This window comes from Streptomyces sp. SCPE 10, from assembly GCF_051980735.1.
Lineage (GTDB): Bacteria > Actinomycetota > Actinomycetes > Streptomycetales > Streptomycetaceae > Streptomyces > Streptomyces misionensis.
In genome coordinates this window covers 3,500,780-3,724,626 of sequence record NZ_CP197069.1, presented here as the reverse complement: position 1 = coordinate 3,724,626, position 223,847 = coordinate 3,500,780, and the positions used below count along the sequence as shown (strand labels likewise).

General features: G+C 72.1%; 211 protein-coding genes, 2 tRNA genes, 1 pseudogene and 1 riboswitch (2 of these 215 running past the window's edge). Of the genes and pseudogenes, 130 read left to right on the top strand and 84 right to left on the bottom strand.

Annotation, left to right across the window (positions count from 1 at the left end):
- Nucleotides 1–1,420, bottom strand: the 5' portion of a protein-coding gene (locus ACSP97_RS17330) for a DEAD/DEAH box helicase (protein ID WP_440558201.1). 71 nt of this gene lie to the left of the window's left edge; the window shows 1,420 of its 1,491 coding nt (coding positions 1–1,420); the start codon lies at nt 1,418–1,420; the stop codon falls past the left edge of the window.
- A 191-nt stretch (nt 1,421–1,611) separates the two neighbouring features.
- The gene (locus ACSP97_RS17325; RefSeq protein WP_070024256.1) at nt 1,612–1,815 is read right to left on the bottom strand and encodes a cold-shock protein; all 204 of its coding nucleotides are present in this window, start codon (nt 1,813–1,815) and stop codon (nt 1,612–1,614) included.
- Between the two features lie 828 nt (nt 1,816–2,643).
- On the opposite strand from ACSP97_RS17325, the gene ACSP97_RS17320 reads away from it, so the two are divergent.
- The 3 genes from ACSP97_RS17320 (at nt 2,644) to ACSP97_RS17310 (ending at nt 5,059) form a co-directional block, all read left to right on the top strand.
- A complete protein-coding gene (locus tag ACSP97_RS17320) occupies nt 2,644–3,159 on the top strand; it encodes a hypothetical protein (RefSeq protein ID WP_355146270.1) in 516 nt (171 codons plus the stop codon).
- A 4-nt stretch (nt 3,160–3,163) separates the two neighbouring features.
- Nucleotides 3,164–4,201, top strand: coding sequence for a peptidase (locus ACSP97_RS17315; RefSeq protein WP_440558199.1), 1,038 nt, complete (start codon nt 3,164–3,166; stop codon nt 4,199–4,201).
- A gap of 171 nt (nt 4,202–4,372) precedes the next feature.
- Nucleotides 4,373–5,059 (top strand): hypothetical protein, encoded by a 687-nt coding sequence (locus tag ACSP97_RS17310; protein ID WP_440558197.1) that lies wholly within the window; start codon nt 4,373–4,375, stop codon nt 5,057–5,059.
- Nucleotides 5,060–5,149: 90 nt separating this feature from the next.
- On the opposite strand, the gene ACSP97_RS17305 is transcribed toward ACSP97_RS17310, so the two are convergent.
- Nucleotides 5,150–7,309: a protein kinase domain-containing protein gene (locus ACSP97_RS17305; protein WP_440558190.1), complete on the bottom strand. Its 2,160-nt coding sequence runs from the start codon at nt 7,307–7,309 to the stop codon at nt 5,150–5,152.
- A 438-nt stretch (nt 7,310–7,747) separates the two neighbouring features.
- Between ACSP97_RS17305 and ACSP97_RS17300 the strand changes: the two genes are divergently transcribed.
- Entirely contained in the window at nt 7,748–9,043 is a 1,296-nt protein-coding gene (locus tag ACSP97_RS17300) for a hypothetical protein (protein ID WP_440558188.1), read from the top strand.
- A 251-nt stretch (nt 9,044–9,294) separates the two neighbouring features.
- Here ACSP97_RS17300 and ACSP97_RS17295 read toward each other — a convergent pair whose 3' ends face one another.
- Nucleotides 9,295–9,765, bottom strand: a complete 471-nt coding sequence (locus tag ACSP97_RS17295) for an ArsI/CadI family heavy metal resistance metalloenzyme (RefSeq protein WP_355321652.1) — start codon at nt 9,763–9,765, stop codon at nt 9,295–9,297.
- 78 nt (nt 9,766–9,843) lie between these two features.
- Here ACSP97_RS17295 and ACSP97_RS17290 point away from each other — a divergent pair, with 78 nt between their 5' ends.
- The 5 genes from ACSP97_RS17290 to ACSP97_RS17270 all read left to right on the top strand — a co-directional run bounded on the left by ACSP97_RS17290 (nt 9,844) and on the right by ACSP97_RS17270 (nt 14,017).
- The gene (locus ACSP97_RS17290) at nt 9,844–10,251 is read left to right on the top strand and encodes an ArsR/SmtB family transcription factor (protein ID WP_435643453.1); all 408 of its coding nucleotides are present in this window, start codon (nt 9,844–9,846) and stop codon (nt 10,249–10,251) included.
- Nucleotides 10,252–10,274: 23 nt separating this feature from the next.
- Nucleotides 10,275–11,336 (top strand): ACR3 family arsenite efflux transporter, encoded by a 1,062-nt coding sequence (gene arsB, locus ACSP97_RS17285; RefSeq protein ID WP_440558446.1) that lies wholly within the window; start codon nt 10,275–10,277, stop codon nt 11,334–11,336.
- Entirely contained in the window at nt 11,329–11,742 is a 414-nt protein-coding gene (locus ACSP97_RS17280) for an arsenate reductase ArsC (protein ID WP_355321657.1), read from the top strand. Before arsB ends, ACSP97_RS17280 begins: the two co-directional genes overlap by 8 nt.
- Nucleotides 11,743–11,929: 187 nt before the next feature.
- Nucleotides 11,930–12,340, top strand: a complete 411-nt coding sequence (locus tag ACSP97_RS17275; protein ID WP_440558445.1) for a PIN domain-containing protein — start codon at nt 11,930–11,932, stop codon at nt 12,338–12,340.
- A gap of 1,158 nt (nt 12,341–13,498) precedes the next feature.
- Nucleotides 13,499–14,017: a YfbM family protein gene (locus ACSP97_RS17270; RefSeq protein WP_355321663.1), complete on the top strand. Its 519-nt coding sequence runs from the start codon at nt 13,499–13,501 to the stop codon at nt 14,015–14,017.
- A gap of 551 nt (nt 14,018–14,568) precedes the next feature.
- Here ACSP97_RS17270 and ACSP97_RS17265 read toward each other — a convergent pair.
- Nucleotides 14,569–14,642 (bottom strand) — tRNA-Gly (locus tag ACSP97_RS17265).
- 543 nt (nt 14,643–15,185) lie between these two features.
- Here ACSP97_RS17265 and dcd point away from each other — a divergent pair.
- Nucleotides 15,186–15,761, top strand: a complete 576-nt coding sequence (gene dcd / locus ACSP97_RS17260; protein WP_146465110.1) for a dCTP deaminase — start codon at nt 15,186–15,188, stop codon at nt 15,759–15,761.
- 13 nt (nt 15,762–15,774) lie between these two features.
- Nucleotides 15,775–16,272 (top strand): phosphoribosyltransferase, encoded by a 498-nt coding sequence (locus ACSP97_RS17255; protein ID WP_440558184.1) that lies wholly within the window; start codon nt 15,775–15,777, stop codon nt 16,270–16,272.
- An 87-nt stretch (nt 16,273–16,359) separates the two neighbouring features.
- Here the strand turns inward: ACSP97_RS17255 and ACSP97_RS17250 are convergent, their stop codons facing one another.
- Nucleotides 16,360–17,472: a YIP1 family protein gene (locus tag ACSP97_RS17250; RefSeq protein ID WP_355528592.1), complete on the bottom strand. Its 1,113-nt coding sequence runs from the start codon at nt 17,470–17,472 to the stop codon at nt 16,360–16,362.
- A 53-nt stretch (nt 17,473–17,525) separates the two neighbouring features.
- Nucleotides 17,526–19,007, bottom strand: coding sequence for an FG-GAP and VCBS repeat-containing protein (locus ACSP97_RS17245; RefSeq protein WP_440558182.1), 1,482 nt, complete (start codon nt 19,005–19,007; stop codon nt 17,526–17,528).
- 256 nt (nt 19,008–19,263) lie between these two features.
- Here ACSP97_RS17245 and ACSP97_RS17240 point away from each other — a divergent pair, with 256 nt between their 5' ends.
- Complete coding sequence (locus ACSP97_RS17240) at nt 19,264–19,587, top strand: antibiotic biosynthesis monooxygenase family protein (RefSeq protein ID WP_355528588.1); 324 nt, start codon at nt 19,264–19,266, stop codon at nt 19,585–19,587.
- Nucleotides 19,588–19,681: 94 nt separating this feature from the next.
- Here ACSP97_RS17240 and ACSP97_RS17235 read toward each other — a convergent pair whose 3' ends face one another.
- Nucleotides 19,682–21,964 (bottom strand): (Fe-S)-binding protein, encoded by a 2,283-nt coding sequence (locus ACSP97_RS17235; protein ID WP_355146244.1) that lies wholly within the window; start codon nt 21,962–21,964, stop codon nt 19,682–19,684.
- A gap of 219 nt (nt 21,965–22,183) precedes the next feature.
- Here ACSP97_RS17235 and ACSP97_RS17230 point away from each other — a divergent pair, with 219 nt between their 5' ends.
- From ACSP97_RS17230 to ACSP97_RS17200, 7 genes are all read left to right on the top strand, one after another.
- Entirely contained in the window at nt 22,184–23,215 is a 1,032-nt protein-coding gene (locus tag ACSP97_RS17230) for an MraY family glycosyltransferase (RefSeq protein WP_355146242.1), read from the top strand.
- Between the two features lie 94 nt (nt 23,216–23,309).
- The gene (gene dnaK, locus ACSP97_RS17225) at nt 23,310–25,145 is read left to right on the top strand and encodes a molecular chaperone DnaK (protein WP_146465117.1); all 1,836 of its coding nucleotides are present in this window, start codon (nt 23,310–23,312) and stop codon (nt 25,143–25,145) included.
- Nucleotides 25,142–25,816 (top strand): nucleotide exchange factor GrpE, encoded by a 675-nt coding sequence (gene grpE / locus ACSP97_RS17220; RefSeq protein ID WP_355146240.1) that lies wholly within the window; start codon nt 25,142–25,144, stop codon nt 25,814–25,816. Before dnaK ends, grpE begins: the two co-directional genes overlap by 4 nt.
- 36 nt (nt 25,817–25,852) lie before the next feature.
- Complete coding sequence (gene dnaJ, locus ACSP97_RS17215; RefSeq protein ID WP_070024225.1) at nt 25,853–27,025, top strand: molecular chaperone DnaJ; 1,173 nt, start codon at nt 25,853–25,855, stop codon at nt 27,023–27,025.
- A 5-nt stretch (nt 27,026–27,030) separates the two neighbouring features.
- The gene (locus ACSP97_RS17210; RefSeq protein WP_355146827.1) at nt 27,031–27,486 is read left to right on the top strand and encodes a heat shock protein transcriptional repressor HspR; all 456 of its coding nucleotides are present in this window, start codon (nt 27,031–27,033) and stop codon (nt 27,484–27,486) included.
- Nucleotides 27,487–27,778: 292 nt separating this feature from the next.
- Nucleotides 27,779–28,885, top strand: a complete 1,107-nt coding sequence (locus ACSP97_RS17205; RefSeq protein WP_355146237.1) for a sugar ABC transporter substrate-binding protein — start codon at nt 27,779–27,781, stop codon at nt 28,883–28,885.
- A gap of 248 nt (nt 28,886–29,133) precedes the next feature.
- The gene (locus ACSP97_RS17200; RefSeq protein ID WP_355146235.1) at nt 29,134–30,153 is read left to right on the top strand and encodes a helix-turn-helix transcriptional regulator; all 1,020 of its coding nucleotides are present in this window, start codon (nt 29,134–29,136) and stop codon (nt 30,151–30,153) included.
- Here ACSP97_RS17200 and ACSP97_RS17195 read toward each other — a convergent pair.
- Together ACSP97_RS17195 and ACSP97_RS17190 are read right to left on the bottom strand one after the other, a co-directional pair.
- Nucleotides 30,148–31,161 carry a LuxR C-terminal-related transcriptional regulator gene (locus ACSP97_RS17195; protein WP_440558179.1) on the bottom strand — a complete coding sequence of 338 codons (1,014 nt, stop codon included), beginning with the start codon at nt 31,159–31,161 and terminating at the stop codon, nt 30,148–30,150. The genes ACSP97_RS17200 and ACSP97_RS17195 overlap by 6 nt on opposite strands.
- A 4-nt stretch (nt 31,162–31,165) precedes the next feature.
- A complete protein-coding gene (locus tag ACSP97_RS17190; RefSeq protein ID WP_355146231.1) occupies nt 31,166–32,176 on the bottom strand; it encodes a helix-turn-helix transcriptional regulator in 1,011 nt (336 codons plus the stop codon).
- Nucleotides 32,177–32,281: 105 nt separating this feature from the next.
- Between ACSP97_RS17190 and ACSP97_RS17185 the strand changes: the two genes are divergently transcribed.
- Nucleotides 32,282–32,563: a hypothetical protein gene (locus ACSP97_RS17185; protein ID WP_355146229.1), complete on the top strand. Its 282-nt coding sequence runs from the start codon at nt 32,282–32,284 to the stop codon at nt 32,561–32,563.
- A 1-nt stretch (nt 32,564) separates the two neighbouring features.
- A complete protein-coding gene (locus ACSP97_RS17180) occupies nt 32,565–32,900 on the top strand; it encodes a hypothetical protein (RefSeq protein WP_355146227.1) in 336 nt (111 codons plus the stop codon).
- 346 nt (nt 32,901–33,246) lie between these two features.
- Here the strand turns inward: ACSP97_RS17180 and ACSP97_RS17175 are convergent, their stop codons facing one another.
- Entirely contained in the window at nt 33,247–33,660 is a 414-nt protein-coding gene (locus ACSP97_RS17175) for a pyridoxamine 5'-phosphate oxidase family protein (RefSeq protein ID WP_355528582.1), read from the bottom strand.
- A 121-nt stretch (nt 33,661–33,781) separates the two neighbouring features.
- Here ACSP97_RS17175 and clpB point away from each other — a divergent pair, with 121 nt between their 5' ends.
- Nucleotides 33,782–36,379: an ATP-dependent chaperone ClpB gene (gene clpB, locus ACSP97_RS17170; RefSeq protein ID WP_355321669.1), complete on the top strand. Its 2,598-nt coding sequence runs from the start codon at nt 33,782–33,784 to the stop codon at nt 36,377–36,379.
- A gap of 245 nt (nt 36,380–36,624) precedes the next feature.
- The gene (locus tag ACSP97_RS17165; RefSeq protein WP_355146221.1) at nt 36,625–37,167 is read left to right on the top strand and encodes a YbjN domain-containing protein; all 543 of its coding nucleotides are present in this window, start codon (nt 36,625–36,627) and stop codon (nt 37,165–37,167) included.
- Nucleotides 37,168–37,177: 10 nt separating this feature from the next.
- On the opposite strand, the gene ACSP97_RS17160 is transcribed toward ACSP97_RS17165, so the two are convergent.
- Both ACSP97_RS17160 and ACSP97_RS17155 read right to left on the bottom strand, forming a co-directional pair.
- Nucleotides 37,178–38,362 (bottom strand): mannosyltransferase family protein, encoded by a 1,185-nt coding sequence (locus ACSP97_RS17160; protein ID WP_440558178.1) that lies wholly within the window; start codon nt 38,360–38,362, stop codon nt 37,178–37,180.
- Between the two features lie 70 nt (nt 38,363–38,432).
- Nucleotides 38,433–39,617: a pyridoxal phosphate-dependent aminotransferase gene (locus ACSP97_RS17155; RefSeq protein ID WP_355146218.1), complete on the bottom strand. Its 1,185-nt coding sequence runs from the start codon at nt 39,615–39,617 to the stop codon at nt 38,433–38,435.
- 140 nt (nt 39,618–39,757) lie between these two features.
- Here ACSP97_RS17155 and ACSP97_RS17150 point away from each other — a divergent pair, with 140 nt between their 5' ends.
- From ACSP97_RS17150 to ACSP97_RS17080, 15 genes are all read left to right on the top strand, one after another.
- Nucleotides 39,758–40,102 carry a hypothetical protein gene (locus ACSP97_RS17150; RefSeq protein ID WP_440558176.1) on the top strand — a complete coding sequence of 115 codons (345 nt, stop codon included), beginning with the start codon at nt 39,758–39,760 and terminating at the stop codon, nt 40,100–40,102.
- A gap of 295 nt (nt 40,103–40,397) precedes the next feature.
- The gene (locus ACSP97_RS17145) at nt 40,398–40,952 is read left to right on the top strand and encodes a DUF2617 family protein (RefSeq protein ID WP_355146214.1); all 555 of its coding nucleotides are present in this window, start codon (nt 40,398–40,400) and stop codon (nt 40,950–40,952) included.
- 79 nt (nt 40,953–41,031) lie between these two features.
- Entirely contained in the window at nt 41,032–42,669 is a 1,638-nt protein-coding gene (locus ACSP97_RS17140; RefSeq protein ID WP_440558175.1) for a polyamine aminopropyltransferase, read from the top strand.
- 70 nt (nt 42,670–42,739) lie between these two features.
- Nucleotides 42,740–43,552, top strand: a complete 813-nt coding sequence (locus tag ACSP97_RS17135; protein ID WP_440558174.1) for an SRPBCC family protein — start codon at nt 42,740–42,742, stop codon at nt 43,550–43,552.
- A 92-nt stretch (nt 43,553–43,644) separates the two neighbouring features.
- Nucleotides 43,645–44,433 (top strand): aldose epimerase family protein, encoded by a 789-nt coding sequence (locus tag ACSP97_RS17130; RefSeq protein ID WP_355146208.1) that lies wholly within the window; start codon nt 43,645–43,647, stop codon nt 44,431–44,433.
- Between the two features lie 10 nt (nt 44,434–44,443).
- Nucleotides 44,444–44,992: an orotate phosphoribosyltransferase gene (gene pyrE, locus ACSP97_RS17125; protein ID WP_070024192.1), complete on the top strand. Its 549-nt coding sequence runs from the start codon at nt 44,444–44,446 to the stop codon at nt 44,990–44,992.
- Nucleotides 44,993–45,176: 184 nt separating this feature from the next.
- Complete coding sequence (gene fbaA / locus ACSP97_RS17120; RefSeq protein WP_355528571.1) at nt 45,177–46,199, top strand: class II fructose-bisphosphate aldolase; 1,023 nt, start codon at nt 45,177–45,179, stop codon at nt 46,197–46,199.
- A 71-nt stretch (nt 46,200–46,270) separates the two neighbouring features.
- Nucleotides 46,271–47,731: an MFS transporter gene (locus tag ACSP97_RS17115; RefSeq protein WP_355146204.1), complete on the top strand. Its 1,461-nt coding sequence runs from the start codon at nt 46,271–46,273 to the stop codon at nt 47,729–47,731.
- A 54-nt stretch (nt 47,732–47,785) separates the two neighbouring features.
- Nucleotides 47,786–48,199: a DUF3151 domain-containing protein gene (locus ACSP97_RS17110; protein WP_070024186.1), complete on the top strand. Its 414-nt coding sequence runs from the start codon at nt 47,786–47,788 to the stop codon at nt 48,197–48,199.
- A 150-nt stretch (nt 48,200–48,349) separates the two neighbouring features.
- Nucleotides 48,350–49,195, top strand: coding sequence for a tryptophan 2,3-dioxygenase family protein (locus ACSP97_RS17105; RefSeq protein WP_440558170.1), 846 nt, complete (start codon nt 48,350–48,352; stop codon nt 49,193–49,195).
- Entirely contained in the window at nt 49,188–50,372 is a 1,185-nt protein-coding gene (gene kynU, locus ACSP97_RS17100; protein ID WP_440558168.1) for a kynureninase, read from the top strand. The genes ACSP97_RS17105 and kynU overlap by 8 nt, the downstream gene beginning before the upstream one ends.
- Nucleotides 50,373–50,542: 170 nt before the next feature.
- Nucleotides 50,543–51,418, top strand: a complete 876-nt coding sequence (locus ACSP97_RS17095) for an alpha/beta hydrolase family protein (protein WP_358673359.1) — start codon at nt 50,543–50,545, stop codon at nt 51,416–51,418.
- 123 nt (nt 51,419–51,541) lie between these two features.
- Nucleotides 51,542–52,933, top strand: a complete 1,392-nt coding sequence (locus ACSP97_RS17090; protein ID WP_435643466.1) for a sensor histidine kinase — start codon at nt 51,542–51,544, stop codon at nt 52,931–52,933.
- The gene (locus ACSP97_RS17085; RefSeq protein ID WP_355146194.1) at nt 52,930–53,595 is read left to right on the top strand and encodes a response regulator transcription factor; all 666 of its coding nucleotides are present in this window, start codon (nt 52,930–52,932) and stop codon (nt 53,593–53,595) included. The genes ACSP97_RS17090 and ACSP97_RS17085 overlap by 4 nt, the downstream gene beginning before the upstream one ends.
- Before the next feature lie 44 nt (nt 53,596–53,639).
- Nucleotides 53,640–54,860: a cytochrome P450 gene (locus ACSP97_RS17080; RefSeq protein WP_440558165.1), complete on the top strand. Its 1,221-nt coding sequence runs from the start codon at nt 53,640–53,642 to the stop codon at nt 54,858–54,860.
- A gap of 26 nt (nt 54,861–54,886) precedes the next feature.
- Here ACSP97_RS17080 and ACSP97_RS17075 read toward each other — a convergent pair whose 3' ends face one another.
- Nucleotides 54,887–55,720: a diacylglycerol kinase gene (locus tag ACSP97_RS17075; RefSeq protein ID WP_355146190.1), complete on the bottom strand. Its 834-nt coding sequence runs from the start codon at nt 55,718–55,720 to the stop codon at nt 54,887–54,889.
- A 197-nt stretch (nt 55,721–55,917) separates the two neighbouring features.
- On the opposite strand from ACSP97_RS17075, the gene ACSP97_RS17070 reads away from it, so the two are divergent.
- Both ACSP97_RS17070 and ACSP97_RS17065 read left to right on the top strand, forming a co-directional pair.
- Nucleotides 55,918–57,201: an adenylosuccinate synthase gene (locus ACSP97_RS17070; RefSeq protein ID WP_355146188.1), complete on the top strand. Its 1,284-nt coding sequence runs from the start codon at nt 55,918–55,920 to the stop codon at nt 57,199–57,201.
- Between the two features lie 222 nt (nt 57,202–57,423).
- Entirely contained in the window at nt 57,424–59,247 is a 1,824-nt protein-coding gene (locus tag ACSP97_RS17065; RefSeq protein ID WP_355146186.1) for a bifunctional metallophosphatase/5'-nucleotidase, read from the top strand.
- 78 nt (nt 59,248–59,325) lie between these two features.
- On the opposite strand, the gene ACSP97_RS17060 is transcribed toward ACSP97_RS17065, so the two are convergent.
- From ACSP97_RS17060 to ACSP97_RS17050, 3 genes are all read right to left on the bottom strand, one after another.
- Entirely contained in the window at nt 59,326–59,976 is a 651-nt protein-coding gene (locus ACSP97_RS17060) for a hypothetical protein (protein ID WP_355321689.1), read from the bottom strand.
- A gap of 98 nt (nt 59,977–60,074) precedes the next feature.
- On the bottom strand, nt 60,075–60,773 hold the full coding sequence (locus ACSP97_RS17055) for a GntR family transcriptional regulator (protein ID WP_355321691.1): 699 nt from the start codon (nt 60,771–60,773) through the stop codon (nt 60,075–60,077).
- Nucleotides 60,774–60,888: 115 nt separating this feature from the next.
- Nucleotides 60,889–62,244: an aspartate aminotransferase family protein gene (locus ACSP97_RS17050; RefSeq protein ID WP_355146180.1), complete on the bottom strand. Its 1,356-nt coding sequence runs from the start codon at nt 62,242–62,244 to the stop codon at nt 60,889–60,891.
- A gap of 200 nt (nt 62,245–62,444) precedes the next feature.
- Between ACSP97_RS17050 and ACSP97_RS17045 the strand changes: the two genes are divergently transcribed.
- Nucleotides 62,445–64,244: a serine/threonine-protein kinase gene (locus tag ACSP97_RS17045; RefSeq protein ID WP_364723623.1), complete on the top strand. Its 1,800-nt coding sequence runs from the start codon at nt 62,445–62,447 to the stop codon at nt 64,242–64,244.
- Nucleotides 64,245–64,388: 144 nt separating this feature from the next.
- Here ACSP97_RS17045 and ACSP97_RS17040 read toward each other — a convergent pair whose 3' ends face one another.
- Complete coding sequence (locus ACSP97_RS17040; protein WP_355146176.1) at nt 64,389–65,138, bottom strand: SLATT domain-containing protein; 750 nt, start codon at nt 65,136–65,138, stop codon at nt 64,389–64,391.
- A 236-nt stretch (nt 65,139–65,374) separates the two neighbouring features.
- Here ACSP97_RS17040 and ACSP97_RS17035 point away from each other — a divergent pair, with 236 nt between their 5' ends.
- From ACSP97_RS17035 to ACSP97_RS17005, 7 genes are all read left to right on the top strand, one after another.
- Nucleotides 65,375–65,719 carry a YbaB/EbfC family nucleoid-associated protein gene (locus ACSP97_RS17035; protein ID WP_070024151.1) on the top strand — a complete coding sequence of 115 codons (345 nt, stop codon included), beginning with the start codon at nt 65,375–65,377 and terminating at the stop codon, nt 65,717–65,719.
- A gap of 51 nt (nt 65,720–65,770) precedes the next feature.
- The gene (gene recR / locus ACSP97_RS17030; RefSeq protein WP_070024150.1) at nt 65,771–66,370 is read left to right on the top strand and encodes a recombination mediator RecR; all 600 of its coding nucleotides are present in this window, start codon (nt 65,771–65,773) and stop codon (nt 66,368–66,370) included.
- Nucleotides 66,363–67,025: a DUF5063 domain-containing protein gene (locus ACSP97_RS17025; RefSeq protein ID WP_355146173.1), complete on the top strand. Its 663-nt coding sequence runs from the start codon at nt 66,363–66,365 to the stop codon at nt 67,023–67,025. Before recR ends, ACSP97_RS17025 begins: the two co-directional genes overlap by 8 nt.
- A 194-nt stretch (nt 67,026–67,219) precedes the next feature.
- Nucleotides 67,220–68,491, top strand: coding sequence for an aspartate kinase (locus tag ACSP97_RS17020; RefSeq protein ID WP_355146171.1), 1,272 nt, complete (start codon nt 67,220–67,222; stop codon nt 68,489–68,491).
- Nucleotides 68,488–69,543: an aspartate-semialdehyde dehydrogenase gene (locus ACSP97_RS17015; protein ID WP_355321695.1), complete on the top strand. Its 1,056-nt coding sequence runs from the start codon at nt 68,488–68,490 to the stop codon at nt 69,541–69,543. Before ACSP97_RS17020 ends, ACSP97_RS17015 begins: the two co-directional genes overlap by 4 nt.
- Nucleotides 69,544–69,870: 327 nt before the next feature.
- A complete protein-coding gene (locus ACSP97_RS17010) occupies nt 69,871–70,557 on the top strand; it encodes a SigE family RNA polymerase sigma factor (RefSeq protein ID WP_355146167.1) in 687 nt (228 codons plus the stop codon).
- Between the two features lie 58 nt (nt 70,558–70,615).
- Nucleotides 70,616–71,767, top strand: coding sequence for a hypothetical protein (locus ACSP97_RS17005; protein WP_355528557.1), 1,152 nt, complete (start codon nt 70,616–70,618; stop codon nt 71,765–71,767).
- Nucleotides 71,768–71,805: 38 nt separating this feature from the next.
- On the opposite strand, the gene ACSP97_RS17000 is transcribed toward ACSP97_RS17005, so the two are convergent.
- Together ACSP97_RS17000 and ACSP97_RS16995 are read right to left on the bottom strand one after the other, a co-directional pair.
- Nucleotides 71,806–72,603 (bottom strand): SURF1 family protein, encoded by a 798-nt coding sequence (locus ACSP97_RS17000; protein ID WP_355146163.1) that lies wholly within the window; start codon nt 72,601–72,603, stop codon nt 71,806–71,808.
- Nucleotides 72,604–72,647: 44 nt separating this feature from the next.
- Entirely contained in the window at nt 72,648–73,487 is an 840-nt protein-coding gene (locus tag ACSP97_RS16995; protein WP_355321701.1) for a class I SAM-dependent methyltransferase, read from the bottom strand.
- Between the two features lie 83 nt (nt 73,488–73,570).
- On the opposite strand from ACSP97_RS16995, the gene ACSP97_RS16990 reads away from it, so the two are divergent.
- Nucleotides 73,571–75,376 carry a prolyl oligopeptidase family serine peptidase gene (locus ACSP97_RS16990; RefSeq protein WP_440558158.1) on the top strand — a complete coding sequence of 602 codons (1,806 nt, stop codon included), beginning with the start codon at nt 73,571–73,573 and terminating at the stop codon, nt 75,374–75,376.
- Between the two features lie 111 nt (nt 75,377–75,487).
- Here the strand turns inward: ACSP97_RS16990 and ACSP97_RS16985 are convergent, their stop codons facing one another.
- Both ACSP97_RS16985 and ACSP97_RS16980 read right to left on the bottom strand, forming a co-directional pair.
- Nucleotides 75,488–76,570 (bottom strand): C40 family peptidase, encoded by a 1,083-nt coding sequence (locus tag ACSP97_RS16985; protein ID WP_355321705.1) that lies wholly within the window; start codon nt 76,568–76,570, stop codon nt 75,488–75,490.
- Nucleotides 76,571–76,775: 205 nt separating this feature from the next.
- The gene (locus tag ACSP97_RS16980; RefSeq protein ID WP_440558156.1) at nt 76,776–77,621 is read right to left on the bottom strand and encodes a class I SAM-dependent methyltransferase; all 846 of its coding nucleotides are present in this window, start codon (nt 77,619–77,621) and stop codon (nt 76,776–76,778) included.
- 168 nt (nt 77,622–77,789) lie between these two features.
- On the opposite strand from ACSP97_RS16980, the gene mshA reads away from it, so the two are divergent.
- Together mshA and ACSP97_RS16970 are read left to right on the top strand one after the other, a co-directional pair.
- Nucleotides 77,790–79,127 carry a D-inositol-3-phosphate glycosyltransferase gene (gene mshA / locus ACSP97_RS16975; RefSeq protein ID WP_355146153.1) on the top strand — a complete coding sequence of 446 codons (1,338 nt, stop codon included), beginning with the start codon at nt 77,790–77,792 and terminating at the stop codon, nt 79,125–79,127.
- Nucleotides 79,120–79,620 (top strand): YbjN domain-containing protein, encoded by a 501-nt coding sequence (locus ACSP97_RS16970; protein ID WP_355321709.1) that lies wholly within the window; start codon nt 79,120–79,122, stop codon nt 79,618–79,620. The genes mshA and ACSP97_RS16970 overlap by 8 nt, the downstream gene beginning before the upstream one ends.
- A gap of 10 nt (nt 79,621–79,630) precedes the next feature.
- Here the strand turns inward: ACSP97_RS16970 and ACSP97_RS16965 are convergent, their stop codons facing one another.
- Nucleotides 79,631–80,461 (bottom strand): AraC family transcriptional regulator, encoded by an 831-nt coding sequence (locus ACSP97_RS16965; protein ID WP_355528553.1) that lies wholly within the window; start codon nt 80,459–80,461, stop codon nt 79,631–79,633.
- On the opposite strand from ACSP97_RS16965, the gene ACSP97_RS16960 reads away from it, so the two are divergent.
- On the top strand, nt 80,460–80,945 hold the full coding sequence (locus tag ACSP97_RS16960) for a DUF2000 family protein (RefSeq protein WP_440558153.1): 486 nt from the start codon (nt 80,460–80,462) through the stop codon (nt 80,943–80,945). The genes ACSP97_RS16965 and ACSP97_RS16960 overlap by 2 nt on opposite strands.
- A 95-nt stretch (nt 80,946–81,040) precedes the next feature.
- On the opposite strand, the gene ACSP97_RS16955 is transcribed toward ACSP97_RS16960, so the two are convergent.
- Both ACSP97_RS16955 and ACSP97_RS16950 read right to left on the bottom strand, forming a co-directional pair.
- Entirely contained in the window at nt 81,041–81,514 is a 474-nt protein-coding gene (locus ACSP97_RS16955; RefSeq protein WP_180330467.1) for a carboxymuconolactone decarboxylase family protein, read from the bottom strand.
- 141 nt (nt 81,515–81,655) lie between these two features.
- A complete protein-coding gene (locus ACSP97_RS16950; RefSeq protein ID WP_355528551.1) occupies nt 81,656–82,945 on the bottom strand; it encodes an MDR family MFS transporter in 1,290 nt (429 codons plus the stop codon).
- A 153-nt stretch (nt 82,946–83,098) separates the two neighbouring features.
- On the opposite strand from ACSP97_RS16950, the gene ACSP97_RS16945 reads away from it, so the two are divergent.
- Nucleotides 83,099–83,860, top strand: coding sequence for a phosphoglyceromutase (locus tag ACSP97_RS16945; protein WP_355146143.1), 762 nt, complete (start codon nt 83,099–83,101; stop codon nt 83,858–83,860).
- Nucleotides 83,861–84,047: 187 nt separating this feature from the next.
- Here ACSP97_RS16945 and ACSP97_RS16940 read toward each other — a convergent pair.
- Nucleotides 84,048–84,185: pseudogene (locus tag ACSP97_RS16940) on the bottom strand (ATP-binding protein); the annotation flags it as partial.
- 99 nt (nt 84,186–84,284) lie between these two features.
- Here ACSP97_RS16940 and ACSP97_RS16935 point away from each other — a divergent pair.
- The 3 genes from ACSP97_RS16935 to ACSP97_RS16925 all read left to right on the top strand — a co-directional run bounded on the left by ACSP97_RS16935 (nt 84,285) and on the right by ACSP97_RS16925 (nt 86,953).
- A complete protein-coding gene (locus ACSP97_RS16935) occupies nt 84,285–85,316 on the top strand; it encodes a DUF1152 domain-containing protein (RefSeq protein ID WP_440558444.1) in 1,032 nt (343 codons plus the stop codon).
- Entirely contained in the window at nt 85,313–86,098 is a 786-nt protein-coding gene (locus tag ACSP97_RS16930; RefSeq protein ID WP_440558152.1) for a hypothetical protein, read from the top strand. Before ACSP97_RS16935 ends, ACSP97_RS16930 begins: the two co-directional genes overlap by 4 nt.
- A gap of 348 nt (nt 86,099–86,446) precedes the next feature.
- The gene (locus tag ACSP97_RS16925; RefSeq protein ID WP_440558443.1) at nt 86,447–86,953 is read left to right on the top strand and encodes a hypothetical protein; all 507 of its coding nucleotides are present in this window, start codon (nt 86,447–86,449) and stop codon (nt 86,951–86,953) included.
- On the opposite strand, the gene ACSP97_RS16920 is transcribed toward ACSP97_RS16925, so the two are convergent.
- A complete protein-coding gene (locus ACSP97_RS16920; protein WP_440558149.1) occupies nt 86,895–87,701 on the bottom strand; it encodes an IS5 family transposase in 807 nt (268 codons plus the stop codon). The two genes, ACSP97_RS16925 and ACSP97_RS16920, sit on opposite strands and share 59 nt — an antisense overlap.
- A 496-nt stretch (nt 87,702–88,197) precedes the next feature.
- Entirely contained in the window at nt 88,198–89,934 is a 1,737-nt protein-coding gene (locus ACSP97_RS16915; protein WP_382077095.1) for an ATP-dependent nuclease, read from the bottom strand.
- A 416-nt stretch (nt 89,935–90,350) separates the two neighbouring features.
- On the opposite strand from ACSP97_RS16915, the gene ACSP97_RS16910 reads away from it, so the two are divergent.
- Nucleotides 90,351–90,680, top strand: coding sequence for a GIY-YIG nuclease family protein (locus ACSP97_RS16910; RefSeq protein WP_440558147.1), 330 nt, complete (start codon nt 90,351–90,353; stop codon nt 90,678–90,680).
- 232 nt (nt 90,681–90,912) lie between these two features.
- Here ACSP97_RS16910 and ACSP97_RS16905 read toward each other — a convergent pair whose 3' ends face one another.
- Nucleotides 90,913–91,209, bottom strand: a complete 297-nt coding sequence (locus ACSP97_RS16905; RefSeq protein ID WP_440558145.1) for a ribosomal protein L7/L12 — start codon at nt 91,207–91,209, stop codon at nt 90,913–90,915.
- 145 nt (nt 91,210–91,354) lie between these two features.
- On the opposite strand from ACSP97_RS16905, the gene ACSP97_RS16900 reads away from it, so the two are divergent.
- The 3 genes from ACSP97_RS16900 to ACSP97_RS16890 all read left to right on the top strand — a co-directional run bounded on the left by ACSP97_RS16900 (nt 91,355) and on the right by ACSP97_RS16890 (nt 93,848).
- Entirely contained in the window at nt 91,355–92,221 is an 867-nt protein-coding gene (locus ACSP97_RS16900; RefSeq protein ID WP_440558143.1) for a tetratricopeptide repeat protein, read from the top strand.
- Between the two features lie 323 nt (nt 92,222–92,544).
- Nucleotides 92,545–93,084 (top strand): DUF1326 domain-containing protein, encoded by a 540-nt coding sequence (locus tag ACSP97_RS16895; protein WP_440558141.1) that lies wholly within the window; start codon nt 92,545–92,547, stop codon nt 93,082–93,084.
- Nucleotides 93,081–93,848 carry a DUF2182 domain-containing protein gene (locus tag ACSP97_RS16890; RefSeq protein ID WP_355523878.1) on the top strand — a complete coding sequence of 256 codons (768 nt, stop codon included), beginning with the start codon at nt 93,081–93,083 and terminating at the stop codon, nt 93,846–93,848. Before ACSP97_RS16895 ends, ACSP97_RS16890 begins: the two co-directional genes overlap by 4 nt.
- A 95-nt stretch (nt 93,849–93,943) precedes the next feature.
- Here the strand turns inward: ACSP97_RS16890 and ACSP97_RS16885 are convergent, their stop codons facing one another.
- The 3 genes from ACSP97_RS16885 to phoU all read right to left on the bottom strand — a co-directional run bounded on the left by ACSP97_RS16885 (nt 93,944) and on the right by phoU (nt 97,283).
- Complete coding sequence (locus ACSP97_RS16885) at nt 93,944–95,908, bottom strand: YncE family protein (RefSeq protein WP_355523875.1); 1,965 nt, start codon at nt 95,906–95,908, stop codon at nt 93,944–93,946.
- 394 nt (nt 95,909–96,302) lie between these two features.
- On the bottom strand, nt 96,303–96,458 hold the full coding sequence (locus ACSP97_RS16880; RefSeq protein ID WP_167381417.1) for a hypothetical protein: 156 nt from the start codon (nt 96,456–96,458) through the stop codon (nt 96,303–96,305).
- 135 nt (nt 96,459–96,593) lie between these two features.
- Entirely contained in the window at nt 96,594–97,283 is a 690-nt protein-coding gene (gene phoU, locus ACSP97_RS16875; RefSeq protein WP_355146123.1) for a phosphate signaling complex protein PhoU, read from the bottom strand.
- 227 nt (nt 97,284–97,510) lie between these two features.
- Here phoU and ACSP97_RS16870 point away from each other — a divergent pair, with 227 nt between their 5' ends.
- Nucleotides 97,511–98,767, top strand: coding sequence for a sensor histidine kinase (locus ACSP97_RS16870; RefSeq protein ID WP_355146121.1), 1,257 nt, complete (start codon nt 97,511–97,513; stop codon nt 98,765–98,767).
- Complete coding sequence (locus ACSP97_RS16865; protein ID WP_014673455.1) at nt 98,764–99,444, top strand: response regulator transcription factor; 681 nt, start codon at nt 98,764–98,766, stop codon at nt 99,442–99,444. Before ACSP97_RS16870 ends, ACSP97_RS16865 begins: the two co-directional genes overlap by 4 nt.
- Nucleotides 99,445–99,547: 103 nt before the next feature.
- Here the strand turns inward: ACSP97_RS16865 and ACSP97_RS16860 are convergent, their stop codons facing one another.
- Entirely contained in the window at nt 99,548–100,252 is a 705-nt protein-coding gene (locus ACSP97_RS16860) for a DUF461 domain-containing protein (RefSeq protein ID WP_358270287.1), read from the bottom strand.
- Nucleotides 100,253–100,869: 617 nt separating this feature from the next.
- Between ACSP97_RS16860 and ACSP97_RS16855 the strand changes: the two genes are divergently transcribed.
- The 7 genes from ACSP97_RS16855 (at nt 100,870) to ACSP97_RS16825 (ending at nt 107,818) form a co-directional block, all read left to right on the top strand.
- On the top strand, nt 100,870–101,352 hold the full coding sequence (locus tag ACSP97_RS16855) for a CarD family transcriptional regulator (protein ID WP_003953493.1): 483 nt from the start codon (nt 100,870–100,872) through the stop codon (nt 101,350–101,352).
- A 345-nt stretch (nt 101,353–101,697) separates the two neighbouring features.
- Complete coding sequence (gene ispD / locus ACSP97_RS16850) at nt 101,698–102,495, top strand: 2-C-methyl-D-erythritol 4-phosphate cytidylyltransferase (RefSeq protein ID WP_355146117.1); 798 nt, start codon at nt 101,698–101,700, stop codon at nt 102,493–102,495.
- Nucleotides 102,485–102,982: a 2-C-methyl-D-erythritol 2,4-cyclodiphosphate synthase gene (gene ispF, locus ACSP97_RS16845; protein ID WP_355146115.1), complete on the top strand. Its 498-nt coding sequence runs from the start codon at nt 102,485–102,487 to the stop codon at nt 102,980–102,982. The genes ispD and ispF overlap by 11 nt, the downstream gene beginning before the upstream one ends.
- Nucleotides 102,983–103,065: 83 nt before the next feature.
- On the top strand, nt 103,066–103,470 hold the full coding sequence (locus ACSP97_RS16840) for a PPOX class F420-dependent oxidoreductase (protein ID WP_382014772.1): 405 nt from the start codon (nt 103,066–103,068) through the stop codon (nt 103,468–103,470).
- Nucleotides 103,471–103,564: 94 nt separating this feature from the next.
- Nucleotides 103,565–104,965, top strand: a complete 1,401-nt coding sequence (gene cysS, locus ACSP97_RS16835; RefSeq protein WP_355523866.1) for a cysteine--tRNA ligase — start codon at nt 103,565–103,567, stop codon at nt 104,963–104,965.
- A gap of 103 nt (nt 104,966–105,068) precedes the next feature.
- Nucleotides 105,069–106,013 (top strand): 23S rRNA (guanosine(2251)-2'-O)-methyltransferase RlmB, encoded by a 945-nt coding sequence (gene rlmB / locus ACSP97_RS16830; RefSeq protein ID WP_355146109.1) that lies wholly within the window; start codon nt 105,069–105,071, stop codon nt 106,011–106,013.
- A 128-nt stretch (nt 106,014–106,141) separates the two neighbouring features.
- Nucleotides 106,142–107,818 (top strand): DoxX family membrane protein, encoded by a 1,677-nt coding sequence (locus ACSP97_RS16825; RefSeq protein ID WP_440558135.1) that lies wholly within the window; start codon nt 106,142–106,144, stop codon nt 107,816–107,818.
- Nucleotides 107,819–107,930: 112 nt separating this feature from the next.
- Here ACSP97_RS16825 and ACSP97_RS16820 read toward each other — a convergent pair whose 3' ends face one another.
- From ACSP97_RS16820 to ACSP97_RS16810, 3 genes are all read right to left on the bottom strand, one after another.
- Complete coding sequence (locus tag ACSP97_RS16820; RefSeq protein WP_355146105.1) at nt 107,931–108,662, bottom strand: nucleotidyltransferase family protein; 732 nt, start codon at nt 108,660–108,662, stop codon at nt 107,931–107,933.
- 33 nt (nt 108,663–108,695) lie between these two features.
- The gene (locus ACSP97_RS16815; protein ID WP_355146103.1) at nt 108,696–109,154 is read right to left on the bottom strand and encodes a hypothetical protein; all 459 of its coding nucleotides are present in this window, start codon (nt 109,152–109,154) and stop codon (nt 108,696–108,698) included.
- A gap of 162 nt (nt 109,155–109,316) precedes the next feature.
- Nucleotides 109,317–110,453, bottom strand: a complete 1,137-nt coding sequence (locus tag ACSP97_RS16810) for an ABC transporter ATP-binding protein (RefSeq protein ID WP_355146101.1) — start codon at nt 110,451–110,453, stop codon at nt 109,317–109,319.
- A 217-nt stretch (nt 110,454–110,670) separates the two neighbouring features.
- On the opposite strand from ACSP97_RS16810, the gene ACSP97_RS16805 reads away from it, so the two are divergent.
- Nucleotides 110,671–110,744 (top strand) — tRNA-Thr (locus ACSP97_RS16805).
- A gap of 71 nt (nt 110,745–110,815) precedes the next feature.
- Here ACSP97_RS16805 and ACSP97_RS16800 read toward each other — a convergent pair.
- Nucleotides 110,816–111,508, bottom strand: coding sequence for an SDR family oxidoreductase (locus ACSP97_RS16800; protein ID WP_355523851.1), 693 nt, complete (start codon nt 111,506–111,508; stop codon nt 110,816–110,818).
- A 175-nt stretch (nt 111,509–111,683) separates the two neighbouring features.
- On the opposite strand from ACSP97_RS16800, the gene ACSP97_RS16795 reads away from it, so the two are divergent.
- Together ACSP97_RS16795 and ACSP97_RS16790 are read left to right on the top strand one after the other, a co-directional pair.
- The gene (locus tag ACSP97_RS16795; protein ID WP_355146094.1) at nt 111,684–112,610 is read left to right on the top strand and encodes a helix-turn-helix transcriptional regulator; all 927 of its coding nucleotides are present in this window, start codon (nt 111,684–111,686) and stop codon (nt 112,608–112,610) included.
- 939 nt (nt 112,611–113,549) lie between these two features.
- Complete coding sequence (locus ACSP97_RS16790) at nt 113,550–114,743, top strand: alcohol dehydrogenase catalytic domain-containing protein (RefSeq protein WP_355146092.1); 1,194 nt, start codon at nt 113,550–113,552, stop codon at nt 114,741–114,743.
- 136 nt (nt 114,744–114,879) lie between these two features.
- Here the strand turns inward: ACSP97_RS16790 and ACSP97_RS16785 are convergent, their stop codons facing one another.
- The 8 genes from ACSP97_RS16785 to ACSP97_RS16750 all read right to left on the bottom strand — a co-directional run bounded on the left by ACSP97_RS16785 (nt 114,880) and on the right by ACSP97_RS16750 (nt 122,039).
- On the bottom strand, nt 114,880–115,677 hold the full coding sequence (locus tag ACSP97_RS16785) for an AfsA-related hotdog domain-containing protein (RefSeq protein ID WP_440558130.1): 798 nt from the start codon (nt 115,675–115,677) through the stop codon (nt 114,880–114,882).
- A gap of 18 nt (nt 115,678–115,695) precedes the next feature.
- On the bottom strand, nt 115,696–116,730 hold the full coding sequence (locus tag ACSP97_RS16780) for an aldo/keto reductase (protein WP_355146088.1): 1,035 nt from the start codon (nt 116,728–116,730) through the stop codon (nt 115,696–115,698).
- Complete coding sequence (locus ACSP97_RS16775; protein ID WP_364723545.1) at nt 116,727–117,449, bottom strand: thioesterase II family protein; 723 nt, start codon at nt 117,447–117,449, stop codon at nt 116,727–116,729. The genes ACSP97_RS16780 and ACSP97_RS16775 overlap by 4 nt, the downstream gene beginning before the upstream one ends.
- Before the next feature lie 29 nt (nt 117,450–117,478).
- Nucleotides 117,479–118,888 carry a class I adenylate-forming enzyme family protein gene (locus ACSP97_RS16770; protein WP_440558128.1) on the bottom strand — a complete coding sequence of 470 codons (1,410 nt, stop codon included), beginning with the start codon at nt 118,886–118,888 and terminating at the stop codon, nt 117,479–117,481.
- Nucleotides 118,889–118,905: 17 nt separating this feature from the next.
- Nucleotides 118,906–119,511 (bottom strand): polyketide synthase, encoded by a 606-nt coding sequence (locus tag ACSP97_RS16765; RefSeq protein ID WP_440558126.1) that lies wholly within the window; start codon nt 119,509–119,511, stop codon nt 118,906–118,908.
- Nucleotides 119,504–120,652 (bottom strand): beta-ketoacyl synthase N-terminal-like domain-containing protein, encoded by a 1,149-nt coding sequence (locus ACSP97_RS16760; RefSeq protein WP_355523833.1) that lies wholly within the window; start codon nt 120,650–120,652, stop codon nt 119,504–119,506. The genes ACSP97_RS16765 and ACSP97_RS16760 overlap by 8 nt, the downstream gene beginning before the upstream one ends.
- 50 nt (nt 120,653–120,702) lie before the next feature.
- The gene (locus tag ACSP97_RS16755) at nt 120,703–120,963 is read right to left on the bottom strand and encodes an acyl carrier protein (RefSeq protein WP_355146078.1); all 261 of its coding nucleotides are present in this window, start codon (nt 120,961–120,963) and stop codon (nt 120,703–120,705) included.
- Nucleotides 120,964–121,049: 86 nt separating this feature from the next.
- Nucleotides 121,050–122,039, bottom strand: a complete 990-nt coding sequence (locus ACSP97_RS16750) for a DMT family transporter (protein ID WP_355146076.1) — start codon at nt 122,037–122,039, stop codon at nt 121,050–121,052.
- Nucleotides 122,040–122,114: 75 nt separating this feature from the next.
- Between ACSP97_RS16750 and ACSP97_RS16745 the strand changes: the two genes are divergently transcribed.
- Nucleotides 122,115–123,020, top strand: a complete 906-nt coding sequence (locus ACSP97_RS16745; RefSeq protein WP_440558123.1) for a LysR substrate-binding domain-containing protein — start codon at nt 122,115–122,117, stop codon at nt 123,018–123,020.
- Nucleotides 123,021–123,200: 180 nt separating this feature from the next.
- On the opposite strand, the gene ACSP97_RS16740 is transcribed toward ACSP97_RS16745, so the two are convergent.
- Nucleotides 123,201–124,841 (bottom strand): FAD-dependent monooxygenase, encoded by a 1,641-nt coding sequence (locus ACSP97_RS16740; protein ID WP_355321751.1) that lies wholly within the window; start codon nt 124,839–124,841, stop codon nt 123,201–123,203.
- 210 nt (nt 124,842–125,051) lie between these two features.
- Between ACSP97_RS16740 and ACSP97_RS16735 the strand changes: the two genes are divergently transcribed.
- The 7 genes from ACSP97_RS16735 (at nt 125,052) to ACSP97_RS16705 (ending at nt 130,311) form a co-directional block, all read left to right on the top strand.
- Nucleotides 125,052–126,137, top strand: a complete 1,086-nt coding sequence (locus ACSP97_RS16735; RefSeq protein WP_440558121.1) for a SchA/CurD-like domain-containing protein — start codon at nt 125,052–125,054, stop codon at nt 126,135–126,137.
- A gap of 57 nt (nt 126,138–126,194) precedes the next feature.
- On the top strand, nt 126,195–126,632 hold the full coding sequence (locus ACSP97_RS16730; protein ID WP_070024074.1) for a cupin domain-containing protein: 438 nt from the start codon (nt 126,195–126,197) through the stop codon (nt 126,630–126,632).
- Nucleotides 126,629–127,888, top strand: coding sequence for a beta-ketoacyl-[acyl-carrier-protein] synthase family protein (locus tag ACSP97_RS16725; RefSeq protein WP_355146068.1), 1,260 nt, complete (start codon nt 126,629–126,631; stop codon nt 127,886–127,888). Before ACSP97_RS16730 ends, ACSP97_RS16725 begins: the two co-directional genes overlap by 4 nt.
- A 7-nt stretch (nt 127,889–127,895) precedes the next feature.
- Entirely contained in the window at nt 127,896–129,140 is a 1,245-nt protein-coding gene (locus ACSP97_RS16720; RefSeq protein ID WP_440558118.1) for a ketosynthase chain-length factor, read from the top strand.
- A 67-nt stretch (nt 129,141–129,207) separates the two neighbouring features.
- Nucleotides 129,208–129,462, top strand: a complete 255-nt coding sequence (locus tag ACSP97_RS16715; protein WP_070024068.1) for an acyl carrier protein — start codon at nt 129,208–129,210, stop codon at nt 129,460–129,462.
- 1 nt (nt 129,463) lies between these two features.
- A complete protein-coding gene (locus ACSP97_RS16710) occupies nt 129,464–129,943 on the top strand; it encodes an SRPBCC family protein (protein WP_355146064.1) in 480 nt (159 codons plus the stop codon).
- A gap of 44 nt (nt 129,944–129,987) precedes the next feature.
- On the top strand, nt 129,988–130,311 hold the full coding sequence (locus ACSP97_RS16705) for a TcmI family type II polyketide cyclase (RefSeq protein ID WP_070024064.1): 324 nt from the start codon (nt 129,988–129,990) through the stop codon (nt 130,309–130,311).
- An 83-nt stretch (nt 130,312–130,394) separates the two neighbouring features.
- On the opposite strand, the gene ACSP97_RS16700 is transcribed toward ACSP97_RS16705, so the two are convergent.
- Together ACSP97_RS16700 and ACSP97_RS16695 are read right to left on the bottom strand one after the other, a co-directional pair.
- On the bottom strand, nt 130,395–131,390 hold the full coding sequence (locus ACSP97_RS16700) for a methyltransferase (protein WP_440558442.1): 996 nt from the start codon (nt 131,388–131,390) through the stop codon (nt 130,395–130,397).
- A 128-nt stretch (nt 131,391–131,518) separates the two neighbouring features.
- Nucleotides 131,519–132,616, bottom strand: a complete 1,098-nt coding sequence (locus ACSP97_RS16695) for a right-handed parallel beta-helix repeat-containing protein (protein ID WP_355148165.1) — start codon at nt 132,614–132,616, stop codon at nt 131,519–131,521.
- Nucleotides 132,617–132,703: 87 nt separating this feature from the next.
- On the opposite strand from ACSP97_RS16695, the gene ACSP97_RS16690 reads away from it, so the two are divergent.
- Both ACSP97_RS16690 and ACSP97_RS16685 read left to right on the top strand, forming a co-directional pair.
- Complete coding sequence (locus ACSP97_RS16690; protein WP_358270312.1) at nt 132,704–133,369, top strand: rhomboid-like protein; 666 nt, start codon at nt 132,704–132,706, stop codon at nt 133,367–133,369.
- Between the two features lie 10 nt (nt 133,370–133,379).
- On the top strand, nt 133,380–134,786 hold the full coding sequence (locus ACSP97_RS16685) for an NAD(P)/FAD-dependent oxidoreductase (protein WP_358298029.1): 1,407 nt from the start codon (nt 133,380–133,382) through the stop codon (nt 134,784–134,786).
- A 35-nt stretch (nt 134,787–134,821) separates the two neighbouring features.
- Here the strand turns inward: ACSP97_RS16685 and ACSP97_RS16680 are convergent, their stop codons facing one another.
- Nucleotides 134,822–136,315, bottom strand: a complete 1,494-nt coding sequence (locus ACSP97_RS16680) for an MFS transporter (protein WP_358270316.1) — start codon at nt 136,313–136,315, stop codon at nt 134,822–134,824.
- Between the two features lie 55 nt (nt 136,316–136,370).
- Nucleotides 136,371–137,342: a zinc-binding dehydrogenase gene (locus tag ACSP97_RS16675; protein WP_440558114.1), complete on the bottom strand. Its 972-nt coding sequence runs from the start codon at nt 137,340–137,342 to the stop codon at nt 136,371–136,373.
- Between the two features lie 126 nt (nt 137,343–137,468).
- Between ACSP97_RS16675 and ACSP97_RS16670 the strand changes: the two genes are divergently transcribed.
- Nucleotides 137,469–138,146, top strand: a complete 678-nt coding sequence (locus ACSP97_RS16670; protein ID WP_355148156.1) for a pentapeptide repeat-containing protein — start codon at nt 137,469–137,471, stop codon at nt 138,144–138,146.
- Nucleotides 138,147–138,150: 4 nt separating this feature from the next.
- Here ACSP97_RS16670 and ACSP97_RS16665 read toward each other — a convergent pair whose 3' ends face one another.
- A complete protein-coding gene (locus ACSP97_RS16665; RefSeq protein WP_355148154.1) occupies nt 138,151–138,651 on the bottom strand; it encodes a hypothetical protein in 501 nt (166 codons plus the stop codon).
- 52 nt (nt 138,652–138,703) lie between these two features.
- On the opposite strand from ACSP97_RS16665, the gene ACSP97_RS16660 reads away from it, so the two are divergent.
- Nucleotides 138,704–140,095 carry a M1 family metallopeptidase gene (locus ACSP97_RS16660; protein ID WP_382074012.1) on the top strand — a complete coding sequence of 464 codons (1,392 nt, stop codon included), beginning with the start codon at nt 138,704–138,706 and terminating at the stop codon, nt 140,093–140,095.
- Here the strand turns inward: ACSP97_RS16660 and ACSP97_RS16655 are convergent.
- Both ACSP97_RS16655 and ACSP97_RS16650 read right to left on the bottom strand, forming a co-directional pair.
- Nucleotides 140,040–140,639: a GNAT family N-acetyltransferase gene (locus tag ACSP97_RS16655; RefSeq protein WP_440558110.1), complete on the bottom strand. Its 600-nt coding sequence runs from the start codon at nt 140,637–140,639 to the stop codon at nt 140,040–140,042. The genes ACSP97_RS16660 and ACSP97_RS16655 overlap by 56 nt on opposite strands.
- A 90-nt stretch (nt 140,640–140,729) precedes the next feature.
- Nucleotides 140,730–141,305, bottom strand: coding sequence for a TerD family protein (locus ACSP97_RS16650; RefSeq protein ID WP_355148148.1), 576 nt, complete (start codon nt 141,303–141,305; stop codon nt 140,730–140,732).
- A 163-nt stretch (nt 141,306–141,468) separates the two neighbouring features.
- On the opposite strand from ACSP97_RS16650, the gene arfB reads away from it, so the two are divergent.
- Nucleotides 141,469–141,906, top strand: coding sequence for an alternative ribosome rescue aminoacyl-tRNA hydrolase ArfB (gene arfB, locus ACSP97_RS16645; protein ID WP_355148146.1), 438 nt, complete (start codon nt 141,469–141,471; stop codon nt 141,904–141,906).
- A gap of 68 nt (nt 141,907–141,974) precedes the next feature.
- Here arfB and ACSP97_RS16640 read toward each other — a convergent pair whose 3' ends face one another.
- Both ACSP97_RS16640 and ACSP97_RS16635 read right to left on the bottom strand, forming a co-directional pair.
- The gene (locus ACSP97_RS16640; protein ID WP_355321765.1) at nt 141,975–142,451 is read right to left on the bottom strand and encodes a GNAT family N-acetyltransferase; all 477 of its coding nucleotides are present in this window, start codon (nt 142,449–142,451) and stop codon (nt 141,975–141,977) included.
- A 53-nt stretch (nt 142,452–142,504) separates the two neighbouring features.
- Nucleotides 142,505–143,077 carry a flavin reductase family protein gene (locus tag ACSP97_RS16635; RefSeq protein WP_355148142.1) on the bottom strand — a complete coding sequence of 191 codons (573 nt, stop codon included), beginning with the start codon at nt 143,075–143,077 and terminating at the stop codon, nt 142,505–142,507.
- Nucleotides 143,078–143,406: 329 nt separating this feature from the next.
- On the opposite strand from ACSP97_RS16635, the gene cdgB reads away from it, so the two are divergent.
- Nucleotides 143,407–145,062 carry a diguanylate cyclase CdgB gene (cdgB, locus tag ACSP97_RS16630; protein WP_355148140.1) on the top strand — a complete coding sequence of 552 codons (1,656 nt, stop codon included), beginning with the start codon at nt 143,407–143,409 and terminating at the stop codon, nt 145,060–145,062.
- Nucleotides 145,063–145,179: 117 nt separating this feature from the next.
- Complete coding sequence (locus ACSP97_RS16625) at nt 145,180–146,100, top strand: carbohydrate-binding protein (RefSeq protein WP_358270328.1); 921 nt, start codon at nt 145,180–145,182, stop codon at nt 146,098–146,100.
- Nucleotides 146,101–146,124: 24 nt separating this feature from the next.
- Here ACSP97_RS16625 and ACSP97_RS16620 read toward each other — a convergent pair whose 3' ends face one another.
- The 3 genes from ACSP97_RS16620 to ACSP97_RS16610 all read right to left on the bottom strand — a co-directional run bounded on the left by ACSP97_RS16620 (nt 146,125) and on the right by ACSP97_RS16610 (nt 149,306).
- A complete protein-coding gene (locus ACSP97_RS16620; RefSeq protein ID WP_388312591.1) occupies nt 146,125–147,054 on the bottom strand; it encodes a 1-phosphofructokinase family hexose kinase in 930 nt (309 codons plus the stop codon).
- A 126-nt stretch (nt 147,055–147,180) separates the two neighbouring features.
- On the bottom strand, nt 147,181–148,359 hold the full coding sequence (nagA, locus tag ACSP97_RS16615) for an N-acetylglucosamine-6-phosphate deacetylase (RefSeq protein WP_355148134.1): 1,179 nt from the start codon (nt 148,357–148,359) through the stop codon (nt 147,181–147,183).
- Nucleotides 148,359–149,306, bottom strand: coding sequence for an ROK family protein (locus ACSP97_RS16610; protein ID WP_355148132.1), 948 nt, complete (start codon nt 149,304–149,306; stop codon nt 148,359–148,361). Before ACSP97_RS16610 ends, nagA begins: the two co-directional genes overlap by 1 nt.
- Nucleotides 149,307–149,414: 108 nt before the next feature.
- On the opposite strand from ACSP97_RS16610, the gene ACSP97_RS16605 reads away from it, so the two are divergent.
- From ACSP97_RS16605 to otsB, 3 genes are all read left to right on the top strand, one after another.
- Entirely contained in the window at nt 149,415–150,710 is a 1,296-nt protein-coding gene (locus ACSP97_RS16605) for an ABC transporter substrate-binding protein (protein WP_440558106.1), read from the top strand.
- Between the two features lie 14 nt (nt 150,711–150,724).
- Nucleotides 150,725–150,949, top strand: coding sequence for a DUF3263 domain-containing protein (locus ACSP97_RS16600; RefSeq protein ID WP_070024030.1), 225 nt, complete (start codon nt 150,725–150,727; stop codon nt 150,947–150,949).
- Between the two features lie 85 nt (nt 150,950–151,034).
- A complete protein-coding gene (gene otsB, locus ACSP97_RS16595; RefSeq protein ID WP_440558104.1) occupies nt 151,035–151,868 on the top strand; it encodes a trehalose-phosphatase in 834 nt (277 codons plus the stop codon).
- Here the strand turns inward: otsB and ACSP97_RS16590 are convergent.
- Together ACSP97_RS16590 and ACSP97_RS16585 are read right to left on the bottom strand one after the other, a co-directional pair.
- Nucleotides 151,856–153,283: an alpha,alpha-trehalose-phosphate synthase (UDP-forming) gene (locus ACSP97_RS16590; protein ID WP_358270335.1), complete on the bottom strand. Its 1,428-nt coding sequence runs from the start codon at nt 153,281–153,283 to the stop codon at nt 151,856–151,858. The genes otsB and ACSP97_RS16590 overlap by 13 nt on opposite strands.
- Nucleotides 153,284–153,365: 82 nt before the next feature.
- A complete protein-coding gene (locus ACSP97_RS16585; protein WP_355321769.1) occupies nt 153,366–154,310 on the bottom strand; it encodes a glucosyl-3-phosphoglycerate synthase in 945 nt (314 codons plus the stop codon).
- Nucleotides 154,311–154,453: 143 nt separating this feature from the next.
- Nucleotides 154,454–154,597, top strand: a riboswitch (SAM riboswitch).
- Between the two features lie 18 nt (nt 154,598–154,615).
- Between ACSP97_RS16585 and thrC the strand changes: the two genes are divergently transcribed.
- From thrC to ACSP97_RS16560, 5 genes are all read left to right on the top strand, one after another.
- The gene (gene thrC, locus ACSP97_RS16580; RefSeq protein WP_355321771.1) at nt 154,616–155,899 is read left to right on the top strand and encodes a threonine synthase; all 1,284 of its coding nucleotides are present in this window, start codon (nt 154,616–154,618) and stop codon (nt 155,897–155,899) included.
- A complete protein-coding gene (locus ACSP97_RS16575; protein ID WP_355148120.1) occupies nt 155,896–156,174 on the top strand; it encodes a MoaD/ThiS family protein in 279 nt (92 codons plus the stop codon). Before thrC ends, ACSP97_RS16575 begins: the two co-directional genes overlap by 4 nt.
- Before the next feature lie 444 nt (nt 156,175–156,618).
- Nucleotides 156,619–156,822, top strand: a complete 204-nt coding sequence (locus ACSP97_RS16570) for a cold-shock protein (RefSeq protein WP_004986573.1) — start codon at nt 156,619–156,621, stop codon at nt 156,820–156,822.
- Between the two features lie 300 nt (nt 156,823–157,122).
- On the top strand, nt 157,123–158,745 hold the full coding sequence (gene groL, locus ACSP97_RS16565) for a chaperonin GroEL (RefSeq protein WP_037653355.1): 1,623 nt from the start codon (nt 157,123–157,125) through the stop codon (nt 158,743–158,745).
- A 203-nt stretch (nt 158,746–158,948) separates the two neighbouring features.
- Entirely contained in the window at nt 158,949–160,076 is a 1,128-nt protein-coding gene (locus ACSP97_RS16560; protein WP_440558099.1) for an NADH:flavin oxidoreductase, read from the top strand.
- A 67-nt stretch (nt 160,077–160,143) separates the two neighbouring features.
- Here the strand turns inward: ACSP97_RS16560 and ACSP97_RS16555 are convergent, their stop codons facing one another.
- Nucleotides 160,144–160,713 carry a hypothetical protein gene (locus tag ACSP97_RS16555; protein ID WP_355148118.1) on the bottom strand — a complete coding sequence of 190 codons (570 nt, stop codon included), beginning with the start codon at nt 160,711–160,713 and terminating at the stop codon, nt 160,144–160,146.
- A 78-nt stretch (nt 160,714–160,791) separates the two neighbouring features.
- On the opposite strand from ACSP97_RS16555, the gene ACSP97_RS16550 reads away from it, so the two are divergent.
- Nucleotides 160,792–161,439, top strand: a complete 648-nt coding sequence (locus tag ACSP97_RS16550; protein ID WP_364723472.1) for a class I SAM-dependent methyltransferase — start codon at nt 160,792–160,794, stop codon at nt 161,437–161,439.
- Between the two features lie 137 nt (nt 161,440–161,576).
- Here ACSP97_RS16550 and murQ read toward each other — a convergent pair whose 3' ends face one another.
- On the bottom strand, nt 161,577–162,500 hold the full coding sequence (gene murQ, locus ACSP97_RS16545) for an N-acetylmuramic acid 6-phosphate etherase (RefSeq protein ID WP_355148114.1): 924 nt from the start codon (nt 162,498–162,500) through the stop codon (nt 161,577–161,579).
- Nucleotides 162,501–162,559: 59 nt separating this feature from the next.
- Nucleotides 162,560–163,465 (bottom strand): MurR/RpiR family transcriptional regulator, encoded by a 906-nt coding sequence (locus ACSP97_RS16540; protein WP_355148112.1) that lies wholly within the window; start codon nt 163,463–163,465, stop codon nt 162,560–162,562.
- Between the two features lie 56 nt (nt 163,466–163,521).
- On the opposite strand from ACSP97_RS16540, the gene ACSP97_RS16535 reads away from it, so the two are divergent.
- Both ACSP97_RS16535 and ACSP97_RS16530 read left to right on the top strand, forming a co-directional pair.
- Nucleotides 163,522–163,905 (top strand): hypothetical protein, encoded by a 384-nt coding sequence (locus tag ACSP97_RS16535; protein ID WP_358673246.1) that lies wholly within the window; start codon nt 163,522–163,524, stop codon nt 163,903–163,905.
- 7 nt (nt 163,906–163,912) lie between these two features.
- Nucleotides 163,913–164,191 carry a DUF4031 domain-containing protein gene (locus ACSP97_RS16530; RefSeq protein ID WP_146466870.1) on the top strand — a complete coding sequence of 93 codons (279 nt, stop codon included), beginning with the start codon at nt 163,913–163,915 and terminating at the stop codon, nt 164,189–164,191.
- 16 nt (nt 164,192–164,207) lie between these two features.
- On the opposite strand, the gene ACSP97_RS16525 is transcribed toward ACSP97_RS16530, so the two are convergent.
- The gene (locus tag ACSP97_RS16525; protein WP_440558096.1) at nt 164,208–165,278 is read right to left on the bottom strand and encodes a GNAT family N-acetyltransferase; all 1,071 of its coding nucleotides are present in this window, start codon (nt 165,276–165,278) and stop codon (nt 164,208–164,210) included.
- 26 nt (nt 165,279–165,304) lie between these two features.
- Complete coding sequence (locus ACSP97_RS16520; RefSeq protein ID WP_355148106.1) at nt 165,305–165,949, bottom strand: HD domain-containing protein; 645 nt, start codon at nt 165,947–165,949, stop codon at nt 165,305–165,307.
- A gap of 121 nt (nt 165,950–166,070) precedes the next feature.
- On the opposite strand from ACSP97_RS16520, the gene ACSP97_RS16515 reads away from it, so the two are divergent.
- Entirely contained in the window at nt 166,071–166,739 is a 669-nt protein-coding gene (locus ACSP97_RS16515) for a maleylpyruvate isomerase family mycothiol-dependent enzyme (RefSeq protein ID WP_355148104.1), read from the top strand.
- A 109-nt stretch (nt 166,740–166,848) separates the two neighbouring features.
- Nucleotides 166,849–167,547, top strand: coding sequence for a copper homeostasis protein CutC (locus ACSP97_RS16510; RefSeq protein WP_355148102.1), 699 nt, complete (start codon nt 166,849–166,851; stop codon nt 167,545–167,547).
- A gap of 110 nt (nt 167,548–167,657) precedes the next feature.
- Here the strand turns inward: ACSP97_RS16510 and ACSP97_RS16505 are convergent, their stop codons facing one another.
- The 3 genes from ACSP97_RS16505 to ACSP97_RS16495 are packed head-to-tail and all read right to left on the bottom strand — an operon-like array spanning nt 167,658 to nt 171,168.
- Complete coding sequence (locus ACSP97_RS16505) at nt 167,658–168,842, bottom strand: SPFH domain-containing protein (RefSeq protein WP_355148100.1); 1,185 nt, start codon at nt 168,840–168,842, stop codon at nt 167,658–167,660.
- 13 nt (nt 168,843–168,855) lie between these two features.
- Nucleotides 168,856–169,107: a hypothetical protein gene (locus tag ACSP97_RS16500; RefSeq protein WP_070024484.1), complete on the bottom strand. Its 252-nt coding sequence runs from the start codon at nt 169,105–169,107 to the stop codon at nt 168,856–168,858.
- Between the two features lie 27 nt (nt 169,108–169,134).
- Nucleotides 169,135–171,168 (bottom strand): HelD family protein, encoded by a 2,034-nt coding sequence (locus tag ACSP97_RS16495; protein ID WP_440558441.1) that lies wholly within the window; start codon nt 171,166–171,168, stop codon nt 169,135–169,137.
- 585 nt (nt 171,169–171,753) lie between these two features.
- On the opposite strand from ACSP97_RS16495, the gene ACSP97_RS16490 reads away from it, so the two are divergent.
- The gene (locus ACSP97_RS16490; protein WP_355148098.1) at nt 171,754–171,936 is read left to right on the top strand and encodes a hypothetical protein; all 183 of its coding nucleotides are present in this window, start codon (nt 171,754–171,756) and stop codon (nt 171,934–171,936) included.
- A gap of 22 nt (nt 171,937–171,958) precedes the next feature.
- Here ACSP97_RS16490 and ACSP97_RS16485 read toward each other — a convergent pair whose 3' ends face one another.
- Both ACSP97_RS16485 and ACSP97_RS16480 read right to left on the bottom strand, forming a co-directional pair.
- On the bottom strand, nt 171,959–173,608 hold the full coding sequence (locus ACSP97_RS16485) for a DNA repair helicase XPB (protein ID WP_355148096.1): 1,650 nt from the start codon (nt 173,606–173,608) through the stop codon (nt 171,959–171,961).
- Nucleotides 173,609–173,725: 117 nt separating this feature from the next.
- Entirely contained in the window at nt 173,726–176,317 is a 2,592-nt protein-coding gene (locus ACSP97_RS16480) for a helicase-associated domain-containing protein (protein ID WP_440558092.1), read from the bottom strand.
- Nucleotides 176,318–176,427: 110 nt separating this feature from the next.
- On the opposite strand from ACSP97_RS16480, the gene ACSP97_RS16475 reads away from it, so the two are divergent.
- Both ACSP97_RS16475 and ACSP97_RS16470 read left to right on the top strand, forming a co-directional pair.
- Nucleotides 176,428–177,516: a hypothetical protein gene (locus tag ACSP97_RS16475; RefSeq protein WP_355523768.1), complete on the top strand. Its 1,089-nt coding sequence runs from the start codon at nt 176,428–176,430 to the stop codon at nt 177,514–177,516.
- Nucleotides 177,517–177,581: 65 nt separating this feature from the next.
- Nucleotides 177,582–178,229, top strand: coding sequence for an HAD family hydrolase (locus ACSP97_RS16470; protein ID WP_355148090.1), 648 nt, complete (start codon nt 177,582–177,584; stop codon nt 178,227–178,229).
- Here ACSP97_RS16470 and ACSP97_RS16465 read toward each other — a convergent pair.
- Nucleotides 178,199–178,456: a hypothetical protein gene (locus ACSP97_RS16465; protein ID WP_355148088.1), complete on the bottom strand. Its 258-nt coding sequence runs from the start codon at nt 178,454–178,456 to the stop codon at nt 178,199–178,201. The genes ACSP97_RS16470 and ACSP97_RS16465 overlap by 31 nt on opposite strands.
- Before the next feature lie 164 nt (nt 178,457–178,620).
- Between ACSP97_RS16465 and ACSP97_RS16460 the strand changes: the two genes are divergently transcribed.
- On the top strand, nt 178,621–179,004 hold the full coding sequence (locus ACSP97_RS16460; protein WP_030734743.1) for a cold-shock protein: 384 nt from the start codon (nt 178,621–178,623) through the stop codon (nt 179,002–179,004).
- 22 nt (nt 179,005–179,026) lie between these two features.
- Here the strand turns inward: ACSP97_RS16460 and ACSP97_RS16455 are convergent, their stop codons facing one another.
- From ACSP97_RS16455 to ACSP97_RS16440, 4 genes are all read right to left on the bottom strand, one after another.
- A complete protein-coding gene (locus ACSP97_RS16455) occupies nt 179,027–179,875 on the bottom strand; it encodes a 1,4-dihydroxy-6-naphthoate synthase (RefSeq protein WP_355148085.1) in 849 nt (282 codons plus the stop codon).
- Entirely contained in the window at nt 179,865–180,584 is a 720-nt protein-coding gene (locus ACSP97_RS16450; protein ID WP_440558088.1) for a futalosine hydrolase, read from the bottom strand. Before ACSP97_RS16450 ends, ACSP97_RS16455 begins: the two co-directional genes overlap by 11 nt.
- 23 nt (nt 180,585–180,607) lie before the next feature.
- Nucleotides 180,608–181,084 (bottom strand): DUF2771 domain-containing protein, encoded by a 477-nt coding sequence (locus tag ACSP97_RS16445; protein ID WP_355148083.1) that lies wholly within the window; start codon nt 181,082–181,084, stop codon nt 180,608–180,610.
- 133 nt (nt 181,085–181,217) lie between these two features.
- Nucleotides 181,218–182,609: an MFS transporter gene (locus ACSP97_RS16440; RefSeq protein WP_355148081.1), complete on the bottom strand. Its 1,392-nt coding sequence runs from the start codon at nt 182,607–182,609 to the stop codon at nt 181,218–181,220.
- Nucleotides 182,610–182,894: 285 nt separating this feature from the next.
- Here ACSP97_RS16440 and ACSP97_RS16435 point away from each other — a divergent pair, with 285 nt between their 5' ends.
- From ACSP97_RS16435 to ACSP97_RS16415, 5 genes are all read left to right on the top strand, one after another.
- Nucleotides 182,895–183,821, top strand: a complete 927-nt coding sequence (locus tag ACSP97_RS16435; RefSeq protein ID WP_355148079.1) for a DUF3027 domain-containing protein — start codon at nt 182,895–182,897, stop codon at nt 183,819–183,821.
- Nucleotides 183,818–184,279, top strand: coding sequence for a GNAT family N-acetyltransferase (locus ACSP97_RS16430; protein WP_355148206.1), 462 nt, complete (start codon nt 183,818–183,820; stop codon nt 184,277–184,279). The genes ACSP97_RS16435 and ACSP97_RS16430 overlap by 4 nt, the downstream gene beginning before the upstream one ends.
- A 40-nt stretch (nt 184,280–184,319) precedes the next feature.
- Entirely contained in the window at nt 184,320–187,532 is a 3,213-nt protein-coding gene (locus ACSP97_RS16425) for a sacsin N-terminal ATP-binding-like domain-containing protein (RefSeq protein WP_440558086.1), read from the top strand.
- A gap of 142 nt (nt 187,533–187,674) precedes the next feature.
- Entirely contained in the window at nt 187,675–188,586 is a 912-nt protein-coding gene (locus ACSP97_RS16420) for a hypothetical protein (RefSeq protein ID WP_355148075.1), read from the top strand.
- Between the two features lie 197 nt (nt 188,587–188,783).
- Nucleotides 188,784–189,566 (top strand): hypothetical protein, encoded by a 783-nt coding sequence (locus ACSP97_RS16415; RefSeq protein ID WP_355148073.1) that lies wholly within the window; start codon nt 188,784–188,786, stop codon nt 189,564–189,566.
- A gap of 3 nt (nt 189,567–189,569) precedes the next feature.
- Here ACSP97_RS16415 and ACSP97_RS16410 read toward each other — a convergent pair whose 3' ends face one another.
- Nucleotides 189,570–191,972, bottom strand: coding sequence for an HAD-IC family P-type ATPase (locus ACSP97_RS16410; protein ID WP_440558083.1), 2,403 nt, complete (start codon nt 191,970–191,972; stop codon nt 189,570–189,572).
- 60 nt (nt 191,973–192,032) lie between these two features.
- A complete protein-coding gene (locus ACSP97_RS16405; protein WP_146466848.1) occupies nt 192,033–192,290 on the bottom strand; it encodes a DUF2530 domain-containing protein in 258 nt (85 codons plus the stop codon).
- Nucleotides 192,291–192,474: 184 nt separating this feature from the next.
- Here ACSP97_RS16405 and ACSP97_RS16400 point away from each other — a divergent pair, with 184 nt between their 5' ends.
- A complete protein-coding gene (locus ACSP97_RS16400) occupies nt 192,475–193,932 on the top strand; it encodes an NCS2 family permease (RefSeq protein ID WP_355148069.1) in 1,458 nt (485 codons plus the stop codon).
- 22 nt (nt 193,933–193,954) lie between these two features.
- Here ACSP97_RS16400 and ACSP97_RS16395 read toward each other — a convergent pair whose 3' ends face one another.
- Entirely contained in the window at nt 193,955–194,137 is a 183-nt protein-coding gene (locus ACSP97_RS16395; RefSeq protein WP_070024482.1) for a ribbon-helix-helix protein, CopG family, read from the bottom strand.
- A 155-nt stretch (nt 194,138–194,292) separates the two neighbouring features.
- On the opposite strand from ACSP97_RS16395, the gene ACSP97_RS16390 reads away from it, so the two are divergent.
- Both ACSP97_RS16390 and ACSP97_RS16385 read left to right on the top strand, forming a co-directional pair.
- On the top strand, nt 194,293–194,730 hold the full coding sequence (locus tag ACSP97_RS16390; RefSeq protein WP_070023960.1) for a MarR family winged helix-turn-helix transcriptional regulator: 438 nt from the start codon (nt 194,293–194,295) through the stop codon (nt 194,728–194,730).
- Nucleotides 194,731–194,757: 27 nt separating this feature from the next.
- A complete protein-coding gene (locus ACSP97_RS16385) occupies nt 194,758–196,101 on the top strand; it encodes an MFS transporter (protein WP_355148067.1) in 1,344 nt (447 codons plus the stop codon).
- Between the two features lie 20 nt (nt 196,102–196,121).
- Here ACSP97_RS16385 and ACSP97_RS16380 read toward each other — a convergent pair whose 3' ends face one another.
- Nucleotides 196,122–196,247, bottom strand: coding sequence for a hypothetical protein (locus tag ACSP97_RS16380; RefSeq protein ID WP_440558079.1), 126 nt, complete (start codon nt 196,245–196,247; stop codon nt 196,122–196,124).
- Nucleotides 196,248–196,454: 207 nt separating this feature from the next.
- Here ACSP97_RS16380 and thpR point away from each other — a divergent pair, with 207 nt between their 5' ends.
- Nucleotides 196,455–197,027 (top strand): RNA 2',3'-cyclic phosphodiesterase, encoded by a 573-nt coding sequence (thpR, locus tag ACSP97_RS16375; RefSeq protein ID WP_355148065.1) that lies wholly within the window; start codon nt 196,455–196,457, stop codon nt 197,025–197,027.
- Between the two features lie 185 nt (nt 197,028–197,212).
- Here the strand turns inward: thpR and ACSP97_RS16370 are convergent, their stop codons facing one another.
- Complete coding sequence (locus tag ACSP97_RS16370; protein ID WP_440558077.1) at nt 197,213–198,205, bottom strand: aldo/keto reductase; 993 nt, start codon at nt 198,203–198,205, stop codon at nt 197,213–197,215.
- Nucleotides 198,206–198,324: 119 nt separating this feature from the next.
- The gene (locus ACSP97_RS16365) at nt 198,325–199,026 is read right to left on the bottom strand and encodes an SGNH/GDSL hydrolase family protein (protein WP_355148061.1); all 702 of its coding nucleotides are present in this window, start codon (nt 199,024–199,026) and stop codon (nt 198,325–198,327) included.
- Between the two features lie 114 nt (nt 199,027–199,140).
- Between ACSP97_RS16365 and ACSP97_RS16360 the strand changes: the two genes are divergently transcribed.
- The gene (locus ACSP97_RS16360) at nt 199,141–200,109 is read left to right on the top strand and encodes a WD40 repeat domain-containing protein (protein ID WP_440558076.1); all 969 of its coding nucleotides are present in this window, start codon (nt 199,141–199,143) and stop codon (nt 200,107–200,109) included.
- A 50-nt stretch (nt 200,110–200,159) separates the two neighbouring features.
- The gene (locus tag ACSP97_RS16355) at nt 200,160–200,648 is read left to right on the top strand and encodes a hypothetical protein (RefSeq protein WP_440558074.1); all 489 of its coding nucleotides are present in this window, start codon (nt 200,160–200,162) and stop codon (nt 200,646–200,648) included.
- Nucleotides 200,649–200,656: 8 nt separating this feature from the next.
- On the opposite strand, the gene serC is transcribed toward ACSP97_RS16355, so the two are convergent.
- The gene (gene serC / locus ACSP97_RS16350) at nt 200,657–201,775 is read right to left on the bottom strand and encodes a phosphoserine transaminase (RefSeq protein WP_355321802.1); all 1,119 of its coding nucleotides are present in this window, start codon (nt 201,773–201,775) and stop codon (nt 200,657–200,659) included.
- A 156-nt stretch (nt 201,776–201,931) separates the two neighbouring features.
- Here serC and ACSP97_RS16345 point away from each other — a divergent pair, with 156 nt between their 5' ends.
- The 12 genes from ACSP97_RS16345 (at nt 201,932) to ACSP97_RS16290 (ending at nt 218,521) form a co-directional block, all read left to right on the top strand.
- Complete coding sequence (locus ACSP97_RS16345) at nt 201,932–204,826, top strand: FAD-binding and (Fe-S)-binding domain-containing protein (protein WP_440558073.1); 2,895 nt, start codon at nt 201,932–201,934, stop codon at nt 204,824–204,826.
- Between the two features lie 61 nt (nt 204,827–204,887).
- Nucleotides 204,888–206,009, top strand: coding sequence for a lipid II:glycine glycyltransferase FemX (locus ACSP97_RS16340; protein WP_440558072.1), 1,122 nt, complete (start codon nt 204,888–204,890; stop codon nt 206,007–206,009).
- 157 nt (nt 206,010–206,166) lie between these two features.
- The gene (locus ACSP97_RS16335) at nt 206,167–207,111 is read left to right on the top strand and encodes an EamA family transporter (protein WP_440558070.1); all 945 of its coding nucleotides are present in this window, start codon (nt 206,167–206,169) and stop codon (nt 207,109–207,111) included.
- A gap of 133 nt (nt 207,112–207,244) precedes the next feature.
- Nucleotides 207,245–208,447, top strand: a complete 1,203-nt coding sequence (locus ACSP97_RS16330) for a polysaccharide pyruvyl transferase family protein (protein WP_440558068.1) — start codon at nt 207,245–207,247, stop codon at nt 208,445–208,447.
- Between the two features lie 91 nt (nt 208,448–208,538).
- The gene (locus ACSP97_RS16325; RefSeq protein ID WP_440558066.1) at nt 208,539–209,354 is read left to right on the top strand and encodes a TIGR03084 family metal-binding protein; all 816 of its coding nucleotides are present in this window, start codon (nt 208,539–208,541) and stop codon (nt 209,352–209,354) included.
- Nucleotides 209,351–211,033: an acyclic terpene utilization AtuA family protein gene (locus ACSP97_RS16320; RefSeq protein WP_358270379.1), complete on the top strand. Its 1,683-nt coding sequence runs from the start codon at nt 209,351–209,353 to the stop codon at nt 211,031–211,033. The genes ACSP97_RS16325 and ACSP97_RS16320 overlap by 4 nt, the downstream gene beginning before the upstream one ends.
- Complete coding sequence (locus ACSP97_RS16315) at nt 211,030–212,628, top strand: acyl-CoA carboxylase subunit beta (RefSeq protein ID WP_440558064.1); 1,599 nt, start codon at nt 211,030–211,032, stop codon at nt 212,626–212,628. Before ACSP97_RS16320 ends, ACSP97_RS16315 begins: the two co-directional genes overlap by 4 nt.
- A 5-nt stretch (nt 212,629–212,633) precedes the next feature.
- On the top strand, nt 212,634–214,475 hold the full coding sequence (locus ACSP97_RS16310; RefSeq protein ID WP_440558062.1) for an acetyl/propionyl/methylcrotonyl-CoA carboxylase subunit alpha: 1,842 nt from the start codon (nt 212,634–212,636) through the stop codon (nt 214,473–214,475).
- 55 nt (nt 214,476–214,530) lie between these two features.
- Nucleotides 214,531–215,691, top strand: coding sequence for an acyl-CoA dehydrogenase family protein (locus ACSP97_RS16305; RefSeq protein WP_355148039.1), 1,161 nt, complete (start codon nt 214,531–214,533; stop codon nt 215,689–215,691).
- 135 nt (nt 215,692–215,826) lie between these two features.
- Nucleotides 215,827–216,564 (top strand): enoyl-CoA hydratase family protein, encoded by a 738-nt coding sequence (locus ACSP97_RS16300; RefSeq protein ID WP_358270386.1) that lies wholly within the window; start codon nt 215,827–215,829, stop codon nt 216,562–216,564.
- A gap of 4 nt (nt 216,565–216,568) precedes the next feature.
- Complete coding sequence (locus ACSP97_RS16295) at nt 216,569–217,171, top strand: TetR/AcrR family transcriptional regulator (RefSeq protein WP_180330565.1); 603 nt, start codon at nt 216,569–216,571, stop codon at nt 217,169–217,171.
- A 318-nt stretch (nt 217,172–217,489) separates the two neighbouring features.
- On the top strand, nt 217,490–218,521 hold the full coding sequence (locus ACSP97_RS16290) for an isopenicillin N synthase family dioxygenase (RefSeq protein WP_440558059.1): 1,032 nt from the start codon (nt 217,490–217,492) through the stop codon (nt 218,519–218,521).
- A 56-nt stretch (nt 218,522–218,577) separates the two neighbouring features.
- On the opposite strand, the gene ACSP97_RS16285 is transcribed toward ACSP97_RS16290, so the two are convergent.
- Nucleotides 218,578–219,678, bottom strand: coding sequence for a citrate synthase 2 (locus tag ACSP97_RS16285; protein WP_355148033.1), 1,101 nt, complete (start codon nt 219,676–219,678; stop codon nt 218,578–218,580).
- Nucleotides 219,679–219,799: 121 nt separating this feature from the next.
- Here ACSP97_RS16285 and pdxH point away from each other — a divergent pair, with 121 nt between their 5' ends.
- Nucleotides 219,800–220,486, top strand: a complete 687-nt coding sequence (pdxH, locus tag ACSP97_RS16280; protein WP_355321812.1) for a pyridoxamine 5'-phosphate oxidase — start codon at nt 219,800–219,802, stop codon at nt 220,484–220,486.
- A 549-nt stretch (nt 220,487–221,035) separates the two neighbouring features.
- Complete coding sequence (locus tag ACSP97_RS16275) at nt 221,036–222,421, top strand: PAS domain-containing protein (protein ID WP_355321814.1); 1,386 nt, start codon at nt 221,036–221,038, stop codon at nt 222,419–222,421.
- Nucleotides 222,422–222,470: 49 nt separating this feature from the next.
- On the opposite strand, the gene ACSP97_RS16270 is transcribed toward ACSP97_RS16275, so the two are convergent.
- The gene (locus ACSP97_RS16270; protein ID WP_440558056.1) at nt 222,471–223,226 is read right to left on the bottom strand and encodes an SIS domain-containing protein; all 756 of its coding nucleotides are present in this window, start codon (nt 223,224–223,226) and stop codon (nt 222,471–222,473) included.
- Between the two features lie 281 nt (nt 223,227–223,507).
- Between ACSP97_RS16270 and ACSP97_RS16265 the strand changes: the two genes are divergently transcribed.
- On the top strand, nt 223,508–223,847 hold the 5' end (the start) of the coding sequence (locus tag ACSP97_RS16265) for a metal-dependent transcriptional regulator (RefSeq protein ID WP_070023905.1). Its footprint extends 353 nt past the window's final position; the window shows 340 of its 693 coding nt (coding positions 1–340); it begins with the start codon at nt 223,508–223,510; the stop codon falls past the right edge of the window.

The window sequence follows — 223,847 nt, the reverse complement described above, 5'->3', positions numbered from 1 at the left end:
GGCCGGTGCGGCCCCGGTGGCCGCGGGACGGCGAAGAGGCGCGCCGGGGGCGTTCGGCGACGGGCGCGGTGATGACCACCGGCACGCCGGAGGGCGCCTGGGCACCGGTGATGCGGCTCAGTTCCGCCTCGCCCGAGTGGACCGGGGTGACGCGCGGGGTGATGCCGGCCGAAGCCATCAGCCGGGTCATGCCGCGGCGCTGGTCGGGCGTCACGAGGGTGACGACGCTGCCGGACTCCCCGGCGCGGGCCGTACGGCCGCCGCGGTGCAGGTAGTCCTTGTGGTCGCTGGGCGGATCCACGTTGACGACCAGGTCGAGGCTGTCGACGTGGATGCCGCGGGCCGCGACGTTGGTGGCCACCAGGACGGTGACGTGGCCGGCCTTGAACTGCGCCAGGGTGCGGGTGCGCTGCGGCTGGGACCGGCCGCCGTGCAGGGCCGCGGCGCGGACACCGCTCTTCAGCAGGTGCGCGGTGAGCCGGTCCACGGCGTGCTTGGTGTCCAGGAACATGATCACCCGCCCGTCCCGGGCCGCGATCTCCGTGGTCGTGCGGTGCTTGTCCGCGTCGTGCACGTGCAGCACGTGGTGCTCCATCGTGTCGACGGCACCGGCCGACGGGTCGACGGAGTGCACCACCGGGTCGGTCAGATAGCGGCGGACCAGCAGGTCGACGTTGCGGTCCAGGGTGGCCGAGAACAACATCCGCTGGCCCCCGGCACGGACCTGGTCGAGCAGGGCGGTGACCTGAGGCATGAAGCCCATGTCGGTCATCTGGTCCGCCTCGTCGAGAACCGTGACGCCGACGTCGGTGAGCCGGCAGTCGCCCCGGTCGATGAGGTCCTTGAGCCGGCCGGGTGTGGCGACGACCACCTCCGCGCCGGCGCGCAGCGCACCGGCCTGCCGGGCGAGGGACATCCCGCCGACGACGGTGGCGAGCCGCAGGCTCATGGCGCGGGCGTAGGGCGCGAGCGCGTCGGTGACCTGCTGGGCCAGCTCACGCGTGGGGACGAGGACGAGGGCCAGTGGCCGGCGCGGCTCGGCGCGTCGGCCCGCCGTACGAGCCACCACCGCGAGGCCGAAGGCGAGGGTCTTGCCCGACCCGGTGCGGCCGCGGCCGAGTACGTCACGGCCGGCCAGGGAGTTCGGCAGGGTCGCCGCCTGGATCGGGAACGGCACGCTCATGCCTTCGTGGCCGAGCGCGGCCAGCAACGGTGCCGGCAGGGCGAGATCGGTGAACGACTCGACGGCGGGCAGCGCGGGCGTGAGCGTCTTCGGCAGGGCGAACTCTCCCCCCGCCCGCTGTCGCTTTCCGTAACCGCCGGAGCGGCGCGCAACGCCGGAGCGGCCGGCGGCGGTACTTCCTCCGAGGCGGTCGGACGGGCGATTGGCGCGTGTGCGGGTGGTACGTGTGCGGTTCATGCGGAACCTTCCTCGATGCGGGCGCGTATCAAGGAATTTCCGCAGCATGACGAGCGGCGCAGAGAATCGCGAGAACGGGCCGGGAATGACAGGGAACAATCACCCTGGAATGAAGCTGGGAATGAAGCAGGCTGGGGCCCGCACCCCAAGGTGCGGGCCCCAGCCGTCAGATGTGCGTCAGTGCCGGTGCATCAGGCGGGAACGATGTTCTCGGCCGTCGGGCCCTTCTGCCCCTGCGCGATGTCGAACGACACCTTCTGGCCTTCCAGCAGCTCACGGAAGCCGCTGGTGGCGATGTTGGAGTAGTGGGCGAAGACGTCGGCGCCGCCGCCGTCCTGCTCGATGAAGCCGAAGCCCTTTTCCGCGTTGAACCACTTCACGGTGCCAGTAGCCATTTTGTTTCTCCTTCGGAGGCGGTGTCAGAAACCCGCACTGCGCGGATCCTGTGTCGCCGTGATGATTACCCCGTCGGAAATGAACCTGCTGGCAACCACGACTGCAACTGGGATCGACAGTAGCACGGTGCGATCGGCCCTGCGTGGTCCGAAATTCCGATCCCTCCGATGGCCGGGGAATACTTTCCGGGCCCCGCCCCTATATCTCGTTTCGCGAGTGCAGTTATTACTCTCCGTGCGGACCGATTTTCTGTCGCGCACGCCCGCCCCGGCTCCCTGACCTCCGTGAACGGGCAGAGGTGCCGCTGCCACCGCCGCCGGCGCCGCACAACGGCGACCGCGCCGGGACGCCCCTGCGCGCGAGGAAGGTCACATTCCCCGGCCCCTGCCCCCGGCCGGGTGCCGAAGAGGTGCGGTCAACGCGGCTACGCCGATTTCTTGTTCAGTGATCGAGGCGCCGTCGGAGGCGCACAACTGCTCGCGTTCGTCGGCCTCTCGGCCATGGAGCGAACCCGCACAGCGAAGGTATGACAGTAGTACTGGCGCGGGGTCGTGTTGACGATAACGACCGCGAACGGGGCGCGGGGAAGCGCTCGTTGTGCCCACGCGCCGGGCTGCGGTCCACTGCCGTCCGCACGGCACGGCTCCGTCAGCCGCACGGAACGCCGCAGGCACCTCGCACCGGATGAAATGTCCTCCTTCGTGCGGTCCAGCGCGGCGCGCGTCGTCTTGTGCGAACAGGCCGTGCCCGATTTTCTGCGTCACGTCAGCCAGCACGTCCGCTGTCAGCCGGGATTTCCGCCGGCCGCGGCCACTTCGGGAGTTGTCGTGCGCGTACCAACCCTGTCTGTCGCGGCCGCGGCCGCCGCTCTGGTCCTCGTCCAGCCGGGCCTCGCCGCCGCGGCGGACGACCCCAGCACCACGATCACCTACACCGTCACGTCCGGCGCGTTGACACTGTCGGTACCGGCCAGCGCCAACCTCGGTTCGGGAGCTCCCGGCACCCAGATCAGCGCGCTGCTCGGTCCCGTGACCGTCACCGACGACCGGGCCCTCGTCTCGGCCTCCTGGACGGTGACCGCGGCGGAGACGGACTTCACCAACGGCTCGGCGACGGTGCCCGCCACCGACGCCACGTACGCGCCCGGTTCGGTGACGACGACCGGCACCATCACCGTCACCCCGACGAACGTGACGCTGAGCAACTCCCCGCAGGTGGTGGTCACGGGGACCGCCGGTGTCGGAGACAACACCGCGTCCTGGAACCCGACCATCGCCGTCAACGTGCCCCCCAGCGCCGTCGGCGGGAACTACACCGGCACGCTGACCCAGTCCGTTGCCTGACGGGATGAAGGGGCCGCGCCGGTACTGGGTCCTCCTGCTGGTGCTGGCCTGCGTACAGGCGGCCTGGGTGAGGCCGGCGGCGGCGCATGGGGCGCACGGTGCGTCCCGGGCGTCCTCCTCCCACGCCCCGGCCACGGGCAGGACCATCGGCATCAAACTGCTCGACGCTCCGGAAAGCCGCCGCGCCGATCCCAGGGCGCGGGCCTACATCGTCGACCACGTCGCCCCCGGCTCGGTCATCGAACGGCGGGTGGAGGTCACCAACGAGTCGTCCACGCCGATGCACGTGAACGTCTACGCCGCGGCGGCCGCCATCGCGAAGGGCGCGTTCGCCTTCGCACCGGGACGCACCCCCAACGAACTGACCGGCTGGACGTCACTCGACACCACCGACCTCGAACTGGCGGCCTCCGGGTCGGCACGGGTCCGCGCCACCATCCGGGTGCCCAGGGACGCCGCCGCCGGGGAGCGGTACGGCGTCATCTGGGCGCAGACGGGCATCCCCGAGGACCACTCGCACACGGTGACGATCCTGGGCCGGGTGGGCGTCCGCATGTACATCGACGTCGGGCCCGGGGGTGAGCCGCCCTCGGAGTTCAGGATCGAGGAACTCCACGCGGCCCGCGCCCGCGACGGGCGGGGGGAGGTGCGAGCCCGTGTCCGCAACACGGGGGGCCGCGCCCTCGACCTCGTCGGGGCACTCTCCCTCTCCGGCGGGCCGGGCGGCTTGCGCGCCGGACCTTTCCAGGCCCGGACGGGCACCACACTGGCTCCGGGCGACGTCGCGGAGGTGGTCGTCCCGCTGGACGCACGGCTGCCGGACGGCCCGTGGACCGCGGCGCTCACCCTCAGGAGCGGCCTGGTCGAGCACGGCACGCGCGCCACCGTGACCTTTCCGGCGGCTGCCGGTGGCGCCGGAGCGGTGGCCGCGTCCGTCGTCCGGGAACAGGGCTTCCCCACTCCCGTGGTCGCCGGGTTCTCAGCCCTCGTCCTCGCCGCTCTGGGTCTTCTGCGCTCCACGTTCCTGCGGCGGCGCCGATGACCCCGTCCACGTCTTGTCGTCGATCATCCGGAAGTCGTCGATCATCTGGAAGCGGAGATGCCGGTGTTCAGGCATGAGAGAGGGCGGGCCGGGACCGGCCGCGGCAGGAAAGGCGGGGACGGCGTGGCTCGTCCATGGCTCAGGGCGCAGGCCCGCAGGGCAGGAGCGGTCATGGCGGCCAGGCCGGCCGTTCTCGCGATCGCCCTGGCCGCGGCCCTCGCCGCCACGGTTCAGCACGCCCACGTCACCCAGGACGACGACAGGACGGTGCCGGTGAACAACGCCATCGCCACCGCCGGCCTCACCGACGCCGGTGCCACCGCCGCCACCGACCCCCGCATCCTGGACGACACCGGCAACACCGGCATCACCTTCACGGTCGTCCCGGTCGGCCGTCCCTCCCTGACCATCGCCAAGAGCCACCCGGGGACCTTCGTCCGGGGCAGGGACGGCGTCTACACCATCACCGTGGCCAACGCCCCGTCGGCCGGTCCGACCGACGGCACCACGGTCACCGTCCACGACACCCTCCCCGCGGGTCTTCGGGCCGACGGCATCACCGGCACGGGATGGCACTGCGTTCTCGCCACCCTCACCTGCACCCGCGGCGACGTCCTGCCCGCCGGGCACGGCTACCCGCCCATCACCCTGAAGGTCGACGTCTCCTGCGACGCCCCTGCGCAGGTCACCAACACCGCCATCGTCACCGGAGGCGGTGACACCACCACCCACACCGCCACCGACCCCACCGCGATCAGGGACCGGGAACACCCCGGCTACGGCGACTACGGCAGGGGCCCTGGCCACTGCGACACCGACGACCGCTCGGCACCTGCCCGGGGTGCCGTACGCCGGTAGGGATCCACGGGAGACGCCGGCACCCGGTTTCCGGGTGCCGGCCTCAGGGGGCGTCTCTCCTCGCCGCGTCGTGCGGGCTCACCGCGCAGGTCACTTGGGCCCGTCCGGGCTCCGGGAGAAGGCCGTGTCGCCGGCCGTCGCCACGATCGCGTCCTCGACCAGCAGCACGCGCGGCGGATAGGACTGCGTCTTGTCCCCGGGGTCGGCCGGCGCGGAGGTGCGCCAGACCTCCGCTCCGGTGCGGCTGTCCAGCGCCAGCAGCCGGCCGAAGCGGTTGCAGAAGTAGACCCGCTTGTACGTCGTCGACACGGCGGGCGCGGACAGACTCTCCATGTCCGTCGTCTTCTGCCACAGTTGCCTGCCGCTGTCCGCCGACACCGCGGTGACCGACCCGTCGGACCGGACGAAGTAGACGACGCCGTCCACCAGGGTGGCCGCGCCGGTCAGCGGGTGCGCCAGCGGTGTCCGTCTGACCTGTCCGGTTTCCGGGACCACGCGCAGCAGCGCGTTGTACGGCCGCTCGTACCCGGCCTCGTACACGTCCTTCGCGGTCTGGGGGGCGAGGAACAGCGGCTGCCCGTCGACGGCGCCGAGCGCTTCCGCCTTCTCGGGCAGTGTCGCGATCGCGGTCAGGCCCCCGGGTTCGAGCTTCATCAGCCGGACGGGGGCCTGGCCGGGCTCGGTGCCCTTCGAGCACAGGGCGTAGGGGACGCCTCCCAGCACCGACGGAGTGCAGTACTCGGCCGGCGAGGGCGCCCGCCACCGTTCCCGACCGGCAGGCCCGTAGGCCACGAACGACGACGAGTCGGGAGACAGGGTCAGCAGCCCGCCGTCGTAGAGGACCGCCGCCTCGGACTTGTTGATGTCGCGCTGCCAACGCCGGTGCCTGGTGGCCGCGTCCAGGGCCACCACGCGCCTGGTCGTGTCGTCCGGGTCCTCGTACACATAGACCAGACCGTCGCGAACGCCGATCGGCTGCACCCCCTGGGGCCGGGTGCCGGACCGCCACAGGGTGCGGCCGGAGGCCGCGTCGATCCGGGCGACCGTGAAGCCCGTACCGCCGCAGAACAGGGCGCTTCGCTCCGTCACGCATCCGGGGTCGTCGTAGTCGAGCGGTACACCCTGCACGTCGTCCCGCAGCCGCGTGCGCCATGGCCGCCAGCCGTCGGGCAGTGACGCGGCGCGGGTGCTCTCGGAGGCGGTGGTGGTGTGCGCGTCGGACGCGAAGACGCCCACCCCGACGACCAGCCCCGTGACGCCCAGCGCCGCGCCGAGGCCGGTGAGCAGCATCCGTGTCCGGCGGCGCCTGCCGGTTCCGGCACCGGTTCCGTTACCGGTTTCGGCATCTGCCGAGGCGGGGGCCGCGCTCCGGGCAGCGGGCCGGCGCTCGGGGTGCGCGGACTGCGCGGACTGCGCGGCCGTCGCGGACCCGGTGACGTCGGACTCCGGCAGCGCCTGGAGCATGCGGTGCAGCTCCGTCAGGTCCGGTCGCGCGGCCGGGTCCTTGTCCAGGCAGCGCTCGACGACGCCGAGGAGCGCTGCGGGCACCCCGTCGAGGTCCGGGGTCCCGTGCACCACCTGGTAGCCGGTTATGTACGGGCTGTCGGCGTCGAACGGTCCCGTGCCGACGGCCGCGAACACCAGCAGTGACCCCAGCGAGAACACGTCCGAGGCCGGGGTGACGTCCCGGGGGGCGGCCAGTTGTTCCGGCGACATGAACGGCGGAGTGCCGATCATCCGCCCGGTCGTGGTGAGGTTCTGGTTGTCGGCGGCGCGCGAGATGCCGAAGTCGATGACGCGCGGCCCGTCCTCGGTCATCAGGATGTTGCGCGGCTTGAGGTCCCGGTGCACCAGACCCGCCCGGTGGATGTCGCGCAGCGCCTCGGCGAGCCCGAGCCCCAGCGCGCGCAACTCCCGCAGGTTCAGCGGGCCGTCCCGCTCCACGACCTCGGCCAGGTTGAGCCCCGGCACGTAGAGCGTCGCCATCCACGGCCGGTCGGCGTCCGGGTCGGCGTCCACGACCGGCGCGGTGAAGGCACCGCTCACGCGCCGCGCCGCCGCGACCTCCTGCCGGAAGCGCGTCCGGAACTCCTCTTCCTGCGCAAGGGGCCCGTGCGCGAGCTTGACCGCGACCTGCCGGCCCGAGGCGGAGACTCCCAGATAGACGACCCCCATGCCGCCCGCCCCGAGCCGCCCGAGAAGGGTGTACCCGCCGATGGACTCCGGGTCCCCGGTGCTCAGGGGCGTCATCACCGATCGTCCTTCCGAGCGCCTGTCTGCCTCACGGGGATCAGACTAGGGCCTGCGGGTGACGGGCCCCGTGCCCCGGTGACCCGGACGCCGGCCGGCTCGCAGGAGCGTCACCGACGACGCGGATTCACCCCGCTGCTGTCCCGTGGCCCACCGGCCCTCCGGGCAGTCACGGAGACGACGTCAGCGCTCACGGCAGCCGACTCCGGGCGCGGGCGGAGCTGCACTGGTGGACGACCATCGATGCAAGTCGTCACTGTTCCACCGCACTTGGGCATCGCGAAGTCGCGCGCACGCTTCCAAACGCCCCGCGTTCCTACTGAGTGGTGGATATAAAGATGGCGGCCGGGCGGGCGTTCCGTAGGGGTTCCGCCGTCTCGAAAGCGTCAGGGGTGGGGATCGAGAGTGTTGTTGCGGAGAATATGCAGATGGGTCACCGTGGCCGGCGTAGCCGCCGCGTTCGGCCTGGGAGGTGTGACAGCCGCGCAGGCCGCGGACCAGCCGGAGGTCACCTATGCCGGTAGCGTGTCGGACGACCTCGGGATCCTGCAGATCAATGCCCGGTCCGGGGCCGACATCAGGGACATCACGGCGCACCTGGTCTCGTACACCTCGCAGACCGGGGTCGCCAAGATAGGGACCGAGGACTTCCGTCTCTTCTCCGGCACTCGCCAGGACGGCGTCTGGCGCACCAAAGAGCCCTTGAAGTTGCCGGAGTTCGGCCAGTACCGGATCGACGTGGACGTGACGGACGCCGATGGCGGCCACGTTTCCCGTCGGTCCGCGGGGGACTTCGCCTACTACGTCGTGGCGCAGTTCGGCGCGCTCACCGTCGACCGCACGGCCATCGACCGGGACCACCGTGACGTGCAGGTCGAGGGGACGCTGTACGGGCGGTGGCCGACCCGTCAGGTGAAGCCTCTCGCGGCACGCCACGTCGATATCGATGTCGACTACTGGACGCAGACCACTGTGACCACTGACGCCCAGGGGCACTTCACCGCCTCGGTGCGGCTCGACGCCGCCGCGCCCATCCAGGCGGTGTTCAGAATGGACGGTGGCACGCCGCCGGTGCTGTACGGGGAGTCGGAGACGGTTCAGATCGGTGTCGATCAGGTTCCCACCCGTTTCACGTCCACGGTGAGCGCGACCGACGTCGACTTCGGCCAACCGGTCACGCTGAGCGTCAAGGTGGAACAGAAGACCGCGGACGGCTGGGTGCCCCTGGCCGGGCGCTCCGGAGGCGTCCTGTTCGGCCCCGACGATGCGCAGACCGACCTCGTGGGCCGCTTCACCACCGCTGACGACGGCACATTCACCATGGACTACACGCCGTGGCAGGGCGGCTACTTCCAACTTGCCCTGGACACCTCGGACGACCCGTTCCTCCAGGCCGGCACCGGTACGAGCGACGTCGTCCACGTGCACCGGGCTTCGAGATTCACGTCCTTCACGACCGCCCGCTCCGACACGGAACACGTTCACGCGGAGGGCCTCATCGACTTCCCCGACGGGTGGACGCCCGGCTCGATCAACGTCCACATCCAGTACTCGCCCGACGGCGTGAACTGGTCGACGCTCACCACGGTCGAGGCAACCTGGGGCGGTAGCGGCAACGATTTCGCCGCGGACCTCGACCAGAGCGGCGCCGGCTACTACCGAGCCGTGTTCGACGCAGACGCCAACTTCCAGTCGGCCACCTCGCAGACGGTCTTCGTACCGGCGTCCGACTAGCGCCTGGCGTCACATGAACTCGGTCGGCGAGTCATGCTCCGGGGACACGTCCCCATCGGCCGCCGGTCCGGACACGCAGAGTGATCGTTGCGCGCATGAACAAGGCCCAGGTCGCCGACCTGGGCCTTGTTCATGCGCGTCCGTTTGTTCAGCGGAAGTCGTCGGCAGGACTCCCCTGAACGGTGGTGACCGTCGCCGAATGAGACGGAAACTGAGACGGCCGGCCGTGGGCTACCAGGCCGTTCGGATCCCTAGCCGCAGGCGCACCCGGCCGCTACAGGGGTCTCCTCGGTGGCCTGGCTGGTGCAGCAGCCGTCACCGGTGGCGTCGGGGTCGGCGCTCCTGCCGAGGCTGTCGGCGTCGGCCTTCACGACGTAGACCTCCCACGGCTCCTTGCCGGGGCCGTGGACCCACACCTTGTCCTGGAGCGCGTAGCAGCAGGACGTGTCGTTCTCCTCGAAGGTGGCCAGGCCCGCGTCCTTGAGCCGGGTGGTGGCGGCGTTGACCTGGTCGGTGGACTCGACCTCGACGCCGAGGTGGTCGAGGCGGGTCTCCTCGCCGGGCTCACCCTCGATCAGCACGAGCTTGAGCGGCGGCTCGGTGATGGCGAAGTTGGCATAGCCCTCGCGCCGCTTGGCCGGTTCGGTGCCGAACAGCTTCGAGTAGAAGGTGATCGACGCTTCAAGGTCACTGACACGCAGGGCGAGCTGAGCGCGAGACATGACGGGCTCCCATCCGGTTGCATTGATGTCTGTCGATGCAAGATTGTGTGCTGGATCGAAGGCTGTCAACATAGAGGTATGTCGAATCAAGAGCTGGTGGTGCTCGGTCAGAGCGATGACGCCGGAGCGTGCTGCCCTGGGCTGCTGACCGCTCCCCTGGACGAGGGCCAGGCCGTGGAGCTGGCGAAGGTGTTCAAGGCGCTGGGTGATCCCGTGCGGCTGCGCCTGCTGTCGATGATCGCCTCCCGGGCGGGCGGCGAGGTGTGCGTCTGCGACCTGACCCCGGCCTTCGAGCTGTCCCAGCCGACGATCTCGCACCACCTGAAGCTGCTGCGGCAGGCGGGCCTGATCGACTGCGAGCGGCGCGGCACCTGGGTCTACTACTGGCTCGTCCCGGAGATGACCGACCGTCTCGCCGGGATCCTGACCCGTCCGGCCGGTGAGCCGCTGCCCGAGCGGACCGCGCCGGCCGGAGCCGCCTCGTGAGCACTGCCGTGCCCGAAGGGAACGTGGCCCGACGCCTGTCCTTCGTCGACCGCTACCTGGCCGTATGGATCCTCGCGGCCATGGCCGTGGGCCTCGGTCTGGGCCGTCTGGTACCGGGCCTGGGTGACGCGCTGGCCAAGGTGACCGTGACGGGGGTGTCCCTGCCGATCGCCTTGGGACTGCTCGTGATGATGTACCCGGTGCTGGCCAAGGTGCGTTACGACCGCCTCGACACCGTCACCCGCGACCGCCGCCTGTTGCTGCCGTCCCTGCTGCTCAACTGGATCGTAGGCCCGGCGCTCATGTTCGCGCTGGCGTGGCTGTTCCTGCCGGACCTGCCCGCCTATCGCACCGGCCTGATCATCGTCGGCCTGGCCCGCTGCATCGCCATGGTCGTCATCTGGAACGACCTCGCCTGCGGCCACCGCGAAGCCGCCGCCGTCCTGGTCGCCCTGAACTCCGTCTTCCAGGTCATCGCCTTCTCGGCACTGGGCTGGTTCTACCTCTCCGTCCTGCCCGGCCGGCTCGGCCTGCAACAGACCGGCCTGAACGTGTCGGTTTGGGAGATCGCCCGCAGCGTGCTCATCTTCCTCGGCATCCCGCTCGCGGCCGGCTACCTCACCCGACGCATCGGCGAGAAGACCAAGGGCCGCACCTGGTACGAGTCCAAGCTCATCCCGCGCATCGGTCCCTTCGCCCTGTACGGACTGCTGTTCACGATCGTCGTCCTCTTCGCCCTGCAAGGTGACGCGATCACCTCACAGCCGCTGGACGTCGCCCGCATCGCCCTGCCGCTGCTGGTCTACTTCGGCGTCATGTGGGCCGGGTCCATGGCTCTGGGCCGTGCGGTCGGCCTCGACTACTCGCGGACCACGACGCTGGCGTTCACCGCTGCGGGCAACAACTTCGAGCTGGCCATCGCCGTCGCCATCGCCACCTTCGGCGCCACCTCCGGGCAGGCCCTCGCCGGCGTCGTCGGCCCCCTCATCGAGGTGCCCGTCCTCATCGGCCTGGTGTACGTCGCCCTGTACGCCCGCCGCTGCTTCCCCGCCCCCGCACCTCAGGAAGATTCAGCCCTTGTCTGACACCGCCGCCCCGTCCGTCCTGTTCGTCTGCGTCCACAACGCAGGCCGCTCACAGATGGCCGCCGCCTTCCTCACCCACCTCGCCGGCGCCCGCGTCCAAGTCCGCTCCGCAGGCTCCGCTCCCGCCGACACCGTCAACCCGGCGGTCGTGGAAGCGATGGCGGAGGTGGGCATCGACATCGCGGCCGAAGTGCCCAAGGTGCTCACGGTGGAGGCGGTCCAGGCGTCCGACGTCGTCATCACGATGGGCTGCGGCGACACCTGCCCCGTGTTCCCCGGCAAGCGCTACCTCGACTGGCAACTCCCCGACCCGGCCGGGCAAGGCGTGGAAGCGGTTCGCCCGATCCGTGACGAGATCGAAAAACGCATCCGCGACCTGGCCGATGAGATTGCTCCGGTGAGCTGACGGTCGCCTCTGAGCCGCCCGGTCCTCATCGCCGTACAGGGCGACGTGAAGCATTGCGGCGGCCGCCGGTTCCGGAAGCCCATCGTTCCGTGCGACCCGGCCTGCTCGGTCGACGACACGTTCCGCCTGACGGCGCGCCCGGTCCGGTTGCGCGGCCGACGGGGCGACCGCCGATACGTCCGGCCTTCTGGCGGCCCTGGACTCGGCTCACCCGGAACACCGGGCGGCGAACGAGGCCATCGTGGCGGCGGGCCTGCTGGTCATGTCCCCGCTCCTGCTGGCCGACCTGGATCACGTGGCGACGCGTGAGCTCGGCAGGGAGGCCGCCCTCAGCGCTGTCGACGACCTGCGGCGCTGGATGAGCCGGGGTCGTGTCGTCCTGCCGGAGATCACGGAGGACCACCTGGGCGCAGCCCAGTCCGTCCGTGTCCGTTACCGCGCGCTGGACCTCGACCTCGCCGACGCGGTGAACGTGGCGCTTGCCGCCGACTACGACACGGACGCGATTCTCACCCTCGACCGACGAGACTTCCGGGCCGTACGCCCGCTGGGCCGTTACAAGGCGTTCCGGGTACTCCCCGACGACCTCCCGCTCTGACGCAGGGCCCCGGCGGTCAAGAGCCCGCTTCCACAAGGGGCTTGTGCCCGCCCACGCAGCATCGGCCCCTCAATGAACAAGCCCCAGGCCGCTGACCTGGGGCTCCAAAAGAGCGGGTGACGAGAATCGAACTCGCGCTCTCAGCTTGGGAAGCTTGGGTGCTTCGGCCAGGGTTGCCCTGTTGGCCTGCGGCGGAGCGCCTCGGCTCCCAGCCTGCCCACCGCTTTGGTACCCGCTGTTCCCCGTGATTCCCCGCACGACCTGGCACGCATCTGGCACGGCCGTTCCAGAGAGGACTGTTGGCCCACTTTGAGCACTCGCGGTGGAGTGGTCCATATATGCTCGGCGCGTCGTCAGTTGAGACTAGGGGCAGGAGTTTGGGGTTCGATTCCCCTTGCGCCCTTCCTCGTACTCGCTTCGGCCGCGTTGGCACTGAGGTTCGTTGCACTGGTCCTAGGAAGCACTACGTCAGGTAACGCAACTGCCCGCGCTACTCGAAGGGGGAGCACCATGAGCAAAATGCGAAAGTCACTTGAGGCCGTTCTGATGGTGGCCGCGGCGGTCGCAGAAGGTTCCGCAGCTGGTCTGCTGCTTCCTGTCTGAGCTGACGACCGGAAGGGCCTCGATGCCGGCGGTCGGCATCAAGGCCTTCGCTGTGTCTGAGGTGACGCAGTTTGGGAAGCTGCGGGCATCCCGGGCCCGTTGCAGCCCTGACCTGGAGGGACAGCTGGACAGTGGCCTCGTCGGCGTCAACCGACTTCGCCGTGGTTCCCCGCTGCATCTGGTGCGCTTGTGGTGCAGCGGCGTTGTCAGTACCCGCCAGTACTCTTCGGGGCGTTGGGTCGGTCTGCTGCCGTGGTACGGCGAGAGCGCGACCAAGGGGGGTGGCTCAGAAGAGGTCCCCGAGCCGCGTCGGTCCGGGAGCTCGTGAAGCTTCGATACCACCCCCCTCCAAAGTCCCTGTAGGCGTGCACGCTTTCCAACTGTGGTGGTGGGGTGTGTGCAGGGGGCGTTTACCTGGGTTCGTGGGCGGCTCGCGACCCAGGTTGGAACCGGCACGGCGGCTCAGATGAACATTGCTGAACGAGGCTGAACGAGACGGAAACTGAGACGGTCTGCCCGCCCACCGCTGTCAGAGGCCTCGTCTAGTCTCCGGCCATGAGCATGATCGGTGAGTACCTGCGCGTTACGGCTGCTGAGCTCGGCCGGGCGATTCAGGACCCTGACTGGGCGCTGGATTTCGCCGAAGAGGTCCAGGACGCCGAGGAGGAGTCCGAACCTGCGCCGACCGAAGCGCGTCATTTCAGCACGTCCAAGACCTGGGACATGCTGGGCTTCCTCTTGACGCGTGCCGACTTCCCGGTGGACGTCATCCATGGTGAGGAGCCGTTTGCCGAGGATGAGGACTGGGGTTACGGGCCGCCGAGGTACCTACGCTCGGAGCGGGTGGGTCTTGCCGCGCGGGCGCTGCGTGCCACCACGTATGACCAGCTGGTTAGCGGCGTGAATCCGGCCGACCTGACTAAGGCTGCTGTGTATCCCCTGGCTGGGGTGTATCCCCTCGGATGGGATGAGCCTGGAGCGCTTGAGTGGGGGCGTCACTGGTACGACGGCCTGGCGCAGTTCTTCGGGGCTGCCGCGGCAGCGGATGACGCCATGCTCGTGTGGCTCGACTGATCGCCTCTCTGCACGATCGGGCACGGACGGGGCACGGACGACTTCTGATCTTCCTCAACTCTGCTTCACGGATGAGCACCTGCGTGGGTACGCGAAGCACCGTCTCTGAGTAGGGGAAGAGCGGTCGTCGACTGTCATCGTTGAGCACCCCCGCACGGCCCAGAGACGGCCCGGGCATGAGCTCACCTCCAGTCCGCTCAGAGCGGAGAGTGAACTCGAAGCCTGTGGTGAGCGCCATCACACATGCGATCATCACAAGCATTGCCAGATGCGTGTGGGGGCGACATGAAGGCCAAGGTAGCGCTGAGTCCTACGGCTGGAATTACAAGCAGCCTCGTGGCAGTCCTGCTGCTGGCGGGTTGCGTTGGGTCGAAGCAGGACCGCGATCAGTAAAACCCAAACCACGCTCCTGTACCTAGGGGTCGGTGGCTCCGCTCTTGCGACTTCGGTGCAGCCGCCTGCCTGCCGACTTAGGGCACACAGGGGGCACGCCGCCCCGAATTGGACCAGACAACAAACAAACCCCAGGCCACTGACCTGGGGTTTTTCTCTGGAGCGGGTGACGAGAATCGAACTCGCGCTCTCAGCTTGGGAAGCTGATGTTCTACCATTAAACTACACCCGCGTAAGTACGGACAAAGCCCCCGAGAGGGGTCCGTGTCCGACGCTCGCTCACTGTACCTCATCGCAGGCCCTCGGTGCTCGGACCCGGGGGCCTGAGCGGGTTTCAGGGTGGGGATCCGGCTGCGGCGGGCGGGAGTTGGGGCGTACGGTGGAGGTGTGGGGGAGGGTCCCGAAGGGGCCGGAGTGCCGCCTGGAGAGTCGTCTCTTTGATCCCGTAATGTGGCTTTTGTCGTCGGGTTGGTCAGCCCGACGAGGCTCTTGGGGAAGGGACTTAAGGGACTTGATGGAACGCACCGTCGTCCGCTGTGCGGATGGGCACGTCTTCAGCACCGCTTCGTTCCCGATGCAGCAGGCCGAGCGGCTCGGCCCCGGTCGGCTCATGAGGTGCCCCCGGTGTGCCCGGCTCCGCAGCGTCGTACCGGTCGCCCTGGAGAAGCAGGGGTAGAGGCAACCGCACGGGACCGGCTGTAGTCGGCCCGTCACCACCGGCGCGCGGAGTCGTCACGATTGTCATGGCTCCGCGCGCCTTGCGTATCCTCGCTACGTGCTTCTCTCAGACAAGGACATCCGGGCCGAGATCGACGCCGGGCGGGTGCGCATCGATCCCTATGACGAATCCATGGTGCAGCCGTCGAGCATCGATGTCCGGCTGGACCGTTATTTCCGGGTGTTCGAGAATCACCGGTACCCGCACATCGACCCCTCGGTCGAGCAGCCCGACCTGACCCGGCTCGTGGAGCCCGACGGGGACGAGCCGTTCATCCTGCACCCGGGGGAGTTCGTGCTCGCCTCGACGTACGAGGTCATCTCGCTGCCCGACGATCTCGCCTCGCGGCTCGAGGGGAAGAGCTCGCTCGGCCGGCTCGGGCTCGTCACGCACTCCACCGCCGGGTTCATCGACCCGGGGTTCAGCGGACACGTCACCCTGGAGCTGTCCAACCTCGCCACCCTGCCCATCAAGCTCTGGCCCGGGATGAAGATCGGGCAGCTGTGCATGTTCCGGCTGTCCTCGCCCGCCGAGTTCCCGTACGGCAGTGAACGGTACGGGTCGCGGTACCAGGGCCAGCGCGGGCCGACCGCCTCGCGGTCCTATGTCAATTTCCATCGGACCCAGGTGTGAGGGCATTCAGATCATGAGTGACGTGCGGGAGAACCTGTCCTACGACCAGTTCGGCGGCGCCGTCCGCGAGCTGGCGCAGATCATCGCGGACGACGGCTACCAGCCGGACATCGTGCTCAGCATCGCGCGGGGCGGCGTGTTCGTCGCGGGCGGCCTCGCCTACGCGCTGGACTGCAAGAACATCCACCTGGTGAACGTCGAGTTCTACACGGGCGTGGGCACCACCCTGGAGATGCCGGTCATGCTGGCGCCCGTGCCCAACGTGATCGACTTCTCCGACAAGAAGGTGCTGATCACCGACGACGTCGCCGACACCGGCAAGACGCTGAAGCTCGTCCGCGACTTCTGCCTCGACACCGTCGCCGAGGTCCGCTCCGCGGTGATCTATGAGAAGTCCCACTCCCTCGTGAAGTGCGAGTACGTGTGGAAGCGCACGGACGACTGGATCAACTTCCCGTGGAGCGTGGAACCGCCCGTGGTGAAGCACGACGGCCAGGTCCTCGACGCCTGAGGACACCGGCCACCCGGACATACGGAAAGGGCCCCCGGCTTCGCGGCCGGGGGCCCTTCCGTATGCGAGGGGGGGAGCCGATCGGGACTAGAACGTGCCCAGCTTCACGATCGACAGCAGCGCGATCAGCTGGATCGCCGACGCGCCCAGCGCCCGGGGCCAGGGCAGGTCGTGGGAGCGGGACACCATCAGGGTGAGCAGGGCGCCCGCGCCGAGCCAGGTCGCCCAGCCGAGTATCTGCACGAAGCCGGCGTCGCCGCCGAAGAACATGGCGAAGACCAGGCGGGGCGCGTCCGTGAGGGCCGTGATCAGCATGGACAGGCCCACCGTGGGCTGCCAGGCGCCGTCGCCGCCGAGCTGGCGGGCCAGGGTGTGGGTGACCACGCCCAGCACGAACAGGCCGAGCACCATCACGATCGCCGTGATCAGCACGATCGGCACCGCGTTGGACAGCGTGGCGCCGATGGCCTCCTTGCGGGCGTTGTCGAAGCCGAACACGGCGAGCAGGCCGTACAGGAAGGTCACGATCAGGGCCGGGCCCCACATCGAGTAGTCCCGCATCCGCAGGAAGGTCTGGTCGGGGGCGAGGACGACGCCCCTCAGCAGCTCCTTCCAGTGCAGCGGCGGGCCCGTCGGCGCGGCGGGCGCGGCGGCACCGGCCTGGTAGGTCGCGCCCTGGGTGTACGCGGCGGCCTCGTCGATGGAGAAGGCCTGGGTGTGGCCCGCGTTGTTGGCCGCGTACGGGTCCGGCGCGCCGTGGCCGTGGCCCGCGTAGCCGTCGTCGAAGTACTCCGGGCCGTCGTCCGCCTGGCCCTGGTAGCCGTACGGCGACCGCCCGCCCTGCTGCGGGTACGGTGCGTGCCCGTACGGCGGCTGCGGCGGCTGCGGTGCCGACGGGTAGCCGTGCGGGGCGCCCGAGGGCCGTCCCGCGGGCTGCCCGTACGAGGGGCCCGCGCCCTGCCCGTACGGCTGCCCGTGCTGACCCTGCTGCCCGTACGGCGACGGCCCCCGCCGCCCGCCCGACGGGCCGGGCCGGCCGTACGACGGGCCCTGCGGCGCCTGCTGTCCCTGGGGGGTGCGGTCGTCCTGGCCCCCACGTCCGATCCTGAATCCAGCCACGTCATCGAACGTACCTGGTCCCGGAGGGCCACGTGCCGGGCCCGGGCGTCCGGGCCCGGCATTGCGGCCGACCTGTGACATCCCCTAAGGGATGGTCCGCCGTATCCCAGGGATCACTGGGGGTTTGGACCGTCTCAGTCGGCGAAGACCGAGCCGAACTGGGGCATGCCGCTGGTCGAGATGCCCGCGGCGGACGCCGACACCGCGCGGGAGCCGGTCGTCGTGATCTTCGTGCCGGTCGACGGCAGGTAGGTGACGGCGCCGTCGCCGCCGTTCTCGTACGAGCCGATCAGCAGGTCCGCCTTGCCGTCGCCGGTGACGTCGTCCAGCTTGACGTCGGTGCCGAACAGGTCGTTCTTCTCGTCGGCGCCGGGGACGCCCGCGGTGCTCTGGGCGAAGGCCTGGGCGCCGGAGGAGGTGTTCACGCCCGACTTCGAGCCGTACAGCACGGTGACCATGCCGGTGTTGCTCACGCCGGAGATGTCCTCCTGCGGGGTGGTGACGACGAGGTCCTGGTAGCCGTCGCCGTTGATGTCGCCGAGGTCCAGTTCCCAGCCGAACGCGTCGCCCTTCTCGGAGCTGCCGGGGACGTTGCCGGTGTTCTGGGTGATGGCGGTGGTGCCGGCCGGCCCGGAGGCGGACCCGTAGGTGACGCTGACCTTGCCGCCGTTGGCCGCGTCCGGTATCGCCTTGCCGTCGCTGCCGGTGGCGTCCCAGTCGGCTCCGCTGACGATGTCGCCGTAACCGTCGCCGTTGATGTCGCCGATGGCGGTGATGATGCCGGGCTTGAGCGTCTTGGCGGCCGAGGCGTTGAGGCCGCCGGCGGTGCCCGGCAGCCAGTAGTTGGTGTTCCAGCCGTTGCCGGTCTTCGTCTCGAAGCCGTCGACCACGAGGTCGGTGCGGTGGTCGCCGTTGACGTCGCCCGCGGTCAGGTTGATCGGGCCGTAGGGGCTGGTGCCGGAGGCCGACTGGATCGGCGCCTTGACGGTGGTGCGGCTGCCGGGCTTGCCGGCGGTGGTGAAGCCGCCCCGGTAGAGGTAGAGGGTGCTGGAGCTGCTGCCGACGACCAGGTCGGCCTTGCCGTCGCCGTCGAAGTCGCCGGCGGCCAGGCTCTGGCCCCAGTAGTCGTGGGAGCCGGGCGCCGGGTCGGGGACGTCGGCGGCCTTGCCGGTCAGACCGCTCTTGGAGCCCCACAGGATGGCGACGGCGCCGCCGTCGGTGTCGGTGCCGACCTTCTCGTCGGGGGTGCCCACGGCGAGGTCGTCGTAGCCGTCGTGGTTGAAGTCGGCGTAGGCGAGGTCGGCGCCGAACATGTCGCCGGCCTCCGCGGTGCCGGGGACGCCGCTGGTGTTCTGGGAGATGACCGTGCGCTTGGCGGCGGAGACACCGGTCTTCGAGCCGTACAGGACGACGACCTGGCCGGCGCCCTTGTGGCCGCTGACGTAGGCGGTGGCGGCGGAGGTGGCGAGGTCGCCGATGCCGTCGCCGTTGAAGTCGGCCTTGGCGACCCTGGTGGAGTCGGCGGCCGTGGCGGGGGCGGAGGCGAAGGTGAGCAGACCGCCCGTCAGCGCGGCCGCGGTGGCCGTCGCGAGGGCGAGTCGGCGGTGCGTGTGCATGCGTTCTCCTGGCATGCGGGGGATGCCCGGTGGGCATCCGCGGTCGATGGGTGCGGACCGTCCGCGCCCCCGGGGTTCCAGCCGTTCGCAGAGCCCTGCTCCGGGGTGCGCGTGGGCGGTCGGCGATCAGGAGACCCGCCGTGGTGCGCGAGGGTTGCGCGTGGGTTCGGTAAATACCCGGTAAGTGTGTGAGGCCCGTGGCGAGTTACCGGGTGCCCCTGCGGCGGAGCCGGGCGGGCAGGCGCAGGATGGTGTCATGAGCGTAGTGAAGATCAATGTGCTGACCGTGCCCGCCGAGCAGCGGGAGGTCCTGGAGAAGCGGTTCGCCTCGCGGGCCCACGCCGTGGAGAACTCCGACGGCTTCGAGTGGTTCGAGCTGCTGCGGCCGGTCGAGGGCACCGACCAGTACCTCGTCTACACCCGCTGGCGGGACGAGGAGTCCTTCCAGGCGTGGATGGAGGGACCGATGAAGGCCGCACACCAGGGCGGCGCGGAGGGCGACCGTCCGAAGCCGGCGGCGTCCGGCTCGACCCTGTGGTCCTTCGACGTGGTCCAGCAGGCGGCCCCGAAGCAGGCCTGACGACACCCGCCCTCGATACGCGACAACGCCCCCTGCCTGTGCGAAGCAGGGGGCGTTGTGGTTCCCGGAAGGGCCGGGGTGGCCGTGGGGGCCGTTACTTCACCGGCTCGGGCTCCGGCGCCGTCTCGGACTCCGAGGCGTCCGTCGGGTCGGCCGGGGTCTTCACCGAGTCCAGCAGGAGCTGGGCGACGTCGACGACCTGGATGGACTCCTTGGCCTTGCCGTCGTTCTTCTTGCCGTTCACGGAGTCGGTGAGCATGACGAGGCAGAACGGGCAGGCGGTGGAGACGATGTCCGGGTTGAGGGACAGCGCCTCGTCCACGCGCTCGTTGTTGATGCGCTTGCCGATGCGCTCTTCCATCCACATCCGCGCGCCGCCGGCGCCGCAGCAGAAGCCGCGCTCCTTGTGGCGGTGCATCTCCTCGTTGCGCAGGCCCGGGACCTTGCCGATGATCTCGCGCGGGGGCGTGTAGATCTTGTTGTGGCGGCCCAGGTAGCACGGGTCGTGGTAGGTGATGATGCCCTCGACCGGGGTGACCGGGACCAGCTTGCCCTCGTCCACCAGGTGCTGGAGCAGCTGGGTGTGGTGGATGACCTCGTAGTCGCCGCCGAGCTGCGGGTACTCGTTGCCGAGCGTGTTGAGGCAGTGCGGGCAGGTGGCGACGATCTTCTTCGCCGACTTCGGCTTCCGGGACTCCGCGGTGACCTTGCCGTCGTCGTCCAGCTCCTCGCCGAACGCCGTGTTCAGGGCCATCACGTTCTCCATGCCGAGCTCCTGGAACAGGGGCTCGTTGCCCAGGCGGCGGGCGGAGTCACCGGTGCACTTCTCGTCGCCGCCCATGATCGCGAACTTGACGCCCGCGATGTGCAGCAGCTCGGCGAAGGCCTTGGTGGTTTTCTTGGCGCGGTCCTCCAGGGCGCCCGCGCAGCCGACCCAGTACAGGTACTCGACCTCGGTGAGGTCCTCGATGTCCTTGCCGACGACCGGGACCTCGAAGTCGACCTCCTTGGTCCACTCCAGGCGCTGCTTCTTGGCCAGGCCCCAGGGGTTGCCCTTCTTCTCCAGGTTCTTGAGCATCGTGCCCGCCTCGGACGGGAACGCCGACTCGATCATGACCTGGTAGCGGCGCATGTCGACGATGTGGTCGACGTGCTCGATGTCCACCGGGCACTGCTCGACGCAGGCGCCGCAGGTGGTGCAGGACCACAGCACGTCCGGGTCGATGACGCCGTTCTCCTCGGCGGTGCCGATCAGCGGGCGCTCGGCCTCGGCCAGGGCGGCGGCCGGGACGTCCTTCAGCTGCTCCTCGGACGCCTTCTCCTCGCCCTCCATGGTCTTGCCGCCGCCGGCCAGCAGGTACGGCGCCTTGGCGTGCGCGTGGTCGCGCAGCGACATGATCAGCAGCTTCGGGGAGAGCGGCTTGCCGGTGTTCCAGGCGGGGCACTGCGACTGGCAGCGGCCGCACTCGGTGCAGGTGGAGAAGTCCAGCAGGCCCTTCCAGGAGAACTGCTCGACCTGGGAGACGCCGAAGACGTCGTCCTCGCCGGGGTCGGTGAAGTCGATCGGCTTGCCGCCCGAGGTCATCGGGAGCAGCGCGCCGAGCGAGGTCTCGCCGTCGGCGTTGCGCTTGAACCAGATGTTCGGGAAGGCGAGGAAGCGGTGCCAGGCCACGCCCATGTCGGTCTTCAGGGCGACCGTGATCATCCAGATGAAGGAGGTCGCGATCTTCAGGCCGGCGAAGAAGTAGGTGAGGTTCTGGAGCGTGCCGACGCTCATGCCCTTCAGCCAGGCGACGACCGGGTACGAGATGAAGAAGGAGGCCTCGTAGCCGTCGACGTGGTGCTGGGCGCCCTCCAGCGCGTGCAGCATGAAGATGCAGACGCCGACGATCAGGATGACGGCCTCGACGAAGTACGCCTGGCCGAAGTTGGAGCCGGCGAAGCGGGACTTGCGGCCCGGCTTGTTCGGCTTGCTCAGCTGGCGGATGGCGATCAGCACCAGAATGCCGAGCGTCGTCATGGTGCCGAGGAACTCGACGAAGACGTTGTACGGCGCCCAGTCGCCGATGACCGGCAGGAGCCAGTCGGCCTTGAAGAGCTGCCCGATCGCGTTGACGATCGTCAGCAGCAGGGAGAAGAAGCCCACCGCCACGAACCAGTGCGCCACGCCCACGACGCCCCAGCGGTTCATCCGGGTGTGGCCGAGGAACTCCTTGGCCACGGTGATGGTGCGCTGTCCGGGTTCGTTGGTCCTGGTCCCGGCCGGCACCGGCTGGCCGAGACGCATGAAGTTGTAGATCTGGAGGAGGGCGCGGCCGAACAGTGCCACGCCGACCACGATCAGGACCAGCGACACGATGATCGCGGCGAGTTGCATTGGGGCTCCTGAGGGCGGCCTCGAATTAACCGAGCAACATTACTAAGCGGTAACTTATGTAGTCCTCTGAGACTACCCCTATCTTCCGTCGCGATGCAGGGGAGCGCGGGGTGATATGGGTCGCTGAGGGGTCGCCCATCGTGTCCCGCCGATCACCCCTCGGGCAATCTGATCGTGTTATTCATCCCGAATTGCTACTTTCACCCCTACCTTAGAGCCGTGCTCTACGGGATCGCCGCGGCCACCGCCGCCCTGCTGCTCACCGCCGTACTGGCGGCACTGCTCCGGGTGCCCGCGCTGCGGGCGGGGGTCGTCGACCGGCGCTGCCGGCGCCCCCTTCCGCTGTTCGGCGGCCTCGCCGTCGTCGTGGTCACCTGCCTGGTCGCCTGGACGGGTGAGTGGACCCGGGTCGCCCCTCTGGGGGACGGGGTGGGCAGGCTCCTGCTGGCCGCCGCGGCGGTCGCCGCGCTCGGGCTGGTCGCCGACGTCTGGCGGCTGCGCGGCCGGGTGGTCGTCGCGGGTACGGCGGTGGCGGCGGCCTGTGTGGTGCCGTACGACGAGACCGGGGTGGCCGGGGGTGCGCTCGCCGTCGGCTGGATCGTCGTCGCCTCCCTCGTCTTCCGGGGGCTCGACCACGCCGACGGGCTGGCCGGGACGGTCGGCGTGGTCACGGCCTTCGGCGCCGGGGCCTGCGCCGCCATCGAGGTGATGGACGGACTCGCCGTGGTGCTGAGCGTGTTCGCCGCCGCCCTCACCGGCTTCCTGATGCACAACTGGCACCCCGCGCGGGTCGGCCTCGGCGCCTGCGGCTCGCTGTTCTGCGGGTTCCTGCTGTCCGCCTCGGTCGTCTTCACGCGCGCGGGGTACGCGATCGGGCCGAGCGCGGCGGTGGCGTTCTGCCTTGTCGCCGTCGCCGTCGCGGACGCCGCCCTGGTGGTGCTCGTCCGGCTGCTCGGCCGGCGCCCCGTGCTGCGGCGCGGGCCGGACCACCTCGCGCACCGGTTGCGGCGGCTCGGGCTCACCCCGCCCGGGGCGGTGGTGCTGCTCGGGTTCTGCTCCTTCGTCACGGTGGTCGCGGGAGTGCTCGTGCACATGGGGTGGGTGGGGGAGAAGCCCGCACTGTGGGTGGCGGGAGGGGCCGTGCTGCTGGTGCTCGTGCTCCTCAGGGTGCCGGTTCGCATCCCCGTTCAGCAGCCTCGCCGTATGGCGTCGACGCAGGTCAGAAGCCAGTTGCGTGTAAGGAACGGATAAGACTTGAGCCTGGTTAACTCAGGTCTGTTGACCCAGCGGGCCCGCTCGTGCACACTTGAGTCTGTTCCACTCAAGTCAGCTGGAGGAATCAACCATGGCACGTGCGGTCGGCATCGACCTGGGCACGACTAACTCCGTCGTCAGCGTTCTGGAAGGCGGCGAGCCCACCGTCATCACCAACGCCGAGGGCGCCAGGACCACGCCGTCCGTCGTCGCCTTCGCGAAGAACGGCGAGGTGCTCGTCGGTGAGGTCGCCAAGCGGCAGGCCGTCACCAACGTGGACCGGACCATCCGGTCCGTCAAGCGTCACATGGGCACCGACTGGAAGATCGCGCTGGACGGGAAGGACTTCAACCCGCAGCAGATCTCCGCCTTCATCCTGCAGAAGCTGAAGCGGGACGCCGAGGCCTACCTGGGCGAGAAGGTGACCGACGCGGTCATCACCGTCCCGGCGTACTTCAACGACTCCGAGCGCCAGGCGACCAAGGAGGCCGGCGAGATCGCCGGTCTGAACGTGCTGCGCATCGTCAACGAGCCGACCGCCGCCGCGCTGGCCTACGGCCTCGACAAGGACGACCAGACGATCCTCGTCTTCGACCTCGGTGGCGGCACCTTCGACGTGTCCCTGCTGGAGATCGGCGACGGCGTCGTCGAGGTGAAGGCCACCAACGGCGACAACCACCTCGGTGGTGACGACTGGGACCAGCGCGTCGTCGACTACCTGGTCAAGCAGTTCCAGTCCGGCCACGGCGTGGACCTGTCCAAGGACAAGATGGCCCTCCAGCGCCTCCGCGAGGCCGCCGAGAAGGCCAAGATCGAGCTGTCCTCCTCCACCGAGACCTCGATCAACCTGCCCTACATCACGGCGTCCGCCGAGGGCCCGCTGCACCTGGACGAGAAGCTCACCCGCGCCCAGTTCCAGCAGCTGACCGCCGACCTGCTGGAGCGCTGCAAGACGCCGTTCCACAACGTCATCAAGGACGCCGGCATCTCCATCAACGACATCGACCACGTCGTGCTCGTCGGTGGCTCCACCCGTATGCCCGCCGTGGCCGAGCTCGTCAAGGAGCTGACCGGCGGCAAGGAGGCCAACAAGGGCGTCAACCCGGACGAGGTCGTCGCCATCGGCGCCTCGCTCCAGGCCGGTGTCCTCAAGGGCGAGGTCAAGGACGTCCTGCTGCTCGACGTCACCCCGCTGTCCCTCGGCATCGAGACCAAGGGCGGCATCATGACCAAGCTGATCGAGCGCAACACCACGATCCCGACCAAGCGCTCCGAGATCTTCACCACGGCCGAGGACAACCAGCCGTCCGTGCAGATCCAGGTCTACCAGGGCGAGCGCGAGATCGCGGCCTACAACAAGAAGCTCGGCATGTTCGAGCTGACCGGTCTGCCGCCGGCGCCGCGCGGCGTCCCGCAGATCGAGGTCTCCTTCGACATCGACGCCAACGGCATCATGCACGTCACGGCGAAGGACCTCGGCACCGGCAAGGAGCAGAAGATGACCGTCACCGGCGGCTCCTCGCTGCCGAAGGACGAGGTCGACCGCATGCGCGAGGAGGCCGAGCGCTACGCGGAGGAGGACCACAAGCGCCGCGAGGCCGCCGAGACCCGCAACCAGGGCGAGCAGCTCGTCTACCAGACCGAGAAGTTCCTCAAGGACAACGAGGACAAGGTCCCCGGCGAGGTCAAGACCGAGGTGGAGTCCGCCGTCGCCGAGCTGAAGGAGAAGCTCAAGGGCGAGGACACCGCCGAGATCCGCACCGCCACCGAGAAGGTCGCGGCCGTCTCGCAGAAGCTGGGCCAGGCCATGTACGCCGACGCCCAGGCCGCGGGTGCCGCCGCCGGCGGTGCCGGTGAGGCCAAGGCCGACGACGACGTCGTCGACGCCGAGATCGTGGACGACGAGCGCAAGGACGGTGCCGCGTGACGGAGGAGACCCCGGGCTTCGAGGAGAAGCCCGACGTCCCCTCCGGCGCCACCCCTGACGACGCCGAGCCGAAGACCGCCCCCGAGGAGGGGGCGGCCCCGGCCGGGGACGCGAACGCAGACGCCGGTCTGGTCGCCCAGCTGGACCAGGTGCGCACCGCGCTCAACGAGCGCACCGCGGACCTCCAGCGCCTCCAGGCCGAGTACCAGAACTACCGCCGCCGGGTCGAGCGGGACCGGGCCACGGTCAAGGAGATCGCCGTCGCGAACCTCCTGTCCGAGCTGCTGCCCGTGCTCGACGACATCGGCCGCGCGCGGGAACACGGCGAACTGGTCGGCGGCTTCAAGTCGGTGGCCGAGTCGACGGAGACCGTGGCGGCCAAGCTGGGCCTGCAGCAGTTCGGCAAGGAGGGCGAGCCCTTCGACCCGACCATCCACGAGGCCCTGATGCACAGCTACGCGCCGGACGTCACCGAGACGACCTGCGTGGCGATCCTGCAGCCCGGGTATCGCATCGGCGAGCGCACCATCCGCCCCGCGCGGGTGGCCGTGGCCGAGCCGCAGCCGGGCGCGCAGGGCGCGAAGCCGGAGAAGGCGGGCAAGGCCGAGGGCGCCGAGGAGAAGTCCGAGGCGGCCGACGACAAGGAGAACGGTGGCCCGGAGGAGGGCTGACGTAATCACTTCAGACGGGAAGGAGGGACGTCGGGGATGAGCACCAAGGACTTCATCGAGAAGGACTACTACAAGGTCCTCGGCGTCCCCAAGGACGCCACCGAGGCCGAGATCAAGAAGGCGTACCGGAAGCTCGCCCGCGAGTTCCACCCGGACGCCAACAAGGGCAACGCCAAGGCCGAGGAGCGCTTCAAGGAGATCTCCGAGGCGAACGACATCCTCGGTGACCCCAAGAAGCGCAAGGAGTACGACGAGGCACGCGCCCTGTTCGGCAACGGCGGGTTCCGCCCCGGGCCGGGCGCCGGCGGCTCCTTCAACTTCGACCTGGGCGACCTCTTCGGCGGTGCCGGGGGCGCCCAGGGCGGCGGCTTCGGCGGCGGACTCGGTGACGTCTTCGGGGGCCTGTTCAACCGGGGCGGGGCGGGCGGGGCGACCCGCACCCAGCCGCGCCGCGGCCAGGACGTGGACACCGAGGTCACCCTCAGCTTCACGGAGGCGATCGAGGGCGCCACGGTGCCGCTGCGGATGACCTCCCAGCAGCCCTGCAAGGCCTGCTCCGGCACCGGCGACAAGAACGGCACGCCGCGCGTGTGCCCGACCTGCGTCGGCACCGGCCAGGTCGCCCGGGGCTCGGGCGGCGGGTTCTCGCTGACCGACCCCTGCCCCGACTGCAAGGGGCGCGGCCTGATCGCGGAGAACCCCTGCCCGGACTGCAAGGGCAGCGGCCGTGCCAAGTCCTCGCGCACCATGCAGGTCCGCATCCCGGCGGGCGTCACCGACGGGCAGCGGATCCGGCTGCGCGGCAAGGGCGCGCCCGGCGAGCGGGGCGGCCCGGCGGGCGACCTGTACGTCACCGTGCACGTGGGCGAGCACCCGGTGTTCGGCCGCAAGGGCGACAACCTCACGGTGACCGTCCCGGTCACCTTCGCCGAGGCGGCGCTCGGCGGCGAGGTGCGGGTGCCGACCCTCGGTGGTCCGGCGGTCACCCTGAAACTGCCGCCCGGCACGCCGAACGGCCGCACCATGCGGGCGCGCGGCAAGGGCGCGGTCCGCAAGGACGGCACCCGCGGCGACCTCCTGGTCACCGTCGAGGTGAGTGTTCCGGGCGACCTGTCGGGGAAGGCTCGTGACGCACTGGAGGCGTATCGCGAGGCGACCGCGGGCGAGGACCCGCGGGCGGAGCTGTTCGAGGCCGCGAAGGGAGCTTGAGAGTGATGGACGGCCGTCGGCGCAACCCGTATGAACTGACCGAGGAGACCCCGGTCTACGTCATCTCGGTGGCGGCCCAGCTCTCCGGACTCCACCCGCAGACGCTGCGCCAGTACGACCGGCTCGGCCTGGTCTCCCCGGACCGCACCGCGGGCCGGGGCCGGCGCTACTCGGCCCGTGACATCGAACTGCTCCGCCAGGTGCAGCAGTTGTCACAGGACGAGGGCATCAACCTGGCCGGAATCAAGCGCATCATCGAACTGGAGAACCAGGTCGCCGCGCTCCAGTCCCGTGTGGCGGAGCTGGAGGCGGCCCTGGACGGCGCGGCGGCCGCCATGCGCCAGCGCGAGGCCGCCGTGCACGCCTCCTACCGCCGGGACCTGGTCCCCTATCAGGAGGTCCAGCAGACCAGCGCGCTGGTCGTCTGGCGGCCCAAGAGGCAGCAACCGCAGGGCGACTGACCGTCGCGGGCGGTACGGAGCGAGGGGCCCGCGGACACATCCGTCCGCGGGCCCCTCGCCATGGCCGCACGACCCGTTCTTTGCCGCCTCGTGAACTCCCCTTGGGTGAAGGGTCCGTAAAGGGTGTTTGGAGAGGTTTCCGCATTGCCTTCACGGGATCGACGGTGTGTGGTGTTGCGCAGTCGTTAAGTAACTCTCCTTGACGACGACTGTCGGGTCCGCGTTGTCTTTTCAGACACCTGGGTCGTATAGCAGCACCCACGTCCGGAACGCACCTGAAGTGAGCCCCTGTATGCGCCGTATCGCCCTGTCCGTGGCCCTGACCGCGGTGACCTTCTCACTGGCCGGATGCGGCATGCTGAACGCGACGGGGGACAGCGCGAGCGCCGGCCCGACCAAGGGCAACGACCTGACGGTGGGCCTGCTGCTGCCGGAGAAGGCCAACGCGCGCTACGACAAGTTCGACTACCCCATCATCAAGAGCAAGGTCGCCGACCTCACCGGCAAGCGGGGCAAGGTCGAGTACGCCAACGCGGACGCGGACGCGGGCCGGCAGGCGACCCAGATGCAGAAGATGATCGACGACAAGGTCGACGTCATCCTGCTGGACGCCGTCGACTCGCACGCGATCGCCGGCGAGGTGAAGAAGGCCCAGGGCGCGGGCATCCCGGTCATCGCCTACGACCGCCTCGCCGAGGGCCCGATCGCCGCGTACGTCTCCTTCGACAACGAACTCGTCGGCGAGGTCCAGGGCCGCTCGCTGCTGGAGGCGCTCGGCTCCAAGGCCGGCAGCGCCGCCAAGATCGTCATGATGAACGGTTCGCCCACCGACCCGAACGCCCGCCAGTTCAAGGAGGGCGCGCTCTCCGAGCTGAACGGCAAGGTGACCATCGCCGCCAGCTACGACACCGAGGGCTGGAAGCCGGAGAACGCGCAGGCCAACATGGCGAAGGCGATCAGCCGGATCGGCGCCGCCAACATCGCGGCCGTCTACTCCGCCAACGACGGCATGGCGGGCGGCGTCATCAAGGCGCTGAAGGCCGCGGGCGTCACCAGTCTGCCCCCGATCACCGGCCAGGACGCCGACCTCGACGCCGTGCAGCGGGTGGTGGCCGGCGACCAGTACATGAGCGTCTACAAGTCCTACCCGGACGAGGCGGAGGCCGCGGCGCAGATGGCCGTTGCCAAGGTCCAGGGCAAGGACATCCAGTTCGACGCGCTGACCCAGGACCGCGTCAACAGCCCCACCACCAAGAACATCCCGTCCAGGCTGGTCCAGGTGAGCGCCCTGACCAGGAAGAACATCAACGACACGGTCATCGCGGACGGCATCTACACCGTCGGCGACATCTGCACCGCCAAGTACAAGGCGGAGTGCGCCGCGATCGGTCTGAAGTGACGCCGAGGTGATCCCGGGGCCGTACCGCGCCACCCCCGTGAGCGCGGTACGGCCCGGTCAACGATGCCCCGGCCCGAGGGGCGCCACCACCGTCATCTTGTTGCAATGCGAGGGGCGGAGCCTGGGAGATACCCGGGCACAGCGGTGGTTAACGGCCGCCGCGCTGTGAGGAGCCGTGTTGCGGAGCGGGTCGGCGCCACGCATAGTTGCGCTGCGGAAGAGGCAGCACACCGGGGGTGGAATGCGCGATGGCCGGGCGGAGGGCGGAGCAGCATCCTCACGGTGCCGACCGGCTGTGCGAGGCCGGGGACCGCGTGTACTCGCGGGCCGTGCGCCGCGGCCGGGTGCCGCGCACCGACGCCGAGGCGGTGCCCTGCCTGCTGGAACTGGCCCTGCTGCACCCCGATCCCGACGACATGGACTGGCTGGTTCCCACCTCCCCGCAGGAGGTGATGACCCGGCTGCTGCGCGGGGTCTACGACGAGGTGAGCGAGAGTCAGCGCCGGGTGGGCTCGGCGGTGGCCGCCGCCAAGTGGTACGCCGGTCTGGGCCGGCTGGACGCGCTCGCGGCGCCGGTCGGCGGCGGTGCCGTACGGGTGCTGGACGGACTGTCCCGGATCCAGGCGGCGATGGACGAGGCGACCCAGGCGTGCACCACCGAGGTGCTGACCGTGCAGCCGGGCGGCATCCGCCGGGAGGACGAGCTGACCGAGGGCCTGCACCGGGCGCTGGCGCTGCGCGGCCGGGGGGTGCGGATGCGCGATCTGTACACGCATGTGGCCCGGCACGGCCAGGGGCTGCTCAACTACCTGGAGCTGATGGGGGACGCGGTCGAGGCCCGCACCCTGGACGAGGTCATCGACCGGCTCATCCTCTTCGACCGCACGGTGGCCTTCATCCCGGCCAACACCGAGCGCACCATGGCCCTGGAGGTGCGCCAGCCGGCGCTGGTGGAGTACCTGGTGACGGTCTTCGAGCGGCTGTGGCGCCTGGCCATCCCGCTCACCGCGCCGCTGCCGGACACCGGCATCGAGGGCATCTCGCACCGTGAGCAGTCCATCGCGGCGCTGCTCGCCGAGGGCCACCAGGACGCGGTGATCGCCGAGCGTCTCGGCATCAGCGTGCGCACCTGCCGCGCGCACATCGCGCGCCTCTCGGAGACGCTGGGCGCGGCGAGCCGTACCCAGCTCGGGGTGCGCATCGCGCAGGCGGGGCTGGACGGCAGCGGCCGGGGCCTGCCGTCGCCCGCGCGGGACGCCTCGCTATGACGGCGGGACCTCGTCCGTGGTGCCCCGCAGGATCTCCGACCGGCCGATGAGGTAGCCCAGTTGGGCGCGGCTGACGCTGCCGAGGGCGGCGGACAGCTTGGCGATGTGCAGGCGTACGGTGCGGACGTTCATGCCCAGCCGGTCGGCTATGGCGGCGTCGGTGTGGCCCTCCACGAGGAGGGCGGCGATGGCCCGCTGGCGCGGGGTGGCGCCGTCCGCGGAGGGGCGCGCCGGGAGCCGCGGGTGCTGCGGCGTGGCCAGGTGCCAGAGCCGGTCGAACACCGTCGCCAGGTACTGCACGATGGCCGGCTGGCGCACCTCCAGGGCCAGGGTGCGGTCCCGGCTCGCCGGGATGAAGGCCACCGTCCGGTCGAGCACGAGCAGGCGCTCGGTGACCTCGTTCAGGGTGCGGGCCTCCACATCGCCGCGCAGCCGCTCGTAGCGGGCCTGGACGCTGGGGGCGTGGCGCATCGTGTGCTGGTAGAGGGTGCGGATCCGGCCGCCGCGGTCCAGCAGCGCCTGGTCGCGGTCGAAGGCGAGGGCGTGCAGTTCGGGGGGCGTGCGGGTGTGGGTGACGTGCGGCTGGACCGCGAGGAACTCCTCGCCGGCGTCGGCCATCGCCCGGGTGATGGCCTGGTTGATCCGGTCGATGCCGCTGTGCACCCGGACCACCGCGGGGCCGCCGGTCCCGGTGCCGGGCAGGTCCCGGGCCGGCCGCAGCAGCGGTTCGAGGCTCTGGGCGATACGGGCCTCACGGCGGCGTTCGGCGGCGACGCGCTCGGCGGAGGCGCGCAGCAGCTCCTGGAGCGCCACGGCGGCCGCCACGGGCTCCAGCAGGCGGGTGTCGGCGGCGGTCGGCTGGAGCAGTCCCAACCGCACCAGACAGGGCGCCGCTTCGGCTTCGTCGCCACCGATCCGGCCCTCGCGCACGGCGCGTTCGTACAGCGCGCGGCCCTGTGCGCACAGTTCCTCGACACCGTGTTCAGGGTGTGGCGCGCTCGTGGTCATCGGTTCACAGGTCCCGGTCCAGCATTCCGGACTGGGCGATCAGGAAGCCGAGTTGGGCCCGGCTGCCGCTGCCCAGGGCCTGCGCCAGCTTGGCGATGTGGGCGCGGCAGGTGCGTACGTTCATCCCGAGCCGGCGCGCGATGGCCTCGTCCACATGGCCCTCGACCAGGAGTTTGGCGATGGAGTGCTGGACCTCGGTGATGCCGTCGGGTGCGGTCTCGTAGGGGGTGCCGGCGGTCAGCGGGACGGCGCGGTTCCACATGAACTCGAAGACCTTGATGAGGTAGCGGATGAGCCCGGGGTTGCGCAGCTCCAGGGCCACCTGCTGGTCGTCGCGGGTGGGGATGAAGGCGACGGACTCGTCGCAGATGATGAGCCGTTCGACCAGCTCGTCGATGGTGCGGTACTCCACCTTGCCGCTGGCGAGCTGGGAGACGTAGCCGATCTGCTTGAGGTTGTAGCGGACCGTGTGCTGGTAGAGGGTGCGGATGTGCACGCCCCGCTCCACCAGGGCGGTGTCCCGCTCCAGGCCCTGGCGTACGTTGCGTTCGGTGAAGTGGTTGCTCGGCTGCACGGTGAGCACCGAGGAACGGCATTCGGTGGTGGCCAGGTCGAGCGCGGCGTTGATGCGGGCGTTGCCCTCCAGGACGGTGATCGAGTCGGTCGAGGAGGCCGTCTGGGTGCTCAGCGCGAGGAACGGCTCGAAGACGTCGGAGAGTTCGACGGCCCACCGCCTGCGGTCGGCGATCTCGCGCTCCAGCGGGGACAGCCGCTGGGCCAGGACCACCGCGGGCGGCACGGGGCGCAGCCAGTCGGGGTCGTCCGGGTCGGGGTGGAGCAGGGCGAACTCCATCAGGCACGGAGCCGTCGCCACCTCGGCACGCGAGACACGCCCGGCGCGCAGGGCGTTGGCGTAAAGTCGGCCCCCTTCGTCGCACAGCTCGGTGACCGCATGGGGATGTGCGGCGTTGTTCCGATTTGATGTCAAATCTCCACCCCCCAGGGTCCTGAACATGCAGGAACATGATGCACTGATTGTGTGGTCATGATGTGCCTGAATGAGCCATCGTCTTATCCGACGGGGGAAGAAGGGGACCTTCAAGTGAGGACGAAGTCGACCATGGGCAAGAAGATGATTCGCTCGGTGCTGGTCGCCACCTTCTCCGCCGTTGTGGCCCTTGGAGTGCTGAGTGGCCCCTTCGGCGCGAAGAGCGACGTGCGCGCGGACACGAAGTGGCCTTCGGTGGCCACGCTCGACGCGAACAGCGTGGTGCGTGCGGACACCAAGTGGCCCACCGACACGAAGTGGCCTTCGGTGTCGACGCTCGGCGCGCAGAACGCCGTGCCCGCGGACACCAAGTGGCCGACGGACACCAAGTGGCCTTCGGTAGCGGGGAGCTGATGTGACCACGCCACCCGACGACCGCTCCTTCCGCCGTGAGATGGCGACCGCCTACCGCTCCGGCTGGCACTTCATCGATCTGGTGACCGCGATCCCTCACCCCGGGGACTCGCTGATGGTGACCGTCTTCGGTGAGCCGGTCGTCGTCACGCGCGACGAGGAGGAGGACGTCCGGGCCTACCGGTGCCTGCGCAAGCCGCGCGGGGCGCCACAGCCGGTGCGGTGTGCCATACGGTACGGAATGATCTTTGTGAATCTGGACCAGCGGGACCACCGGCTCGCCGATCCGGTGGAGCCCGACCTCCGGACCATCTCAGCCACCCCCCGCAGTGCCTGACGCGATTCCCCCGTCGTAAAAGATCGCGCAGGTGCTTCCCCCCGCAGCGGCGTCACCGTGACCTGAACACGGTGACGCCGCTGTTGTTTGTGCCGACATTTCAGCCTCTGCCCCGGTCCTCAGAGTGGCCGAAACTAATCGAACAGTCCGGGCGCCCGGTTCGTTCCCCCGAGCGGCCGTGACCAAGCGGTTGCGCCCCTCTTGTCCGGTGTGGCGAGGCCGCCGGCCTTCACGATGGGGATGTTCCGTGGAGGAGTGACGGGCCGGGTACTAGCGCCCGACGCGCGGCCGGCTTCCCTCGTCCCGCCCTCCGCCGTCCATGGGTCCCGTCCGCCTCCCTCTTCCCTCACCCCCGCCCCAGTGCCCGTTCCACCGTGATCTCGATCACCACGCGGGAAGGGTTGGGGGAAGGGGTGCGGCCGTAGCGTTCGGCGTAGCGGCGTTCGGCTTCGGCGACGCGGGCCGGATCGGCCCGGACGCGGGAGCGGCCCTCCAGGGTGGCCCAGCGGCGCCCGTCCACCTGGCAGACCGCGGCGCGGGCGCCCTCGGGGCCGGCCGCCCGGGTGTAGGCCGCCTTCGCGCTGGAGCCGTCGCAGATCACCCGGGCGAGTCGGGCCTCGGGGTCGTACGTGACCCCGACCGGCACCACGTGCGGGCCCCCGTCGGGGCGGACCGTCGTCAGGGTGCACAGATGTCGTTCCTGCCAGAAGCCGAGATACGCGGCGTCCGGGGAACCCGGATCCACGGAGTAGGTCGCCATGCCCGGAAACCTAGCCCCAGGGCCGTGCGCCACCAGCCTTGAGTGGAATAGACTCAACTTTAGTTACGCTGGTTAAGGCAGCAGAGGGTTGCAGAGGCACGCCTAGGAGGAGAACGCGAACGTGGACGCCGAGCTGACCAACAAGAGCCGGGACGCGATCAACGCGGCCAGCAACCGCGCCGTGACCGAGGGCCACCCGGACCTCACCCCCGCTCACCTGCTGCTGGCTCTGCTCCAGGGGCAGGACAACGAGAACATCACCGATCTGCTCGCCGCCGTCGACGCCGACCAGGCCGCCGTACGCGCCGGCGCGGAGAAGCTGCTCGCCTCGCTGCCGAGCGTGACCGGCTCCACCGTCGCGCCCCCGCAGCCCAACCGCGACCTGCTGGCCGTGATCGCCGACGCGGGCGAGCGCGCGAAGGACCTCGGGGACGAGTACCTGTCCACCGAGCACCTGCTCATCGGCATCGCCGCCAAGGGCGGGGCGGCCGGCGAGCTGCTGCGGGCGCAGGGCGCCGAGGCGAAGAAGCTGCTGGAGGCCTTCAAGAAGGCCAGGGGAGGACGTCGCGTGACCACCGCCGACCCGGAGGGCCAGTACAAGGCCCTGGAGAAGTTCGGCACCGATTTCACCGCCGCCGCCCGCGAGGGCCGGCTCGACCCGGTCATCGGGCGGGACCAGGAGATCCGGCGCGTGGTGCAGGTGCTGAGCCGCCGGACGAAGAACAACCCCGTGCTCATCGGCGAGCCGGGCGTGGGCAAGACCGCCGTCGTGGAAGGGCTCGCGCAGCGCATCGTCAAGGGGGACGTGCCCGAGTCGCTGAAGGACAAGCGGCTGGTCGCGCTCGACCTCGGCGCGATGGTCGCCGGCGCCAAGTACCGGGGTGAGTTCGAGGAGCGGCTCAAGGCCGTGCTCGCCGAGATCAAGGACTCGGACGGGCAGATCATCACCTTCATCGACGAGCTGCACACCGTCGTGGGCGCCGGGGCCGGCGGCGACTCCGCCATGGACGCCGGCAACATGCTCAAGCCGATGCTGGCCCGCGGCGAGCTGCGCATGGTCGGCGCCACCACCCTGGACGAGTACCGGGAGCGGATCGAGAAGGACCCCGCCCTGGAGCGCCGCTTCCAGCAGGTGCTGGTCGCCGAGCCGACCGTCGAGGACACCATCGCGATCCTGCGCGGCCTCAAGGGCCGCTACGAGGCCCACCACAAGGTGCAGATCGCGGACAGCGCCCTGGTCGCCGCCGCGACCCTCTCCGACCGCTACATCACCTCCCGCTTCCTGCCGGACAAGGCCATCGACCTGGTGGACGAGGCGGCCTCCCGGCTGCGCATGGAGATCGACTCCTCGCCCGTGGAGATCGACGAACTCCAGCGCTCCGTCGACCGGTTGAAGATGGAGGAGCTGGCGATCGGCAAGGAGACCGACCCCGCCTCCCTCGCCCGCCTGGAGAAGCTGCGCCGCGACCTCGCCGACAAGGAGGAGGAGCTGCGGGGGCTGACCGCCCGCTGGGAGAAGGAGAAGCAGTCCCTCAACCGGGTCGGTGAGCTGAAGGAGCGCCTGGACGACCTGCGCGGCCAGGCCGAACGCGCCCAGCGCGACGGCGACTTCGACACCGCCGCCAAGCTGCTCTACGGCGAGATCCCGCAGCTGGAGAAGGAGCTGGAGGCCGCCTCCGAGGCCGAGGAGGAGGCCGCCAGGGACACCATGGTCAAGGAGGAGGTCGGCTCCGACGACATCGCGGACGTCGTCGCCGCCTGGACCGGCATCCCGGCCGGCCGCCTGCTGGAGGGCGAGACGCAGAAGCTGCTGCGCATGGAGGAGGAGCTGGGCAGGCGGCTCATCGGCCAGAGCGAGGCCGTGCGCGCCGTGAGCGACGCGGTACGGCGCTCCCGGGCCGGCATCGCCGACCCCGACCGGCCCACCGGCTCGTTCCTCTTCCTCGGCCCGACCGGTGTCGGCAAGACCGAACTCGCCAAGGCGCTCGCCGACTTCCTCTTCGACGACGAACGGGCCATGGTCCGCATCGACATGTCGGAGTACGGCGAGAAGCACAGCGTGGCCCGGCTGGTCGGCGCGCCCCCCGGGTACGTCGGCTACGAGGAGGGCGGCCAGCTGACCGAGGCGGTACGGCGGCGCCCGTACAGCGTGGTGCTGCTGGACGAGGTGGAGAAGGCCCACCCGGAGGTCTTCGACATCCTGCTCCAGGTGCTGGACGACGGCCGGCTGACGGACGGCCAGGGCCGTACCGTCGACTTCCGCAACACCATCCTGGTGCTCACCTCCAACCTGGGCAGCCAGTACCTGGTCGACCCGCTCACCAGCGAGGTGGAGAAGAAGGAGCAGGTGCTGGAGGTCGTCCGGGCGTCCTTCAAGCCGGAGTTCCTCAACCGCCTGGACGACCTGGTGGTCTTCTCCGCGCTGACCAAGCCCGAGCTGGAGCGGATCGCGAAGCTCCAGATCGACCGGCTCGGCAAGCGCCTCGCCGAGCGCCGCCTCACCCTGGAGATCACCCCCGAGGCGCTGGCCTGGCTGGCCGAGGAGGGCCTGGACCCGGCGTACGGCGCCCGCCCGCTGCGCCGCCTCGTGCAGAGCGCGATCGGCGACCGGCTCGCCCGGGAGATCCTCTCCGGCGAGATCAAGGACGGCGACACCGTCCGGGTGGACCGCTTCGGCGAGGGGCTGCTGGTCGGCCCGGCCACCGGCAAGACGCTGTGACGCCCACCCGGTGACCGCGGCGACACCGTACGAGGGCCCGGACCGGGCCCTCGTACGGCGCGTTCGCCGTCACCGCGCAGGCCGGGTCCTTCCCCGGCCCGCCACACCGGCCCCCCGTTCGTTCACCGGCCCGCCGTCCGGGCACTGGATCATGTCAGCCAAAGACCGACAGGCCCCGTCGGGGCTTGCCACGCCCCTCCCCGCATGGGGGAGGATGGCGGGATCCGCACGAAGGGAAAAACACGGTGAGCATCGACCCGTCCTCGATTCCGAACTTCGGGGGCCAGCCCGAGCCGCAGCCCCAGGGACCGGCCGGCCCCGTCCTCCCGGATCAGGACCTCGTGAAGCAGCTCCTCGACCAGATGGAGCTGAAGTACGTCGTCGACGAGGAGGGTGACCTCGCGGCGCCCTGGGAGCAGTTCCGCACCTACTTCATGTTCCGCGGGGAGGCCGACCAGGCGGTCTTCTCGGTGCGGACCTTCTACGACCGTCCGCACCAGATCGAGGACAAGGCGCGGCTCCTGGAGTCCGTGGACGACTGGAACCGCCGCACCCTGTGGCCGAAGGTGTACACCCACACCCACGACGACGGCACCGTCCGCCTCATCGGCGAGGCGCAGATGCTGATCGGCACCGGTGTCGACCTCAACCACTTCGTCTCCTCCACGGTCAGCTGGGTGCGGGCCGCGATCGAGTTCGACAAGTGGCTGGTCGAGCAGCTGGGCCTGGAGCAGGACGTCGACGGGACGGACGAGCCCGAGGACGGCGAGGCCGGCTCCGGGGAGTGAACCCCGACCGCTACAGCGGCGCGTGCCCCAGCACCAGCAGGTACGCGCCGTAGAGATACGACAGCCCGGCCAGGGCCGCGACCACCACGGCCGCGTGCCAGGGCCGGGCTTTCGCCGTGCGGACCAGCGCGCGGGCGGGCGGCAGCAGCAGCGGGAAGGCCGGCAGCAGGAAGCGCGGCTTGGACTCGAAGGTCCCGGACCCGGCGAGCACCACCAGCAGCAGCACCGCGCTGTACACCAGCAGCGGCAGCGGGGGCCGCTCCAGGAGCAGCAGCGCGAACAGCACCACACCCACGCCGACCAGCAGCAGTGCCACCGGGAACACCACCCGGCCGCCGTGCAGCAGCAGCACGCGCACGAACTGGAGCGAGCGGTGCCCGAGGTCGAACCGCGAGCCCCAGTCCGCCTGCACGTCGAAGTAGCCGTGCAGCAGATCGCCCCGGCGGTGGCCGACCCACAGCAGGTATCCGGCCCATCCCAGCGGGGCGAGCGCCACGCCCGTCCACAGCCTGTGGGCGACCCGGCCGCGCCGCCGCCACAGCTCCCAGCCGGCCGCGGCGAGCACGGCTGCGGCCACCGCGAACCCGTTCGGCCGGGCGAGCCCCGCGAACGCGGCCAGCGCCCCCGCCCACACCCAGCGCCCGGTCAGCACCGCGTACAGCGACCAGGCGGCGAACGCGGTCAGCACCGGTTCGGTGTACGCCATCGACAGCACCACCGAGTGCGGCAGCAGCCCCCACAGGAGCACCAGCGCGGTCCCGACGGCCCGCCCGTACACCGCGGTCCCCACGGCGTACAGCCCGGCCGCGGCCACCAGCGCCGCCGTCCAGGACACCAGCAGCCCGGCCGCGCCCCCGCCGAGCGGGCTCACCTCCGTCACCGCCCGCACCAGAGCGGGGTACAGCGGGAAGAACGCCATGTCGCTGTACCCGTGCCGGCCCAGGGCGTGGCCGTAGCCGTGGGACGCGATGCCGAGGTACCAGACCGAGTCCCAGGAGCGGCCCAGCAGCGCCATGACCGGCCGTCCGGCGGCGTCGGCGAGCAGGGTGAGGACGGCGGCACCGGCGAGCCGCGCGCCGAGGAACAGTCCTACGGCGACGCCGCTCGCCCGCAGCAGCGAGGCGCGGGCGTGCGCGCCGGGCGAGGGCTCGGGTGCGGTGACGGACGGGGCGAGAACGGTGCTGGCGTGTGTCACACCTCCGCACTGTGCAAGGCCCCGGCCCCGGAAGCGAGCAGGGCACGGCCGACCGGCGGTGCCCCGTCCCTCACATGGCCCGCAACCGCGCCGCCGCCTCCCGCAGGACGTCCTCCTTCTTGCAGAACGCGAAGCGCACGAACGGGGCGCCCGCCTCGCGGTCGTCGTAGAAGACGGCGTTGGGGATGGCGACCACGCCGGCGCGCTCGGGCAGGGCGCGGCAGAAGGCGAAGCCGTCCTTCTCGCCGAGCGGGCGGATGTCGGTGGTGACGAAGTAGGTGCCGGCCGGGCGGAACACCTCGAAGCCCGCCTCCGCGAGCCCGGCGGCCAGGATGTCCCGGCGCTCGCGCAGGGAGCGGCGCAGTCCGTCGTAGTAGGAGTCGGGCAGGGCGAGCGCCTCGGCCACCGCGTACTGGAAGGGGCCCGCGGAGACGTACGTCAGGAACTGCTTGGCCGAGCGGACCGCGCTGACCAGGGCGGGCGCGGCCGTCACCCAGCCGACCTTCCAGCCGGTGAAGGAGTACGTCTTGCCGGCCGAGCCGATGGTCACCGTGCGCTCGCGCATCCCCGGGAAGGTGGCGAGCGGAAGGTGCTCGGCGTCGTCGAAGACCAGGTGCTCGTACACCTCGTCGGTCACCACCAGCAGGTCCCGCTCCACCGCCAGTTCGGCGATCGCGGCCAGTTCGGCGCGGGTGAGGACCGTGCCGGTGGGGTTGTGCGGGGTGTTGATCAGCAGCAGGCGGGTCCGGTCGGTGACGGCGGCGCGCAGTTCGTCCAGGTCCAGGCGGAAGCGGCCCTCGTGCGGGCGCAGGGTCACCGGGACGCGCCGGCCGCCCGCCAGCGCGATGCTCGCCGCGTAGGAGTCGTAGTACGGCTCCAGGGCCACGACCTCGTCGCCCGGCTCCAGCAGCGCCAGCAGCGAGGCCGCGATGGCCTCCGTGGCGCCCGCCGTCACCAGCACCTCGGTGTCGGGGTCGTACGACAGCCCGTAGCGGCGCCGCTGGTGCGCGGCGATCGCGGTACGCAGCTCGGGGACACCGGGACCCGGCGGGTACTGGTTGCCGCGCCCGTCGCGCAGCGCCCGCACCGCCGCCTCCCTGATCTCCTCGGGTCCGTCGGTGTCGGGGAAACCCTGGCCCAGGTTGATCGAACCGGTGGCCACGGCGAGGGCGGACATCTCCGCGAAGATCGTGGTGCCGAACTCGGCGAGCCGGCGGTTGAGCAGGGGGCGCGCGGTGGAGGTCATGCCGGTCATCCTGCGCCCAAGCTCTGGAGTTCCTCAACCCGGCTTTGACGCTTGTTCCGCGTGGGCATCCCAGGGGCACCGCGCGCGGCGCGGGAAGGAACGAGGCGCCCACGGGGGGCGGCTTCGGGGGACCGGGAGAAGGTGGCGCCATGGATGCGTTCGTGATCGGGCTGGTGGTGGTGTTCGTCCTGTTCGTCGTCATCGCGCGGGTGTCCGGCAAGGGCAGCGGGCGGGGCGGGGGCAAGGGCGTGGTCCGGGGCAGAGGAGGCGCGGCCGGCACCGCGGGCGGCAGCTGGTGGGCCGGGGACTCCGGCTCCTCGTCCGACGGGCACCACGGGCACCACGGGGGCCACGGGGGCCACGGGGGCCACCACGGCGGGCACTCCTGCGGCGGCGGTCACTCCTCCTGCGGCGGGGGTTCCTCGTGCGGTGGGGGTTCCTCGTGCGGTGGCGGGTCGTCCTGTGGGGGCGGTGGCGGCTGCGGGAGCAGCTGAGGCGGGCGGGCCGGACGGAGGCGGAAGGAGGCCGCCGGGACGAGGGGTGCGGCCCTCCGTGCCCGCGCCGGGCGTGCGCCGTGGTGGAACAGATGAGCTGTGAGCCCCCCGGGGGATGGAATGCCCCCGAAGTTGGGTAAAAACGCTGTGGCGGCGCCTCTGTTCATGATTCCCTCTAAAACGCCAATGCAGCCAACGCAGCCCCCAGGACGTCTCGCGGACGCCTCGTACCGGCCGGGCCGGCTGGGCTGACACGGCCGATCTCCCCTCCTTTGCGTGTTAGCGGAGCCGATCCATGCTCACGACCCTGAACACCAGTTACACCGATACGCGCGCTGCCGACCTCGCCTGGGCCCTGGGGCGCGAACCGCTCCCCGCCCTGGCCACCCTCGACCTCGAACTCACGGGCGCCAAACTCCAGTTGAGGCTCCTCGGCGCCTCGCACCAAGTCCTCCTGGAGGAGGAGCGGGGCCTGTGCTCGGAGACGGTGGCCTGCATCCCCGGCTCCAGCACCCCGCTGCCGCTCGGCGTCGCCAAGCGCGTCGGCGACTGGGAGTACGAGTTCGCGGCGCGCGTCGAGATGCTCACCCCCGGCTCCTTCGCGGGCCGCGCCCAGGAGTTGCTCGCCCTGGTCTCCGACCACCCGCACGGCCTGGCCGGCGTCTTCCCCGGCAGCCCGCACGCCTTCACCGCGATGCTGGCCCAGCGGCACGACGACCATGTGCACTGGCGGACCTGGCACGCCTACCCGCAGGACGGCCAACTCGTCGCCACCCGCACCCGGGTGGGGGCCCGGGCGCGCACCCCCGCACCGTCCGGGCAGCCCGGCGAGGACGCCTGGGCGGCATAAACCCGGACCGGGACAACCGCTCCCGGATCCACACCTTTGGGTGACGAGGCGTGCCCGTGAAGTGACGTAACGTCGCCATGTGATCGAACCGCACGCTCCCGCGCCCCCGGGTGCCCCGCCCTCCTGGAGGGGCCCGGCCCGGCTGCCCGTCCGGCCCGGCACCGGGCGGTTCCTGGTGCTCGCGTGCGTCTTCGTCTGCGCGGCCTGCGGGCTCGTGTACGAACTCGAACTCCTCGCCTTCGCCTCGTACTTGATCGGCGACTCCGTCACCCAGTCCTCCGTCGTGCTGTCCGTGATGGTCTTCGCGATGGGCATCGGCTCGCTCGGCGCCAAACGGCTGCGCCGGCACACGGCCGCCGCGTTCGGCGCCGTCGAGATCCTCCTCGCCCTGGTCGGCGGGTGCAGCGCGATGGCCCTGTACGCCGTCTTCGCCTGGACCGGTGGCTGGGGCGGCCCCTGGACCGAGGGCCCCCGCTGCCTGCTGGTGGCCTTCTCGCTCGCCATCGGTCTGCTCATCGGCGTCGAGGTACCGCTGCTGATGGAGCTGATCCAGCGCATCCGCCACCAGGACGCGGGCGGCGCGGTGGCCGACCTGTTCGCCGCGGACTACGTCGGCGCCCTGGTCGGCGGCCTCGCCTTCCCGTTCGTACTCCTGCCGTTCTGCGGCCAGTTGACCGGTGCGCTGCTCACCGGCACGGTCAACGTGGTGGCCGGCGGCGCCCTCGTCCTCGGCCTGTTCCGGCGCGACCTCGGCCGCCGCACCCGCTGGACCCTGCTCCTCGTCGGCCTGGCCGTCCTCGGCGTGCTCGCCTCGGCCGCCGCCCTCTCCGGCGCCTTCGAACGCGCCGCGCGCCAGGCGGTGTACGGCCCGGACGTGCGGGTCGCCGTGCAGACCGGGGTGCAGGAGGTCGTCCTCGCGGGCGGCACCCACGGCCGCCCCCTCGACCTCTACCTCGACGGCCGGCTGCGCGTCGGCGGCCAGGACGCCCGCCGCTACCACGAGGCCCTGGTCGGCCCCGCCCTCGCCGGACCGCACGCCCGGGTGCTGATCCTCGGCGGCGGCGACGGCCTCGCCGCCCGCGCCGTGCTGCGCCACCCCGGCGTGCACCGCGTGGACATCGTCGAACTCGACGGCCAGTTGGCCGAGTTGGCCCGCCGCGACCCGGGACTCGCCGCCGCCAACGGGCACGCCTACGCCGACCCCCGGGTCCGCCTCGTCGTCGCCGACGCCTTCGCCCGGCTGCGCGTCACGCCGGCCGCGTCGTACGACGTCGTGATCGCCGACCTCCCCGACCCCGGCATCACCGCCAGCACCAAGCTGTACTCCGAGGAGTTCTACGGGCTGGCCCGCCGTGTGCTCGCCCCCGGCGGCCGGCTCGTCGTGCACGCCGGACCGCTCACCGGCCGTCCCCGCGGCTTCTGGACCGTCGCCGCGACCCTGCGCGCCGCCGGGCTCGCCGCCACCCCCTACCGGGTCCTCGGGCACGACCCCGGCTTCCCGTCCGGGCCCGACCGCTCGGCCGGCGCCCCCGGAGCACCGCCCGACTGGGGCTTCCTGCTGGCCGCGCCCGGCCGCACCGCCCCGCCGCTGCGCCTGGACCCGGCCGCCCCCGCCGGCACCCTCACCCCGGCGGCCCTCGCCGCGGACCGGCGGGCGGCCGAGCGGACCCGGATCGGCGCACTGCCCGCCTCCACGCTGATCCATCCGCGGTACTGAACGGCCGCGCCCCCAGGTGCTCCTTCCCGCGAGGGTACGACCCGGCCGCTCGTGGGTAGGCTCAGCCGACATGGAGCACCAGGTCTTCGTCCCGGTCCCGGCCGGCCGTCTCGCCGCGGCACTCGCCGACCCCGTGCGTGTCGCCCGAGCCGTTCCCGGTCTCCAGCAGGACGCCGGCGCCCCGCCCGTCGCCGGCCGCCTGAAGCTGCGCGTCGGCGGACATTCCGTCACCTACCGCGGCACGGCGCGGGTGCTCGCCCGCGAGGACGGCGGCTATGCCGTCGAGGGCGACGCCACCGAGGCCCGCGGCACCGGCTCGGTCAAGCTGGCCCTCACCCTCCGCCTCGCGGCGACCGACGGCGGCACCACCGTCACCGTCTCGGGCACGGCCGACGCGACCGGACGCATCGAGGAACTACCCGCGGACGCGGTGGCCTCGGCGGCGGCCCGGCTGCTGAACCGGTTCCTGGAAGGGCTGGCGGAGCGGACGGAGGAGACGGGGGAGGCCGAGGAGACGCGGGAGGCGGAGAGCGGGCACACCTCCGTCTTCGACACCGAGATTCCGCCGTCCTCGCTCGACGCGGACAGCGACGACGACGAGGAGGACGCGGGGGACCAGGGGGACGCGGAGGACGCGGAGGCGTCCGCGGGTGACTTCGCGGACACCGGCGTACCGCCCGCCGAGGCCGCGCACGCCCGGCGCACGATGATCGGCCGCAGCGCCGAGGAGGTCGACCACGCGCCGCCGCGGGGCCGCTATGCCCCGGTTCCGGCGCCGCAGACGGTCACCGCGAACCAGGCCCTGCGGTGGGCCGCGCCGGCCGCGGCGCTGGCGGTGGCCTCGGCGATCGTGGTGGGCAGGGCGCTGCGCAAGCGTCGCTGACGCCGTGGTCCGTGCGCGGCGCCGCCCGGCGTAGCCCGCGTATCGGACCCGTCCCGGACCCGCCCGGGGTGAGCGCCCAGTACTGTCGCCTTGTGAGTAACGAAGACATCACGCTGACCGCGGGCGACGCGGAGGTGATCGTGCGGCCCGGGAACGGCGGCCGCATCGGCGGGCTGCGCATCGGCGGCACGGAACTGCTGCGCCAGGGCCCCAAGTTCGGCTGTTTCCCGATGGTGCCCTGGTGCGGGCGCATCCGCGACGGCCGGTTCCTCGACGGCGGCACCGTCCGCCAGATGCCGCTCAACTCCCCGCCGCACGCCATCCACGGCACCGCCCGGGACGGCGCCTGGCGCACCGCGCGCGTCACGGAGAACGAGGCGGTGATCACGCACGAGCTGACCGACCCCTGGCCGCACTCCGGCCGCGTCACCCAGGTCGTCACGCTCGCCGAGGACAGCCTGACGCTGACGATGTCGGTGGAGACGTACGAGGACTCCTACCCGGCGCAGATCGGCTGGCACCCCTGGTTCCGCCGCAACCTCGGCGGCGCGGACGTGACCCTGGACTTCAAGCCCGCCTGGCAGGAGGAGCGCGGCGCCGACCACCTGCCCACCGGCAACCGCATCGACCCCGCGCCGGGCCCGTGGGACGACTGCTTCGGCATGCCCGGCGGTGTCGACGTCACCCTCACCTGGCCCGAGCAGCTGGAGCTGACGGTGGCCAGCCGCGAGGAGTGGGTGGTCGTCTACGACGAGCAGGCCGAGGCGGTCTGCGTGGAGCCGCAGACCGGCCCGCCCAACGGGCTGAACACCATGCCGCGCCTGGTCACGCCGCTGGAGCCGCTGGAGGCGGCCACGACCTGGAGCTGGCGTCGCCTTTAAGCTGGGCGGCATGACGGACGTGCGTGCTGAGCTCCTTCAGCAGATCAAGGACAAGGCCGTGGTGCACGGCAAGGTGACCCTCTCCTCGGGTCTGGAAGCCGACTACTACGTCGACCTGCGCCGTATCACCCTCGACGGCGAGGCCGCCCCGCTGGTCGGCCAGGTGCTCCTGGATCTGACCGCGGACCTGGAGTTCGACGCGGTGGGCGGCCTCACCATGGGCGCCGACCCGGTCGCGGCCGCCATGCTGCACGCCGCCGCCGCGCGCGGGCGCAGGCTGGACGCCTTCGTGGTGCGCAAGGCGGCCAAGGCGCACGGGTTGCAGCGCCGGGTCGAGGGTCCGGACATCGCGGGCCGCCGGGTGCTGGTGGTCGAGGACACCTCCACCACCGGCGGTTCCCCGCTGACCGCGGTGGAGGCCGTGCGCGAGGCCGGCGCCGAGGTCGTCGCCGTCGCGACCATCGTGGACCGGGCGACGGGGGCCGCCGAGAAGATCGAGGCCGGCGCGGGCGTTCCGTACCGGTTCGCCTTCTCGAAGGATGAACTGGGTCTGGACTGACACGTCCCTTTGACCTGGACTTGGGGAGCGCGCCGTCCGGTACCCCCCGTCTGGTTGACCTGGACTTGGGGGGCGCCGTCCGGCACCCCCCGTCTGGAAAGATGGGGCCGACGACGACGTCACCCATCAGGTCTAGGTCAGGGCCGTACGCAGAACCCGAACCCGCAACACAAGGAGCGGACAGATGCCCATCGCAACCCCCGAGGTCTACGCCGAGATGCTCGACCGGGCGAAGGCAGGCAAGTTCGCCTACCCGGCCATCAACGTGACCTCCAGCCAGACCCTGCACGCGGCGCTGCGCGGCTTCGCGGAGGCGGAGAGCGACGGCATCGTCCAGATCTCCACGGGTGGCGCCGAGTTCCTCGGCGGCCAGTACAGCAAGGACATGGTGACCGGCGCGGTCGCGCTCGCCGAGTTCGCGCACATCGTCGCGGAGAAGTACCCGGTCAACATCGCGCTGCACACCGACCACTGCCCGAAGGACAAGCTCGACGGGTACGTCCGTCCGCTGCTCGCCCTGTCGAAGAAGCGCGTCGACTCCGGTCTCGGCCCGCTGTTCCAGTCCCACATGTGGGACGGCTCCGCCGAGACCCTCGCCGACAACCTGGAGATCGCGCAGGAGCTGCTGGAGCAGGCCCGCGCCGCCAAGATCATCCTGGAGGTGGAGATCACCCCGACCGGCGGTGAGGAGGACGGCGTCTCGCACGAGATCAACGACTCGCTGTACACCACGGTCGACGACGCGATCCGCACGGCGGAGGCGTTGGGCCTCGGCGAGAAGGGCCGCTACCTGCTGGCCGCGTCCTTCGGCAACGTGCACGGCGTGTACAAGCCGGGCAACGTGGTCCTGCGTCCCGAGCTGCTCAAGGAGCTGAACGAGGGCGTGGCCGCGCGGTTCGGCAAGGAGTCCCCGTTCGACTTCGTCTTCCACGGCGGCTCCGGCTCCACCGAGCAGGAGATCCAGACCGCGCTGGAGAACGGCGTGGTGAAGATGAACCTCGACACCGACACCCAGTACGCGTTCACCCGGCCGGTCGTCGGCCACATGTTCGCGAACTACGACGGTGTGCTGAAGGTGGACGGCGAGGTCGGCAACAAGAAGGCCTACGACCCGCGCACCTGGGGCAAGCTGGCCGAGGCGGGCATGGCCGCGCGCGTCGTCGAGGCCACGCAGCACCTGCGCTCGGCGGGCAACAAGATCAAGTAAGCGGTACGTCCACGGCGGACCCGGCGTCCTCACGGCGCCGGGTCCGCCGTATCGCTGTATATGTTGGGGGCATGCCCGATGTCCGGCTGGGCTCGTCCCAGGGCACCTGGATCCTGCTCACCACGGTGCTCGGCTCCAGCATGGCCATGCTGGACTCGACCGTCGTCAACGTGGCGCTGCCCCGCATCGGCCGCGAGCTGAACGCGAGCCTGGGCGCCCTGCAGTGGACCGTCAACGCGTACATGGTCACGCTGGCCGGGCTGATCCTGCTCGGCGGTTCGCTCGGCGACCGCTACGGCCGCCGCAAGGTGTTCGTGACCGGGGTCGTCTGGTTCGCCACCGCCTCCCTGCTGTGCGGCATCGCGCCGACCCCGGGCCTGCTGATCGCCGCGCGGGCCCTGCAGGGCATCGGCGGGGCGCTGCTCACCCCTGGCTCGCTGGCGCTGATCCAGGCCTCCTTCCACCCCGACGACCGCAGCCGGGCCGTCGGCCTGTGGTCCGGGTTCGGCGGGATCGGCGCGGCCGTCGGACCCTTCCTGGGCGGCTGGCTGGTCTCCGGGCCCGGCTGGCGCTGGGTCTTCCTGCTGAACGTGCCGCTCGCCCTGCTGTGCGTGCCGGTGGCGCTGCGGCACGTGCCGGAATCCGCCGACGAGGGCGCCCACGGCCGCTTCGACGTCCTCGGCGCGGTGCTCGGGGCGCTCGCCCTCGCGCTGCTGACGTACGCCCTCATCGAGGCGCGCGGCGGCACGGTGGCCGTGGTCGTCAGCGCGCTGGCCGGCCTGGCCGCGGCGGTCGCCTTCGTGTACGTCGAACGGCACCACCGGGACCCCATGCTGCCGCCGGACCTGTTCGCCTCCCGCCAGTTCACGGCCGTCAACCTGGTCACGCTGTGCGTGTACGCGGCCTTCGGCGGCTTCTTCTTCCTCACCGCGCTCCAGTTGCAGGTGGCGGTCGGCTGGTCCCCGCTGGTCGCGGGCACGGCGCTGCTGCCGACCACCGCCCTGATGCTGCTGTTCTCCTCCAGCTCGGGCGCGCTGTCCGACCGCACCGGGCCCCGCCTCCCGCTGACCGTGGGGCCGCTGCTGTGCGCGGCGGCGATGCTGCTGATGCTGCGGGTCGGGCCGGGGGCGAGCTATGCGGTGGACGTGCTGCCCGCGCTGCTGGTGATGGGCGCGGGGATGGTCGTCCTGGTCGCGCCGCTGACCGCGACGGTCCTCGCCTCCGTCGACACCGCGCGGGCGGGCGTGGCCAGCGGCATCAACAACGCGGCGGCGCGGGCGGCGGGCCTGGTCGCGGTCGCCGCGCTGCCGCTGCTGGCGGGCATGGGGGCGGACGCGTACCGCTCCGCGACGGCGTTCAACGCGGCCTTCCACCGGGCGATGCCGATCTGCGCGGGGGTGCTGGTGGTGGGCGCGGGCCTCGCGTTCTTCCTGGTCACGGGCCGCTCGACACCGGGATGCCAGCGCCCTGAGCGGCATACGCACTGCTCGCTCGCGGCGCCTCCGCTGGAGGGCGAGCGGAGCGGTTCGTAGCGGTCCCGCAAGGGGTTGCGCCGGTCGGGGACGCTCGTACGCGAGACTGAACCCATGACCATTCACGAGAACCTGCTCGGCGGACCGCCCCCGACCCATCTGCCCGACGACCCGGAGCCCCGGGAGCAGCTCGCCGGGGGCACCGCTCCCGCGGAGGTCGCCGCCGCGCACCCCACCTCCTCCCTCGCCTGGGCCCAGCTGGCCGACGACGCCTTCGAGCGCGGCGCGGTCGTGGAGTCGTACGCCTATGCCCGCACCGGCTACCACCGCGGTCTGGACGCCCTGCGCCGCAGCGGCTGGAAGGGCCACGGCCCGGTGCCCTGGGAGCACGAGCCCAACCGCGGCTTCCTGCGCGCCCTGCACGCCCTCGCCCGCGCCGCCCAGGCCATCGGCGAGCAGGAGGAGTACGAGCGCTGCACCCAGTTCCTGAAGGACTCCTCGCCCACCGCGGCGCAGACCCTCGGCTGATACACCCTGTGTCACCTGTGTGGCCCGTCTGGCAGCAGGCGGGCCTTGCCGTACCCGGGGTGATTGCGGAGGATGCGAGTGGGGACCGGGGCCCCCGTGCCGGCATCGGCAGGGGCGGACCGCTACCCGGAGTGACAACAGGAGACAGCGATGTCCCAACAGGCTCACCCCCACGAGGCCGCTGAGCCCGAGACTCCGCATCTCGACTTCGCCGGTACCACGCCGTACGAGGACTACGTGCGCGCGGACCTGCTCACCCACCTCCAGCACACCCTCTCCGACGATCCCGGAGAGATGGTCTTCCTGGTCACCACCCAGGTGATGGAGCTGTGGTTCACGGTGCTCGTGCACGAGTGGGAGACCGCCGCGAAGGCGCTCCGCTCGGACGACGTGCCGACCGCGATCGCCGCGCTGAAGCGTTCCGTGCGCGAACTGGAGGCCCTGAACGCCTCCTGGACCCCGCTCGCCGCCCTCACGCCCGCCCAGTTCAACTCCTACCGCGGCGCGCTCGGCGAGGGGTCCGGCTTCCAGTCCGCGATGTACCGGCGCCTGGAGTTCCTGCTCGGCGAGAAGTCCGCGTCCATGCTCGTTCCGCACCGCGGCGCGCCGCGCGCGTACGCGGAGCTGGAGAAGGCGCTGCACGAGCCCAGCCTCTACGACGAGGTGCTGCGGCTGCTGGCCCGCCGCGGCCACGCCGTCCCGGACGCCGTCCTGGAGCGCGACGTCTCCGAGCGGTACGAGCCCTCGGAGGCCGTCGAACAGGTCTGGGCGGCGGTCTACTGCGGGGACCAGGACGGTGAACTCGTCCGGCTCGGCGAGGCGTTGACCGACGTGGCCGAACTGGTGTGGCGCTGGCGCAACGACCATCTCGTGGCCACCCGCCGCGCGATGGGCGCCAAGCCCGGCACGGGCGGCTCCGCCGGGGTCGCCTGGCTGGAGAAGCGCGCCCGCAAGAACGTGTTCCCCGAGCTGTGGACGGCGCGGTCTCATGTCTGAACTCAACTTGCGGGCCGAGCGGTTGGACGCGGCGGACGCACTGGCGCCGCTGCGCTCCCGGTTCGCCCTGGACGACGTGGTCTACCTCGACGGCAACTCCCTCGGCGCGCTGCCCGCGCACGTGCCCGACCGGGTGGCGGACGTGGTGCGCCGCGAGTGGGGCGAGCTGCGCATCCGCTCCTGGACGGAGAGCGGCTGGTGGACGGCGCCGGAGCGGATCGGCGACCGGATCGCCCCGCTGGTCGGCGCGGCACCGGGACAGGTCGTGGTGGGCGACTCCACCAGCGTCAACGTGTTCAAGGCGCTCGTGGGCGCGGTGCGGCTGGCCGGCGACGACCGCACCGAGATCCTGGTGGACGCCACCACCTTCCCCACGGACGGCTACATCGCCGAGTCGGCGGCCCGGCTGACCGGCCGTACGCTGCGCGCCCTGACGCCCGACGAGGTGCCGGGCGCGCTCGGGCCGCGTACCGCGGCGGTGCTGCTCAACCACGTCGACTACCGCACCGGCCGGCTGCACGACCTGCCCGCGCTCACGGCCGCGATCCACGCCGCGGGCGCCTTCGCGGTCTGGGACCTGTGCCACAGCGCGGGCGCGCTGCCGGTGGGGCTGGACGAGCACGGCGTCGACCTCGCGGTCGGCTGCACCTACAAGTACCTGAACGGCGGCCCGGGTTCACCGGCGTTCCTGTACGTGCGCCGCGCGCTGCAACCGCGCTTCGACTCCCCGCTGCCCGGCTGGAACTCCCATGCCGAACCCTTCGGCATGAGCCCGGACTACGCCCCGGCGCCGGGCGCGGTGCGCGGGCGCGTCGGCACCCCGGACATCCTGTCCATGCTGGCCCTGGAGGCGGCGCTGGACGTCTGGGACGGCGTGGCCGTCGACGCGGTGCGCGCCAAGTCCCTCGCGCTGACCGACTTCTTCCTGGAGTGCGTGAGCGCGTACACCGAGCCGGGCCGTCTGGAGCCGGTGACGCCCGCGGAGCACGGGCGGCGCGGCAGCCAGGTCTCGCTGCGCTGCGACGACGCCGGTGAGGTGATGAAGCGGCTGATCGAGGCGGGTGTCGTGGGCGACTTCCGGCAGCCGGACGTGCTGCGCTTCGGCTTCACACCGCTGTACACGACGTTCGCGGACGCGGAGCGGGCGGCGCGGATCCTGGGCTCCCTGCTGAGGTAGCCCCGGTGGGCGCCGGGGGCGGCCCGCCGAAGGCACCCCCGGCGCCGCCGCGCGTTCCCGCCCCCGCCCGCGTACCCGCACGTCACCCGCCTGATACCGTCCGGCCAACGGCCGACGGGATCACCCGCTCCGGTCCGCCCAACGCCGCCCCGTCGATGAGAGGTTGGAGCATGCCGGACGCAGCCGCAGCAGCCCGTGCCGCCGCCGAGGAAGAGTCCGCGTTCTCGCACGCCCCCGTCGATCCCGACGCCACTGCGGCCTACGGCTCCCACCCGGACCAGGTGATCGACTTCTACGCGCCGCGCACGGCGCGGGACGCCCCGGCCCCGCTGGTCGTGGTCCTGCACGGCGGCGCCTGGCGGGCCCGGTTCGACCGCCGGCACGCCACGCCCTTCGCGGACTTCCTGGCCCGCAGGGGTTTCGCGGTGGCCAACGTCGAGTACCGGCGCGGCGGTGACACCGAGAGCGAGGGCGCCACCCCGCCCGCCGGCCGCTGGCCGGACACCTTCGCGGACGTGGCCGCCGCCCTGGACGCCCTGCCGGACCTGGTCCGCGAGGCGCTGCCGGGTGCCGATCGGCGCCGTACCGTCCTCACCGGCCACTCGGCGGGCGGCCACCTCGCCCTGTGGGCCGCGGCCCGGCACGTGCTGCCCGCCGACTCGCCCTGGCGCACCGCCGAACCCGCCCCGCTGCGCGGCGTCGTCGCCCTCGCCCCGCTCGCCGACCTGGCGGTGGCCGAGGAGCTGGGCGCCTGCGAGCACGCGTCCCTGCAACTCCTCGGTGGGCCCGAGCACTTCGAGGCGCGCCGGGCGTACGCCGACCCCGTCCTCCTGCTGCCGACGGGCATCGCCACCACCGTCGTCCAGGGCCGCGCCGACCTGGTCGTGCCGCAGCAGGTGGCCGAGTCGTACGCGGACGCCGCGGCCAAGGCGGGGGAGGTGGTGGGCCTGACGCTGCTGTCGGACGTCGGCCACTTCCCGCTGATCGACCCGGCGGCGGACGCCTGTGCGGTGGTCGCGGAGGAGATAGCCCAGCTCGCCTGGTGAGCGGCGGGCGCCGACCCGGTCGGACCGTGCGGAGGCACGCGGGCCGCCCCGGCAGCCGGTGGGTTCCCCCCGTCCCGAAGGCCCCGTGTAGTACCTGAGAGGGACCCCGCGGAACCCCCCTCCATGCGGACGACCGGGCCCGGCCGTCCGCCTACCGTTTTCCCCGTGACCGAGACGACGCACACGCACCCGACCCCGCCGGCCGGGGCAGGCCGGCCGCGCAGCCCGGAGTTCCGGCTGGCGGCCGACGCCCTCGCCGGGCTGCGGCAGGACCTGTTCCACGGGGCCTTCGCCTACCGCCCGCTGCCCCGCCTCGGCCCCGGCAGCCGGCTGGTGCGCGGCCGCTCGGGCCGGATGCGGGAGTACGCCGCCTGGGCCCCGCACGGCCTGGTGGCCTTCCTCGGCCTGGTGGCCATGTGGCTGGGCATGCTGCGCGGCGACATCTCCGGAGCGCCGTCCCTGCTGTGCGGGCTGCTGGCCCTGGTGCCGGTCCTGCTGACCCTGGTGCGGCCGGCCGGAGCGTTCTGGCTGTCCCTCGTCGCGTCCCTGATCAACGGGGTGGTCGGCGAGGACTACTGGGGCGGGATATGGACGCCGGGCACCTTCTTCTCCCACCTGGTGGTGCTCACCGTGGTGGCGGTCCGCACCCGCCCGCGCACGGCGGCCTGGATGTGGGTGCTGACCGGGGTGTACGGCTCCTTCGCGGGCAGCCTCCTCGGCCGGCTGGACGGGCGCGGCGAAGTCGCCCAGATGCAGCTGCTGTCCGCGCTGGTCCTGCTGGTGGTCGCCGTACGGCAGATCCGCAGGCAGGCCGCGGCGGAGGTCACCGCGCAGCAGACGGTGACCGAGCACGAGCGCTCGCGCCGCACGCTGCTGGAGGAGCGCACGACCATCGCGCGCGAGCTGCACGACGTGGTCGCCCACCACATGTCCGTGGTGGCCATCCAGGCGGAGGCCGCACCGTACCGGGTGGAGAACCCGCCGCCGGAACTGGAGAAGGCGTTCGCCACCATCCGGGAGAACGCGGTGGCGGCCCTGACCGAGCTGCGCCGGGTCCTCGGGGTCGTCCGCGCCGAGGACTACGAGGCCCCCGACGCCCCGCAGCCCACCCTCGCCGACCTCGACGCGCTGCTCGCCAACGTCCGCGAGGCCGGTCTCGACGTGACGAAGGCGGTGACCGGCGCGGTGCGCGAACTGCCGCAGGGGGTGGAGCTGTCCGCCTACCGCATCGTGCAGGAGGCGCTGAGCAACACCCTGCGGCACGCGCCCGGGGCGAGCGCCCGGGTGGAGATCGGCTACGTCCTCGGCGGCCTGGGCCTGCGCGTCGTCAACGGCCCGCCGCCCGCGCCGAGTCTGGTGAAGCCGTCGCCGGGCGCGGGGCACGGGCTCACCGGGATGCGGGAGCGTGTCGGCATGCTGGACGGCGAGATGACGACGGCCCGGACGGCCGAGGGAGGCTACGAGGTGACGGTCTTCCTGCCGGTCCCGGCCCCGGAGACCGAGGGCGGCGCATGACGATCCGCGTACTGGTCGCGGACGACCAGATGATGGTCCGCGAGGGCTTCTCCGTCCTGCTGAACGCGATGCCGGACATCGAGGTCGTCGGCGAGGCCGTCAACGGCCGCGAGGCGGTGGAGCGGGTGCGGCAACTCGCCCCGGACGTCGTCCTGATGGACATCCGCATGCCCGAACTGAACGGCATCGAGGCGACCCGCGAGATCGTGGCGGCGGACGCCACTGCCAAGGTGCTGGTGCTCACCACCTTCGACCTGGACGAGTACGTGTACCAGGCGCTGCGCGCGGGCGCCTCCGGGTTCCTCCTCAAGGACGCCTCGGCCCGCCAACTGGCCGACGGGGTACGGGTGGTGGCGGCCGGCGAGGCGCTGTTGGCGCCCTCGGTCACCAAGCGCCTGATCTCCGAGTTCTCCCGCCTCCCGGAGGCCAGGCCCCCGCTGGCCGTCGCCCGCACGGCCTACGGCGACCTCACCGAGCGGGAGACCGAGGTCCTGGTCCTCATCGCCCAGGGCCTGTCCAACGCGGAGATCGCCGAACGCCTGGTGGTCGCCGAGTCCACCATCAAGACCCATGTCAGCCGCATCCTCGTCAAACTCGGCCTGCGCGACCGCACCCAGGCCGCGGTCTTCGCGTACGAGGCCCGCCTGGTGACTCCCGGCTGACGCCACCCCTGGTCAGAACGCGCCCCGCGGGTTAGCGTCCGGGCATGTCAGGGCCACACGACCTCGCTTTCGACCCCTGGGACCCTGCGTTCCTCGCCGACCCCTACCCGGCCTACGCCGAACTGCGTGCGCGCGGCCGGGTGGTCCGGTACGAACCGACCGACCAGTGGCTGGTGCCGCACCACGCGGACGTCTCGGCGCTGCTGCGCGACCGGCGGCTGGGGCGGACGTACCAGCACCGGTTCTCGCACGAGGAGTTCGGCAGGCAGGCGCCGCCGCCGGAGCACGAGCCGTTCCACACCCTCAACGACCACGGGATGCTCGACCTGGAGCCGCCGGACCACACCCGGATCCGGCGCCTGGTGTCGAAGGCGTTCACCCCGCGCACGGTGGAGCGGCTGCAGCCGTACGTGGAGAACCTGGCGAATGAGCTGGTGGCGGGGCTCGTCCGGGAGGGCGGCGGTGATCTGCTGGCGGACGTGGCGGAGCCGCTGCCGGTGGCGGTGATCGCCGAGATGCTGGGCATCCCCGAGGCGGACCGGGGGCAGCTGCGGCCCTGGTCGGCGGCGATCTGCGGGATGTACGAGCTGAACCCGCCGGAGGAGACCGCGGCGGAGGCGGTCCGCGCGTCGGTGGAGTTCTCGGAGTACCTGCGGGGGCTGATCGCGGCACGCCGCGCGGAACCCGGCGAGGATCTGATCTCCGGGCTGATCGCCGCGCACGACGAGGGCGACCGGCTGACCGAGCAGGAGATGATCTCCACCGCCGTGCTCCTGCTCAACGCCGGTCACGAGGCCACCGTCAACGCCACGGTCAACGGCTGGTGGGCGCTGTTCGGCAACCCCGGCCAGCTCGCCGCCCTGCGCGCCGACCACTCCCTGGTGCCGACCGCGATCGAGGAGCTGATGCGCTACGACACCCCGCTCCAGCTCTTCGAACGCTGGGTCCTGGACGACATCGAGATCGACGGCACCACGATCCCGCGCGGCGCCGAGATCGCCATGCTCTTCGGCTCCGCCAACCACGACCCGGCCGTCTTCGCCGACCCCGGCCGCCTCGACCTCACCCGCCGGGACAACCCCCACATCTCCTTCAGCGCCGGCATCCACTACTGCATCGGTGCGCCCCTGGCCCGTATCGAGCTGGCCGCCTCCATGACCGCCCTGCTCCGCCAGGCACCCACCCTCGCCCTGGCGGCGGAACCGTCCCGCAAACCGAACTTCGTGATCCGGGGCCTGGAGGGGCTGAGCGTGGAGGTGCGCTGATCACCGCCCGGTTCCCCGGTGCGTGCTCAGCGTCCCCGTGCGCCGGCCGGCAGCACCAGCGTCCACGCCCCCTCGACCACCCGCCAGGCCCGCCCCCGCACCGGACCCCGCACCACCGCGTCCGCCCGGTAGTGGAAGTCGGGCCCGCTGACCCTGACCGCGTGCCCGGACGCGGTCAGGGGACCCCCGGCCGCCCGCCGGACCTCCACCTCGGCCAGACCGCCGGCCGGCCTGAGCGAGACCGACTCCACCGGCTGGTCCAGCTCCACCACCGTCTCCCCGTCCACCTCCACCCGCAGCCGCGTCGGCCCTGGCGCGGGTATCGCGGCCAGGCGGGGCGGGCGCGGGCTCAGGGTGCGCACCAGGGACCGGTACCAGGGGCGCCCGGCCGCCGCCACCGGCTCCGGCACCGGCGCCCGCACCGGTGCCGGGGGCACGGTCAGCCCGGTCAGCACCAGCCCGTCCGCGTCGTCCGCCAGCAGGTCGAGACGGCGTTCCTCGCCGTCCAGGACCGCCCGGGCCGCCGCCACCGCCCCCGTCGGCACGCCCAGGGACTCCGCCAGGGCCAGCCGTTCCCCCACCGGGACCACCGACAGCGCGCATCCGGCCAGTTCCCGCTGCCGGTGCAGCAGGGTCACCGCGCGCACCAGGGCGCGGTCGTCGCCCACCACCACGGGGCGTCTGGCACCCCGACGGCCCAGTGCCCGGGCGAATTCCGCCGGGCCCTCCGGGAGACAGACCTTGGCCGCCGCACCCGCGCTGAGCACGTCTTTCGCGATCCGTACGGACTCCCCGTCCGCTTGCCGGGCCGCCGGATCGATGATCACCAGCAGCTGTTCGGACGTCGCGAAAGTCGCCACCTCGGTCCTGCCTCGCTTCCTCGGGTAGCATCTTTGTGCAAGAGCCCCTTGCGCTATTGCGCCAGGGGCTTCGTCTATTCCGGGGCATCCGGTCCGACGGTTGTGCGGCCAACGACGGTCGCGGTGGCACGCGGCGGTGAACCTTACGCCCACGCCCCTGACCTTGGACATGCCCCGCCCGGAAGGGGTGTACGCGCGTGCCCGCACTTGTGCTGCTCGGTGCTCAGTGGGGTGACGAGGGCAAGGGGAAGGCCACCGACCTGCTCGGTGGCTCGGTGGACTATGTGGTGCGATACCAGGGCGGCAACAACGCCGGCCACACGGTCGTCGTCGGCGACCAGAAGTACGCACTCCACCTCCTCCCTTCCGGCATCCTCTCTCCCGGATGTACGCCGGTCATCGGCAACGGTGTCGTCGTCGACCCGTCGGTCCTGCTCTCCGAGCTGAGCGGTCTGAACGAGCGCGGCGTCGACACCTCCAAGCTCCTCATCAGCGGCAACGCCCACGTCATCACGCCGTACAACGTGACGGTCGACAAGGTGACGGAACGCTTCCTCGGCAAGCGGAAGATCGGCACCACCGGGCGCGGCATCGGCCCGACCTACGCCGACAAGATCAACCGCGTGGGCATCCGGGTGCAGGACCTGTACGACGAGTCGATCCTCCAGCAGAAGGTGGAGGCGGCCCTCGACGTCAAGAACCAGATCCTCACCAAGCTCTACAACCGGCGCGCCATCGCCGCCGACCAGGTGGTCGAGGAGCTGCTGGGCTACGCCGAGCAGATCAAGCCGTACGTCGCCGACACGGTCCTGATCCTCAACCAGGCCCTGGAGGACGACAAGGTCGTGCTGTTCGAGGGCGGTCAGGGCACCCTGCTCGACATCGACCACGGCACGTACCCCTTCGTCACCTCCTCCAACCCGACCGCCGGCGGTGCCTGCACCGGTGCCGGCGTGGGTCCGACGAAGATCAGCCGGGTCATCGGCATCCTCAAGGCGTACACCACCCGGGTCGGCGCCGGTCCGTTCCCGACCGAGCTGTTCGACGAGGACGGCGAGGCGCTGCGCCGGATCGGCGGCGAGCGCGGTGTGACCACCGGCCGTGACCGCCGCTGCGGCTGGTTCGACGCGGTGATCGCGCGGTACGCGACCCGGGTGAACGGCCTGACCGACTTCTTCCTCACCAAGCTGGACGTGCTCACCGGCTGGGAGCGGATCCCGGTCTGCGTCGCGTACGAGATCGACGGCAAGCGGGTCGAGGAACTGCCCTACTCCCAGACCGACTTCCACCACGCGAAGCCGATCTACGAGACCCTGCCGGGCTGGAGCGAGGACATCACGAAGGCCAAGTCCTTCTCCGACCTCCCGAAGAACGCCCAGAACTACGTCAAGGCGCTGGAGGAGATGTCCGGCGCCCCGATCTCCGCGATCGGCGTGGGTCCGGGCCGGGACGAGACGATCGAGGTCAACTCCTTCCTGTAAGCCGGAAGCAGGCTCCGGTTCATCCTGCGGCAGCGTCCGCCGGGTCCGCCTCCCCGCGGACCCGGCGGGCGCTTTCGCGTTCCGGCCCGGATGACCCATCCTTGACCTGGACATGGCCATTTCCTGGTTTGCGGCGATGAGGGGCGCGAGCACGATCTACGCGGGTAGCCTCCGCCTTGGCACGCCCCCTGCTCGCACCAACTCCATTCTCAGGAGCCTTGAATGACCCACAGTCGCATGAACCGCCGGGAGTTCGTGAAGAAGTCGGCCGTGACCGGCGCCGCCGTCGCGGCGGCGGGCGCGGTCTCCAGCGGTACCGCCGAGGCGGCCGACCGCGGTCACCACCCCGAAAAGGCTCCGCGCACCTGGTCGTTCTCCATCCTGGGCACCACCGACCTGCACGGCCACGTCTTCGACTGGGACTACTACGCCGACGCCCCCTACACCGACAAGGCCGGCAACTCGGTGGGCGTGGCCCGGGTCGCCACCCTCATCAAGCAGCAGCGCGAGGCCAAGGGCGAGCACCGGGTGCTGCTCGTCGACGCCGGCGACATCATCCAGGGCACCTCCCTGGCCTACTACTTCGCCCGCGTCGACCCGATCACCGGCACCGACGGCAAGCGCGGCCCCAAGCACCCGATGGCCACCGCCATGAACCACATGCGCTACGACGCCGCCGCGCTCGGCAACCACGAGTTCAACTACGGCATCGACACCCTGCGCAAGTTCGAGGACCAGTGCGACTTCCCGCTGCTCGGCGCGAACGCCCTGCACGCCAAGACGCTGCGTCCGGCCTTCGAGCCGTACACCGTCAAGCACATCAAGGTCCCCGGCGCCCCCGACATCAAGGTCGGCATCCTCGGTCTGACCAACCCCGGCATCGCGATCTGGGACAAGGACAACGTCGGCGGCAAGCTGGTCTTCCCGGGCCTCGTCGAGCAGGCGAAGAAGTACGTGCCCCGGCTGCGCGCCCTCGGCTGCGACGTCGTCTTCCTGACCGACCACTCCGGCCTGGACGGCTCCTCCTCCTGGGGCGACGAGCTGCCCTACGTCGAGAACGCCTCCAACCTGGTCGCCGAGCAGGTCCCGGGCATCGACGCGATCCTCGTGGGCCACACCCATGTCGAGGTGCCGTCGTACACCGTCAAGAACGAGCAGACCGGCGAGGACGTGCTGCTGTCCGAGCCGTACTGCTGGGGCTACCGCCTCAGCGTCTTCGACTTCGAGCTGGAACTCCACCACGGCCAGTGGAAGGTGACGGGCAAGAAGGCGCAGACCCTCAACCCCAACGGCGTGGCCGAGGACCCGGAGATCAAGAAGCTCCTGGAGGCCGACCACGAGCTGGTCGTGAAGTACGTCAACACGCCCGTCGGCACCTGCACGGCGGACCTCTCGGCGGCGGACTCCTGCTGGCAGGACGTCCCGATCATGGACTTCATCCACAAGGTCCAGATGGAGACGGTCAAGACGGGCCTGTCGGCCGCCGACGCCGCCCTCCCGCTGATCTCGGTGGCCGCGCCCTTCAGCCGCACGGCCGACATCCCGCAGGGCAACGTCACCATCAAGGACATCGCCGGGCTCTACATCTACGACAACACCCTGTACGGCAAGAAGCTGACGGGCGCCCAGCTGAAGGACTACCTGGAGTACGCGGCGAAGTACTACCACCAGGTGCCGGCGGGCACGAAGGTCGACACGGCCACGCTGACGAACGCCAACAGCTTCTGGGACTACATGTACGACACGGCGGCCGGCGTCGACTACGAGATCGACATCGCCCAGCCGGAGGGCTCCCGCATCAAGAACCTCTCCTACAACGGCGCCCCCGTCGCCGCCGACCAGGTCTTCGTGGTGGCCGTCAACAACTACCGGGCCAACGGCGGTTCCGGCTACCCGCACATCGCCTCGGCGGAGATCGCCTACAGCTCCACCAACGAGATCCGGCAGCTGATGATCGACTACGTCACCGCCACCAAGTCCCTGGACCCGGCCGACTTCGCGGTCACCAACTGGAAGCTGACCCAGGACGGCACGCCCGTCTTCTGACGTGCGCCGGCGGCCACGCGCCCGCTCCCGGCCCGGCACGGCCGCGGGGTGGGCGCCGGTCCGGTCCGGCCCTGGCGCTCAGCTGAAGACGATCATCGAACCCTGGGCCAGCGACCGGGTGGTGGCCGCGTGCAGGCCCAGCCAGACGTGGCGCTCGCGGGCGAAGGGGCTGGGATCGTAGGGCGTCGGGGCGGCCGGCTCCTCCAGCTCCGTCGGGGCCGTCGGCGGGGCCGGGGGCGCCGGGGGGTTGGCCGGGTCGATGCCGATGCCCGGGGCGATGTACTGGAGCTCGCGCAGCAGCGCCTGGGAGGAGCCCAACGGGCCCCCGCCCGCGAGGAGTTCGTCGTTGGACAGGGGGTGCGGGAAGTCCACCGGGACGTACGCGCCCGCGTGGTCGTAGTGCCACACCAGATGCGACTGCTGGGCCGTGGACTCGAACATCTCCAGCAACTGCTCGTAGTCGCCGCCGAGTTCGTCCACCGGGGTGACCGGCAGACCGCAGGCCTGGAGCAGATAGGCGCGGCGCAGGAAGTGCAGCGCGTCGTAGTCGAAGCCGGCGACCGGGGCGACCTCGCCGGACAGCCCCGGCATGTACTGGTGCACCGGCACCGGTGGCAGCCCGGCCGCGGCCAACGCGTCGTTGTAGTGCGCGAGTTCCTCGGCGAACGGGTTGTCCGGGGTGTGGCACAACACGTCCACGAGCGGTACCAGCCACAGGTCACAGGCCAAAGAGAGCTCCTCGCATCGGCGGTCGCGCGGACACGCACGGCAGCAGGTGGTCTGGGAAGCGTAATCGGTGCGCCACGCCTCCCGTACCCCCACGTCCCTCAGCTGTCGGACAGATCCTCCAGCAACGCCAGCGAGTGCGCGTTCGCCGCCGCCACCGTCGTCCGCGCCGTCTCCGTGTCCCGCCTCGCCAGCGCCTCGACCAGCTCCGTGTGCCCGGCCCACAGACGGCCGCGCAGCGTGGGCAGACGGCGCAGGTGCTGCACCGCGCAGACCCAGGCCTGGACCCGCAGCCGGTGCAGGAAGTCACCGAGGTAGGGGTTGCCGAACAGGGCGCCCAGCTCGCGCCAGAAGCGCAGGTCGTAGCCGATCAGCACGGTGAGGTCGCCCGCGGTGGCGGCACGCTGCGCCTCCTCGCCGCGGCGGCGCACCGTGGCCAGCATCGCGGCGGTGCGCGCGTCCTCGGCCGGGGCCGTGAAGGCGGGGTGCCCGGCCGCGAGGGCCTGGAACATGCCGTCCGTGACCAGGCTGCGGGCCTCGATCATGTACCGGTAGTCCGCGAGGGAGTACTCGGGCACGCGGAAGCCGCGGTGCTGGTCGGCCTCCAGGATGCCCTGCGCGGACAGGTCGACCAGCGCCTCGCGGACGGGGGTGGCGGAGACGCCGTACTGCTCGGCGATCTCCTTCACGGTGAACGCCCGGCCCGGTCGCAGCCGCCCCGCCAGCACCTCGTCACGGAGCGCGTCCGCGATCTGCTGCCGCAGGGTGCTGCGGGTGACGGCGGTGCCATTGCCGGGCATGGCCGGTCTCTCCTCACGCGTACGGATGACGTGCTCGCACGTATGACCAATTCTTACGGTCTTACGAGCACGTCACCTTACGCGTTCGGCCTGGGCCCACGGCAGCTGCGGACCGTCACACCGTGTACTCGTCCGCGACGGTCAGCGCGGCGTCGAGGGCGGCCAGGCCCTCCTTCAGCTCGGCCTCGCCGATGTTGCACGGCGGCACCACATGGGTGCGGTTCATGTTCACGAAGGGCCACAGGCCGTGCTTCTTGGCGGCGGCGGCGAACGCGGCCATCGGCGCGTTCGCCTCGCCGGCCGCGTTGTACGGCACCAGCGGCTCGCGGGTCTCCCGGTCCCTGACCAGCTCCAGCGCCCAGAACATGCCGGTGCCGCGGACCTCGCCCACGCTCGGGTGGCGGGCCGCCAGGTCGGCGAGGCCGGGGGCCAGCACCGTCTCGCCGAGCCGCTTGGCGTTCTCCACCACGCCCTCCTCGGCCATCACGTTGATCGTGGCGACGGCGGCGGCGCAGGCCAGCGGGTGCCCGGAGTAGGTCAGACCGCCCGGGTAGGGGCGCTTGCCGAAGGTCTCGGCGATCTCCTGGGAGATGGCGACGCCGCCGAGCGGGACGTAGCCGGAGTTCACGCCCTTGGCGAAGGTCATCAGGTCCGGGGTGACGTCGAACAGATCGGCCGCGAACCACTCGCCGGTACGGCCGAATCCGGCCATGACCTCGTCCAGGATGAAGACGATGCCGTACTTGTCGCACAGCTCGCGCACCCCGGCGAGGTAACCGGGCGGCGGCACCATGATCCCGGCCGTGCCCGGGATGGTCTCCAGGATGATCGCGGCGATGGTGCCGGGTCCCTCGAAGGCGATCGTCGTCTCCAGGTGCTCCAGCGCCCGCGCGGCCTCCTGCTCCTGCGTCTCGGCGTAGAAGCGGGAGCGGTACAGGAAGGGCGCCCAGAAGTGCACGACGCCGGCCGCGCCGCTGTCGGAGGGCCAGCGGCGCGGGTCGCCGGTGAGGTTCACGGCCTGCTGGGTGCCGCCGTGGTACGAGCGGTAGGCCGAGAGCACCTTGGGGCGGCCGGTGTGCAGCCGGGCCATGCGCACCGCGTGCTCCACGGCGTCGGCACCGGCGTTGGTGAAGAAGATCTTGTCCAGGTCGCCGGGGGTGCGCTCGGCGATCAGCCGGGCCGCCTCCGAACGGGCCTCGACGGCGAACGCGGGCGCGAAGGTGGTCATCTTCGCGGCCTGCTCCTGGATGGCCGCGACGACCTTGGGGTGCTGGTAGCCGATGTTGGTGAAGACGAGCCCGCTGGTGAAGTCCAGGTAGCGCGTGCCGTCGTAGTCCCAGAAGTACGACCCCTCGGCGCCGGCGACGGCGAGCGGGTCGATGAGGTCCTGCGCGGACCAGGAGTGGAAGACGTGCGCGCGGTCCGCGGCCTTCACTGCGGCGCCGGCTCCGGAATGGGGCTGAGGGGTCATGCGGGCGAGCGTAAATGTCCGCGATGCGGAAGCGGTATCGGCGTCCTGTTCCGTGGACGGTCGCAATCCACGACAGGTTGTCGACATCGGGCGCCGCGGCCTGTTACGGAACCGTGGAGAGCCACGCCTCCGACACGCCCGGGGACGCGATTATTCTCGGGCCCGTTGCACAGCCGACGGGGTGGGAAGGGCGGGCGGTCATGGAGGAACTCGGGCCTGGGGATCCGCTGGAGATCGGGGGGTACCGGCTGCTGGCCAGGCTCGGTTCGGGAGGTATGGGACAGGTCTACCTCGCCCGGTCGGAGCGGGGCCGCACGGTCGCCGTGAAACTGGTCCGCGAGGAGCTGGCCGCGCGCGAGGAGTTCCGGGCCCGCTTCCGGCGGGAGGTGGCGGCCGCGCGGCGGGTCGGCGGGTACTGGACGGCGCCGGTCCTGGACGCGGACACCGAGGCGGCGGTGCCGTGGGTGGCCACCGGGTACGTGGCCGGCCCCAGCCTGCGGCACGTCGTCGGGCACGAGCACGGCGCGCTGCCCGAGCGGTCGGTGCGGATCCTCGCGGCCGGACTGGCGCACGCGCTCAAGGACATCCACGCGGCCGGGATCGTGCACCGGGACCTGAAGCCGTCGAACGTGCTGGTCACCATCGACGGGCCGCGCGTGATCGACTTCGGCATCGCCCGCGCGCTGGAGACCACCGGCGCGGGCGGCGAGCACCTCACCGTGACCGGCTCGCTGGTCGGCTCGCCCGGGTTCATGGCGCCCGAGCAGGTGCGCGGGGACCGGGTCACCCCGGCCTGTGACGTGTTCTCGCTGGGCTCGGTGCTGGCCTACGCGGCGACCGGGCGGATGCCGTTCGGGAACGCAGGCGGCGGCATCCACGCGCTGATGTTCCGGATAGCCCGGGAGGAGCCGGACCTGGCGGGCGTGCCGGAGGGGATCGCCGACCTGGTCCGCGGCTGTCTGCGCAAGGACCCGGCGGCCCGGCCCTCCCTGGACGAGCTGCTGGACCGCACGGGCGCGCAGGACACGGTGCACGGCGGCCGCTCCCGCGACCCCTGGCTGCCGGGGTCCCTGGTGGCCCAGCTGGGGCGGCACGCGGTGGGGCTGCTGGAGGTCGAGGAGCCGGCGGGGGCCAGGACGGGGACCGCGGGCGCCGGGGCGGACTCCCCGTCCGGCGGCACGGGCGGGCCGGGCGCGTCGCCGGAGCACGCCGCCGTCTGTGACGGGGGAGAGCCGGCCACCGAGGGCGGGGGCGCCGAACGGCTGGAGACCATGGTGCCGGGACAGCCCGCGCCCCCCGGGTGGCCGGCTGCCCCCGGGACGTACGGCCACCCCCAGCAGCATCCCCAACAGGGCCCGCGGCCCCCGTACTTCGCGCCGGACGGTCCCGCGCCCGCCGCCGGGCCCGGGTATCCGGACCGGCCGTACCAGCCGTACGGCACCGAGCCCGGGGAGCCGGAGCGGCGCAGCGGGCGGTCGACCGCGCTGCTCGTCGTGATCGCGCTGGTCGTCGCGCTCGGGGCCGGCGGTTCGGTGTACGCGCTGCTGAACAGCGGGACCGACGGCAAGGGCGGCGAAACGGCCGCGTCCGCCCCCGCGTCGCCCACCGGCTCGGGCGAGCGCGGCCCGGGCCCCGGCTCGCCCTCCGCCGCCGCGGGCGGCGCGGTCCCGGACGCCTACCTCGGCACCTGGACCGCGACCATCGACAACGCCGCCGGCACCAGCACCCGCCGGCTCACCATCCGCCAGGGCGGGGTGGGCGACAGCGTGCTGACCCTGGTCGCGGACGGTCCGGCGTACCACTGCGTCTTCGCCGCCCCGCTGAGCCAGGAGCCGCTCGCCCAGGGCCCGTTGCAGATCGGACCGTCCACCGTGACCAGCGGCGAACCCGCCTCCTCCTGCACCCCGGGCGACGCGACCGAGGTCAGCCTGCTGCCCGACGGGCGGCTGCGGCGGGTACAGCAGGGCGGCGGCGAAAGCCTGACGTACACGAAGCAGTGACGGCGCCCGACAGGCTTGTGCGGCGCGGTGGTTGAACGCCCGGCGAACTTCCGCGGACGTGTCCGGTTCGCGCCCTTGCCCGGCAGGGTCCGGTACGAGTGCCGGGTGCCCCGGCGCTGGGGGCACCGCCCACGCCCCTCGGCTTCAGCGGGGCTCCGGGGGCCGCTGCCGCGGCATGTTCGGGCGCGCCCCGCCCACCGGCGGCAGCGGGAACCGGCCGCCCTGGCCGACCGCCTCCTGCCGCGGCACGCACCCCACCGCGCCCTGGATCCCCATCGGCGCCGCACCCGCCCGGAACGAGCCCATCCAGTCGGCCGTCTCCACCCGCACCAGTTCCGTCACGTCCTCCGAGAACCGCCGCAGCAGCACCACGCACCGCTCCGCCGCCTCACTCGCCGTCCCCTCCGCGGGGCCCAGCACCTCCCGCATGCCCTCCGCCGCCCAGTCGAACTGGAGCGCCTGCAACCGCCGCTGCACCGCCTGCGCCGTCGCCACGTCCCGCATCCAGCCGGACGTCACCCCGAAGTACCGGTCGACACCGGCGCACGCGGCCGCCAGCAGCAGCGCCAGGCACCCCCAGCGGGCCGCGCCGGCCGCGAGCCCGGTCAGGTCCAGCAGCGGCAGGGCCACCCCGGTCACCGCGCCCGCCGCCGCCCCGGCCCGCAGCACCCGCGCCCCGCGCCGCTTCCACAGCCGGTCCCGCAGGTACCAGTCCGCCGTGCGCAGCGCGCCGTGCTCCACCCAGCGGTACAACTCGTCCAGCCGCTCGCCGGGTTCGCCCCAGTCGCCGGGCGGCAGGGCCCGGCCGGTCAGATCGCCCGGCCGGGGACCGGGCGCGCCCTCGCCCCGCCCGTCCTGAGGCGGCCCCTCGGGCTGCATCTCCGGCTGACCCACCCGGCACTCCCTACTGATCACGACCGGTCACGTGGCGTGACATTCCCTGGCGACGTGCGCCACCCTTCCTACCGCCCAACGGGTGGCCCGGTCGGGACTTTCCCGGCTTTTCCGCCCGGAAGAGGGCCTTGATCAGGTGGAGATCCGCCGTCTCTCTCACTCGAAAGAGTGGCGGCGCGAGGGCCGCCTGGACCACGTAGGCTCGTGCCAAGGAGAAAGACGTAGAGGAGCTGATCGTGATCCCCGGTGGTGGCCAGCCCAACATGCAGCAGTTGCTCCAGCAGGCGCAGAAGATGCAGCAGGACCTGCAGCGGGCGCAACAGGAACTGGCGGAGACGGAGGTCGACGGGCAGGCAGGCGGCGGCCTGGTGCGGGCCACCGTGACCGGCGCCGGCGAGCTGCGCGGACTGAAGATCGACCCGAAGGCGGTGGACCCGGAGGACACCGAGACCCTCGCCGACCTGATCGTGGCGGCCGTGCAGGCGGCCAACGAGAACGCGCAGGCGCTCCAGCAGCAGAAGCTCGGCCCCCTGGCGCAGGGTCTGGGCGGCGGCACGGGCATCCCCGGTCTGCCGTTCTGAGCCCGTCCCCACTAGCGTACGTACCGAAAGGTCTCCAGGAAGGGCAGTCCGTTGTACGAAGGCGTGGTCCAGGACCTCATCGACGAGCTGGGGCGGCTGCCCGGCGTCGGTCCCAAGAGCGCGCAGCGGATCGCCTTCCACGTGCTTCAGGCCGAGCCGACGGACGTGAAGCGGCTCGCGCAGGCGCTGCTGGAGGTCAAGGCGAAGGTCCGCTTCTGCGCGACGTGCGGCAACGTCGCGCAGGAGGAGCTGTGCAACATCTGCCGTGACCCGCGCCGCGACCCCTCCGTGATCTGTGTGGTGGAGGAGCCCAAGGACGTCGTCGCGATCGAGCGCACCCGCGAGTTCCGCGGCCGCTACCACGTGCTCGGGGGCGCGATCAGCCCGATCGAGGGTGTGGGACCCGACGACCTGCGTATACGGGAACTTCTCGCGCGGTTGGCCGACGGGTCGGTCACCGAGCTGATCCTGGCCACCGATCCGAATCTCGAAGGCGAGGCGACGGCCACGTACCTCGCCCGGATGATCAAGCCCATGGGCCTGAAGGTCACCCGCCTGGCCAGCGGCCTCCCGGTGGGTGGCGACCTGGAATACGCGGACGAGGTCACCCTCGGCCGCGCCTTCGAGGGGAGAAGACTCCTAGATGTCTGACGCCACGCTGCACGCCACGTCGCAGGACCCGGACGATTTCGCGGTCCAGATCGCGGACCAGGTCGAGAGCTTCCTGGTCGCCGTCACGGAGGTGGCCAAGGGCGACGAGCCCGGCTCGGCCGTCCCGTTCCTCCTCCTGGAGGTCTCCCAGCTGCTGCTGGCCGGCGGCCGGCTGGGCGCCCACGAGGACATCGTCCCCGACGAGCGCTACGAGCCCGACCCGGGCCCGGAGGCGGACGTGGACGCCCTGCGGGAGAACTTCGCGCGGCTGCTGGAGCCCGTCGACGTCTACTCCGAGGTCTTCGACCCCTACGAGCCCCGCAAGGCCCCGGTGCCGGCCCGGATCTCGGACGACCTTGCCGACGTCATCACGGACCTGCGCCACGGCATGGCCCACTACCGTGCGGGCCGCACCACCGAGGCGCTGTGGTGGTGGCAGTTCTCCTACTTCTCCAACTGGGGCCCGACGGCCTCCGCGGTGCTGCGCGCCCTCCAGTCGGTGCTGATCCACGTCCGGCTCAACCAGCCCCTTGAGGAGCTGGACGGCCTGGACACCGACCAGACCCCGATGGGCGACGAGACCCTGGAGTTCGAGGCGGGCCGCGTCATGGCCGAGGAGATCGGCGGCCCGCTGGGCATCCGGCCGGGGATGTGAACCGGCCGGGTCGCGGCCCCGGGCTGTGACCCGGGGCACGTTTCGCGTGGCTCGGCGCGGGGCGGGCAGGAGGCCCTGCGGAAGCGGGCGCCCGAGGTCCGATCGGCGGATGTCTCACCATGCGGGAGCAGGGTGGTGGATTTCGGGCGCTCGTTAAACTGAGCCGACACAAACGAACCGAGCGAGGAGCGCACGTGGGCCTTGTCGTGCAGAAGTACGGAGGCTCCTCCGTAGCCGATGCCGAAGGCATCAAGCGCGTCGCCAAGCGGATCGTGGAAGCGAAGAAGAACGGCAACCAGGTTGTCGTCGTCGTTTCCGCGATGGGCGACACGACGGACGAGCTGATCGATCTCGCCGAGCAGGTTTCTCCGATGCCTGCCGGGCGTGAGTTCGACATGCTGCTGACCGCCGGAGAGCGGATCTCCATGGCACTGCTGGCCATGGCGATCAAAAACCTGGGTCACGAGGCCCAGTCCTTCACCGGCAGCCAGGCCGGCGTCATCACCGACTCGGTCCACAACAAGGCCCGGATCATCGACGTCACGCCCGGGCGGATCCGGACCGCGCTGGACGAGGGCAACATCGCGATCGTCGCCGGTTTCCAGGGTGTCAGCGCCGACAAGAAGGACATCACCACCCTCGGCCGCGGTGGTTCGGACACCACGGCCGTGGCGCTCGCCGCCGCCCTCGACGCCGAGGTCTGCGAGATCTACACCGACGTCGACGGCGTGTTCACCGCCGACCCGCGTGTGGTGAAGAAGGCCAGGAAGATCGACTGGATCTCCTTCGAGGACATGCTGGAGCTCGCGGCCTCCGGCTCCAAGGTGCTGCTCCACCGCTGTGTGGAGTACGCCCGCCGCTACAACATCCCGATCCACGTCCGCTCCAGCTTCAGCGGGTTGCAGGGCACGTGGGTCAGCAGTGAGCCGATTGGGGACAAGAAGGTGGAGCAGGCCATCATCTCCGGTGTCGCGCACGACACCTCCGAGGCCAAGATCACGGTCGTCGGCGTGCCGGACAAGCCGGGTGAGGCCGCCTCGATCTTCCGGGCCATCGCGGACGCCCAGATCAACATCGACATGGTCGTGCAGAACGTGTCCGCCGCCGCCACCGGTCTGACGGACATCTCCTTCACGCTGCCGAAGACCGAGGGCCGCAAGGCCATCGACGCCCTGGAGAAGAGCCGCGGCGGCATCGGCTTCGACTCGCTGCGCTACGACGACCAGATCGGCAAGATCTCGCTGGTCGGCGCGGGCATGAAGACCAACCCGGGCGTCACCGCCGCCTTCTTCGAGGCGCTGTCCGACGCGGGCGTGAACATCGAGCTGATCTCCACCTCCGAGATCCGCATCTCCGTGGTCACCCGCAAGGACGACGTGCCGGAGGCCGTGCGCGCCGTGCACAGCGCCTTCGGGCTGGACTCCGACACCGACGAGGCCGTCGTCTACGGAGGCACCGGCCGATGACCGCCAAGCCGACGCTCGCGGTCGTGGGAGCGACCGGAGCCGTCGGCCGGGTCATGCTCCAGATCCTGTCCCAGCGCGCGGACGTCTGGGGCGAGATCCGTCTGTTCGCCTCCCCCCGCTCGGCCGGCCGCAAGCTGACCGTGCGCGGGGAGGAGGTCGAGGTGGCGGCCCTGACCGAGGACGCGTTCGCCGGGGTGGACGTCGCTCTGTTCGACGTGCCGGAACCGGTCGCCGCCGAGTGGGCGCCCCTCGCCGTCGCGCGCGGCGCGGTGGTCGTCGACAACTCCGGGGCCTTCCGCGCCGACCCGGACGTGCCCCTGGTGGTGCCCGAGGTCAACGCCCACCGGGTGCGCAACCGCCCGCACGGCATCGTCGCCAACCCCGGCGCCACCACCCTCACCATGATCGTCGCGCTGGCCGCGCTGCACGCCGAGTACGGGCTGCGCGAGCTGGTGGTGTCGTCGTACCAGGCGGTGAGCGGGGCCGGGCGGGCCGGTGTGGAGACGCTGCGGGCCCAGCTGTCCCTGGTCGCCGGCACCGAGCTGGGCACCGCGCCCGGTGACGTACGGCGGGCCGTGGGCGACAGCACCGGCCCGTTCCCCGAGCCGGTCGCGCTGAACGTCGTGCCGTGGGCCGGTACGGCGGCCGAGGACGGCTGGTCCTCGGAGGAGCTGCGGGTGCGCGACGAGACCCGCCGGATCCTCTCCCTGCCCGGGCTGCCGGTCTCGGTGACCTGTGTCCGGGTGCCGGTGGTCACCACCCACTCGCTCACCGTCCACGCCCGCTTCCAGGGCGAGACCGGGGTGGCCGGGGCCCGCGAGATCCTCGCCACCGCGCCCGGCGTGGTGCTGTGCGACGACCCGGCGGCCGGCGAGTTCCCCACCCCCGCCGACGTGGTGGGCACCGATCCCGCCTGGGTGGGCCGGCTGCGGCGGGCGCTGGACGACCCGACCGCGCTCGAACTCTTCGTCTGCGGCGACAACTTGCGCAAAGGCGCCGCACTGAACCTCGTACAGATCGCGGAGCTGGTCGCCCGGGAGACCGCCGGGTGACGCATGGTGCCGCTTTGTAGGATCTGTGTGAGAAATGTGGCCGACGGCATGGCCGAAACCGCTTGAGCCGTCCCACTCGGCGACAGAAGATGTGCCTCCCCGCCCTCCGCAACCACGCGCAGGGCGGGGAGCGTCTTTGCGGTCACTCTTCGGGGCGAGGGGTGAGGGGCGTGGGGGCGCCGCGAACGGACCGGGTGCGGGGATGCCCGTCCACATCGGACATAGGGGAAGAGCGGGACGCATGACGGCATTTGAGGCACCGCCGGCTGTCGCACATGTGACGCCCGGCACGTACAACCCTGACGGGGGCAGACGTGTCCAACTGGCGTGGCAGAGGTACTCGAACTCACCGCGGCCCGCGGCACGGCGGCCCTTCGGCCGTCGCGTGCGGCACTGCGGCCCCGTACGCCCGGTGGCATGCCGGTGATCGCGCCCATGCCCGCCGCGCGGCCCGCCCGCATACCCGGTCAGCGAGACGGCGCTGAGGACACCACCGCGGGCACGGCCGCCGAGGCCGTCGCCGGCACCACCGTCGACCATCTCACCGAGACGTACCGGGCGCACTACCGCTCGCTGCTCGGTCTCGCCGCGCTCCTCCTCGACGACACCGCCTCCTGCGAGGACGTCGTCCAGGAGGCGTTCATCCGCGTCCACTCGGCGCGCAAACGCGTCCGCGACCCGCAGAAGACCCTCGCCTACCTCCGGCAGACGGTGGTCAACCTCTCCCGCTCCACGCTGCGCCGGCGCATCCTCGGCCTGAAGCTCCTCTCCAAGCCGATGCCGGACATGGCGAGCGCGGAGGAGGGCGCGTACGACCAGCTGGAGCGCCGCGACCTCATCAAGGCGATGAAGGGGCTGCAGCGCCGCCAGCGGGAGGTGCTGGTCCTGCGCTACTTCGCGGACATGACCGAGGCCCAGGTCGCCGAGACGCTCGGCATCTCCCTGGGCTCGGTGAAGGCGTACGGTTCGCGCGGGATCGCCGCGCTGCGGGTGGCCATGGAGCAGCCCGTATGAACGACGACCTGCACCCCGACGCCACCACCACACGTCATCGCACGCTGGGAACGAAACTGTGAACCACGGCCCCGACGACAGGACCACCGAGGGGCTCGCGCCGGCCGCGGACGACGTCCAGGGGCCGCGGGACTCCTTCGGTGAGGGCGAGGGCTCCGGCGGGCCGGACGGCCGGCCGGAGTCCGGGGAACCGGCTCCGGCGCTCGGCGGCCCCGGGTCGGACGAGGCGGCGCTGCGGCTGCTGCTGCACTCCGCGGTCGACGGCATCGAGCCGAGCACCGGCTCCCTGGAGCATCTGCGCCGGGCGGTGCCCGCGCGGCGGGCCCGCAAGCGGCAGGCCGCTGTCGGCATGGCCGCGGCGGCCCTGTTCTTCGGTACGGCCATCCCGGCCCTCGTCCATGTCTCCGGCTCCGGCGGCAGCGACCCCGACACCGCGATGGCCGGCCAGTCCTCGCAGGCCAGGTCCGGCACCGGGCACGGCCGGGACAAGGGCGGCGAGACGAGCGGCGGCAAGGGCGCCGACGGCCGGCCGGCCCAGCCCGGCAAGGAGCCGGGCAAGCCGGGCGAGAAGGGCAGGACCGGCGGCGCGGGCGCGGGTTCGGCCGCGGGCGCCGACCCGTCGGCCACCCTGGCCGCGGGCGTCCCGGTGTGCACGGCGGCCCAGCTGGGCTCCGCCACGGGCAGCACGGACGCGCCGGACTCCGCGGGCGTCGTCTACGGCACGTTCCACGTCACCAACGTCTCCACGAGCGCCTGCGCGGTCGACGGCGCGGGCACGGTGGGCGCGAGCGCGCAGGGCGCCGCGGAACCCGCGAAGATCATCGTCGTACGGCATGCGGCGGGGGACGCGGCGACCGGGCTGCCCGACCCCTCGCAGGAGGTGAGCGGGCTGGTCCTCCAGCCGGGTTCGGCCTACGAGGAGAAGTTCGCCTTCGTGCCCTCCGAGACCTGTCCCACGAGCGGCGGCTCGACCGGCGCCCCGGCCGGCGGGGGCGCGACCCCCGACCCGACGCCCACCGCGACGGACGGCTCCACCGACACCGGCGGCCCCTCCGGCACCACGACCCAGCTGGGCTCCGGGGACACCCCGCCCGACGGCGACGTCCTGCTCACCCACACCGCCCAGGCCGGCTCCCCGACGGTGTCCACCGTGGTGACGGGGGAGTGCGCGGGGACCGTGTACTACACGGGGCTGCTGGCCGGGTCGTAGCGTCCGGGCCCGCCCGGCCGCGCGCGGCGAAGGCGGGCTCAGCCGCCGGAGGACACCGTGACCGGCGCCGCGTCCTCCTGCGGCACCAGGCCCAGCTCGGCGTCCCGCGCGGCCTCGACCTCGCGCCGCAGCAGCCGGAACCACATGAACACCGTGAACCCGGCGAAGACGAACCACTCGCCGGTGTACCCCAGGTTCTGGAACGCCTTCAGGTCCAGCCCGGTGCCGTCCGGGGCCGCCGCCGGCACCGCCTTCATCCCCGCGTCGGCCTTGTCCAGCGTCACCCACGCGTCGTAGAGGCGGTACGGCACGAGGTTGACCAGCGAGGCCGAGCTGATCGCCGCCGTCTGTCCCGCCGGCAGCCCGCCCTGCGCGCTCACCCCGTTGTCCCCGGGCGTCTCGGACGCCTGCAGCGCGCCGGTGACGGTGACCTCGCCCCGCGGCGGCGCGGGCGCCTTCGCCGCGTCGGCCTTGCCCGGCAGCCAGCCGCGCACCACCGGCAGCGCCTTGCCGGTGCCGGTGCGCAGCAGCGTCAGGACGTAGAACCCGTCCTTGTCGTCGAGCTGCCGGCCGGGCACCAGCAGCTGCGTCCCGTACCGTCCGTGCGCGGTCACCCGTCGCCCGGACGTCGCCTTGTCCACCGGCAGCATCGAGTCCAGCGGCCGTGCCGCCTCGGAACTGTCGGAGGCGGCCTGCCGGTTCGCGGCGTGCTCCTCCTGCACCCGCCCCTCGAACCGGCTCAGCTGCCAGGACCCCATGAAGATGCAGAAGGGGATGGCGAGCAGCACGAAGACGTTGATGCCCCACCAGCGCGGAGTCAGCAGAAACCGGTACACGCCCTCCACGGTACGGCGCCCGCCCCGCCGCCCGGACCGCAGGGTCAGTCCTTGACGGCCTTCAGCGAGTAGATCAACGGGATCCGCGGGTGGCCCGCGGGGAAGCGGTGGTAGCCGTCGCGCACCTCGAAGTTCTCGAAGCGCGGGAAGAGGGAGACGTCGTGCTCGTGCAGGAACTCCAGGCGCAGTCCGGTCGCGGCGAGCGCCGAGACGACGTCCCCGAGCGTGTGCTGCCACTGCACGCTGCGGTTGTGCACGGTGACGGCGTCCCGGTCGGCGTAGGTGCCGGGTTCGTCGTACACCTGCGCGTCCCGGGAGAAGTAGTCGCGCACGACCCGGCCGCCGGTCGCGTCGTCCAGGGCCTCGGTGAGCGGGTGGAACTCGGCGAGGTAGAGGAAGCCGCCCGGCGCCACCAGGGACGCGGCGGTCTCGGCCCACCGCCGGACGTCCGGCAGCCAGCACAGCGCGCCGAGCCCGGTGTACACGATGTCGTACGACGCCTCGGGCACGGCCCGCGCCGCGTCGTACACGTCACCGGTGACGAAGGCCGCGCGCTCGGGCCCGTACCCCAGGTCGGCCGCGAGCGTGCGGGCCGCCTCGACGGCGGGCGCGGAGAAGTCCAGGCCGACGACGCGGGCGGCGCCGCGGTGCGCCCAGGAGAGGGTGTCCAGGCCGAGGTGGCACTGGAGGTGCAGCAGGCTCCTGCCGGTGACGTCGCCGACCTCGGCGGTCTCGAAGTCCCGCAGCACGTCCGGGCGGGCGCGGAAGCCGTCGAGGTCGTAGAAGCCGCTGTTCACATGGACGGGCACCCTCTCGTCCCACAGGGCCCGGTTGTCCTCGCGCCAGCCCTCGGGCACGGGTGTGGACGACGTCTGTGTGGTCATGCGCGGGAAGTTATCCACAGGCTGTGCCCACCCGCCACACAATTGTCCGCGCGGCCAGGCAGTATGGGCGCATGACTGGGGCGATGAGTGAGAGCAGGACGCCGGACACCTCGGGGATGCCGGACTGGGAGAAGCGCTTCCGCGCGCCGCGCGTGTCGCTGCCCGACTGGGCGGAGGACGCACCGCACCGCTCGCTGTTCGTGTCGAACGCGACGGGCACGTACGAGCTGTACGCGTGGGACCGCGCGACGGGCGAGCAGCGCCAGGCCACGGCCCGGCCGAACGGCACGACGAGCGGCGTGCTCTCCCCGGACGGCGCCTGGATCTGGTGGTTCGACGACAAGGACGGCGACGAGTTCGGCGTCTGGCGCCGCCAGCCCTTCACCGGCGGCGCGGACGAACCGGCCGTCCCGGGCCTCGCCCCCTCCTACCCGGCCGGTCTCGCCCTGGCCCGCGACGGCCGCACCGCGGTCGTGGGCCGCTCCACCGACGAGGACGGCACGACGATCCACCTGGCCCGCGCGGGCGAGGAGCCGGTGGAGATCTACCGGCACCGCGAGTCCGCGGGCGTCGGCGACCTCTCCCACGACGGCTCGCTGCTCGTCATCGAGCACACCGAGCACGGCGACGCGATGCACGCGGCGCTGCGCGTGCTGCGCCCGGACGGCACACCGGTCGCCGAGCTGGACGACACCAAGGGCGGCACCGAGGAGCTGGGCCTGGAGGTGCTGGGCTTCGCGCCCGTGGAGGGCGACAACCGGCTGCTCGTCGGGCACCAGCGCCGGGGCCGCTGGGAGCCGCTGGTGTGGGACGTGGTGTCCGGGGAGGAGACGGACCTCGCGCTGGAGCTGCCCGGTGACGTGGCCGCGGAGTGGTACCCGGACGGCTCGGGCCTGCTGATCGTGCACAGCTTCGAGGCCCGCAGCGAGCTGTTCCGCTACGACCTGGCGAGCCGTGAGCTGACCCGTGTCCCGACCCCGCCCGGCTCGGTCTCCGGGGCGACGGCCCGCCCGGACGGCAGCGTGGAGTACCTGTGGTCGTCGGCCGCCGAGCCGCCGGCGGTGCGGTCCACCTCCGGCGGGATGGTCCTGGACCCGCCGGGGATGGCGTGCCCGCCGTCGGTGCCGGTGGAGGACGTGTGGGTGGAGGGCCCCGGCGGCCGCGTCCACGCCCTGATCCAGAAGCCGGCGGGCGCCACCGGCCCCCTGCCCACCGTCTTCGACCTGCACGGCGGCCCGACGTGGCACGACAGCGACTCCTTCGCCGCCGGCCCGGCCGCCTGGGTCGACCACGGGTACGCGGTGATCCGCGTCAACTACCGCGGCTCGACCGGGTACGGCCGCGCGTGGACGGACGCGCTCAAGCACCGGGTCGGCCTGATCGAGCTGGAGGACGTGGCGGCCGTCCGCGACTGGGCGGTCTCCTCCGGCCTGGCCGACCCCGCCCGTCTGGTCCTCACCGGCGCCTCCTGGGGCGGCTACCTCACCCTCCTCGGCCTCGGCACCCAGCCGGACGCGTGGGCGGTCGGCATCGCGGTCGTCCCGGTCGCGGACTACGTGACGGCGTACCACGACGAGATGGAGGCCCTGAAGGCCATGGACCGCACCCTGCTGGGCGGCACCCCGGAGGAGGTCCCCGAGCGCTTCGAGGCGTCCTCGCCGCTCACCTACGTCGACCGGGTCAAGGCCCCCGTCTACATCTCCGCGGGCGTCAACGACCCCCGCTGCCCCATCCGGCAGATCGACAACTACGTCAAGCGCCTCGAATCCCGCGGCGCCACCCACGAGGTCTACCGCTACGACGCCGGCCACGGCTCCCTGGTCGCCGACGAGCGCATCAAGCAGGTCTCCCTGGAACTGGACTTCGCCAAGAGGCACCTCCCGGCGTAGCCCCGCCCACCCCGCCGGAGGCCACCGAACGGGCCCGCCCGCCGCGCCGGCGGCGGGCCCCCGGTCGCCGGGCCGCCCGCTGCCCTCCGCCGGCCCCGGGCGCCCGTCGCGTCACGCGTCCGGTCGTACGACGCCCAGGATCGGCATCGAGCCCGCGCCCGCGACCGTCACCGTGCGGCCCGGGCGGGGGGCCTGGACGATCGCGCCGTCTCCTATGTAGAGGGCGACATGGCTGGCGTCGTCGAAGTAGATGACGAGGTCGCCGGGGCGCATGTCCTTCACCGGGATGTGCTTGAGCTGCTTCCACTGCTCCTGCGAGGTGCGCGGGATGGGACGGCCGGCCGCGGCCCACGCCTGGGAGGTCAGGCCGGAGCAGTCGAAGGAGTCCGGACCCGCGGCGCCCCACACGTACGGCTTGCCGATCTGGGCGGTGGCGAACGCCACGGCCTTCTCGCCCTCGGCGGACGCCTTGCCGTGGATCTTCTCGAGGATGCCGGTGTCCAGCCAGGTGGTCTGCGCCTTGAGCGCGGCCTGCTGCTCCAGCTGGTCGAGCCGCTCCTTCTGCTTCTTCTCCAGCGACGACTCCAGCTTCTTCGCGGCGTCGATCTGCTGCTGGATCTTCTTCTTGGCGGCGGCCTTGGCCCTGCGGTCCGCGTCCAGCTTCTTCCACTGGGCGGCGGCGTCGTCCGCGTAGTCCTGCAACTGCTGCTGGGTGTCGGACAGTTCGCCGATCAGATGGTTGGCCGCCTGCTGCCCCTGGAGGACCAGGCCGGCGCCGTCCAGTACCTGCCCCGGGTCGTCGCTGAGCAGGAACCGGGCCGTGGGCGGCAGCCCGCCGCCGCGGTACTGCTCCCGGGCCGCCGCGCCCGCCTGGTCCTTGAGCTTCGCCAGCTTCCGCTGCCCGGCCACGATCTTCTCGGCCAGCGCGGCGATCTCGGCGGACTGCTTCTTCGCCTTCTCCTCGGCCGCGTTGTACGCGTCGGTGGCGACGGCCGCGTCGTGGTAGAGCGTGTCGAGCTTCTGGCGGACCTGTTCGAGGTCCTTGTCCGGCACGGGAGTCGGGCTCGGACCGGGCGCCCCGGCACCCGGCGGCGGTGCGGGGGCGGCGAACGCCGCACCGGGCGCCGCGAGCACGGTCACCGCGCAGACCACGGTCAGGGCGGCCGCGAGCAGACCACGCTTGCCCGTACCCATACCTACCCCCCAGCTGATTTACCGTCAGTAACATACGGATGCCTGAGGGATCGTGCCACGGTCGCGCGCAAAGCGACAGAGGACGTGAGGAAAGTCGGACTTTCCCCCCCGCCTCGAACGCCCCGGCCGCCACGACGACCACCCCGCCCGTGTGACGAACGGCGCCCGGGGATCGTTCCGTTGCCGACCACCCGAAAGGGTGGTTTCAGTTCCGGGGCGCCAACGCCTCCCACGCCACGGTCACTTCGCCCTGCCGCCAGCGGCCCGGCGCGTCCGTCACCGGCCAGTCACCGGTGAGGGAGCGCACGGCGCGCATCCAGCGCTGTCGCGCGCCGTACGAGGCGTACGGCGCGGCGGCCGCCCAGGCGCGGTCGAAATCGCGCAGGAACGCGTGCACCGGCTCACCGGGCACATTGCGGTGGATCAGCGCCTTCGGCAGCCGTTCGGCGAGATCGGAGGGGCGCTCCAGCGAACCGAGGCGGGTGGCGAAGGTGACCGTCCGGGGCCCCTCGGGGCCGAGCGCCACCCACACGTGCCGCCGCCCGATCTCGTCGCACGTCCCCTCGACCAGCAGCCCGCCGCGCGAACCGCCGCCCGCGGGGGCCAGCCGCGCGCACAGCCGCTCCCAGACGGCGGCGACCTCGGCCTCGTCGTACTGCCGCAGCACGTTCGCGGCCCGGATCAGCGTCGGGCGGCCGGGCACCGGCACCTCGAAGCCGCCGTGCCGGAAGACCAGCCCGTCCCGCTCGTAGGGCCGGGCGGCCGCCACCCGCTCCGGTTCGATCTCGACGCCGACGACCCGGGTGCGCGGGGCGACGGTGCGCAGCCGGCCGAGCAGCTCGACGGCGGTCCACGGGGCGGCGCCGTAGCCGAGGTCGACCACGACCGGTTCGCCGGCCCGGCGCAGCTCGGCGCCGTGCGCGGCGGCGATCCAGCGGTCCATGCGGCGCAGCCGGTTCGGGTTGGTGGTCCCGCGCGTCACGGTGCCCACCACGGGCGTCCCGTCGCCCGAGCGCAGCCGGGAGTGGGGGAGGGCGGTGCGGGAGGCCATGCGTACGAGGGTAAGGGGCGCGGCCGGGCGGACGGAGTTGAGCCGAAAGGGTAATGATTCGGCAAAGCCGCTTGTTCCGGAAATGGCCGGCCCCCTCGCCGCTGTTGCACCACCGTGGAGGGCACGGGCGAGTCCTCCCGACGGCATGCCCACAAGGAGGACCGCCACGTGAGCCAGTACACCGGCAGGCTCGTGCGCCGCTCCCCGTCCGCCGCTCCCCGGCTCCGGCTGCACCGCAGACCCCGGCGGGTGGCCATGCTCTCCGTCCACACCTCACCCCTGCACCAGCCCGGCACCGGCGACGCGGGCGGCATGAACGTCTACATCGTGGAGCTGGCCCAGCGGCTGGCCGCGCTCGGCATCGAGGTCGAGGTCTTCACCCGGGCCACGGCCGGCGATCTGCCGCCCACCGTCCAGCTCGCCCCCGGCGTCCTGGTCCGGCACGTCGACGCGGGGCCGTACGAGGGGCTGGCCAAGGAGGAGCTGCCCGCCCAGCTGTGCGCCTTCACCCACGGGGTGATGCAGGCGTGGGCCGGCCACCGCCCCGGCTACTACGACCTGGTCCACTCCCACTACTGGCTCTCCGGCCACGTCGGCTGGCTCGCCGCCCAGCGCTGGGGCGTGCCCCTGGTGCACGCCATGCACACCATGGCCAAGGTCAAGAACGCCAACCTGGCCGCCGGCGACCGTCCCGAGCCCGCCGCCCGGGTCATCGGCGAGATGCAGATCGTCGCCGCCGCGGACCGGCTGATCGCCAACACCGCCGAGGAGGCCGGGGAACTCGCCCGGCACTACGAGGCCGACCCCGCCAAGGTCGCCGTCGTCCACCCCGGGGTGAACCTGGAGCGCTTCCGCCCCGCCGACGGCCGGGCCGCCGCCCGCGCCCGCCTCGGCCTGCCGCCGGACGCCCTGATCCCGGTCTTCGCGGGCCGCATACAGCCCCTGAAGGCCCCGGACGTGCTGCTGCGCGCGGTGGCCGTCCTCCTCGACGCGCGTCCCGAGCTGCGCTCCCGCATCCTCGTCCCGGTGGTCGGCGGCCCCAGCGGCAGCGGCCTCGCCAAGCCCGAGGGGCTCCAGAAGCTCGCCGCCCGGCTCGGCATCGCGGACGTCGTACGGTTCCGCCCGCCGGTCGGCCAGGAACAGCTGGCGGACTGGTTCCGGGCCGCCTCCGTGCTGGTCATGCCGTCGTACAGCGAGTCCTTCGGGCTGGTCGCCATCGAGGCGCAGGCGGCCGGCACCCCGGTGCTCGCCGCCTCGGTCGGCGGACTGCCGGTGGCCGTGCGCGACGGCGAGACCGGCTTCCTGGTCGACGGGCACGAACCGGCCGACTACGCCCGCGTGCTCGGCCGGTTCGCCGACGAGCCCGCCCTCACCGCGCGCATGGGCGAGGCCGCCGCCCGGCACGCCCGATGTTTCGGCTGGGACGCGGCGGCCGCGGCGACCGCCGACGTCTACACGGCCGCCACCCAGTCGCACCGCCGTCGCGTACGCTCCCACCATGGGTGATGTCGACAAGGCCGGACAGGTGCTGGAGGCCGTCTTCCAGGACGCCGAACTGGAGTGGGAGCGTCCCGAGCCCGGGAACTACGTGGTCAAGCTGCCCGGCACGCGCAAGCTGTCCACCACGGTCTCCTTCCTCGTCGGCCGGCACTCCCTCTCCCTCAACGCCTTCGTCGTCCGCCACCCCGACGAGAACGAGGCGGGCGTCCACCGCTGGCTGCTGGAGCGCAACCTCAAGCTGTACGGCGTGAGTTACGCCGTCGACCGGCTCGGCGACGTCTACGTCACCGCGCGCCTCCCGCTCGCCGCCGTCACCCCCGAGGAGATCGACCGCCTCCTCGGCCAGGTCCTGGAGGCGGCCGACGGCGCCTTCAACACCCTCCTGGAGCTGGGTTTCGCCACCTCCATCCGCAAGGAGTACGCCTGGCGCGTCTCCCGCGGCGAACCCACCCGCAACCTGGACGCCTTCAAGCACCTGATCGACCGCCCGGCCGAGTGAGCCCCGGCGGCTACCCGGCGCGGCGCGCCCCGCGCCGGTAGCGGCCCGGCGGCACCCCGACCAACTTCCGGAAGTGCCGGGTGAGATGGGCCTGGTCGTAGAAGCCGGTCAGGGCCGCGACCTCGCCCGGCGGCAGCCCGTCCAGCAGCAGCCGGCGGGCCCGGCCGACCCGGCGGGACATCAGGTACTGGTGCGGGGCGATGCCGTACGCGCCGCTGAACGCCCGGACGAGATGGGTCGGATGGGCGTGCAGCAGCGTCGACGCCTCGGCAAGGGCGACGCCGTCGACGAGCCGCGCGTCCAGCAACTCCCGCAGGCGGCGCGCGAGCCGGGGGTCGCGCCGGGGCCGCGGCGGATCCGCGCGGTGCCGCAGGTGGCCGCGCAGCCGCTCGCCGACCAAGGTCAGCCTGCTCTCCGCCTCCAGCTCGTCGCCGGGGCGGGCCAGGGCCGAGTGCAGCTGCCCGACGCGCCGGCGCAGCACGGGATCGCGCAGATCGGGGCCGTCGACCGCGGCCCCGATCAGCTCCTCGCCCAGCCGGCTGCTGTCGAGGTACACCACCCGCTTGCGGAAGCCGCCCGGGGTCGCCGGGGAGCCGTTGTGCGGCACGTGCGGCGGCAGCAGGCTGACCGTGTCCAGCGGGGTGCCGTGCTCATGGCGGTCCAGGTCGTAGCGCACCGCCCCGTCGTCCACGATCAGCAGTGTCCAGGCGTCGTGGACGTGCATCGGGTAGGCGTACTCGGTGAAGTGGGCGTGGAACACCTCGGTGACGCCCGGCACACGGGGGCGCCACGCGTTCACTTCCTCCCCCGGGGCCTCGCTCGCGGCCCTGCTCACGGCCATGCAAACAACGTACAAGACGGCGCCCGGCGGCGGTCGGCAGTCTCGGACCATGAGTTCCCTGAGCACCGAACCCGTCCGTTTCGACACCAAGATCGCCGTCCTGCTGCGCGCGGACCTGGCCCCCTGGCAGCGCCTGAACGTCACCGCGTTCCTGGTCAGCGGCCTGGGCGCGACCCTGCCCGAGGTGGTGGGGGAGCCGTACGAGGACGCGGACGGGGTGACGTACCTGCCCATGTTCCGGCAGCCGGTGCTGGTCTTCGAGGGCGAGAAGGAGACCCTGCGCGCGGCGCACGAGCGGGCCCTCGGCCGGGCCCTGCCCTGCGCGGTGTTCACGGCCGACCTGTTCGCCACCGGCAACGACCGCGACAACCGCGCGGCCGTACGCGCCGTGCCGACGGCCGATCTGGACCTGGTCGGGCTGGCGGTGTACGGCCCGCGCAACGGGGTGGACAAGGTGCTGAAGGGGGCGCGCATGCACCCGTGACGCACGCCCCGGCGCGAACGGACCCGTGACGCGCGCCCCCGGCGGGGACGGACCGGCCGGACCCCCGTACCGGCCGCCGCCCCGCTGCCGGCCGGTCAGCCGAACATGCCCGGCCGGTAGTCGCCGGCCGGCTGCCGGACGATGACGTTCAGCCGGTTGTAGAGGTTGATCATCGCGATCAGGCCGACGAGGGCGGCGAGCTGCTCCTCGTCGTAGTGCTTCGCGGCCTCCGTCCAGGCTTCGTCGGTCACCCCGCCGGCCGCGTCCGCGATCCGCGTGCCCTGCTCCACCAGCTCCAGCGCGGCACGCTCGGCCTCGGTGAACACCGTGGCCTCCCGCCACGCCGCGACCAGATGGAGCCGCTGGGTGCTCTCACCCGCGGCCTCGGCGTCCTTGGTGTGCATGTCGGTGCAGAACCCGCAGCCGTTGATCTGGCTGGCACGGAGCTTCACCAGCTCCTGGGTGGCGTGCGGCACGGTGGAGTCCGTGAGCACCTTGCCCGCCGAGTTGATGTACTTGAAGAACTTGGCGCCGACGGGGCTGGTCATCAGGTTCAGACGAGCATCCATGATTGGTGCGCTCCTGTGGTGTGGTCGGTGCTGGCTACACCTCATTGACGGGAGCGAGCCGGGGAATGTGACAGCGGTGCGTGTGACCCACGCCACTTTTCACCCGGGTGGGTGCTGGGTGCCGGCGTCGGCCGCCGGTCGCTAGGCGCTGGGTTCGGGGGCGGGAGCCGTCGCGCCTTCGGCGAGGGCGCCGCCGCGGGCCTCGGCCTCGCCCGTACGGTCGTCCTTGCGCAGCCCCCGCATCAGCAGCCCGTAGCCGAGCCCGGCGGCCGTGCCCACGACGGCGCACGTCCCCCACAGCCACTCGGCCCCGAACCGGTCGATGACCTGGCCGGACATCAGCGGCGCGACCAGCGCGGCGACGGACCAGGACAGGCTGTACATGCCCTGGTAGCGCCCGCGTCCGTGCACGGGGGAGAGCCGTACGACGAGCCCGGTCTGGGTCGGCGCGTTGACGATCTCGGCGAGGGTCCACACGCACACCGTGGCCATGAAGGCACCGACCGACCCGGCGAAGGCGGTGAGCCCGAACCCGTACCCCGCCAGCAGCGAGGACAGGACGAGCAGGCTGCGCGGATCGCGGTGCTCGATGAACCGGGTGACCGGGATCTGCAGGGCGACGATCAGGACGCCGTTGACGGCGATGGCGAGGCCGTAGTCCGCGGGCGAGAACCCGGCCCGGCCCATGGCCACCGGCAGCGCCACCGAGCCCTGCTGGAAGATCAGGGCGACCAGGAAGGACAGCCCGACGACGGCCATGTACCGGCCGTCGCGCAGCACGGTGCCCAGGCTGACCCCGGCCTCGGCACCGGCGCCGGACCGCTTGGCCGGGGCGTCCGGCCGGGACTCGGGGACCTTCAGGAAGACGACGAGGGCGCAGGCGGCCGTCATCCCGGCCTCGATCAGGAACCCGGCGAGATAGCTGAACTCGGCGATGAAGCCGGCGGCCGCGGAGGAGACGGCGAAGCCGAGGTTGATGGCCCAGTAGTTGAGCGAGAAGGCCCGCACCCGGTCCTCGGGCCGCACGATGTCGGCCATCATCGCCTGCACGGCGGGCCGGGACGCGTTGGAGGCCATGCCGACGAGGAAGGCGACGCCGGCGATGGCGACCGGACCGGTCATGAACCCGAGCAGCGCGACGAAGACGGCGGTGGCCGACTGGGCGACGAGCAGGGTGGGCCGCCGTCCGAGCCGGTCGGCCATGACCCCGCCGCCGAGGGCGGAGACGACCCCGCCCAGCCCGTGCAGCGAGGCGACCAGACCGGCGTAGGAGGCGGAGTACCCGCGGTCGAGGGTGAGGTAGAGGGCCATGAAGGTGGCCACGAAGGCGCCGAGCCGGTTGACCAGGGTGCTGGTCCACAGCCACCAGAACTCACGGGGAAGCCCGGAGACGGCTTCCCGGGCAGCACGTCCGAGACGGGCGGCGGGCATGAGGGGACCCCCTGAAGTTGTAAGCGGCCGACAGCGCAAGCACAACTTACATAGGGGGTCTGACAGTGACCACTCGATTAACAGATGCCGTCAACGATCCACCCACTGGTCGGCCGCGTCACCGCCCACGGGGTGTGGATTACGCTCTGAGGCATGGCCGACGCACCGTACAAGCTGATCCTCCTCCGCCACGGCGAGAGCGAGTGGAACGCGAAGAACCTGTTCACCGGCTGGGTGGACGTCAATCTGAACGAGAAGGGCGAGAAGGAGGCAGTCCGCGGCGGCGAGCTTCTGAAGGACGCCGACCTGCTGCCCGACGTGGTCCACACGTCCCTCCAGAAGCGTGCGATCCGCACCGCCCAGCTGGCCCTGGAGGCCGCCGACCGCCACTGGATCCCGGTCCACCGCAGCTGGCGCCTGAACGAGCGCCACTACGGCGCCCTCCAGGGCAAGGACAAGGCGGCGACGCTGGCCGAGTTCGGCGAGGAGCAGTTCATGCTCTGGCGCCGCTCCTACGACACCCCGCCGCCCCCGCTCGCCGAGGACTCCGAGTTCTCCCAGTTCGACGACGCGCGCTACGCGACCCTCCCGCCGGAGCTGCGCCCGCGGACGGAGTGCCTGAAGGACGTCGTCGTCCGCATGCTCCCCTACTGGTTCGACGCGATCGTCCCCGACCTGCTGTCCGGCCGCACGGTCCTCGTCGCCGCCCACGGCAACTCCCTGCGCGCCCTGGTCAAGCACCTGGACGGCATCTCCGACGCCGACATCGCGGGCCTGAACATCCCCACGGGCATCCCCCTGTTCTACGAACTCGACTCCGACTTCAAGCCCGTCACCCCGGGCGGCAAGTACCTCGACCCGGAGGCCGCCGCAGCCGCCATCGAGGCGGTCAAGAACCAGGGCAAGAAGAAGTAACTGCCCACGAGTAAGCCCCCTGCCTGCGGGTTCTCCGCGGGGAGGGGGCTTTTCTCTTGCCCTGGGCCGTCTCTGGGCCGTCAGGTGCTGGAGGGTCCGACCGGGAGGGCTGGCTTGCCCAGGATTCCCGGAAGAAGTGAGCGGAGCCCGCCGCTGAACCCCTGATATCTGCGCGGGGGCGCCTGGCTCACAACGGCCAGGCATCGGCCATCACGAAGGCGACCACCGTTCCCCCGAAGCGGCTGGGCCCGGAGTGCCACGACTCTGCGACGGAGTCGACCAGGAGCAGTCCGCGCCCGTGCGCGTCCTCGGCGTCCGGCCAGCGGCCACTACAGGGTGAATGGCCACCAGAGCCCGTAATGTGGAGCACATGACGCGGTTGATCGTCGCGGCCGGGGGAGGGGGCGACGCTGTCGCCGCCGCAATGCTTGACGCCGCCCTGTACGGCGACGAGGACCAGGCGGTGATCCTCACCTACGCCTGGGACCGCCTCCTGGTCGACCCGATCCCGGGCCCCCGCGGAGCCGACAACTTCACCGGGCTCGAACCTCTCACCCGCTCCGTCTGGTCAGTGCCGGCCACGGCCCAGGCGATCCCACCGGCAGGCTCCACACTCCCCCGGCTCGCGGCAGCGCTCCCGCACACCTTCGCCTTGCTCGACCCTCACCACGGCGCCGAGGGCATCGCACGGCAGATGGAAGAACTGGTGGAGCACCTGGCTCCCACGTCGATCGATCTGCTGGATGTCGGCGGAGACATCCTCGCCCAGGGCGACGAACCCACACTGAAGAGCCCACTCGCCGACGCGCTCACCCTCGCCGCCTGCTGCCAGGTCAACGCCCCGATCCGGCTCCTGGTCGCGGGCCCAGGACTGGACGGCGAGATCCCACCGGCCGATCTACGTCCCTTGCTCGGACATCTTGTCCACACCTTCACATCGAAGGACGTGGAGGTGATCAGCACCGTCCTGGAGTGGCACCCCTCAGAGGCAACCGCGATGCTCGCCGCAACAGCCCGAGGAGTCCGCGGCATCTGCGAAGTGCGCGACGCCAGCCTCCCCGTACCCCTCACCGACGAGGGCGCCACCGTCCACGAAGTCGACCTGGACGACGCGGTCAGCCGCAACAACCTGGCCCGCGCCATCATGACGACCGCCGCCCTGGACGAAGCCGAGGCGTACAGCCGGGAGATCTGCGGCTTCTCGGAGATCGACTACGAACGCAACAAGGCAACCTGGCTCACCGGGCCGACACCGGCCAAGCTCGAACCCGACGACGTACTTTCGCGGCTCGACCAGTTCCAGCGCGAGGCCCAAGCCCGGGGAGTCACCCACACGACCTTCCGCCGCATCACAGAGGCACTGAACCTCAGCGGCTCCCAGCGCGAAGAACTACGCCAACTCCTCATCAGCAGCCGTCCAGAGCAGTACGCGGCTCCCTTGTGGCAGGTCGTATGACGAGCGACGGCACTCCCGCGTCGGCCGGTCTGCCTGACGGCCAGGTCTTGCTGGCAGGAACGGACTGGGCCGCATTGAGGCACGCCTATGGGTTTGCCACTGAGGCACCGGGGATGCTGGCCGCGCTGTGTGACGCAGACCTGAGCACGAGAACCAAGGCGCTCGATTACCTGCACGGCACCTTGCACCACCAGAACACGCTCTACGAGGCAACGGTACCCGCGGCGCTGTATGTAGCCGCGATCTTGCCGGATCCGCGTACGACCCGGGCCGTCATCAAAGAACGCCGTTCCTTCCCTGGTTGCATGCGCGCTGAGCTGCTGGCCTGGATTGCCTCAGTTGCGAGTGAGGTAACAAACGAGGCTGAAACCTTGTGTCAGCGGCTTGGGCTGCCTCTCGATGGCTACCCGCCAGCAGTCGGCATCCGAATGATTCGGCCTCTCCTGTTCTCGGCGTCTCTTTCCTGCACCGAGGACACCGACCGGCACGTGCGCGAAGCGGCTCTGACAGCCTGCATCCCACTCCTCGACGATTCCCAGTTGCTCCACCACCGACGGGCTTTGGTGCCCTTGGTCCGGGAAGTCTTGGGCACGAGTCCACTTTGGCAGCACCGCGAACGAGCCATCGATGCCCTCGACGCATGGGGCGAGGACTCCTCAGGCTTGGAAGGCCAGCGGAACCCGTTCCTGTTCTGCGATTCCGACCTCTCGGTCGAAGGCTCACCGGCATGGCCCGTCGGCCCCAGCTCCGCCGAGGGGTACAGCGAAGAACCACCGTTCTGATGGGACTCGCCCAAGATCAACGAAGCGGTCAGCCGGTGAGTTAAAACTTTCTCTACTGGTTCAAGGCGGCTCGCTCCGCTCCCCGCGTGCGGCCCGGCCCCCGGCCGGGCCTGCGCTCCTGTCTCCGCCCCGCTCCAGCCCGGCCGACGCTCGTACCGCGCACTGAGCAATCAGCCGCTTGCCCTCAGAAAAGGGGCGTGGCCGGGGCGGTCGGTTCCACGGCTTTAGAGACCGTTCTCTTTCCGAACCTCGTGTGACGTCTTCGCTGGTCAGGCATGAAGTAGCGGCTGTCGCGGGAGCCTGGGCTTGTTGCCGGGCGAGATGTCGTGGAGGTGGCGGATGCCGTCGATGCGGGCGGTTCTGGAGACGCGGCAGAAGGCCGCGGCCGCGCAGGTGAAGGGCCTCGAAGCCGAGCTGGAGCGGGTGTGGGCGGCTCTGGCGGAGGCGGAAGAGGTGCACCGGCGCCGGGTGATCGGCCTGGAGCAGTATCTGGAGGCGTTGGCCGAGGAGAACGCACCCGCCGACGGGGCCGGCGAGGTGCCGCGGAGGAAGGCGGTTGGGCCTCGCCGGGCGGTGCCGCACCGGCGACACGCGAGTGAGGTGGTGGAGTTGTCGCCGGACTACCAGGCGTTGATGGCCGCCGCGGTCGATGCGGGAGGCGACGGGCTGGGTGCCCGGCGGGCGGCGGTGGTGCTGGGCTGGGACAGCGCGTCCGCCTCCCGCGTCGAAGGGGCGAGGGCCCGGCTGAAGCGGCTGGTGGAACGGGGCTGGCTGGTCGAGGCGAAACCGGGCAGGTTCATGCCGCCCGCGCCAGAACAGGCTCCTGACCCCGGGCGGCCAGGCGGCGGCTCATGAGCATGGCCATCGACCACAGGATGACCGCTTCGCTGGTGTCGGTGCGCCGCTCGTAGTCCCGGACCAGGCGTCGGCTGCGCAGGCACCAGGCGAAAGACCGTTCCACGACCCAGCGGCGGGGCAGGACCTGGAAGCCGCGGATGTCGTCGCTGCGGCGGACGATGTCCAGGACGACGCCGAGCTGCGTTCCACTCCAGTCGACGAGGTGGCCGGTGTAGCCGCCGTCGGCCCACACCCGTGCCAGCCGCCCGAAGCGGCCCCGGGCCACGGGCAGCAGGAGGCGGGCGGCGTCCCGGTCGGTGGTCGACGCCGGAGTGACCAGCACTGCCAGCAGCAGACCGAGCGTGTCGGTGAGCAGGTGCCGCTTGCGTCCATTGATCTTCTTGCCCGCGTCGTAGCCCCGCGAGGTGAGGGCGACGGTGGCGTCCGCCTTCACCGACTGCGAGTCGATGACCGCCGCACTCGGCTCCCGGTCACGTCCCTCGGCATCACGGACCGCCTCGCGCAGCCGGTCGTGCAGCTCGGCCACGCATCCCGCGTCCCGCCAGCGGGCGAAGAAGGCATACACCCGCGGCCAGGGCGGGAAGTCCGACGGCATCGCCCGCCACTTGATGCCGTTGTCGACGAGGTAGCGCACCGCGTCGATCATCTGCCGGTGGCAGTAGCCCTCCGGCCGCCCGCCCCGGCCGGCCAGCCATCCCGGAACCGGCAGCAGATCCCGCACTGCTGCCCACTCGGCATCGCTCATGTCCGAGCCGTACCGGGGCCGGCGCCCCGGGCGATCGGCCGCGTTCCCGAACCTGTGGGCGAGACAGTCACACCCAGGAGTGGACGGACTGGACCCGGCCACTGCGACCACGCGACACTTCGACAACAGGGCCTCTTGCTCCTCGCTGGACTCGACATTCGCGAGCTACCGAGAGGCCCTTCCTTCATGCCCGTGCACCCGACAACTCACCCGATCCAGCACCCTGTTCGAGTCCCGGTCGACCGCCCGCACGGATAGAGAACAGCCAGTTAGGCAGCCACTTTGGCGCGAGCCTCGCAGATCATGGCCCCAACGTCGTGCTTTACCGTGCAGGTCCACAGACTGCCCGGCGCGCCGGAAGCTTACGGGGCCATGATCACTCGCGCCAAAGCAGCTCCAGCCCAAAGTCGTTCCACCGACCTCGGGGCGCGCCGAACCTGGCCAAATCACTGATGGCCGATGTGCTGTTCCATAGATCCATGCAATCTCTAGCGACTTAGTTCGCGAGAGTATCCAACTCCTTCAAAATGGTGATGATATCATCGCAGACTTCGTCCGCCCGGAAGCAAGAGGCTACTTCGATGGATGACACCTTGAATGCACCGAGAATTTCCTTCGCTCGCATGTCGAGAATCGCAGATGGTGCATCTGTCTTCCGAAAACTTTCCCCAATTGCGATTCCAAAGTCGTCACGAAGTTGAGCTACTACTTCCTCCTCGGCAAGTTTGGCCGCCTCTGCTAGCGGGCGCGGGAGAATCAAATAGCCTTCGATGTACCGCCGTCTCCATTTCCTGACCAGAAAGTCCTGAGGGGCCTTATAGCCTTTTTCTTCGAGGCCAGGTCCGACAGTCTCGAACGTCTCGTCGTCTCGATCTCGAAGACTGTAAGCGACCAAGTTAGGGACCTCGCCTGAGATCGCTCGAAAAACATGCGAACGCTCTTTATGGGGAGCTGATGTCTGCCATGGAATCCAGCTTTCATGCCACTCGATTCCGGCAGTTTCGGCGAATTTCTTAAGGATGCTGGTGTCCGATGATCCTTCTATGAAGAGTAGCCGTTTCGTCTTTTTGATGCGATCCAGCTTCGGTGCGTAGTCAGAGCCAATGCCTGCAAGAAGTCCAACTTTCTGCTGGTCTTCTTTGAGGTATCCCGCCCCCTGCCTTCTGACCTGGAAAATCTTTCCATGGTCAACCGTTTTCAGGATTTCGCTGGAGTGCGTCGCCAGAAGCACTTGTTTATTCTTGCGAGCGGCCAACGACTCCAGTTGCTCAACCATCTGAGCTTGCAGTGTGGGGTGAAGGTGAGCGTCTGGTTCATCCAGTAGTAGCACGTCTACGTCGTCCCCAGTGGCCAGAGTGAAGACGCTCAGCCACTGCAGAAAGCCGCTCCCCTCCACCATTAGATCCTTAGGGTTGTACTTCGGCCACCGAGTGAGCTTGTACCCCTCGACATCACCCTTGGCGACCTGCACGTTGATATAAGAGTGATACTCTTCACGGAAATCGCCGATAATCAACTCTGCGGAGAATGTGCGCCTCAGGGCACCCTGGAGGAGTTCCCAAGGATCGTTTTCTCGCAGCCGCTTCAAGTCGTTATCGGAAATCTTAGACTTGCCTGCACGGAGCCGCTCCCGCTCCCGTAGGTTAGCCTGGTACATATCGAGCAATAGATTGCGCAGAACGGCGCCAGCTAGACCTTCACCGATTCGCCTACGCCGAAGAGCCCCGACGATACGTGCTTCACGCGCCGAGATGCCGGCGAAGGGTGGAAGTAGGGCTGCCGTGGGAACGCGATCTCCGGCCTGCAAATTGCTCGAAGTGGGTTTAATGAAAAGGCGATCGTTCGCGAGGGACAATGCGAACTCTAGATGCTTTTCTTCGGCCAGATCATCCCACTCGCAGCGAATCTTTAGTGTGTATCCGTCCGGGTCGGAGTCGCCCTTGGCGGTTTTCAAGTTCGTCCAGAGGTGCTTCAATGAAGGGACGTTAATGGGGGAGAATTCATCGTCTCCCAAACCAAAGCCCTGTCGACCTTCAGCTACTGCAAGGAAGGCGTCTTCGCCTCGCTCCATCAAGGACGCCACTTTGCAGAACTCCCACACTGCCAATCCGTGCAAAATGGAGGACTTTCCTGAGTTATTGCCTCCAGCAAGGAAGGTGACATTTGATGGGCGAAAGTCGAAGCTCGCCTGATTAAACTGCTTAAACCGAGTGAACTGGACCCTTTTGATCAAGACGCCGCGCTCCGCAAGTGGTGTCACCGCTGGTGTGGGATCTGAGCATAAGCTGTAGGAGAGTCGTTGTCTGTGGGTTTCGCCCTGCTACCCATGTAGATGGAGGACGTGCACAGGACCTGCGGAATGGCCGTATCGCAGCGAGGTACGCCAGTGTCGACCAGTAGCCTGCGATGATCAGCTGCGGCAGGTCTGGAGGACTAGTGGAGGTAACCGCGCTCGTTAGCCCAGTCCGGTTGTGGTCTGCGAAGGAGGTCTTGGTGCGCCCGAGTCCGGTCCCGGCGGCAGTTGGGGTGTACGGGTGGCACTTCAAGCAGCCGCCCCACCAGGACCTGGACGCTGGATGCCTGCTCTACGTCGGGATAGCACCGCGGTACATGGCGAACCGGACCAGCACGTAGAACCTGCGCAAGCGGGTGCGTTATCACTACCGGGGCAACGCGGCTGGCTCGACGCTGCGGCTCACTCTCGGCTGTCTGCTCGGCCTTGAGCTGCGCCGTGTGGGGAGCGGCAAGCGGATGACCTTTGGCAAGGCTGGCGAAACCGCCCTGAACCAGTGGATGGCAGACAACGCGCTGGTGTGCTGGATCGAGCAGAGCGAACCGTGGGACCTGGAGTCACAACTCATCTCCCTCGATCTCCCGCTGAACCTTGACCAGAACCGCCACAATGCGTTCCACAGCCGCCTGAAGGAGCTACGGGCCCAGGCGCGCCAGCGGGCGCGGGAGTTGCCCATCAGTTCGTAGGTCAGCGAATGGGCCGTCGGGTCATTCTTAGGGCCGCCCGAGGCCGCTCGGCAGGGGCCAATGACGACCAACGACGACCACCAGGCGCACGAGCCCACAACCTCTGACCGCAAAAACCCAGCTCACCAAGATCCCCGACAACACCCAGGGCAAGAAGAAGTAAGCGCCCACGAGTAACCCCCCTTCCTGCGGATTCTCCGCCGGGAGGGTGCCTTTCGCTGCCGCTGGGCCGTCACGGCGCAGGGGCCGTGCCCGCTCCCCGCTCCGGTTCCTGTCTACACTCCGCTTCGGCGCCGGCGCTCTGGAGCAGGGCGACGGCGGACTGGGCCCTGTGCGCGGACAGGCCCCCGAGGAGGGTGACGGGCGCTTGGCGGGCCAGGACCCGGCTGTGCCACAGGCTCAGCCCGGTCACCTTGCGCACTGCTCGGGTCACGTCCATTTCGCGGGGTCCGCAGTCGATGAGCACCACCTCGTGGGACGGGTCGTCGCAGATCAGCGTGTAGTACTCGGTGGACTCTTCGTCGGACATCTCGCCCTCCAGCCTCGGGGAGCGGGAGCGGGAGCGTACGCGTCCGCGGGCTCGACGCCGACGCAACGCCTTCACCGCCCCCGTCCCGCACCCCCTTCAGCCCTCGTGCGAAACTCCCTGCCTGATCAGCGGGAGGGGCAGGGGCGTGGAGAAGTCCGAGGCGAGGCGGTTGTTGGAGCGGGCTCGTGAGATGTGGGAGGCGCAGGAGTGGCTGCGTTCCGCCGAGTTGTACGAGCAGGTCCTCGCGCACTATCCGGACGAGGGTCCCAGCGCGGCATGGTGGTACGACGCGGCGCTGGCGCACAAGTTCCTGCGGAACTGGGCGAAGGCCTGTGAACTCGGCCGTGAGGCCGCCGCCCGGTCGCCGCGCGGTGAGCAGGACCCGGCGTTCTGGAATCTGGGGGTCGCCGCCACGATCCAGCGGGACTGGGCGACCGCCCGTGACGCCTGGGAGGGCTTCGGGATACCGATGCCGGAGGGCGAGGGGGAGATCAACGGCGCCTTCGGCCCGGCGTGCGTACGGCTGGACACGGGGGGCGAGCGCGAGGTGGTCTGGATCCAGCGGCTCTGCCCGACGCGCGGGCGGGTGATGAACGTCCCGGCCACGAAGGGCCGTCGGTTCGGCGAGATCGTGGTGCACGACGGGGAGCCGACCGGCGAGCGGACGTACGACGGCCGGCCCGTCGCCGTCTTCGACGAACTGCTGCTCTTCGAAGCGTCTTCGCTGCCGACGCTGCACACGACCGTGCACGCGGCGGACGCGTCCGACGTCGACGCCCTGGTGGACGCGTTCTTCGCGCGGGGCTTCGGTGCCGAGCCGGCGAGCGGCTTCCACATGCTGTGCGCATGCTGCAGCGAGGGCCGGATCGACTACGACGAGACCAGTGTGCCGACGCACAGCGGCTCGCAGACCGTCTGGCTGGCCGCCCCCGAGGCCGAGGCCCGGCAACTGCTGGACGCGTGGGCGGCGGGCGGCGAACGCGGCTGGGAAGGGCTGGAGCTGTTCGGTTGAGCCGCCGGGGGCGAGCGGCGGGCGGCGTGGTGCGGGACTAGCCTGGAGTTGTTCGGGCGGCCGTTCGGGCCAGGGAGTCTTCCTGGTGGCGATCTTGTGGCCGAGTGGGCGCGGGGCACGCGTCCCGCCTCCGATTTCCGCACGGGATCCATGGGGTCCATGAGGTCGAGGCGCCGCACAGGCCGGCGCGCACATCGCAGAGCTTCCGCTCCGTCGGCCGGGCGTATGCACCAGGCGGGAGTACGGAGATGGCTTGGAATATCACCGGTACATACCTCGAAAGCTGCAACTGCGACAGCGTGTGTCCGTGCACCACCTCGGGCATGACCGCGCCCGCCGACCACGAGCGCTGCCAGGTGACCCTCGCGTTCCATGTCGCACGGGGTGAGGTCGGCGGTGTGGACGTGTCGGACCGCAGCGTCGTCGTCTTCGCCGACGCGCCGCGCGTGATGGCCGACGGCGGCTGGCAGATCGTGCTGTACGTCGACGCCTCGGCCGACGACAGCCAGGCCGATGCGCTGGGCAAGGTCTTCTCCGGGCAGGTGGGCGGGCCGATGGCGGCGCTCGTCCCCCTCGTCGGTGAGGTGCTCGGCGTCGAACGCGCCTCCATCGACTTCCACGACGACGGCCGCCGCCACACGGTGCGGGTGGCGGACGCCATCGACATCGAGATCGAGGACCAGGTGGCCCCGCAGTACGGTGCGGACGGTCCCGTGATGGGGCTGACCGGCATGTTCCACCCGGCCAACAGCACCTTGACGATCGCCCGGTCGACGCGGGCCCTCGGCACCGGCGTACACGGCCGCACCTGGGACTTCACCGGCCGCAACGCGCACTCGGCGCCCTTCTCGTGGTCGGCGTGACCAGGACGGCGATCACCGTCCGCCGCGGCGCGGGCCACGCGGAGCTGGTGCTGCTCACGGCGGCCGCGGCCTGGGCCTGGGTGGTGCTGCGCCGGGGGGACACGGGGTCCGGGGCCATGGCCTGGGAGCTGCCCGCCTTCCTGGGCATGTGGACCGTCATGATGGCCGCGATGATGCTGCCGGCCACCGCGCCCGTCGCCGCGTTGTACGCGCGGACGGTCCCCGTGCACCGGACGCCGCGCATGACCGCCTTCACCGCCGGCTACGTGCTGGTCTGGTCCGCCGCCGGGCTGCCGGCGTACGCCCTGGCCGCCGGCGCCGCGCACATCGCGGCGACGCACCCCGCGGCGGGAACGGCGGCGGCCGCCGCCGTCTTCGCCGTCAACGGCGTCTACCAGCTCAGCCCCCTGAAGGACCGCTGCCTCACCAAGTGCCGTTCACCGATAGGCCTCTTGCTGCGCTACGCGTCGTACCGCGGCCCCTCGCGCCACCTGCGCGCCGGAGCGCACCACGGTGCGTTCTGCCTGGGCTGCTGCTGGTCCCTGATGCTGCTGTTCATGGCGTTCGGCGTGATGAACCCCTGGGCCATGGTGGGACTGGCCGCCGTCGTGACCGCGGAGAAGCGCCTGCCGCGGGGCCCTCTCGTCGCCCGCGCCGTCGGTCTCGCCTCGCTGGCGCTCGCGCTCGCCGTCTTCTGGGCGCCCCTGCTGGCCCCCAACCTCACGGGCGGCGGCATGACCGGGATGACCCGTGCCTATGCCTGAACCAGGCCGAGCATGCGGCTTTGCCGGGGGCCCGCACGGCGAACGGCCACCGCCGGGCCGTGGGACCCGGGCGGTGGCCGTTTCGAGGCGGTGCGTCAGTTGGAGAAGTACAGGTACTTCCACGAGCCGTACGTCGTCGTGTTGACGTTGTCGCCCGAGGAGTTGTTGATGTACGACGAGCGCATGCGGGCCTTGATACCGGAGGTGCCGGGGGCGCCCAGGCTCACGGCCGACTTGCCGTTCGAGGCCAGCTTGAAGTACTCCGGGCTGCCGTCGGCGGTGTACCACTTGCCGCCGTAGTAGACCTGGAGATCCATGCGCTGCTTGCGGCCCGGGTAGTACGTCATGGTCGTGGTGAGCAGCGGGTCGGTGTTCTTGTGGAACCAGTAGTACGTCGTCGACCCGATCTTGGCCGTCTTGTAGTACTTCGTCACCGCGGTGGAGGTCTTCACCTTGGCGTAGCCCGTGGACTTGACCGTCCTCGGCTTGTAGCGGGAGTCGCCCTTGAAGACCGCGGTGACGTCCGTGTCGCGGGTCATGTCGACCGTCGCGGAGATGTTCCCGTGGGAGTCGACCTTCCCGGACTTCAGCAGCTTGTTGGGCTTGTCGCCGCCGTAGGGGTTGGCCCAGATCTCGACCGTGCGGTTCTTGTAGGTCGTCCCGAGGTGCGCCGTGAACTTCACGTCGGCGCCGTAGGAGTAGACCTTGCCGTTGTTGTTCAGGCTCAGCGAGGTCGTGGCGCGGGAGACGTCGACCTTGTCGGACGCGGTGACCGCGGAGTGCGCGGCGTCGCCCGCGTAGGTCACCTTGTAGGTGACCGTGCCACCGGCGGGCGGGGTGTCGGTGAAGGAGTACGTGCCGTCCGTCCGCACCGTGACCGCGGGCAGCGCCTTGCCGCTCGGGGAGTCCAGGTCCACCCGGGTCACCTGGAGCTTCACGCCGGCCGGCAGCGGGACCGTCGCGGACAGCCTGCCGGTGACGGTGAGCTGCTTGGCGCGGGTCGCGCTCGCCGGGGCGTTGACCGTCAGGGTCGGGTTGTTCAGCGCCGGGCCGGTGAGCACCTTGAGGGTGTAGCCGGCGTCCTGGGCGGACGAGCCGACCAGCGCGAAGATCCGGGAGTCGTCCGGCGCCCAGGCGAGATCGGCCGTGCCGGCCGTGCCCTCGTCGTAGGTGCGCAGCGGCAGGGTGGCGTTGGGCTGATACGTCATGATCTTGCCGCCGTTGACCTGGGCGACGAGTCCGTTGGCGGCGACGTCGGCGAACTGGCCGCTCGGGTAGGAGCCGGCGGCCTTGAACGCGCCGTCCGCGTAGGCGTCCCGGTCCCGGCCGTTGACCAGCACCTGCTTGCCGCCGGGCACCAGGTCGATGTCCCCGATGCCGTTGTTCAGCGAGTAGTCGCCGTTGTGCCAGGCGACCAGGGCGGCCTTGCCGCTGGAGACGTCGAGCACGGCCATCGAGTCCGTGGACAGCCCGGTCTCGGCGACGCCGAGGATGCCCGGCTGGGTCGGGTCGGTGTCCAGCAGGGCCTGGCCCCAGATGCCCACCGAGGTGCCCTCGGTCGGGAACTGCTCCAGGGACACCGGGTCGGTGCCGCTCGCCGGGTCCACCGAGGGGTCGACGGAGCCGAGGTCGCCGTCCCACTGGTCGCCGTAGGAGAACCAGACCTTGCCGCCGCTGAACGCGACGTGACGCGGGCCGGTGTTGGTGGCGACGGTGTAGCGGGCCTTGACGGCGAGCGTCGTCGCGTCGATGGCCCAGATCTCGTGGATCTGCGGGGCGGCCGCGTACACGGTCGACCCGTCGTCCGAGACCGCGAGGTCGCTGACGCCGGTGACTCCGGCGACCGAACCGAGAACGGCACCGGAGTAGTCGGTGGCCGTGACGGTGCCGTTCGTGCTGTCACCGACGAACACCCGCTGGGCGGGCCCGTCCACCGCGAGGCCGCCGGGCGAGGTGACATGGGCGGCCGGAGCGGCCGAGGCGGCGCCGGCCGCGCCGAGGCTCAGCGCCGCCGAGCCGAAGAGGACCGCGAGCGCCGTCGCGGTCGAGATGCTGCGCATACGCACAGTGCTGCTACCCCCACAAGGAAACCCGGTGCGTGACCGGGGAGACGAGTGCGCCGCGCAGCACCCGGGCACGACCGCCGTTACGCGGTGACGCGCGGGGCGCGGCTGCTGGAGGCAGCGTATGGCATGGCTGTGACAATTGTGGAGGGGGTTTCCCGTATGGGGAGATCCCCTGAAGGCGCGGGCGGGACAACGGACGCCCGGGAGCGCGGACTTCGCCGGCGCGGACCGGGCCGGCACGGACCGGGGGCCGGTGCGGATCCCGTCCGCACCGGCCCGCCCGCCGACCGTCCCACGACGACGCCACCGCGGGACCGCCCTGCGACGACGCGGTCGAAGGCAGTCCTACGGCGATGCGGTCGAGGACCGTCCTACGGCGCTGCCGTCGTCAGCCGCACTGGCAGGGGCCGCCCGACTGGCAGCCGCAGCCGCAGCCGGAGCCGCAGCCGCACGCGGCGACCAGCGGCAGGCTCCTGATCTCGGCGACCTGTTCGGTCTCGCGCTCCTGCGTGGGGTCGGGGGTGGTGCTGGGGGAGTCGGTCATGGGTCCCTCCTAGACGCCGGGGCCAGGTAGCGGGGGCGGGTACCGCCCTCACCCATCTCATGCCCGCGCCCCCGGGCGCATCAACGGCGCACGGAGGCGCCCCCGGTCGGCGCCGCCGGGCGTGCCCCGGCCGGGTCAGGCCCCTTCGACGCCCGTCACCGGCTGGATGTCCGGCTGGAGTTCGTCCGCGTGTTCGCCGGTGACCAGGTAGACGACGCGCTTGGCGACGGCGACGGCGTGGTCGGCGTAGCGCTCGTAGTAGCGGCCGAGGAGGGTGACGTCGACGGCCGTCTCGATGCCGTGCTTCCAGCGGTCGTCGATGAGGTGCTGGAAGAGGGTGCGGTGCAGCAGGTCCATCTCGTCGTCGTCCTGCTCCAGCTGGAGCGCGAGGTCGACGTCCTTGGTGACGATGACCTCGGCGGCCTTGGCCATCAGGCGCTGCGCGAGCTGGCCCATCTCCAGGATGGTCGCGTGCAGGTCCTGCGGGACGGCCCGCGCGGGAAAGCGCAGCCGGGCCAGCTTCGCCACGTGCTGGGCGAGGTCGCCGGAGCGCTCCAGGTCGGCCGACATGCGCAGCGATGTGACGACGATCCGCAGATCGGTGGCCACCGGCTGCTGGCGGGCCAGCAGGGCTATGGCCCGGGCCTCCAGGTCGTGCTGGAGCTCGTCGACCTTCTGGTCCGCCTCGATCACGCTCTCGGCGAGCTTCAGGTCGGCGTCCAGCATGGCGGTCGTGGCGCGTCCGATGGCCGAGCCGACCAGCCGGGCCATCTCCACCAGACCGTCGCCGATCGAGTCCAGTTCCTCGTGGTACGCGTCCCGCATCAGGATTCCCTCTCGTACGTGTGCTGGGGGTTCGGGGTCGTTGTCCGGGGCCCGGCGGCAAAACCGGCGGCGCGAACCCCACGCTCCCACGTTCCGCCCCGTACGCGTCCGTTTCCGGCTTCCCGAATGAACCGGTACTGGCTGCAAGGTGAACTCTGGGCGACGAGTGTTCGAGGTCGCACGTTCTCGGCTGTGGGCACGTCCTGCCCCGTGCCTAACCTGGACGCATGGACGTGAACGCGGCGGTCGCCGCAGCGGCAGCGATCGCCGGAGTGCTCACCGGCGTCATCGCCATGCTGGCGTTCCGCTGGAGCGAACGCGACCAGAAGCGACCGACCAGGACTTCCTTGCACACAGATCCCGTACTCCCGCCCGGCGTGGACACCGTTCTCTCGGTGCTGCGCTCCTCCGCCGTCGTCCTCGACGAGGCCGACGCCGTCGTCAAGGCCAGCTCCGCCGCCTACGCCCTCGGGCTGGTGCGCGGCGGCAAGCTGTCCATCGAGCCGATGCTCCAGATGGCCCGGGACACACGAAGAGACGGCGAGATACGCCAGGTCGAGCTGGATCTGCCCCGGCGCGGCAGCGGACGCGGCGAGGCCCTCGCCGTCTCCGCGCGGGTGGCGCCGCTCGGCTCCCGGCTGGTCCTGCTGCTGGTCGAGGACCTGACCGAGGCCCGCAGGATCGAGGCCGTACGACGCGACTTCGTGGCCAATGTGAGCCATGAGCTGAAGACGCCGGTCGGCGCCCTGTCCCTGCTGTCCGAGGCCGTCATGGACGCCTCCGACGACCCCGAGGCCGTGGAGCGCTTCGCGGGCCGCATGCAGATCGAGGCGACCCGGCTGACCAACCTGGTGCAGGAGCTCATCGACCTGTCGCGGGTGCAGAACGACGACCCCCTGGAGGACGCCGAGTCCGTCCAGGTGGACGAGCTGGTCGCCGAGGCCGTCGACCGCTGCCGGCACCAGGCGGGCACCAAGCAGATCACCATCGCCGCCGGCGGCACCGCGGACCTGCACGTCTGGGGCAACCGGGGCCAGCTGGCCGCCGCCCTCGGCAACCTGGTCGAGAACGCCGTGAACTACTCACCGGCCCGCACCCGCGTCGGCATCGCCGCCCGCCGGGTGAGCGCGCCCGGCGGCGACATGATCGAGCTGGCCGTGACCGACCAGGGCATCGGCATCTCGGACAGGGACAAGGAGCGCATCTTCGAGCGCTTCTACCGTGTCGACCCGGCCCGCTCCCGGGCCACCGGCGGCACCGGTCTGGGTCTCGCCATCGTCAAGCACGTGGTCGCCTCGCACGGCGGGGAGGTCACGGTCTGGAGCGCCGAGGGCCAGGGCTCCACCTTCACCCTCAGACTGCCGGAGGCGGGCGCGGCCCGCGACCGCGCGCAGCACCACGAGCCCGGCCTCGACGACGAGGCCGGCGGTCCCACCGAGTCATCCCCGTACGAACCGCTTCCCGCCCCGGAGGTCCTTCCGTGACCCGAGTGCTCGTCGTCGAGGACGAGGAGTCCTTCTCCGACGCCCTGTCGTACATGCTCCGCAAGGAGGGCTTCGAGGTCGCCGTCGCGGCGACCGGCCCCGACGGCCTCGACGAGTTCGAGCGCAACGGCGCCGACCTCGTCCTGCTCGACCTGATGCTGCCGGGGCTGCCCGGCACCGAGGTCTGCCGCCAGCTGCGCGGCCGCTCCAACGTCCCCGTGATCATGGTGACCGCCAAGGACAGCGAGATCGACAAGGTCGTCGGTCTGGAGATAGGGGCGGACGACTACGTCACCAAGCCCTTCTCCTCCCGCGAGCTGGTCGCGCGCATCCGCGCGGTGCTGCGCCGGCGCGGGGAGCCGGAGGAGGTCACCCCGGCCGCGCTGGAGGCCGGCCCGGTCCGCATGGACGTGGACCGGCACGTGGTGACCGTCGGCGGCTCCAAGGTCGACCTGCCGCTGAAGGAGTTCGACCTGCTGGAGATGCTGCTGCGCAACGCCGGCCGGGTGCTGACCCGGATGCAGCTCATCGACCGGGTCTGGGGCGCCGACTACGTGGGCGACACCAAGACCCTGGACGTGCACGTCAAGCGGCTGCGCGCCAAGATCGAGCCGGACCCGGGCGCGCCGCGCTACCTGGTGACGGTGCGCGGCCTCGGCTACAAGTTCGAGCCGTAGGCCGCGGGCAGGCCGTGGGCCGTGGCCGCACGGCGGCCGGCGGTACGCCGAAGGGCGGCTCCCCGCACCGGGGGGCCGCCCTTCGGCTTGGCCGTACGACCGCTCAGTGGCCCGCGGACGACTGCGACGCGGAGTCGCTCGGGGTCACGTCGGTGCCCGTGCCGGTCGTGCCCGTGCCGGTCGTGGCGGCGCCGCTCGCGGTGGCCGACGGGTTCGCGGTGTCGTGCTTGCCGGGCTTGGCGCTGCCCGAGGCGGTGGCGCCGGCGGCCGGGGAGCCGGTGGTCGTGGGCGAGGGGAGCTGGCTCGGGCCCCACTTGTCGAAGTAGCTGGTGGCCGGGACCACGAAGGCGGACAGGCTCACCGCGCCGGTCTTGCTGAAGGTGAAGGTGACCTTCTGGGCGTTGCCGTCCTGGACGCTGCCGCGGCCGCCGGGGATCTCGGCGGAGGCGTTGCCCGGGCCGCCGAGCATCAGGGAGCCGTGGGCCGGCACGGTCAGGCTCTGGCCCTTGGCCGGGGTGAGCTTCACGGTGTCGCTGGTGCCCGGGATGGTGACCGACTGGAGGGTCTGGTCGGTGGCGCCCTGGTTGAACAGCCGCGCGGACACCACGGCCGGACCGGTCGCCTTCGGGTCGGGCTGGGTGACGATCACGGCGTTCTGGATCTTGATGTCGCCGACGGTGGTCGCCGCGTTGTCCGGCTTGATCTGCAGGGTCTGCGAGTCGTTGCCGGCGCCGCAGGCGGCGAGTGAGGCGATCGAGAAGACAATGGCAGAGGCGGCGAGGGCGCCGCGTCGAAGGCTGCTGCTCACGGCGGCGGCAACTCCTTGAACGCAGGGGCGGCTTCCTTGTAAAGCCGCCCTAAGTGTCTGTCCGGCGGCCCCAGGTTACCGAGCCGTTCCCGCGTGGCCGCACCCGACCCTCCCCCTGGCGTCCGGCATCCCGCCAGGTGGGGGTACCCGGCGTCGCCGTCGGCACACCCGTCACTCCTGTCACAAGTGGCTCTTCAGCCACTTTGCCGAGGTCGGGTACGCCATTCGGATAACCGCGCGCGAAAACTCCGTGAAGGAATGCGTGATCAACCCTGATATTGATCACCGCATCACCCGTCCGGCGGCCCTCGATCAATTTCGGAAACGGCCCGCATCGTCCCGCGGCCACCGAACGGAGTAGCGGAAGTCGTACGCTTGGAACCGGACAAATCGGGATGTTCATCCACTTGGAGTGGGCGCGTGAGGTGTGTAACGTACGCGTTTCGCCCCGTCCGGACAGCCCCTCCCACCTGCGAATTCCCGCCTTCCGGTGCCCCGCGCAGCACGTTCCGGTTGCACTTGTCAAGCCCCGAGATATGCCCTGACCTGCGAAAACGCCATTCAGAAGACGCCGTATCCGTGTTACCCTGGATAGCCACGGAAGGGGTACCTGTCACATGACGTTCAAGGTTGGCGACACCGTGGTCTATCCCCATCACGGGGCCGCGCTGATCGAGGCTATCGAAACTCGCCAGATCAAAGGCGTGGACAAGACCTACTTGGTGCTGAAGGTCGCCCAGGGTGACCTGACGGTACGTGTGCCAGCGGACAATGCGGAGTTCGTCGGCGTGCGTGATGTGGTCGGTCAGGACGGACTGGACCGGGTCTTCGAGGTGCTGCGCGCGCCGTACGCCGAGGAGCCCACGAACTGGTCCCGTCGCTACAAGGCAAACCTGGAGAAGCTCGCCTCCGGCGATGTCATCAAGGTCGCGGAAGTCGTGCGTGACCTGTGGCGTCGTGAGCGCGAGCGCGGACTGTCCGCCGGTGAGAAGCGCATGCTCGCCAAGGCCCGCCAGATTCTGGTGAGCGAGCTCGCCCTCGCGGAGAACACGAACGAGGACAAGGCCGAGGCCCTGCTCGACGAGGTGCTCGCCTCCTGACGTGCCCGCGCCGTGGGTGGCGAAGGCCGGCCGGCTGACCGGCTGACCCGCCTGCGTCCCGCACACTCTCAGCGCAGACTCTCAGCACGCAGCACAGCAAAATGCCGCGGTGCCCGATGACACTGAACCTGTCGCCGGGCGCTGCGGCATGTTTCGTCCCCGCGGCGCCTGCGTGCCGTACACGGGAAGCCCCCTGAAAAGGAAGCGGGCCCCCGACACTCGGTGTGCCGGGCCCGGGTGGATGGCTCGACCAGGGTCACGGAAAGGGTCCGGTCAAGGCGTCGCGCCCGGCACTCCTCCAGGCCATACCCAACTAGGTCGAGCACACAAACCTGACAGGAACCGATGTCTGACGAATCGCGTCCCGCGCCCGCGCAACCCCCCCTCGCGCCCGCGAAGACCCCCGTCGCAGCCGTGATTCCCGCCGCCGGCCGGGGCGTACGGCTCGGCCCCGGCGCCCCCAAGGCGCTGCGCGCGCTGAACGGCACGCCCATGCTCATCCACGCGGTCCGCGCGCTGGCCGCCTCCCGCCATGTCTCCCTGGTGATCGTCGTGGCCCCGCCGGACGGTTCCGCCGAGGTCAAGTCCCTGCTCGACGCGCACGCGCTGCCCGGCGGCACGCCCGGCGGCGGCCCGGCGAGCACCGACTTCGTGGTGGTGCCCGGCGGGGACAGCCGCCAGGAATCGGTCCGGCTGGGGCTCGCCGCCCTGCCGCCCCAGTACGGCGTCGTCCTCGTCCACGACGCGGCCCGCCCCCTGGTCCCGGTCGACACGGTCGACGCCGTCATCGAGGCCGTGCGCGACGGCGCCCCCGCCGTGGTGCCCGCGCTGCCGCTGGCCGACACCGTCAAGGAGGTCGAACCGGCCGGCGAGCCCGGCGCGCCCGAGCCGGTCGTCGCCACGCCCGAGCGGGCCCGGCTGCGCGCCGTCCAGACGCCCCAGGGCTTCGACCGCGCGACCCTGCTGCGCGCCCACGAGACCGTGACCGACGACGTCACCGACGACGCCGGCATGGTCGAGAAGCTGGGCCTGCCCGTGGTGACCGTGCCCGGTCACGAGGAGGCCTTCAAGGTGACCCGCCCGCTCGACCTGGTCCTCGCCGAGGCGGTCCTGGCCCGCAGGAGGCTGAACGATGGCTTCTGAGCCCACCCCGATGCTGCCCCGGGTCGGCATCGGCACCGACATCCACGCCTTCGAGGAGGGCCGCGAGCTGTGGTGCGCCGGCCTGAAGTGGGAGGGCGAGGGGCCGGGGCTCGCCGGGCACTCCGACGCGGACGTGGTCGCGCACGCCGCCTGCAACGCCCTCTTCTCCGCGGCCGGCCTCGGCGACCTGGGGCAGCACTTCGGCACCGGACGGCCCGAGTGGTCCGGCGCGTCCGGCGTCACGCTGCTCACCGAGGCCGCCCGGATCGTCCGCGCGGCGGGCTTCACCATCGGCAATGTCGCCGTCCAGGTGATCGGCCCCCGGCCGAAGATCGGCAAGCGCCGGGACGAGGCGCAGAAGATCCTCTCCGAGGCGGCCGGCGCGCCGGTCTCCGTCTCCGGCGCCACGACGGACGGCCTCGGCTTCCCGGGGCGCGACGAGGGGCTGATGGCGGTGGCGACGGCGCTGGTCGCGCGGGTGGTCTGAACCCCGCACCCTCATGGTGCGGGTGAGCCGAGCGCGTGCGAGGGTACCCGGAGAGTCACGTCCACGGCTTTCCGGAGGTACCCATGCCCGCCGCCCTGTCCGACCGGCTCAAGTCCCTGCTCGACGGCAAGGTGTTCATCGTCGTCGGCACCATCCAGCCCGACGGCAGCCCGCAGATGTCCCCGGTCTGGGTGAAGCGCGACGGCGACGACCTGATCTTCTCCACCACGGTCGACCGCCGTAAGAAGAAGAACCTCGACCGCGACCCGCGCGTCACCGTGATCGTCATGGACCCCGAACGGCCCTACGAGTACGCGGAGATCCGCGGCACCGCCGAGATGACCGCCGACGGCGCGCAGGACCTCATCGACGAACTGAGCCTCAAGTACACGGGCAAGAAGTACGCCGAGTTCAACCCGGACTCGGTGAACGACGCCGCGCGGGTGGTGGTGCGGATCTCCCCGCGCAAGGTCGTCGGCAGCCTCTGAGGAGCGCCGCGCGGGTACGCCCGCGCCGAGCACGCGGTGCGGTAAAGAGGGGAAGGGGCGTGAGGCACCGGCCCGCGCCCACTACCCTGGAGTGGTGACTATTCGCCTGTACGACACCAGCGCCCGGCAGATCCGTGATTTCACCCCGGTCAAGCCGGGTTGTGTCTCGATCTACCTGTGTGGCGCCACCGTGCAGGCGGCCCCCCACATCGGGCACATCCGCTCGGGCCTCAACTTCGACATCATGCGCCGCTGGTTCGAGTACCGCGGCTACGAGGTGACGTTCGTCAGGAACGTCACCGACATCGACGACAAGATCATCGCCAAGGCCCGTGAGCAGGGCCGCCCGTGGTGGTCCATCGGCTACGCGAACGAGCGCGCCTTCAACGACGGCTACACGGCCCTGGGCTGCCTGCCCCCGACCTACGAGCCGCGCGCCACCGGTCACGTGACCGAGATGGTCGAGATGATGCGCACCCTCATCGAGCGCGGCCACGCCTACGAGGCCGACGGCAGCGTCTACTTCGACGTCCGCTCCTGGCCCTCCTACCTGGAGCTGTCCAAGCAGGACCTGGACGAGATGCGCCAGCCCGCCGAGGAGGGCATCACCGGCAAGCGCGACCCCCGCGACTTCGCCATGTGGAAGGCCACCAAGCCCGGCGAGCCCGACTGGGAGACCCCGTGGGGCCGCGGGCGCCCCGGCTGGCACCTGGAGTGCTCGGCGATGGCCCACAAGTACCTGGGCTCCGTCTTCGACATCCACGGCGGCGGCCTGGACCTGATCTTCCCGCACCATGAGAACGAGATCGCGCAGGCCAAGGCCTTCGGCGACGAGTTCGCCCGCTACTGGGTGCACAACGCCTGGGTCACCATGAGCGGCGAGAAGATGTCCAAGTCGCTCGGCAACAGCGTCCTGGTCTCCGAGATGGTCAAGCAGTGGCGCCCCATCGTGCTCCGCTACTACCTGGGCACCCCGCACTACCGCTCGACCATCGAGTACAGCGAGGACGCCCTGCGCGAGGCGGAGTCCGCCTTCGCCCGCATCGAGGGCTTCGTGCAGCGGGTCACCGAACTGGCCGGCAAGACCGTGGAGCCCGCCGCCGAGGTCCCGCCCGCCTTCGCCGAGGCGATGGACGACGACCTGGGCGTCCCCCAGGCCCTCGCCGTGGTGCACACCACCGTCCGCCAGGGCAACAGCGCGCTGGCCGCCGACGACAAGGACGCCGCGGTCGCCCGCCTCGCCGAGGTGCGCGCCATGCTCGGCGTCCTCGGCCTGGACCCGCTCGACCCCCGGTGGGCCGGCGAGTCCGACCAGAGCGAGGACCTGCACGGCGTGGTCGACAGCCTCGTCCGGCTCGTCCTCGACCAGCGCGAGTCCGCTCGCGCCCGCAAGGACTGGGCCACCGCCGACGCCATCCGCGACCAGCTCGCCCAGGCCGGCCTCGCCATCGAGGACAGCCCGCAGGGACCGCGCTGGACACTGGGCGCGCGCTAGCCGCCGGGGCCGCCCGGCCCTTGATCGATTGTGCCGCCCGGCCCCCCGGGCGGCACACTGCATAAGACGTACGTACGAACGAAGCTCACGGAACGGATGACTCATGGCCGCGAACAACCGCCGCATGTCCGGCAAGAAGGGCGCGCAGGTCGGCAGTGGCGGCCAGCGGCGCCGGGGCCTGGAGGGCAAGGGCCCGACCCCGCCCGCCGAGATGCGCAAGGGCCACGCCAAGCAGCGAGCCGCCGCGGCCAAGGCCCGGCGCGCGCTGGGCGGCCGCCCGCAGCAGCGCAGGGGCGGTGGCAGGTCCACGTCCGAGCTGGTCGTCGGCCGTAACCCGGTGGTCGAGGCGCTGCGCGAGGGCGTGCCCGCGAACACCCTGTACGTGCAGCAGTTCATCGACAACGACGAGCGCGTCCGCGAGGCCCTCCAGCTCGCCGCCGAGCGCGGCGGCATCAACCTCATGGAGGCCCCGCGCCCCGAGCTGGACCGGATGACCAACGGCCTCAACCACCAGGGCCTGGTCCTCCAGGTCCCGCCGTACGAGTACGCGCACCCGGAGGACCTGCTCGACGCCGCCGCCGACGGGGGCGAGGACCCGCTGGTCGTGGCGCTCGACGGGGTCACCGACCCGCGCAACCTCGGCGCGGTCGTCCGCTCCGTCTCCGCCTTCGGCGGCCACGGCGTGGTCGTGCCCGAGCGCCGCTCGGCCGGCATGACCGCGGGCGCCTGGAAGACCTCCGCCGGCACCGCCGCCCGCACCCCGGTGGCCCGCGCCACCAATCTCACCCGGGCGCTGGAGCAGTACAAGAAGGCCGGACTCACGGTGGTCGGTCTGGCCGCGGACGGCGAGGCCGAGATCGGCGAGCTGGACGCCCTCCAGGGCCCGGTCGTGATCGTGGTCGGCAGCGAGGGCAAGGGCCTGTCCCGGCTGGTCGGCGAGACCTGCGACTTCCGGGTGCGGATCCCGATGCCGGGTGGCGCCGAGTCCCTCAACGCCGGTGTGGCCGCGGGCATCGTGCTGTACGAGGCCTCCCGCCGACGCGGCTGAACACCCGTCCGGAACTTCACCCTTACGCGGGAATTCCGGCGTCCATATGGCGTGCGACGCTGCTTTGACGGGGCCCGGACACATCCGGCCGGTCAAAGCAGTGTCCTAACTCCACGTCACTCGGTTAGATGAGTGTGGACACCAGAACACCCCGCACACCCACGGGGGACCGCTCGTCGGGATTCGACGACGCTCCCGCGCTGAGCATGGTGAAGGTGCCGAGCGATCCGGCGCAGGTCATCGTCAACCACGCCAGCTTCCGTGTGCAGCTGGGCGCGTCGGCCCGGCGCACCCGGTCGCCGCGGATCGCCCGTCACCTCAGCGCCGGCCAGGACACCGCCCGGACGCCCGTCGCGGGCACGGCGGGCAGGGCAGGCGCCGGCCGTCGCCGTCCCCTCGTGTGGAGCGGCAAGTCCGCCCCCGACGACACCGGCGCCCACCGGCTCCTCCAGGCCGTGCGGGGCAGCATCGTCGGCCACGCCGACGAACCCGACACCGGCGCCACCCGGGTCATCCCGCGCGTCGGCACCACCGACTACGGCGACGCCTACGACGCGCTCGGCGAGACCGTCGAGACCCCCGTCGTCGGCCACCAGCGCACCGCGGCCGACGACGGCGGCACCCGCCTGCTGCCCCATATGCGCACCGGCTCCTACGACCAACAGCCGTACGCCCGCCCCGGGTTCGGGTCCTACGACGAGTACGACGAGTACGGCGAGGACACCGGATCCCACCCGGTCGCCGACGCGTACGACCCCGACGCCCCGCGCTCCGCCAAACGGGCCGCCGACGATCCGGGCAGGCACGCCTACTACCCCGGCCGCCGGATGAACCTCGGCGTGGTGCTGCTCCCGCTGCGCATCTTCCTGGGCTTCATCTCCATCTACGCCGGCATGGGCAAGCTGTGCGACCCCGTCTACTTCGACGGCGGCAAGCGCGGCTCCATGGTCACCTGGCTCAACACCCTGCACCCCTGGGACGTCGCCGAGCCGCTGCGCCAGGTCGCCCTGCACCACCCGGTCGGCTCGGGCCTCGTGATCGCGTTCCTCCAGGTCGTGGTGGGCGTGCTGACGATCCTCGGCTGCTGGCAGCGGGTGGCCGCGGTGGTCGGCGCGCTGCTGTCGGCCGCGCTGATCGTCACCGTCAGCTGGAAGACCGTCCCGGCGTACGACGCCCCCGACATCATCTATCTGGCCGCCTGGTCCCCGCTGATCATCGCCGGTGCCCCCGTCTACTCGGTGGACGGCCGGCTCGCGGGCAGCGCCTGGCGGCGGCTCGGCCCGCGCTCCGACATCTGGGAGCTGCGCCGGTACGTGCTGCGCCGCGGCGCACTGATCACCGCGCTCACCGTCGGCCTCACCCTGCTGGTCGGCTCGCTGCTCGGCGGCGCGGTCCGCGACTCCAGCCGGGTGGTCGTCCCCGGCCCCGGCGAGGCCCCCCGCAACAACGTCCCCGGCTCCCCGCTCCCGGGCGAGCCAGGCACCCGGCACCAGCACACCCCCTCGGCCCCCGCCGCGCCCTCGGGCGGCGCCACGGCCGGCGCGAGCCCGTCCGGCGCGGCCACCACGCCGGGCGCGACGCACAGCGCGGGCGGTACGACGACCACGCCCAGCCAGACACAGGGCACCACGGGCCAGCTCCCGCCCCGCCAGTCCGCGCCCACCGGCGGCGCCCCCAGCACCACGGCCGGCCCGACCAGCACGGGCGGCACCGCCACCTCCGGCGGCACCTCCCCGGGTGGAGCCACCACCTCCGGCGGTGGCTCCACCGGCGAACCGGGCCTGGTGGGCGGCCTGTTGGGCTGACGCGACGCAAGGAAAGAGGACGACGGAAGAGGACGGCGGAAGAGCGCTACGGAAGAGGGCCCCCGCACCTGCCCGGTGCGGGGGCCCTGTCCTGTACGGCGTGCGCTCGGTGCTACCGGCCCAGCCCGGCCAACTCCTTCGCCGCCTCGGTCAGGTCCTTCGCCGTGTCGATGGCCCGCCAGTACGCCCCCTGCGGCAGCGGGAACCCGGCGAGCTTCCGTTCCCGGGCGAGACCCGGGAACGTGGTGCGCTCGTGGTCGCCCCGCTCGGGCAGCAGCGCGGTGAACTCGGGGGAGAACACGTACACACCGGCGTTGATCTCGAACGTGGACGGCGGCGCCTCGATGAAGTCGGTGATGTGGCCGAAGCCGTCGGTCTTCACCGCGCCCCAGGGGATGCGGGGCCGGGCCAGCGCCAGCGTCGCCACGGCGTCCCGCTCGGTGTGGAAGTCGGCCATGTCCCGCAGCGAGAAGCGGGTCCAGATGTCGCCGTTGGTGGCGTACCAGGGCCGGTCGGGGCGGGGAAGGTGCGCGGCGGCGAACTTGAGTCCGCCGCCGCGGCCGAGGGGCTCGGTCTCCACGACGGTGCGCACGGAGACCGGCAGCTGGGCCGAGTCCAGCCAGTCCTGGAGGACGTCGGCGAGGTGGCCGCAGGAGACCACCACGTCCGTCACACCCTCCTCGGCGAGCCAGCTGAGCTGGTGGCCGATGATCGGGGTGCCCGTGCCGGGGATCTCGACCATGGGCTTGGGCCGGTCATCGGTGTACGGACGCAGCCGGGAGCCCTGGCCCCCGGCCAGGATCACGGCTTGGGTGGGGCGCGACGCGGCGTTCGGATGGGTCATGACCCGCACTGTACGTGGCGCCCCGAGCGGGGTTCAGCCGCGTGCGGCCAGCACCCCGGTGGCGAAGGAGGTGTCGCACACGGGGCGGGCGTACGACTGGGCGCGCGAGGCGCCGTAGATGCGCACCGCGGCCTTGCCGAGGGCGCGGGCGATGGCGGAGCAGTGCCGGGCGAGCGACGGGCGGCCGTTGACGGCCTCCTGGAGGTGGGTGAGGACCACGCCGGGGTTCTTCTCGTGCAGCTCGCTCATCAGGCGGTCCCGCAGCACGTCCTCGGGGGCGTGGGCGACCGCCTTGGGGGCGGCCTGTGCCGGGATGACGTCCGAGGCGGTGAGCACCGAGCTGGCGGGGCTTCCCGTCCAGTTGACCCGGGTGACCGCGAGGGTTCCCGAGAGCACCAGGACGACGGGCAGGACGAGGGCGAGGGAGCGGCCGACCCGGCGGGCAGGGCCCCGGTGGCTGCGTCGCGTCTGAGTGGTGATGGAGTGCTTCACGCGTGTGAGGGTAGCGGTCGGTAATGCCGCGAGGACGCGCAGTCACCCTTACGGGGGATGAGAAACGACGGTTTTCCGGGTAGGGGGTTGACGGCCGTACCCGGGACGATCATGCGAAGAGGGCCCCGCGGCGCACCGCGGGGCCCTCTCGTCGGACCGTGCTCAGTCGGACAGCCGCTCGCCCGTGGAGGTGGAGAAGACGTGCGTCTCGCCGGGCCGCGGCACGACGTGCAGCGTGGCGCCCTTCTCCGGCACCTCGCGGCCGGGCACGCGCACGACCAGCTCCTTCGACTCGCCGCCGAGGTCGGCGCTGCCGTAGACGTAGCCGTCGGCGCCCAGCTCCTCGACGACGTTCACCGAGACGGCGAGGCCGGCCGGGGCGTCGGCGGTGTCCTTGCTGAGGGCGTTCGCCGCGCCGCTGTTGTGCTCGACCACGTCGAAGTGCTCCGGGCGCACGCCCACGGTCACCGTACGGTCACCCTTGTCGGTGGCGGCCTTGAGGGCGTCCCGGTTGACGGGCACCACGCTGTTGCCGAACTTCACGCCACCGTCGGTGATCGGGACCTCGACCAGGTTCATGGCCGGGGAGCCGATGAAGCCGGCGACGAAGAGGTTCGCGGGCTTGTCGTACATGTTGCGCGGGCTGTCGATCTGCTGGAGCAGACCGTCCTTGAGGACCGCCACGCGGTCGCCCATCGTCATGGCCTCGACCTGGTCGTGGGTGACGTAGACGGTGGTGATGCCGAGCCGGCGCTGGAGCGAGGCGATCTGGGTGCGGGTCGAGACACGGAGCTTGGCGTCCAGGTTGGACAGCGGCTCGTCCATGAGGAAGACCTGCGGCTCGCGCACGATCGCGCGGCCCATCGCGACACGCTGGCGCTGACCGCCGGAGAGGGCCTTCGGCTTGCGGTCCAGGTACTCGGTGAGGTCGAGGATCTTCGCGGCCTCCTCGACCTTCTGCCGGATCTCCGCCTTGTTGACGCCGGCGATCTTGAGCGCGAAGCCCATGTTGTCGGCGACCGTCATGTGCGGGTACAGGGCGTAGTTCTGGAACACCATGGCGATGTCCCGGTCCTTGGGCGGCAGGTGCGTGACGTCGCGGTCACCGATGCGGATGGCGCCGGCGTTGACGTCCTCCAGGCCCGCGAGCATCCGCAGCGAGGTGGACTTCCCGCAACCCGACGGGCCGACCAGGACGAGGAACTCGCCGTCCTCGATCGCGATGTCGAGCTTGTCGACGGCGGGCTTGGTGGAACCCGGGTAGATCCGGGTCGCCTGGTCGAACGTGACAGTGGCCATGGTGAATGGGCCCCCTTCTACCGGCAGGAACGTGCCGGACGATCCGTTGTAGGAAGGTGGTTGGCGTAGTCCACGAGGGTGAACTGAACCGAGACGGTACCCGGCGATCACCGGTCTGTCAGTACATGGACGGCTGTGAACTTCGGGGAAATTTTCGACAGGGCCACGAGGTGACGTGGGTACACTGCACAGGCAGGTCCGCACAGACGCGGACCAGGCCTCCTTAGCTCAGCTGGTCAGAGCGCCGCTCTTGTAAAGCGAAGGTCGTCGGTTCGAATCCGACAGGGGGCTCTGCTGAGGTCCAGGTCGGCGGCCACTCGAGGAAGCTCGGTGAGCGGTGTGGTGTGGCGACCGGGCGTTGGTCAGGCGGGCTGGCCCATGGGCCGGATGGTCAGGGTGTTGAGGTCGACGCCCGCCGGCTGGTCGAGGGCGAAGCAGATGGCTTCGGCGATGGGCTGGGGAGGCAGGGCGAAGGGGGGAACGTCGGCGCCTTGCCAGAAGGGTGTGTCGATCATGCCCGGGTTGACAAGAGTGACACCGACGCCGCGGGTCGTGGCGTGCAGACGCAGGTTCTCGGCGAGTCCGGTGGTGGCCCACTTGGTGGCCGAGTAGAGATTGCCGGGAGAGTTCTTCAGCCCGGCGACGCTGCCGATGAGCACCAGCCGTCCGCCAGTGGCCTCCAAGTGGGGCAAGGTGGCATGTGCCAGCAGGGCGGGGCCGAGGACGTTGGTGAGAACCATCGGCGCCCACGACGTCGGGTTACCGGCCCCGATGGAGTCACCGGACATGAATCCGGCGTTGGCCACCGCCGCGTCGAGGGCACCGAAATGCTCCACGGTGCGGGTCACGGCCGACTCGGTGGCCTGCCAGTCCGCCGCATCCGCGACCAGGCCCAGCAGCCGGTCGGGGTGGCCGGCCTCGTCGAGGAAGGTCTTCAGTTTGCCCTCGTTGCGGCCGGTGACCGCCACACGGTGGCCGCGGTCGAGGAGCAACCGCGCGGTGTGGGCGCCGATACCGCTGGTCCCACCGGTGATCAGTACAGTCTTGTCGGCCATGGTCGTGCTCCTGACGTATGGATGGGGATGGCGGACGGCGATCCGCGGTGAGGGAGGGCCGTTCAAGTCCGCCGACCCCACGAAACCGGCGCCGTCGAGGGCGGGCAAGGTCGCGTTTATGGGGGGTACAAACACGACCTCCCTATCGGCCGGGGGCCATGAGTACCGTGAAGGAATGGAACCTGCGGCCGACAACCACACCGGTGATCCCGCCGGCAACCGTTCGGAAATCCGGGACTTCCTCATCAGCCGACGGGCCAAGCTCACCCCGGAGCGGATCGGACTGCCCACCAGCCGACGCCGCCGGGTTCCGGGACTGCGCCGCGAGGAGGTCGCGGCCCTCGCCGGCGTGAGCACCGAGTGGTACACACGGCTGGAGAAGGGCCACATCGGCGGTGTCTCCGAGGACGTGCTGGAAGCGGTGGCGAAGGCACTGCTCCTCGATGAGGACGAGCGCACCTATCTTCTCGAGCTGGCCAGAGCGGCTCGCCCCGCTCGCCGCAGGCAGCGCCGCAAGGACGTCAAGATCCCGTCCGCCGTCCAGTGGATGGTGGACTCCATGACCATGGCGCCCGCCTTCGTACGCGACGGCCGTCTGGACATCGTCGTCGGCAACGCACTGTGCAAGGCCGTGTACTCGCCGATGTTCGGCAGCGACACCACCGGTGACCGCGGCCGCGCCAATTTCCCCCGATATTTCTTCCTCGACCCCGGCTCCCGCGACTTCTTCGTCGACTGGGAGGAAGGCGCGAGGGCCACGGTCGCGGTGCTCCGCGCCGAAGCCGGACGTGAACCCCACGACCGGGCCCTGCGTGAACTCGTCGGCGAACTGTCCACGCTCAGCCCCGACTTCCGCACCATGTGGGCCAGTCACGACGTCCGAATCCGACACGAAGGCATCAAGCGGCTGAACCATCCCGAGGTCGGCCCTCTGGAGATGACCTTCCGCTCCCTGGACCTGCCCCTGCCGCAACGGGCCGTACACGACCTGATCATCTACACGGCCGAGCCGGGCACCCCTTCGGAGGACCGCCTCAAACTCCTCGCCAGTTGGACAGCGTCGCAGACCTCGGGCACGGAACCGAGCCGCCCGCCGAACTGACCTCACGCGTTCATGAGGTGGCTGTCCAGGGATCGAGCGCCCACGGGGGCGCCTCGTGGGTGAGCTGTCCTGCCGCGGCGAAGATCGCCGCCCGGCTCGCGATCAGCGAGTCCGCCGCGCCCTGGTCGCGGCGCGGGCACCGGTCGGGCGTGGCGCTGCCCGACGGAAGTCCCGGCGAATCCTCCGCAGATCCCGATGCAGCCCAGCCTCGACCGCATCACTCTCCTGACATGCGACTACTCAGGATGAGAGAGGTTCACTGCCTTCACGGTTGGTGCGGATCGAGCTTGCGCAGCAGGTCTCGGAGCGTGGTGATCTCGGTGGGGGTGAGGTTGGCGAAAGACCCGGCGGGGTGGTGTCGGCAAGCTGCGCCCGCCTGGTCGGTTCCCGTCCTTGGTCGGTGAGGCTGGTCGGCCGTCCCGGTGCCACGTCACCGCCAACCTGAGCGCGTACCACGACGCGTTCCTCGCCGCCGCGGCAGTGGCCGTACTCGCCGTCGCGGTCGCTCTCGCCATCCACGACGCCGACGCCTCCCCGACGATGAAGCCCCGTCGAAACCCCCGCGCGGCCGAGCGAGCCGCGTAACTCGGTGCCCGAGCAGCGACGATCACGAGTCTGACGATGGACCTCGCGCTGCGTCGCGTGTGTACACGTCCATGGTTGTGCCCCAGGATCTCCATCACGACGCGGGGCGCGACACGGGCTGGTTCGTCACGCGTCGCTTCCGAAGCCATTGCAGATCCTGCCAAAGGCATCAGGGCCGCTCGCGAGCGCCCATCCCCCGGGCCTCGGCTTGGACGGGCGAGGGCTCGGGCGCTGCTCCGGCGTGCACACGGTGGACGGCAGCCCTACGTTGGGAAAGCCGATGTCACAAAACCACCGAAATGACCGTCGGTACTTCCACGGCCGAGTCGCCCTGGGCCAGCAGAGGAGATCCTCATGGCAAGCAGCAACCGCGCCATCGTGTTCCAGAACCCGAAAGACATGCGCGTCGAGTCCCTCGACTTCCCGAAGCTTGAGATGCCGAACGGGAAAAAGGCTCCGCACGGCGTCATCCTCAGAATCGTCGCCACCAACATCTGCGGCAGCGACCTGCACATCTACCGCGGGTCCTTCCCGGTGCCGAAGGGCATGGTGATGGGACACGAGATGACCGGGGAGGTCATCGAGGTCGGCCCCGATGTCGAGTTCCTCAGTGAGGGCGACCTCGTCTCCGTCCCGTTCAACGTCGCCTGCGGCCGGTGCCGCAACTGCAGGGCGCGCCGGACCGACGTCTGCGAGACCACGAACCCCAAGGTGTCCTGCGGGGCGTACGGCTTCAACCTGGGCGACTGGACCGGCGGCCAGGCCGAGTACCTGTTCGTCCCGTACGCCGACTTCCAGCTCCTGCGCTTCCCGGACAGGGACCAGGCCATGGCGAAGATCCGTGACCTGGCGCTGCTCTCGGACATCCTGCCCACCGCGTTCCACGGTCTCATGGAGGCCGGTGCCAAGCCGGGCTCGACCGTGTACATCGCCGGCGCCGGCCCGGTCGGCCGCTGCGGCGCAGCAGCGGCGCGTCTCCTCGGGGCGTCCTGCATCATCGTCGGCGACTACAACAAGGACCGCCTGGAGCTGGTGAGGAAGAACGGGTGCGAGACGATCGACCTGAGCCAGGACGCAGCGCTCACCGACCAGATCGAGGCCATCCTGGGCGAGCCCATGGTCGACTGCGCGGTCGACTACGTCGGCACCGAGGCGCACGGCATCGGCCGCGAGGCCGAGGACATGGACCCGGCCTACGCAGTCAACCAGGTGATCGACGCCACCCGCGCGGGCGGAGCCACCGGCGTCATCGGCGTCTACGGCCCCGACCCGCTCGCGAAGTCGAAGGCCGAGCAAGAGGGAACGTACCCGATCGACTTCGGCAAGGCATGGATCAAGTCGCCGCGGATCGCCGCCGGACAGGCACCGATCATGCACTACAACCGCGAGCTGATGATGGCGATCCTGTGGGACCGCATGCCCTACTTGAGCGCCATGCTCAACACGAAGGTGATCAGCCTCGACGACGCCCCCGAGGCCTACGCGACCTTCGACAGGGGAGTGGCCGAGAAGTTCATCATCAACCCCCACGGCCTCATTCCCGCCTGAGACCCGCCCTGTACACCGGCACCTCTGTCCGGCAGCCGTGCGCGTCGCTCGCAGCAGCCGGAGTGGGTCCGGATCGAACGGGTGGAGCGAAGGTCGCCGGTTCGACGCTGTCGCCGTCGTGGGCCGGACATGCGGCTCAGGCCACCACGGCGGTCCCGTCGCAGACCGGTCGGCCGGACTGCACCGCGAGCACCTCGTAGCTTCGGGTCCCGGCCGGGCCGGCGGGGCGAAGGTGGAGGGTGCACGGGGTGTCGGGGGCCGTGTAGCCCGTGAACCTGCTGGAGAAGTGCGTCACCCGGGCGCCGCCGGTCTGGTCGCGCACCAGTTCCAGCAGGGCCTCGGCGAGGGTCATCCCGGGGATGTGGTCCACCGGGGCGCCCCGGAAGGTCAGCTGGTCCGGCCGCGGGCGGAACTCCCGTGCGGACGACCCGGTCCACGGCGGTGCGTCCGGCGCCGCCTCCCCCGGCGTGCCGCGGACGAACCGGTACACGGCCGGGGAGAGGAACGCGAAGTCCACCTGTCCGGTGCCCAGCGAGCCGTCCTCAGTGCGGACCTCGCCCCTGAAGCCCGCGCCGACCAGCTGTCCGCGGCGCAGGTCGGGGTCGAGGCAGTCGAGGCCGATCGTGATCGGGGTGCCCGGCGGCAGGGCGAGCGGGCCGGGCCGCGCGGGCGCGCAGGACAGGGACCGGAAGACGCAGTGATGGCCCCGGGGCACCCCGTATGCCTCGTGGGCGACCGCCAGGGCCGCGAGCCGTACCGCGTGCGCCAGGACGAGCGGCTGGTCGCCGCTGTCGTAGCGGGCTCCGATCTCGAAGCGGTGCTCGGCCCGTCGCCGCCAGCCGGCCGGGGCCAGACCGGACGCCGGGTCTGCCAGGTCGTCGGGGATCGCGTGGACCGTGGTCACCGGCCGCTGCTCGTCGCTTGTGACGGACATGCCGTCCTCCTCTCGTCCTCAGTGCCCGCGTCGCCGCAGCGACGCGTCGGCGAGTTCCGGTGGGCTCCAGCCGCCGTCCTCCGGGTTGAGGGTGCGACCCGGCGGGACGATCTCGTCGATCCGGTCGAGGACGTCCCGGGGGAGGCGTACGTCGGCCGCGCCCAGCTGACTCTCCAGTTGTTCCATCGTGCGGGGCCCGACGATCGCCGAGGTCACGCCGGGATGCTCCAGGACGAAGGCGAGGGCGAGATGGATCAGGCTGAGGCCCGACTCCTCGGCCAGCACGGCCAGTTGCTCCACCGCGTCGAGCTTGCGCTGGTTCGCCTCGGTCGACATGTCGTACCGCTTGCCCCAGCGGCCGGCCCGCCCGGTGCGGGCGATCTCCTGCCCCTTGCGGTAGCGGCCGGTGAGCCAGCCGCCGGCCAGCGGGCTCCACGTGGCCGCCCCCATGCCGTACTTGAGACAGGTGGGCAGCACGTCCGTCTCGATCTCACGGGCGAGCAGCGAGTACGGGGGCTGTTCGCAGACGAAGCGTTCCCGGTGGCGGCGTTCCGCGGTCCACTGGGCCTCGACGATCTGGTGGGCGGGGAACGTCGAGCTGCCGAAGTAGCGGATCTTTCCGGCCCGTACGAGATCCGTGAGCGCGCCGAGGGTCTCGTCGATGTCCGTGTGCGGGTCGGGCCGGTGCACCTGGTAGAGGTCGATCCACTCGGTGCCCAGGCGGCGCAGGCTGTTGTCCACCGCCTGCTGGATCCAACGCCGGGAGTTGCCGCGCGAGTTGGGGTCGACGCCCATCGGGGAGTGCACCTTGGTCGCCAGGATCACGCGGTCCCTGCGGCCGGACATCGACAGGGCCTTGCCGACGATCTCCTCGGACTCGCCGCGGGAGTAGGAGTCGGCGGTGTCGATGTAGTTGATGCCCGCTTCGAGCGCACGGTGGATGATGCGGACGGAGTCGTCGGCGCTCTTGTTGCCCCAGGAGCCGAACATGAGGGTGCCCAGGCACAGGCTGCTGACGCGGACACCGGTGGTGCCCAGGTGGCGGAACTTCATGCGGTGACCGCCTCCTGTGCCGTCCAGCCGGCCACCCGGGCCGCGACGTGGTCGGGCCAGTCGTAGAGGAAGTAGTGGCCGCCGGTGAGGTGTTCGACCTCGACCGGCCCCGTGGTGTACGCCGACCAGCCGGGCAGCCGGTCGGGGTGCGTCATCTCGTCCTCGCGGCCCGCCAGGACGTGCACGGGTACGTCGACGAGGGGCGGCGGGTCGGTCGGGGTGTAGGCGTGCACCATGGCCTGGTCGTTGCGGATGATGTGCAGGAAGCCGTCGGCCATGGCGCGGCTGAGTCCCTTGGGGACTCCGCCCACCGAGCGCAGTTCCGCGAAGAGTTCGTCGTCGGGCAGCTTGGCCACCCGCTTGCCCCACTCGGTCTGCAGGTGCGGGGGGTTGCGGCCGGACACGATCAGGGTGTGCGGGGTGGGCAGGCCGGCGCGTTCGAGGTGGTGGACCATCTCGTAGGCAATCAGGGCGCCCATGCAGTGGCCGAGCAGGAAGAACCGGTCCGTGTCGAGCCGGTCGATGAGCAGTCCGGCCAGGTCGGCGGCGGCCTGCGGCACCTGGGTGGCGAAGTCCTCCGAGCGGCGGGTGCCGCGCCCGGCGGGTTCGAGGGGGACCACGTCGATGTGGTCGGGGAACGTGCGCTGCCAGGGCCGGAAGACTCCGGCGGAGCCTCCGGCGTGGGGCACGCAGAACAGCTGGGTGCGGGGTGCGGTCACGGTGTCGCTCCTTTGCCTGCTGGTCCGGTTCACTTGTGCTGGACGGTCGCCGAGACGGGAACGACCGTGATCTCGGCGGGGCGTTCGCTGCGCAGCAGCAGCGGTCGCAGCGCCTCGTGGACCATGTCGTCGGTGACCAGGACCGGTTCGGAGGCGTGGACTTCGAGGTCGATGCGTGTCTCGCCGTCCGCGCCCTGGCTGACGCGGGGAATCGCGCGGGCGACACCGGGGATGGTCTGCGCGGCCTGCCGGACGGTGAAGAGGGAGACCTTCTCGCCGCGGACCATCACGAAGTCGGAGATCCGGCCCTCGTAGTACAGGTAGCCGTCGTCGTCGCTCCGGAACAGGTCGCCGGTGGCGACCAGGCCGGGTGCCAGGAGCGGTTGGCGCGCGGCGGGGCCGACCTTGCGCAGCAGTGCCGTGTCGGTGGCCACCAGGAGTTCCCCGACGCCGTCCGGCCCGGGTTCGCGGATCGTGGTGCCGACGCCGGCGAGCGGCAGGCCCACCGAGGCGTGGCGGTGCGCGGGTTCGGCGTGGGCGGCCAGCGTGGCCACCCGGGGCCCGGCCTCGGTGAGGCCGTAGGTGACGTACAGCTCGCCCGTGGGGTTGAGCGAGAGAAGACCGGCGACGTGCGCCGGGTCCATCCGGTCGCCGCCGACCGCGAGCGACCGCAGCGGCGACGGCAGCCGCTCCCCCGCCTCCACCAACTGGCGGGCGATGGTGGGGGTCATGGAGGACGAGGTCACGCCGTGCCGGACGACGGCCGAACGGTAGCCGACCGGATTGAACGGCGGTCCGGAGATGACGAGCCCGGCGCCGGTCACCAGGGCGGTCAGGGCCTGGGCGACGATCGCGTACGAGTAGTAGAGCGGCAGCGTGATCAGCAGCCGGTCGTCGGCCCGCGTGCCCACCGCCGCGGCGTGCCGGCGCGCGTTGCGCAGGAGCGAGTCGACCCGGTGCAGACAGGCGCTGAACATGCCCGAGGTGCCCGAGGTGAGCATCAGCGCGTGGCCCGGCGCGTACGCTCCCTGCGGCCCGCCGGCCGCCAGGAGTACGGCCTGCTGCTCGCCGACCTGGTGCACCCGGTCGGCGCCGTAGCGGGACGGGTCGATGCGTGCGGCGACGAGTGCTCCGGCGCGCAGATGCCCGGCCAGTGCGTTGACGCGGGCGGACGGGGTCGAGGGGGCGACGGAGATCGGGACGCAGCCGCCGAGGAGGACGGCGAAGTACTGCTTGAGCAGGTGGGTGCCGTTGGCGAGGGCGATGACCACGGGGGTGCCCTCGCGCAGACCGAGGCGCGCGAAGTCGGCCGCGACGGTGTCGAAGTCGGGGCCGTCGGGCGCGTCGCCGGGCCGGCCGAGGTCGAGGGTACGGGCGAGCAGCGAGACGACGTCGTCCCGGCTGATGCCGAGGTCCACGGCGAGAGGTCGGGTGAGCATGGGAGAGGACACCTCGTTCAGCTGGTCGCGGCGACGGTCGTGGGGACCGGTGCCGCGAGGCGGGCGAGCGCGGACTCCGCGTGCGGCTCGGGAGCGCGGACGGACTGCAGTACGGCGCACCGGACGGCGTGGGTGTCACCGTCCTGCCGGTGGGTGCCGAGCAGGACGTAGCGGGCGCTGTCCCGGCCGAACCAGCCGGCGGCCACGTCCAGGGCCGTGCGCAGGGCCGCGGCCGGCGGCATGGAGAGGGTGAGCGTCGGACCGCGGAACCCCTGCCGGATGCAGGCGAGTCCGGCGAGCGAGCCCGGGTTGGCGCCGGCGAACTTCAGCGGCGACAGCCTTCCCCGGGGCGTGGCCCGGGCGATGAGGCGCATGGTGTCGAGCGTGCACACCTCGCTGATCGCGATCATGCCGACCAGGTCGCCGATCTCGGACAGGTCGCCGATCTCCGTCAGGCCGGTGCCGCAGTCCCGTACGGCGGCCTCGACGGCCTCGGCCATCAGCCAGGCCAGGGGATCGGCGAACAAGGACGAGCCGTTGCGGGAGTGGCGCTCCGGCGCGTCGGTGACGATCTCCGCGTACCCGACGGGGGCCAGGGCGGCCGGCGTACGGGAATCAGTCATCGTCGCCTCCCGGCACGGAGAAGAGCAGCGCGGTGTTGAAGCCGCCGAAGCCCAACGTCAGGCTGAGTCCCGAGCCCGCCGGTACCGGACTCGGTGCGCCGACCGGCAGCGGCAGGGGGAAGTCCGCCATCGGGGTCTTCAGGCCCTGGACGGCGGGTACTTCGCGGTCGGTGAGGGCCTTGATCAGGGTGATGGCCTCTATCGTCCCGCAGGCGCCGAGGCTGTGGCCCAGCGCGCCCTTGGTGCCGTAGACGACGGGGCCGCTCGGGCCGGCGCCGAACAGCGCCCGCAGGCTGGTGGCCTCCACGGCGTCGTTGACGGGGGTGCCGGTGCCGTGCGCACTCACCACGGCGATGTCGTCGGTGCTCAGGCCGCTGCCGGTCAGGGCCCGTTCCACGGCCAGGCAGACGCTGCGGCCGCTGGGATCGGGGGCGGTCATGCCGGCGGCGTCGTTCGCGGAGCCCGCGCCGCGCAGTACGGCGTGCACCCGTGCGGACCGGCGGCGGGCGTGCGCGGCGGATTCGAGGACGAGGACGCCGGCGCCCTCGCCGAGGACCATGCCGTTGTGCCTGGTGTCGAACGCGCGCAGGGCCTCGGCGCTCATCGTGCCGAGCAGGGAGTGGCCCAGCCGTTTGGCGGCGGTGACGACGTCGACACCGACACAGACGCAGACCTCGCGGCGCCCCGAGCGGATCAGTTCGGCGCCCATCAGGACGGCGTCGGACCCGGCGGAACAGGCGGTCGTCACACACAGCGGCGTGCCGGGGAAGCCGATGTCGTCGGCCGTGCGGCGGGCCCAGTCGTAGAGGGAGGGGACGTCGGGATCGTCGAGGTTTCCCGCGTAACTCGTCCCGAGGATCAACTCGGTGTCCGGGCCGTCCGGTGGAATTCCGGCGTCGGCCAGCGCCGCCTGTGCGGCACGTACGGCGAGTTCCTGCTGTCGGAGGTGGGGGTCAGCGGATACCGGAACGGTCGGCACCATGGCTGCCAGCGGACTTCGAACGGGAATTTCGGAAGGTGTGTCGGCAATTCCCGACTTTCCTTCGAGCAGCTGTTTCCATACGTCGTCCACGGAATTCCCGAGAGGTGTCTCCCAGCCGATTCCGGTGACGTACGGATCCGGCGTGGCGGTGTCGGCCACATCGCTCCATTCGTGTCTCACGCGCCGTTCGGCGCTGTCCGAGGCATCGGTCAAGCGGTGGCGGCTGCTGCCTTCAGGCTTTCCACCAGCGAGGTCAGGGACGCGACGCTGGCGAAGTGCTCCGGGGTGAAGTCGTCGTCGGAGATGGCGATGTCGAAGGCCTCCTCGAGCTGGACGCGCAGTTCGACGAAGCCGAGGGAGTCCACCCCCAGTACGTCCCGCAGGCTGTCCCGCTCGCCTATCTGCTCGACCGGGACCTCTACGTAGATGTCCGAGACGAGTATCTTCTTGATGGTGTCGGATGCAGACACAGGTGTTTCCTTTCAGCGTTCTCCGAAGTTGTTCAAAGCCTATGAGGCGGTTATTTCCTGAGGGTTTCCGAAAAGCTCGAAGGTGATTACTTCGAGGAAGTCCGGCGTTGCGAAAGCGCAGCACCGGCCAGAATCACCACGGCCCCCACGGGCTGGTGCCAGTTCAGCGTCTCGCCCAGCACGATGACGCCGGCGATGGTGGAGATGATGGGGACGAGGTACGTCACCATGGACGCCACGGTGGCGCCCGCGTCCCGCACCAGCCCGTACTGGATCAGGAAGGCGATGCCCGTGCCCACGGCGCCGAGGGTGAGCAGGGACAGCGACTGGGTGAGCGGGAACGCGCGCGGGAACGACGTCAGGAACGGGGTGACCAGGGCCAGTTCGACGGCTCCCGCGGTCAGTTGGGCGGCGGACAGCGACACGCTGGAGTGCCCGGAGTGCGTGAGGAAGCGGCGGACGTACACCCAGCCGGCGCCCATGCTCAGCGCGGCCGCCAAGGCCAGGCCCGCGCCCAGCGGGTCGCCGACGTCGGCGCCGTTCCAGATGCCGAAGACCACGAGGACACCGAGGAAGCCGATGGCCATGCCGGCCAGCCGGTTCCGGTTGGGCCGCTCGCTCGGCAGCGCGGTCATCGCCACGAGCAGGGTGAACAGCGGTGTCGTGGCGTTGCAGATCCCGGCGAGCGCGGAGGTGATGCGCTGCTCGGAGTAGGCGAAGAGGGTGAACGGCAGGGCGTTCAGCAGGAGGCCGGCGGCGGCGAGGTGCAGCCACAGCGTCGGCCGGCGGGGCAGGGTGTCCCGTTTGACCACCAGCACGATCAGCAGCGCGACGGCCCCGAACGCGACCCGTCCCAGGGCGACCTGGAGCGGCGCGAACGCCTCTCCGCTGATCTTGACGAAGAGGAAGCTGAGACCCCAGACCAGGGCCAGCAGCAGGAAGCGGATGCGCCAGTCGAGGCCGGGGCGGTGATCGGCGGAAGATGAACCCGGGGACGGGTCGGCGCCCCCGGTCTCGGTTGCGCTGTCGGCCGTGGCGTAGGCCGCGCGCTCGGTCGCGGAGGAGGCTGATTCCATGACCACCACTCTGGAATCAAGGGAAGCCCACGACAAGCGAGGTTTTGTGAGCTCAGTTTGTAGCATGCATTCACCATGCTGAACCTGGATCGACTCCGCAGCCTGCAGGCCGTGGCCGCCCACGGCTCGGTCAGCGGGGCGGCCGCGGTGCTGCATCTGACGCCTTCGGCCGTCTCCCAGCACCTTCGCAAGCTCGAACAGGAAACCGGCCACCAACTGGTCACCCGCACCGGCCGCGGCGTGGAACTCACGCCCACCGCGCTGCTGTTGGCGAAGCGCGCCCGGCACATCCTGGCCCTGGTCGACGAGACCGAGGCCGAACTCCAGTCGTACAACGACCATCCCGTGGGCCGGCTGACGCTGGGCGCCTTCCCCACCGCGGCGCGCGGTGTGGTGCCGCGGGCCCTGCGGCTCCTCGCCGAGCGCGCGGCCCAACTGGAGGTTCGGGTACGGGAGGTGGACCACGACTCCCCGCTGCCGCAGGTGGAGCGCGGCGAGCTGGACGTCGGCATCGTGCAGGACTGGGAGCACATGCCGATCTCCTGGCCCGGCAAGCTCAGCAGGCGCCTGCTCATGGTGGACACGGCGAGGGTGGCGTTGCCCGCGGACCACGCCCTGACCGACCGCCCCACCGTACGCATCGGCGAACTCCTCGACGCGTCCTGGATCAGCCGGCCCCAGCGCTCCACCTGCCACGAATGGCTCATGCACACCATGCGGGAGCAGGGCGCCGAACCCCGCATCACCCACGTGGTGGCCGAACACCCCACCCAGATCGCCCTGGTCTCCGCCGGCGTGGGCCTCGCGATGGTCCCCAGCCTGGGCCTGGGCCACCTTCCGACGGACGTGGTGGCCCTGCCGGTCGAACCCGCCCTCACCCGCAGGATCTACGCGGTGTGGCGACAGGAGGCGGCGGTGCGCCCGGCGGTACGGGTCGTGGTCGAGGCGCTGACGGAGATCGGGAAGGAACTGACGGCTTGACGGGCCGGGGGCGGGACGGATGGCGGGCCGTCGGTCCGGCTGCCCGTGACGCGAAGGCCGTCGGTTCGCATCCGGCAGAGGGCTCCGGAGAACGACAGGCCGCACAGGCCCTGCCGTCCCGGTGGGCGCAGGGCCTGTGCGGCCTGTCCGGCTGTGGTCGGCCGGCAGTGGGTCCGCTGGTCAGCCCGTGCGCAGTACCGCCTTCAGTGCCTCCCTGAGGGCCGTTTCCGGGTTCGGGGCCGCGCCGTCCGCGCGCCAGGCGACGAAGCCGTCCGGGCGGACCAGGACGGCGCCGTCGGCGGTGACGCCGTGCAGTGCGGCCCAGTCGGTGCCCTCGGTGTCGTACATCAGGTCGGCGTCGGCGCCCGGGCCGATGCGGTAGGCGTCCAGGCGGACGCCGTCCGTGGCGGCGATGCGCCGGGCGGCGTCGTACCAGCCGGCGTCGTCGGGGGCGTCGGTGAGCAGCACCATGGAGCGCTCGTAGAGGTCGAGGGTGGACAGCCGCCGGGCGGCCTGGCGCAGCCACAGGTGCGGGGCGCGGGTGCCGGGGCGGCCGGTGAGGGCGAGGTTGTCGGGGATGACCGGCGCCCCGGGGTCGGTGCCGAGGGCGGCGCCCTCCGGGTAGTGGTAGCCGAGGACGACGTTGAGGATGCCGCCGCGCTTGGCGCCGCCGACGCCGGGGGCGGGGGCGAAGCCGGGGTGGCTGTGCTCCACGGAGCGGGCGGAGGCGCGGGCGCTGGTGGCGACGGCGACCGGGCGGCGCTCCGAGCCGTAGGTGTCGAGGAGGGCGGGGGAGGCCCAGCCGTCGAGGACGGCGGCGAGCTTCCAGGCCAGGTTGTGGGCGTCCTGGATGCCGGTGTTGGAGCCGAAGGCGCCGGTGGGGGACATCTCGTGGGCGGAGTCGCCGGCGAGGAAGACCCGGCCGGCCGAGTAGGAGTCGGCGACCCGTTCGGCGGCACGCCAGGACGCCATCCCGGTGATCCTCACGTCGAGGCCGGGCACGCCGACGGCGGCGGCGATGTGCCGCTGGAGCCGCTCCTCGGTGAACTCCTCCAGGGCCTCACCGCGTTCGGGGTGCCAGGGGGCGTGGAAGACCCAGCGCTCCTTGTTGTCGACGGGGAGCAGGGCGCCGTCGGCGTCCGGATGGGTGAGGTAGCAGCAGATGAAGCGGCGGTCGCCGACGACGTCGGCCAGCCGGGTGGACTCGAAGGTGACGCTGACGTTGGCGAACAGGTCGCCGGGGCCGCTCTGGCCGATGCCGAGGGCGCGGCGGACGGGGCTGCGGGGGCCGTCGGCGGCGACGAGGTAGTCCGCCCGGACGGTGTAGCGCTCGTCGGTGGAGCGGTCGCGGACGACGGCGGTCACCCCGTCGGCGTCCTGTTCGAAGGACTCCATCTCGTGGTGGTAGCGCAGGTCGCCGCCGAGTTCGCGGGCGCTGTCCACCAGCACCGGTTCGAGGTCGTTCTGGCTGCACAGGCACCAGGCGGTGGGGCTGAACCTCTTCAGTCCGCCGCCGGGGTCGATCTCCCGGAACAGCCACTCCCCGGCGTCGCCGACGAGGGTCGGGGTCTGCAGGATGCCGTGGTTGTCGGCCAGCAGGGAGGCCGCCGCCTTGATGTCCGGCTCGATGCCGGCCACCCGGAACAGCTCCATCGTCCGGACGTTGTTGCCCCGTCCGCGGGGGTGGTGGGAGGTCCCGGCGTGCCGCTCGACGAGCAGGTGGCGTACGCCGAGACGGCCCAGGAACAGGGATGTGGACAGGCCCACCAGAGAGCCGCCCACGATGAGGACGGGGACCCGGTGGTCGGCTGTGTGATGCATCGAGGCCTCCAGAGGCGGGGGTGCGTACGAGCGCCTGTCACTTTCATGCCCGCTATCCACGTGATTGGGGCCATTTGCTCCCTGGATCACCCGCGTGGTTCCTACGAGTCGCGGGCTCACGGTCGGCGGCACAGGATCAAGAAGCGCTGACGTCGCGTCACGGCGGTGACCGGCGCACCCGAGAACCCCCGCCAAGGAGATGTCCGCACCATGACCACCACCTCTGAACGTCTGTCAGAAGCGCCGGCACGGGACGTGTCGCGTGTCTCCCAGTCCGTTTTCGACGGCTCGCGGCTCCGGGTCGTTCTGCTGGTCGACGTCTACGAGGGCGCGCAGCAGCAGTTCCTGGAGGCGTACGAGCAGCTCTGCAACCAGGTTGCGTCCGTGCCCGGCCATGTCAGCGACCAACTCTGCCAGTCCATCGAGAATCCGTCCCAATGGCTCATCACCAGCGAGTGGGAGAGTGCCCCGCCGTTCCTCACCTGGGTGAACAGCGAGGAGCACGTGCGGATGGTGGAGCCGCTGCACTCCTGCGTGCGCAACACCCGTTCGCTGCGCTTCCACATCGTCCGCGAGACGGGCCGGGCGTACCAGGGCGACGCGCCCGCCCGGGGCCGGTTGCAGAGCGAGGTGCGCATCGGTGACGGAGTGATCCGGCACGCGCTGACCTTCACCGTGAAGCCCGGCACCGAGGACAAGGTCGCCCGGCTGCTCGCCGACTACGCCGCGCCCGAGCCGCGGGTGGACGACTCCACGCGGCTGCTGCGCACCTCGCTGTTCATGCACGGCAACCGCGTGGTGCGCGCCATCGAGGTGCGCGGCGACCTGCTGGCCGCCCTGCGTCATGTGGCGCGCTCGCCCGAGGTGCAGGCCGTGGAGGAGGCCATCAACCCCTATCTGGAGCAGGACCGGGACCTCGACGACCAGGAGTCGGCGCGGCTGTTCTTCACCCGGGCGGCGCTGCCCGCCGTCCACCACGTGATGGCGGACGACCGGCCCGAGGGCACCCGCCGGGCCCTGTACTACCCGGCCCGGCCGGGGTGCGGGATGAAGCTCGCGGAGCTGCTGGCCAAGGCGGACTCGGCGGACGCCGACGACCCGGCGAGCCGGGTGCTGCGCAGCACGGTCTTCGAGCGCGAGGACGTCGTGGTGCGGCTGGTGGACCTCGCCGACGAGGGCGCGGACGTGGACCCGCTGCCCAAGGACGGCACCCTGGCCGCCGGGCTGCGCGAGCTGCTGGCCGGTGAGGCCGCCCCGATGGAGCTGGTCACCGACCGCCGTTCGCCCGCCGTCTGACCCCCCGGCCACCCCACGAGCCCCCCAGAAGCCCGATCACACCACCGGAGGACTGTCGTGATCCAACCCCGTCCGAGAATCGTGGACCTCAGCGAGGTCGAGCCCAACACGCGGCGCGGCGGTGATCTGCGCGCCATGCTCACCCCGGCCACGGTCGGCTCCACCAGCGGCTTCATGGGCGTGGCCATCGTGCAGCCCGGCGACCGCATCGGTGAGCACTACCACCCCTACTCCGAGGAGTTCGTCTACGTCGTCTGCGGCCAGCTGGAGGTCGACCTGGACGGCGAGCCGCACGTGCTGCGCCCGGAGCAGGGACTGATGATCCCCATCGGCATGCGGCACCGGTTCCGCAACGTCGGCAAGGTGGAGGCGCGGATCGTCTTCCACCTGGGCCCGCTGGCGCCGCGCCCGCAGCTCGGGCACGTCGACACCGAGGAGACGCCGGCCGCCGAACCGGCCGGTGCGGGTGCCGACGGGGGAGGGGTCCGGTCATGAACCGGCGCGTGGCGGTCACCGGCATAGGCATCGTCGCCCCGGGCGGCATCGGTGTACCCGCGTTCTGGGATCTGCTCGCGGACGGCCGGACCGCGACGCGGGGCATCACCTTCTTCGACCCCTCCCAGCTGCGCTCGCGGATCGCGGCCGAGTGCGACTTCGACCCGGCGGCGCACGGTCTGGACGCCGAGCAGGTGGAGCGGTCGGACCGGTACATCCAGTTCGCCCTGGTCGCGGGCGAGGAGGCGGTCCGCGACTCGGGGCTGGACCTCCGGCGGGAGGACCCGTGGCGGGTCGCGGTGTCGGTGGGCACCGCGGTCGGCGGCACCACCCGTCTGGAGAACGACTACGTGCTGGTCAGCCATGGCGGCGAGCGCTGGGACGTGGACCCCGAGCGGGCCCGGCCGCAGCTGCACCGGGCCTTCACCCCGGCCACGGCGGCCTCCGCGGTGGCGGAACGTTTCGGCGCACAGGGTCCGGTGCAGACCGTCTCCACCGGCTGCACCTCGGGCCTGGACGCCGTGGGCTACGCCTTCCACACCGTCCAGGAGGGCCGGGCCGACATCTGCATAGCCGGAGCGTCGGACTCGCCGATATCCCCCATCACCATGGCGTGCTTCGACGCGATCAAGGCCACCTCGCCGAACAACGACGACCCCGCGCACGCCTCCAGGCCCTTCGACAACAACCGTGACGGCTTCGTCATGGGCGAGGGCGGCGCGGTGCTCGTCCTGGAGGAGCTGGAGCACGCCCGGGCCCGCGGCGCGCACGTCTACTGCGAGCTCGGCGGCTACGCCACCTTCGGCAACGCCTACCACATGACCGGTCTGACCAAGGAGGGCCTGGAGATGGCGCGGGCCATCTCCACCGCCCTCGACCAGGCCCGGCTCGACCCCACGGCGATCGACTACGTCAACGCGCACGGCTCCGGCACCCGGCAGAACGACCGCCACGAGACGGCGGCGGTCAAGCGGGCGCTCGGGCAGCACGCCTACGACACCCCGATGAGCTCCATCAAGTCCATGGTGGGCCACTCGCTCGGGGCGATCGGCGCCATCGAACTGGTCGCCTGCGTGCTGGCGCTGGCCAAGCAGGCCGTGCCGCCGACCGCGAACTACGAGACCCCCGACCCCGAGTGCGACCTCGACTACGTGCCGCGTACCGCCAGGGAACGGAAGCTGACCAGCGTGCTCTCCGTGGGCAGCGGGTTCGGCGGCTTCCAGTCCGCGGTGATCCTGACCCGGCCGAGGGAGTGAGGACACGATGAGCGAACCCCAGGACCGGCGCGCGGCCGTCACCGGCATCGGCGTGGTCGCGCCCAACGGCATCAGCACCGACACCTTCTGGAAGGCCACCCACGAGGGCCTGAGCGTCCTGGACCGGGTGACCCGCGAGGGCTGCGAGCATCTGCCGCTGAAGGTGGCCGGCGAGGTCCGCGCCTTCGAGGCGGCGGACACCATCGAGGAGCGCTTCCTCGTCCAGACCGACCGGTTCACCCACTACGCCATGGCGGCGGCCGACTTCGCGCTCGGCGACGCCCGGCTCGGTCCGGCCGACACCGCCGAGTCGCCGTACTCGATCGGCGTGGTGACCGCCGCCGGGTCCGGCGGCGGCGAGTTCGGCCAGCGCGAACTGCAACGGCTGTGGGGCAAGGGCAGCCGGTTCGTGGGGCCGTACCAGTCCATCGCCTGGTTCTACGCCGCGAGCACCGGCCAGGTCTCCATCCGCCGCGGCTTCAAGGGCCCCTGCTCGGTCGTCGCCTCCGACGAGGCCGGCGGTCTGGACGCCCTCGCGCACGCGGCCCGGGCGGTGCGGCGAGGCACCGACGCGATCGTGGCCGGGTCCACCGAGGCGCCGCTCGCGCCGTACTCGATGGTCTGCCAGCTCGGCTACGAGGAGCTGAGCCGCGAGAGCGACCCGGCCCGCGCCTACCGGCCGTTCACCGAGGCGGCATGCGGGTTCGTGCCCGCCGAGGGCGGCGCCATGCTCGTGGTGGAGGCCGCCGGTGCGGCCCTGGAGCGCGGGGCCGACATCCGGGCCTTCGTGGCCGGGCACGGGGCCACCTTCACCGGCGCCGCCCGCTGGGCGGAGTCCCGCGCGGGCCTCGCCCAGGCCATCCGGCAGGCGCTGGCCGAGGCGGATTGCGCGCCCGAGGAGGTCGACGTGGTCTTCGCCGACGCCCTCGGGGTGCCGGCGGCGGACCGGGCCGAGGCGCTGGCGATCGCCGACGCCCTCGGCGCGCACGGCACGCGGGTGCCGGTCACCGCGCCCAAGACCGGCACCGGCCGGGGCTACTGCGCGGCCCCGGTGCTGGACGCCGCCGCGGCGGTGCTCGCGATGGAGCACGGACTGATCCCGCCGACCCCGAACGTGCACGACGTCTGCCACGACCTCGACCTCGTCACCGGCCGCGCCCGCGCCGCCGAGCCCCGCACGGCGCTGGTCCTCAGCCGCGGCCTCATGGGGTCGAACGCGGCGCTGGTGCTGCGGCACCCCGCCACCCGGTGAACACCGCGGTCCACCGGGTGCGGCCACGGCAACGGCGCAGGGAGCACAGCAAAGGAGAAGAGAACACATGTCCAAGATCACCGTCGAAGAACTCGCAGCGCTCATGAAGAAGGCGGCCGGCGTCACCGTCAGCCCCGAGCAGCTCCACGACAAGCCGGACACCGGCTTCGACGCCCTCGGTGTCGACTCGCTGGGCCTGCTCGGCATCGTCGGTGAGCTGGAGAACGAGCACGGCACCCCGATGCCGGTGGACGCCGAGCGCTGCAAAACCCCTCAGCAGTTCCTCAACCTCGTCAACAACACGCTGATGGCAGGAGCCTGACATGGCAGGACACACCCAGAACGAGATCACCATCGCGGCCCCGCTCGACCTGGTCTGGGACATGACCAACGACCTGGAGCGCTGGCCCCAGCTCTTCAGCGAGTACGCCGCCGTGGAGGTGCTCAAGCGGGAGGGCGAGAAGACCACCTTCCGGCTCACCATGCACCCGGACGAGAACGGAACCGTCTGGAGCTGGGTCTCCGAGCGCGAGCCCGACCGCGCCACCCGCACCGTCAAGGCCCGCCGGGTGGAGACCGGTCCGTTCGCCCACATGGACATCCACTGGGCCTACGAGGAGGTCCCGGCCGGCACCCGCATGGTGTGGACGCAGGACTTCGCGATGAAGCCCGAGGCGCCGGTCGACGACGAGTGGATGACCGACAACATCAACAAGAACTCCAAGGTCCAGATGGCCCTGATCCGCGACAAGATCGAGAAGGCCGCCGCCGGGCAGCGGCCCGCTCCGGCGCTCGCCGACTGACGCCACCAGGGAGGACCGAAGGGAACGAGGAGAGGACGAACACCGTGCACCAGGCCCTGATCGTCGCCCGGATGGCCCCGGGTTCCGCCCCCGACATCGCCAAGATCTTCGAGGAGTCCGACCGCGGGGAACTGCCCCGCCTCGTGGGCGTCACCCGGCGCAGCCTCTTCCAGTTCGGCGATGTGTACATGCACCTCATCGAGTCCGAGCGCGAACCGGGCCCGGCCATCGCCAAGGTCACCGAACACCCGGAGTTCAGGGACGTCAGCGAGCGGCTGACGGCGTACGTCAGCGCGTACGACCCGGAGACCTGGCGGTCTCCCAAGGACGCGATGGCGCACCGCTTCTACGTCTGGGAGCGCCCCTGACGCGCACCTGTCCCACCGGACGGCCGTCGGCCGCCGGGCCCGCGGCGAAGCGGGCCCGGCGGCCGACGGCCCGGGTGTGTCCGTCACCCCTGCACGTGGCACTCGAAGGCGTGCAGATACGGGTTGACGGGCCGGATGGTGTCCACGGCGAGCCCGGCCGCGGTGAGCCGGCGCACCATGCTGTCGGTGGTGTGCTTGGCCCCGCCGACGTTGAGGAGCAGCAGCAGGTCCATCGCGGTGCTGAACCGCATCGACGGGGTGTCGTCGACCAGGTTCTCGATCACCACGACCCGGGCCCCGGGGCCGCCCGCCTGGACGACGTTGTGCAGCAGCCGGGCCGTGCTCTCGTCGTCCCACTCCAGGATGTTCTTGATGACGTAGACGTCCGCGCGGACCGGGATCGCCTCCCGGACGTCGCCCGGCACGATCTGCGCGCGGTCGGCGAGGTCGCCGCCCTCGCGCAGCCTCGGCAGCGCGTTCTCCACCACCCGGGGCAGGTCCAGCAGACTGCCGTGCATCCGCGGGTACTTGTCCAGCAGGCAGGCCACCACGTGCCCCTGGCCGCCGCCGAGGTCGGCGACGGAATCGGCGCCGGACAGGTCGAGCAGGGCCGCGACCTCGCGTGCCGACTGCTCGCTGGAGCGGGTCATGGCCCGGTTGAAGACGTCCGCGGACTCGGGGGCGTCCTCGTTGAGGTAGGTGAAGAACTCCTTGCCGTACAGGCCCTCCACCACGTTGCGGCCGCTGCGCACCGCCTCGTCCAGCTTGGGCCACGCGGCCCAGGTCCACGGTTCGGTGCACCACAGCGCGATGGCGCGCAGGCTGTTCGGGTCGTCCTCGCGCAGCAGCCGGGACATCTCGGTGTGCGCGAAGGTGCCGTCGGGCCGCTCGGTGAAGACGCCGTAGCAGGTCAGGGCGCGCAACATGCGGCGCAGCGGCTTGGGTTCGGTGCGCACCGCGGCCGCGAGGGCGTCGGCGGACATCGGGGTGTCCCCGAGCGCGTCGGGCACGCCCAGCCGGGCGGCGGCGCGGATGGCGGCGGACAGGGCCGCCCCGAACACGAGTTCGCGCAGCCGCATCGGCGGGGGCGGGGCGGTGGGGGCCTCGGAGGTGGTCTGGTTCGGCGGTGCCGTCTCGGCGGTGGTCATCTGCCGGCTTCCTTCGTTCTTCGGCCTGCGTCGGTCCAGCAGGGGCAGTGGTCGGGCGGTCAGCACAGGCCCGAGGGCTTGGAGGCACGGCAGGCGTTGTGCCGGAAGGTGTTGCCCTTGCCCTTGGTCTCGGTGTTGACGAGGTCGGCGGGTCCGTTGCCGTCCAGCACGTTGTCGCTGACGCGGTTGTCGTCGTTGGTGACGCCGACGAAGCTCTTGAACAGCACGATGCCGCCGGACAGCGGGGACGTGCCCGTGTTGCCGACGACCCGGTTGCCGTCCACCACGGTCTTCTCGGTGCCGGTCAGCACGATGCCGGAGCCCTGGATCGCGGGCAGCCGGTCGGTCTTCGGGCAGTACTTGTTGTTCCTGCTCACGTTGTTGTACGCGACCTCCAGGGCACCGGCCTTGGGCCTGTTCTCGTCGCCGACGACGAACACACCGGCGCAGTTGCCGGTGATGTGGTTCTCGGCGACCGCGAGGTTGCGCAGGCGGCGCACGGTGACGCCGATCCGGTTGTCCTCCAGCCGGTTGCGCTCGACCACCGTCCGCCGGGTGTCGAGGGCGCCGGCCTCCTCGGTGATGGTGTTGGCCAGGAAGACGCCCGCGTCGCCGTTGCCCTGGGCGTAGTTGCCGAAGATGTGGCCGCGCACGGAGCGCTCCTGGGCGATGCCCCACACCGCGTTCTTCACGGCCTGTACGCCGCGCACGGTCATGCCGTCCGTCGCCATGCCGAACACCCCGGCGCGGGCGAAGCCGGTCACCGTCAGATCGGCGACGGTGACGCCCTCGACGTTCTTCTTCTTGGTGCCGATCACGCAGATGCCGTTGCCGCCCTCGGCGCAGCTCTTGGTCGCCTTGGTGTCCGTCCGCGGCGCCTTGCCCGCGACCGTCTTCACGGCCGGCTCGATCACCGTGCGGCCGCCCAGCCCGCGCAGGGTGACCTGGGGCGTGTTGATCGTGACGCTCTCCTTGTAGGTGCCGGGGAGCACCAGCACGGTGTCACCGGGCTGCGCGCGGTTCACCGCCTGCTGGATCGATTCGCCCTGGCGGACCATCAGGGTCTGGTGGGCGGCCGCCGCGGGGGCGGCGCCGAGTCCCGCGCCGATCAGTGCTGCGACGGCGCTCGCGGCATAAGCGATGTGACATCTCTTCATACCGGGTACGTTATGACCCAATAATCCTTACTTGTACGGATAGGCCATCCGGCGGCGTGTCAGGGGAAGGGGCCGCATACTGGCGACGTGACCCGGGTCAACCCCTTGCGCCGTGGACTCGGGGCGGTCGCGCGGTACGTCCGCGGCGCCCCGGGCACCTACGTCTGGCTGGCCGTCCTGTTCGTCACGACCGTCGCGGTGCACCACATGTCGCCGGGGTTCGAGCAGCACTTCCTGCGCCGCAGGTCGACCAACATCCACGAGCTGTCGCGCACCCCGCTGCGGGTGCTGGTCAGCAGCGCGATGTGGATCGACGGCGGGCGGTGGCTGCCGTACGCCGTGCTGTACACGGTCTTCCACGCGCCGGCCGAGCGGTGGCTGGGCACCGCCCGCTGGCTCGTCGTGTGCGCTTCCGCGCACGTGCTGGCGTCCCTGGTCAGCGAGGGTCTGCTGCTGAAGGCGATCAAGGACGGCATCGCGCCGCACTCGGCGGTCGACACCCTCGACATCGGCGTCAGTTACGCGCTGGCCGGTGTCGTCGCCGTCCTCACCTACCGGATCGCCCCGCCCTGGCGCTACGGCTACCTCGCCGTCGTCCTCGCCGTCTTCACCCTTCCGCTGGCCGGGTCGCCCACCTTCACCGACGTCGGGCACTTCCTGGCGATGCTGATCGGCCTGGCCTGCTACCCGCTCACCAAGGGCCGTGCGGAAGCACGGAATCCGAAGGAGACACCGGCCACTCCCAGGGGTTAGGTTCCCGGCCATGAGCAGCTCGGCGAGCAGTGTCGTGAACGGTGGCATCTCCTTCTGGTACGCGGACGACGGCCTCCCGGCGGTACGGGAACCCCTGTCGGGGGACGCCACGGCCGACGTGGTGATCGTCGGCGGGGGGTACACCGGCCTGTGGACCGCCTACTACCTGAAGAAGGCGGCGCCCTTCCTGCGGATCACCGTCCTGGAGCAGAAGTTCTGCGGGTACGGCGCCTCGGGCCGCAACGGCGGCTGGCTGTACAACGGCGTCGCGGGCCGCGACCGGTACGCCACGTCGCACGGGCGGGAGGCCGCGGTGCGGCTCCAGAAGGCGATGAACGACACCGTGGACGAGGTGATCGCGGTCGCCGAGGCGGAGGGCATCGACTGCGACCTGCACAAGGGCGGCGTCCTGGAGGTGGCCACCACCCCCGCCCAGCTGGCCCGGCTGAAGGCGTTCCACGAGCACGAGCTGTCGTACGGCGAGAAGGACCGCGAACTGTACGGCGCCCGGGAGACGGCCGAGCGGATTCGGATCGCGGACGCCGTCGGTTCCACCTGGACCCCGCACGGCGCCCGGCTGCACCCGGTGAAGCTGGTGAAGGGGCTGGCGGCGGCGGTGGCGGCGCTCGGGGTGACGATCCACGAGTCGACGCCGGTGACGGAGATCCGTCCCAAGCACGCGGTCACGCCCTACGGCACCGTCCGCGCGCCCTACGTCCTGCGCTGCACCGAGGGCTTCACCGCCTCCCTCAAGGGCCAGAAGCGGACCTGGCTGCCGATGAACTCCTCGATGATCGCCACCGAGCCGCTGAGCGAGGAGCAGTGGGCGGCGATCGGCTGGGACGGCCGGGAGACGCTGGGCGACATGGCGCACGCCTACATGTACGCGCAGCGCACCGCCGACGGCCGGATCGCGCTCGGCGGGCGCGGGGTGCCGTACCGCTTCGGCTCCCGCACGGACAACGACGGCCGCACCCAGCGGGCGACCGTCGAGGCGCTGCGGGACGTCCTGGTGCGCTTCTTCCCGTCCCTGGCCGGCGTCGGGATCACCCATGCCTGGTCCGGCGTCCTCGGCGTGCCCCGCGACTGGTGCGCCACGGTCACCCTGGACCGCTCCACCGGCCTCGGCTGGGCGGGCGGCTACGTCGGCTCCGGCGTCGCCACCACCAACCTCGCCGCCCGCACCCTGCGCGACCTGGTCCAGCAGGACTCCGGGCAGGGCGGCCGCACCGAACTGACCGACCTGCCCTGGGTCGGCCACAAGGTCCGCAAGTGGGAGCCCGAACCCTTCCGCTGGCTCGGCGTCCACGGCATGTACGCCACCTACCACACGGCCGACCGCCGCGAGCGCCTCCGCCCCACCGGCGACTCCTCGCGCCTGGCCAGGGCCGCGGACCGGGTGGCGGGGCGCCACTGAGGGGGGGCGGGGGCGGTCCGCGGCCGGTCGTGGTGTCAGCCGACCGGCTCGGAGACCGGGGCCTTCGGCCGGGGACCGTATTTGGGGGCGCGGGCGGTGACCAGCAGGCCGGCGATCAGGCCGGCCAGCAGCATGATGGCGGCGGCCCAGCCGATGGCGACCGTGTAGCCGTGCACGACGCCGGCCGCGACCGTGGCCGGCCGGTGCGGGCGGGCGGCGACGTACGCGGCGGCGCTGGTGGTGGCGAGGGTGTTGAGCAGGGCCGTGCCGATCGAGCCGCCCACCTGCTGCGCGGTGTTGACGGTCGCCGAGGTGACCCCCGAGTCGCGCGGCGCGATGCCCGCCGTCGCCGTGGCGAACACCGGCATGAACGTCAGCCCCATGCCCAGCCCCAGCAGCAGCAGGGACGGCAGGATCTCCCCGGCGTAGGAGGAACGGACGGTCAGCCGGGTCAGCAGCAGCAGGCCGCTCGCCGCCAGCAGCATGCCCGGCACCATCAGCAGCCGCGGTGGCACATGGTGCAGCAGCCGCGCGGAGATCTGGGTGGACCCGGTGACGATCGCCGCGGTCATCGGCAGGAAGGCCAGCCCCGTGCGTACCGGCGAGTAGCGCAGGATGACCTGGAGGTAGTAGGTCATGAACAGGAACAGCCCGAACATGCCGATCACCGCGAGCATCATCGTCAGGAAGCAGCCCGCCCGGTTCCGGTCCCGCAGGATGTGCAGCGGCAGCAGCGGGCTCGGTGCCCGGGCCTGCCACCACACGAACGCCACCAGCAGCAGCGCTCCCGCCGCGAACAGCCCGAGCACCAGCGGATCCGTCCAGCCGCGCGGCTCCGCCTCGGCGAAGCCGTAGACGATCGCGACCAGGCCGCCGCAGCCGAGCACCGCACCGGGTACGTCGAGACGGACGTCGTCGTGCCCCGGCCGGTCGTGCAGCAGGGCGGACGCGCCGAACACCGCGAGCGCGGCGATGGGCACGTTGACGTACAGGCACCAGCGCCAGGTCAGGTACTCGGTGAGCACCCCGCCGACGATCAGTCCGATCGCCGAGCCGCTGCCGGCCAGCGCGCCGTAGACGCCGAACGCCTTGCCGCGCTCGCGCGGGTCCGTGAACGTCGTGGTCAGCAGGGAGAGCGCGGAGGGCGCGAGCACCGCCGCGAAGACGCCTTGCAGCGCGCGGGCGCCGAAGAGCATCCCCGAGCCGGTGGCCGCGCCGCCGAGCGCGGAGGCGGCGGCGAAGCCCACGAGACCGATCACGAAGGTGCGTTTTCGGCCCATGAGATCGGCGACCCGGCCGCCGAGCAGCAGCAGACCGCCGAAGGCCAGCGTGTAGGCGGTGATCACCCACTGCCGGTTGCCGTCGGACATGTGCAGGGCACGCTGGGCGGAGGGGAGCGCGATGTTCACGATCGTGGCGTCCAGGACCACCATCAGCTGGGCGAGGGCGATGACGACCAGCCCCCACCAGCGGTGCGGATCCGCACCCTGTGCGGCGGCCCGGGACTCACCCGTTCGGCCGAGACTCATCTGGCCAGAAGACCATGAATCGGTACGTATCGCATCCGGGTGCGGGCCCGGGGCCTCAGGGCTCCAGCACCACCTTCCCGACGGTGCCGCGGTTCTCCAGCGCCCGGTGCGCGGCGGCCGCCGCCGCGAGCGGGAAGCGGGTGACGGCGGGCCGCAGCCGCCCCCGCGCGGCCTGCGCGAGCGCCCGCTCCTCCAGCGCCCGCAGCCCGCCGCCCCGCCGCACCAGCTCCGGCCCGAGCACGGACTCGGACACGCCCTGCACGACGTACCCCTGCCCGTCGCCGATGCCCTCCGCCGACCAGCCGAAGACCAGGTGCCGGCCGCCCGGTCCGAGCAGCGCCACGGCCTCCCGGGCGACCGCGCCGCCCACGCCGTCGTAGACGATCGTCGCGGCCCGCCCGCCGAGCCCGGAGCGGACCTCGGCGGCCCAGCCGGGCGCGGTGTAGTCGACGGCGAGCGCGGCGCCGTTCTCCCGCACCCGCCGGGTCTTGGCGGGGCCGCCCGCGAGCCCGACCACCATCGCCCCGGCCGCCGCCGCGTACTGCACCAGCAGCGTGCCGATGCCGCCCGCGGCCGCCGGTACGACCACCACGTCGTCCGGCCCCGGCTCGGCGCACGCCGCGATGCCCAGGGCGGTGCGACCGGTGCCGATCATGGCGACGGCCGCCGCGAAGTCCAGCGGCTCCGGGATCTCGTGCAGCCGCCCGGCGTCGGTGACGGCCAGTTCGGCGTACCCGCCGGGCGCGAAGCCCAGGTGGGCGACCACGTGCTTGCCGAGCCACGTCCCCGCCACCCCCTCGCCGAGCGCGTCCACCACGCCCGCGACCTCCCGGCCGGGCACCGTCGGCAGGGCGGGCCGCTGCGGCAGCGGGCCCCGGTGCCCCGCGCGCAGCGCCGTGTCGAGCAGGTGCACCCCGGCCGCGGCGACCGCGATCCGCACCTGCCCCGGGCCCGGGACCGGGTCCTCGGCCTCCTCGTACGTCAGGTTCTCGGCCGGACCGAAGGCGTACAGGCGTACGACGTGCATGGGGACCCCCAGGTGAGCGACTGCCGCAACTCTCCGACCCGAAGCGCACTTGAGGTCAAGGGCCGGCCGTGGCGGCGTTCGCGCGGGCCGGGGCCGTTGTCAGTGGCGGGGTGCAGCATGGACCGCATGGCGAGGGAAACGACCGGCGGGAGCCGGATGCGGCGCGGGGCACGGCGGCCGGAACTGCGCCTGCCACCGCTGGAACCGTGGGACGGCGGCCCACTGGACCCCGACGGCGACTACGACGGACTGGAACTGCGGGACGCGGACCTGAGCGGGCAGGACGCGGCGGGTGCCCGGTTCATGGACTGCGCGCTGCGCGGCTGCGCGCTGGACGGGACCCGGCTGAGCCACGCCCGCGTGCTGGACAGCGTGCTCACCGCGCCCCGCGGGGTCGGCACCGATCTCGCCGAGGCCACCCTGCGCGACGTCGAACTGACCGAGCCCCGGCTCGGCGGCACCCAGCTGCACGGCGCGGTGCTGGAGCGGGTCGTGGTGCGCGGCGGCAAGATCGACTTCCTGAACCTGCGCATGGCCCGCCTGCGGGACGTGGTCTTCGAGTCCTGCGTCCTGGTCGAGCCGGACTTCGCGGGTGCCGGCCTGGAGCGGGTGGAGTTCGTGGACTGCGCGCTGAAGGGGGCGGACTTCGGCGGGGCCACCCTCAAGGACGTGGACCTGCGCGGTGCCGCCCCGCTGGAGATCGCCCGGGGCCTCGAACGGCTGTCCGGCGCGGTGATCAGCACCGGGCAACTGCTCGACCTGGCACCGGCGCTGGCGGCGGCCGTCGGGATCCGCGTGGAGTAAGCAGCTAGGAGACCCGGGGGAAGCGTGCCTGGAGGGTCCAGATCGCCGGGTTGTCGCCCAGCCCCTCGTGGAGGTCGACGAGGTCGGCGATCAGGTCGTGCAGGAAGTCCCGTGCCTCCCGGCGCAGTTCGGTGTGCGAGAAGGACAGGGGGGGCTCCTCCAGGGGCTGCCAGTCGGCGGTGATGTCGACCCACCCGAAACGGCGCTCGAAGAGCATCCGGTCGGTGGACTCGGTGAAGTCCAGCTCCGCCCGCTGCGGCCGGGCGGCGCGGGAGCCCATCGGATCCCGGTCCAGGCGTTCCACGATGTCGCACAGCGCCCACGCGAAGTCCAGCACCGGCACCCATCCCCAGGCGGTGGACAGCTCCCGGTCCGTCTTCGTGTCCGCGAGGTACACGTCCCCGCAGAACAGGTCGTGCCGCAGCGCGCGGACGTCCGCGCGGCGGTAGTCGGTCTGCGGCGGGTCCGGGAAGCGGTTGGAGAGGGCATAGCCGATATCGAGCACCCACCGATGGTGTCACGCCGCCGTGGCTGCCCCCGCCCCTAAGATCGCTGACATGTCCAGATCCGTACGTGCCGTGCCGGCCGTCGCGACCGTGCTGGCCCTCGTCCTCACCGGCACCGCGTGCGGCGGCGGCGTGCACGGCACCCCGGGCGGCTCCGGCCTGCGCGACCCGTACTTCCCGAGGGCGGGCAACGGCGGCTACGACGTGGACCACTACGCCCTCACCCTCGACTACACCCCCGCCACCCGCCGGCTCACCGGCACCGCGGTGATCACCGCCCGCGCCACCAAGGACCTGTCGGCCTTCGACCTGGACCTCTTCGGGCTGCGCGTGGACTCGGTCGGCGTCGACGGCCGCGACGCCCGCTTCAACCGCGCCGGGCAGAAACTCACCGTCCGCCCGCACGACGACCTGCGCGCGGGCCACACCTTCCGGACGACGGTGCGCTACGACGGCGTCCCGCGCACCCTCACCGACCCGGACGGCTCCGAGGAGGGCTGGCTGCCCACCGCCGACGGCGCCCTCGGCCTCGGCGAGCCGGTCGGCTCCATGGCCTGGTTCCCCGGCAACGACCACCCCTCCGACAAGGCGGCCTACGACATCACCGTCACCGTGCCGCAGGGCCTCCAGGCCGTGTCCAACGGCGAGTTGGCGGGACAGTCCACCCACGACGGCCGTACGGCCTACCACTGGCACACCGCCCAGCCCATGGCCGGCTACGTCGCCACCGTCGCCATCGGCCACTTCGTCGTCACCCGCACCGAGGGGCCCGGCGATCTGCCCGTCCTCACCGCCGTCGACCCCAGCCAGGTCAGGGCGAGCGCGGCGGTGCTCGCGCGACTGCCCGCCATCGTCAAGTGGGAGGAGGACACCTTCGGCCCCTACCCCTTCTCCTCCGTCGGCGCGATCATCACCCGCCCCGGCGCCGCCGGTTACGCCCTGGAGACCCAGAACCGGCCCGTCTTCCCCGGCGCCCCCGAGACCGGCACCCTCGTGCACGAACTGGCCCACCAGTGGTACGGCGACTCGGTCACCCCGAAGTCCTGGCGCGACATGTGGCTCAACGAGGGCTTCGCCACCTACGCCCAGTGGCTGTGGCAGGAGGACCACGGCGGGGACAGCGCCCAGCGGACCTTCCTCGACTACTACCACCGCGACGACGCCACCCTCTGGGCCTTCCCGCCCGCGCGGCCGACGAGCGCCGAGCACATCTCGGGCACGCCCGTCTACCAGCGCGGCGCCATGGTCCTGCACAAGATCCGCCAGAAGGTCGGCGACAAGGCCTTCTTCGCCTTCCTGCGCGCCTGGCCCGCGGCCCACCGCCACGGCAACGCGAGCACGGCGGATTTCACGGCCTGGGTCCAGAAGCGATTCCCTGGAGAGGACTTCAGCGAGATCTGGCGGGACTGGCTCTACGGGGACGGGAAGCCGGCGCACCCGTAGCGCCCCCGTCCTCCCCGGCCCCCGGCCGGCGGGTGCACAGCGGCTTGCGCAGGACGGCGCAGGGGCGGCCGAGGGCGCGGTCGGCGCGGCGGTCGAGCAGGCCGTAACCGAGCGAGGTCCAAAAGGCCAGTCCCGCCGGGTTGTTGTCGAGCACGGCCAGACGCACGGCGACGGCACCCCGAGCGCGCAGCCGGTCCTCCAGGCGCTCGGCGAGGGCGCGGCCGTACCCCTTGCCCTGCTCGGCCCCGTGCACCAGCAGCAGCCCGATCCAGGGGTCCGGGTCGGCCGGGTCGGGATGCCGGGCGAGCGTGATCGCCAGCCCGAGGAGCCGTCCGTCACCGGCGCGGGCGAGCAGCACCTCGGCGCCCGGCACGGCCAGTTCCCCGGCCAGCGCCTCGGCGATCTGGTGCGGCCGGATGTCGTCCGGGTCGGGGAAGTCACCGGAGAGCCGGTGGAAGGCGCGGTTCGACGCGTACAGCGCGGTGAGTTCGCACAGCAGGGGGCCCGGGATGTCCTGGCCGGGGGAAAGGGGCGCGAGGATCACCGGGGCAACCTACCCCTGCGGCCGCGCGCCCGCGCCGGGATTTCCGCCCTCCCCGGCGGCCCGCCGGGGAGGCGCGGGAACGGCGGTGCCTCAGACGTTGACGCCGAAGTCCTGGGCGATGCCGACCAGGCCCGAGGCGTAACCCTGGCCCACCGCGCGGAACTTCCACTCCGCGCCGTTGCGGTACAGCTCGCCGAAGACCATCGCGGTCTCGGTGGCGGCGTCCTCGGACAGGTCGTAGCGGGCGATCTCGGCGCCGCCGGCCTGGTTGACGATGCGGATGTAGGCGTTGCGGACCTGGCCGAAGTTCTGGCCGCGGTTCTCGGCGTCGTAGATGGAGACCGGGAAGACGACCTTGTCGATGTCGGCGGGCAGGCCGGCCAGGTTGACGTTGATCGCCTCGTCGTCGCCCGCGCCCTCGCCCGTGCGGTTGTCGCCGGTGTGGACGATGGTGCTGTCCGGGGTCTGCTTGTTGTTGAAGAAGACGAAGTGGGCGTCCGAGTAGACCTTGCCCTGCGCGTTGACCGCGATCGCGGAGGCGTCCAGGTCGAAGTCCGTGCCCGTGGTGGTGCGGACGTCCCAGCCGAGGCCCACGGTGACGGCGGTCAGGCCCGGAGCCTCCTTGGTGAGCGAGACGTTGCCACCCTTGGACAGGCTTACAGCCATGTGGGGTCCTTCCTAAGACGTGAAATGCGTGCCGACGAAGCTACCGTCACCCGGGACAACGCCGAGGGGGGTCCCCATGGTTCCGCACCCCTTTACCTTTTTTACCCGCACTTCTCCCCGGTCCGGGAAATCGAGGTGACGCGAACGGGGCCGGACCGGGAACATGGACGGCATGTCCGGTCCATACGTCGTCCGCGGCTCCGTCTCGCTCCCCGAGGCCGAGCTGATGTGGCGTTTCTCCAGGTCGTCGGGGCCCGGTGGGCAGCATGTGAACACCAGTGACTCCCAGGTGGAACTGCGTTTCGACCTGGCGGCCACCGAGGCGCTGCCGCCGGTGTGGAAGGAGCGGGCCCTGCGGCGGCTGGCCGGCCGGCTGGTGGACGGGGTGGTGACCGTACGGGCGTCCGAGCACCGTTCCCAGTGGCGCAACCGCGAGGCCGCCGCCGTACGCCTCGCCGCCCTCCTCGCGGAGGCGACCGCGCCCCCGCCCAAGCCGCGCAAGCCCACCCGGATCCCGCGCGGCATCAACGAGCGCCGGCTGCGGGACAAGAAGCAGCGCGCGCAGACCAAGCGCGGGCGTTCGGGCCGGGACTGGGCGTAGCCCGGCCGGCCGTCACGTACCGGATGCCGGGCCCGGCCGCCGACGCCGAGGACGCGGTGCGAGAGGCCCTAGGCGCTCCCGCCGTCCTCCGGCCCGAGCAGCCCGACCGCCTGGCCCCCGCTCGTCTCCCCGGTCTTCCGGAAGCCCAGACGGAGGTAGAACTCCTCGGGGCCGTCCGGACCCGGATGCCACGTCACGTACAGATCGGACCCGCCCCGGCGCCGGATCTCCGCGCCGACCGCCGCGACCGCGAAGCGGCCATACCCCCGGCCCTGTTCCTCCGCCGCGATGTTCAGCCGCCACAGGCCGGAGCGGCGCACGCTCCCGTCGCCGTACCAGTCGATGCCGAGGAAGGCCATGAGGAACCCGACCGGGCGGGAGCCGTCGAGGATCAGCCGGGGCCAGGCCACCCCGGCGGGGTGGACGTACGCCTCGGCGAGCGAGCGTTCGACCGGCTCGACGGCGTGTCGCTGGTCGGGCCGGACACGGATGCCGAGGGCGGCCTCGAAGTTGCGGGGCGTGATCTCTTCCAGGTGCGGTGCCATCCGCGCACCTTAGGAGGCGGAGCCGTCCCGCCACCACGGGAATTCGCGGAGCCTCAGCCCAACTGCCGGTAGCGGCCCCGGAAGTACGTCAGCGGGCCGCCCTCCGCGCTCGGCACCCGCGCCGTCAGCACCCGGCCGATGACCAGCGTGTGGTCCCCGGCCGCCACCCGCTGCTCGGTCCGGCACTCCAGCGTGGCGAGCGCGCCGCCCACCAGCGGGGCGTTCGTGGCCTCGCCGCGCGTGTAGGGGATGTCCTCGAAGAGCAGCCGGTCGCTGATGCGGCCCCGCATGGCGAAGCGGCCCGCGATGTGCCGCTGGCTCTCCGCGAGCACCGACACCGCCCACAGCGGCTGCTCGGCGAGCAGATCGTCCATGCGCGAGCCCTCCCGCAGGCTGACCAGGACCAGCGGCGGGTCGAGGGAGACGGACATGAAGGAGGTGGCGGTCATGCCGACGTCCTCCACGCCCGGCGCGGTCGGGTCGTCCGGGTCGAGCGGCGGTTCCTGCGCGGTGACCAGGACCACACCGGCGGCCAGTCGGGACAGCGCGGCCCGGAACTCGTCGTTGCTCACCCCCTCAGCATGCCCGGAAGCGGTGGGAGTGGTGGGGGAAGGCGTGTTCAGCACGCCGGAAACGCTAGTCTGCGGCCCGCGGGCCCCGCATCGGGCCTCCGCCCGAGCCGGGTCCTAGGACCAGCGGCGGACGGACGCCCCGCGGAACCACACCGCACACGACCGCGGTACCGGCAATGGGTGAACCTGGGAAGAACGCGGAAACACTGCCCAATTGTTCACGTTTTGCTGTGACTTGAGTCACAAGGGGCAGGAATTGTTGACCCTGTGTACCGGGTGGGCAGCGCGCTGTGATTCAGTGGCGGTGAAACTGCTGGAGCAACCACGAGGCGCCGAAGACGACGACCCTTGATTCGCTGCGAGGTCTCGGGGGGAGGGCGAGCATGGAGACCGAGTCGGAGCCGTACGTCCGTCTTGCGTCCCTGCGGCAGCTGCACCAGGTCATGGCGGACATGAACACGGCACGCAGCCTGGCGGACACCTTGCAGACCGTGGCCGATGGTGCGGTGAACGCCCTGGGCTACGAGATGGCGTGCGTGAACCTCGTGCGCCCCGACGGCGACCTCGTCGTGGCCGCCTTCTCCGGCAACTCCGCCGCCGAGTCACTGATCACCGGCCGGGTCGGCTCCCGCGACGCCTGGGACCGCCGGCTGGGCATGGGCGAGCGCTGGGGGGACCTCGTCTTCATACCGCACACCGAGGGCTGGGTGCTGGACGACGACGACGTGCCCCAGTGGTTCACCGACGGCCCCGCGCCACGCTTCGAGGACGAGTGGCACCCCTCCGACCGGCTGTTCGCCCCCATGTACACCCCGGGTGCGCAGGGCGCCACCTGCGGCGAGCTGCTCGGCGTCATATCCGTGGACCGCCCGCGCAACGGCCGCCTGCCCGGCGCCTGGGGCCGCGAGGCCCTCCAGATGTACGCCTTCCAGGCCGCCATCGCGATCAGCAACGCCCGGCTGCGCTCCAACATGCAGCGCGCCCTGGTCCGCCTGGAGCGCGAGCAGCAGGCGCTGCGGGCCAGCGAGGAGAGTTTCCGCCAGGCCTTCGAGTACGCGCCGTCCGGCATGGCCATCGCCGAGATGGGCGGCGAACAGCACGGCCGCATCCTGCGCACCAACGACGCCCTGTGCCGGCTGCTGGGCCGGCCGGCCTCCGCGATGCGCCGCTACGCCTTCTCCGATCTCGTCCACCCCGAGGACATCGGCACCCTGCTGCGCACCTCGGCGGAGGGCGGCCGCGCCGAGCTGCGCCTCGGCCGCCGGGACGGGTCGTACGTCTGGGTGTCGCTGCGCAACAGCGTGGTCGCGGACGCCGCCGACGGGCCCCGCTTCCTGCTCACCCACGTCGAGGACATAGAGGAGCGCAAGCGCCGCGAGCTCCAGCTCGCCCACCGCGCCTCGCACGACTCGCTGACCGGCCTGCCGAACTCCGCCGAACTGCGCTCGCGGCTGTCCGCCCGGCTGTGCCGCCGCCCGGCGCACGCCGGCGCCCTGGAGTCCCTGGACGCGGCCTACGGCCACCCCGCGTACGAGGGCCCCGCGGGGCACGGCTTCGACTTCGCGCCGGGCGCGGAGGCGTACGACGGCTACGACCACCATGTGCACACCGTGGCCCCCGAGGGCGACCAGGACGACGGCACCAAGGGCCTCGCGGTCCTCTTCTGCGACCTGGACGGCTTCAAGTCGATCAACGACCGGTTCGGTCACAACGCGGGCGACGCGGTGCTGATCGAGGTCGCCCGGCGGCTGTCCCAGGGCGTGCGCGACGGCGACACGGTGGCCCGGCTCGGCGGCGACGAGTTCGTGATCCTCGCCGACGGCCTCGGTCGCGCCGACGCCGAGGACCTGGCCGTACGGCTGCGCAACGAGATCATCCAGCCGATCCGGGCCGAGGGACGGGCGGTCCGGGTGGGCGCGAGCTTCGGCATCGGCTGGGCCCACTGCGGGATGACCGCGGACGAGGTCTTGAAGTCGGCCGACGAGCGGATGTACGTAGAGAAACGATCTCGTCCCAAACAACATCGACGTGCGGGATGAACCGCAGGTCAGCGAGTTGATGCGGTCTGCGTCACCTGTTTGGCCCAGTGGGAGCGGGTAGGCTCGCCTTTCCAGCCATGACCGCATCCGTTCGCACCTGTTGAGGAGTACCAAGGGATGACGCCCGGCGACAACGGCGCGAGCACGCCCGAGGAAGACGACCCGTTCGGCTATCTGTACGCAGACGGCCAGGCCAGAGGGGCGCAGCCGCCGTCCGGCGGCTACGGCTACCCGAACTCGGTCAGCAGGGTGCGCACGGTCGGCGAGCGTCAGTACGGCCAGCAGCAGCCGCCCTACGTCCCGCCGCAGGGCGCCTACGGCCAGCCGAACGCCCACTACCAGGCCCCCGAGACGCTCCCCGGCGCCACCCCGCCCGGCAGCCGTCCCCCGGCCCCCCGGTCCGGCCCCGGCCGCCGCGGCCCCAACACCAAGGGCCTGCTGATCGGCGCGATCGCGGTGGTCGCCGCGGTGGTCGTCGGCATCAGCATCGCCATGTTCAACGGCAACGCGGACGACAAAAACCCGGACGACCAGGCCGGCACCGGCCCGACCCAGTCCCAGAGCGCGGAGCCGACCCCGACGAGCAGCAGCTCGGCCAACGGCCAGCTGCCGAAGACGGACGCGGCGGGCAGCTCCGTGCAGCTGTCGGGCGGTGCCACGACGGCCACGGAGGTCCAGGGCGCGCAGGGCGCGGGCGGCAAGTACGTGGGCGGCCTGAACCAGGTCGGCGCCTCCGCCACGTGGAGCGTGGACGTCCCCTCGGACGGCACCTACACCCTCTTCACGCGGTACAGCGCGACCGGCGAGGACCAGTCGATGACGGTCACCGTCAACGGCAAGGAGTTCGGCAGCAAGTTCGGGCTGAAGAACTGGCGGCACGCCGCCGACGGCGACTTCGCCCAGGGCTGGACCCGCTCCTACGTGTGGCCCACCCTCAAGAAGGGCAACAACATCATCTCCATCTCCTGCCAGCCGGGCGACAAGTGCAACGTCCTGCTGGACCAGCTCTGGATCAAGAAGGGCCAGGTCACCAGCTGACCGGTCCGGGGCGCGGCCGGGCCGTCAGGGCGCGCCGAGCACCGTGGTCACCGGTACCCGCGCCCGCAGCTCCTCGTACACCGCGGGGTCGAACTCGCCCGCCGCGGGCGCCCGTACCGTCGCCGCCGACAGGGCCACCGCCCGGGACAGCCGGTCCGGCCAGGGGAGTCGTTCGACCAGACCCGACAGCAGGGCGGCCACCGCCGAGTCGCCCGCGCCCGTCGGATTGCCGTGCACCCGGGCCGGTGGGGTGGCCTGCCAGTGGCCGTCGGGGGTGGCGGCGAGCAGACCGTCCGGGCCCAGGGAGGCGACCACCGCGTGGGCGCCGCGGCGGCGGGCGTCCCGGGTGGCGCGCAACGGGTCGTGGGAGCCGGTGAGTTCGGCCAGTTCGTCGGCGTTCGGCTTGATGATGTCGGGGCGGGCCGCCACCCCGCGGCGCAGCGGTTCGCCGCTGGTGTCCAGCAGGACGGGCACGCCGAAGGACCGCGCGGTGCGGACCAGGCCCGCGTACGCCCCCACCGGCACCCCCGGCGGCAGGCTCCCGCACAGCGCCACCGCCGAGGCGCCGGCCAGCAGGCCCTCGTAGCGGTCGAGGAACATGCCCCACTCGGCGGGCGCGATCTGCGGGCCCGGCTCGTTCAGCTGGGTGGTGTCGCCGGAGCGTTCGTCCACCACCGCGACGGTGCGCCGCGTCGCCCCCGCCACCGCCACCAGCGCGTCCGTGAGGCCCCTGGTCCCGGCGAGCCGGTCGCGGACCGCCCGGCCGGTGCCGCCGCCCGCGAATCCGGTGACCGTCACCTCGTGCCCGAGCGCGGCGAGCACCCGGCCCACGTTCACGCCCTTGCCGCCGGGGCGCTCGATGACCTCCGAGACCCGGTGCGAGGCGTGCGGGCGCAGTGACCGCACCCGATAGGTGATGTCGAGAGCGGTGTTCAGCGTGACCGTGAGGATCACCCGGGCTGCCTCCCTCGAAGCCGGCGTTCCGGTGCCGCCTGTCGTTTCCGGGGCCCGATCATGCCAAACGGACGGCGACCGGCCCAGTCGCGGGCCGGTCGCCGGCACCGGGAAAGGCCGGGCGTATCAGGCCAGTTGGGGAGCTACGACCCAGGCGCCGCGGCGCATCACGCCCTTCACGGCGAAGTCCGCGTCCAGCAGCACCAGGTCCGCGTCCTTGCCCGGTTCCAGGGAGCCGACCCGGTCGAAGAGGCCCAGCAGCCGGGCCGGGTTGGCGGACAGGGCCTTCACCGTGTCCTCGACCGACAGCCCGTCCACGGTCACCGCGCGCTGGAACGCCCGGTCGAGCGTCAGCGTCGAGCCGGCGATCGAACCGCCCTCCACCAGTCGTGCCACGCCGTCGCTGACCTCGACCTCCAGCGGGCCGAGCAGGTAGCGGCCGTCGCCCTGGCCCGCCGCGTCCATCGCGTCGGTGATGAACGCGACCCGGTCGGCGCCCGCGTGGTGGAAGGCCAGCTCCAGGGCGGCGGGGTGCAGGTGCGTGCCGTCGTTGATCAGCTCGACGGTCACCCGCTCGTCCTCCAGCAGCGCGGCGACGGGGCCGGGGGCGCGGTGGCCGAGGGCGGGCATCGCGTTGAACAGGTGGGTGGCGACGGTGGCACCGGCCTCGATGGCCTCCACCGTCTGCTCGTACGTCCCGTCCGTGTGCCCGATCGCCGCGATCACCCCGTGCTCGGCGAGCAGCCGCACCGAGTCGATGCCGCCGGGCAGTTCCGCGGCGAGGGTGAGCATCCGCGCCTGGCCGCGCGCCGCGTCGATCAGCTTGCGGACCTCGGCGGGTTCCGGGTGGCGCAGCAGCGCCTCGGAGTGGGCGCCCTTGCGGCACGGTGAGATGAACGGCCCCTCGAAGTGGATCCCCGCGATGTCCCCCTGCTCGGCCAGCTCGCTGAGCAGCCCGGCCTGCCGTACCAGCAGGTCCATCTCGTCGGTGACGGTGGAGGCGACCAGGGTGGTGGTGCCGTGCTCGCGGTGGGTGCGGACCGCGGTGAGGATCTGCTCGGCGGTCCCGGAGAAGGAGGCGCCGCCGCCGCCGTGGTTGTGGATGTCGACGAAGCCGGGCACCAGCCAGTGGCCGCTCACGTCGACGACCTCGGCGCCGGCCGGGGCGGCGGCGGCGATGCGCGTGCCGTCGACGGCGATCTGGCCGTCGCGCACCGTTCCGGTGGGCAGGACCACGTTCGCGCCGGTGAGCAGCCGTGGCTGCGGGGCGCTGTCGGGGGCCGGAGTTTCCCGCTCGTTGGCCATCAGGTGCTTACCTCCGGAGTCGTAGGGATGGTGCCGGTCAGCAGGTCCCGCGCGAGCAGCCCCGCGCCCAGGCAGCCGGCGCTGTCGCCGAGGGCGGCGGGCACGATGGACGGCAGTTTCTGGAAGGTGACCCGGCGGCGGACGGCGTCCCGCAGGGGCTGGAACAACACGTCCCCCGCCTCGGCGAGCCCGCCGCCGATGATCAGCGTGCGCGGGTCCAGCAGGGTGAGCGCGGTGACCAGCCCGTCGGCGAGCGCGTCCACCGCGGTCCGCCAGACCCGGCCGGCCTCCGGGTCGCCGGCCGCGACGGCCCGCGCGCAGTCGGCCGCGTCGGCGTCCGGGTTCCCGCCGGCCGCCGCCCAGGCCTCGCTGACGGCGGCCGCGGAGGCGTACCGCTCCAGGCAGCCGCGCTGCCCGCACGGGCAGGGCGCGCCGCCGGGCCGCACGACGATGTGCCCGATCTCACCCGCGAAGCCGTGCGCGCCCGACTCCACCCGGCCGTCGATCCCGATCGCGCCCGCGATGCCGGTGCCGAGCGGCACGAACAGGAAGCGGTCGGCGCCCCGGCCCGCGCCGATCCGGCCCTCCGCGAGCCCGCCGGTGCGCACGTCGTGGCCGAGCGCGACGGGCACCCCGAGCCGGTCGGCGAGCAGCGCGCGCAGAGGCACGTCCTGCCAGCCGAGGTTGGCGGAGTAGACGGCGGTGCCGTGTTCCTCGTCCACGATGCCGGGCACCGCGATACCGGCCGCGGCGGCCGGGGTGCCGTAGCGCTCGGCGCCGTACGCGCGCAGCTCGGCGGCGAAGTCGAGGATGCCCGCGACCACCGCCTCGGGGCCGCGTTCGCGGCCGGTGGCGCGGCGGGCGCGGTGCAGCAGGGCGCCGTCGTCCCCGACGAGGGCGGCCTTCATCCCGGTACCGCCCACGTCCAGGGCGATGACATGTCTCACGGGGACAGTGTGGCCCGGTGACCCATGAGAGGTCTAGTCCACTCGCGTGGTGTAGACCTTAGGATTCCATCTATCGAACAGTCGGACAGCAGGGTTGGGACTTTGACGGTGCGTCGGCGTACGGCAGGAATGATCGCGGTGGTGTCCGCCATGGGCATGACCGCGATCCTCGGCGGCTGCGGGAGCACGGGCTCCTCCGACGTGACCCTCAGACTCGTCGCCGCCGACTACGGCGACTCACCCGCCAACAGCTCCAAGAAGTACTGGGACGCGCTGGTCAAGGCGTACGAGGCGACGCACTCGGGGGTGAAGGTCGAGGTCAGCGTCTACTCCTGGAACGACGTCGACCGCAAGGTCAAGGAGATGGTCGACGCCGGGCACGCGCCCGACCTCGCGCAGATCGGCGCCTACGCCGACTACGCGGCCGCGGGCAAGCTCTACGCGGCCTCCGACCTGCTCTCCATCCGCACCCAGGCGGACTTCCTGTCCCAGCTGGCCGACGCCGGCCAGTGGAACCACACGCAGTACGGCATACCGTTCGCCGCCTCCACGCGGGTGCTCTTCTACAACAAGACGATGTTCGAGAGTGCCGGCCTCACCCCGCCCAGCACCTGGGACCAGCTGGCGGCCGACGCCAAGGTGCTCAAGGACAAGGGCGTGAAGTACCCCTTCGCGCTGCCGCTGGGCCCCGAGGAGGCGCAGGCGGAGACCATGCAGTGGATGCTCTCCGGCGGCGACGGCGGCTCGGGCGGCACCGGGTACACCGACGACATCGGCACGTACACGATCGACTCCCAGCAGAACGTCTCCACCTTCACCTGGCTCAAGGACGACCTGGTCGACAAGGGGCTGACCGGACCGGTGGCGCCCGGCAAGCTCAACCGGGCGCAGGCGTTCGCGGCGTTCGCCGACGGCCAGGTCGGCATGGTCAACGGGCACCCCACCCTGATCCAGCAGGCCGAGCAGAAGGGCGTGCGGTTCGGCATGGTGCCGACGCCGAGCCGCAGCGGCCGGGCCCGGTCGTCGATGGGCGTCACCGACTGGATGATGGCGTTCAAGCAGAACGGCCACGCCGCGCAGACCGGCGACTTCCTGAACTACGTCTACAGCCAGAAGAACGTCCTCGACTTCTCCCGCACCTACGGCCTGCTCCCGGTCACCAGCTCCGCCTCCAACGTCATGAGCGCGTCGAACGCGGCCCCCGACAAGGCCCTGCACCCCTTCCTCGACGAGCTGGCCACGTCCGAGCTGTATCCCGTGGGCAAGACGTCCTGGGCGGCGGTCAGCGCGGCCGTGAAGCAGAACATCGGGCAGGCGGTCGCCCCCGGCGGCAACCCCGCGGGCGTCCTGACCCGCCTCCAGGCGACGGCCACCGCGGCGGACAGCGCCGCCAGCGCGAACTGAGCTACGGTTCCGGTATGGAACTGGGCGACCGCGAGCGGGCCATCCTCGCGCTGGAACGCCGGGGCTTCACGGGCCCCGGCGCCAAGGAACGCGCCATCCGCGAGCAGCTCCACCTCTCCCCGGTCCGCTACTACCAGCTCCTCAACGCCCTCCTGGACGACGAACGCGCCCTCGCCCACGACCCGGTCACGGTCAACCGGCTGCGCCGGATCCGCGACACCCACCGAGCGGAACGTTGAACCCGGCCGGCGCCCGCCGGTGGCGCGGGAAGGACACCCCGGGGCCCCAGGAGTGATGGCGGCCCCCGCTGGATAGTGTCGGTACATGGACCCTCTGCCGACCCCAGCCACCCAGGCCGGCCGGGACGGGCTGGCCGCGCTGCTGGCCAAGCCCCGCACCGCGGTGATCGGCCTGGACTTCGACGGCACCCTCGCCCCCATCGTCGCCGACCCCGAACAGGCCCGCGCCCACCCGGACGCCGTCCCCGTGCTCGCCGCCCTCGCCCCCAAGGTCGCCCAGGTCGCCGTGATCACCGGCCGCCCCGCGGGCGTCGCGGTCCGCCACGGCGGCTTCGCCGGCGTCCCGGGCCTCGCCCACCTCACCGTCCTCGGGCACTACGGCGCCGAGCGCTGGGACGCCGTCACCGGCACCGTCTCCGCCCCCGCCCCGCACCCCGGCGTCGCCGCCGTCCGCGCCGAACTGCCCGGCGTCCTCGACCGGGCCGGCGCCTGGCAGGGCACGTGGATCGAGGAGAAGGGCCGCGCGGTCGCGGTGCACACCCGCCGCGCCGCCGACCCGGAGGCCGCCTTCGAGGCGCTGCGCGGGCCCCTCACCGACCTGGCCACCCGGCACGGACTGATCGTCGAGCCCGGCCGGATGGTGCTGGAACTGCGCCCGCCCGGCATGGACAAGGGCGTCGCCCTGAGCGAGTACGTCCGCGAGACCGGCGCCGAGTCCGTCCTCTACGCCGGCGACGACCTCGGCGACCTCCCCGCCTTCGCCGCCATCGACAAGCTCCGCTCCGAGGGCCTGCCCGGCCTCCTGGTGTGCAGCGGCAGCTCGGAGGTCTCCGAACTGGCCGAGCGGGCCGACCTGGTGGTCGACGGCCCCGAGGGCGTCGTACGGCTCCTCGGGGCGCTGGCGGATCAGCTCGGCTGATCCGTCAGGGCGTGCAGCTGGTCCAGGAACCACTGGGCCGGCGGCAGCGCCGTGGCCGCTGCGGCCAGCCTCTTCGACCGCTCCGCCCGCTCGCCGGCGGGCATGCTCAGCGCCGCGTGCAGCGCCCGCGCCGTGCCCGTGATGTCGTACGGGTTCACCACCAGCGCGTCCTCGCCCAGCTCCGCGTACGCCCCCGCCTCCCGGGACAGCACCAGCGCACAGCCCTCGTCGGAGACGACCGGCACCTCCTTGGCGACCAGGTTCATGCCGTCCCGGATGGGGTTGACCAGGGCCACGTCGGCGAGCCGGTACGCGGCCAGCGAGCGGGCGAAGTCGTCCTTCACATGGAGCACCACCGGCGTCCAACCGTCCGTGCCGTAGCGCTCGTTGATCTCCTCGGCGACCCGGCGCACCTGTTCCGTGTACTCCCGGTAGACGGCCAGGTCCTGCCGGGACGGGTACGCGAACGCCACATGGACGACCCGCTCGCGCCACTCGGGGTGCTCGTCCAGCAGCTGCCGGTACGCCAGCAGCCCGCGCACGATGTTCTTGGACAGCTCGGTGCGGTCCACCCGGACGATCGTCCGGCGGCCCTCGCCGATCTCCGCCCGCAGCGCCGCCATCCGCTCGTCCACGTCCGCCTCGTGCGACCGCGCGCGCAGGAAGTCGGCGTCCGCGCCGAGCCCGTGCACCCCGATCCGGGTGCCGGTGGGAATCCCGGGCCCCAGCACCGCGTGGCAGCATTCGGTGAACGCGTCCGCCCACCGCTGCGTGAGGAACGCCGCCCGGTCCGCGCCCAGGATGCCGGTCAGCAGCTCGGCCGCGATGTCGTCCGGCAGCAGCCGGAAGTACTCCGCCGGGGCCCACGGCGTGTGCGAGAAGTGGCCGATGCGCAGATCGGGGCGGAGCCGGCGGAGCATCCGCGGGGCGAGCGCCAGGTGGTAGTCCTGGATCAGCACCGCCGCACCCTCGGCCGCCTCCTGGGCGAGCGCCTCGGCGAACGCCCGGTTGTAGGCCTCGTACGCCGCCCACTGCCGCCGGAACCCGGCGTCGAAGACGGGTTCGAGCGGCGTCTGGTAGAGCATGTGGTGCACGAACCAGAGGACCGAGTTGGCGATGCCGTTGTACGCGTCGGCGAAGACCTCCGCGTCGATGTCGAGCATCCGCACCCGCTGACCGCCGGTGTCGGCGACCGGCAGCAGCCCGCCGTCCGCGCGCCGGGCGGCCGCCCGGTCGCCGTCGCCCAGCGCGGCGCACACCCACACCGCGTTCGCCTCCGGCCCGATGGCCGAAAGGCCGGAGACCAGACCGCCGCCGCCCCGCTTGGGACGCAGCGCCCCGCCCTCGCCGACCGTGTACGAAACCGGGCCGCGATTGGACGCGACCAGCACCTCAGCACCGTGCGTGGAAGCCATGGTCCTCAACCTAGCCCGGCCCGGAAACACTCAAACGTACGGACGTCCCGGAAAGCGGCCCTGAACAGCCGTGCCTCCGGTTTCACGCCACCCGGCGGCGGGCGTACTCGGTGATCTCGGTCATCGGCGGGCGCTCCTCGGTGTCCACCGCGTAGGTGCGCGGCTCGAAGCCCGTCACCCCCCGCTCGAACTGGGTGAGCGAGGGCCGCACCAGATGGCCCCGGGCCAGCCGCAGCTGGGCGGTGCGGTAGATGGCCGCCGCCATCCGGCCGAGCGCCTGCCCGTCCTGGTGCCGGTGCTTGCGCACCCCCACGTCCACCTGGGCCAGCGCGTCCAGGCCCACCAGGTGCAGGGCGTCCACCAGCATGCCCAGCTCCACCCCGTACCCCACCGGGAACGGCAGCCGCTCCAGCAGCGAGCGCCGGGCCGCGTACTCCCCGCCCAGCGGCTGCACGAATCCCGCCAGCTGCGGCCAGTGCATGTTCAGCAGCGGGCGCGCCATCAGCTCGGTGACCCGGCCGCCCTGCCCCGCCGACCCGGCGAGCGGCCGGTCGTACATCGCCTTGACCAGCTGTACGTCCGGCTCGGTGAGCAGCGGGCCGACGATCCCGGTGACGAAGTCGGCCGAGAACTCCCGCAGGTCCGCGTCGACGAAGCAGATGACGTCCCCGGTGGCGACGAGCAGCGAGCGCCACAGCACCTCGCCCTTGCCCGGGACGGCGGGTATCCGGGGCAGGATCGCGTCGCGGTGCACCACCCGCGCGCCCGCCGCGGCCGCCACCTCGGAGGTGCGGTCGGTGGACCCGGAGTCGATCACCAGCACCTCGTCGACCAGCGGGACCCGCTCCACCAGCTCGCGCCGGATCACGGCGACGATCTCGCCGACGGTCTCCTCCTCGTCGAGCGCGGGCAGGACCACGCTGACCGTCTGGCCCGTGCGCTGCTTGGCCGCCAGGAGCTGGTGCAGCGGCCGATCGTGCACGGACCAGGAGCGGTCGCTCAGCCAGCGCTCGACTTCTTCCAGCACGGTCCCGGACTCCTCACGGTTGTCTCGCGGTACGGACGACTATCTCAACTGTCCATGCCTTCGGTTACAGTCTTGAACAACGCCGATGACCATCGCATGTCGGGGGTCCACGCGCGCCGACAACCGCATACACAACCGAATACCGCTCATCCAGAGGGGCAGAGGGACACGGCCCGATGAAGCCCCGGCAACCCTCCAGCCGGTCTCGTCTTCGAACAGCGAGGCTCCCGGCTAGGGAAGGTGCCAAATCCGTCTCGCGGCGAGATGCGTCGCGAGGAAGATGAGGAGAAAGGGCCTCGCCTCTCATGGCTGTGCAGACAGTTGCCTCCACCGGCAGTTCCACCGTCGACCTCGGCCCCGCCGCCGCCCTGAGCTGTCGGGAATGCGGCCACCGCGTCCCGCTCGGCCCGGTCTTCGCCTGCGAGGAGTGTTTCGGGCCGCTGGAGATCGCCTACGACTTCTCCGGCTACGACACCGAGGAACTGCGGGCGCGCATCGAAAGCGGCCCCGCCAACATCTGGCGCTACGCCCCGCTGCTGCCCGTCCCGGCGAACGTGGCCGACAAGCCGAACATCAACCCCGGCTGGACCAAGCTCGTCAAGGCGGACAACCTCGCCCGCGAACTCGGCGTCACCGGCGGCCTGTACGTCAAGGACGACTCCGGCAACCCGACCCACTCCTTCAAGGACCGGGTGGTCGCGCAGGCACTGGAGGCCGCGCGCGCCTTCGGCTTCACCACCCTGTCCTGCTCCTCCACCGGCAACCTGGCCGGCGCCGTCGGCGCCGCCGCCGCCCGCGCCGGCTTCCGCTCCTGCGTGTTCATCCCGCACGACCTGGAGCAGGGCAAGGTCGTCATGGCCGCGGTCTACGGCGGCGAGCTCGTCGGCATCGAGGGCAACTACGACGACGTGAACCGCTTCTGCTCCGAGCTGATCGGCGACCCGGCCGGCGAGGGCTGGGGCTTCGTCAACGTCAATCTGCGCCCCTACTACGCGGAGGGCTCCAAGACCCTGGCGTACGAGATCTGCGAGCAGCTCGGCTGGCGGCTGCCCGACCAGATCGTGGTCCCGATCGCCTCCGGCTCCCAGCTCACCAAGATCGACAAGGGGCTCCAGGAGCTGATCAAGCTGGGGCTCGTGGAGGACCGGCCGTACAAGATCTTCGGTGCCCAGGCCGAGGGCTGCTCGCCGGTGTCGACGGCCTTCAAGGCGGGCCACGACGTCGTGCGGCCGCAGAAGCCGGACACCATCGCCAAGTCCCTCGCCATCGGCAACCCGGCCGACGGGCCCTACGTCCTGGACATCGCCCGGCGCACCGGCGGCGCCGTGGAGGACGTGACGGACGAGCAGGTCGTCGCCGCGATCAAGCTGCTGGCCCGGACCGAGGGCATCTTCGCCGAGACCGCGGGCGGGGTGACCGTCGGCGTGACGAAGAAGCTGATCGAGGACGGCGTCCTCGACCCGTCGAAGACCACCGTCGTCCTCAACACCGGCGACGGTCTGAAGACCCTCGACGCGGTGGCCGGCACCGGCCTGACCGCCACCATCCGCCCGACCCTGGACTCCTTCCGAGAGGCTGGCCTCGCATGAGCGTGACCGTTCGCATCCCCACCATCCTGCGCACCTACACCGGCGGCCGGGCCGAGGTGGCGGCCGAGGGCGCCACCCTCGCCGAGGTCATCGAGGACCTGGAGAAGAACCACACCGGGATCGCCGCCCGCGTCCTGGACGACCAGGGCAAGCTGCGCCGGTTCGTGAACGTCTACGTGAACGACGACGACGTCCGCTTCGAGCAGGGCCTGGAGACCGTCACCCCGGACGGCGCGGGTATCTCGATCATTCCGGCGGTCGCCGGCGGCTGCTGACCGAATGACCGATCATTACCTTCGGTAAGGACGGTTACGGAAGGTTCATCGGATTGCCCTCTCCGTGAGAGAAGCGGAGGGGGCAATTCTGTGTGATTGAGCGCGGTACAGTTGGGGAACACGCCCCGGATCACCGCGGGGATGCCCTCGATTCCTCACCGCGAGCCCGATAAGAAGTAGCCAAAGTGCACGGGTTTTCCGCGGCTTTTGTGTATTTTACGGGGCCCGACTTGCCCTGAACTCTGGCGAATTCTCCCCACATTCCGGATCGGTCGCGTCCAGAATTCTCGTCCAATTGACCTGTTGCAGACGGCAGTTGGACAGATACATTCAGCCGCGGTCGACGCGTTCCGGCGCACGCACCCCGACCGATTGGGGGGCGAGGTCTGACCCGGGTCCGCGAAGTGCGGATCTGCGCAAGGGCCAGTAATAGGGGAGTTAGGCATGGCTCAGGGCACCGTCAAGTGGTTCAACGCGGAGAAGGGGTACGGCTTCATCGCGGTCGACGGTGGTGCGGACGTCTTCGTCCACTACAGCGCCATTCAGATGGACGGCTACCGCACCCTGGAGGAGGGCCAGCGGGTCGAGTTCGAGATCTCGCAGGGTCAGAAGGGTCCGCAGGCCGACATGGTTCGCGTCACCGCCTGAACGTTTCTGGACCGCAGGGCTCGCACCTCGCACGGGGTGCGGGCCCTGCGGCGTGTCCGGGGCTGGTGGCGTTCGCCCGGGGCTGACGACCGGCTCGTACCCGCGCAGGCGCTTGCACTCGACCATGCCGAGTGCTAATCATTGGCGTTAGCACTCTGAAGGTGAGAGTGACAAAGAAGGACCGGGTCGGTGAGGCCCGCAGGCCACGTGGGGCAAGGAACCGCAGGCCGGCGAGCCGTCCGTCGCGGGCGCGGGCGCGGTCCGAAGGAATCACCCCCAGTCCTGGAGGGACCACTTCACATGGCCAAGATCATCGCGTTCGACGAGGAGGCGCGGCGCGGCCTCGAGCGCGGCATGAACCAGCTCGCGGACGCCGTCAAGGTGACGCTCGGCCCCAAGGGTCGCAACGTCGTCCTCGAGAAGAAGTGGGGCGCCCCCACGATCACCAACGATGGTGTCTCCATCGCCAAGGAGATCGAGCTCGAGGACCCGTACGAGAAGATCGGCGCCGAGCTGGTCAAGGAAGTCGCCAAGAAGACGGACGACGTCGCCGGTGACGGTACGACCACCGCGACCGTGCTCGCCCAGGCCCTGGTCAAGGAGGGCCTGCGCAACGTCGCGGCCGGCGCCAACCCGATGGCTCTGAAGCGCGGTATCGAGAAGGCCGTCGAGGCCGTCTCCGCCGCCCTCCTGGAGCAGGCGAAGGACGTCGAGACCAAGGAGCAGATCGCCTCCACCGCGTCCATCTCCGCCGCCGACACCCAGATCGGCGAGCTGATCGCCGAGGCCATGGACAAGGTCGGCAAGGAAGGCGTCATCACCGTCGAGGAGAGCAACACCTTCGGTCTGGAGCTGGAGCTCACCGAGGGCATGCGCTTCGACAAGGGCTACATCTCCGCCTACTTCGCGACCGACATGGAGCGCATGGAGGCGTCGCTCGAGGACCCGTACATCCTCATCGCGAACTCCAAGATCGGCTCCGTCAAGGACCTGCTCCCGCTCCTGGAGAAGGTCATGCAGTCGGGCAAGCCGCTGCTGATCATCGCCGAGGACGTCGAGGGCGAGGCCCTGTCGACCCTGGTCGTCAACAAGATCCGCGGCACCTTCAAGTCCGTCGCCGTCAAGGCCCCGGGCTTCGGCGACCGCCGCAAGGCCATGCTCGGCGACATCGCCATCCTCACGGGCGGCGAGGTCATCTCCGAGGAGGTCGGCCTCAAGCTGGAGAACGCGACCCTGGACCTCCTGGGCCGCGCCCGCAAGGTCGTCATCACCAAGGACGAGACCACCATCGTCGACGGTGCCGGCTCCTCCGAGCAGGTCAACGGCCGCGTCAACCAGATCCGCGCCGAGATCGAGAACAGCGACTCCGACTACGACCGCGAGAAGCTCCAGGAGCGCCTGGCCAAGCTCGCCGGCGGCGTCGCGGTCATCAAGGCCGGTGCCGCCACCGAGGTGGAGCTCAAGGAGCGCAAGCACCGCATCGAGGACGCCGTGCGCAACGCCAAGGCGGCCGTCGAGGAGGGCATCGTCGCCGGTGGTGGCGTGGCCCTGCTGCAGGCCTCCCAGGTCTTCGAGAAGCTGGAGCTGGAGGGTGACGAGGCGACCGGCGCCAACGCCGTGCGCATCGCCCTGGAGGCCCCGCTGAAGCAGATCGCCGTCAACGCCGGCCTCGAGGGCGGTGTCGTGGTGGAGAAGGTGCGCAACCTGACCCCGGGCCACGGCCTGAACGCCGCGACCGGCGAGTACGTCGACCTGGTCGCCGAGGGCATCATCGACCCGGCGAAGGTGACCCGTTCCGCGCTGCAGAACGCCGCCTCCATCGCCGCGCTGTTCCTCACCACCGAGGCCGTCATCGCCGACAAGCCGGAGAAGGCCGCCGCGGCCGCTCCGGGCGGCATGCCGGGCGGTGACATGGACTTCTGATCGGCCTTCGCCGATCGGGTTTCCTGCCGAGGGCGGTACTTCCTGTCGGACGACAGGGGGTGCCGCCCTCGGGCGTGTCCGGGCTCACAACGGGCGGCTCCCGGGGCGGGAATGCGGGCCCTCGCGCGTCCGCTTACTTAAGGGTCTACAACAATGCGCATTCACATACCGGTTGGTCAGAAGCAGTATTAGGAGTTTCCCTCGTGACCGTCGACACGCCCGCCGCCTCCCGCGCGGCCCAGATCCTCTCCCGCCCCATCACCCTCAACGGCCTCACCGTTCCCAACCGGATCGCCATGGCGCCGATGACCCGGATGTTCTCCCCGGGCGGCATTCCCGGTGAGGACGTGCGCGCGTACTACGCGCGCCGGGCCGCCGCAGGCGTCGGCCTGATCGTCACCGAGGGCACCTACGTGGGCCACGAGTCGGCCGGGCAGAGCGACCGGATCCCGCGGTTCTCCGGCGAGGAGGAGCTGGCGGGCTGGGCGAAGGTCGCCGAGGACGTGCACGCGGCGGGCGGCACCATCGTCCCGCAGCTGTGGCACATCGGCATGGTGCGCAAGCAGGGCGAGCCGCCGTACGCCGACGCGCCCGCCGTCGGCCCCTCCGGCATCCGCCTGGACGGCACCGAGGGCCAGGGCAAGGCGATGACCCGGCAGGACCTCGACGACGTCATCGGCGCGTTCGCCGAGGCAGCCGCGGCCGCCGAGCGCATCGGCTTCGACGGCGTCGAGCTGCACGGCGCCCACGGCTACCTCATCGACCAGTTCCTGTGGGAGCGCACCAACCGCCGCACCGACGCGTACGGCGGCGACCCGGTCGCCCGCACCAGGTTCGCGGCGGAGATCGTGGCCGCCGTGCGCGAGGCGGTCTCCCCGGAGTTCCCGGTGATCTTCCGCTACTCGCAGTGGAAGTCCGACAACTACGACGCCCGCCTCGCCGAGACCCCGGAGGAGCTGGAGGCCGTCCTGACCCCGCTCGCCGCGGCCGGCGTCGACGTCTTCCACGCCTCCACCCGCCGTTACTGGCTCCCCGAGTTCGACGGCTCCGACCTCAACCTCGCGGGCTGGACCAAGAAGCTCACCGGCAAGCAGACCATCACCGTCGGCTCGGTCGGTCTCGACGGAGACTTCACCGGCGCCTTCCGCGGCGAGGGCGCCCCGGTCAAGGCCATCGACAACCTCCTCGACCGGCTGGAGGCCGACGAGTTCGACATGGTCGCGGTCGGCCGGGCGCTGCTCCAGGACCCGCAGTGGGCGGCCAAGGTGCTCGCCGGGCGCTTCGACGAGCTGCGGCCGTACGACGCGGCGTCGCTGAAGACGCTCAGCTGAGGAAACCCGACGAGGACACCCTCGGCCGGGGGAAGCCCCTCGGCCGAGGCCGGTCCGGCCGGGGGCGCTACAGGTTGTTCATCGGCTCGATGTCGACGCGCACCGGCGTCCCCCACACGCGCAGCACCTCGTAGTCGGTGAACTCGTGCACCAGCCGGTAGGCCATGGCGGGCCGCGCGCCGCGCCGCTGGGCCGCGAGATAGGCCTCGGCCTCCCGCCGGTCGCGCCGGGGGGTGCCGCACAGCTGCCACTCCTGCCCGTTCCACAGCTCCGGCAGCCACCGCTGCTGGGGCTGCGGGCGGTCCTCCCGGACGCCGTACCGCGAGGGCGCCGGGGCCGTCGGCTGCGCCGGACCCGGCCGGCCCTGGTACTCCGAGCGGCGGGCCGCCCGCCGCCGGGTCTCGCACAGCAGGCACAGATCGGGCGCGCTCTCGTCCACGGGCCCCTGCGGGTGCTCGGCGCACCGGGTGGCCGGCGCGTTGGTGCCGGCGCTCTCCTCCAGCAGGTCCAGCGCCCTGCGCAGATCCGCCCTGATCTCCTGGAGCCGCCCGTCGGGGGTGTCGGCGGTCAGCGCCTCTCCGTGCTCCCCGAGCACCCGAAGGGCCCGGCCGAGGGCGGCCAGCTGGGCGTGGTTCATGGCGGTTCCCGGTCGATAGACGGCTTCCGTGGGTCCTCCCAGTGTCCAGGACGGGGGCCCGCCGTGGTGGACTGGGGCGTGGTGACTTTGAGCGGGCGGCTGGTCGACGTCCTGGGGCGGGTCAACGACACCTACCCCTGGGATCACAACGCGCACTTCCACCCCTGGCTGCTGCGGCAGTTGCCGCGCCGCTCCGGGCGGGCCCTCGACGTGGGATGCGGGGCCGGGGAGCTGGCGCGGAAGCTGGCCGGGCGGGCGGAGCGGGTGACCGGGATCGACGCCGATCCGGAGATCCTGGAGCGGGCGCGGGAGGCCGGCGGGGCCGTGGCGGACGTCGAGTACACCCTCGGCGCCGCCCCGGACGGGCTGCCGCCCGGGCCCTACGACGTCATCACCTGCGTCGCCGTACTGCACCACCTCCCCTTCACCGACGCCCTCACCCGGTTTCGCCGGGAGCTGGCCCCCGGCGGGACGCTGGTCGTCGTGGGGTGTGCGCGGGACGAGGACGTGCGGGGGATGGTCTCCCTCGCGCTCAACCCGCTGTTCGGCCTGGTGAAGAACCGCGGCCGGGCGGCCGTCCGGCGGCCCGTGGCCATGACCGCGCCCACCCGGCGGCCCGAGATGACCTTCTCGGAGATCGCCGCACAGGCCCGTCGGCTGCTGCCCGGCGCCCGGCTGCGGCGGCGGCTCTTCTGGCGGTACACCCTGGTGTGGCACGCCCCCTGAGCGTCTCGTCGCGGCCGGCGGGCGGGTCTCTCCGCGCCGCCCGCGCCGCCACCTGAGCGGCGACCGCCTCCGCCACCCCACCGGCATGGGCGAGGACGGCGGACGCGGTGGAGACGGGGTTCTGCCGAGCGTGCGGGTCAGCCGCTCGCGTGGGCGAGCGCGGCGCGCAGATGACCGCCGGAGTCCTCCAGAAGGCGGGCGGCCGTCGGGCCGTCCACGTCGGCGAGCAGGGTGAGGATCGCGTTCTTGACCTCGCCGCCGGACTCGGTCAGGGCCCGCTCGATCTCCTCGTCGCCCGCGCCCGTGGCCAGCGCGACGATGCGCCGGGAGCGGGCGCGCAGCTTGGCGTTGGAGGCGCGGACGTCGACCATCAGGTTCCCGTAGGTCTTGCCGAGCCGGATCATCGTGATGGTCGACAGCATGTTCAGCACGAGTTTCTGCGCCGTGCCCGCCTTCAGCCGGGTGGAACCGGTGATCAGCTCGGGGCCCACCACGACCTCGATGCCGTGCTCGGCGGCGGCCGCCAGCGCGCTGTGCTCGTTGCAGGCCAGGCCGATGGTCAGGGCGCCCTGGGCGCGGGCGTGCTCGACGGCGCCGACGGCGTAGGGGGTGCGCCCGGAGGCGGAGACGCCGACCACCGTGTCGTCGGGGGTGAGCTTGAGGGCGTCGAGGTCGGCGTGGGCCAGTTCCGCGGAGTCCTCGGCGCCCTCGACGGAGCTGACCATCGCCCCGGGGCCGCCCGCGATCAGGCCGACGACCTGGGCCGGGTCGGTGTTGAAGGTGGGCGGGCACTCGGAGGCGTCCAGGACGCCGAGCCGCCCGGCGGTGCCGGCGCCGGCGTAGATCAGCCGGCCGCCGCGCGCCATCCGCTCGGCGACGGCGTCGATGGCGGCGGCGATGTCCGGCAGCCGGGCGGCGACGGCGGCGGGCACCCCGCTGTCCTCGCCGTTCATCAGGCGGGCGATGTCGAGGGTGGGCAGTCGGTCGATGTCGGCGAGTTCGGGGCGGAAGGCCTCGGTGGTCAGCGAGGCCAGCTGGCTGCGCAGGTCTTGGGAGGTCATGGGAGCGGCTCTCTCGGTCTCGGATGCCGGTTCGCGTGCTGGTTCCCCCGTGCGGTTGCTCACCTGGAGGCTGAGCGGTGCCGGTGCGCCAGCGCCTCGTACGACGCGGCCAGCGCGGGCGCCGCCGTCTCGTACGTACGCTGGGCCACTCCCACGAACAGGCAGTCCACCACGAGCAGTTGGCTGGTGCGCGAGGACATCGCGGCCGGCCGCAGCTCGGTCTCCCGTGAGGTGGACGTGGTCAGCACGTGGTCGGCGTACTGGGTGACCGGTGAGTCGGGGCGGCCGGTGATCGCCACCGTCGCCGCCCCGCGCTCGAAGGCGACCCGCAGCGGCTCGATGACGTCCCCCGTCGAGCCGGAGTGGGTGATCGCGATCGCCACGTCACCCGAACGGAGCTGGACGGCGTTGGTCACCGCCAGATGCGGATCGCTGTGCGCGTGCGCTATGAGCCCTATGCGCAGCAGCTTCTGGGTGAGGTCCTGGGCCACCAGCCCGGACGCCCCGATCCCGTACACATCGGTGCGGCGGGCGCCGGCGAGCGCGGCGACGGCCGCGCCGAGCTGGCCGGTGTCGAGTCCGGCCGCGGTGTCGGCGAGGGTCTGCTGCTCCTCGTAGGCCAGCTTGGCGACGACGTCGGCGATCGGGTCGTCGACGGCGATGTCGGTGGTGATGGCGGGCGCGCGCCCGGACTGCTGCTGGGCGGCCAGGCCCGCGAGGGCGAGGCGCAGGTCCCGGTAGCCGGGGTAGCCGAGCAGGCGGGCGGTGCGGACGACCGTGGCCTCGCTGGTGCCGGTCAGTTCGGCGAGGCCGGTGACCGTGAGGGCGGCGCAGCCGGCCGGGTCGCTCGCGACGGCCTCGGCGACGCGCTGCATGGACCGGGTCATCGACGGAGCGAGGGTGCGCACCTTGGCGGCGAGCGAGCCGACCGGACTGCCGAAACTTTCCTTCACGTCCTGGGTCACCTCTGAAAGATATTTTCGGTTCGGTGTCCGGGTCAAGAGTGCGCACAATGGGTCCTATGGAGCCCATCAGTCCCCTTGAACAGGCCCTGCACGCGGCCCGCGCCCTGGTCCTCGCCGATCTGGTCGCCGGCCGGGTCGCGGAGGCGGACGTGGTGTCGCTGGTCGAGGACTCCGTGGCGCAGCGCCGCTGGTGGGTCGAGCAGTGGCCGGACGGCGTGCACTACGTGGCCGGCCTGGTCGCGCAGGACGTGCAGGACGCGCTGCTGGAGCGGTACGGCCGCTGGCCGCTGTGCCCGGCCTGCGGCTCGGGCGACCCGCACGCGCTGGACGTGGAGCCGGAGCTGGGCCCCGACCCGCACTGGGTGTGCCACAAGGTGGGCGTGAAGGTCGCGGCGGTGGGTTCGCTCGCCTCGGCCTTCGGCGAGGCGCCGTCCGCGTGAGGCGTCCGTGACGGTGTACATCGACCCGCCCACCTGGCCGGGGCACGGGCGCCTGTGGTCCCACCTGGTGAGCGACGTGTCGTACGACGAACTGCGCCTGTTCGCCGACGGTCTTGGCGTGCCCCGGCGGGCCTTCGAACGCGACCACTACGACCTTCCGGCGCACCGGTACGCCGACGCGGTGGCGGCCGGCGCGGTGGAGGTCAGCAGCCGCGAAGTGGTGCGGCTGCTGCGGGCGTCGGGGCTGCGGCGGCCCAAGGGGCTGGTGCGGCGGGGGATTTCCTAGGCGCACCCGCCCGCGTTCACCCGTGCAGCTCGTAGGCCAGGAGCCGGTCGTCGAGCGCGCCCAGCGGAGTGAACCCGGCGCGGGTGAGGACGCCCTGGGAGTCGGCGTTGTCCTTCCGGGCCCGCGCGTACAGCGTCCGTACGTCGTCGCGGGCCAGCGCCCACCCGGCCAGTGCGCGCAGCGCCTCCGTGGCGTACCCCCGGCCGCGGGCGTCCTCGACCAGGTTGTAGCCGATCTCCACCCGCCCGTCCTCGTCCGGGGTGCCGTGGAAGCCGAGGGTGCCGACCGCGCGGCCGTCCTCGGTGCGGACGAGGACGAAGGAGGTGAACTCGGGCCGGTGGACGCCGGCTTCGTACGCCTTCACCAGCATCCGGGCGGCGTCCCGGGTGCCCTCCTCGGGGCCGTCGCCGAGCCAGTCGAAGCCGCCGTCGCCGTCGAGGGCGAGATCGCGGGCGGCGGCCGGGCGGACACCGGTGAGGGTGAGGCGCTCGGTGCTCAGGACGAGGTTGTTGTACCAGCGCCACGCGGTGACCGGGTCCCGGCCGGGCAGCTCGCCGCGGCCGGTCGCCCACAGCAGGGTCGGCCAGGGCTCCGGGCCGGGCTGGACGTGCGGGAAGATCGTGGCCAGGACCGACTCGGCGAGTTCGGCGGGCGGCTCGTAGGCGAGGCCGAGACCCTCGGCCATGTCGTGGGTGTGCAGCAGGACTTCGGCGACGCCCATCGCGGCGAAGCCGTGGCGGTCGGCGGCGCGGAACGGGTAGGGGTGGAAGGCGCGGACGTCCGGCGGCGCGGTGGCCACGGCGGCGGCGAGCAGCGCGCCGGTGGCCTCCAGGACCTGGAGCAGCCCCGCGTTGTCGGTGCTCTCGTCCAGTTTCAGCTCGAAGGGCACGTAGGCGTCCCGCGCGCGTCCGGCCAGGTTGGCGGCGTACGCCACGAGATCGTCCGCGACGTGCACGGCGGTGGTGTGGCAGTCCCACTCCACCCGCCCGGCCCGCACGCCGTGCCAGTCCCGCCCCACCGCCTTGCGCAGTACGGCCACACACCCGGCCACGGACTCGGTCACCTGGTCGCCACTCGTCGCTCGCATGGCCGCACCCTAGGCCGGGGCCGCCGTCACGGCGACAGCATTTCCAGTTCGGCGGCGAGGTTGTAGCGGGCCGTGGCCTCCCAGTGCTCCCGGCCGTACGGCGTGCAAAACAGCCGGGGCAGGGCCAGGAGTTGGCGCAGGACGTCGGAACGTCCCTGGTGGAAGGCGTCGTTGGGGACGAAGTGGTACTCCTCGCGGACCTCGGCGGTGTAGACGGCGTACGCCGACGGGGGCGCGGCCAGGATCGCCAGGTCGGCGTCGCACAGCACCTGGCCGTCGCGGTCGTCGTCGGCCGGGTCGTGGGTGACGGTCAGCCGGACCAGCCGGGCCACCTCGGCGGTCTTCGCCTCCGGCACCCCCGCCTCCGGCAGGGCCCGCTCGGCCAGCCGCGCCGACCGCTCCTCGTTCTCCGAGCGCTCCGGCAGATAGACCGCGTCGTGGAACCAGGCGGCCAGCCGTACGACGTCCGGATCGGCCGCGTACCGCGCCAGCGTGTCGACGTGGTCGAGGACGGCGGTGAGGTGCGCGAGCGTGTGGTAGCGGCGCTGGGGCTCCTGCCAGCGGGCGAGGAGGTTGTCGGCGTAGGGCGCGGGGTCCGGCCCGCCACCCGGGGCGCGGGCCGCCTCCAGGGCGCGGGCGAAGCGGGTGCGGAGGGCGTCGAGGTCGGCCATGGGCCCATTCTCGCGTTCGGGCGGTGCGGGCGGGGGTGGCACCCTGGGGTCTTTCGTCTGGATTGGGCCAGACCCCCACGAGCCCGGCACGATCCAAAACGGGAGGCCCTAGCTTGGGCGCATGACTGATCTGCGTGAGGGACGGGATCCCGGACTGCCCGGGCGGCTGCTGACGATCGAGCGGGACGCCCTGATACCGCTGCTGCGCGTCCGGCCCGCCGCCGACTTCGCCCTGCCGGTGCCCGCGTGCCCGGGCTGGACCGTGCGGGATGTGCTGGCCCACTGCTCCGCCGTGCTGAGCCGGGTGGTGGAGCGGCGGTTCGAGAAGGGCGTGTTCTCGCCCGAGGCCAACGACCGGGACATCGCCGAGCGCGCCGCATGGACCGACGGCCAGGTGGTGGACGAGCTGGAGCGCGGGATGACCGAGGCCGGTGCCGTGCTCGCGCGCGGGGACGGGCGCCTGGACGCCGTCGCGCTCGGCGAGTGGGTGCACGCGGGGGACGTGCGGGAGGTGCTCGGCGTGCCGGGCGCGTACGCGGGCGCGGGCCTGCCGTACGCCCTCGACCTGCTGGCCCGGTACACCCGTGAGCTGGACCACGTGCCCCTCCACGCCGACCTGGACGAACTGGACGAGCCGCTGCGGCTGGGCGCCTCCGTCCCGGGCGCCCCGCCCGCGCGCTACATCGGCGACGCCCCCACCCTCGTACGGCTCTACGCGGGCCGTTCGGTCGACGGTCGGGGGTACGAGCTGGCGGGCGCGACGGAGGCGGAGCTGAACGTGTTCGGCTGAGCGGCGGCCGGCCGCTTTCCCGGTGGCGTACTGGCGCCTCCCCGTCGGCGTACTCTTAAATTGGACTAGACCTTTAGTCGGATCTTTGGGCCGCGATGAATGGGGTGCCATGAGCAAGCGTGCAGTCCTGGAGGTGATCGCCCTCGACATCGAGGACGCGGTCGCCGCCCAGGCCGGGGGTGCGGATCGCCTGGAGCTGGTCACCGAGATGGCGGCCGACGGGCTCACCCCGTCCGCCGCCACCGTCGCCGGTATCCGCGCCGCCGTGGACATCGAGCTGCGCGTGATGCTCCGTCTGGCGGACGGGTTCGCGGCCGGTGCGGTGGAGCGGCTGCTGCGGGTGGCCGACGAGATGCGGTCGGTGGGCGCCGACCAGTTCGTGCTCGGCTTCCTCGACGCGGACGGGGGAGTGGACCTGGCCGCCGTGGAGCGGGTCGTCGCCGCGCTGGACGGCTGCCGGTGGACCTTCCACCGCGCCATCGACCGCGCCGCCGACCGCGACGCCCTGCGCAAGCAGCTCGCCGACCTGCCCGGCCTCGACACCTATCTCACCGCCGGCTCCGCCGGCGGCGTGGACGAGGGGCTGCCCACCCTGCTCGCCGAGTTCGGCCGTCAGGGCGAACCCGGCTACGACCAGACCATCCTCGTCGGCGGCGGGCTGCGCCTGGACCACGTCCCGCCGCTGCTCGCCGCCGGCCTCGACGCCTTCCACATCGGCGGCGCGGCCCGCCCCCAGGGCTGGCACGGACCGGTGTCCGAGGCGTCCGTCAAGGAGTGGCGCCGGGTGCTGGACGGAGCGGCCGGCTAGATACCGGACGGGGCGCGGGCACGTGAGCCCCGCCCCGACGCGGACCGCCCCGCCCCCGGCCGGGAGACCGGTAGGGAGCGGGGCGGTCACGCGGGCGCGCGGGGCGCGCGTCAGTCGACGTCCACCGGGCCGTCGTCCGACTTCTTGTTCTTGCCCGAGTGCAGCTGGAGCAGGCCGTTGTTCCGGTTCTCCTCGGCCCGGTGGCCGTCGGACTCCTGGCCGCCGAGGTTCTGCCGGACCGAGTCCAGGATGGTCAGGCCCTGGGAGACCAGACCGGCCGCGATCTCGCCGAGGCCGTCCGCGCCATTCAGGACGTTGACGTTGGCGCCGGACAGACCGCCGGCCGCCTCCTTCACGATCTGCGGCAGCTGGTCGATCAGCATCCGGTCCAGCGCGACCCGGTCGTAGGAGGCCGCCGCCTCCGCCTGGATCTTCATCCGCTGGGCCTCCGCCGCCGCGAGGATGCGCACCCGCTCGGCCTCCGCCTCGGCCGGCTTCACGACCTCGGCCACCAGCTGCTTCTGCCGCAGCAGCGCCTGGCGCTCGGCCAGCTCGGTCTGCGCGTCCAGCACTTCCCGCTGGGCGTGCGCCTGCGCCAGCGGACCGGCCTGCGCCGCCTGCGCCTGCGCGCGGTCCACCTCGGCCGAGTACTCGGCCTTGACGACGGCGGTCTGCCGGGCGTACTCCGCCTGCCGGCGGGCCGCCTCCTGCTCCGCCTCCACCGCCGCCTGCGTGGCCTGCGCCTGCGCGATCTGCGCCTGGCGCTGGATGGCCGCCTTGTGCGGGGCGGACATCGCGTCGATGTAGCCGGTGTCGCCGTCGTCGATCGACTGGATCTGCAGCGAGTCCACGATCAGGCCGATCTTGGCCATCTCGGTCTTGGAGGTGTCCAGCACCTCCGCGGCCAGCTTCTGCCGTTCGGTGACGATCTCCTCGACGGTCATCGAGCCGATGATCGCGCGCAGATGGCCCGCGAAGATCCGGCCGGTGAGCACCGACATCTGGTCCTGGTCGGAGAGGAAGCGCTGGCCCGCGTTGATGATGCTCTCGTGGTCGTTGCCGACCTTGAAGGCGATGACCGCGCGCACGTGCAGGGCGATGCCCTGCTTGGTCACACAGGTCTCGGTGACCTCCGACTCGCACATCGCGAGGGAGAGGAAGCGGGTCTTGCGGAAGAACGGGACCACGAACTTGCCGTGGCCCGTCACCACTCGGAACGGCGCGCCCCCCAGTCCCCGTCGCCCGCCCGAGATCAGCATCGCCTCGTCGGGCGCGGGTACGCGGTATCCGAACATTTTCTCGTACTCCTCAGCAGGCGTCGGCGGCGCCGCCGCCGAGCGCGTCCAATGGATCGGCCCACTCGATGACGCCGACCGCGCGAGAACCCCGTGATTCGATCACGAGTACCGTCGCGCCCGGCGGCAGGGGCTCCTCCGACCAGGCGAGGAACGTCTCGGAACCACCCCTGACCCGGACCAGGATCTCGCCCGGTCCCGCGGAGCCACGCGTTCCTATGAGGACCTTCCCCGTGCAGCCGATCACGGCCTCGTCCTGCGGCATCACCGGCCGTCCTCCCTCGCCCTGGCCTCAGGATTCCGACGATAGCCCCAGTCCGGCCGGGGACCAACGGGTGGGAGGAAACGGACGTGTACCGGCCTGGAGGAGTTGCTCCGGGAGGGGTGCCGCATGGGTCACGACCAGGCCGGAGACCGCTCGGGTGAGGGCCACGTACAGGCGCCGCAGCCCGGTCCGCTCGTCCGGTTCGCCATCCACCACGGCCTGCGGTTCGTCGAGCACCACGTAGTCGTACTCCAGGCCCTTGGCGAGCGAGGCCGGCACCAGGGTCAGCCGGGTCTCGCGGGTGGTCTCCTCGCCCGGCGCCAGGTACCCGATGCCCGCCGCCGTCAGCGCCTCGGCCAGCGCCGGGATCCGGGCGTCGGCGGCGATCAGGCCGGTCGAGCCCTCGTTGCCCAGCAACTCCTCGCAGGCCGCGACGACTTGGTCCGTGCCGTCGATCGGGCGGACCTCGAAGAAGCCCGGGTTCTCACGGACGGAGGCGACCGGGGTCAGACCGGGCGCGATGTGGGGGAGCAGCCGGGAGGCGTACGTGATGACATCGGTCGGCACACGGAAACCGGCCGTCAACTCCTCGATGACGCCGTCCGGTTTGCCCAGGTGGGCCAGCGCCTCGTGCCAACTCCGCGTCGCCCAGGGCGTCGTGCCCTGCGCCAGGTCGCCCAGCACGGTGGCGCTGCCCGTGGTGCAGCGGCGGCCCACCGCGCGGTACTGCATCGGGGAGAGGTCCTGCGCCTCGTCCAGGACCACGTGCCCGAGCGAGTGCGTGCGCTGGATCAGGTCGGTCGCCTCGTCGATCAGCACCGCGTCCGCGGCGGACCACTTGGCCGACTTCACGCTGCGCGCCGGCCTGGCCCACAGGATCGTCTTCTGCTCGTCCTCGTCCAGGACGCCCTCGGCGTGCTCGGCGAGGAACTCCGGCTCGGAGAGCAGCCGCAGCACCAGCTTCGCCGGGTCGACGGCCGGCCAGATCGCCTTCACGGCCGCCTTCACCGCGCTGTTGCGCGCCACCGCGTCCTGCACCCGGTCGTCCGGTGCCTCGCCGGCCCGCTCCATCTGCACCAGCACCGCGTGCGCGATCCGCTGCGGCAGGGCCTCGCGGGCGGCGCCGTACCGGATGTCCCGGGCCAGCAACTGCTCCACCAGCTCCTGGAGTTCGTACGCCGGAACCCGCCAGCGCCGCGACCCGCGCACGACCACCACCGGCTCGGTCGGCATGGTCACGTACGAGTACAGGGCCCGGCGCAGCACCTCGGCCATCCGGGCGTCGCCCTTGACGACCGCGGCGGCCGCCTCGTCGGTGCCGCGCACCTCCACCTGCGCCACCAGGTCGTCCACGGTGGCCTGCTGCACGGACAGCTCGCCGAGGGCCGGCAGCACCTGCTCGATGTAGTGCAGGAACGACTTGTTCGGGCCGATGACCAGGGTGCCGGTGCGGGCGAGGCGCTCCCGGTGCGCGTACAGCAGATACGCCACGCGGTGCAGGCCGACGGCGGTCTTACCGGTGCCGGGGCCTCCCTGGACACAGACCGTGCCGCCCAGCCCGCTGCGGACGATCTCGTCCTGCTCGGGCTGGATGGTGGCGACGATGTCGCGCATCGGGCCGACGCGCGGGCGCTCGATCTCCCGCTGGAGCAGCTTGCTGGTGGTGGCCGCCTCGGCGGGGTCGGACAGCCGCTCGTCCTCGTACGCGGTCAGGTCGCCGCCGGTGTAGCCGAAGCGGCGGCGCAGCCCGATGTCCATCGGGTCCTTCTTCGAGGCCCGGTAGAACGGCTGGGAGACCGGGGCACGCCAGTCGATGACCATGGGATCGCCGTCGGCGTCGTGCACGTGCCGCCGCCCGATGTAGAACTGCTCGCCCTGCGCGCCCTCGGCCTGCTCCGCCCCCGGGGCGTGCAGGTAGTCGAGCCGGCCGAAGAACAGCGGGGTGTCGCTGAGGTCGGCCAGCGCCTTGATGCGGTCGTCGATCTGGCGGCTGAGCACTTCGGCGTTGACCCAGTTGGCGGTGACGTCCCGGATGTCCAGCGCCTCCACGTCCTCCCGCATGGCGCGCAGGGCGGCGCGGGAGGCGGCGAGGTGCGAGCGCTCGCGGGAGAGGGGGTCGACGGCCTGGTCGTGGGCGGACGTGGACAAGGGGGTGCCTCCGGTGGGCCTGCTACGGGCGGTACGACGGTGACGAGGTCGTGCGGGACGACGTGCCGTCCGGTTTCCGGCCGGACGGCGGCACTCCGGTGCGGGGAGGCGGGCAAGGGGGAGGATTTTAGTGAGGCGCCGTGGCGAACGCCAATGGATATTCGGCGGCCGGTACGGCGCGGGTCCGGCCGGCCCACGGGCCGCGGCGGACGACGCAGGGCGGGGGAGTTTCCTCTCACGCGTGTCGACCAGCGGCGGCGGACGCCGCCGTACCGGACACCGCCGTACCGGGGGTCGGCCGGCGCCCGGTGTCGACGGTGGGCAGGTGCCGGCCGGAGGGGCTCCCCGCGAGGAGGACCCGCTCGACCCCCACGCGCTCTCAGGGGACGAAGGCGGCCCGAGTAGGGGTGGGGTCCACCCCGGGGTGTAGGCGGTGGCTCGGGGAATTGGGCCTCTGGGCCGATACCCCCGCGAGGCGGACGGTTCCACCATGGAGGCATGAGCGCAGCAACCGTTTCCCCCTCCTCCGCCCGGCCCCCGGCCGGGGCCACGGCCGTGGACGGCGCCCCGCGTCACCTCCTCGGCAGCGCCCTGCGCGCCCTGAAGGTGTTCGCCGAGGCGGCGTTCGGCGTGGTGATCCTCGGCGAGTACGGCGAAGAGACGGGCATACGCCGGGCGTGACGGCGTTCGCCCCCGCGCCCGGTCAGCCCTCCGTCTCCGACAGCAGTTCGTCGGCGTCCACGATCCGGTAGGCGTACCCCTGCTCGGCCAGGAAGCGCTGGCGGTGGGCGGCGAAGTCCTGGTCGATGGTGTCGCGGGCGACGACCGAGTAGAAGTGCGCCTGGTGGCCGTCGGCCTTGGGCCGCAGCACCCGGCCGAGCCGCTGGGCCTCCTCCTGGCGGGAGCCGAAGGTGCCGGACACCTGGATGGCGACCGTGGCCTCGGGCAGGTCGATGGAGAAGTTGGCGACCTTGGACACCACCAGCACGTTGATCTCGCCCTCGCGGAAGGCGTCGAAGAGCTTCTCGCGCTGGGCGTTGGAGGTCTCGCCCTTGATGACCGGGGCGTTCAAGTGCTCGCCCAGCTCGTCGAGTTGATCGATGTACTGGCCGATGACGAGGACCTGCTGGCCCGCGAACCGGCGGACGATCGCCTCCGTGACCTTCCGCTTGGTGTCCGTGGTGGCGCAGAAGCGGTACTTCTCCTCCGTCTCGGCCGTGGCGTACGCCAGCCGCTCGGACTCCGTCAGGTTCACCCGGACCTCGACGCAGTCGGCGGGCGCGATGTAGCCCTGCGCCTCGATCTCCTTCCAGGGCGCGTCGAACCGCTTCGGCCCGATCAGGGAGAACACGTCCGACTCACGGCCGTCCTCGCGCACCAGCGTGGCGGTCAGCCCCAGCCGTCGCCGTGCCTGGAGATCGGCGGTGAACTTGAAGACGGGAGCCGGCAGCAGATGCACCTCGTCGTAGACGATCAGACCCCAGTCCCGGGAGTCGAACAGCTCCAGGTGCGGATAGACGCCCTTCCGCCTGGTGGTCAGCACCTGGTAGGTGGCGATGGTGACCGGGCGGATCTCCTTGCGGGTGCCGCTGTACTCGCCGATCTCGTCCTCGGTCAGCGAGGTCCGCTTCACCAGCTCGTGCTTCCACTGCCGGGCGGAGACCGTGTTGGTGACCAGGATGAGCGTGGTCGACTTCGCTTCGGCCATGGAGGCGGCGCCCACCAGCGTCTTGCCCGCGCCGCAGGGCAGTACGACGACACCGCTGCCGCCGTGCCAGAAGTTCTCCACGGCCTGCCTCTGGTACGGCCGCAGCGCCCAGCCGTCCTCGTGCAGCTCGATGGGGTGCGCCTCGCCGTCCACGTAACCGGCGAGGTCCTCGGCCGGCCAGCCGAGCTTCAGCAGCGTCTGCTTGATCTGCCCGCGCTCGGAGGGGTGGACCACCACGGTGTCGGGGTCGATCCGGGCGCCGACCAGCGGGGCGATCCGCTTGGACTTCAGCACCTCCTCCAGCACCGGCCGGTCGGTGGTCGTCAGGACCAGTCCGTGCGCCGGGTGCTTGGAGAGGGTGAGGCGGCCGTAGCGGTCCATCGTCTCGGCGATGTCCACCAGCAGCGCGTGCGGCACCGGATAGCGGCTGTACTGCACCAGCGCGTCCACGACCTGTTCCGCGTCGTGCCCGGCGGCCCGCGCGTTCCACAGGCCGAGCGGCGTCACCCGGTAGGTGTGGATGTGCTCGGGGGCCCGCTCCAGTTCGGCGAACGGCGCGATGGCCCGGCGGCAGTCGTCGGCCCGCTCGTGGTCGACTTCCAGGAGCAGGGTCTTGTCGGACTGGACGATCAGTGGACCATTCACGCGCGGTACACCCTTTCCACTACGGCCTCCCACTACGGCCAAACGTCCAGTGTGCCCCATCCGGCGGCGATCACGGAGGGCCGCGGACGCCATGGGGGCCCGGGTGCGGGTCCCCGCTCACTCCCCGGCGAGCTCGGCCACCCCCGTGATGCGGTGCAGCGGGTAGGTGCGCACCTCGTCGGCCGTGTGGTCGTAGGCCGTCACGAACCCGCCCTCCACCCGGACCGGGGCGATGACGCGCTGGCTGGCGGCGCCCTCGGCGTTGACGTAGCCGATCCACAGGGACTCCCCGGTGAGCACCGCGGCCTGCACGGTGGCGAGGGTCTCGGCGGAGGAGGTGCGGGGCAGCTCGCCGCCCGCAGGCTCGGGTCCGGCCGGCTTGCGGGGGGCCGTGGCGGCCAGGTCGCCGGCCCGGATGGCGCGGATCGCGGCCGTGAGCAGGGTGGCGTCGGGCGTCGGCGGCCCCTCCGGCACCGGCTCCGGCGCGGTGCGGGGCGGGGTGCGGTGGGCGTGCGCGCGGGCGATCAGGACATCGCCCTCGGCGGACTCGGCGGCGGGCGCGAAGCCCATCGCGCGCAGGCCCTCCAGCAGGGCGGCCGGGTCGGTCTGCGCGGCCAGCACGGTGGGGGCGAGGCGGCGCAGGCGCAGGGCGGCGGCGCGCTTGTCGGCGAGGATCTCGTTCAGCAGGGCGTCGTCGTCGCAGCGGACGTACGCCGAGGCGGCGCCCACCCGCAGATGGCCGTGCCGGCGGGCCACGTCGTCGATCAGGTAGGCGAGCGGCTGCGGGACCGGGGTGCGCGAGTGCCGGGTGAGGAAGTCGTGCAGGTCGGCGGCGGTCCGCCCGGCGTCCAGCGCGCGCCGCACCGACCCCGGGGTGAACCGGTACACGGTCGCGCCGCCCTTGGACTCCACGTCCGCGAGCACCCCGAGCATCTCGGCGAGCGGCCGCTCCAGCGGCCCCGGCGCCACCGCGGTCAGATCCGCCTGGAGCAGCACGTGGTCCAGCGGCTCGGGCAGCAGCGGCGCGAGGATGCGGGCCGCTGCCGCGGCGGCGGTGGCCTGCTCGGTGGGGGAGAGGAGGGCGGGCGGCGGGAGCTGCGGCGTCGCGCGGTGGTGGACGGGGAGCTTGTCCCCGGGGCCGCTGGGCTCGCCCGCCCCGGCCTGGCCGCCCGCCTCGGCCGGACCGGCCACGCCGCCCGGCGCCGGTGCCCCCAGCAGGGCCCGGCCGTGGGCGGACAGGGCGCCCCGGCCCGTCACCCCGAGCAGTTCCGCCTCCGAGAGGGTCCAGCGGGCGAGGCGGGCGCGGAGGTCCTCGGTGCCGTCCTCCTTGCCGGTCCGGGCGGTGGACGCGGTGCCGCGCGGGGGGCGTTCCCAGCGCAGCCGGGCGAGGACCGAGTCCGGGTCGGGGGCGGTGCCCGCGGGCAGGCCGGCCAGCAGGGTCAGCACCCGGTGCCGCACCTCGGGCGCGGCCGAGCGGTCCAGGCCCGGGCCGAGCGCGGAGAGCGTCCGGTCCTTCGCGTCCCGGCCACCGACCAGACCGGACGTCCGGGTGCCCGTCAGCCAGGCCTGGGCGAGCCGGGCCCAGCGTTCGGCCGGGGGCCGCTGAAGCCACTCGTCGTAGAAGGGGGTGGCGGCATAGCGTTCGTCGGCCTCGCCGTCGGAGGCCAGCAGGCCCGCCGCGTAGGCGAGTTCGACCCAGAACGCGGCGACCGGCTCGGGCGCGTCCAGGGCGATGGCGGTCCGCTTCAGATCGCGCACGCTCAGACCCCCGGCCCGCAGCACTGCGGGCCCGCCCTCGTTCCAGTCCGTCAGCAGCTCCTCGACGGTGGCGAGGGCGGTGTGGGCCTGCCCGGCGGCCGTCGCGTCCACCACCTGTGGACGGTGGACGGCGGCCGGCTCCACCGCCGGCGGCAGCGGCTCGGGCTCCCGGTGGGCGCGGCCCGCGCGCAGATGCAGGGCCACCTCGCGGGGCAGTACGACGGTGCCCGGTGCGGTCGGCAGCAGCAGCCCCCGGTCCAGCAGCCAGCGCAGATGGGCGGCCGGTTCCGGGGTGACCTGCCCGTACGGCGGCCCCCACACCAGCCGGGACAGCACCTCCCGGGAGGCGTCCGGGGCCCCGGCGAGCAGCCGGGCCATCTTCTTCCGGTCGGTGAACAGGGCGGTCAGCGCGGCCACCGCCGACACCGAGTCGTGCGTCGAGGCCAGCCCGGCGGTGGTCACGATCTCCTGGATCCGCCCCGGAGACATGCCCGAGGTGGCCTCCGACACGGTGGGCCCGAGACCGGTCGGCGAGGGGTGCTGCGCGGAGGGCGCGAGCACTTCGCGGGCGGTGCGCACCAGGCGCAGCCGTTCGTCGTCGCCCCACACCAGCGCCTGTTCGCGCAGCGTGGCGAGGGCGCGGGGCAGTGCGGCGGCCACCGCCTCGTCCCCGGCGTCCCCGGCCATCAGCCCGAGCAGGGCGGCGTAGGGGGCCGGGTCCGGGGCCACGGCCAGCGCCTGCGCGGTCTGGAGCGCGAACCGGTCCAGCCGCTCCAGGGCCCGCAGCACCGAGGCCCGGGTGCCGGCCCGGGTGGCCAGCTGGGTCAGATCGGTGGGGACGGGCGTGATGAGGTCCGGGCGGCTGCGCAGCAGCGCGGCCAGGGAGGCGTCGTCCCTGGCGCGGAGGGCCTCCGCGAGGGACCGAGGGGCTGGGTTGGCCTCTTGGCTCATCCGGCCAACGGTAGCGGGTTGTCCTCGGCGGTTCAGCCGTGGCGGGGGCGGCCCGGCTCTGCGCTACCGTCCTCACGGGGTTTCAGTCGGCGTCACCCCGGAGGGATTCCGTGGGCATCGAAAGCGACAAGGTCGTCTACGAGTACCTGAGCCGCGTCGGGGACATCGCGCAGCAGCGGCAGCTGCCGTCGTCCGCCCGGATGCGGCTGGTGTCGGAACTGCGCAACGAGATCGACCGCGACCGGGCCAGGGCCACGGTGGACAGTCCCGCCGCCGTCCGCCGCATCCTGGACCGGCTGGGCACCCCGGACGAGGTGGTCCGGGCCGCGGGCGGCTCCGGCGGCACCGGCACGGCCGGACCGCCGGCCGCCGTACCGGTCCAGCCCGCGGCCCCCGAGCGGCCGCCGCGCCCCGCGGCGGCCGAGCAGCAGCTCCCGAAGCTGCTGCGCCGGGTCGTGCCCCGGCCCCGTGCCACCGAGCCCCCGGCCGCGCCGGAGCCGTCCGTGCCGAGGGACGCCCCGTCCCCGCCGCACACCGCCCCCGCGCACGAGCTGGGGGACACCGCCCTGCCGCCCGACTGGTGGCGGGTGGCCGACGGTCCCTTCGCCGGCGCCGGGCGTGGCGCGCACCCGGAGACCGACGAGGTGCCGGGTTTCGTCGGCGGCGTGGAGATCCCCGATCTGCTCAAGCGGCCCCCGCACGAGACGGAGCGGGCGCGCACGCCGGAGAAGGAGGCGGAGGAGGAACCCGGGGAGGAGGCCGCCGAGGCCGTCCCCGCGCGCCGCTTCGGCCTGTTCCCGCGCCGCGCCCCCGCCCCGGCGGAGGACGCCCCCGCCCGCCGTCTCCTCCCCGGCCCCGCGGGCGGCTGGACCAACCCGTTCCTGCTGCTGGCCGCCGCCGCGCTGGTCGTCGGCGCCGTGCTCGGCAACTGGTTCGCGCTGCTGGCGGGCTGGGCGATCGCCTACACCTCGCGGCGGCTGTCCCCCGCCGAGGCGAAGTGGGCGGTCCTGGTGCTGCCCGGCACCGCGGCCGCGGCGGGCCTGGTGTGGCTGTGGGGACGGCAGAGCGGCCGCTGGGGCGACCCGATCGCCCAGGGCCGGATGGGCGACGCCGTCTCCCAGACCTGGCCGTGGGTGGTGCGCGGTGCGGCCGTCGCCTCGGCGCTGTACCTGGTGTGGCGCTCGCAGCGCCGGAGCTGATCGCCCCGGCGGGGGACGCGGGTCACGGGAACGGAGGATGGGGAGCGCCCCGGCCACCTGGCACCATGTTCCCCATGGCCTCCCTCACCGTCGGTTTCGACCTCGACATGACCCTCATCGACTCCCGGCCGGGCATCCGCGCGTGCTACCTGGCGCTGGCGGAGCGCACGGGGACGTACATCGACGCCGATCTGGCGGTCACCCGGCTCGGCCCGCCGCTGACGGACGAACTGGTGAACTGGTTCCCGGCCGAGGAGGTACCGGCCGTGGCGGAGCTGTACCGGGAGATGTACGCGTCGATAGCCATCGCCGCGACGCCCGCCATGCCCGGCGCCCGTGAGGCCCTCGCCGCGGTGCGCGCGGCCGGCGGGCGGACCATGGTGGTCACCGCCAAGTACCGGCCCAACGCCGAGCTGCACCTGTCCCACCTGGGCATGGAGCCGGACGTCGTCGTGGGCGACCTGTGGGCCGAGCAGAAGGCCGAGGCGCTGCGCGAGCACGGCGCGGGGGTCTACGTCGGCGACCACATCGGGGACGTGCGCGGGGCGCGTACGGCGGGCGCGCTGTCGGTCGCCGTGGCGACCGGCCCCTGCCCGGCGGACGAGCTGCGCGCGGCCGGGGCGGACGTCGTCCTCACGGACCTGTCCGCCTTCCCGCAGTGGCTGGCCGGCTACCGCGACGGTCAGCGGGAGGCCGCGGCCTCCCGCGCCTGACGCCGCCCGGCGGCGACCGACCGCAGCACGCCCGCGCCGGCCACGAGGAAACCGACGCCCATGAGCATGCTCAGGCCGTACATGTAGGTCGGAAACGGCTTGATTCCGATGAACAGCGGGATCACGGTGATCAGGGCGGCCAGGGCCCCGATGAAGAACACGATGGCACCGGCGCGGATCAGTCCGTCACCGGGCCCGGCGGAATTCGCTTGGGTTTTGTCACGCACCGGACCAGGGTAGTTCCTGCGCGAGAGAACGACCGGGGGACGTCTTGTCACCGGGTCCAAGACCATTAGCCTTGGTAGCAGCGGGTCACGGACGACCCGCTCTAGTGCTATCAAGAGCCGTTTCCGAAGCAGTTTTCCCGACGAGTACGAGGACGAGGACAGACGTGCCTACCGGCAAGGTCAAGTGGTTCAACAGCGAGAAGGGCTTCGGCTTTCTCTCCCGTGACGACGGCGGTGACGTCTTCGTCCATTCCTCGGTTCTCCCCGCCGGCGTCGATGCGCTCAAGCCGGGACAGCGCGTGGAGTTCGGCGTGGTCGCCGGTCAGCGCGGCGATCAGGCGCTTTCGGTGATCGTGCTCGACCCGACGCCCTCGGTGGCCGCCGCCCAGCGCAAGAAGCCCGACGAGCTGGCCTCGATCGTGCAGGATTTGACGACCCTCCTCGAGAACATCACTCCGATGCTGGAGAAGGGCCGTTATCCCGAAAAGGCCTCCGGCAAGAAGATCGCCGGCCTGCTCCGCGCGGTCGCCGACCAGCTGGACGTCTGACCGCCGGCTCGTCCGGCTCCCGTCAGGGGAACGCGAGTGCGTCCGGGCCGAGGGGCGGTACCAGTCCCTCGGCCGCCGCCCGGGTGAGCAGCCCCCGGATCGCCGCGTAGCCGTCCTCGCCGAGGTCCGCGGTGAACTCGTTGACGTACAGCCCGATGTGCTGGTCGGCCACGGCCGGGTCCATCTCCTGGGCGTGCGCCATCACATACGGCCGGGAGGCCTCCGGGTCGTCCCACGCGGCCCGCACGGAGGCGCGCACCGAGTCGGCGAGCCGGGTCAGCGCCTCGGCGCCCAGCGACCGCTTCGCCACGATCGCGCCCAGCGGGATCGGCAGCCCGGTGGTCCGCTCCCAGTGCTCGCCCATGTCGGCGAGCTTGTGCAGCCCGTAGTTCTGGTAGGTGAAGCGGGCCTCGTGGATCACCAGCCCGGCGTCCACCTTGCCGTCCCGCACGGCCGGCATGATCTCGTGGAACGGCATGACCACGATCTCGCCGACCCCCCCGGGCACCGTGTCGGCCGCCCACAGCCGGAACAGCAGATAGGCCGTCGACTTCTCGCTGGGCACCGCGACCGTACGGCCCGTCAGGTCGGCGCCGGCCTCCTTGGTGAGCACCAGCGGACCGCAGCCCCGGCCGAGCGCGCCCCCGCAGGGCAGCAGCGCGTACTCGTCGAGGACGTACGGCAGGACGGCGTACGACACCTTCAGCACGTCGAACTCGCCGCGCTCGGCCATGCCGTTGGTGATGTCGATGTCGGCGAAGGTCACGTCCAGCGCGGGCGCGCCGGGGACGCGGCCGTGGGCGAGGGCGTCGAAGACGAAGGTGTCGTTGGGGCAGGGCGAGTACGCGATCTGCAACTGCTCACTGGTCATGCGGTTTCCAACTCTCCAATGCGGGCGCGAGCTTCCCGAAGGCCGCGGTGAGGGCGGCGAGGGCGTCGCCGATGCGCCAGGCGGCGCGGTCGCGGGGGCCGACCGGGTTGGAGATCGCGCGGATCTCCAGCACCGGCACCCCCTGGGCGGCGGCGGCCTCGGCGACGCCGAAGCCCTCCATGCCCTCGGTGAGCGCGCGGGGGTGCCGGGCGCGCAGCGCGGCGGCGCGGTCGGCGGTGCCGGTCACGGTGGACACGGTCAGCGCCGTGCCGATACGGGCACCGGTGGCCTCGGCCACGGCCCGTACGAGTGATTCCGGCGGGCGGTGGGTGACGGTCCCGAAGCCGAGTTCGGTGACCGGCAGAAAGCCGTCGGCGGTCTCGGCGCCCAGGTCGGCCACGGTGATGGCGTCGGCGACGACGAGGGAGCCGAGCGGCGCCCCGGGCGCGAAGCCACCGCCGATCCCGGCCGAGACGACCAGGTCGTAGGGGGCGCCGTCGAGGGCGGCCGCGGTCAGCGCGGCGGCGGTGGAGGCGGCGGCCCGGGCCGGTCCGACCCCGGCGGCGAGCAGATCGACCACGGCGGTGGCCGGGGGACCGGCGGCGGTGGCCGTACGGCGGAGCACCGCGCCCGGGAGCGGCAGCTCCTGGGCCGGTCGGGGGAACGCCTGTGCCACCGCGTCCCGTTCGACCGGGACCGCAGTGGCCACGAGGACACGTGCGGACGTGGTGATCAGGCCTTCTTCTTCACCTTGAAGGACCACACGCCCTGGGTCGCCTTGGAGCCCATCTGGATCACCACGGAGTTGGTGTCGCCGCCGGTGTTGTACCGGCTGTTGAAGAACGCGTCGCTCGGCAGCGTGCGGTACGTCGAGGTGTTGTAGTTGATGAACGGCTGACCGTTGATCAGCACGGCCCATCCGGCGTCCGCGATCTTCGGGTCGACGCCGATGCGCAGGGTGTCGACGTCGCTGAGCGAGATCGCCTTGGCCTCGTCGACCTTCTTGGCGCAGGTCTTCAGCGAGGCGGCGGTCAGCTTGTTGCCGTCGTTGTAGCAGAGGGCCTCGGAGTGGACCGTGTCCCCGCCGACGGTGAGCGACGCGACGGGGGTCGGCTTGGAGCAGCCCGACAGGACGAGCAGTCCGGCGGAAACGGCGCCGGCGGCGGCGACGGCGCGGCGGCGTCGCACAACGGATTGCAGCGTGGTCATGGCCGAAGGCTATCGGGCGCCCGGAGCCGCCCGGCCACGTGGGGTGCGGCGTGCCCGGTTCGTTACGCCAGTCGTGTCCGCGACAACCCGGCCGTGTCCGGGCCGTCACCCGCCGTCACCTCGGCCGCCGTTCTCACGCCATCCGGGCCCGGCCGCCGTGGCGCGCCGAACGGACCAGGCCGCGCAGCGTGCTCAGCCAGCCGACGGCCACGAACGCGGCGCCGACCAGCAGCCCGACCGTGCCGTTGAGCGGCATCACGATGCCGACCGCGCCGCCGAACACCCACGCCATCTGCAGCAGTGTCTCCGAGCGGGCGAACGCCGAACTACGCACCAGCTCCGGCACGTCCCGCTGGATCAGCGCGTCCAGCGCCAGCTTGGCCAGCGCCTGCGCGAACCCGGCGACGGCGGCGAGACAGGTGACCAGGACGGCCCCGAAGAAGAGCGCGGCCACGACCGCCGTGCCCAGGACCACCGCGATGACCGTCACGATGATGATCTCCGGGGCGCGTGATCTGAGCCATGCCCCCACCGCCGTGCCCAGCGCGTTGCCCGCACCGGCCGCGACGCCCACCAGACCCAGCGAGACCGCCGCGCTCTGACCGGCCAGCGGATGCTCGCGCAGCAGGAAGGCGAGGAAGAAGATCAGGAAGCCGGACAGGCAGCGCAGGGCGGCGTTGGCGGCGAGGGCGTGCGTCACGGTGGACCCCACGGCCCGCAGCACCGGCCGCTTCCCCTGCCGCTTGCGGTGCGGCCCCCGTGGCGGGCCGGCCGCGAGCAGCGCCACGTCCTCGCCCCGCGCCGAGTCCACCTTGGGCGGCAGCGAGAAGGACAGCGCGGTACCGCCCGCGAAGATCAGGAAGGCGCCGTACAGCGGCCAGGGGTCGCCGATCCGGTGCAGCCCCGCCGCGATCGGCGCGGCCACCCCGGTGGCGAGCAGCCCGGCCAGCGTCACCCGCGAGTTGGCCTTCACCAGCGAGAACCGGGGCGGCAGCAGCCGGGGTACGACGGCGCTGCGCACCACGCCGTACGCCTTGGAGGCGACCAGCACGCCGAGCGCGGCGGGATACAGCCCCAGGCTGCCGGTCGCCACCGCGCCCGAGATCACCAGCGCGAGCAGCGCCCGCGCCAGCATGGCCGCCGCCATCGCGGCCCGCCGCCCGTGCGGCAGCCGGTCCAGCAGCGGGCCGATCACGGGGGCGAGCACGGTGAACGGCGCCATGGTGATCGCCAGGTACAGCGCGACCCGCCCGCGCGCCTCGTCGGTCGGCACCGAGAAGAACACGGTGGACGCCAGCGCCACGGTGATCATGACGTCCCCGGCGCCGTTCACCGCGTGCAGCTCGATCAGCTTGCCGAGGCCCGATTCGCCGGCGCCGTGCGCGTGCGTGGCCCGGCGGATGCCGCGCGCGGCGCCGGTGACGGGGAAGTGCAGGGCACGCCCGACGGACCGGACGGCGCCGCCTCCCCGGCGGACACCGCCACCCCGAACCCCACGCTTGTCCGCGGTCGCCACGAGGTTCATAGTGCCCCGAGAACCCTCCGGATAGTGCGGATACGGCACGTATGGCGGCGAACCGCACCCGCCGGACCGGCGAGAGGGGCGGGCCGGGTGGGGGAGAATGCCGTCGAGCGGCAACGAATCCTGTTCGGTGTAGCGTGCGTATCTCAGCCATAACGCAGAATGGATGGCAGAGGTGCGCCCAGCGCGCGGATGCAGACGTCGATGCGGTCCTGAGGTCCGCTCCGTCGGCCAACCCCGCCGGAGGCAGCCGCCTTGACGAGACGGCGTAGGAGAGAAGCGATACCTGTGAGCGCAGCGACAACGCGAAGCCGCACCCCCGACCGTCTGTGCGCCGAGGCGGTCGACCTCGCCCGGGGCGCCGCGGAGGAGGCGGCCGCGCCCGGTGTGGTCGGCGAGCACACTGGCCTCGTCTCCGAGGGCGACCGTGTTGTCACGCACTTCTTCGAGTGCAAGGAGCTGGGCTACCGGGGCTGGCGCTGGGCCGTCACCGTGGCCCGCGCCTCCCGCGCCAAGCTCGTCACGCTGGACGAGGTGGTGCTGCTGCCCGGCCCCGACGCCGTGCTCGCGCCCGAGTGGGTGCCGTGGAGCGAGCGGCTGCGCCCGGGCGACCTCGGCCCCGGCGACCTGCTCCCCACCGACCAGGACGACCTGCGTCTGGAGCCCGGTTACACCGGCGAGGACCAGCCGCCGCCCAACTCGGTGATGTCCGAGGAGATGGCCGAACTGGCGGAGGCCGAGGACGCCGACGTCACCCCGGGCGCCCCCGCGGCCCAGCCGGCCGCGCCCTCGCGCGGCTCGATCGCCGCGGTGGCCGAGGAACTGGGCATGCGCCGGGCCCGCGTCCTGTCCCGGTACGGCCTGCACAGCGCGGCCGACCGCTGGGAGGAGGCGTTCGGCCCGAAGACGCCGATGGCCCAGGCGGCCCCGGCCACCTGCATGACCTGCGGCTTCCTGACGCCCATCGGCGGCTCCCTCGGTCAGGCCTTCGGCGTCTGCGCCAACGAGTTCTCCCCGGCCGACGGCCGGGTGGTCTCCCTCGCCTACGGCTGCGGCGCCCACTCCGAGGCGGCCGTCATGCCCAAGCCCCCGCAGCCCGCCCCGCCGGTCGTCGACGAGACCCGCGTCGAGCCCTTCCCGCTGCACCCGGCCCGCGACTCCGGCTCGGTGCCGGAGGCGCCGGACGAGGAGACCGCGGAACTGGGCCACTCCTGACCGTGATCCGGCTCGCGCGCGACACCGACCTGCCCGCCTTCCTCGCGCTGGCGGCCGAAGTGGAGCACTGGTTCGGCCCGATGGTGGACGACCCCGGCTTCACCGACGCCGTGCTGCGGGGCGCCGCCGGCGGCACGGCCCTGGTCGCCGAAGGCCCCGGCCCGCTCGGCGCCCTCCTGTTCGGCGGTACCGCCCCGGTCCACCAGGTGCACTGGCTGGTCGTCAGCGAACGGGCCCGGGGCACGGGCGTGGGCCGCGCCCTGCTGGCCGAGTCGCTGCGGCGGTTCGTGCGGCCCCCCGCCACCGTGGAGGTCGTCACCTTCGGCCCGGACCACCCCGGCGCGGTGACGAGCGGCGCCCGCGCCTTCTACACGGCCCTCGGCTTCACCCCGGGCGAGCCGGCCGCCCCCGGCCCGGAGGGCGGCTCCCGGCAGGTCTACCGCCTGCGGGTGTCCTGACCCGGCGGGCACCGCCGAAGCGCCCCGCACCGGACCGTCGATGTCGGCGGCGCGCTGTACCTTCTTCCTCACGTCGACGAGGAGTGTGAACGTGAGCAGCAAGTACGTGCGGCCGGCGGCCGAGGGTGCCGATCCCTTCGGGACGGCCCGGCTGCGTCGCGGCGTCCTCGACGCCTGGGCCACCAGCCCCGCGCGGTTCCGCGAGGACGCCAACGCGGAGGAGGACCTGGTCCTGGGCGGCTACCGCGACCGCCTGGTGATCGAGCTGGCGCAGAACGCGGCGGACGCCGCCGCCCGTTCGGGGGCCCCCGGCCGCCTCCGCCTCACCCTGCGCGACAACGTCCTGGTCGCGGCCAACACCGGCGCCCCGCTGGACGCGGCGGGCGTCGAGTCCCTCGCCACCCTGCGCGCCTCCGCCAAGCGGGACGCCGAGTCCACGCACGGCGCGGTGGGCCGGTTCGGCGTCGGCTTCGCCGCCGTCCTCTCGGTGACGGACGAGCCCGCGCTCGTCGGCCGGCACGGCGGGGTGCGCTGGTCCCTCGACGAGGCCCGGGAGCTGGCCGCCGACACCGCCCGGCACAGCCCCGGACTCGGTGACGAGGTCCGCCGGCGCGCGGGCCACGTCCCCCTGCTGCGGCTGCCGTTCGCCGCCGAGGGCACCGCCCCCGACCCGTACGACACCGCCGTCATCCTGCCGCTGCGCGACGCGGCCGCCGCCGACCTCGCCGAGCGGCTGCTGCACGCCGTGGACGACGCGCTGCTGTTGACCCTCCCCGGTCTGGCGGAGGTCGTCATCGAGGTGAACGGCGACGCGCCCCGCACCCTGTGCCGCCGCACCGAGGGCGCCGTCACCGTCGTCGAGGACTCCCGCGAGGGCACCACCCGCTGGCGGACCACCACCGCCCACGGCCCCCTCGACCCCGAACTCCTCGCCGACCGGCCGGTGGAGGAGCGGCTGCGCCCCCACTGGTCGGTGACCTGGGCCGTCCCGGAGGACGACGAGGGCCGTCCGCTGCGGCCCCGCACGGCCCCCGTGGTGCACGCCCCCACCCCCAGCGACGAACCCCTGGGCGTCCCCGCCCTGCTCATCGCCTCCTTCCCCCTGGACACCACCCGCCGGCACACCGCGCCCGGCCCGCTCACCGACTTCCTGGTGCAGCGCGCGGCCGACGCCTACGCCGCGCTGCTCGCCGGGTGGCGGCCGGTGACGGAGGGCGCCGTCGACCTCGTACCCGGACCGCTGGGCAAGGGCGAGCTGGACGGGGCGCTGCGCCAGGCCCTGCTGGAGCGGCTGCCGCGCACCGCCTTCCTGCCGCCCGCGCTGCCCGGCGGGGACGGTGCGTACGGCGAGGGCGGCGAGGGTGGCGAGGACGAGCTGCCGCAGGCCCTGCGGCCCCGGGACGCGGAGATCGTGGAGGGCGCGGGCGCCGACACCGTGCGGGTGCTCGCCGAGGTGCTGCCCACCCTGCTGCCGGCCGGCCTGGAGCGGCGCGCCGAGCTGCGCATGCTCGGCGTGGCCCGGCTCCCGCTCGCCGACGCCATCGACCGGCTGGCCGGTCTGGAGAAGGACCCCGACTGGTGGTGGCGGCTCTACGACAGCCTCGCCGGCATCGACCCGGACCGGCTGTCCGGGCTGCCCGTGCCGCTGGCCGACGGCCGGACCACGATCGGCCCGCGGCAGGTGCTGCTGCCCACCCCCGACGGCGCCCGGATCGACGTGGACGTGCTCGGCCGGCTCGGGCTGAAGGTCGCCCACGAGGACGCCGTGCACCCCCTGCTGGAGAAGCTGGGCGCGCTGCCCGCCACCCCGCGCGCGGTGCTCACCACCCCGCAGGTGCGGGCCGCCGTCGCCGCCTCGCTGGACGAGGAGGGCGGCCTCACCTGGGAGGAGGACGCCCCGGACGCCGAGGAACTGGCCGACACCGTCCTCGGGCTGGTGCGGGACGCGGGCCTGGAGCCCGGTGCGGAACCCTGGCTCGGCGCCCTCGCGCTGCCCGACGAGGACGGCGAACTCGTCCCCGCCGGCGAGCTGGTGTACCCCGGCAGCCCCTTCGCCCGGGTGATCCGCGAGGACGAACTGCCCACGGTCTCCCGCGAACTGGCCGAGCGATGGGGCGAACAGCCGCTCACCGCCTGCGGGGTGCTCGCCGGATTCGCCCTGGTGCGCGCCACCGACGTCGTCCTCGACCCCGACGAACTGGAGCCCCGCGAGGGCGACTTCGCCGAACCGGACGACGCCGGGCTGCTGGACGCGGTGGACGTGTGGTGCGAGGACATCCTCGACCGCTTCCCGGACAGCCCCGTGCCGCCGGTCGCCACCGAACTCGTCGCCGTGCGCGACCTCGACCTGGTGGCCGACGACCACTGGCCCGAGGCCCTCTCGCTGCTCGCCCGGCCGCCGCTGCGGGACGCGCTGACCCAGCCGGTGCGCGTCCTGCTGCCCGACGGCACCCACGAAATCGTCCGGTCGTACACCGCGTGGTGGCTGCGCGGGCACCCGGTCCTCGACGGGCGGCGCCCCGCCGGCCTGCGGGCCGCGGGCGGCGACCCGTTGCTGCGCGGGCTGTACGACGAGGCCGACGCCACCGGGTTCGAGGACGAGCAGGTGCTGCGGGCGCTCGGGGTGCGGACCTCGGTCGGCGCCCTCCTGGACGAGCCGGGCGGCGCCGCCGAGCTGCTGGACCGCCTCGCCGACCCGGACCGCCCGGTCACCGCCGCCCAACTGCACGGTCTGTACACGGCGTTGGCGGAACTGGACCCGGAACAGGTCACGCTGCCCGACGAGTTGCGGGCCGTGCTCGACGGCCGGGTCACGGTCGTGGACGCCGCGGACGCCGTGGTGGTCGACTCCCCGGACCTGCTTCCCTTCACCTCCGGTGTGCCCCTGCTGCCCGTACGGCCGTCCCTGGCCGCCGAGTTGGCCGAGCTGCTCCAGGTGCGGCGGCTCAGCGAGTCCGTCACCGGCGAGGTGCACTCCGAGGGCACCGAGCACGACGTGCCGGAGCCGGTGCGGGTGCTGCTCGGACCGCGCACGCCCGAGACGTACGTCGAACACGGCGAACTGGTCGTGGACGGCGTCGAGATCGACTGGCGGCTGACCGACGACGGGGTGCTGCATGCCGCCACCCTGGAGGGGGTCGCCGCGGGCCTCGCCTGGGCTGCGGGGCAGTGGCCGCGCCGGTTCGAGGTGGCGGCCCTGCTGGAGGACCCGTCCCGCACCGAGGAGTTGGCCCGGGACCGCTGGTTCGACTGACCCGCCGAGCCCCTTTCGGCCGACCTTCAGAACTCTCTTACAGTTTCTTCAGATTGTGTACAACCGTTCCCCTGTGTGCGGTGTCTGACGAGTCGGAGTCGCATCCGACTCCCTCAACACTACGTACGCAGGGGAACCGCACATGCGCATTCGTGCCACCGTGGCCGCCGTCTCCGGCGCCCTGGCCCTCTCCGCCCTCGCCCTGCCCGCGGCCCACGCCGCCGACCAGACGCGGGTGCCCGCGGAGAACTCCGTGAGCAAGGTCGCCCACACCGCCCACCAGGGCCGTTCGTCCTTCGCCGCCGTCGCCTCGGGCACGCCGTACCAGCTGAACGCCACCTTCTCCAACGTGAAGGTGAACAACGGCAAGAACATCGCCGTCGGCACCACCAACGTGGTCAAGGTGCCGGTGTCCTTCACGCTGACGCACGGCACGGACGTCAAGATCCACGCGAAGGACTTCTTCGCGGCCGTCGAGCTGTACCGCGGGACCTCCTTCGAGGACTCGATCTGGTTCTACGACAGCACCAACGGGTCCTGCACGGACTCCTCCGCGACCGTGGCCAACTGCAAGGCCACCGTGTCCATCGACCCGGCCGAGCTGCTCAGCGAGGACGCCGGCAGCTGGAAGGCCGCCGCGTACGCGGTCGCCTTCAACGGCCAGAACCCCTCCGACCCGGACCTGGACAAGGTCGGCGTGGCCGTGAAGGACCCGACCAACTCCTTCAAGCTCCAGCGCTACTCCAAGCTGACGGTCAACGCCAGCCCGGAGCCGGTGAAGAAGGGCAAGACCATCACCGTCGTGGGCAAGCTGTCCCGCGCCAACTGGGACGACGGCAAGTACCACGGCTACACCGGCCAGCCGGTCAAGCTGCAGTTCCGCAAGAAGAACTCCAGCACCTACACCACCCTGAAGACCATCAAGACGGACTCCACGGGCAACCTGAAGACGACGACCAAGGCCACGGTCGACGGCTACTTCCGGTACTCCTTCGCGGGCACCTCGACCACCCCGGCGGTCAGCGCCGCGGGTGACTACGTCGACGTGAAGTAACCCCTCGCCGGAGCGGACCCGGCCCGGCCCCGGTGGCGCACCACGCCACCGGGGCCTCGGTCTGTGCGGGACAAGGTAACGGACGGACAAAAAATGGCCGGTTCGCGCTCTTGCCGTACAACTCACCCCCGGACTCGTGGATCTGATCACCCGAGTCGACCGACTCCACGATCACTTCTCCCTCCGAGGGAACGCACATGCGCATACGTGCCACCGCGGCCGCCGTCTTCGGCGCCCTGGCGCTCTCCGCCCTCGCCGTGCCCACCGCCCAGGCGGCCGGCACGACGGCCCCCAACGTCACCTTCTCGAAGATGAAGGTGAACGCCGGCAAGGCCATCACCGTCGGGGCCACCTCCACGGTCAAGGTCAAGGTGACCTACACCGTCACGCACCCCAGCACCCTCTCCATGTCCGGCATCGCCACCGGCCCGGTGCTCTACCGCGGCACCTCGGCCAAGGCCGCCGACAACGAGTTCATCAGCGACGACCCGGGCACCTGCACCAAGGTCGACGCCACGACCGTGAACTGCTCGGCCACCCTCGCCGTCACGGCCGCCGACCTGTACGACTCCGACGCCGGCACCTGGAAGGAGGGCGGGCTCGCCGTCAACACCTCCGGCGGCTCGAAGTGGCAGAACGACCTGGGCACCGTCCCGGTCCGCCGCGCCGCCAAGCTCACCGCCGACGCCACCCCCGAGCCGGTCAAGAAGGGCAGGACGCTCACCGTCACCGGCAAGCTGACCCGCGCCGACTGGAACAAGGGCACCTACGCCGGCTTCTCCGGCCAGTCCGTCAAGCTCCAGTTCCGCAAGGCGGGCACCAGCACCTACACCACCGTCAAGACGATCACCTCGTCCTCGACGGGCGCCCTGAAGACCACGGTCACGGCCGGGTCCGACGGCTACTACCGCTACAGCTTCGCGGGCACCTCCACCACCTCGTCCGTCTCCGCCGCGGGCGACTACGTCGACGTGCAGTAGGTCCTAGCCGGGAAAGCGGCGGGCGACCCACTTCCACAGGAACTCCAGGGCGGCCGCCGCCACCACCGCGATCGCCACCGCCGTCCACGGCATGGCGAGGCCGACCAGCTTCAGCGCGAAGAAGTCCTGGAGTGCCGGTACGACGAGCACCAGGAGGAAGGCCGCGGCCATCGCGGCCACCAGCGTCACCCGCCACCAGGTGTAGGGGCGGGCGATGATCGCCAGCACCCACATGGAGATCAGGAACAGGGTGAGCGTGGCGGCGCTGGTCTCCGCCTCCAGCTGTCCGGAGCCGGAGCCCGCGTAGTGGTGCCGGGCGATCAGGTACGTCACGAAGGTCGCCACGCCGGCCACCACACCGCCCGGGATCGCGTACCGCATCACCCGGTGCACGAAGTGCGGTCTCGCCCGCTCCTTGTTGGGCGCCAGGGCCAGGAAGAAGGCCGGGACCCCGATGGTGAGGGTGGAGAGCATGGTCAGATGGCGGGGCAGGAACGGGTACTCCACCCGCCAGCACACCACCAGCACCGCGAGCAGCACCGAGTAGACCGTCTTTACCAGGAACAGCGTCGCCACCCGCGTGATGTTGCCGATCACCCGGCGGCCCTCGGCGACCACCGACGGCAGGCTCGCGAAGCTGTTGTCCAGCAGCACGATCTGCGCCACCGCCCGGGTGGCCTCCGAGCCGGAGCCCATGGCCACGCCGATGTCCGCGTCCTTCAGCGCGAGCACGTCGTTCACGCCGTCCCCGGTCATCGCCACCGTGTGCCCGTGCGACTGGAGCGCGCCCACCATGTCCCGCTTCTGCTGCGGGGTGACCCGCCCGAAGACGGTCCCCGCGTCCAGCGCGTCCGCCATCGCTGCCCGGTCCTGCGGCAGCCGCCGCGCGTCCGTCGCCGTACCGTCCAGGCCCAGCTTGGCCGCGACCGCGCCGACCGAGACGGCGTTGTCCCCGGAGACGACCTTGGTCCTGACCCGCTGCTCGGCGAAGTAGCGCAGGGTGTCGGCCGCGTCGGGCCGCAGCCGCTGCTCCAGGACGACCAGGGCGGTGGGGCGGGCGTCCCGCGCGGGCGCGGCGTCGTCCAGGTCGCGCCGCGCCCGGGCCAGCAGCAGCACCCGCAGCCCCTGCTCGTTGAGCCGCTCGGTCTCGGCCAGCGCCGGGTCGTCGGCGCCGAGGAGGACGTCCGGGGCGCCGAGCAGCCAGGTGCTGGTCTCGCCGTCGCCCTCGCTGAACGCGGCCCCGCTGTACTTGCGGGCGGAGGAGAAGGGGAGCGACTCGACGCAGCGCCACTCGTCGTTCTCGGGGTAGGCGTCGATGATCGCCTGGAGGGAGGCGTTGGGCCGTGGATCGGACTCGCCGAGCGCGCCGAGCACCTTGCGCACGTAACCCTCGTCGGCGCCGTTCAGCGGGCGCAGCTCGGTGACGTCCATGCCGCCCTCGGTGAGGGTGCCGGTCTTGTCCAGGCAGACGGTGTCCACGCGGGCGAGGCCCTCGATGGCCGGCAGCTCCTGGACGAGGCACTGCTTGCGGCCGAGCCGGATGACGCCGATCGCGAAGGCCACCGAGGTGAGCAGCACCAGCCCCTCCGGGACCATCGGGACGATGCCGCCGACGGTACGGGCCACGGCCCCCTTGAGGTCGTCGTTCTTCACCACGAGCTGGGTGACGACCAGGCCGAGGGCCGCCGGGACCATCATCCAGGTGACGTACTTGAGGATGATGGAGATGCCGGTGCGCAGCTCGGAGTGGACGAGCGTGAAGCGGGACGCCTCCTCGGCCAGCTGGACGGCGTAGGCCTCCCGGCCGACCTTGGTCGCGGTGAAGGCACCGCCGCCCGCGACGACGAAGCTGCCGGACATCACCGGATCGCCGGGGCGCTTGACCACCGGGTCGGCCTCGCCGGTGAGCAGGGACTCGTCGATCTCCAGCCCGTCCGCCTCGGCGCACACCCCGTCCACGACGACCTTGTCGCCGGGCCCGATCTCGATGAGGTCGTCCAGCACGATCTCGTCGGTGGGGATCTCGGCGGCCGTGCCGTCCCGGCGCACCGTCGGCCGGGCCTCCCCGATCACCGCGAGCGAGTCGAGGGTCTGCTTGGCCCGCCACTCCTGGAGGATGCCGATGCCGGTGTTGGCGAGGATCACGAAGCCGAAGAGGCTGTCCTGGATCGGCGCGACGAACAGGGTGATCACCCACAGCACGCCGATGATCGCGTTGAACCGGGTGAAGACGTTCGCCCGGACGATCTCGCCGAACGAGCGGCTGCTGCGCACGGGTACGTCGTTGATCTGGCCACGCGCGCGCCGCTCCGCCACCTCCGCGCCGGTCAGCCCTGTCGCCCGGGTCCGGGGCAGGGCCACCGGGTGTACCGGATCGAGCTCGGCGCCGGCGTCTATATGGCTCATGTATCCGACGTTACGTGGCCTTTGCCCGCGCGCCCACCCGGCCCGGGTCCCCGGCCGGGGTCAGTCGGCCGATGCCGAACGGGCCCGCTTGATGGCGGCGTCCCGCTTGCGCACGTACCAGATGCCGATCAGGCCGAGCCCGCCGCCGGCCAGGCACGTCCACAGCCACCACAGATGACCGTGGTCCCGGAACCAGCCGTAGAAGGGGAGCTGGACGAGGAACAGGACGAACCAGACGATCGTGCCGCCGGTGATGGTGGCGACCACGGGCCCCTCCAGGGGCTCGGGCGCCTCGTGCTGGGGGATCCACTTGGCCATGGCGCACAGCTTACGAGGCGATCGGGCGGCCCTCCGGTCCGACCGGGGCCGCCCCGAATCTACGCGCGGAGATAGCGATCTAGTGGCTCATACGTTCATACTGAAACCGTTTGTCTTTGACCGCTTCTAATCGTATGAAACTCCAACGGGGCTCGGGGGAACCCTGTCGGTGATGAGGTCTCGCATGTCCACCTCGGCAGCTGCCAAGGTCCCCACCCCCGAGAAGCCGGGGGGCGGTCCGTCGTCCGCCGGCGGTTCCCTCGACCGCTATTTCAAGATCTCCGAGCGCGGCAGTTCCATCGCGCGGGAGTTCCGGGGCGGTCTGGCCACCTTCTTCGCGATGGCCTACATCATCGTGCTGAACCCGATCATCCTGGGCAGCGCGAAGGACATGTACGGTCACCATCTGGACAACGCCCAGCTGGTGACGGCGACCGCGCTGACGGCCGCCTTCAGCACCCTGCTGATGGGTGTCATCGGCAACGTCCCGATCGCGATGGCCGCCGGCCTCGGCGTGAACTCGGTCGTCGCGCTCCAGCTGGCCCCCCGGATGACCTGGCCGGACGCGATGGGCATGGTCGTCCTGGCCGGCTTCGTGGTGATGCTGCTGGTCGCCACGGGCCTGCGCGAACGCGTGATGAACGCGGTGCCGTTCGGCCTGCGCAAGGCGATCTCGATCGGTATCGGCCTGTTCATCATGCTGATCGGCCTGGTCGACTCCGGCTTCGTCAGCCGCATCCCGGACGTCGCTCAGACCACCGTCCCGCTCCAGCTCGGCACCGGCGGGCACCTCACCGGCTGGCCGGTCCTGATCTTCGTCCTGGGCGCGCTGCTCACCTTCGTGCTGATCGTGCGCAAGGTGCCGGGCGCGATCCTGATCTCCATCGTCGGCATGACCGTCCTCGCGGTGGTCATCAACCTGATCGCCAAGGTCCCGTCCTGGGGCCTGACGGTGCCGAAGTGGCCCGGCAACCCGGTCGCCACCCCCGACTTCGGCCTGGTCGGCCAGGTCAGCCTGTTCGGCGGTTTCTCCAAGGTCGGCGTGCTGACCGGTGTCCTGTTCGTCTTCACCGTCCTGCTGTCGTGCTTCTTCGACGCGATGGGCACGATCATGGGCATCAGCGACGAGGCCAAGCTGACCGACGCCCAGGGCTACATGCCGGGCATCAACCGGGTGCTGTTCGTGGACGGCCTCGCGGTCGCGGCGGGCGGCGCCAGCTCCTCCTCGGCCACCACCGCCTTCGTGGAGTCCACGGCCGGCGTCGGCGAGGGCGCCCGCACGGGTCTCGCCAACGTGGTCACCGGCGGTCTGTTCGCCATCTCGCTCTTCCTCACCCCGATCGCCACGATGGTGCCGTCCCAGGCGGCCACCCCGGCGCTGATCGCGGTCGGCTTCCTGATCATGTCGAACTCGGTCAAGGAGATCGACTGGGCCGACTACACGATCGCGATCCCGGCGTTCGTGACGATGCTGATGATGCCGTTCACCTACTCCATCACCAACGGCATCGGCATGGGCTTCATCACCTTCACGGTCCTGCGCCTGGCCGCGGGCCGCGCCCGGGAGATCCCGGTGCCGATGTACGTCGTCTCGGCGGTCTTCGCCTTCTACTACCTGATGCCGGCCCTGGGCCTGACCTGAGCCGACCCGTTCCACGGCGTCCTCAGGTGACGCCGTAGAACTTCTCCGTCTCCTCGACCGCGGTCTGGAACCGCTGGTCGAAGTCGTCCCGAATGAGCGTGCGGACCACATAGTCCTGCACGCTCATTCCTCTTTTCGCCGCGTGCCGCCGGAGCCGTTCGAGCAGCTCCCCGTCTATCCGCAGGCTCAGCACAGTGGTCCCCATGGGTACGAGGGTCGCCACAGCCGGTCTCCCGGCGCGTCGCTTTCCGGCACCGGCTCACCCATACGGGTGATCGACGGGTTTCAGTGGCCTGGATCACGGGCATCCCGGCGCGCCCCATTGGTCTTTAGCTAGAGTAATGAGTTACTCTAAAGAACATGCCGGACCTCACCCATGGCGACGACGCTGCCGCCGTGAACGCCCTTCGCTCCGCCGTGATGCGGTTGTCCCGCCGGGTCAAGCACCAGCGGGTCGACGAGTCGCTGAGCCCCACCGAGATGTCGGTGCTCGGCACCCTGTCCCGCTGCGGCTCGGCCACGCCGGGCGAGCTGGCCCGCAAGGAGCACGTCCAGCCGCCGTCGATGACCCGCATCGTCGCGCTGCTCGAGGCCAAGGGCCTGGTCCGGCTGGAGCCGCATCCGGAGGACCGGCGCCAGAAGGTCGTCACCCAGACCGAGCAGGCCGAGACCATGCTCGAAGAGAGCCGCCGCAAGCGCAACGCGTTCCTGGCGAACCTCGCCGACGGTCTCGACGAGGAGGAGTGGGCCAAGCTGCGCGCCGCCGCTCCCGTGCTGGAAAAGCTCGCACACCTGTAAGCAAGCCCCTGAAGGAGGCGAACCCTGTTGAGTACGGGATCCGGAACACCTTCCGCCCCCGCACCCACCGCCCCTACTACCCCCGCCCGCAAGTCCTCGATGTTCAGCTCGTTGAAGGTCAGGAACTACCGCCTGTTCTTCACCGGCCAGGTCGTCTCCAACACGGGGACCTGGATGCAGCGCATCGCCCAGGACTGGCTCGTCCTCAGTCTCACCGGCTCCTCCGCGGCCGTCGGCATCACGACGGCCCTGCAGTTCCTGCCGATGCTCCTGTTCGGTCTCTACGGCGGGGTCCTGGTCGACCGGCTGCCCAAGCGCCCCGCGCTCCTGGTCACCCAGTCCTCGATGGCCCTCAGCGGCCTCGCGCTCGCCGCGCTGACGCTCACCGGTCACGTCCAGGTCTGGCACGTCTATCTCGCCGCGTTCTTCGTCGGGCTCGCCACGGTGGTCGACAACCCCGCCCGGCAGTCCTTCGTCTCCGAGATGGTCGGCCCCGACCAGCTGCACAACGCGGTCAGCCTGAACTCCGCGAACTTCCAGTCCGCGCGGCTCGTCGGCCCCGCCGTCGCCGGCCTCATGATCACCGGTGTGGGCACCGGCTGGGCGTTCCTCGCCAACGGCCTGTCCTTCGCCGCGCCGATCACCAGCCTGCTGCTGATGCGCGCCCGTGAGCTCTACCCGGTCAAGCGGACCCCGCGGGCCAAGGGCCAGCTGCGCGAGGGCCTCCAGTACGTCGCGGGCCGCCCCGAGCTGATCTGGCCCGTGGTCCTGGTCGGCTTCATCGGCACCTTCGGCTTCAACTTCCCGGTGTGGCTGTCCGCCTTCGCCGACCACGTGTTCGACGTGGGCGCCGGCGGCTACAGCCTGCTGAACACGCTGATGGCCCTGGGCTCCCTCGGCGGCGCCCTGCTGGCCGCCCGCCGCGGCTCGGCCCGGATGCGGCTGCTGATCTTCGCCGCGCTCACCTTCGGGGTGCTGGAGGTCGTGGCCTCCCTCGCCCCCGCGTACTGGCTGTTCGCCGTGCTCATGGTGCCGATCGGGATCTGCGGCCTCACGGTCAACGTCACCGCGAACACCACCGTGCAGATGGCCACCGACCCCGCCATGCGCGGCCGGGTGATGTCCCTGTTCATGATGGTCTTCATGGGCGGCACCCCGCTCGGCGCCCCGGTGATCGGCTGGATCACCGACACCTACGGCGCCCGGGCCGGCTTCGCCCTCGGCGGTGTCGTCTCCGCGCTCGCGGCCGGCACCATCGGCCTGATCCTCGCCCGCGTCGGCGGCCTGCGGCTGTCGGTCGGCTGGCACGGGGGGCACCCGCGCCTGCGCTTCGTCCAGCGCGAGCGCGAGGAACTCGCCACGGCCGTGTGACCGTCTCCCGGGGGGTGCGGCTACCGCACCCCCCGGGACGGCACCCGCCCCGGCCGGCCGCCCTGGCCGGAGGATCCGGTGCGCCCGAATCCCTGGCGCTCGTAGGAGGCGACCAGCTCGCCGTCGCCGCCCGCGGAGCGGTCCACTCGCAGCGGCGAGACCCCCGCCCGCCGGATCGCCTCGGCCGTTCGTCATGGCGGTGATCCTGCCCACGCGCCCGGGACGCGATGTCCGGCCCGCCAGGTCTCCGGGATGTCCCAGGGATGCCCCGGTGGACGCGTCGGGGGCTGTCTCGGGGGCTGCCGCGGGACACATCGGGGTCGCCGCCGGGATGTCTCTGGGATGGTGAGGGGATGAGACTCTTCGCCGCCGTTCTGCCGCCGCAGGAGATCGCCGCCGAACTCGCCGTCGAGGTCGACCGGTTGCGCCGGCTGCCGGGCGCCGACGCACTGCGCTGGACGGGCCGCCCCGGCTGGCACTTCACCCTCGCCTTCTACGGCGAGGTCGCCGACGACCTCCTGCCCGGTCTGGCGGACCGTCTCGCCCGCGCGGCCCACCGCACCGCCCCCTTCGAGCTGGCCCTGGCCGGCGGCGGCCAGTTCGGCCACGGCCGCGCCCTGTGGACCGGGGCCTCGGGCGACGTGGCCGCCCTGCGCCTGCTCGCCGACCGGGCGGAGGCGGCGGGCCGCAAGGCCGGGGTGCCGATGGGGGAGCACCGCCGCTACCAGGCCCACCTGACACTGGCGCGCGGCCGGGAGGCGGTGGACGTGAAGCCGTACGTCGAGCTGCTGCGCGCGTTCGCCGGCCGGAGCTGGACCGTGACCGAGCTGGCGCTGGTGCGCAGCAACCTGCCGACGTCGGGGGTGCGGGGCGAGCAGCCTCGGTACGAGGCGGTCGGGCGCTGGGAGTGCGGGGCGTCCGGTTAGGCTCGATGCGTGGAACCGAAAACCCGGAACCGGATCATGGCCGGTGCGCTCGTGCTGATGTTGGTGGTCGTTGCCGTGGCGGCGGCGGTGCGGTAGGGGCGGGGAACCGCGGCCCGCACCGGCCGCGGCCGGTCGTGGCCGACCGCGCGGTTCCCCGCCCCTCGCGGGCGTCCGCCCGCCCGGTGTCACCAGGCGAAGGCCTCCGGGGACGGGCCCGGGCCCGGGAAGATCTCGTCCAGGCCGGCGAGGACTTCCTCGCTCAGCTCCAGCTCCACCGCGCGCAGCGCCGACTCCAGCTGCTCGGCCGTGCGCGGGCCGACGATCGGGCCAGTGACCCCGGGACGGGTGAGCAGCCAGGCCAGCGCGGCCTCGCCGGGCTCCAGGCCGTGCTTGTCGAGCAGGTCCTCGTAGGACTGGATCCGCGCGCGGGCCGCCGGGTCGGCGAGGGTGTCGGCGGCGCGGCCGGAGGCACGGCGCCCGCCCTGCACCTCCTTCTTGATCACACCGCCGAGCAGTCCGCCGTGCAGCGGGGACCAGGGGATGACCCCGAGGCCGTACTCCTGCGCGGCCGGGATGACCTCCATCTCGGCGCGCCGCTCGGCGAGGTTGTACAGGCACTGCTCGCTGACGAGGCCGATGGTGCCGCCGCGACGGGCGGCGGTCTCGTTGGCCTGGGCGATCTTGTAGCCGGGGAAGTTGGAGGAACCGGCGTAGAGGATCTTGCCCTGCTGGACGAGGGTGTCGATCGCCTGCCAGATCTCGTCGAAGGGGGTGTTCCGGTCGACGTGGTGGAACTGGTAGAGGTCGATGTGGTCGGTCTGCAACCGCTTCAGGCTGGCGTCCACCGCGCGCCGGATGTTCAGCGCGGAGAGCTTGTCGTGGTTGGGCCAGGCCTCGCCGTCGCCGGCCATGTTGCCGTAGACCTTGGTGGCGAGGACGACCTTGTCGCGGCGGTCGCCGCCCTTGGCGAACCAGTTGCCGATGATGGTCTCGGTGCGCCCCTTGTTCTCACCCCAGCCGTAGATGTTGGCGGTGTCGAAGAAGTTGATGCCCGCGTCCAGCGCCGCGTCCATGATCGCGTGGCTGTCGGCTTCGTCCGTCTGCGGCCCGAAGTTCATCGTGCCGAGGACCAGTCGGCTGACCTTGAGTCCGGTGCGTCCAAGCTGCGTGTACTTCATGGTCACCAAGCCAACGGCTTGGAGTGCGCTCCAGGCAAGGGCGGGTGGTCGTCCGCGGGGGAAGTGCGTGGTCCTGACGAGGAGACCGAGCGCGGTCATGTCGACGTCGGTCCCGTGGTTCACGCGCAGTTCGCAGGCGTAGGAGTCCTCCTTGGGCTCCGTGTACCGATTCCCCACGCCTCGCGCATCGCCCCGGCGAACGCCTCCGCGATCCGGTGCTCGCCGCTCGCGTTGGGGTGGGTGCCGTCGTAGGTGTCGACATGGATGTCGTACGACTGCGGTGGCGATGCCAGCAGGATCGGCGACCGGGGCTCGTCCAGGTCGGCGGCCGCCTTGGCGAGGAGGTCGTTGAAGAGGTCCACCTGCTCGGCGAAGGGGGCGTCCGTCTCGGCGCGGATGTTGGGGATCACCGGCAGCAGCACCATGCGGACGCGCGGGTCGGCGTCCCGGGCGGCGGCGATGAAGGCCCGGACGTTCTCGGCGGTCTGCTCGGCGTTGGTGTAGAAGCCGAGGTCTATCAGGCCGAGCGAGACGAGCAGGACGTCCGGCCGGCACTCCCGGACCGCCCCGCCGACCAGCGGGGCCATGTGCAGCCAGCCCTCGCCCCAGCCCGCGAGGTGGGCGCGGGGGAAATCGGGGTCGGCGTAGTCGAGGGACGTCGGCGCGCCGGACTGCTTGTCGTACAGCGTCTCGCGCGGGCCGACGAGCGTGACGGCGGGGTCGTACGTACGGCGAAGGAGCTGCCACAGCCGGTGACGCCATGTGTGTTCGCCCGCGCTCCCGATCGTCATGGAGTCGCCCACGGGCATGAACCTGAGCATCCGCTCATGATGGACGATCACGGCCGCGGGGTGGGACGCGGGGCCGTGTGAGGCCCGCCACGTGCGGGCGCGGGCGGCGGGCCGAACGACCGGCGGCAATGGCAGTCTTGGCCCATGCGCCGACCGTTCGCCCTGCTCGCCGCCGTCCTGCTGGCCGGCGCCTGTGCGTTGCCCGCCTCCGCCGCCGAGGGGGCCGGCGACCAGGGGTTCACCCTCAAGGACCCGAGGATCGCCGAGTCCAGCGGGCTCGCCGCCTCCCGTCTGCATCCCGGCATCTACTGGACGCACAACGACAGCGGGGACGGGCCGTACATCTACGCCGTCGACAGCCGGACCGGGCGGACCGTGGCCCGGGTGACGCTGCGGGGCGTCGGCTCCCCGCGGGACGTCGAGGCGATCTCCATCGGGCCGCACGACGAGATCTACGTCGGGGACATCGGCGACAACTTCGACGGCCGCTGGCCCTATGTCTGGATCTACCGGCTGCCCGAGCCGAAGGTGCTCCAGGACCAGACGATCACGGCCACGCAGTACGTGGTGAAGTACGCCGACGGGCCGCGCAACGCCGAGTCGATGGTCGTGCACCCGAAGACCGGGCGCGTCTACATCATCGACAAGAAGGAGGACGGCGGCCACCTCTACGAGGGCCCGGCCACCCTGTCCACCAAGGGCAGCAACGTCTTCAAGCCCATCGCCCCGATCGACCTGTGGGCCACCGACGCCGCGTTCTCCCCCGACGGCGGGCAGCTCGCCGTGCGCGGCTACCTCGGCGGCATCTACTACTCCTGGAACGACGGCCACATCGAACGCGCAGGCACCCTCGACGTCCCCCTCCAGGGCCAGGGCGAGGGCGTCACCTACTCCGACGACGGCACGAAGCTGCTGTACAGCAGCGAGGGCGCCGGCAGCGCGGTGGTCGCCAAGGACGCCCCCGACCGCCCCGGCGGCTCCCCGTCGACGGGCAACGGCTCCTCCGACACCCACACGAGGGGAAACAAGAGCCTGCCTCTCGGCGCCGCCGCGCTCGCCGTCGTGCTGGTGGCCCTGGCGGGAGTGGGAAGACTGCGACGCCGCGGAAGGTGACGCGAACGTGCCGGGCGGGCGGGGCGGTTGGGCCTTCTGCTCGGTGGCATATGCCGAAGACCCAGGCCACTCGAACTCGGGTGGACAGCCTTTTCCGGGTCCATACGGTCGGTGATGACGGCGGCTTTCTGCTCGCCGTGGAGTCGCAGGGAAAACCGGACCAGGGCGAGGGCCCGGCCCGTGACTACTGGAGGAAGCTGATGGACGCGTACACCCCGGTCTTCCCCGGCGGCGGCTCCGTGATGGAGGAGGCGTGGCGCAAGGTGCATGCCGATGGTGAGGCGAAGGGCGAGATGCGGGGCGAGGCGAAGGGCGAGGCCAAGGCTGTTCTTCGGGTGCTGCGTGCGCGGGGTGTCGAAGTCTCCGAGTCCGTCCGCGAGCGGGTCATGGCCTGCGCCGACCTCGACGTGCTGGAGACCTGGCTGGACCGCTCCCTGAGTGTGGCGAGTGCCGAAGAGCTGTTCGTCGGGGAGCAGGGTGCGCGGGGGGTGCAAGAAGAAGGGCGCCCGGTGGTGACCGGGCGCCCTTCGTCGTCGTAGCCGAGAGGTCAGAGCTTCTCGATCACGTAGTCGACGCACTTGGTCAGCGCCTCGACGTCCGCCGGGTCGATCGCCGGGAACATGGCGATGCGCAGCTGGTTGCGGCCGAGCTTGCGGTACGGCTCGGTGTCCACGATGCCGTTCGCGCGCAGCACCTTGGCCACGGCGGCGGCGTCGATCTCGTCGGAGAAGTCGATCGTGCCGATGACCTGGGACCGCTTGGCCGGGTCGGTGACGAACGGGGTCGCGTACTTCGACTCCTCGGCCCAGCTGTAGAGGCGGGTCGAGGAGTCCTTCGTGCGGGCCGTCGCCCAGTCCAGGCCGCCCTGCCCGTTGAGCCACTCCAGCTGCTGGTCGAGCAGGAAGAGCGTGGCGAGGGCCGGCGTGTTGTACGTCTGGTTCTTGCGCGAGTTGTCGATCGCCGTGGGCAGCGAGAAGAACTCGGGGATGTGCCGCCCGGACGCGTGGACGCGCTCGGCCCGCTCGATCGCGGCGGGGGAGAAGACACCGATCCACAGGCCGCCGTCGGAGGCGAAGGACTTCTGCGGGGCGAAGTAGTAGACGTCGGTCTCGGCGACGTCCACCGGAAGGCCGCCCGCGCCGGACGTCGCGTCCACCAGGACGAGGGAACCCTCGTCCGCGCCGGTCACCCGGCGGATGGGCATGGCGACACCGGTGGAGGTCTCGTTGTGGGTGAAGGCGTAGACGTCGACGCCCGCCTCGGCCTCCGGCGCCGGGTGCGTGCCGGGGTCGGCGGCGATCACGGTCGGCTCGGCCAGCCAGGGCGCGAGCTTGGCCGCCTTGGCGAACTTGGAGGAGAACTCGCCGAAGTTGAGGTGCTGGGACTTGTTGTCGATCAGTCCGTGGGTGGCGATGTCCCAGAAGGCGGTGGAGCCGCCGTTGCCGAGGATCACCTCGTAGCCCTCGGGCAGGGAGAACAGCTCGGAGATCCCCTCGCGGACCTTCCCCACCAGGTTCTTCACGGGCGCCTGGCGGTGGGAGGTGCCGAGCAGGGAGCTTCCGGTGGCGGCGAGGGCGTCCAGCGCCTCGGTCCGCACCTTGGAGGGGCCCGCACCGAAGCGTCCGTCGGCGGGCTTGATGTCAGCGGGAATCTGGATGTCGGCCACGTCTCGGAGGGTATCGGCTGGGCGAAACGGGACGGAACCGTGTCCGTCGGATGAGACGAGATCGTCAGGACCCGGACTTGTCGGGTCGTACGACGATCAGGCCGAGGTTGTGGATAACTTTCCGTCACGGTCGGTGATCGGATGCATCCTGGACGCATGACGGATCACTCGGGTCTCGAAGCGGAACTGCGCGGGTGCGTCCGGGGCGAGGTCGGCTTCGACGCCACCGCCCGGGCGCTCGTGACGATGGACGCGTCCAACTACCGGCGCGTCCCGGCGGGAGTGGTCGCCCCCCGGGACGCGGACGACGTGGCGGCAGTCCTCGGCGTGTGCCGGGCACGCGGCGTGCCCGTGGTGGCCCGCGGCGGGGGTACGTCGATCGCCGGTCAGGCGACCGGTACAGGTGTCGTACTGGATTTCACCCGCCATATGAACGGTCTGCTGGAGCTGGACCCGGACACCCGCACCGCGGTCGTGCAGCCCGGCCTCGTCCTCGACCGCCTCCAGCACGCCGCCGCCCCGCACGGACTGCGCTTCGGCCCCGACCCGTCCACCCACAGCCGCTGCACCCTCGGCGGCATGATCGGCAACAACTCCTGCGGCTCCCACTCGGTCGCCTGGGGAACCACCGCGGACAACGTGCGGGAGCTGTCCGTCCTCACCGCGCGCGGCCGGCGGCTGCGGCTCGGCCGGGACTGGGCGGGTGCCCCCGAGGGGCTGCGCGAGCTGGCGCAGGGCGAACTCGCCCGGCTGCGCACCGGCTTCCCCGACCTGCCCCGCCGCATCTCCGGGTACGCGCTGGACGCGCTGCTCCCCGAGCAGGGCGCCGACGTGGCCCGTTCCTTCTGCGGCTCCGAGGGCACCCTCGGCATCCTCACCGAGGCGGTCGTCCGCCTGGTCGAGGCACCCCGCGCGCACGCCCTCGCGGTGCTGGGGTACGGCGACGAGGGCGCCGCCGCCGAGGCCGCCGCCGGCCTGCTGCCGCACGGCCCGCTCACGGTGGAGGGCATGGCCGCCGACCTGGTCCCGTCGGGCGCGGGACTGCCCCGGGGCGGCGCCTGGCTCTTCGTGGAGACGGGCGGCGCGTCGCGGGCGCAGGCCCTGGCCCGCGCGCAGGCGATCGTCCGCGCGGCCGACGTGGTCGACTCCCTCGTGGTGACCGACCCCGCCGCCCAGCGGACCCTGTGGCGCATCCGCGAGGACGCGAGCGGCACGGCGACACGGATGCCGGACGGCTCGGAGGCCTGGCCCGGCTGGGAGGACTGCGCGGTGCCGCCCGCCCGGCTCGGCGCCTATCTGCGCGACTTCCGCGCCCTGCTGAGCTCCCACGGCCTGCGCGGCACCCCGTATGGCCACTTCGGCGACGGCTGTATCCACGTCCGCATCGACTTCGACCTGCTCACCGGCCCCGGCATCGGCCGCTTTAGGCGCTTCTCGGAGGAACTGGCCGACCTGGTGGTGGCCCACGGCGGCTCGCTGTCCGGGGAGCACGGCGACGGCCAGGCCCGCGCCGAACTGCTGCCGCGCATGTACGGCGCCGAGACCGTCCGGCTCTTCGAGCGCGCCAAGGCCGTGTGGGACCCCGACGACCTGCTCAACCCCGGCATGCTGGTCCGCCCCGCCCCGCTCGACGCCGACCTCCGCTTCTCGGTGCTGCCGAGCGAACCCGTCGAGGTGGCCTTCGGCTACCCGGCCGACGGCGGCGACTTCCGCGCGGCCGTCCGCCGCTGCGTCGGCGTCGCCAAGTGCCGTACGGCCACGGCGGCGGGCTTCGCCGTGATGTGCCCTTCCTTCCGTGCGACCGGCGAGGAGGAGCACTCCACCCGGGGCCGCGCCCGGCTGCTGCACGAGATGCTGGCGGGAGAGCTGGTCACCGACGGCTGGCGGTCCACCGAGGTCCGCGACGCCCTCGACCTCTGCCTCTCCTGCAAGGGCTGCCGCACCGACTGCCCGGTCGGCGTCGACATGGCCACCTACAAGGCCGAGTTCCTGCACCACCACTACGCGGGCCGCCGGCGTCCCGCCGCCCACCACAGCATGGGCCGGCTGCCCGAGTGGCTGCGCTGGGTCGCCCGCACCCGCACCGCGCCCCTGCTCAACGCGCTGGCCTCCGTCCCGCCCCTGGCCGCCGCCGCGAAACGGCTCGGCGGCATTGCCCCGGAGCGCCGGCTGCCCCGCCTGGCGGCGCGGACCTTCACCGGCTGGTGGCGGCGCCGCGAACCCGTCTCCGGGTCCGGCGACCTGGTGGTGCTGTGGCCGGACACCTTCACCGAGCACCTGTCCCCCTCGGTCGGCCGGGCCGCCGTCCGGGTCCTGGAGGCCGCCGGGCTCCGGGTGGCCCTGCCGCCGACGCTGCTGCCGGGCCGGGGAGGCATCGCCCGCGGCGGCCGGTCCGTCTCGGCCGCCGCCCTGCTCACCGTCCGCCGGGCCCGGGTCTGCTGCGGTCTGACCTACCTCTCCACCGGCCAGCTCGACCGCGCCCGCACCGTGCTGCGGCGCACGCTGGACCTGATGGAGCCGGTGCTGGCGGCGGGCGTGCCGGTCGTCGTCCTGGAACCCGGCTGCGCGGCGGCCCTGCGCACCGACCTGCCGGAACTGCTGCACGACGACCCGCGCGCCCCCCGGCTCGCCTCGGCGGTCCGCACCTTCGCCGAGGTGCTGGAACAGCACGCGCCGCACTGGACCCCGCCCGCCGTCGACCGGCCCGTCGCCGGGCAGACCCACTGCCACCAGCACGCGGTCCTCGGCGACGCCCCGGACCGCAAGCTGCGCGCCGCCGCGGGCCTGATCGGTGAACTCTCCGGCGGCTGCTGCGGCCTGGCGGGCGACTTCGGCTTCCAGAGGGGCCACTTCGAGGTCTCCCGGGCCTGCGCGGAGGACCAGCTGCTGCCCTCGATACGCGGGGCGGCCGAGGACACCGTGATCCTGGCCGACGGCTTCTCCTGCCGCACCCAGCTGGAGCAACTGGCCGGGACCCGCGGCCGGCACCTGGCGGAGGTGCTGGCCGAGGCACTGGACGAAGACACGAAGCGCGAGGGGGAAGGGAAGTGACGGCCCGGCAGCCGGTCGCTGTTTCCATAGGTGATCCGCGCACCGTGAAGGAGCCATGTCCATGAGCGTCACCGTCCGTCCGGTCACCCGGGCCGAACACCTCGCCTTCGTGGCGGCCCGCCCCTCGGTCAGCCATCTCCAGCTGCCGTCCTGGGGGGACGTGAAGCCCGACTGGCAGGCGGAGAGCCTGGGCTGGTTCGAGGCGGACGGGCGGCTCGTCGGGGTCGGGCTGGTGCTGCTCAGACCGCTGCCCAAGATGAAGCGGTACCTGGCCTATCTGCCCGAGGGCCCGGTCATCGACTGGGACACGCCCGACCTGGAGCGGCTGCTGGAACCGATGCTGGCCCATCTCAAGCGCCGGGGCGCCTTCACGGTGAAGATGGGCCCGCCGGTGGTCGTGCGGCGGTGGAGTCCCGACGCGGTCAAGGCCGCCATCGCCGACCCGGGGGCGCACCGGCTGCGGGACGTGCCGCCGACCTCACAGGAGCCGGCCGCGCTCGCCCTCGTCGACCGGCTGCGCCGGATGGGCTGGCGGCAGACCGAGCCCGGCGGCGAGGACGGCTTCGCCGCGGGACAGCCCCGCTACGTCTGCCAGGTCCCCTACGCCGGGCGGTCGCTGGAGGACATCCACCGCGGGCTCAACCAGCAGTGGCGGCGCAACATCAAGAAGGCCGAGAAGGCCGGGGTGAAGGTCGTCCGGGGCGGCTACGACGACCTGCCGGCCTTCTACGGCCTCTACACGGAGACCGCGCAGCGGGACCGCTTCATCCCGCGCCCGCTGTCGTACTTCCAGCGGATGTGGACGGCGCTCACCGCCGAGGACCCCGACCGGATGCGGCTGTACCTCGCCCACCACGACGGCGAGGTGCTCGCCGCGGCCACGATGCTGATCGTCGGCGGCCACGTCTGGTACTCCTACGGCGCCTCCACCGGCCGCAGGCGCGAGGTGCAGCCCAACAACGCGATGCAGTGGCGGATGATGTGCGACGCCCATGAGCTGGGCGCCCACGTCTACGACTTCCGGGGCATCACCGACACCCTGGAGGAGTCCAACCACCTCCTCGGCCTGCTCCGCTTCAAGGTGGGCGCGGGCGGCGGGGCCGCGGAGTACGTGGGCGAGTGGGACTTCCCGCTGAACCGGCTGCTGCACAAGGCGCTGGACCTGTATATGACGCGCCGCTGAAGGCGACCGCCGGACCGGTGGCCCGGCATGCGAGAAGGGCCCATCTCACCATCCAGGACAGGCCCATGGCCGGTTCACGCTCCTGACGGAGGTCTACTACCCTGGACTCGGCAGTACAGCGAGCTGTACATGATCTGATCCGAGCACCAGGACCGCCGTGAGCACCGTCAACACCCCCAGCGCCCCCTCCGCGTCGTCCGCGAGGACGCCCTTGCCCCCGCGGGTCCCGGGCCGTCTCGGCTCGCTCGGCCCGGTCGGGCTGGTGCTGGCCGGCTGCGTCTCGGTGCAGTTCGGCGGCGCCCTCGCGGTGACCCTGATGCCGAGGGCCGGCGCGCTCGGCGTGGTGACCCTCCGGCTGTTCGCGGCGGCCGTGGTCCTCCTCCTGGTCTGCCGCCCCCGGCTGCGCGGCCACTCCCGCGCCGACTGGGGCACGGTGATCGCCTTCGGTGTCGTCATGGGCGGCATGAACGGCCTCTTCTACGAGGCCGTGGCGCGCATCCCGCTCGGCGCCGCCGTCACCCTGGAGGTCCTCGGCCCGCTGACCCTCTCCGTGCTGACCTCCCGCCGCGCGATCAACGCGCTGTGGGCGGCCCTGGCGCTGGGCGGTGTGTTCCTGCTGGGCGGCGGGGGCTTCGGCGGGGTGGACCCGGTGGGCGTGGCCTTCGCGCTGGCCGCGGGCGCGATGTGGGCGGGGTACATCGTCTTCAGCGCCCGCACGGGGCGCCGCTTCCCGCAGGCGGACGGCCTGGCGCTGGCCATGGCGGTCGCGGCCCTGCTGATCCTGCCGCTGGGCATCGCCACGTCCGGCAGCCGCCTCCTGGACCCCACGACCCTGGGCCTCGGCTCGGCGGTGGCCCTCCTCTCCTCGGTGCTGCCCTACACCCTCGAACTGCTGGCCCTGCGCCGGCTGCCCGCCGCCACCTTCGCCATCCTGATGAGCCTGGAACCCGCCCTCGCCGCCGCGGCCGGTTTCCTCATCCTCGGCCAGGCCCTCTCGGCCGCCGAGGCCGCCGCGATCGCCCTGGTCATCGCGGCCAGCATCGGCGCGGTCCGCACCCAGGTCGCCCGCGTCAAGACGCCGCCCCCGGCCCCGGAGGCATGAGCCCGAGCCGCCCGGAAATTGTCCGGAAGGGGCGGTGACCTGGTCGTTCAACCGGGGGCGCGGATGTGTACGTTGGCAGACAGCGTCCGCGTCGCGCCAAGGTGCGGCGGTTACAGGTAGGGGAAACGAACGCATGGCACGTGTCGCCGTCATCACCGCGCCCAACATCGGCTACCGCAACACCGGAATGCTGACCGTCGACCTGGCCTTCGAGACGATGCGGCGGCGGATGGGGGGCGGGATCGAGGCGGACTGGTACACGCTGCACGCGCCGGAGACCGTGGCGCTGCGGCCGGGGGCGCGCGGGGCCGCGTTCCCGTTCCGATTCCGGTCGCTGATCGACGAGGTCGACGGCCTCCGCGAGCACGACGCCGTGGTGTTCTGGGGCGACTTCCTGCACGCACGGCACTACCTCGCCCAGGACGCCACCAACCGGCTGCTCGACTTCGGTTTCGCCGCGGACCGGGCCGCCGCCCGGGCCCTGCTCAACCGGACGCTGCTGCTGGCAGAGCAGCCCGATGAACTGCTGTCGCGCACCCTCAGCTACGGCGGCACGATCCTGCACAACACGCAGTCCGACTACGACGACAAGGAGTACGGCCCGCTGTTCACGCGGCTGATGACGCGCAGCCGCCGGGTCTGGGTGCGCGACCCCCTGTCCGCGGCCAAGCTCGCGCAGCTGCGCGGGGACCGCGCGACGGACCACTTCGGCTCCGACGCCGCCCTGCTGAACCGCCCCGGCGATCTCGGCCACCTCCCGGTCACGCCCTGGTCCCGGGACCTCCCCGAGGGCGGTGCCATCGGGGTGTTCCTCGGCGCCCGGACCACGATCCCCGACTGGCTGCCCGGCTTCTGCCAGGGCCTCGCCGAGCGGTTCGACGCGCCCCTGGAATGGGTCCCGTGGTTCGACCGGGACGTCCCCCCGCAGGCCGAGCACATCGCGCGGCGCCCCGGCGACCCCACCGTCGGCGACCTGATCGGCGTGCTGCCCCGCTACCGCCTCGTCATCACGGACACCTACCACCTCGCCGTCAACGCCTGGGGCGCCGGCACCCCGGTGGTCTGCGTCGGCGCCCCCGAGCCGGTGCCGACGACCGACGACGACTACCTGACGCTCAGCGACGTGAAGAAGCACGTCTTCCACATGGCGTACGACGCGGCCGACTTCTACCTCCCCACCGTCCCGGACAGCCCCGAGGGGCACGAGCGCCGGGCCGACCGGATCGTCCGCCTCGTGGAGGGCGGGGGCGCCGCCGCCGTGGCCGCGCGGATCCGGGAGCACGCCGACCACTCGGCGCGCTCGTTCACCGAGACCCTGGCCGCCCTGCTGTCCTGAACGACCGGCCACCGGCCCCGCGCCCGCGGGCCTCCCGAAAAATCATGCAAGCACGCTTGATTGTTTCTTGGGGCGCTGCCATGCTCCCTCCATGGCCGACCCGACGCCCGTCATCGACGACCTGCGTGCCGAGAGTGCCCGACTGGACCGGCTGGTGGCCCGGTTGACGCCCGAGCAGTGGGCGCTTTCGACTCCCGCGCCGCACTGGACCGTCGCCCACCAGATCGCCCACCTCGCCTGGACCGACCGCGCGGCGCTGGCCGCCGTCACCGACGCCGGCGCCTTCCAGGCCCTGGCCGAGAAGGCGCTCGCCACGCTCGACTCCTTCGTGGACGAGGGCGCGCAGGAGGGTGCCGGACTGCCGCCCGGGGAACTCCTCGCGACCTGGCGGACGGGGCGCGACGCCCTCGACCGGGCCCTGCGCGCCGCCGCCCCCGGTGCCCGGTTCCCCTGGTTCGGACCGCCCATGGCCGCCGCCTCCATGGCCACCGCCCGCCTGATGGAGACCTGGGCCCACGGCCTGGACGTCGCCGAGGCGCTCGGTGTCACCCCCGCCCCCACCGACCGCATCCGGCACATCGTCCGGCTCGGCGTGCGGACCCGGGACTTCGCCTACGGTGTCCACCACCTCACCCCGCCCGCCGAGGAGTTCCACGTCCGGCTCACCTCACCGTCCGGCGAGGTGTGGGCGTACGGCCCGAAGGACGCCGCCCAGCGCGTCACCGGACCCGCCCTGGACTTCTGCCTCCTCGTCACCCAGCGCGCCCACCGCGACGACCTCGCCCTGACCGCCGAGGGCCCGGACGCGGACCGCTGGCTGGACATCGCCCAGGCCTTCGCGGGACCGCCCGGCAGCGGCCGCCCACCGAAGGGAGCCGGCCGCCCGCCGGAGGGAGCCGGCCGGTGAACCCTTTGCGCATAGGCAACTTCTCCGGCTTCTACGGCGACCGGTCCGACGCCCTGCGCGAGATGCTCACCGGCGGCGAACTCGACGTCCTCACCGGCGACTACCTCGCCGAACTCACCATGCTGATCCTCGCCCGCGACCGGCTGAAGGACCCCTCGGCCGGGTACGCCCGCACCTTCCTGCGCCAGTTGGAGGACTGCCTCGGCCTGGCCAGGGAGCGCGGGGTGCGGATCGTCACCAACGCGGGCGGCCTCAATCCGGCCGGACTCGCCGAGCGCATAGCCGAGTTGGCGCGGAAGCTCGGCATCCCCCTGCGCGTCGCCCGGGTGACCGGGGACGACCTGACCGCCGCCCACCCCGGCGCCCTCGCCGCCCACGCCTATCTCGGCGGGTTCGGGATCGCCGAGTGCCTGCGGGCCGGCGCGGACATCGTGGTCACCGGGCGGGTGACCGACGCGGCCCTGGTCACCGGGCCCGCCGCCGCCCACTTCGGCTGGGGACCGGGGCAGTACGACGAGCTGGCCGGGGCCGTCGTCGCCGGGCACGTCCTGGAGTGCGGGACGCAGGCGACCGGCGGGAACTACGCGTTCTTCCGGGAGGGGGACGTGCGGCGGCCCGGTTTCCCGCTCGCCGAGATCCACGCGGACGGCAGCAGCGTCATCACCAAGCACCCCGGCACCGGCGGTTTCGTGGACGTCGGCACGGTCACCGCCCAGCTGCTCTACGAGACCGGGGGCGCCCGGTACGCGGGGCCCGACGTCACCGCCCGGCTGGACAGCGTCCGGCTGCGCCGGGACGGGCCGGACCGGGTGCGGATCGAGGGGGTGCGCGGGGAGCCGCCGCCGCCGACGCTCAAGGTCGGCGTCAACCGGCTCGGCGGCTTCCGCAACGAGGTCGTCTTCGTCCTCACCGGCCTCGACATCGAGGCCAAGGCCGAGCTGGTGCGCGGCCAGCTGACGGACCACCTGGCCGCCTCGCCGCCCGCCGAGGTCCGCTGGGAGCTGGTCCGCACCGACCGGCCGGACGCCGGCACCGAGGAGACCGCCAGCGCCCTGCTGCGGCTCGTCGTACGGGACCCGGACCAGCGGGTCGTGGGGCGGGCGCTGAGCGGGGCGGCGGTGGAGCTGGCGCTGGCCAGTTATCCCGGGTTCCACGTGGTGGCCCCGCCCGGCAAGGGGGACCCCTACGGGATCTTCGAGGACGTGTACGTGCCCCGGGACGCCGTGCCCCACACGGCCGTCCTGCCCGGCCCGGACGGGCGGGTCCGGACCGTTGCGCCGCCGCCCGGCACCCGGCCCCTTCAGGCCGTGCCGCCCCCGCCGCCACCCGAGCCCCTCCCGCCCGGCCCGGCCCGGCGCGCGCCCCTCGGGGCCGTCGCCGGGGCCCGCAGCGGGGACAAGGGCGGGAACGCCAACGTGGGGGTGTGGGTCCGTACCGACGAGGCCTGGCGGTGGCTCGCCCACGAGCTGACCGTCGAGAGGTTCCGGGAGCTGCTCCCGGAGAGCCGCGAACTGCCGGTCACCCGGCATGTGCTGCCGAATCTGCGCGCCCTGAACTTCGTCGTCGAGGGCATCCTCGGCGCCGGTGTCGCCTCCCGGCACCGCTTCGATCCGCAGGCCAAGGCGCTCGGCGAATGGCTGCGCTCCCGCCACCTGGACATCCCGGAGGTGCTGCTGTGACCGTCCTGACCTCGGCCCTGGACCCGGCCGGCCCCGCCTACCGGGCCAACCGCGAGGCCATGCTCGCCAAGCTCGCCGAGCTGGAGACCGAGCACGCCAAGGCGCTCGCGGGCGGCGGCGAGAAGTACGTGCGACGGCACCGCGACCGGGGGAAGCTGCTCGCCCGGGAGCGGATCGAGCTGCTGCTCGACCCGGACACGCCGTTCCTGGAGCTGTCACCGCTGGCCGCCTGGGGGAGCGAGTACACCGTCGGCGCCTCGCTCGTCACCGGGATCGGGGTGGTCGAGGGCGTGGAGTGCCTGATCACCGCCAACGACCCGACCGTGCGCGGCGGCGCCAGCAACCCGTGGACCCTGAAGAAGGCCCTGCGCGCCAACGACATCGCCCTCGCCAACCGGCTGCCCTGCATCAGCCTGGTGGAGTCCGGCGGCGCCGACCTGCCGTCGCAGAAGGAGATCTTCATCCCGGGCGGCGCCCTGTTCCGCGACCTCACCCGGCTGTCCGCCGCCGGGATCCCCACCGTGGCCGTCGTCTTCGGCAACTCCACCGCCGGGGGCGCCTACATCCCCGGCATGTCCGACCACGTGATCATGGTCAAGGAGCGGGCCAAGGTGTTCCTCGGCGGGCCGCCGCTGGTGAGGATGGCCACCGGGGAGGAGAGCGACGACGAGTCCCTGGGCGGCGCCGAGATGCACGCCCGCCGCTCCGGGCTCGCCGACTACTTCGCCGTGGACGAGGCGGACGCGCTGCGGCAGGCGCGGCGGGTGGTGGCCCGGCTCAACCACCGCAAGGCGTACGGCGATCCGGGCCCCGCCGAGCCGCCCGAGCACGACCCCGAGGAACTGCTGGGCATCGTCCCCGGCGACCTCAGGACGCCCTTCGACCCGCGCGAGGTCGTCGCCCGGATCGTGGACGCCTCCGACTTCGACGAGTTCAAACCGCTGTACGGCACCAGCCTGGTGACCGGCTGGGCGGCCCTGCACGGCTACCCCGTCGGCATCCTCGCCAACGCGCGGGGCGTCCTGTTCAGCGAGGAGTCGCAGAAGGCCGCCCAGTTCATCCAGCTCGCCAACCAGCGGGACATCCCGCTGCTGTTCCTGCACAACACCACCGGCTACATGGTCGGCAGGGAGTACGAGCAGGGCGGCATCGTCAAACACGGCGCCATGATGATCAACGCGGTCAGCAACAGCCGCGTCCCGCACCTGTCGGTGCTCATGGGCGCGTCCTACGGCGCCGGGCACTACGGCATGTGCGGCCGCGCCTACGACCCGCGCTTCCTGTTCGCCTGGCCCAGCGCCAAGTCCGCCGTCATGGGGCCGCAGCAGCTGGCGGGCGTGCTGTCGATCGTCGCCCGGCAGTCCGCGGCGGCGAAGGGGCAGCCGTACGACGAGGACGCGGACGCGGCCCTGCGCGCCATGGCGGAGCGGCAGATCGAGTCCGAGTCGCTGCCCCTGTTCCTGTCCGGGCGGCTGTACGACGACGGCGTCATCGACCCGCGCGACACCCGTACCGTCCTCGGCCTGTGCCTCTCCGCCATCCACACCGCCCCCTACGAGGGCGCGCGCGGCGGCTTCGGCGTCTTCCGGATGTGAGGTCCATGATCCAGACTCTGCTGGTCGCCAACCGGGGCGAGATCGCCTGCCGGATCTTCCGCACCTGCGCCGACCTCGGCATTCGTACGGTCGCCGTGTTCTCGGACGCCGACGAGCACGCCCTGCACACCCGGCTGGCGGACACGGCGGTACGGCTGCCGGGCGCGGCGCCCGCCGACACCTATCTGCGCGGCGACCTGATCGTGAAGGCCGCCCTGTCGGCCGGCGCGGACGCCGTGCACCCCGGCTACGGCTTCCTCTCCGAGCACCCCGGCTTCGCCCGCGACGTCCTGGACGCCGGCCTGACCTGGATCGGGCCGTCCCCGGAGGCCATCGAGGCCATGGCGTCCAAGACGCGCGCCAAGCGGCTGATGGGCCTGGAACCCCTGGGGGAGGTCACCCAGGGGGACCTCCCGGTGCTGGTGAAGGCGGCGGCGGGCGGCGGGGGGCGCGGGATGCGCGTCGTGCGCCGCCTGGACGAGTTGCCCGCCGCTCTGGAGGGGGCGCGCGCCGAGGCCGCGAGCGCCTTCGGGGACGGCGAGGTCTTCGTGGAGCCGTACATCGAGCACGGCCGCCACATCGAGGTGCAGATCCTCGCCGACACCCACGGCACCGTGTGGCCGCTCGGCACCCGCGACTGCTCCCTCCAGCGACGCCACCAGAAGGTCGTCGAGGAGGCCCCGGCGCCCGGGCTGCCCGAGCGGCTCGCACAGGAGCTGCGCGCGCTGGCCGTGCGCGCCGCCCGCTCCGTCTCCTACGTCGGCGCCGGCACCGTCGAGTTCCTGGTCGCCGACGGTCGCGCGCACTTCCTGGAGATGAACACCCGCCTCCAGGTCGAACACCCGGTGACCGAGGCGGTGTTCGGGCTCGACCTGGTCGCCGAGCAGATCCGGATCGCCGAGGGCCGCGCGCTGGAGAAGGACCCGCCCCGCCCGCGCGGGCACGCGATCGAGGCCCGCCTCTACGCTGAGGACCCGGCCCGCGACTGGGCCCCGCAGACCGGCACCCTGCACCGCCTCGCCGTGCCGCCGGGTGTCCGCCTCGACACCGGCTACACCGACGGCGACACCATCGGCGTCCACTACGACCCGATGCTGGCCAAGGCCGTCGCCCACGCCCCCACCAGGGCGGAGGCGATCCGCCGGCTCGCGGGTGCCCTGGAGGCGGCGGTGCTGCACGGCCCGGTCACCAACCGCGACCTCCTCGTACGCTCCCTGCGGCACGAGGAGTTCACCGGCGGCCGCATGGACACCGGCTTCTACGACCGCCACCTCCCCGGACTCACCGCGCCCGCCCCCGCCCCGCTCGCCCCGCTCGCCGCCGCCCTCGCCGACGCCCACGGCCGCTCCCGCTTCGGCGGCTGGCGCAACCTGCCCGCCCAGCCGCAGAGCAAGCGGTACGAGGTGGCGGGTCAGGAGGTGGAGGTCCGGTACCGGCACACGAGGCAGGGCCTCGCCGCCGACGGGGTGCGCGTCGTGCGCGTCGACGCGGACACGGTCGTCCTCGAAGCGGACGGCGTGCGGCGGACCTTCGCGGTGGCCCGGTACGGGGACCAGGTGTACGTCGACGGCACCCGGCTCACGGCGCTGCCGCGGTTTGCCGACCCGGCCGCCCAGCTCGCCCCGGGCTCCCTGCTCGCCCCCATGCCCGGCACGGTCGTACGCATCGCCGAGGGCCTGGCGGAGGGGGCGGAGGTAACGGCCGGCCAGCCCCTGGTCTGGCTGGAGGCGATGAAGATGCAGCACCAGATCTCGGCCCCCGCCGCGGGCGTCCTCGCCGCACTGCACGCCGTACCGGGACAGCAGGTGGAGCCCGGGCTGCTGCTGGCGGTGGTGCGGCCGAAGTGAGCGGCACGGCGCACCGCGCGAGCAACCACCCACCACCCGCACGCGGAGGAATCGCATGACCACCCTCATCGAATCCGAAGAGCACAAGGCACTCCGATCGGCGGTGTCCGCCCTCGGCGCCCGCTACGGCCGCGACTACCTCACCCGGACCGTCGCCGCGGGCAAGCCCCTGACCGAACTCTGGTACGAGGCCGGCAGGCTCGGCTACCTCGGCGTCAACCTGCCGGAGGCCTACGGCGGCGGGGGCGGCGGCATCACCGAACTCGCCATCGTGCTGGAAGAACTGGGCGCCGCCGGTTCGCCGCTGCTCATGCTCGTCGTCTCCCCCGCCATCTGCGGCACCGTGATCTCCCGCTTCGGCACCGAGGCGCAGAAACGGCAGTGGCTCCCGAAACTCGCCGACGGCACAGGGCTGATGGCGTTCGGCATCACCGAGCCCGACGCCGGCTCCAACAGCCACCGCATCACCACCACGGCCCGCCGCGACGGCACCGACTGGCTGCTCACCGGCCGCAAGGTCTTCATCTCCGGGGTGGACATGGCCGACGCGGTGCTGATCGTCGGCCGCACCGAGGACGCCCGCACCGGACGGCTCAAGCCCTGCCTGTTCATCGTGCCGACGGACGCGCCCGGCTTCCACAAGCGGCCGATCGACATGGAACTGAGCGCCGCCGAGAAGCAGTTCGAGCTGGTGCTGGACGACGTGCGGCTGCCCGCCGACGCGCTCGTGGGCGACGAGGACGCGGGGCTGCTCCAGCTGTTCGCCGGGCTCAACCCGGAACGCATCATGACGGCCGCGTTCGCCGTCGGCATGGGCCGCTACGCCCTCGCCAGGGCCGTCGAGTACGCCCGCGACCGCACTGTCTGGAAGACGCCCATCGGCGCCCACCAGGCCATCGCCCACCCCCTCGCGCAGGCGCACATCGAGCTGGAGACGGCCCGGCTGATGATGCAGAAGGCGGCCCAGCTGTACGACGCGGGCGACGACATCGGCGCGGGCGAGGCCGCCAACATGGCCAAGTACGCCGCCGGGGAGGCCTGTGTGCGGGCCGTCGACCAGGCCGTGCACACCCTCGGCGGCAACGGGCTTACCCGCGAGTTCGGGCTCGCCTCGCTGATAACGGCCGCGCGCGTGGCGCGGATCGCCCCGGTCAGCCGGGAGATGATCCTCAACTACGTCTCCCACCAGACCCTGGGCCTGCCCAAGTCGTACTGAACCGCGGCCGCCCGGAGGAACCGTGTTCCGCGGCGAGCACGCCGACGTCCCACCCGTCCGACTCCCCACCCACGAGGCCGTCCCGGGGCGCGCCGCCTCCGGGGAGATCCAGCGCCGACAGCTCAGGGAGCAGGCATGACCGTACCGATCGGACGCGCGCGGACCCGCGGCGTCGAGACCCTCAGCCTGGACGACACCGACCGGCGCAACGCGCTGTCCGCGAGCCTCGTCGCCGCGCTCGCCGACGCGCTGGCCGACTGCGGCGAGGACCCGGACGTACGGGCCGTCGTCCTCACCCACACCGGCAACACCTTCTCGGCCGGCGCCGACCTGCGCGAACCACCGCCCCCGCAGGCGCTGGTCGGGCTGCTGCGGCAACTGGTCGAACTGCCCAGACCGGTGATCGCCCGGGTCACCGGACACGTCCGGGCGGGCGGCCTCGGACTGCTGGCCGCCTGCGACATGGCCGTCGCCTCCCGCGCCGCCACCTTCGCCTTCACCGAGGTCCGCGTCGGCGTGGCCCCGGCGGTGATCTCGCTGCCCCTGCTGCCGCGCACCGACCCGCGCGCCCTCGCCCGCCACTACCTCACCGGGGAGCGCTTCGGGTCCGACGAGGCGGTGCGCACCGGGCTGCTCACCGCCGCGGCGGACGACGTGGACGAGGCGCTGGCCCCCATCCTGGACGGGCTGCGCCGCTCCGCGCCCGAGGCCCTGGCGGAGACGAAACGGCTGCTCACGGCTAGGGTGCTGGAGACGTTCGACCGGGACGCGGCGGAGCTGACCGCGCTCTCGGCCCGGCTGTTCGCCTCCGGCCAGGCGCGGGAGGGGATGACGGCCTTCCTGGAGAGACGGGATCCGGCATGGGTGGTGTGACCAGATGAGGACGACGGCCGACCGCGACCGTCTGCCCAAGCAGGACCGCAGCCGGGCCACCCGGCAGCGGCTCCTGGAGGCCGCCGTCGCCTGCCTCGCCGAACACGGCTGGGCGGGCTCCACCGTCGCCGTCGTCGCCGAACGCGCCGGGGTCTCCCGGGGCGCCGCCCAGCACCACTTCCCCACCCGCGAGGACCTGTTCACCGCGGCCGTCGAGTACGTCGCCGAGGAACGCTCCAGCGCGCTGCGCGCCCTGTTCCCCGAGGGCGCGGCGGGCGACCGGCGGGCCGTCGTCACCGCCCTGGTCGACCTCTACACCGGCCCCCTCTTCCGGGCCGCCCTCCAGCTGTGGGTGGCCGCCTCCAACGAGGAGCAACTGCGCGGCCGGGTCACCGAGTTGGAGGCCCGCGTCGGCCGTGAGACGCACCGCATCGCCGTCGACCTCCTCGGCGCCGACGAATCCCGCCCCGGCGTCCGCGAAACCGTCCAGGGCCTGCTCGACATGGCCCGCGGCCTCGGCCTCGCCAACGTCCTCACCGACGACACCGCACGCCGGGAACGGGTGGTGGCGCAGTGGGCGCGGCTGGTCGACGGCGCGCTCGGCTGAGGCACGGGGACCGCGGCACCGATCGCGTCGTCGGCCGCCGGGCGGCCACCACACGGCGCTGGTGCGGGGCGATGCGGTGGGCGGTGAGCCAGTGAGCCGGGCCACACCCGGATCCCGGTGCGCGCAGTACCCTGTGCGCATGCTTCCGATGCTCGTCCGCCGCCGCCACGTGGACTACGTGCGCGTCACGAGCACGGGCTGTCGGCGCCACCGCGCCTGACCAGCCCCGATTCCTCCTGCACCACTCCCTTTTCCGGCACGCGGGGCCGCCTACCCTGACGCGGCCGACCGGTGCCCCGTACACCCTGCGGACAGACCATGACTGCGCACCACGCGACCACCGCGACGTACGACCAACTGCCCGTGATCGACCTCTCGGCCGCCGACCGCGGGCCCCGGGACCGGGCCCTGCTGCACGACCGGCTGCACGCCGCCGCGCACGACGTCGGCTTCTTCCAGCTGGTCGGACATGGCGTGCCGGCCGCCGAGAAGGACGCGCTGCTCACCGCCATGCGCGCCTTCTTCGCCCTCCCCGAGGCCGACCGGCTGGCCCTGGACAACGTCAACTCCCCGCACTTCCGCGGCTACACGCGCACCGGCGACGAGCGCACCGGCGGCGCCCGCGACTGGCGCGACCAGCTCGACATAGGCGCCGAACGCCCCGCCCGCGTCCCCGGCCCCGGCGAGTCGCCGTACTGGTGGCTCCAGGGCCCCAACCAGTGGCCCGCCGCGCTGCCCGAGCTGCGCACCGCGGCCCTCGCCTGGATCGACCGGCTCGGCGCGGTCGCCCGGCGTCTGCTGCACGAACTGCTGACCGCCATCGGCGCCCCGGCCGACTTCTACGACCCGATCTTCGGCGACGGGGCCCACCCGCAGCTCAAGCTGGTCCGCTACCCCGGCAGCGCGGGCGACGGCACCGACCAGGGCGTCGGCGCCCACAAGGACTACGGCTTCCTCACCCTGCTCCTCCAGGACACCGTCGGCGGCCTCCAGGTGCAGCGCGAGGACGGCCGCTTCCACGACGTACCGCCCATCGAGGACGGCTTCGTCGTCAACCTCGGCGAGCTCCTGGAGGTCGCCACCAACGGCTACCTCCTCGCCACCAACCACCGCGTGGTCAGCCCGCCCGGAGCGACGGAGCGCTTCTCCGTCCCGTTCTTCTACAACCCCCGCCTGGACGCCAGGGTCGCCCCCCTGCCGTTCCCCCACGCGCCCGAGGCCCCCGGCGTCACCACCGACCCGACGAACCCGCTGTTCGCCGAGTACGGCTACAACGAACTCAAGGGCAAGCTGCGCGCGCATCCGCTGGTGGCCGAGCGGCACCACGGCGCCCTGCTGACCCCGGCCTGACCGGTCACCGAAGGGGCGCGGGCGGCCACCACCGGTCCGCGCCCCGGCCGTCCCGCTCAGCGGGCGATGCCCGCGTACCCCTCGATGTCCTGCGGGCGGCGCGCCCCCGGGCCCACGTACCGCGCCGAAGGCCGCACCAGGCGGCCGGTCCGCTTCTGCTCCAGGATGTGCGCCGACCACCCCGCCGTACGGGCACAGGTGAACATCGAGGTGAACATGTGCGCCGGGACTTCGGCGAAGTCCAGCATGATCGCCGCCCAGAACTCCACGTTCGTGGCCAGCACCCGGTCGGGCCGGCGGTTGTGCAGCTCCTCCAGCGCGGCCTTCTCCAGCGCCTCCGCCACCTCGAACCGCGGCGCTCCCAGCTCCCGCGCCGTGCGCCGCAGCACCCGCGCCCGCGGGTCCTCGGCCCGGTACACCCGGTGCCCGAAGCCCATCAGCCGCTCGCCCCGGTCCAGGGTCCGCCTGACGTAGCCCGCCGCGTCCCCGGTGCGCTCGATCTCCTCGATCATCCCCAGCACCCGGGACGGTGCGCCGCCGTGCAGCGGGCCGGACATGGCGCCGACGGCGCCGGACAGCGCGGCGGCGACGTCCGCGCCGGTGGAGGCGATCACACGGGCGGTGAAGGTGGACGCGTTCATGCCGTGCTCCGCGGCGGAGGTCCAGTACGCGTCGACCGCGGCGACGTGCCGCGGGTCCGGCTCGCCCCGCCAGCGGATCATGAACCGCTCCACGACCGTCTTCGCCTTGTCGATCTCCCGCTGCGGCACCATCGCCAGCCCCTGGCCGCGCGCGGACTGGGCGACGTAGGACAGCGCCATGACCGCGGCCCGCGCCAGGTCCTCGCGGGCCTGCTCCGCGTCGATGTCGAGCAGCGGCTTCAGGCCCCACACGGGCGCGAGCATGGCCAGCGCCGACTGGACGTCCACGCGGATGTCGCCGGAGTGCACCGGGATGGGGAACGGCTCGGCGGGCGGCAGGCCGGGGTTGAAGGCGCCGTCGACCAGCAGCCCCCACACGTTGCCGAAGGAGACGTGGCCGACCAGGTCCTCGATGTCGACGCCCCGGTAGCGCAGGGCGCCGCCCTCCTTGTCCGGTTCGGCGATCTCCGTCTCGAACGCTACGACTCCTTCGAGCCCGGGTACGAACTCGGACATCAGCGGCTCCTCGTGATGGGTCGGGCGCGGCTCGGAACCAGCACGATAACCCCGCGTGCCACGCTTGGGGAGACTTGACGACACTCAGTGCCACGGTCGGGAGATACGGCAAGATGACCGCGTGACCGACCGCGAACCACTCCTGGATCCCGTCCTCGATCCCGCCGCGATGCGCAAGCAGTACCGGGCCGAAGGACTCGCCGAACAGGACCTCGCCACCCACCCCATGGACCAGTTCGCACGCTGGTTCGAGGACGCGGCCCGGGCGGCGCTGCACGGCACGCTCTACGAGCCCAACGCCATGGTCGTCTCCACCGCGGACGCCGAGGGGCGCCCCAGCTCGCGCACGGTCCTGATGAAGAAGTTCGACACCGAGGGCTTCGTCTTCTACACCAACTACGACTCCCGCAAGGGCCGCGATCTGACGGCGAACCCGCGCGCCTCGCTGCTCTTCCCCTGGCATCCGCTGGCCCGGCAGGTCATCGTCGCCGGGCCGGTCCGGCGCACCGGGCGCGACGAGACCGCCGCGTACTTCCGCAGCCGCCCGCACGGCTCCCAGCTGGGCGCCTGGGCCAGCGCCCAGTCCTCGGTGATCGCCTCGCGCGCCGAACTGGACGCGGCCTACGCCGAGTTGGCGGCGCGCTACCCCGAGGGCGAACAGGTGCCGGTGCCGCCGCACTGGGGCGGCTTCCGGATCACCCCGGAGACGGTCGAGTTCTGGCAGGGCCGGGAGAACCGGCTCCACGACCGGCTGCGCTACACCGCCCGCCCGGACGGCACCTGGGGGGTCGACCGCCTCAGCCCCTGAGGGGCCGGGAGACGCAGACGACCCGCGGGCTGGGTTCCTCCGGGGAGGAGCCGGCCGGACGTACCGGCAGCCCGCGGGTCGGGTGACTGCTTGGGATTGGGCCGGCTGCACGCGTCGTTCACGTGCTGGTCCGGCACCGCACAGAGCGTGGTGACGGGCCGCTAGCCCGCAGCCACCTCACGCGTCCGGTTCTCATACATCTGCCGAACCACCTCCCTTCTCGTGTGCTCCACACCTTAGGAACCGCCCGCCCCGGACTCAACCGCTTTTTTCGGTGGCGTCCGCTCACGGATCTTCGGATGCCGCCCGTAGCGGACGACGGCATGCCGGTGCGGTGGCGGCACGTGCACAACGTGGTGGTACCGCCCGCCGCGATGTGGGGACCCGGCGGTCCGGGTCGACCTGCGGCTTCGGGTCGCGGACGCGGGGAATTGATTGCCTCCATCTTGCGGGAACAGGATGTGGGCTGCGTCACGTTCGAGTTGAATGAGGGGCAGTGAGCGGAACAGGCGCCTTCACATGCGCCGATGCAGCGTCCAGGGGGTCCAGGTGAGTGCTTCCCGGCGGAGTGGGGCCACCGATGAGCTGGGGCCGGACGAGCCCGGTGAGTCCGGTGAGCCCGGTCGGTCCGATCTGCTTGCCGCGCTGCTCGACGGCATGGACGCGGCCCTGTGCGCCTTCGACGCCGAGGGCGTCGTCACCCACTGGAACCGCGAGGCCGAGCGGATCCTCGGCTGGAGCGCCGCCGAGGCCGTCGGGCGGCACGGCTTCGCCGGCTGGGCCGTGCGCAGCGCCGACGCGGCGGAGGTGCAGGCCCGGCTGCTGTCGGCGATGCGGGCACCCGGGCGGCAGGTGCACGAGTTCGCGCTGCTGACCAAGGACGGCGGGCGGGTCCTGGTGCGCACCCAGTCCGCCGCCGTGCGGGGCCCCGACGGGGAGCCCGCCGGGGTGTACTGCGCCTTCAGCGAGGTGCACGCGCAGATCGACCTGGAGCGGTCCATCGCGCTCAGCGAGGCCCTGTTCGAGGACGCCGAGTGGGGCGTGGTGCTGGTCGACGCCGATCTGCGGCCGGCCGTGGTCAACGCGCACGCCGCGCGGGCCCTGGGCATCGGGCGCACCTCCGCGCTCGGGCGGCCGCTGGGCGAGCTGTTCGCGCAGGGGGTGGAGGAACTGGAGGCCGCGCTCACCCATGTCCTCGCCGAGGGCGCGCCGCCCGCGCCCGCCGAGATGTGGGTGACCCTGCGCACCGCGAAGGGCGGGGAGGAGCGGCGGCGCTGCTGGCGCAACGCCTTCCTGCCGCTGACCTCGCCGCTCGCCGAGGAGCCGGTGCCGCTCGGGGTGGGCTGGCTCTTCCGGGACATCACCGAGGCCAAGCGCGGCGAGCAGGAGGCGGCGCTGCTGCGGTTCCGCACCAACCAGCTGCACCGCGCGGGCCGTGCCGCCGCCGAGTGCGAGGACCCGCTGGAGGCGGCCACCGTCCACCTCGACTTCGCCCTCGCCGGGTTCGCCGACCACGCGCTGATCGACCGGGTGGCGCCGACCGCGGGCGCCGGCGGGGCGGTACGGCTGGTACGGCTCGCGGCCACGCCCGCCGGGGCGCCGGGCCCCTGTGTGCTCACCGGGGCCGCCGGGCTGCCCGTGGCCTACGAGCCGGGGCATCCGGCACTGAGCTGTGTGGAGCGCACCGGGTGCGTGCGGGCGGAGGCCGGGTCGGTGCCGGCCGAGCTGGCCCGGGAGTGGGCGCTGCGCCGGCAGTGGCCCGGCGACGCGGTGCACGCGCTGTGCGCGGTGCTGCGCAGCCGGGGCCGCACCCTGGGCGTCGTGACCTTTCTGCGCGGCGCCGCCCGTACCCCCTTCGAGCGCTCCGACGCGGCCTACGCCGAGGACGTGGCGCTGCGGATAGCGGCGGCACTGGACCTGGCGGGGGAGCGGTAGGCGCGGGCCGCGCGGCCGGCGCCGGCGGTCAGCGGTCAGCGGTCAGCGGTCAGCGGTGGTAGAAGATCCGGTCGCCGTACCGCTCCATCACCCGGTTGTTCCAGTCGTGGCCGCCGTCCACGTTGCCGGAGCGCAGCAGCGGCGGCTCGATGCCGCGGTCGGCGAGGAGGGCGGCGGTGGTGGCCATGACGGCCTGCATCAGGGCCGTGGTGACCACGGTGGAGGCGGGGGCGAAGGGCGCCGGGATGGTGTCGAGGGTGAGTTCCGCGTCACCGACCGCGATCTTGGAGTCGAGGACCAGGTCGCAGTGGTCCTTCAGGAAGGTGCCGGAGGAGTGCCGGGACGTCGTCTCCGTCGCGTAGGCGACCGAGGTCACGCCGATCACCTTGACGCCGAGGGCGCGGGCGCGCTGGGCCATCTCGACGGGCAGGGCGTTGCGGCCCGACAGGGAGATGATCACGAGGGCGTCGCCCGCGCGGAGCGGGGAGGTGTCGAGGACGGCGCTCGCGAGGCCGTCGACGCGCTCCAGGGCGGAGCCGAGGGTGGCGGGGGTGACGTCCACGCCCACGACGCCGGGCACGGCGAGCAGGTTCATCAGGGCGAGGCCGCCGGCCCGGTAGACGACGTCCTGGGCCGCGAGCGAGGAGTGGCCGGCGCCGAAGGCGAACAGGCGGCCGCCGTCCGCGACGGTGTCGGCGAGGAGCGCGGCGGCGGCCCCGATCGACCCGGCCTCCTCCTCGCGGAGCCGTTGCAGGAGGTTGATGGCGGCGTCGAAGAACAGGTCGGCAGGCGTGCCGTCGCTCATGCGGTGCCCCTTCGCAGCGTCTGTGTCGCGGATCACCGTGCGGTCTGGACCAGTGCGGTGTCAATACGGCGACGCGGTTCGCCGCGTGCGGTCGCGCCGCGCGGACCGGACGGTGTTCGCGGGGCGGCGCCGGTGCGCGGCCGCGCCACCGCGGGCCCGGCCGCCCGGACCCGCCCCGCCCGTTGTCCCCGCTGCCGCCCGCTTGTCAGTGGGATCCGGCAGAATTGGTGCCAGGGCCAGCGCACGCGCCGGGTGCCGGCAGAGGTAATCGAGGGGCACGTATGTCCGGACTGATCGACACCACGGAGATGTATCTCCGCACCATCCTCGAACTGGAGGAGGAAGGCGTCGTCCCCATGCGCGCCCGCATCGCGGAGCGGCTGGACCAGAGCGGGCCGACGGTGAGCCAGACGGTGGCGCGGATGGAGCGTGACGGCCTGGTCTCCGTGGCCAGCGACCGCCATCTGGAGCTGACCGACGAGGGCCGCAGGCTGGCCACCCGTGTGATGCGCAAGCACCGCCTGGCCGAGTGCCTGCTGGTCGATGTGATCGGCCTGGAGTGGGAGCAGGTGCACGCCGAGGCCTGCCGCTGGGAGCACGTGATGAGCGAGGCCGTGGAGC

What these genes read in the sequence shown, in the direction of transcription:
- ACSP97_RS17325 (WP_070024256.1), bottom strand. Translation starts at nt 1,815, where the DNA reads ATGGCTACTGGCACCGTGAAGTGGTTCAACGCGGAAAAGGGCTTCGGC.
- ACSP97_RS17315 (WP_440558199.1), top strand. Translation starts at nt 3,164, where the DNA reads ATGAAGGGGCCGCGCCGGTACTGGGTCCTCCTGCTGGTGCTGGCCTGC.
- ACSP97_RS17310 (WP_440558197.1), top strand. Translation starts at nt 4,373, where the DNA reads ATGGCGGCCAGGCCGGCCGTTCTCGCGATCGCCCTGGCCGCGGCCCTC.
- ACSP97_RS17305 (WP_440558190.1), bottom strand. Translation starts at nt 7,309, where the DNA reads ATGACGCCCCTGAGCACCGGGGACCCGGAGTCCATCGGCGGGTACACC.
- ACSP97_RS17295 (WP_355321652.1), bottom strand. Translation starts at nt 9,765, where the DNA reads ATGTCTCGCGCTCAGCTCGCCCTGCGTGTCAGTGACCTTGAAGCGTCG.
- ACSP97_RS17290 (WP_435643453.1), top strand. Translation starts at nt 9,844, where the DNA reads ATGTCGAATCAAGAGCTGGTGGTGCTCGGTCAGAGCGATGACGCCGGA.
- ACSP97_RS17270 (WP_355321663.1), top strand. Translation starts at nt 13,499, where the DNA reads ATGAGCATGATCGGTGAGTACCTGCGCGTTACGGCTGCTGAGCTCGGC.
- ACSP97_RS17255 (WP_440558184.1), top strand. Translation starts at nt 15,775, where the DNA reads ATGAGTGACGTGCGGGAGAACCTGTCCTACGACCAGTTCGGCGGCGCC.
- ACSP97_RS17250 (WP_355528592.1), bottom strand. Translation starts at nt 17,472, where the DNA reads ATGTCACAGGTCGGCCGCAATGCCGGGCCCGGACGCCCGGGCCCGGCA.
- ACSP97_RS17245 (WP_440558182.1), bottom strand. Translation starts at nt 19,007, where the DNA reads ATGCACACGCACCGCCGACTCGCCCTCGCGACGGCCACCGCGGCCGCG.
- ACSP97_RS17240 (WP_355528588.1), top strand. Translation starts at nt 19,264, where the DNA reads ATGAGCGTAGTGAAGATCAATGTGCTGACCGTGCCCGCCGAGCAGCGG.
- ACSP97_RS17235 (WP_355146244.1), bottom strand. Translation starts at nt 21,964, where the DNA reads ATGCAACTCGCCGCGATCATCGTGTCGCTGGTCCTGATCGTGGTCGGC.
- dnaK (WP_146465117.1), top strand. Translation starts at nt 23,310, where the DNA reads ATGGCACGTGCGGTCGGCATCGACCTGGGCACGACTAACTCCGTCGTC.
- dnaJ (WP_070024225.1), top strand. Translation starts at nt 25,853, where the DNA reads ATGAGCACCAAGGACTTCATCGAGAAGGACTACTACAAGGTCCTCGGC.
- ACSP97_RS17210 (WP_355146827.1), top strand. Translation starts at nt 27,031, where the DNA reads ATGGACGGCCGTCGGCGCAACCCGTATGAACTGACCGAGGAGACCCCG.
- ACSP97_RS17205 (WP_355146237.1), top strand. Translation starts at nt 27,779, where the DNA reads ATGCGCCGTATCGCCCTGTCCGTGGCCCTGACCGCGGTGACCTTCTCA.
- ACSP97_RS17200 (WP_355146235.1), top strand. Translation starts at nt 29,134, where the DNA reads ATGGCCGGGCGGAGGGCGGAGCAGCATCCTCACGGTGCCGACCGGCTG.
- ACSP97_RS17195 (WP_440558179.1), bottom strand. Translation starts at nt 31,161, where the DNA reads ATGACCACGAGCGCGCCACACCCTGAACACGGTGTCGAGGAACTGTGC.
- ACSP97_RS17190 (WP_355146231.1), bottom strand. Translation starts at nt 32,176, where the DNA reads ATGTTCAGGACCCTGGGGGGTGGAGATTTGACATCAAATCGGAACAAC.
- ACSP97_RS17185 (WP_355146229.1), top strand. Translation starts at nt 32,282, where the DNA reads ATGGGCAAGAAGATGATTCGCTCGGTGCTGGTCGCCACCTTCTCCGCC.
- ACSP97_RS17175 (WP_355528582.1), bottom strand. Translation starts at nt 33,660, where the DNA reads ATGGCGACCTACTCCGTGGATCCGGGTTCCCCGGACGCCGCGTATCTC.
- ACSP97_RS17155 (WP_355146218.1), bottom strand. Translation starts at nt 39,617, where the DNA reads ATGACCGGCATGACCTCCACCGCGCGCCCCCTGCTCAACCGCCGGCTC.
- ACSP97_RS17150 (WP_440558176.1), top strand. Translation starts at nt 39,758, where the DNA reads ATGGATGCGTTCGTGATCGGGCTGGTGGTGGTGTTCGTCCTGTTCGTC.
- ACSP97_RS17145 (WP_355146214.1), top strand. Translation starts at nt 40,398, where the DNA reads ATGCTCACGACCCTGAACACCAGTTACACCGATACGCGCGCTGCCGAC.
- ACSP97_RS17135 (WP_440558174.1), top strand. Translation starts at nt 42,740, where the DNA reads ATGGAGCACCAGGTCTTCGTCCCGGTCCCGGCCGGCCGTCTCGCCGCG.
- pyrE (WP_070024192.1), top strand. Translation starts at nt 44,444, where the DNA reads ATGACGGACGTGCGTGCTGAGCTCCTTCAGCAGATCAAGGACAAGGCC.
- fbaA (WP_355528571.1), top strand. Translation starts at nt 45,177, where the DNA reads ATGCCCATCGCAACCCCCGAGGTCTACGCCGAGATGCTCGACCGGGCG.
- ACSP97_RS17115 (WP_355146204.1), top strand. Translation starts at nt 46,271, where the DNA reads ATGCCCGATGTCCGGCTGGGCTCGTCCCAGGGCACCTGGATCCTGCTC.
- ACSP97_RS17110 (WP_070024186.1), top strand. Translation starts at nt 47,786, where the DNA reads ATGACCATTCACGAGAACCTGCTCGGCGGACCGCCCCCGACCCATCTG.
- ACSP97_RS17105 (WP_440558170.1), top strand. Translation starts at nt 48,350, where the DNA reads ATGTCCCAACAGGCTCACCCCCACGAGGCCGCTGAGCCCGAGACTCCG.
- kynU (WP_440558168.1), top strand. Translation starts at nt 49,188, where the DNA reads ATGTCTGAACTCAACTTGCGGGCCGAGCGGTTGGACGCGGCGGACGCA.
- ACSP97_RS17095 (WP_358673359.1), top strand. Translation starts at nt 50,543, where the DNA reads ATGCCGGACGCAGCCGCAGCAGCCCGTGCCGCCGCCGAGGAAGAGTCC.
- ACSP97_RS17090 (WP_435643466.1), top strand. Translation starts at nt 51,542, where the DNA reads ATGCGGACGACCGGGCCCGGCCGTCCGCCTACCGTTTTCCCCGTGACC.
- ACSP97_RS17085 (WP_355146194.1), top strand. Translation starts at nt 52,930, where the DNA reads ATGACGATCCGCGTACTGGTCGCGGACGACCAGATGATGGTCCGCGAG.
- ACSP97_RS17080 (WP_440558165.1), top strand. Translation starts at nt 53,640, where the DNA reads ATGTCAGGGCCACACGACCTCGCTTTCGACCCCTGGGACCCTGCGTTC.
- ACSP97_RS17065 (WP_355146186.1), top strand. Translation starts at nt 57,424, where the DNA reads ATGACCCACAGTCGCATGAACCGCCGGGAGTTCGTGAAGAAGTCGGCC.
- ACSP97_RS17055 (WP_355321691.1), bottom strand. Translation starts at nt 60,773, where the DNA reads ATGCCCGGCAATGGCACCGCCGTCACCCGCAGCACCCTGCGGCAGCAG.
- ACSP97_RS17050 (WP_355146180.1), bottom strand. Translation starts at nt 62,244, where the DNA reads ATGACCCCTCAGCCCCATTCCGGAGCCGGCGCCGCAGTGAAGGCCGCG.
- ACSP97_RS17045 (WP_364723623.1), top strand. Translation starts at nt 62,445, where the DNA reads ATGGAGGAACTCGGGCCTGGGGATCCGCTGGAGATCGGGGGGTACCGG.
- ACSP97_RS17025 (WP_355146173.1), top strand. Translation starts at nt 66,363, where the DNA reads ATGTCTGACGCCACGCTGCACGCCACGTCGCAGGACCCGGACGATTTC.
- ACSP97_RS17015 (WP_355321695.1), top strand. Translation starts at nt 68,488, where the DNA reads ATGACCGCCAAGCCGACGCTCGCGGTCGTGGGAGCGACCGGAGCCGTC.
- ACSP97_RS16995 (WP_355321701.1), bottom strand. Translation starts at nt 73,487, where the DNA reads ATGACCACACAGACGTCGTCCACACCCGTGCCCGAGGGCTGGCGCGAG.
- ACSP97_RS16990 (WP_440558158.1), top strand. Translation starts at nt 73,571, where the DNA reads ATGAGTGAGAGCAGGACGCCGGACACCTCGGGGATGCCGGACTGGGAG.
- ACSP97_RS16985 (WP_355321705.1), bottom strand. Translation starts at nt 76,570, where the DNA reads ATGGGTACGGGCAAGCGTGGTCTGCTCGCGGCCGCCCTGACCGTGGTC.
- ACSP97_RS16980 (WP_440558156.1), bottom strand. Translation starts at nt 77,621, where the DNA reads ATGGCCTCCCGCACCGCCCTCCCCCACTCCCGGCTGCGCTCGGGCGAC.
- ACSP97_RS16970 (WP_355321709.1), top strand. Translation starts at nt 79,120, where the DNA reads ATGGGTGATGTCGACAAGGCCGGACAGGTGCTGGAGGCCGTCTTCCAG.
- ACSP97_RS16960 (WP_440558153.1), top strand. Translation starts at nt 80,460, where the DNA reads ATGCAAACAACGTACAAGACGGCGCCCGGCGGCGGTCGGCAGTCTCGG.
- ACSP97_RS16965 (WP_355528553.1), bottom strand. Translation starts at nt 80,461, where the DNA reads ATGGCCGTGAGCAGGGCCGCGAGCGAGGCCCCGGGGGAGGAAGTGAAC.
- ACSP97_RS16955 (WP_180330467.1), bottom strand. Translation starts at nt 81,514, where the DNA reads ATGGATGCTCGTCTGAACCTGATGACCAGCCCCGTCGGCGCCAAGTTC.
- ACSP97_RS16950 (WP_355528551.1), bottom strand. Translation starts at nt 82,945, where the DNA reads ATGCCCGCCGCCCGTCTCGGACGTGCTGCCCGGGAAGCCGTCTCCGGG.
- ACSP97_RS16945 (WP_355146143.1), top strand. Translation starts at nt 83,099, where the DNA reads ATGGCCGACGCACCGTACAAGCTGATCCTCCTCCGCCACGGCGAGAGC.
- ACSP97_RS16935 (WP_440558444.1), top strand. Translation starts at nt 84,285, where the DNA reads ATGCTTGACGCCGCCCTGTACGGCGACGAGGACCAGGCGGTGATCCTC.
- ACSP97_RS16930 (WP_440558152.1), top strand. Translation starts at nt 85,313, where the DNA reads ATGACGAGCGACGGCACTCCCGCGTCGGCCGGTCTGCCTGACGGCCAG.
- ACSP97_RS16925 (WP_440558443.1), top strand. Translation starts at nt 86,447, where the DNA reads ATGCGGGCGGTTCTGGAGACGCGGCAGAAGGCCGCGGCCGCGCAGGTG.
- ACSP97_RS16920 (WP_440558149.1), bottom strand. Translation starts at nt 87,701, where the DNA reads ATGAGCGATGCCGAGTGGGCAGCAGTGCGGGATCTGCTGCCGGTTCCG.
- ACSP97_RS16905 (WP_440558145.1), bottom strand. Translation starts at nt 91,209, where the DNA reads ATGTCCGACGAAGAGTCCACCGAGTACTACACGCTGATCTGCGACGAC.
- ACSP97_RS16895 (WP_440558141.1), top strand. Translation starts at nt 92,545, where the DNA reads ATGACCGCGCCCGCCGACCACGAGCGCTGCCAGGTGACCCTCGCGTTC.
- ACSP97_RS16885 (WP_355523875.1), bottom strand. Translation starts at nt 95,908, where the DNA reads ATGCGCAGCATCTCGACCGCGACGGCGCTCGCGGTCCTCTTCGGCTCG.
- ACSP97_RS16880 (WP_167381417.1), bottom strand. Translation starts at nt 96,458, where the DNA reads ATGACCGACTCCCCCAGCACCACCCCCGACCCCACGCAGGAGCGCGAG.
- phoU (WP_355146123.1), bottom strand. Translation starts at nt 97,283, where the DNA reads ATGCGGGACGCGTACCACGAGGAACTGGACTCGATCGGCGACGGTCTG.
- ACSP97_RS16870 (WP_355146121.1), top strand. Translation starts at nt 97,511, where the DNA reads ATGGACGTGAACGCGGCGGTCGCCGCAGCGGCAGCGATCGCCGGAGTG.
- ACSP97_RS16855 (WP_003953493.1), top strand. Translation starts at nt 100,870, where the DNA reads ATGACGTTCAAGGTTGGCGACACCGTGGTCTATCCCCATCACGGGGCC.
- ispD (WP_355146117.1), top strand. Translation starts at nt 101,698, where the DNA reads ATGTCTGACGAATCGCGTCCCGCGCCCGCGCAACCCCCCCTCGCGCCC.
- ispF (WP_355146115.1), top strand. Translation starts at nt 102,485, where the DNA reads ATGGCTTCTGAGCCCACCCCGATGCTGCCCCGGGTCGGCATCGGCACC.
- ACSP97_RS16840 (WP_382014772.1), top strand. Translation starts at nt 103,066, where the DNA reads ATGCCCGCCGCCCTGTCCGACCGGCTCAAGTCCCTGCTCGACGGCAAG.
- rlmB (WP_355146109.1), top strand. Translation starts at nt 105,069, where the DNA reads ATGGCCGCGAACAACCGCCGCATGTCCGGCAAGAAGGGCGCGCAGGTC.
- ACSP97_RS16825 (WP_440558135.1), top strand. Translation starts at nt 106,142, where the DNA reads ATGAGTGTGGACACCAGAACACCCCGCACACCCACGGGGGACCGCTCG.
- ACSP97_RS16820 (WP_355146105.1), bottom strand. Translation starts at nt 108,662, where the DNA reads ATGACCCATCCGAACGCCGCGTCGCGCCCCACCCAAGCCGTGATCCTG.
- ACSP97_RS16810 (WP_355146101.1), bottom strand. Translation starts at nt 110,453, where the DNA reads ATGGCCACTGTCACGTTCGACCAGGCGACCCGGATCTACCCGGGTTCC.
- ACSP97_RS16800 (WP_355523851.1), bottom strand. Translation starts at nt 111,508, where the DNA reads ATGGCCGACAAGACTGTACTGATCACCGGTGGGACCAGCGGTATCGGC.
- ACSP97_RS16795 (WP_355146094.1), top strand. Translation starts at nt 111,684, where the DNA reads ATGGAACCTGCGGCCGACAACCACACCGGTGATCCCGCCGGCAACCGT.
- ACSP97_RS16790 (WP_355146092.1), top strand. Translation starts at nt 113,550, where the DNA reads ATGGCAAGCAGCAACCGCGCCATCGTGTTCCAGAACCCGAAAGACATG.
- ACSP97_RS16785 (WP_440558130.1), bottom strand. Translation starts at nt 115,677, where the DNA reads ATGTCCGTCACAAGCGACGAGCAGCGGCCGGTGACCACGGTCCACGCG.
- ACSP97_RS16780 (WP_355146088.1), bottom strand. Translation starts at nt 116,730, where the DNA reads ATGAAGTTCCGCCACCTGGGCACCACCGGTGTCCGCGTCAGCAGCCTG.
- ACSP97_RS16770 (WP_440558128.1), bottom strand. Translation starts at nt 118,888, where the DNA reads ATGCTCACCCGACCTCTCGCCGTGGACCTCGGCATCAGCCGGGACGAC.
- ACSP97_RS16765 (WP_440558126.1), bottom strand. Translation starts at nt 119,511, where the DNA reads ATGACTGATTCCCGTACGCCGGCCGCCCTGGCCCCCGTCGGGTACGCG.
- ACSP97_RS16750 (WP_355146076.1), bottom strand. Translation starts at nt 122,039, where the DNA reads ATGGAATCAGCCTCCTCCGCGACCGAGCGCGCGGCCTACGCCACGGCC.
- ACSP97_RS16745 (WP_440558123.1), top strand. Translation starts at nt 122,115, where the DNA reads ATGCTGAACCTGGATCGACTCCGCAGCCTGCAGGCCGTGGCCGCCCAC.
- ACSP97_RS16740 (WP_355321751.1), bottom strand. Translation starts at nt 124,841, where the DNA reads ATGCATCACACAGCCGACCACCGGGTCCCCGTCCTCATCGTGGGCGGC.
- ACSP97_RS16735 (WP_440558121.1), top strand. Translation starts at nt 125,052, where the DNA reads ATGACCACCACCTCTGAACGTCTGTCAGAAGCGCCGGCACGGGACGTG.
- ACSP97_RS16725 (WP_355146068.1), top strand. Translation starts at nt 126,629, where the DNA reads ATGAACCGGCGCGTGGCGGTCACCGGCATAGGCATCGTCGCCCCGGGC.
- ACSP97_RS16720 (WP_440558118.1), top strand. Translation starts at nt 127,896, where the DNA reads ATGAGCGAACCCCAGGACCGGCGCGCGGCCGTCACCGGCATCGGCGTG.
- ACSP97_RS16715 (WP_070024068.1), top strand. Translation starts at nt 129,208, where the DNA reads ATGTCCAAGATCACCGTCGAAGAACTCGCAGCGCTCATGAAGAAGGCG.
- ACSP97_RS16710 (WP_355146064.1), top strand. Translation starts at nt 129,464, where the DNA reads ATGGCAGGACACACCCAGAACGAGATCACCATCGCGGCCCCGCTCGAC.
- ACSP97_RS16700 (WP_440558442.1), bottom strand. Translation starts at nt 131,390, where the DNA reads ATGCGGCTGCGCGAACTCGTGTTCGGGGCGGCCCTGTCCGCCGCCATC.
- ACSP97_RS16695 (WP_355148165.1), bottom strand. Translation starts at nt 132,616, where the DNA reads ATGAAGAGATGTCACATCGCTTATGCCGCGAGCGCCGTCGCAGCACTG.
- ACSP97_RS16685 (WP_358298029.1), top strand. Translation starts at nt 133,380, where the DNA reads ATGAGCAGCTCGGCGAGCAGTGTCGTGAACGGTGGCATCTCCTTCTGG.
- ACSP97_RS16680 (WP_358270316.1), bottom strand. Translation starts at nt 136,315, where the DNA reads ATGAGTCTCGGCCGAACGGGTGAGTCCCGGGCCGCCGCACAGGGTGCG.
- ACSP97_RS16675 (WP_440558114.1), bottom strand. Translation starts at nt 137,342, where the DNA reads ATGCACGTCGTACGCCTGTACGCCTTCGGTCCGGCCGAGAACCTGACG.
- ACSP97_RS16670 (WP_355148156.1), top strand. Translation starts at nt 137,469, where the DNA reads ATGGCGAGGGAAACGACCGGCGGGAGCCGGATGCGGCGCGGGGCACGG.
- ACSP97_RS16660 (WP_382074012.1), top strand. Translation starts at nt 138,704, where the DNA reads ATGTCCAGATCCGTACGTGCCGTGCCGGCCGTCGCGACCGTGCTGGCC.
- ACSP97_RS16650 (WP_355148148.1), bottom strand. Translation starts at nt 141,305, where the DNA reads ATGGCTGTAAGCCTGTCCAAGGGTGGCAACGTCTCGCTCACCAAGGAG.
- arfB (WP_355148146.1), top strand. Translation starts at nt 141,469, where the DNA reads ATGGACGGCATGTCCGGTCCATACGTCGTCCGCGGCTCCGTCTCGCTC.
- ACSP97_RS16640 (WP_355321765.1), bottom strand. Translation starts at nt 142,451, where the DNA reads ATGGCACCGCACCTGGAAGAGATCACGCCCCGCAACTTCGAGGCCGCC.
- cdgB (WP_355148140.1), top strand. Translation starts at nt 143,407, where the DNA reads ATGGAGACCGAGTCGGAGCCGTACGTCCGTCTTGCGTCCCTGCGGCAG.
- ACSP97_RS16625 (WP_358270328.1), top strand. Translation starts at nt 145,180, where the DNA reads ATGACGCCCGGCGACAACGGCGCGAGCACGCCCGAGGAAGACGACCCG.
- nagA (WP_355148134.1), bottom strand. Translation starts at nt 148,359, where the DNA reads ATGGCCAACGAGCGGGAAACTCCGGCCCCCGACAGCGCCCCGCAGCCA.
- ACSP97_RS16600 (WP_070024030.1), top strand. Translation starts at nt 150,725, where the DNA reads ATGGAACTGGGCGACCGCGAGCGGGCCATCCTCGCGCTGGAACGCCGG.
- otsB (WP_440558104.1), top strand. Translation starts at nt 151,035, where the DNA reads ATGGACCCTCTGCCGACCCCAGCCACCCAGGCCGGCCGGGACGGGCTG.
- ACSP97_RS16590 (WP_358270335.1), bottom strand. Translation starts at nt 153,283, where the DNA reads ATGGCTTCCACGCACGGTGCTGAGGTGCTGGTCGCGTCCAATCGCGGC.
- thrC (WP_355321771.1), top strand. Translation starts at nt 154,616, where the DNA reads ATGGCTGTGCAGACAGTTGCCTCCACCGGCAGTTCCACCGTCGACCTC.
- ACSP97_RS16575 (WP_355148120.1), top strand. Translation starts at nt 155,896, where the DNA reads ATGAGCGTGACCGTTCGCATCCCCACCATCCTGCGCACCTACACCGGC.
- ACSP97_RS16570 (WP_004986573.1), top strand. Translation starts at nt 156,619, where the DNA reads ATGGCTCAGGGCACCGTCAAGTGGTTCAACGCGGAGAAGGGGTACGGC.
- groL (WP_037653355.1), top strand. Translation starts at nt 157,123, where the DNA reads ATGGCCAAGATCATCGCGTTCGACGAGGAGGCGCGGCGCGGCCTCGAG.
- ACSP97_RS16555 (WP_355148118.1), bottom strand. Translation starts at nt 160,713, where the DNA reads ATGAACCACGCCCAGCTGGCCGCCCTCGGCCGGGCCCTTCGGGTGCTC.
- murQ (WP_355148114.1), bottom strand. Translation starts at nt 162,500, where the DNA reads ATGACCTCCCAAGACCTGCGCAGCCAGCTGGCCTCGCTGACCACCGAG.
- ACSP97_RS16535 (WP_358673246.1), top strand. Translation starts at nt 163,522, where the DNA reads ATGGAGCCCATCAGTCCCCTTGAACAGGCCCTGCACGCGGCCCGCGCC.
- ACSP97_RS16525 (WP_440558096.1), bottom strand. Translation starts at nt 165,278, where the DNA reads ATGCGAGCGACGAGTGGCGACCAGGTGACCGAGTCCGTGGCCGGGTGT.
- ACSP97_RS16520 (WP_355148106.1), bottom strand. Translation starts at nt 165,949, where the DNA reads ATGGCCGACCTCGACGCCCTCCGCACCCGCTTCGCCCGCGCCCTGGAG.
- ACSP97_RS16515 (WP_355148104.1), top strand. Translation starts at nt 166,071, where the DNA reads ATGACTGATCTGCGTGAGGGACGGGATCCCGGACTGCCCGGGCGGCTG.
- ACSP97_RS16510 (WP_355148102.1), top strand. Translation starts at nt 166,849, where the DNA reads ATGAGCAAGCGTGCAGTCCTGGAGGTGATCGCCCTCGACATCGAGGAC.
- ACSP97_RS16505 (WP_355148100.1), bottom strand. Translation starts at nt 168,842, where the DNA reads ATGTTCGGATACCGCGTACCCGCGCCCGACGAGGCGATGCTGATCTCG.
- ACSP97_RS16500 (WP_070024484.1), bottom strand. Translation starts at nt 169,107, where the DNA reads ATGCCGCAGGACGAGGCCGTGATCGGCTGCACGGGGAAGGTCCTCATA.
- ACSP97_RS16495 (WP_440558441.1), bottom strand. Translation starts at nt 171,168, where the DNA reads ATGCGGGAGGACGTGGAGGCGCTGGACATCCGGGACGTCACCGCCAAC.
- ACSP97_RS16490 (WP_355148098.1), top strand. Translation starts at nt 171,754, where the DNA reads ATGAGCGCAGCAACCGTTTCCCCCTCCTCCGCCCGGCCCCCGGCCGGG.
- ACSP97_RS16480 (WP_440558092.1), bottom strand. Translation starts at nt 176,317, where the DNA reads ATGAGCCAAGAGGCCAACCCAGCCCCTCGGTCCCTCGCGGAGGCCCTC.
- ACSP97_RS16470 (WP_355148090.1), top strand. Translation starts at nt 177,582, where the DNA reads ATGTTCCCCATGGCCTCCCTCACCGTCGGTTTCGACCTCGACATGACC.
- ACSP97_RS16455 (WP_355148085.1), bottom strand. Translation starts at nt 179,875, where the DNA reads ATGACCAGTGAGCAGTTGCAGATCGCGTACTCGCCCTGCCCCAACGAC.
- ACSP97_RS16445 (WP_355148083.1), bottom strand. Translation starts at nt 181,084, where the DNA reads ATGACCACGCTGCAATCCGTTGTGCGACGCCGCCGCGCCGTCGCCGCC.
- ACSP97_RS16440 (WP_355148081.1), bottom strand. Translation starts at nt 182,609, where the DNA reads ATGAACCTCGTGGCGACCGCGGACAAGCGTGGGGTTCGGGGTGGCGGT.
- ACSP97_RS16425 (WP_440558086.1), top strand. Translation starts at nt 184,320, where the DNA reads ATGTCGGCGGCGCGCTGTACCTTCTTCCTCACGTCGACGAGGAGTGTG.
- ACSP97_RS16420 (WP_355148075.1), top strand. Translation starts at nt 187,675, where the DNA reads ATGCGCATTCGTGCCACCGTGGCCGCCGTCTCCGGCGCCCTGGCCCTC.
- ACSP97_RS16415 (WP_355148073.1), top strand. Translation starts at nt 188,784, where the DNA reads ATGCGCATACGTGCCACCGCGGCCGCCGTCTTCGGCGCCCTGGCGCTC.
- ACSP97_RS16410 (WP_440558083.1), bottom strand. Translation starts at nt 191,972, where the DNA reads ATGAGCCATATAGACGCCGGCGCCGAGCTCGATCCGGTACACCCGGTG.
- ACSP97_RS16405 (WP_146466848.1), bottom strand. Translation starts at nt 192,290, where the DNA reads ATGGCCAAGTGGATCCCCCAGCACGAGGCGCCCGAGCCCCTGGAGGGG.
- ACSP97_RS16400 (WP_355148069.1), top strand. Translation starts at nt 192,475, where the DNA reads ATGTCCACCTCGGCAGCTGCCAAGGTCCCCACCCCCGAGAAGCCGGGG.
- ACSP97_RS16395 (WP_070024482.1), bottom strand. Translation starts at nt 194,137, where the DNA reads ATGGGGACCACTGTGCTGAGCCTGCGGATAGACGGGGAGCTGCTCGAA.
- ACSP97_RS16390 (WP_070023960.1), top strand. Translation starts at nt 194,293, where the DNA reads ATGCCGGACCTCACCCATGGCGACGACGCTGCCGCCGTGAACGCCCTT.
- thpR (WP_355148065.1), top strand. Translation starts at nt 196,455, where the DNA reads ATGAGACTCTTCGCCGCCGTTCTGCCGCCGCAGGAGATCGCCGCCGAA.
- ACSP97_RS16370 (WP_440558077.1), bottom strand. Translation starts at nt 198,205, where the DNA reads ATGAAGTACACGCAGCTTGGACGCACCGGACTCAAGGTCAGCCGACTG.
- ACSP97_RS16365 (WP_355148061.1), bottom strand. Translation starts at nt 199,026, where the DNA reads ATGCTCAGGTTCATGCCCGTGGGCGACTCCATGACGATCGGGAGCGCG.
- ACSP97_RS16360 (WP_440558076.1), top strand. Translation starts at nt 199,141, where the DNA reads ATGCGCCGACCGTTCGCCCTGCTCGCCGCCGTCCTGCTGGCCGGCGCC.
- ACSP97_RS16355 (WP_440558074.1), top strand. Translation starts at nt 200,160, where the DNA reads ATGCCGAAGACCCAGGCCACTCGAACTCGGGTGGACAGCCTTTTCCGG.
- ACSP97_RS16345 (WP_440558073.1), top strand. Translation starts at nt 201,932, where the DNA reads ATGACGGATCACTCGGGTCTCGAAGCGGAACTGCGCGGGTGCGTCCGG.
- ACSP97_RS16340 (WP_440558072.1), top strand. Translation starts at nt 204,888, where the DNA reads ATGAGCGTCACCGTCCGTCCGGTCACCCGGGCCGAACACCTCGCCTTC.
- ACSP97_RS16330 (WP_440558068.1), top strand. Translation starts at nt 207,245, where the DNA reads ATGGCACGTGTCGCCGTCATCACCGCGCCCAACATCGGCTACCGCAAC.
- ACSP97_RS16325 (WP_440558066.1), top strand. Translation starts at nt 208,539, where the DNA reads ATGGCCGACCCGACGCCCGTCATCGACGACCTGCGTGCCGAGAGTGCC.
- ACSP97_RS16310 (WP_440558062.1), top strand. Translation starts at nt 212,634, where the DNA reads ATGATCCAGACTCTGCTGGTCGCCAACCGGGGCGAGATCGCCTGCCGG.
- ACSP97_RS16305 (WP_355148039.1), top strand. Translation starts at nt 214,531, where the DNA reads ATGACCACCCTCATCGAATCCGAAGAGCACAAGGCACTCCGATCGGCG.
- ACSP97_RS16300 (WP_358270386.1), top strand. Translation starts at nt 215,827, where the DNA reads ATGACCGTACCGATCGGACGCGCGCGGACCCGCGGCGTCGAGACCCTC.
- ACSP97_RS16295 (WP_180330565.1), top strand. Translation starts at nt 216,569, where the DNA reads ATGAGGACGACGGCCGACCGCGACCGTCTGCCCAAGCAGGACCGCAGC.
- ACSP97_RS16290 (WP_440558059.1), top strand. Translation starts at nt 217,490, where the DNA reads ATGACTGCGCACCACGCGACCACCGCGACGTACGACCAACTGCCCGTG.
- ACSP97_RS16285 (WP_355148033.1), bottom strand. Translation starts at nt 219,678, where the DNA reads ATGTCCGAGTTCGTACCCGGGCTCGAAGGAGTCGTAGCGTTCGAGACG.
- ACSP97_RS16270 (WP_440558056.1), bottom strand. Translation starts at nt 223,226, where the DNA reads ATGAGCGACGGCACGCCTGCCGACCTGTTCTTCGACGCCGCCATCAAC.